The 207,090-nt window shown below is 69.6% G+C and carries 188 protein-coding genes; 118 read left to right on the forward strand and 70 right to left on the reverse strand.

Annotated elements, in window-relative coordinates; translation table 11 throughout:
- Nucleotides 1–610: HNH endonuclease signature motif containing protein (locus tag BWI15_RS00460; RefSeq protein ID WP_143465351.1), on the forward strand; the 610-nt coding region annotated here is incomplete at its 5' end.
- 797 nt (nt 611–1,407) lie between these two features.
- Here the strand turns inward: BWI15_RS00460 and BWI15_RS00465 are convergent.
- Together BWI15_RS00465 and eat are read right to left on the reverse strand one after the other, a co-directional pair.
- The gene (locus BWI15_RS00465) at nt 1,408–2,043 is read right to left on the reverse strand and encodes an SMI1/KNR4 family protein (protein WP_077012236.1); all 636 of its coding nucleotides are present in this window, start codon (nt 2,041–2,043) and stop codon (nt 1,408–1,410) included.
- A 193-nt stretch (nt 2,044–2,236) separates the two neighbouring features.
- The gene (eat, locus tag BWI15_RS00470; RefSeq protein ID WP_077012237.1) at nt 2,237–3,676 is read right to left on the reverse strand and encodes an ethanolamine permease; all 1,440 of its coding nucleotides are present in this window, start codon (nt 3,674–3,676) and stop codon (nt 2,237–2,239) included.
- A gap of 148 nt (nt 3,677–3,824) precedes the next feature.
- Between eat and BWI15_RS00475 the strand changes: the two genes are divergently transcribed.
- The 7 genes from BWI15_RS00475 to BWI15_RS00505 all read left to right on the forward strand — a co-directional run bounded on the left by BWI15_RS00475 (nt 3,825) and on the right by BWI15_RS00505 (nt 12,233).
- On the forward strand, nt 3,825–5,189 hold the full coding sequence (locus BWI15_RS00475; protein WP_077012238.1) for a glutamine synthetase family protein: 1,365 nt from the start codon (nt 3,825–3,827) through the stop codon (nt 5,187–5,189).
- Nucleotides 5,170–5,895, forward strand: a complete 726-nt coding sequence (locus BWI15_RS00480; RefSeq protein WP_077012239.1) for a gamma-glutamyl-gamma-aminobutyrate hydrolase family protein — start codon at nt 5,170–5,172, stop codon at nt 5,893–5,895. The genes BWI15_RS00475 and BWI15_RS00480 overlap by 20 nt, the downstream gene beginning before the upstream one ends.
- Nucleotides 5,892–7,250, forward strand: coding sequence for an aldehyde dehydrogenase family protein (locus tag BWI15_RS00485; RefSeq protein ID WP_077012240.1), 1,359 nt, complete (start codon nt 5,892–5,894; stop codon nt 7,248–7,250). Before BWI15_RS00480 ends, BWI15_RS00485 begins: the two co-directional genes overlap by 4 nt.
- The gene (locus BWI15_RS00490) at nt 7,251–8,030 is read left to right on the forward strand and encodes a 3-oxoacyl-ACP reductase (RefSeq protein ID WP_077012241.1); all 780 of its coding nucleotides are present in this window, start codon (nt 7,251–7,253) and stop codon (nt 8,028–8,030) included.
- 88 nt (nt 8,031–8,118) lie between these two features.
- Complete coding sequence (locus BWI15_RS00495) at nt 8,119–8,877, forward strand: FadR/GntR family transcriptional regulator (RefSeq protein ID WP_237771070.1); 759 nt, start codon at nt 8,119–8,121, stop codon at nt 8,875–8,877.
- A gap of 203 nt (nt 8,878–9,080) precedes the next feature.
- Nucleotides 9,081–11,852, forward strand: a complete 2,772-nt coding sequence (locus BWI15_RS00500) for a helix-turn-helix transcriptional regulator (protein ID WP_077012243.1) — start codon at nt 9,081–9,083, stop codon at nt 11,850–11,852.
- Nucleotides 11,853–11,996: 144 nt separating this feature from the next.
- Complete coding sequence (locus BWI15_RS00505; RefSeq protein ID WP_077012244.1) at nt 11,997–12,233, forward strand: SCO4848 family membrane protein; 237 nt, start codon at nt 11,997–11,999, stop codon at nt 12,231–12,233.
- Here the strand turns inward: BWI15_RS00505 and BWI15_RS00510 are convergent.
- Complete coding sequence (locus BWI15_RS00510) at nt 12,223–13,014, reverse strand: helix-turn-helix transcriptional regulator (protein WP_077012245.1); 792 nt, start codon at nt 13,012–13,014, stop codon at nt 12,223–12,225. The two genes, BWI15_RS00505 and BWI15_RS00510, sit on opposite strands and share 11 nt — an antisense overlap.
- A 52-nt stretch (nt 13,015–13,066) precedes the next feature.
- On the opposite strand from BWI15_RS00510, the gene BWI15_RS00515 reads away from it, so the two are divergent.
- Nucleotides 13,067–13,894 carry a M55 family metallopeptidase gene (locus BWI15_RS00515; RefSeq protein ID WP_077012246.1) on the forward strand — a complete coding sequence of 276 codons (828 nt, stop codon included), beginning with the start codon at nt 13,067–13,069 and terminating at the stop codon, nt 13,892–13,894.
- Here BWI15_RS00515 and BWI15_RS00520 read toward each other — a convergent pair.
- On the reverse strand, nt 13,869–14,621 hold the full coding sequence (locus BWI15_RS00520; RefSeq protein ID WP_077012247.1) for an alpha/beta fold hydrolase: 753 nt from the start codon (nt 14,619–14,621) through the stop codon (nt 13,869–13,871). The genes BWI15_RS00515 and BWI15_RS00520 overlap by 26 nt on opposite strands.
- Before the next feature lie 64 nt (nt 14,622–14,685).
- On the opposite strand from BWI15_RS00520, the gene BWI15_RS00525 reads away from it, so the two are divergent.
- A complete protein-coding gene (locus tag BWI15_RS00525; protein WP_077012248.1) occupies nt 14,686–15,093 on the forward strand; it encodes a MarR family winged helix-turn-helix transcriptional regulator in 408 nt (135 codons plus the stop codon).
- 78 nt (nt 15,094–15,171) lie between these two features.
- The gene (locus BWI15_RS00530) at nt 15,172–15,603 is read left to right on the forward strand and encodes a DUF2000 family protein (protein ID WP_441327521.1); all 432 of its coding nucleotides are present in this window, start codon (nt 15,172–15,174) and stop codon (nt 15,601–15,603) included.
- A gap of 12 nt (nt 15,604–15,615) precedes the next feature.
- Here the strand turns inward: BWI15_RS00530 and BWI15_RS00535 are convergent, their stop codons facing one another.
- From BWI15_RS00535 to sdhC, 7 genes are all read right to left on the reverse strand, one after another.
- Nucleotides 15,616–16,863, reverse strand: a complete 1,248-nt coding sequence (locus BWI15_RS00535) for a hypothetical protein (protein WP_077012250.1) — start codon at nt 16,861–16,863, stop codon at nt 15,616–15,618.
- Nucleotides 16,856–17,371: an RNA polymerase sigma factor gene (locus BWI15_RS00540; protein WP_077012251.1), complete on the reverse strand. Its 516-nt coding sequence runs from the start codon at nt 17,369–17,371 to the stop codon at nt 16,856–16,858. Before BWI15_RS00540 ends, BWI15_RS00535 begins: the two co-directional genes overlap by 8 nt.
- A gap of 144 nt (nt 17,372–17,515) precedes the next feature.
- Entirely contained in the window at nt 17,516–17,710 is a 195-nt protein-coding gene (locus tag BWI15_RS00545; protein WP_077012252.1) for a hypothetical protein, read from the reverse strand.
- A gap of 146 nt (nt 17,711–17,856) precedes the next feature.
- Nucleotides 17,857–18,561 (reverse strand): succinate dehydrogenase iron-sulfur subunit, encoded by a 705-nt coding sequence (locus tag BWI15_RS00550; RefSeq protein ID WP_077012253.1) that lies wholly within the window; start codon nt 18,559–18,561, stop codon nt 17,857–17,859.
- On the reverse strand, nt 18,561–20,303 hold the full coding sequence (gene sdhA / locus BWI15_RS00555) for a succinate dehydrogenase flavoprotein subunit (protein ID WP_077012254.1): 1,743 nt from the start codon (nt 20,301–20,303) through the stop codon (nt 18,561–18,563). Before sdhA ends, BWI15_RS00550 begins: the two co-directional genes overlap by 1 nt.
- A 12-nt stretch (nt 20,304–20,315) precedes the next feature.
- Complete coding sequence (locus BWI15_RS00560) at nt 20,316–20,777, reverse strand: succinate dehydrogenase hydrophobic membrane anchor subunit (RefSeq protein ID WP_077012255.1); 462 nt, start codon at nt 20,775–20,777, stop codon at nt 20,316–20,318.
- Between the two features lies 1 nt (nt 20,778).
- On the reverse strand, nt 20,779–21,156 hold the full coding sequence (gene sdhC / locus BWI15_RS00565; RefSeq protein WP_077012256.1) for a succinate dehydrogenase, cytochrome b556 subunit: 378 nt from the start codon (nt 21,154–21,156) through the stop codon (nt 20,779–20,781).
- Between the two features lie 324 nt (nt 21,157–21,480).
- On the opposite strand from sdhC, the gene BWI15_RS00570 reads away from it, so the two are divergent.
- Entirely contained in the window at nt 21,481–22,296 is an 816-nt protein-coding gene (locus BWI15_RS00570; protein WP_077012257.1) for an MBL fold metallo-hydrolase, read from the forward strand.
- Nucleotides 22,297–22,333: 37 nt separating this feature from the next.
- On the opposite strand, the gene BWI15_RS00575 is transcribed toward BWI15_RS00570, so the two are convergent.
- From BWI15_RS00575 to BWI15_RS00585, 3 genes are all read right to left on the reverse strand, one after another.
- The gene (locus BWI15_RS00575; protein ID WP_077012258.1) at nt 22,334–25,384 is read right to left on the reverse strand and encodes a choice-of-anchor D domain-containing protein; all 3,051 of its coding nucleotides are present in this window, start codon (nt 25,382–25,384) and stop codon (nt 22,334–22,336) included.
- A 115-nt stretch (nt 25,385–25,499) separates the two neighbouring features.
- Entirely contained in the window at nt 25,500–26,603 is a 1,104-nt protein-coding gene (locus BWI15_RS00580) for a glycosyltransferase (protein WP_077012259.1), read from the reverse strand.
- Complete coding sequence (locus tag BWI15_RS00585) at nt 26,600–27,763, reverse strand: glycosyltransferase family 4 protein (protein ID WP_202817535.1); 1,164 nt, start codon at nt 27,761–27,763, stop codon at nt 26,600–26,602. Before BWI15_RS00585 ends, BWI15_RS00580 begins: the two co-directional genes overlap by 4 nt.
- Before the next feature lie 237 nt (nt 27,764–28,000).
- Here BWI15_RS00585 and BWI15_RS00590 point away from each other — a divergent pair, with 237 nt between their 5' ends.
- Both BWI15_RS00590 and BWI15_RS00595 read left to right on the forward strand, forming a co-directional pair.
- A complete protein-coding gene (locus tag BWI15_RS00590) occupies nt 28,001–28,777 on the forward strand; it encodes a DUF4253 domain-containing protein (protein ID WP_077012260.1) in 777 nt (258 codons plus the stop codon).
- Nucleotides 28,778–28,855: 78 nt separating this feature from the next.
- Nucleotides 28,856–30,430 (forward strand): acyl-CoA mutase large subunit family protein, encoded by a 1,575-nt coding sequence (locus tag BWI15_RS00595; RefSeq protein ID WP_077012261.1) that lies wholly within the window; start codon nt 28,856–28,858, stop codon nt 30,428–30,430.
- Between the two features lie 9 nt (nt 30,431–30,439).
- Here BWI15_RS00595 and BWI15_RS00600 read toward each other — a convergent pair whose 3' ends face one another.
- Nucleotides 30,440–31,627, reverse strand: a complete 1,188-nt coding sequence (locus BWI15_RS00600; protein WP_083750485.1) for an amidohydrolase — start codon at nt 31,625–31,627, stop codon at nt 30,440–30,442.
- A gap of 157 nt (nt 31,628–31,784) precedes the next feature.
- Here BWI15_RS00600 and BWI15_RS00605 point away from each other — a divergent pair, with 157 nt between their 5' ends.
- From BWI15_RS00605 to BWI15_RS00640, 8 genes are all read left to right on the forward strand, one after another.
- Nucleotides 31,785–34,574, forward strand: a complete 2,790-nt coding sequence (locus tag BWI15_RS00605; RefSeq protein ID WP_077012262.1) for an alpha-L-rhamnosidase-related protein — start codon at nt 31,785–31,787, stop codon at nt 34,572–34,574.
- Between the two features lie 190 nt (nt 34,575–34,764).
- Nucleotides 34,765–35,871, forward strand: a complete 1,107-nt coding sequence (locus tag BWI15_RS00610; RefSeq protein WP_441327522.1) for a BMP family lipoprotein — start codon at nt 34,765–34,767, stop codon at nt 35,869–35,871.
- 126 nt (nt 35,872–35,997) lie between these two features.
- Entirely contained in the window at nt 35,998–37,548 is a 1,551-nt protein-coding gene (locus BWI15_RS00615; protein ID WP_077012264.1) for an ABC transporter ATP-binding protein, read from the forward strand.
- The gene (locus BWI15_RS00620) at nt 37,549–38,760 is read left to right on the forward strand and encodes an ABC transporter permease (RefSeq protein WP_077012265.1); all 1,212 of its coding nucleotides are present in this window, start codon (nt 37,549–37,551) and stop codon (nt 38,758–38,760) included.
- Nucleotides 38,757–40,043, forward strand: a complete 1,287-nt coding sequence (locus tag BWI15_RS00625) for an ABC transporter permease (protein WP_077012266.1) — start codon at nt 38,757–38,759, stop codon at nt 40,041–40,043. The genes BWI15_RS00620 and BWI15_RS00625 overlap by 4 nt, the downstream gene beginning before the upstream one ends.
- Nucleotides 40,021–40,440 carry a cytidine deaminase gene (locus BWI15_RS00630; protein WP_269087150.1) on the forward strand — a complete coding sequence of 140 codons (420 nt, stop codon included), beginning with the start codon at nt 40,021–40,023 and terminating at the stop codon, nt 40,438–40,440. Before BWI15_RS00625 ends, BWI15_RS00630 begins: the two co-directional genes overlap by 23 nt.
- Nucleotides 40,440–41,717 carry a thymidine phosphorylase gene (locus BWI15_RS00635; RefSeq protein ID WP_077012267.1) on the forward strand — a complete coding sequence of 426 codons (1,278 nt, stop codon included), beginning with the start codon at nt 40,440–40,442 and terminating at the stop codon, nt 41,715–41,717. Before BWI15_RS00630 ends, BWI15_RS00635 begins: the two co-directional genes overlap by 1 nt.
- 35 nt (nt 41,718–41,752) lie before the next feature.
- Nucleotides 41,753–42,622, forward strand: a complete 870-nt coding sequence (locus BWI15_RS00640; protein ID WP_143465352.1) for a DNA-3-methyladenine glycosylase family protein — start codon at nt 41,753–41,755, stop codon at nt 42,620–42,622.
- A gap of 49 nt (nt 42,623–42,671) precedes the next feature.
- Here the strand turns inward: BWI15_RS00640 and BWI15_RS00645 are convergent, their stop codons facing one another.
- A complete protein-coding gene (locus BWI15_RS00645) occupies nt 42,672–43,334 on the reverse strand; it encodes a hypothetical protein (RefSeq protein ID WP_143465353.1) in 663 nt (220 codons plus the stop codon).
- A gap of 119 nt (nt 43,335–43,453) precedes the next feature.
- Nucleotides 43,454–44,053, reverse strand: coding sequence for a uridine kinase family protein (locus BWI15_RS00650; RefSeq protein ID WP_077012270.1), 600 nt, complete (start codon nt 44,051–44,053; stop codon nt 43,454–43,456).
- 92 nt (nt 44,054–44,145) lie between these two features.
- On the opposite strand from BWI15_RS00650, the gene BWI15_RS00655 reads away from it, so the two are divergent.
- The 9 genes from BWI15_RS00655 (at nt 44,146) to BWI15_RS00695 (ending at nt 54,547) form a co-directional block, all read left to right on the forward strand.
- The gene (locus BWI15_RS00655) at nt 44,146–44,601 is read left to right on the forward strand and encodes a hypothetical protein (protein WP_077012271.1); all 456 of its coding nucleotides are present in this window, start codon (nt 44,146–44,148) and stop codon (nt 44,599–44,601) included.
- A 121-nt stretch (nt 44,602–44,722) separates the two neighbouring features.
- Nucleotides 44,723–46,123 carry an ABC transporter substrate-binding protein gene (locus BWI15_RS00660; RefSeq protein ID WP_083750486.1) on the forward strand — a complete coding sequence of 467 codons (1,401 nt, stop codon included), beginning with the start codon at nt 44,723–44,725 and terminating at the stop codon, nt 46,121–46,123.
- Nucleotides 46,124–46,133: 10 nt separating this feature from the next.
- The gene (locus BWI15_RS00665; protein WP_077012272.1) at nt 46,134–47,087 is read left to right on the forward strand and encodes a carbohydrate ABC transporter permease; all 954 of its coding nucleotides are present in this window, start codon (nt 46,134–46,136) and stop codon (nt 47,085–47,087) included.
- Nucleotides 47,084–47,929, forward strand: coding sequence for a carbohydrate ABC transporter permease (locus BWI15_RS00670; RefSeq protein ID WP_077012273.1), 846 nt, complete (start codon nt 47,084–47,086; stop codon nt 47,927–47,929). The genes BWI15_RS00665 and BWI15_RS00670 overlap by 4 nt, the downstream gene beginning before the upstream one ends.
- Entirely contained in the window at nt 47,926–49,404 is a 1,479-nt protein-coding gene (locus tag BWI15_RS00675; RefSeq protein ID WP_237771071.1) for a mannitol dehydrogenase family protein, read from the forward strand. The genes BWI15_RS00670 and BWI15_RS00675 overlap by 4 nt, the downstream gene beginning before the upstream one ends.
- Entirely contained in the window at nt 49,401–50,375 is a 975-nt protein-coding gene (locus BWI15_RS00680) for a sugar-binding transcriptional regulator (protein ID WP_077012274.1), read from the forward strand. The genes BWI15_RS00675 and BWI15_RS00680 overlap by 4 nt, the downstream gene beginning before the upstream one ends.
- The gene (gene xylB, locus BWI15_RS00685; RefSeq protein ID WP_077012275.1) at nt 50,375–51,802 is read left to right on the forward strand and encodes a xylulokinase; all 1,428 of its coding nucleotides are present in this window, start codon (nt 50,375–50,377) and stop codon (nt 51,800–51,802) included. The genes BWI15_RS00680 and xylB overlap by 1 nt, the downstream gene beginning before the upstream one ends.
- 71 nt (nt 51,803–51,873) lie before the next feature.
- Complete coding sequence (locus tag BWI15_RS00690) at nt 51,874–52,395, forward strand: DUF3592 domain-containing protein (RefSeq protein ID WP_077012276.1); 522 nt, start codon at nt 51,874–51,876, stop codon at nt 52,393–52,395.
- 103 nt (nt 52,396–52,498) lie between these two features.
- Nucleotides 52,499–54,547, forward strand: a complete 2,049-nt coding sequence (locus BWI15_RS00695) for a PD40 domain-containing protein (protein ID WP_077012277.1) — start codon at nt 52,499–52,501, stop codon at nt 54,545–54,547.
- Here BWI15_RS00695 and BWI15_RS00700 read toward each other — a convergent pair whose 3' ends face one another.
- Nucleotides 54,548–55,438, reverse strand: coding sequence for a LysR family transcriptional regulator (locus BWI15_RS00700; protein ID WP_077012278.1), 891 nt, complete (start codon nt 55,436–55,438; stop codon nt 54,548–54,550).
- Between the two features lie 83 nt (nt 55,439–55,521).
- Between BWI15_RS00700 and BWI15_RS00705 the strand changes: the two genes are divergently transcribed.
- Together BWI15_RS00705 and BWI15_RS00710 are read left to right on the forward strand one after the other, a co-directional pair.
- Nucleotides 55,522–55,923, forward strand: a complete 402-nt coding sequence (locus BWI15_RS00705; RefSeq protein ID WP_077012279.1) for a hypothetical protein — start codon at nt 55,522–55,524, stop codon at nt 55,921–55,923.
- A gap of 45 nt (nt 55,924–55,968) precedes the next feature.
- Entirely contained in the window at nt 55,969–56,397 is a 429-nt protein-coding gene (locus BWI15_RS00710) for a PRC-barrel domain-containing protein (protein ID WP_077012280.1), read from the forward strand.
- A 76-nt stretch (nt 56,398–56,473) separates the two neighbouring features.
- Here BWI15_RS00710 and BWI15_RS00715 read toward each other — a convergent pair whose 3' ends face one another.
- The 5 genes from BWI15_RS00715 to BWI15_RS00735 are packed head-to-tail and all read right to left on the reverse strand — an operon-like array spanning nt 56,474 to nt 60,716.
- On the reverse strand, nt 56,474–57,430 hold the full coding sequence (locus BWI15_RS00715; protein ID WP_077012281.1) for a S1C family serine protease: 957 nt from the start codon (nt 57,428–57,430) through the stop codon (nt 56,474–56,476).
- 16 nt (nt 57,431–57,446) lie between these two features.
- Complete coding sequence (locus BWI15_RS00720; protein WP_077012282.1) at nt 57,447–58,394, reverse strand: VWA domain-containing protein; 948 nt, start codon at nt 58,392–58,394, stop codon at nt 57,447–57,449.
- Nucleotides 58,391–59,413 carry a DUF58 domain-containing protein gene (locus BWI15_RS00725; protein WP_077012283.1) on the reverse strand — a complete coding sequence of 341 codons (1,023 nt, stop codon included), beginning with the start codon at nt 59,411–59,413 and terminating at the stop codon, nt 58,391–58,393. The genes BWI15_RS00720 and BWI15_RS00725 overlap by 4 nt, the downstream gene beginning before the upstream one ends.
- Nucleotides 59,410–60,441 (reverse strand): AAA family ATPase, encoded by a 1,032-nt coding sequence (locus BWI15_RS00730; protein WP_077012284.1) that lies wholly within the window; start codon nt 60,439–60,441, stop codon nt 59,410–59,412. The genes BWI15_RS00725 and BWI15_RS00730 overlap by 4 nt, the downstream gene beginning before the upstream one ends.
- Nucleotides 60,438–60,716, reverse strand: a complete 279-nt coding sequence (locus BWI15_RS00735; protein WP_077012285.1) for a hypothetical protein — start codon at nt 60,714–60,716, stop codon at nt 60,438–60,440. Before BWI15_RS00735 ends, BWI15_RS00730 begins: the two co-directional genes overlap by 4 nt.
- Before the next feature lie 128 nt (nt 60,717–60,844).
- Here BWI15_RS00735 and BWI15_RS00740 point away from each other — a divergent pair, with 128 nt between their 5' ends.
- The 4 genes from BWI15_RS00740 to BWI15_RS00755 are packed head-to-tail and all read left to right on the forward strand — an operon-like array spanning nt 60,845 to nt 66,738.
- The gene (locus tag BWI15_RS00740; RefSeq protein ID WP_077012286.1) at nt 60,845–61,537 is read left to right on the forward strand and encodes a response regulator transcription factor; all 693 of its coding nucleotides are present in this window, start codon (nt 60,845–60,847) and stop codon (nt 61,535–61,537) included.
- Nucleotides 61,534–62,823: a sensor histidine kinase gene (locus tag BWI15_RS00745; protein ID WP_077012287.1), complete on the forward strand. Its 1,290-nt coding sequence runs from the start codon at nt 61,534–61,536 to the stop codon at nt 62,821–62,823. The genes BWI15_RS00740 and BWI15_RS00745 overlap by 4 nt, the downstream gene beginning before the upstream one ends.
- A gap of 26 nt (nt 62,824–62,849) precedes the next feature.
- Nucleotides 62,850–65,294: an aminopeptidase N gene (gene pepN, locus BWI15_RS00750; protein ID WP_077012288.1), complete on the forward strand. Its 2,445-nt coding sequence runs from the start codon at nt 62,850–62,852 to the stop codon at nt 65,292–65,294.
- A gap of 52 nt (nt 65,295–65,346) precedes the next feature.
- Complete coding sequence (locus BWI15_RS00755) at nt 65,347–66,738, forward strand: S28 family serine protease (protein ID WP_077012289.1); 1,392 nt, start codon at nt 65,347–65,349, stop codon at nt 66,736–66,738.
- 9 nt (nt 66,739–66,747) lie between these two features.
- Here the strand turns inward: BWI15_RS00755 and BWI15_RS00760 are convergent, their stop codons facing one another.
- Nucleotides 66,748–67,308 (reverse strand): RNA polymerase sigma factor, encoded by a 561-nt coding sequence (locus BWI15_RS00760; protein WP_077012290.1) that lies wholly within the window; start codon nt 67,306–67,308, stop codon nt 66,748–66,750.
- A gap of 29 nt (nt 67,309–67,337) precedes the next feature.
- Here BWI15_RS00760 and BWI15_RS00765 point away from each other — a divergent pair, with 29 nt between their 5' ends.
- Together BWI15_RS00765 and BWI15_RS00770 are read left to right on the forward strand one after the other, a co-directional pair.
- Nucleotides 67,338–68,480 (forward strand): serine/threonine-protein kinase, encoded by a 1,143-nt coding sequence (locus BWI15_RS00765; RefSeq protein WP_077012291.1) that lies wholly within the window; start codon nt 67,338–67,340, stop codon nt 68,478–68,480.
- A 99-nt stretch (nt 68,481–68,579) separates the two neighbouring features.
- Nucleotides 68,580–69,197 carry a hypothetical protein gene (locus BWI15_RS00770; protein WP_077012292.1) on the forward strand — a complete coding sequence of 206 codons (618 nt, stop codon included), beginning with the start codon at nt 68,580–68,582 and terminating at the stop codon, nt 69,195–69,197.
- 162 nt (nt 69,198–69,359) lie between these two features.
- Here the strand turns inward: BWI15_RS00770 and BWI15_RS00775 are convergent, their stop codons facing one another.
- Nucleotides 69,360–70,388 (reverse strand): S66 family peptidase, encoded by a 1,029-nt coding sequence (locus BWI15_RS00775; RefSeq protein WP_077012293.1) that lies wholly within the window; start codon nt 70,386–70,388, stop codon nt 69,360–69,362.
- A 61-nt stretch (nt 70,389–70,449) separates the two neighbouring features.
- Here BWI15_RS00775 and BWI15_RS00780 point away from each other — a divergent pair, with 61 nt between their 5' ends.
- Nucleotides 70,450–71,208 carry a class I SAM-dependent methyltransferase gene (locus tag BWI15_RS00780; RefSeq protein WP_077012294.1) on the forward strand — a complete coding sequence of 253 codons (759 nt, stop codon included), beginning with the start codon at nt 70,450–70,452 and terminating at the stop codon, nt 71,206–71,208.
- Between the two features lie 3 nt (nt 71,209–71,211).
- On the opposite strand, the gene BWI15_RS00785 is transcribed toward BWI15_RS00780, so the two are convergent.
- From BWI15_RS00785 to BWI15_RS00800, 4 genes are all read right to left on the reverse strand, one after another.
- A complete protein-coding gene (locus BWI15_RS00785; protein ID WP_077012295.1) occupies nt 71,212–72,087 on the reverse strand; it encodes an aldehyde dehydrogenase family protein in 876 nt (291 codons plus the stop codon).
- A complete protein-coding gene (locus BWI15_RS00790; RefSeq protein WP_077012296.1) occupies nt 72,077–73,513 on the reverse strand; it encodes an aldehyde dehydrogenase family protein in 1,437 nt (478 codons plus the stop codon). The genes BWI15_RS00785 and BWI15_RS00790 overlap by 11 nt, the downstream gene beginning before the upstream one ends.
- 3 nt (nt 73,514–73,516) lie before the next feature.
- On the reverse strand, nt 73,517–74,485 hold the full coding sequence (gene deoC, locus BWI15_RS00795) for a deoxyribose-phosphate aldolase (RefSeq protein ID WP_083750489.1): 969 nt from the start codon (nt 74,483–74,485) through the stop codon (nt 73,517–73,519).
- A 77-nt stretch (nt 74,486–74,562) separates the two neighbouring features.
- A complete protein-coding gene (locus BWI15_RS00800) occupies nt 74,563–75,156 on the reverse strand; it encodes a mycothiol transferase (RefSeq protein ID WP_077012297.1) in 594 nt (197 codons plus the stop codon).
- Between the two features lie 87 nt (nt 75,157–75,243).
- Between BWI15_RS00800 and BWI15_RS00805 the strand changes: the two genes are divergently transcribed.
- From BWI15_RS00805 to BWI15_RS00825, 5 genes are all read left to right on the forward strand, one after another.
- Nucleotides 75,244–75,804: a PH domain-containing protein gene (locus BWI15_RS00805; protein ID WP_077012298.1), complete on the forward strand. Its 561-nt coding sequence runs from the start codon at nt 75,244–75,246 to the stop codon at nt 75,802–75,804.
- A gap of 83 nt (nt 75,805–75,887) precedes the next feature.
- Nucleotides 75,888–76,103, forward strand: coding sequence for a hypothetical protein (locus BWI15_RS39695; protein WP_193432123.1), 216 nt, complete (start codon nt 75,888–75,890; stop codon nt 76,101–76,103).
- Nucleotides 76,058–76,291: a hypothetical protein gene (locus BWI15_RS39700; RefSeq protein ID WP_077012300.1), complete on the forward strand. Its 234-nt coding sequence runs from the start codon at nt 76,058–76,060 to the stop codon at nt 76,289–76,291. Before BWI15_RS39695 ends, BWI15_RS39700 begins: the two co-directional genes overlap by 46 nt.
- A gap of 159 nt (nt 76,292–76,450) precedes the next feature.
- Complete coding sequence (locus tag BWI15_RS00820) at nt 76,451–77,380, forward strand: neutral zinc metallopeptidase (protein WP_077012301.1); 930 nt, start codon at nt 76,451–76,453, stop codon at nt 77,378–77,380.
- A gap of 189 nt (nt 77,381–77,569) precedes the next feature.
- Entirely contained in the window at nt 77,570–78,022 is a 453-nt protein-coding gene (locus BWI15_RS00825) for a hypothetical protein (protein WP_077012302.1), read from the forward strand.
- A gap of 221 nt (nt 78,023–78,243) precedes the next feature.
- Here BWI15_RS00825 and BWI15_RS00830 read toward each other — a convergent pair whose 3' ends face one another.
- Entirely contained in the window at nt 78,244–78,813 is a 570-nt protein-coding gene (locus BWI15_RS00830) for a TetR/AcrR family transcriptional regulator (RefSeq protein ID WP_077012303.1), read from the reverse strand.
- 84 nt (nt 78,814–78,897) lie between these two features.
- Here BWI15_RS00830 and BWI15_RS00835 point away from each other — a divergent pair, with 84 nt between their 5' ends.
- Nucleotides 78,898–79,779: an SDR family oxidoreductase gene (locus BWI15_RS00835; protein WP_077012304.1), complete on the forward strand. Its 882-nt coding sequence runs from the start codon at nt 78,898–78,900 to the stop codon at nt 79,777–79,779.
- A gap of 53 nt (nt 79,780–79,832) precedes the next feature.
- On the opposite strand, the gene BWI15_RS00840 is transcribed toward BWI15_RS00835, so the two are convergent.
- Together BWI15_RS00840 and BWI15_RS00845 are read right to left on the reverse strand one after the other, a co-directional pair.
- Nucleotides 79,833–81,488 carry a phospho-sugar mutase gene (locus tag BWI15_RS00840; protein ID WP_077012305.1) on the reverse strand — a complete coding sequence of 552 codons (1,656 nt, stop codon included), beginning with the start codon at nt 81,486–81,488 and terminating at the stop codon, nt 79,833–79,835.
- Between the two features lie 259 nt (nt 81,489–81,747).
- Nucleotides 81,748–82,209, reverse strand: coding sequence for a gamma-glutamylcyclotransferase (locus BWI15_RS00845; protein WP_077012306.1), 462 nt, complete (start codon nt 82,207–82,209; stop codon nt 81,748–81,750).
- A gap of 31 nt (nt 82,210–82,240) precedes the next feature.
- On the opposite strand from BWI15_RS00845, the gene BWI15_RS00850 reads away from it, so the two are divergent.
- Nucleotides 82,241–83,620 carry an NAD(P)H-quinone dehydrogenase gene (locus tag BWI15_RS00850; RefSeq protein WP_077012307.1) on the forward strand — a complete coding sequence of 460 codons (1,380 nt, stop codon included), beginning with the start codon at nt 82,241–82,243 and terminating at the stop codon, nt 83,618–83,620.
- Between the two features lie 50 nt (nt 83,621–83,670).
- Here the strand turns inward: BWI15_RS00850 and BWI15_RS00855 are convergent, their stop codons facing one another.
- The 3 genes from BWI15_RS00855 to BWI15_RS00865 form a co-directional block, all read right to left on the reverse strand.
- Complete coding sequence (locus BWI15_RS00855; RefSeq protein ID WP_077012308.1) at nt 83,671–84,090, reverse strand: hypothetical protein; 420 nt, start codon at nt 84,088–84,090, stop codon at nt 83,671–83,673.
- Entirely contained in the window at nt 84,074–85,315 is a 1,242-nt protein-coding gene (locus BWI15_RS00860; RefSeq protein ID WP_077012309.1) for an aminoglycoside phosphotransferase family protein, read from the reverse strand. The genes BWI15_RS00855 and BWI15_RS00860 overlap by 17 nt, the downstream gene beginning before the upstream one ends.
- 213 nt (nt 85,316–85,528) lie before the next feature.
- Nucleotides 85,529–86,377: a hypothetical protein gene (locus tag BWI15_RS00865; protein WP_077012310.1), complete on the reverse strand. Its 849-nt coding sequence runs from the start codon at nt 86,375–86,377 to the stop codon at nt 85,529–85,531.
- Between the two features lie 175 nt (nt 86,378–86,552).
- Here BWI15_RS00865 and BWI15_RS00870 point away from each other — a divergent pair, with 175 nt between their 5' ends.
- From BWI15_RS00870 to BWI15_RS00880, 3 genes are all read left to right on the forward strand, one after another.
- Nucleotides 86,553–88,157 carry an N-acetylmuramoyl-L-alanine amidase gene (locus BWI15_RS00870; RefSeq protein WP_077012311.1) on the forward strand — a complete coding sequence of 535 codons (1,605 nt, stop codon included), beginning with the start codon at nt 86,553–86,555 and terminating at the stop codon, nt 88,155–88,157.
- Nucleotides 88,154–89,371 carry a SpoIID/LytB domain-containing protein gene (locus BWI15_RS00875; RefSeq protein ID WP_237771072.1) on the forward strand — a complete coding sequence of 406 codons (1,218 nt, stop codon included), beginning with the start codon at nt 88,154–88,156 and terminating at the stop codon, nt 89,369–89,371. The genes BWI15_RS00870 and BWI15_RS00875 overlap by 4 nt, the downstream gene beginning before the upstream one ends.
- An 88-nt stretch (nt 89,372–89,459) precedes the next feature.
- Complete coding sequence (locus tag BWI15_RS00880) at nt 89,460–90,641, forward strand: glycoside hydrolase family 76 protein (protein WP_077012312.1); 1,182 nt, start codon at nt 89,460–89,462, stop codon at nt 90,639–90,641.
- On the opposite strand, the gene BWI15_RS00885 is transcribed toward BWI15_RS00880, so the two are convergent.
- The 4 genes from BWI15_RS00885 to BWI15_RS00900 all read right to left on the reverse strand — a co-directional run bounded on the left by BWI15_RS00885 (nt 90,623) and on the right by BWI15_RS00900 (nt 93,758).
- Complete coding sequence (locus BWI15_RS00885) at nt 90,623–91,288, reverse strand: hypothetical protein (protein WP_143465355.1); 666 nt, start codon at nt 91,286–91,288, stop codon at nt 90,623–90,625. The genes BWI15_RS00880 and BWI15_RS00885 overlap by 19 nt on opposite strands.
- On the reverse strand, nt 91,285–91,779 hold the full coding sequence (locus BWI15_RS00890) for a hypothetical protein (protein ID WP_202817536.1): 495 nt from the start codon (nt 91,777–91,779) through the stop codon (nt 91,285–91,287). The genes BWI15_RS00885 and BWI15_RS00890 overlap by 4 nt, the downstream gene beginning before the upstream one ends.
- A 54-nt stretch (nt 91,780–91,833) precedes the next feature.
- A complete protein-coding gene (locus BWI15_RS00895; RefSeq protein ID WP_077012314.1) occupies nt 91,834–92,727 on the reverse strand; it encodes a peptidylprolyl isomerase in 894 nt (297 codons plus the stop codon).
- 101 nt (nt 92,728–92,828) lie between these two features.
- A complete protein-coding gene (locus BWI15_RS00900) occupies nt 92,829–93,758 on the reverse strand; it encodes an SMP-30/gluconolactonase/LRE family protein (protein ID WP_193432124.1) in 930 nt (309 codons plus the stop codon).
- Nucleotides 93,759–94,120: 362 nt separating this feature from the next.
- On the opposite strand from BWI15_RS00900, the gene BWI15_RS00905 reads away from it, so the two are divergent.
- Nucleotides 94,121–94,888, forward strand: coding sequence for a hypothetical protein (locus BWI15_RS00905; protein WP_077012315.1), 768 nt, complete (start codon nt 94,121–94,123; stop codon nt 94,886–94,888).
- Nucleotides 94,889–95,042: 154 nt separating this feature from the next.
- Entirely contained in the window at nt 95,043–96,818 is a 1,776-nt protein-coding gene (locus tag BWI15_RS00910; protein ID WP_083750491.1) for an acetyl/propionyl/methylcrotonyl-CoA carboxylase subunit alpha, read from the forward strand.
- 67 nt (nt 96,819–96,885) lie between these two features.
- On the opposite strand, the gene BWI15_RS00915 is transcribed toward BWI15_RS00910, so the two are convergent.
- From BWI15_RS00915 to BWI15_RS00925, 3 genes are all read right to left on the reverse strand, one after another.
- Complete coding sequence (locus tag BWI15_RS00915; RefSeq protein WP_077012316.1) at nt 96,886–98,322, reverse strand: Nramp family divalent metal transporter; 1,437 nt, start codon at nt 98,320–98,322, stop codon at nt 96,886–96,888.
- A 136-nt stretch (nt 98,323–98,458) separates the two neighbouring features.
- Entirely contained in the window at nt 98,459–99,298 is an 840-nt protein-coding gene (locus tag BWI15_RS00920) for an SMP-30/gluconolactonase/LRE family protein (RefSeq protein ID WP_077012317.1), read from the reverse strand.
- A 141-nt stretch (nt 99,299–99,439) separates the two neighbouring features.
- Nucleotides 99,440–101,665 (reverse strand): MMPL family transporter, encoded by a 2,226-nt coding sequence (locus BWI15_RS00925; RefSeq protein WP_143465356.1) that lies wholly within the window; start codon nt 101,663–101,665, stop codon nt 99,440–99,442.
- A gap of 251 nt (nt 101,666–101,916) precedes the next feature.
- Between BWI15_RS00925 and BWI15_RS00930 the strand changes: the two genes are divergently transcribed.
- The 9 genes from BWI15_RS00930 to BWI15_RS00970 all read left to right on the forward strand — a co-directional run bounded on the left by BWI15_RS00930 (nt 101,917) and on the right by BWI15_RS00970 (nt 116,373).
- A complete protein-coding gene (locus tag BWI15_RS00930; RefSeq protein ID WP_077012318.1) occupies nt 101,917–103,299 on the forward strand; it encodes an MFS transporter in 1,383 nt (460 codons plus the stop codon).
- A 38-nt stretch (nt 103,300–103,337) separates the two neighbouring features.
- On the forward strand, nt 103,338–105,386 hold the full coding sequence (locus tag BWI15_RS00935; protein ID WP_237771073.1) for a molybdopterin oxidoreductase family protein: 2,049 nt from the start codon (nt 103,338–103,340) through the stop codon (nt 105,384–105,386).
- Entirely contained in the window at nt 105,383–109,387 is a 4,005-nt protein-coding gene (nirB, locus tag BWI15_RS00940; RefSeq protein WP_077012320.1) for a nitrite reductase large subunit NirB, read from the forward strand. The genes BWI15_RS00935 and nirB overlap by 4 nt, the downstream gene beginning before the upstream one ends.
- Complete coding sequence (gene nirD, locus BWI15_RS00945) at nt 109,384–109,725, forward strand: nitrite reductase small subunit NirD (protein WP_077012321.1); 342 nt, start codon at nt 109,384–109,386, stop codon at nt 109,723–109,725. The genes nirB and nirD overlap by 4 nt, the downstream gene beginning before the upstream one ends.
- Nucleotides 109,715–110,842: a uroporphyrinogen-III synthase gene (locus BWI15_RS00950; protein WP_077012322.1), complete on the forward strand. Its 1,128-nt coding sequence runs from the start codon at nt 109,715–109,717 to the stop codon at nt 110,840–110,842. The genes nirD and BWI15_RS00950 overlap by 11 nt, the downstream gene beginning before the upstream one ends.
- Before the next feature lie 28 nt (nt 110,843–110,870).
- On the forward strand, nt 110,871–111,590 hold the full coding sequence (locus BWI15_RS00955; RefSeq protein ID WP_077012323.1) for a sirohydrochlorin chelatase: 720 nt from the start codon (nt 110,871–110,873) through the stop codon (nt 111,588–111,590).
- An 86-nt stretch (nt 111,591–111,676) separates the two neighbouring features.
- Nucleotides 111,677–112,909 carry an HNH endonuclease signature motif containing protein gene (locus tag BWI15_RS00960; RefSeq protein ID WP_077012324.1) on the forward strand — a complete coding sequence of 411 codons (1,233 nt, stop codon included), beginning with the start codon at nt 111,677–111,679 and terminating at the stop codon, nt 112,907–112,909.
- 2,285 nt (nt 112,910–115,194) lie between these two features.
- Nucleotides 115,195–115,809, forward strand: a complete 615-nt coding sequence (locus BWI15_RS00965; RefSeq protein WP_077012325.1) for a DUF6891 domain-containing protein — start codon at nt 115,195–115,197, stop codon at nt 115,807–115,809.
- Nucleotides 115,810–115,857: 48 nt separating this feature from the next.
- Nucleotides 115,858–116,373, forward strand: coding sequence for a hypothetical protein (locus BWI15_RS00970; protein ID WP_143465357.1), 516 nt, complete (start codon nt 115,858–115,860; stop codon nt 116,371–116,373).
- Nucleotides 116,374–116,467: 94 nt separating this feature from the next.
- Here the strand turns inward: BWI15_RS00970 and BWI15_RS00975 are convergent, their stop codons facing one another.
- Nucleotides 116,468–116,866, reverse strand: a complete 399-nt coding sequence (locus BWI15_RS00975) for a MerR family transcriptional regulator (protein WP_143465358.1) — start codon at nt 116,864–116,866, stop codon at nt 116,468–116,470.
- Between the two features lie 67 nt (nt 116,867–116,933).
- Between BWI15_RS00975 and BWI15_RS00980 the strand changes: the two genes are divergently transcribed.
- Together BWI15_RS00980 and BWI15_RS00985 are read left to right on the forward strand one after the other, a co-directional pair.
- The gene (locus BWI15_RS00980; protein ID WP_077012328.1) at nt 116,934–118,100 is read left to right on the forward strand and encodes an acyl-CoA dehydrogenase family protein; all 1,167 of its coding nucleotides are present in this window, start codon (nt 116,934–116,936) and stop codon (nt 118,098–118,100) included.
- A 37-nt stretch (nt 118,101–118,137) separates the two neighbouring features.
- Complete coding sequence (locus BWI15_RS00985) at nt 118,138–119,667, forward strand: acyl-CoA carboxylase subunit beta (RefSeq protein ID WP_077012329.1); 1,530 nt, start codon at nt 118,138–118,140, stop codon at nt 119,665–119,667.
- Between the two features lie 112 nt (nt 119,668–119,779).
- Here the strand turns inward: BWI15_RS00985 and BWI15_RS00990 are convergent, their stop codons facing one another.
- The gene (locus BWI15_RS00990) at nt 119,780–120,706 is read right to left on the reverse strand and encodes a phosphotransferase family protein (RefSeq protein ID WP_077012330.1); all 927 of its coding nucleotides are present in this window, start codon (nt 120,704–120,706) and stop codon (nt 119,780–119,782) included.
- Between the two features lie 56 nt (nt 120,707–120,762).
- On the opposite strand from BWI15_RS00990, the gene BWI15_RS00995 reads away from it, so the two are divergent.
- Nucleotides 120,763–121,461, forward strand: coding sequence for a maleylpyruvate isomerase N-terminal domain-containing protein (locus BWI15_RS00995; RefSeq protein ID WP_077012331.1), 699 nt, complete (start codon nt 120,763–120,765; stop codon nt 121,459–121,461).
- Nucleotides 121,462–121,493: 32 nt separating this feature from the next.
- Nucleotides 121,494–122,300, forward strand: a complete 807-nt coding sequence (locus tag BWI15_RS01000) for an HpcH/HpaI aldolase family protein (protein ID WP_077012332.1) — start codon at nt 121,494–121,496, stop codon at nt 122,298–122,300.
- 79 nt (nt 122,301–122,379) lie between these two features.
- Here the strand turns inward: BWI15_RS01000 and BWI15_RS01005 are convergent, their stop codons facing one another.
- The gene (locus tag BWI15_RS01005) at nt 122,380–123,453 is read right to left on the reverse strand and encodes a CobW family GTP-binding protein (protein ID WP_077012333.1); all 1,074 of its coding nucleotides are present in this window, start codon (nt 123,451–123,453) and stop codon (nt 122,380–122,382) included.
- A gap of 230 nt (nt 123,454–123,683) precedes the next feature.
- Here BWI15_RS01005 and BWI15_RS01010 point away from each other — a divergent pair, with 230 nt between their 5' ends.
- The 8 genes from BWI15_RS01010 to BWI15_RS01045 all read left to right on the forward strand — a co-directional run bounded on the left by BWI15_RS01010 (nt 123,684) and on the right by BWI15_RS01045 (nt 131,935).
- The gene (locus BWI15_RS01010) at nt 123,684–124,625 is read left to right on the forward strand and encodes a transcriptional regulator (protein ID WP_077012334.1); all 942 of its coding nucleotides are present in this window, start codon (nt 123,684–123,686) and stop codon (nt 124,623–124,625) included.
- A 109-nt stretch (nt 124,626–124,734) separates the two neighbouring features.
- Nucleotides 124,735–126,459: a proprotein convertase P-domain-containing protein gene (locus BWI15_RS01015; protein WP_168197243.1), complete on the forward strand. Its 1,725-nt coding sequence runs from the start codon at nt 124,735–124,737 to the stop codon at nt 126,457–126,459.
- A 90-nt stretch (nt 126,460–126,549) separates the two neighbouring features.
- Nucleotides 126,550–127,761: a GNAT family N-acetyltransferase gene (locus tag BWI15_RS01020; RefSeq protein WP_077012336.1), complete on the forward strand. Its 1,212-nt coding sequence runs from the start codon at nt 126,550–126,552 to the stop codon at nt 127,759–127,761.
- 20 nt (nt 127,762–127,781) lie between these two features.
- Nucleotides 127,782–128,492 carry a DUF4129 domain-containing protein gene (locus BWI15_RS01025; protein WP_077012337.1) on the forward strand — a complete coding sequence of 237 codons (711 nt, stop codon included), beginning with the start codon at nt 127,782–127,784 and terminating at the stop codon, nt 128,490–128,492.
- Nucleotides 128,489–129,052, forward strand: coding sequence for a hypothetical protein (locus tag BWI15_RS01030; protein WP_077012338.1), 564 nt, complete (start codon nt 128,489–128,491; stop codon nt 129,050–129,052). The genes BWI15_RS01025 and BWI15_RS01030 overlap by 4 nt, the downstream gene beginning before the upstream one ends.
- 6 nt (nt 129,053–129,058) lie before the next feature.
- Nucleotides 129,059–130,057, forward strand: coding sequence for an AAA family ATPase (locus BWI15_RS01035; RefSeq protein ID WP_077012339.1), 999 nt, complete (start codon nt 129,059–129,061; stop codon nt 130,055–130,057).
- Nucleotides 130,054–131,355 carry a DUF58 domain-containing protein gene (locus BWI15_RS01040; protein ID WP_077012340.1) on the forward strand — a complete coding sequence of 434 codons (1,302 nt, stop codon included), beginning with the start codon at nt 130,054–130,056 and terminating at the stop codon, nt 131,353–131,355. Before BWI15_RS01035 ends, BWI15_RS01040 begins: the two co-directional genes overlap by 4 nt.
- Nucleotides 131,356–131,467: 112 nt before the next feature.
- Nucleotides 131,468–131,935 (forward strand): hypothetical protein, encoded by a 468-nt coding sequence (locus BWI15_RS01045; protein WP_237771074.1) that lies wholly within the window; start codon nt 131,468–131,470, stop codon nt 131,933–131,935.
- 14 nt (nt 131,936–131,949) lie between these two features.
- Here BWI15_RS01045 and BWI15_RS01050 read toward each other — a convergent pair whose 3' ends face one another.
- Entirely contained in the window at nt 131,950–132,483 is a 534-nt protein-coding gene (locus tag BWI15_RS01050; RefSeq protein ID WP_077012342.1) for a TetR/AcrR family transcriptional regulator, read from the reverse strand.
- 166 nt (nt 132,484–132,649) lie between these two features.
- Here BWI15_RS01050 and BWI15_RS01055 point away from each other — a divergent pair, with 166 nt between their 5' ends.
- A complete protein-coding gene (locus BWI15_RS01055) occupies nt 132,650–134,062 on the forward strand; it encodes an MFS transporter (RefSeq protein ID WP_077012343.1) in 1,413 nt (470 codons plus the stop codon).
- Between the two features lie 99 nt (nt 134,063–134,161).
- Nucleotides 134,162–134,494, forward strand: a complete 333-nt coding sequence (locus tag BWI15_RS01060) for an MmcQ/YjbR family DNA-binding protein (protein ID WP_077012344.1) — start codon at nt 134,162–134,164, stop codon at nt 134,492–134,494.
- Nucleotides 134,495–134,519: 25 nt separating this feature from the next.
- Here the strand turns inward: BWI15_RS01060 and BWI15_RS01065 are convergent, their stop codons facing one another.
- Nucleotides 134,520–135,995, reverse strand: a complete 1,476-nt coding sequence (locus tag BWI15_RS01065) for an insulinase family protein (RefSeq protein WP_077012345.1) — start codon at nt 135,993–135,995, stop codon at nt 134,520–134,522.
- 141 nt (nt 135,996–136,136) lie between these two features.
- On the opposite strand from BWI15_RS01065, the gene BWI15_RS01070 reads away from it, so the two are divergent.
- The gene (locus tag BWI15_RS01070) at nt 136,137–137,828 is read left to right on the forward strand and encodes a DUF885 domain-containing protein (protein ID WP_202817537.1); all 1,692 of its coding nucleotides are present in this window, start codon (nt 136,137–136,139) and stop codon (nt 137,826–137,828) included.
- Between the two features lie 56 nt (nt 137,829–137,884).
- A complete protein-coding gene (locus BWI15_RS40570) occupies nt 137,885–139,081 on the forward strand; it encodes a Maf family nucleotide pyrophosphatase (RefSeq protein ID WP_077012411.1) in 1,197 nt (398 codons plus the stop codon).
- Here BWI15_RS40570 and BWI15_RS01080 read toward each other — a convergent pair.
- The 4 genes from BWI15_RS01080 to BWI15_RS01095 form a co-directional block, all read right to left on the reverse strand.
- Complete coding sequence (locus BWI15_RS01080) at nt 139,074–139,430, reverse strand: hypothetical protein (protein WP_077012346.1); 357 nt, start codon at nt 139,428–139,430, stop codon at nt 139,074–139,076. The two genes, BWI15_RS40570 and BWI15_RS01080, sit on opposite strands and share 8 nt — an antisense overlap.
- Before the next feature lie 10 nt (nt 139,431–139,440).
- Nucleotides 139,441–139,710 (reverse strand): acyl-CoA carboxylase subunit epsilon, encoded by a 270-nt coding sequence (locus tag BWI15_RS01085; protein WP_077012347.1) that lies wholly within the window; start codon nt 139,708–139,710, stop codon nt 139,441–139,443.
- Nucleotides 139,711–139,722: 12 nt separating this feature from the next.
- Entirely contained in the window at nt 139,723–141,300 is a 1,578-nt protein-coding gene (locus BWI15_RS01090; RefSeq protein WP_077012348.1) for an acyl-CoA carboxylase subunit beta, read from the reverse strand.
- Nucleotides 141,301–141,417: 117 nt separating this feature from the next.
- Entirely contained in the window at nt 141,418–141,900 is a 483-nt protein-coding gene (locus BWI15_RS01095) for an SCP2 sterol-binding domain-containing protein (protein ID WP_083750493.1), read from the reverse strand.
- Nucleotides 141,901–142,001: 101 nt separating this feature from the next.
- Between BWI15_RS01095 and BWI15_RS01100 the strand changes: the two genes are divergently transcribed.
- The 3 genes from BWI15_RS01100 to BWI15_RS01110 all read left to right on the forward strand — a co-directional run bounded on the left by BWI15_RS01100 (nt 142,002) and on the right by BWI15_RS01110 (nt 146,220).
- Entirely contained in the window at nt 142,002–142,640 is a 639-nt protein-coding gene (locus BWI15_RS01100) for a TetR/AcrR family transcriptional regulator (RefSeq protein ID WP_077012349.1), read from the forward strand.
- Between the two features lie 113 nt (nt 142,641–142,753).
- Nucleotides 142,754–145,393 carry a phosphoenolpyruvate carboxylase gene (locus BWI15_RS01105; protein WP_077012350.1) on the forward strand — a complete coding sequence of 880 codons (2,640 nt, stop codon included), beginning with the start codon at nt 142,754–142,756 and terminating at the stop codon, nt 145,391–145,393.
- Complete coding sequence (locus BWI15_RS01110) at nt 145,393–146,220, forward strand: biotin--[acetyl-CoA-carboxylase] ligase (RefSeq protein ID WP_077012351.1); 828 nt, start codon at nt 145,393–145,395, stop codon at nt 146,218–146,220. The genes BWI15_RS01105 and BWI15_RS01110 overlap by 1 nt, the downstream gene beginning before the upstream one ends.
- Here the strand turns inward: BWI15_RS01110 and BWI15_RS40680 are convergent.
- Both BWI15_RS40680 and BWI15_RS01115 read right to left on the reverse strand, forming a co-directional pair.
- Nucleotides 146,210–146,317 carry an MFS transporter small subunit gene (locus BWI15_RS40680; protein ID WP_425553121.1) on the reverse strand — a complete coding sequence of 36 codons (108 nt, stop codon included), beginning with the start codon at nt 146,315–146,317 and terminating at the stop codon, nt 146,210–146,212. The two genes, BWI15_RS01110 and BWI15_RS40680, sit on opposite strands and share 11 nt — an antisense overlap.
- A complete protein-coding gene (locus BWI15_RS01115) occupies nt 146,314–147,726 on the reverse strand; it encodes an OFA family MFS transporter (RefSeq protein WP_193432125.1) in 1,413 nt (470 codons plus the stop codon). The genes BWI15_RS40680 and BWI15_RS01115 overlap by 4 nt, the downstream gene beginning before the upstream one ends.
- A 151-nt stretch (nt 147,727–147,877) precedes the next feature.
- On the opposite strand from BWI15_RS01115, the gene BWI15_RS01120 reads away from it, so the two are divergent.
- Entirely contained in the window at nt 147,878–148,495 is a 618-nt protein-coding gene (locus tag BWI15_RS01120) for a PH domain-containing protein (protein ID WP_077012352.1), read from the forward strand.
- A gap of 64 nt (nt 148,496–148,559) precedes the next feature.
- Entirely contained in the window at nt 148,560–149,363 is an 804-nt protein-coding gene (locus tag BWI15_RS01125; RefSeq protein WP_077012353.1) for an SAM-dependent methyltransferase, read from the forward strand.
- Nucleotides 149,364–149,434: 71 nt separating this feature from the next.
- Here BWI15_RS01125 and BWI15_RS01130 read toward each other — a convergent pair whose 3' ends face one another.
- A complete protein-coding gene (locus BWI15_RS01130; RefSeq protein WP_077012354.1) occupies nt 149,435–150,001 on the reverse strand; it encodes a GtrA family protein in 567 nt (188 codons plus the stop codon).
- A gap of 175 nt (nt 150,002–150,176) precedes the next feature.
- Between BWI15_RS01130 and BWI15_RS01135 the strand changes: the two genes are divergently transcribed.
- The 3 genes from BWI15_RS01135 (at nt 150,177) to BWI15_RS01145 (ending at nt 153,159) form a co-directional block, all read left to right on the forward strand.
- Nucleotides 150,177–151,349, forward strand: coding sequence for a 5-(carboxyamino)imidazole ribonucleotide synthase (locus BWI15_RS01135; protein ID WP_077012355.1), 1,173 nt, complete (start codon nt 150,177–150,179; stop codon nt 151,347–151,349).
- 10 nt (nt 151,350–151,359) lie between these two features.
- Entirely contained in the window at nt 151,360–151,857 is a 498-nt protein-coding gene (gene purE / locus BWI15_RS01140; RefSeq protein WP_077012356.1) for a 5-(carboxyamino)imidazole ribonucleotide mutase, read from the forward strand.
- An 81-nt stretch (nt 151,858–151,938) separates the two neighbouring features.
- Nucleotides 151,939–153,159, forward strand: a complete 1,221-nt coding sequence (locus BWI15_RS01145) for an MFS transporter (RefSeq protein ID WP_077012357.1) — start codon at nt 151,939–151,941, stop codon at nt 153,157–153,159.
- A 10-nt stretch (nt 153,160–153,169) separates the two neighbouring features.
- On the opposite strand, the gene BWI15_RS01150 is transcribed toward BWI15_RS01145, so the two are convergent.
- Nucleotides 153,170–154,510 carry a UDP-glucose dehydrogenase family protein gene (locus tag BWI15_RS01150; protein ID WP_083750494.1) on the reverse strand — a complete coding sequence of 447 codons (1,341 nt, stop codon included), beginning with the start codon at nt 154,508–154,510 and terminating at the stop codon, nt 153,170–153,172.
- A 134-nt stretch (nt 154,511–154,644) separates the two neighbouring features.
- Between BWI15_RS01150 and BWI15_RS01155 the strand changes: the two genes are divergently transcribed.
- The 19 genes from BWI15_RS01155 to BWI15_RS01245 all read left to right on the forward strand — a co-directional run bounded on the left by BWI15_RS01155 (nt 154,645) and on the right by BWI15_RS01245 (nt 174,002).
- Entirely contained in the window at nt 154,645–155,808 is a 1,164-nt protein-coding gene (locus BWI15_RS01155) for an acyl-CoA dehydrogenase family protein (RefSeq protein WP_077012358.1), read from the forward strand.
- Nucleotides 155,809–156,390: 582 nt separating this feature from the next.
- Nucleotides 156,391–156,528 carry a M1 family metallopeptidase gene (locus BWI15_RS38625; protein WP_143465360.1) on the forward strand — a complete coding sequence of 46 codons (138 nt, stop codon included), beginning with the start codon at nt 156,391–156,393 and terminating at the stop codon, nt 156,526–156,528.
- A 372-nt stretch (nt 156,529–156,900) separates the two neighbouring features.
- The gene (locus tag BWI15_RS01165; RefSeq protein ID WP_077012360.1) at nt 156,901–158,190 is read left to right on the forward strand and encodes an MFS transporter; all 1,290 of its coding nucleotides are present in this window, start codon (nt 156,901–156,903) and stop codon (nt 158,188–158,190) included.
- Nucleotides 158,191–158,253: 63 nt separating this feature from the next.
- A complete protein-coding gene (gene hisD / locus BWI15_RS01170) occupies nt 158,254–159,558 on the forward strand; it encodes a histidinol dehydrogenase (protein ID WP_077012361.1) in 1,305 nt (434 codons plus the stop codon).
- Nucleotides 159,555–160,331 carry an SDR family NAD(P)-dependent oxidoreductase gene (locus BWI15_RS01175; protein ID WP_202817538.1) on the forward strand — a complete coding sequence of 259 codons (777 nt, stop codon included), beginning with the start codon at nt 159,555–159,557 and terminating at the stop codon, nt 160,329–160,331. Before hisD ends, BWI15_RS01175 begins: the two co-directional genes overlap by 4 nt.
- Nucleotides 160,332–160,366: 35 nt before the next feature.
- Nucleotides 160,367–161,860 (forward strand): bifunctional 3-(3-hydroxy-phenyl)propionate/3-hydroxycinnamic acid hydroxylase, encoded by a 1,494-nt coding sequence (locus BWI15_RS01180; RefSeq protein ID WP_168197244.1) that lies wholly within the window; start codon nt 160,367–160,369, stop codon nt 161,858–161,860.
- On the forward strand, nt 161,857–162,690 hold the full coding sequence (locus BWI15_RS01185) for an SMP-30/gluconolactonase/LRE family protein (protein WP_077012363.1): 834 nt from the start codon (nt 161,857–161,859) through the stop codon (nt 162,688–162,690). The genes BWI15_RS01180 and BWI15_RS01185 overlap by 4 nt, the downstream gene beginning before the upstream one ends.
- Before the next feature lie 39 nt (nt 162,691–162,729).
- On the forward strand, nt 162,730–163,755 hold the full coding sequence (locus tag BWI15_RS01190; protein WP_077012364.1) for an AraC family transcriptional regulator: 1,026 nt from the start codon (nt 162,730–162,732) through the stop codon (nt 163,753–163,755).
- Between the two features lie 130 nt (nt 163,756–163,885).
- Complete coding sequence (locus BWI15_RS01195) at nt 163,886–165,244, forward strand: aminomethyltransferase family protein (protein ID WP_077012365.1); 1,359 nt, start codon at nt 163,886–163,888, stop codon at nt 165,242–165,244.
- On the forward strand, nt 165,241–166,092 hold the full coding sequence (locus BWI15_RS01200; protein ID WP_077012366.1) for a bifunctional 5,10-methylenetetrahydrofolate dehydrogenase/5,10-methenyltetrahydrofolate cyclohydrolase: 852 nt from the start codon (nt 165,241–165,243) through the stop codon (nt 166,090–166,092). Before BWI15_RS01195 ends, BWI15_RS01200 begins: the two co-directional genes overlap by 4 nt.
- Before the next feature lie 131 nt (nt 166,093–166,223).
- Nucleotides 166,224–166,580 (forward strand): YciI family protein, encoded by a 357-nt coding sequence (locus BWI15_RS01205; RefSeq protein WP_077012367.1) that lies wholly within the window; start codon nt 166,224–166,226, stop codon nt 166,578–166,580.
- Between the two features lie 8 nt (nt 166,581–166,588).
- On the forward strand, nt 166,589–167,467 hold the full coding sequence (locus tag BWI15_RS01210) for a methylenetetrahydrofolate reductase (RefSeq protein ID WP_077012368.1): 879 nt from the start codon (nt 166,589–166,591) through the stop codon (nt 167,465–167,467).
- The gene (purU, locus tag BWI15_RS01215; RefSeq protein WP_077012369.1) at nt 167,464–168,318 is read left to right on the forward strand and encodes a formyltetrahydrofolate deformylase; all 855 of its coding nucleotides are present in this window, start codon (nt 167,464–167,466) and stop codon (nt 168,316–168,318) included. The genes BWI15_RS01210 and purU overlap by 4 nt, the downstream gene beginning before the upstream one ends.
- A complete protein-coding gene (gene folP, locus BWI15_RS01220) occupies nt 168,315–169,196 on the forward strand; it encodes a dihydropteroate synthase (RefSeq protein WP_077012370.1) in 882 nt (293 codons plus the stop codon). Before purU ends, folP begins: the two co-directional genes overlap by 4 nt.
- A complete protein-coding gene (locus BWI15_RS01225; protein ID WP_202817539.1) occupies nt 169,178–169,579 on the forward strand; it encodes a YciI family protein in 402 nt (133 codons plus the stop codon). Before folP ends, BWI15_RS01225 begins: the two co-directional genes overlap by 19 nt.
- Before the next feature lie 28 nt (nt 169,580–169,607).
- A complete protein-coding gene (locus BWI15_RS01230; protein WP_077012372.1) occupies nt 169,608–170,174 on the forward strand; it encodes an NADPH-dependent FMN reductase in 567 nt (188 codons plus the stop codon).
- A 32-nt stretch (nt 170,175–170,206) separates the two neighbouring features.
- Nucleotides 170,207–171,064, forward strand: coding sequence for a fumarylacetoacetate hydrolase family protein (locus tag BWI15_RS01235; RefSeq protein ID WP_077012373.1), 858 nt, complete (start codon nt 170,207–170,209; stop codon nt 171,062–171,064).
- A 1-nt stretch (nt 171,065) separates the two neighbouring features.
- Entirely contained in the window at nt 171,066–171,983 is a 918-nt protein-coding gene (locus tag BWI15_RS01240) for a VOC family protein (protein WP_077012374.1), read from the forward strand.
- Between the two features lie 780 nt (nt 171,984–172,763).
- Nucleotides 172,764–174,002, forward strand: coding sequence for a tyrosine-type recombinase/integrase (locus BWI15_RS01245; RefSeq protein WP_077012375.1), 1,239 nt, complete (start codon nt 172,764–172,766; stop codon nt 174,000–174,002).
- 543 nt (nt 174,003–174,545) lie between these two features.
- On the opposite strand, the gene BWI15_RS01250 is transcribed toward BWI15_RS01245, so the two are convergent.
- Complete coding sequence (locus BWI15_RS01250) at nt 174,546–175,088, reverse strand: SDR family NAD(P)-dependent oxidoreductase (protein WP_077012376.1); 543 nt, start codon at nt 175,086–175,088, stop codon at nt 174,546–174,548.
- Between the two features lie 31 nt (nt 175,089–175,119).
- Nucleotides 175,120–175,911 carry an SDR family NAD(P)-dependent oxidoreductase gene (locus BWI15_RS01255; protein WP_077012377.1) on the reverse strand — a complete coding sequence of 264 codons (792 nt, stop codon included), beginning with the start codon at nt 175,909–175,911 and terminating at the stop codon, nt 175,120–175,122.
- 151 nt (nt 175,912–176,062) lie between these two features.
- Between BWI15_RS01255 and BWI15_RS01260 the strand changes: the two genes are divergently transcribed.
- Nucleotides 176,063–176,923, forward strand: coding sequence for a helix-turn-helix domain-containing protein (locus BWI15_RS01260; protein WP_077012378.1), 861 nt, complete (start codon nt 176,063–176,065; stop codon nt 176,921–176,923).
- Nucleotides 176,924–176,931: 8 nt separating this feature from the next.
- Nucleotides 176,932–177,825 carry a helix-turn-helix domain-containing protein gene (locus tag BWI15_RS01265; RefSeq protein WP_077012379.1) on the forward strand — a complete coding sequence of 298 codons (894 nt, stop codon included), beginning with the start codon at nt 176,932–176,934 and terminating at the stop codon, nt 177,823–177,825.
- A gap of 1,389 nt (nt 177,826–179,214) precedes the next feature.
- Here the strand turns inward: BWI15_RS01265 and BWI15_RS01270 are convergent.
- On the reverse strand, nt 179,215–180,012 hold the full coding sequence (locus BWI15_RS01270; protein ID WP_077012380.1) for an SDR family NAD(P)-dependent oxidoreductase: 798 nt from the start codon (nt 180,010–180,012) through the stop codon (nt 179,215–179,217).
- Between the two features lie 70 nt (nt 180,013–180,082).
- Between BWI15_RS01270 and BWI15_RS01275 the strand changes: the two genes are divergently transcribed.
- The gene (locus tag BWI15_RS01275) at nt 180,083–180,652 is read left to right on the forward strand and encodes a TetR/AcrR family transcriptional regulator (RefSeq protein WP_083750498.1); all 570 of its coding nucleotides are present in this window, start codon (nt 180,083–180,085) and stop codon (nt 180,650–180,652) included.
- Nucleotides 180,653–181,491: 839 nt separating this feature from the next.
- Nucleotides 181,492–181,686, forward strand: a complete 195-nt coding sequence (locus tag BWI15_RS01280) for a hypothetical protein (protein ID WP_143465361.1) — start codon at nt 181,492–181,494, stop codon at nt 181,684–181,686.
- A gap of 36 nt (nt 181,687–181,722) precedes the next feature.
- Here BWI15_RS01280 and BWI15_RS01285 read toward each other — a convergent pair whose 3' ends face one another.
- From BWI15_RS01285 to BWI15_RS01310, 6 genes are read right to left on the reverse strand one after another with little or no spacing between them, the layout of a single operon-like run.
- Nucleotides 181,723–182,556, reverse strand: a complete 834-nt coding sequence (locus tag BWI15_RS01285) for a carbohydrate ABC transporter permease (protein ID WP_143465362.1) — start codon at nt 182,554–182,556, stop codon at nt 181,723–181,725.
- Nucleotides 182,553–183,449 carry a carbohydrate ABC transporter permease gene (locus BWI15_RS01290; RefSeq protein WP_077012382.1) on the reverse strand — a complete coding sequence of 299 codons (897 nt, stop codon included), beginning with the start codon at nt 183,447–183,449 and terminating at the stop codon, nt 182,553–182,555. The genes BWI15_RS01285 and BWI15_RS01290 overlap by 4 nt, the downstream gene beginning before the upstream one ends.
- Before the next feature lie 4 nt (nt 183,450–183,453).
- Nucleotides 183,454–184,698 (reverse strand): ABC transporter substrate-binding protein, encoded by a 1,245-nt coding sequence (locus BWI15_RS01295; protein ID WP_083750499.1) that lies wholly within the window; start codon nt 184,696–184,698, stop codon nt 183,454–183,456.
- Complete coding sequence (locus tag BWI15_RS01300) at nt 184,695–185,927, reverse strand: MGH1-like glycoside hydrolase domain-containing protein (protein WP_077012383.1); 1,233 nt, start codon at nt 185,925–185,927, stop codon at nt 184,695–184,697. Before BWI15_RS01300 ends, BWI15_RS01295 begins: the two co-directional genes overlap by 4 nt.
- Nucleotides 185,924–186,520 carry an SGNH/GDSL hydrolase family protein gene (locus tag BWI15_RS01305; protein WP_168197245.1) on the reverse strand — a complete coding sequence of 199 codons (597 nt, stop codon included), beginning with the start codon at nt 186,518–186,520 and terminating at the stop codon, nt 185,924–185,926. The genes BWI15_RS01300 and BWI15_RS01305 overlap by 4 nt, the downstream gene beginning before the upstream one ends.
- Before the next feature lie 13 nt (nt 186,521–186,533).
- Nucleotides 186,534–187,313, reverse strand: coding sequence for a phytanoyl-CoA dioxygenase family protein (locus BWI15_RS01310; RefSeq protein WP_077012385.1), 780 nt, complete (start codon nt 187,311–187,313; stop codon nt 186,534–186,536).
- A gap of 116 nt (nt 187,314–187,429) precedes the next feature.
- On the opposite strand from BWI15_RS01310, the gene BWI15_RS01315 reads away from it, so the two are divergent.
- Entirely contained in the window at nt 187,430–188,299 is an 870-nt protein-coding gene (locus BWI15_RS01315) for a helix-turn-helix transcriptional regulator (RefSeq protein WP_168197246.1), read from the forward strand.
- On the opposite strand, the gene BWI15_RS01320 is transcribed toward BWI15_RS01315, so the two are convergent.
- Both BWI15_RS01320 and BWI15_RS01325 read right to left on the reverse strand, forming a co-directional pair.
- Nucleotides 188,276–189,376: a Gfo/Idh/MocA family protein gene (locus tag BWI15_RS01320; RefSeq protein ID WP_077012387.1), complete on the reverse strand. Its 1,101-nt coding sequence runs from the start codon at nt 189,374–189,376 to the stop codon at nt 188,276–188,278. The two genes, BWI15_RS01315 and BWI15_RS01320, sit on opposite strands and share 24 nt — an antisense overlap.
- Nucleotides 189,373–190,200 (reverse strand): sugar phosphate isomerase/epimerase family protein, encoded by an 828-nt coding sequence (locus BWI15_RS01325; protein WP_077012388.1) that lies wholly within the window; start codon nt 190,198–190,200, stop codon nt 189,373–189,375. The genes BWI15_RS01320 and BWI15_RS01325 overlap by 4 nt, the downstream gene beginning before the upstream one ends.
- Nucleotides 190,201–190,920: 720 nt before the next feature.
- Here BWI15_RS01325 and BWI15_RS01330 point away from each other — a divergent pair.
- From BWI15_RS01330 to BWI15_RS01350, 5 genes are all read left to right on the forward strand, one after another.
- Nucleotides 190,921–191,409 (forward strand): Fur family transcriptional regulator, encoded by a 489-nt coding sequence (locus BWI15_RS01330; RefSeq protein WP_077012389.1) that lies wholly within the window; start codon nt 190,921–190,923, stop codon nt 191,407–191,409.
- On the forward strand, nt 191,399–192,892 hold the full coding sequence (locus BWI15_RS01335) for a catalase (protein ID WP_077012390.1): 1,494 nt from the start codon (nt 191,399–191,401) through the stop codon (nt 192,890–192,892). The genes BWI15_RS01330 and BWI15_RS01335 overlap by 11 nt, the downstream gene beginning before the upstream one ends.
- Nucleotides 192,879–193,244, forward strand: coding sequence for an ankyrin repeat domain-containing protein (locus tag BWI15_RS01340; protein WP_077012391.1), 366 nt, complete (start codon nt 192,879–192,881; stop codon nt 193,242–193,244). Before BWI15_RS01335 ends, BWI15_RS01340 begins: the two co-directional genes overlap by 14 nt.
- 486 nt (nt 193,245–193,730) lie before the next feature.
- On the forward strand, nt 193,731–196,685 hold the full coding sequence (locus BWI15_RS01345; RefSeq protein ID WP_083750501.1) for a helix-turn-helix transcriptional regulator: 2,955 nt from the start codon (nt 193,731–193,733) through the stop codon (nt 196,683–196,685).
- Nucleotides 196,686–196,975: 290 nt separating this feature from the next.
- A complete protein-coding gene (locus BWI15_RS01350) occupies nt 196,976–198,031 on the forward strand; it encodes an MBL fold metallo-hydrolase (protein ID WP_077012393.1) in 1,056 nt (351 codons plus the stop codon).
- Nucleotides 198,032–198,272: 241 nt separating this feature from the next.
- On the opposite strand, the gene BWI15_RS38630 is transcribed toward BWI15_RS01350, so the two are convergent.
- On the reverse strand, nt 198,273–198,578 hold the full coding sequence (locus tag BWI15_RS38630) for a hypothetical protein (protein ID WP_143465363.1): 306 nt from the start codon (nt 198,576–198,578) through the stop codon (nt 198,273–198,275).
- A gap of 211 nt (nt 198,579–198,789) precedes the next feature.
- Between BWI15_RS38630 and BWI15_RS38250 the strand changes: the two genes are divergently transcribed.
- The gene (locus BWI15_RS38250; protein WP_237771075.1) at nt 198,790–199,608 is read left to right on the forward strand and encodes a GNAT family N-acetyltransferase; all 819 of its coding nucleotides are present in this window, start codon (nt 198,790–198,792) and stop codon (nt 199,606–199,608) included.
- 390 nt (nt 199,609–199,998) lie between these two features.
- On the opposite strand, the gene BWI15_RS01360 is transcribed toward BWI15_RS38250, so the two are convergent.
- The 3 genes from BWI15_RS01360 to BWI15_RS01370 all read right to left on the reverse strand — a co-directional run bounded on the left by BWI15_RS01360 (nt 199,999) and on the right by BWI15_RS01370 (nt 203,879).
- Nucleotides 199,999–201,480: an MFS transporter gene (locus tag BWI15_RS01360; RefSeq protein ID WP_202817540.1), complete on the reverse strand. Its 1,482-nt coding sequence runs from the start codon at nt 201,478–201,480 to the stop codon at nt 199,999–200,001.
- Nucleotides 201,481–201,720: 240 nt separating this feature from the next.
- On the reverse strand, nt 201,721–203,283 hold the full coding sequence (locus BWI15_RS01365; RefSeq protein WP_077012394.1) for an LLM class flavin-dependent oxidoreductase: 1,563 nt from the start codon (nt 203,281–203,283) through the stop codon (nt 201,721–201,723).
- Nucleotides 203,280–203,879: a TetR/AcrR family transcriptional regulator gene (locus BWI15_RS01370; protein ID WP_077012395.1), complete on the reverse strand. Its 600-nt coding sequence runs from the start codon at nt 203,877–203,879 to the stop codon at nt 203,280–203,282. Before BWI15_RS01370 ends, BWI15_RS01365 begins: the two co-directional genes overlap by 4 nt.
- A gap of 313 nt (nt 203,880–204,192) precedes the next feature.
- Between BWI15_RS01370 and BWI15_RS01375 the strand changes: the two genes are divergently transcribed.
- The 3 genes from BWI15_RS01375 (at nt 204,193) to BWI15_RS01385 (ending at nt 206,696) form a co-directional block, all read left to right on the forward strand.
- Nucleotides 204,193–204,834: an isochorismatase family protein gene (locus BWI15_RS01375; protein WP_077012396.1), complete on the forward strand. Its 642-nt coding sequence runs from the start codon at nt 204,193–204,195 to the stop codon at nt 204,832–204,834.
- 158 nt (nt 204,835–204,992) lie between these two features.
- A complete protein-coding gene (locus BWI15_RS01380; RefSeq protein ID WP_077012397.1) occupies nt 204,993–205,529 on the forward strand; it encodes a YceI family protein in 537 nt (178 codons plus the stop codon).
- 606 nt (nt 205,530–206,135) lie between these two features.
- Nucleotides 206,136–206,696 (forward strand): NADPH-dependent FMN reductase, encoded by a 561-nt coding sequence (locus tag BWI15_RS01385; protein WP_077012398.1) that lies wholly within the window; start codon nt 206,136–206,138, stop codon nt 206,694–206,696.
- Nucleotides 206,697–207,090: the final 394 nt, after the last annotated feature.

Genomic DNA, 207,090 nt, shown 5'->3' on the forward strand with positions numbered 1-207,090 from the left:
ACACGCCGAACTCCTGCAAACCCTGATCTTCGCCGGCGCCAAACCCCACCTCGCCCCCGACGGCACCCGCGACCCCCGCAGCCGCGGCAAACGCCAAGCCGACGCCCTCACCACCATCCTCACCACCGCCGCAGCCACCGGCACCGCGGCACCCGCCCACGGCGACATCAAACCCCACATCACCGTCACCATCGACCTCAACGACCTGACCGCCGGCACCGGCGTCGGCACCCTCGCCTCCGGCGCCACCCTGTCCACCGCAACCATCCGCCGCTTGGCTTGTGACGCCGGCGTCATTCCGCTGGTGCTCGGGTCAGCGTCGGAGCCTCTCGATGTGGGCACCGAACACCGCTTCGTCACCCGCGCGATCCGCCAGGCCCTGAATGCCCGCGACCGGGGCTGCATCATCTGCCAGGCCCCACCCGCAATGTGCGAAGCCCACCACCTGATCCACTGGGCCGACGGCGGCCCGACCGACATCACCAATCTTGTCTTGCTGTGCAAGGCCCACCACATCGACGTCCACCAAGGCCACTGGACCATCACCACCCACCAAGGACGATCCCACCCCAACCGACCCGCCTGGGCCAACCCGGACAAACCCCCGTGAGATGACCACAGTGATGGACACCGGGCATCGCTTAGCGGTGCGAGTGGATGCTGCCCGAGTACCCGGGCGCAGGCAGCCATGGCTGCTCGTAGACGACGGCATGCACCTGCCGACTACCGGCTTGCCGGACCCTCAGCAGTTGCTACACGAGCTTCGGCCTGCTGTCGAGAAGGACAAGGTCGACTTCCGCCAGCCCACCCGACGGATTTGAACGCTCGAGCACTCCCTAACGGGCGCCAAAAGCGGGCGAGCTTCCACACGAGCCCGCAGTCCCAGGTACCACAATCGCCTCCTGCAGCTGCCGGATGAGCCGCGCGGCTCCGACCTACAGAAAGATGCGGCGAACATCCTGGTACCGCCGACCAACTAGCCCGGCAACCGGATCACGCTCAGTCGCTCCCGCATCTCCCGACCCGAACCCGCGCCCCGCGCCCCGCACCGTGGGATCGGCACCCGGCCACCGCACCTCGCACCCCGCACCCCGCACCTTGGGAACGGGACCTGGCCTTCGCACCCCGGACCGGCGGCTGCGACGATCTCGGGCCAGCCAGTAGCTCGTTCAATCGGTTGTCGCGCGCAAGGAGGCGATTGGTGCATCGATGGCATCGTGTCCATGGAGCGGATCAGACTCGACGAAGTCCGTACGGGCCAACATTCTTCTCGTACTCGGTAGAGCGCCGGCGATCGGCGTCGCAACGGCAGTGCGGCCGCCGCTGAGTGCTCGATCCGGTGCCCGAAGCCCGGCAGGGGCGATCGTGTCGGGCGGCCGTGTCCTTGGTCTGCAGCGAGCGACGGCCCTACACCGCAAACCACTGGAGGTAGCCGTCGTCTATCTCTGGAAGTTGCGGCGAGAGCCGCTGCGCCGGCCAAACGGCTCCACTTGAGTAGATTTGGAGGGCTGGGCGGCCGTCGACGAACGCGGCCGCGACGTCGTCGAGCATCTCGCTGACGCTGTTCCACCAGGGCGCTGATTCCCCGCCGCCCTCGGCGTCCCACTCCCAGACGCATCCGGACTGGTCGCCGTCGCGTAGATCGATATAGAGGAAGGCACCGTCACCTGCGTCTGCGATCGGCAGGAAAGTGTCCAGCCAGTCCGTTGATGGTCGCCCGGCCGGATCGCTGTCGCCTGGCCAAGGGCCGGACCCGCTGATTTGATGCTGGATCTTCTGCAGCATCTGCCGCGTCGACAGCATGTCCTTCACCGGAACGAGGTTGAAGCGGGTCGGGATGAGTGAGCCTCTGACGGCGCGGTGCTGTGTGCCGTTTGCGAGCTTGAGCAATGCGACCAGATCAGCAGGAAGTGGACGGTTGATCGCGGCTTCGAGGTAGCGAAGATCGACGACCGTAGCCGGTGGGTTGATCAAAGTAGCCGTGGCTTGATGGTGGGCGGTCAGCCAGCTGATGATCCGGCCCCAGGATGTGGCGACGTTCATGCGATCGGTCAAGGCCGGCTGTGGGTGGCGGCCGGCCAGCGGATCATCAGCGCGCGGTTCACGGGCCGAAGCTTACGCAGGTCGATGCTCGGTGTGCCCGCCTTGGTGCTGCCGCAGACGCCCGCCCGCCTCAGCCATGTGCTACCTCACTTCGTACTTCTGTCTCTCATACCCATCGTGTCATGTCCTTTTCTCACGACAGCTCCGACTCCGCCTGGGAGATGGCGGCGAACTCCTCCTCCGGGGCTGAGGCGACCAAGTGGTGGCGGCTGTAGAACCAGAAGTAGGCGAGGGCGACCAGGAACAGCGCGGCCGTGATCGCGGCGGCTTTTTCGTCGACGAAGAAGGTGGCGATGACGGCGGTGACGGCGAGGACCAGGGCCACGCCGGTGGTGACGACGCCGCCGGGGGTTCGGTACGGGCGGTCGAGGTTGGGTTCGCGGACTCTGAGCACGATGTGGGCGAGCATCATCAGCACGTAGGAGACCGTCGCGCCGAAGACCGCGATGTTGATCAGCAGGGCGCCGTCCTGGGTGATGGCGGCAAGCAGGAAGCCGATGGCGCCCGGGACGACCAGGGCCAGGTACGGCGTCTTGCGTTTGCCGGTGACCGACAGGAAGCGCGGGAGGTAACCGGCGCGGGACAACGCGAAGAGCTGGCGGGAGTAGGCGTAGACGATGGAGAAGAAGCTGGCGACCAGGCCCGCCAGGCCGACGTAGTTGACGAAGTCCGCGACCCACGGGTCACCGCCGAGGGCAGTGCGCAGGGCCAGGGGGAGCGGGTTGTCGGACTCCGCGATCACGGACGAGCCGGCGCCGCCGGCGGTGAAGACCAGCATCAGGGCGGCGAAGACGAGCAGGATGCCCATCGCGGTGATGATGCCGCGCGGCATGTCGCGGCGCGGGTCGCGGGCTTCCTCGGCGGCCAGTGGGACGCCCTCGACGGCCAGGAAGAACCAGATCCCGTAGACGAGCGCGGCCAGCACGCCGGCGTACCCGAACGGGATGAACTCGTTCGCCCCGGCGGCGTTGTTCGGCACGATGTCGAACAGCTTGTCCGCGTCGAACTGCGGGATCATCGCGATCACGAAGACGATCAGCGCGACGACGGCGATCGCGGTGATGGCCAGTGTGAGGCGCAGCGCCTCGCCGACGCCGTACAGGTGGATGCCGATGAAGATCACGTAGCAGGCCAGGTACACCGGCCAGCTCGACGTCAGCCCGAACAGCCCGAGCGCCTCGATGTACCCGCCGATGAAGGTCGCGATCGCGGCCGGCGCGATGGCGTACTCGATCAGGATCGCGGTCCCGGTGGCGAAACCGCCCAACGGCCCGAGCGCGCGCCGGGCGAAGCCGTAGCCCGCGCCCGCGACCGGGATCGCCGACGCCAGCTCGGCCAGCCCGAACACCATGCAGGTGTACATCGTGGCCATCAGCACGGTCGCGATCAGCAGACCGCCCCAGCCGCCTTCGGCCAGTCCGAAGTTCCAGCCGGCGAAGTCGCCGGAGATGACGTAGGCGACGCCGAGCCCGGCCAGCAGCACCCAGCCGGCCGCACCGCGGCGCAACTGGCGCTGTTCCAGGTACTCCTTGCCCACTTGCTGGTAGTCGACGCGCGAGGTCTTCCGGCTCATCGTGGCTCCAATGGTCTACGGGCATACCACTAGGAATGGCCCCGAGGTTCCTCGCGCGGACCGCCGCTGTCAAGGGACCGGACACATTGACATCCGCCCGGTCCCTTGCGTCAATGGACTGTCCGCAGACCAATAGACGGGAGCGACCGTGGTGCAGAGAACCGGCAAGCTGACCGTGCAGGAACTGCGGGACCTGGTCGGGCAGGGCAAGCTGGACACCGTCCTGGTCGCGATGACCGACATGCAGGGCCGCCTGCAGGGCAAGCGCTGCGGGGCGCGGTACTTCGTCGAGGAGGTGCTGCAGCACGGCACCGAGGGCTGCAACTACCTGCTCGCCGTCGATGTCGACATGAACACCGTCGACGGGTACGCGATGTCGTCGTGGGAGCGCGGGTACGGCGACCTGATGATGGCCCCTGACCTGGACACACTGCGGATGCTGCCCTGGCTGGACGGCACCGCGCTCGTGCTCTGCGACGTCCAGTGGCTCGACGGCCAACCGATGCCGGCCAGCCCGCGGCAGATCCTCAAGGCGCAGCTCGACCGTCTCGCCGAGCGCGGCCTCACGGCGTACGTCGGCACCGAGCTCGAGTTCATCGTGTTCAACGACACCTTCGAGCAGGCCTGGAACAAGTCGTACCAGAACCTCGAGCCCGCCAACCAGTACAACGTCGACTACTCCCTGCTCGGCACCGCGCGGATCGAGCCGCTGCTGCGCGACATCCGCAACTCGATGGAAGGTGCTGGCCTGTACGTCGAATCGGCCAAGGGCGAGTGCAACCTCGGCCAGCAGGAGATCGCCTTCCGGTACGACGAGGCCCTGGCGACCTGCGACAACCACTCGATCTACAAGACCGGTGCGAAGGAGATCGCGGTCAAGCACGGCAAGAGCCTGACCTTCATGGCCAAGTACGACGAACGTGAAGGCAACTCCTGCCACATCCACCTGAGCTTTCGCGGCCCGGGCGGCGAACCGGTCCTGGCCGGGGATCGCGAGCACGGCTTCAGCCGGCTGATGGAGCAGTTCATCGCCGGCCAGCTCGCGTGTCTGCCCGAGCTCACCTACCTGCTCGCGCCGAACATCAACTCCTACAAGCGTTTCCAGCCTGGCAGCTTCGCTCCGACCGCCGTCGCCTGGGGCCTGGACAACCGCACCTGCGCGCTGCGCGTCGTCGGCCACGGCCAGTCGCTGCGGGTGGAGAACCGCCTGCCCGGCGGCGACGTGAACCCGTACCTCGCGGTCGCCGCGCTGATCGCCTCCGGCCTGCACGGCATCGAGAACGAGCTCGACCTGGAGCCCTCGCTGCCCGGCAACGCCTATACCAGCGACAAACCGCACGTGCCGACCACGTTGCGCGAGGCCGCGGCGTTGTTCGGCGGCTCGAAGATCGCGCGTACGGCGTTCGGCGACGAGGTGGTCGACCACTACCTCAACGCGGCGCGGGTGGAGCTCGACGCGTACGACGCCGCCGTCACCGACTGGGAGCGCATCCGTGGCTTCGAGCGGCTCTGACCACCAGCCACGGATCGGCATCACGACCTACCTCGAGCCGACGATCTGGGGAGTCTGGGAGCGCGACGCCGCCCTGTTGCCACGCGTCTACCTGGACGCCGTGGTCGCGGCCGGCGGTGTGCCGCTGCTGCTGCCACCCGTTGGCACCGACCCGTCGATCCTCCAAATCCTGGACGGGCTGGTGATCGCGGGCGGCTGCGATGTCGACCCCACCTCGTACGGCGCGGTGCCGCACTCCGAGACCGTGGACACCCGGCCCGGCCGCGACGAGCACGAAGCGGTCCTGATCCGGGCGGCGCTCGACCAGGATCTGCCGCTCCTCGCGATCTGCCGCGGCCTGCAGATGCTCAACGTCACCCTGGGCGGCACGCTGCAACAACACCTGCCCGAAGCGGTCGGCCACGACGAGCATCGCCCGTCGCCAGCGATCTTCGGCCGCACGGACGTGAAGATCGACCCGGACACGCTGACCGCGCGGCTGTTCGGCGACCGCACGACCGTGCACTGCTATCACCATCAGGCTCTCGACGTCGTTGCACCGGGATTGCGGGTGACGGCGCGGTCGGGCGACGGCACGGTCGAGGCAGCCGAGGTCGACGGTCACGACTTCGCGCTCGGCGTGCAGTGGCATCCCGAGGAGAACCCCGACGACCTGCGGCTGTTCACCGCGCTGGTCGCTGAAGTGCTGAGGAGAAGAACCCGGTGACCTACGACGTGATCAACCCGGCCACCGAGAAGGTGGTGCGCACGGTCGAGCTCGCGGACGTCGAGCAGACCGACGCCGCGATCGCCCGCGCGGCCGAGGCGTTCGGCACCTGGCGGGCGGTCGCTCCGGCCGACCGCGGCCGGTTGCTGCGCCGGTTCGCCGACGCGGTCGACGCCGACCTGGAGAACCTGGCCGCCCTCGAGGTCGAGAACGCCGGCCACACGATCGGCAACGCCCGCTGGGAGGCCGGCAACGTGCGCGACGTGCTGCACTACTACGCGGCCGCGCCCGAACGGCTCTTCGGCCGGCAGATACCCGTTGCCGGAGGCATCGATCTGACGGTGGCCGAACCGCTCGGCGTGGTCGGCGTGATCGTGCCGTGGAACTTCCCGATGCCGATCGCCGGCTGGGGATTCGCGCCGGCGCTCGCGGCCGGCAACACCGTCGTACTGAAACCGGCCGAGCTGACCCCGTTGACCGCAATGCGGCTGGGTGAGCTCGCGCTGGAGGCCGGCCTCCCGCCGGGCGTGCTGGAGATCGTGCCGGGTGCCGGCACGGTGGTCGGGCAGCGCTTCGTCACCCACCCGGCCGTGCGCAAGGTCGTGTTCACCGGCTCGACCGGCGTCGGCAAGCAGATCATGGCGGGCTGCGCCGACCAGGTGAAACGTGTGACGCTGGAGCTCGGCGGCAAGTCCGCGAACGTGGTCTTCGCCGACGCCGATCTGGACAAGGCCGCGGCCCAGGCGCCGTACGGGGTGTTCGACAACGCCGGGCAGGACTGCTGCGCGCGGTCACGGATCCTGGTCGAGCGATCGGTGCACGACCGGTTCCTGGAGCTGCTGGAGCCGGCGGTGAAGGGCGTCCGGGTGGGCGACCCGAACGACGAGCAGACCGAGATGGGCCCGCTGATCTCGGCACAGCAGCGGGCGCGGGTCGCGTCGTACGTCGACGAAGGCGCGGTCGCGTTTCGCGGGACGGCGCCGGACGGGCCGGGGTACTGGTTCGCGCCGACCGTGCTCGCCGGGGTCGCCGACGACTCGCCGGCGCTGACCGAGGAGATCTTCGGGCCGGTCGTGGTGGTGGTCCCGTTCGACGACGAGGCCGACGCGATCCGGCGCGCGAACGAATCGCAGTACGGGCTGTCCGGGTCGATCTGGACCCGGGACGTCGGCCGCGCGCTGCGGGTCAGCCGCGGGATCGAGGCCGGCAACCTGTCGGTCAACTCGCACTCGTCGGTGCGCTACTCGACGCCGTTCGGCGGGTTCAAGCAGTCCGGGCTCGGCCGCGAGCTCGGCCCGGACGCGCTGGCCGCGTTCACCGAGACCAAGAACATCTTCATCAGCACGGAGGACTGAATGACCGACGTCAAAGCACATCGCCTGGAGGGCCGGGTCGCGGTGGTGACCGGCGGCGCCAGCGGGATCGGGCTGGCCAGCGTCCGCCGGCTGGCGGCCGAGGGCGCGCGGGTGGTGATCGGCGACCTCGACCCGGACGCCGGCAAGCGCGCGGCCGACGAGGTGGGCGGGTTGTTCGTGCCGACCGACGTGACCGACGCGCTGGCGGTGGACAACCTGTTCCAGCAGGCCTTCGACACCTACGGGTCGGTCGACATCGCCTTCAACAACGCGGGCATCTCACCGCCCGAGGACGCGTCGATCCTGGATACCGGGCTGGAGGCCTGGCGCAAGGTGCAGGAGGTCAACCTGACGTCGGTGTACCTGTGCTGCAAGGCGGCGATCCCGTACATGCAGCGCCAGGGCAAGGGGTCGATCATCAACACCGCGTCGTTCGTGGCGGTGATGGGCGCGGCGACGTCGCAGATCTCGTACTCCGCGTCGAAGGGCGGCGTGCTGGCGATGAGTCGCGAGCTGGGGGTGGAGTTCGCCCGGCAGGGGATCCGGGTGAACGCACTCTGCCCCGGGCCGGTGAACACGCCGTTGCTGCAGGAGCTGTTCGCGGCCGACCCGGAGCGGGCGCAGCGGCGGCTCGTGCACGTCCCGATGGGGCGGTTCGGCGAGCCCGAGGAGATCGCCGCGGCGGTCGCTTTCCTGGCCTCCGACGACTCGTCGTTCGTGACCGCCAACACGTTCCTGGTCGACGGCGGGATCTCCGGTGCTTATGTGACACCCCTCTGACCGCGGACTTTGTGCACCGGCCGGTCGCGAAACGGCTCGGACCACCGCTGGTCGGTGCACAAAGTCCGGGTGGGTGGCGATTTAGGGTGTGACAGGTCGGACGGGGAAGAAGGGCGGCGGCGTGGTCGAGGAGGCGCGGGCGGGTGAGGCGTTGTTCCGGCCGGTGCGGGCCGGGAACCCGTTCGAGGAGACCGTCGAGCGGCTGCTGCAGGCGATCAAGCTCGGCGTGGTCGGGCCCGGCGAGCGGTTGCCGTCCGAGCGCGACCTGGCCGCCCGGCTGAACGTCTCGCGGGTCACGCTGCGGGAGGCGATCCGCGCGCTGACCGAGGCCGGGTACGTCGAGTCCCGCCGCGGCCGGTACGGCGGGACGTTCGTCAACACCCGCCTGCCTCGCCCCAAGCGCGTCGGTGCGAAGAAGCTGGTCAGGGAGCTCGGCGACGGGCTCGAAGACGCTCTGGTGCTTCGCTCGGCCCTGGAAGTCGGTGCGGCCGACGCCGCGGCGTACCGGTCGCTCGGAGCCGAGGAGCGCGATCACCTCACGCGGTGTCTGGCCGACACCGCGGCCGCCAAGCTGACCGACTACCGGCGGATGGACTCGCGGCTGCACCTCGCGATCGCCGAGGTCAGCGGTTCGCCGTCGCTGACGTCCGCGGTCGCCGACGTCCGGATGCGCCTGAACGACCTGCTGGACGCGATCCCGCTGCTCGAACGCAACATCGTGCACTCCGACGAGCAGCACCAGGCGGTGGTCGAGGCGATCCTGGCCGGCGATCCGGAGGCGGCCCGGCACGCGATGCGCGAGCACCTGGCCGGCACCGCCGCGCTGTTGCGGGCCTTCCTGAGCTGACCCGTCCGGCGGACCGCGCGCGGGAAATCCGGCGCGACGGCCGGCGACACGCCGGAGCCGTTGGCACCAGTGGGCCAAATCAGGCGTGAACAGATGGGTAACGAAGTGGTGGCGTCCAGATATCCATGTGTGACACTCGCCGTGTCCAGTAGCACTCGACTGTGATGTCCGCGAATGTAATCCTTCGGGGAGAATGTGGATCGATGACTGACGACGAGCTGGTCGGGCGCGCCGGACTGGTCGAGCGCGCGCGGACGCAGCTCGAGACCAGTGGCTCTGTGCTGCTCTACGGCCCGACCGGGATCGGCAAGTCCGCCCTCGGCCGGGCGCTCGTCGCTGACCGGGCCCGCTCCGGCTGGCGGGTGCTGAGCGCCGCGCCGTCCCAGAGCGAGGCCGGCCTGCCGTACGTGACGCTGCTGGATCTGCTGTCCAACCAGCTCGAGCTGGCCTGGCAGGTGCTGCCCGACCACCTGCGCCAGCCGCTGGAGGTCGCGCTGCTCAAGGCGAGCGCGCCGGACACCGTCCGGGACGAGCTGGCCGTCCGCCTCGCCGTACTGCACGTCCTGCGGCGCCTGGCTGCGTCCGGGCCGGTGCTGCTCGTCGTGGACGACATCCAGTGGGTCGACCCGTCAAGTCTCGAAGTGCTGACCTTCTGCGCTCGCCGGCTGACGGACGGCGTGCACATGTTGGCGACCGAGCAGGTGGCCGACGGCGACCTCCCGGTGATGGCCGAGGCGTGCCCGGAGCCGGTGCTGCAGCTGGAGGTCCCGGCGCTGGCCGAGGCCGACGTACTGGCGCTGCTGCGCAACCGGCTGTCCAGTCCGCTCCCGGTGCGGACCGCCCGGCGCATTCACACCGCCAGCGGCGGCAACCCGTTCATGGCGCTTGAGCTTGGCCGCGCGGTACTGCGCCACCCGCAGGGCGTCTCGCCGAACGACCCGCTGCCCGTGTCGAGCCGCCTGAAGACACTGCTCGGCGACCGTCTGGCCGATCTCAGCCCAGCGACACACGAGCTGCTCCTGCACGCCGCCTCCTCGCCGCGCCCGACCACTGCTCAGCTGGCAGCTTCACTGGGCCGTCTGGTCGACGGGGAGCTCGCGGAGGCGGAAGGACTGGGGCTGATCGACGTGTCGTCGGACCGGCTGCGCTTCAGCCATCCGCTGCTGCGCGAGTTCGTGTACGCCGAGGCGACGTCCGCCGCGCGGCGGCAGGCGCACGCCCGGCTGGCCGCGGTCGTCGAGGAACCGGTCGAGAACGCCACGCACCGAGCCCTGGCGACGCAGGAGGCCGACGCGGACCTCGCAGCCGCGCTGGAAGAGGCTGGAACCACCGCCGGCGCCCGTGGAGCACTGGGCGCCGCCGCGACGCTCTGGCGCCTGGCCGCTGACAGGACTCCGGCCGACGCGCCGGACGACCGTGCCCGGCGACTGACCCGGGCCGCTGACGACGCTGCCGCTGCCGGTCACCTGGTCGAGTCGGCTGAGATGGCGCGGCTCGCCGTACAGGCCGCGACCGTGCCCGAGGTCAAGGTGCCGGCGCTGCTGTTGCTCGTCGACGCGGCCTGGTCGGAGCGCGAGCAGCGGATCGAGCTGCTCGCCGAGGCCTTCCATGCGGCCCAGGGCAACGACCGCCTCGAGGCGCAGGTCCGGATCCTGCGCAGCCACAGCGCGTACTTCGACCGGCGGCTCGACGACGCCCGCGAGGACGCGCGGATCGCCGAGGAGCTGGCCCGTCGTTGCGGCGACACCGAAGTGCTGGTCGACGCGCTGAGCGCGGCTCACCCGGTCGAGGTCGCGGTCGGTGGCGGGCAGGCCTCGGACCGGCTGCTCGGCATGGCCGGCGAGCTGGCGATCGGGCTGCCGCTGACGAAGAGCGTCGTTCACGCGCGGCAGATGGCGGCGATGCGCGAGCTGTTCCGCGGCAACACCGCGGCGGCGATCGAGGGCATCAGCACGCTTGTCGACGAGGTCCGCGACGGCGGCGCGGTGCGCTGGCTGGCCGGCATCCTGATCTCGGCGACCGCGATCTACGAGCGCAGCGGGCGCGGCGCCCAGGCGCTGTCCGCCGGGCACGAGTGTCTGCAGCTGATGCAGGACCTGGGCGACGAGCCCGAGGTCGGCATGGTGATCGCCGCCCGCGCCGAGTGGGCCGGCGGTACGGCGGCGATGGCGCGCGAGATGGCCGAGGCGTCGCTGGAAGCGGTCCGGGTGGTCGGCAACGACGAGTGGACCGGCCCGGCGCTGTCCGCGGTCGGGCTGGTCGGCGTACTGGTCGGGGATCCGCAGCGGGCGGTCGAGGCGTTCGACGCGATCGCGGACTCGGGCGAGGCCGCGATGCCGTACGACCCGGCGGTGATCCCGTGGCACGCCGACTACGCCGAGGCGCTGGTCGCGTCCGGCCGGCTGGACGACGCGGCGGCGCTGATCGCGGAGATCCGCGAACGGGCCGACACGCTGGACCGCGACGTGGTCCGGGTCGGGCTGGCGCGGTCGGAGGCGCTGCTGATCGCCAAGCAGGGCGATCCGGCGGCGGCGCTGGACCTGCTGGAGAAGACGATCGCGACCGCGGGGGACCAGGTGTACCCGCTCGACCTCGCGCGCTGCGAGCTGACCCGCGGCCGGGTCGCCCGGCAGGCGCGGCGCCGGTCGGTCGCGCGCACGGCGTTCCTGGACGCGATCGAGCAGTTCGAGCAGTACGGCGCACCCGCCTGGCGGGAGGTCGCCGAGACCGAGCTGGCCCGCCTCGACGTCCCGAGCCGCAGCCGCCAGCCGTCGGAGCTGACCGACAACGAGCTGCAGATCGTCGCGATGGTCCGCGACGGCTCCACCAACCGCGAGATCGCCGCCGCGCTCTACCTGAGCGTCAAGGCGGTCGAGTCGCAGCTCACCCGGCTCTACCGGCGCTTCGGGGTGGCCAACCGGACCCAGCTGCTGCGCACCGTCGACCGCGGCGGCACCGATCTCGCGCAAAGGTAAACCCTTGTGGTGACCCGCCGGTAGCTTGCGGGCTCTTGCCGCAGTCGTTTGCCGTGCACAACAGTCGTTCCCACGTAGAGAGCTCGCCCCTCGCTTGGGGCGGCCGGGTGAGGCGCGGCCGCCCCCTACGTGCACACTGGACAGGTGAAACTCGAACGCAAGCACGCCCTGGTGCTGATCGCGATCGCGGTCTGGAACGTCGTCACGTATGTGACCTTCATCAAGAACCTGGCCGCCACCGAAGGCCGCCCGACCGGGTACTACGTCGCCCACACGGTGCTGATCGTGGTCAACCTGTTCATCGCCGCCCTGCTCGGGACCTGGGGCGTCCGCGCCTACAAGGCGTCCCGCGAACGGCGTACCGAGGACGTCACGGTCTGACGAAGCGGCTCGGTGTCACGCCGAGCATCCGGCGGAAGTGCCGGGTCAGGTGGGACTGGTCGTAGAAGCCGGCCAGCCCGGCGACCTCCGCGGCGGGACGGCCCTCCAGCAGGTAGCGGCGGGCCAGGTCGACCCTACGGCCGGTCAGGTACCGATGCGGGGGCATGCCGTACTCCCGGCTGAACGCCCGGACCAGGTGTGCCGGGTGCGCGTGCACCAGCTTCGACGCCTCGTCCAGCGTGATTCCACCGGGCAGATGTGCGTCGAGCACCTCCCGCAGCTGGCTGGCGACTCCGGGGTCGCGGCGCTGAGGTGGTGCCGTGACCTGGCGGCGCAGGTGCTGCCGCAGGCGCTGCTCGATCAGGGTGAGCCGGCTCTCGGCCTCCAGCGGCTCCTGACCGACAGCCAGTACGCCGTGCAGCTGCTCGATGCGTCGCCGGAGCACCGGGTCGAGCAGCTCCGGCTGGTCGACAGCGGCGCCGGTCAGGTCTTCGCCCAGCCGGTCAGGCTCCAGGTAGAGCACCCGCTTGCGGAAGCCCTCCGGGCGGACGGAACGGCCGTCGTGCGGCACGTTGGGCGGCAGCAGCGAGACCTGCGCCCGGGTGAGCCCGTGCTCGCGGTGGTCCAGGTCGTACCGGACCACGCCCTCGTCGACGAGCAGCACGGTCCAGGCGTCGTGGGTGTGGCTCGGGTAGGCGTGCGACGGGAAGTAGGCGTGCAGAACCTCGACGACACCGTCCAGTTCGGGTCGCCAGGCCCTGACCTGCGCACTCGCGCTCACCCTTCAGAAGATTACGCTGCCTGCTGACGGCGACGGAGAGGGGCGGCTGCGGGTGAAGGTCTACATCAGCGCGGACATGGAGGGCGTCACCGGACTGGTCGACGCCGAGGACGTCCAGCCGCCCGGCCGCGACTACGAACGTGGTCGCGGCATGATGACCGAGGACGTGAACGCGGCAGTCCGCGGCGCGTACGCCGCCGGCGCTTCGCTCGTGCTGGTCAACGACGCCCACGGCCCGATGCGCAACCTCCTGCCCGACCTGCTGGACCCCCGCGCCCTGCTGATCAAGGGCCGCCCCAAGCCGATGGGCATGATCGAGGGTTTGACCGCCGAGTACGACGCGGTGGTGTGCGTCGGTTTCCACGCGCGCGCGGGTGTGCTCGGCGTACTCAGCCACAGCTTCATGGGCCACGAGATCGAGGACATCTGGCTCGACGACCGGGAAACGGGCGAGATTGGCATGCTGCACGCGGCGGCGGGCGCGCTCGGGGTCCCGGTCGCTGCGCTCACCGGCGACAACACGGCCTGCGCGGAGGCGGTCGCCTGGGACGCGCGGATCCGCGCGTATGCGGTCAAACAAGCCAAGGACCGCTTCGCCGCCCAACTGGTCCCGGTCGCCGATTCCCGAGCCGGCATCGAGCAAACCGTCCACGAGGCCCTGCTGGATCTCCCGAGCATCCCCACGCAGCCGGAGACCCACCGCCTGACCGTTCGTTGGCAGTCGGCCTCGGTCGCCGCCCATCTCCAGGCGATCCCCGGCGTACAGAAGACCGACGACCGCACCGTTACCACCGAAGGCGACATGCTCCACCTCTACCGCCTGTTCAACCTCTACCTCCGGGTCGCCACCGCGGTCACCTCGAACCCGCCGTACTGCTGAAGGTGCGCAGAGCGGCGATCACCTGGTCGGGAGTCTCCAGCTGGGGGAGGTGGCCGGTGTCCGGCAGGATGCGGAACTCGGCGCCGGGGATGGCTTCGGCGTACGCGCGACCGTAGTCCGGTGTGACGATGCGGTCGCTGTCGCCCCAGATCACCAGCGTCGGCACAGTGACGGCGTCGAGCCGGGACCGAAGCGTCGGGTCGACCATGGACGGCTCACCGGCGTAGACCGCCAGGGCGGCACGGTTGGCGGCCAGTTGCTCGCGCGCGGCCGGTGACAGTTGCGTGGGGTCGATCCGGAACGCGTCGGGTGCGTGGTAGCTGAGTTCCGCGATCTCGGGGAACGACAGCGCGAAGAAGTCCGCCGCGGGATGGTCCGGGACGTCGATGCCGACGGCATCGATCAGGACGAGCCCGCCGAGGCGGGCCGAGCCGAGCAGGGCCAGCTCCGCCGCGATCCAGCCGCCGATCGAACTGCCGATCACAAGGACGTCGTGCAGGCCGCGCTCGTCCAGCAGGTCGGCGTAGCCGCGGGCGAGTCCGGCGATGGTGGTCAGGTCGTCCGGCCGCGTGGTTCCGCCGAAGCCGGGATGAGTCGGTACCACGACATGTGCGGGCAACGCCGCGGCGAGCCGGGCGCCGAAGGCGTCGACGGTCTGCGGTCCGCCTCCGCCGTGCAGCAGCAGGATCGGCCGGCCGGCGCCGTACTCGGCGCAAAGGAGAGTCATATAAGGAACCTTAGATCAGGAAGCTTATATAAGCAACGGTAGACTTCTCCGCTACGATGCCCAGGTGGAAGCCTCCGTGCAGGACGTCGGCATCGCGGTGAAGCGCCTGCAGTGGCGGCATCACACCGAGGCGAGCAAGGCGCTCGCACAGCTCGGGGTGTCGTTGCCACAGTGGGACGTACTGCGGCGCCTGCACGAGCGCCCCGACGCGTCGCTGCACGAGCTGGCTCAGCTCACCTTCCAGACCGACCAGTCGATGGGCTCGCTCGCCACCCGGATGGTTGCTCGCGGGCTGATCGAGCGGGTGGAAGGGCCCGGTCGCGCGGTCCGGCACCGGCTCACCCCGGAGGGTGAGCGCATCCGCAAGGCAGGCGAACCGATCCTCGACACCGTGCTGACCGCCTCGGTGGGCGCGCTGTCCCGGTCCGAGCGCGCAACTCTCCTGGAGCTGCTCCACAAAGCCGGCGGCTGAAACCCGAGAGCGCTCCCGCGTCCGACAGGTCAAGAACGTACAAGACCGGCGGGTGGCGCGGCGGCGACGATGGACGGCGTGGAGAACGAGAACGAACAGATCAGATTCGACACCAAGATCGCTGTGCTGCTGCGGGACGATCTGGCGACCTGGCAGCGGTTGAACGTGACGGCGTTCCTGGTGTCCGGGCTTGCGGCGACGCAGCCGGAGTTGATCGGGCTGCCGTACGAGGATGCCGACGGTACGACGTACCTGCCGATGTTCCGGCAACCGGTGCTGGTGTTCGAGGGGTCCAAGGAGCAGATGGCGACCTCCCACACCCGCGTGCTCGGCCGGCAGCTTCCGCACTCGATCTTCACCGCGGACTTGTTTGCTACTGGCAACGACCGCGACAACCGCGCGGCGGTCAAGGCGGTCGGGCAGGGCCAGCTCGATCTGGTCGGGCTGGCCCTGCACGGACCGAAGAACGCGGTGGACAAGGTGCTCAAGGGGTCGCGGATGCACCCCTGAGCGTCAGCAGACTCAGCGGGGCTCGATCTCCCGCCAGTGCAGACCCCGGTCGACGCTCGTCGCGACCTTCGTCACCGCGGAACCCCGCAGCACCTGGCCGTAGAGCAGCTTCCCGTCGCCGGCGAGTTCCTCCAGGCCGGGATGCCCGGGCGACAACTGCGTCGCCTTCCCGTCGGCCAGCCGGTACAGCGCTGTCTGGCCTTGCTTCGACACCCCGAGCATCACCGCGGTCCCGTCGTTGAACGCGACCGGCCCGCCGCCGCGCGCCCACGGCCGGTCGGCGACGCTCGTCCACGTCGATCCGCGATCGGTCGACATCTTCAGCGTCCCGATCGCCTCGGCGGTGGCGCCATCCACCCAGGAGCTCGCCACCACGGTCGAGCCGTCCGGGCTGACCGCGATCCGGCTGCCCGGGTTGGCCGGGTCGAGCAGTGTCCGGTTCCAGGTCCGGCCGTCGTCGGTCCAGGCGATCTCGCTGCGGGATCCGCTCACGACGTCGCCGGCCACCACCCACCATCGCCCGGTCTCGTCCCGAACCGGCGACCGCGGGTGATCCAGCCCGGCCACGTCGAGCCTGCGCAGGGTGGCGTCCGCGACGTTCAGCACCAGCAGGGTGGTGCCGACGGCTACCCGATCCAGGAGGATCTCCCCGGCGGTGAAGGTGCTGGTGGGCGGCGCGTACTGCAGCGGCGTTTCCACCTTGCCCTTCGAGGTCAGCCGGACCAGCACAGCGTCAGCCCACGTACGGTCGTCGGCCGAGAACCCCTCGCCCGACGGCCCCGCCACCGCGATCGCCTCGTCGCCGACTTGCAAGGTCGCGTACGGCGCTCGCCGAGCCGGCGCGATCACCTTCGCCCCGTCCCGGCTGAGCACGGCGGCGTACTGGCACGGAGCCGTCGCGCACGAAGCCCAGGCCGCCGCCCAGCGCGAGGGCGTCGCGAACATCATCGAGCGCACCTCCGCATCCTGAGCCCGCACCACCGAATCCCCCGACTGCTCCGGCGGCACGAGCGGCTCGATCGACCCCGGCGCCGGAGCAGTGGGCACAGTCGCAACCGGCGGCACCTGCTCGGTTCCGGCCTTCTCCCCGAGCGGTAGCAGCGTCACCAGTACGGCGACCACCATGGCCGCCGCGACACCAGCGCCGGCAAGCGCCTGACGCCGACGCCGACGGCGGACACCGCGTCGCTCGAGCTGTTCGAACGGCGGCGGCTGGACGGTCTGCTGAACCGACCACGACAGGTTCTTCAGGTCAGACATGGTCGACCTCCTCGACATCCTCCGCGAATTCACGAACCAGCGGGGCGAGCCTGGCCCGCCCACGCGCCAGCCGGGCCTTCACCGTGCCCTCCGGCACGCCCAGCTGCAGTGCCACCTCCCGCACCGGCAGGTCGACGATGTGGTGCAGCGTGATCGCCTCGCGCTGCTCCAGCGGCAGCTGCCGCAGCGCCGCCACGAGCGTGACGTGATCAGGCGACAGCCCCGGTACGGCGTCAGCCGGCGTCGAGGCGGCCGCCGTCCTCAGCAGCCCGCGGTACCGAGTCAGCCGGCGGAACCGGCGCCGCACCACGTTCAGCGCCACGGTGCGCAGCCAGGCCTCCGGGTTGTCCACCTGGGCGAACCGGCGCGGCTTCTCCACCGCCCGCACGAACGCCTCCTGGACGGCGTCCTCGGCCTCGCCGAGATTGCCGCAGATCGCGTACAGCTGCGCGACCAGCCGGCGGTAGCAACCGTCGTACAGGTCGCGCAGGGACTCGTCCTGTGCCATCCACCCTCCCCGGGCTCGTACTCACGCCTCGAACGACTCCTGAGCGTGGGTGGTTGGTTGCACCCGGACCTGGTTGTGACCTGGATCACCGCCAGAACGCAAACGACGGCCCCCGGAAAACCGGGGGCCGTCGAAGAAGATCGGTCAGAGGAACGTGCCGAGGCCGAACGCGGTCAGCGACAGGGCCAGGGCGACAGCGGCGGTGACGGCTTCGGCGCGGTCGCGCCGGGTGAGCCGGAGCCAGCCGAGGCGGGGGCGGTCGACGAGCGCGTAGAGCGCGGCGCGGGCCGCGGGCGGCTGGTCGACGGGGAGTTGCGGAGCTTCGAGAGTGCTGAGCACGGGAAAATGCCTTTCCCAACAAGTTGCTGCGGGCGACGGTCTGTACCCGACAGGAGATGGTCTCCACTTCGGGCCGGCCGCAAACCCCCGGACGCGAAAACGCCCCAGGACCCGCCGGGGACCTGGGGCGTTCGGTACGCCGGGGCTCAGACGCGCCGGAAGATCAGCGCGCGCTTGACCTCCTGGATCGCCTTGGTGACCTCGATGCCGCGCGGGCAGGCGTCGGTGCAGTTGAAGGTGGTCCGGCAGCGCCAGACGCCCTCCTTGTCGTTCAGGATCTCCAGCCGCTGCTCGGTGCCCTCGTCGCGGCTGTCGAAGATGAACCGGTGCGCGCCGACGATCGCCTGCGGGCCGAAGTACTGGCCGTCGGACCAGAACACCGGGCAGGACGTCGTACAGGCGGCGCACAGGATGCACTTGGTGGTGTCGTCGAAGCGCTCCCGGTCGGCCTGGGACTGGATCCGCTCCCGGCTCGGCTCGTGGCCGTCTGTGACCAGGAACGGCATCACCGAGCGGTAGGCGTCGAAGAACGGCTCCATGTCGACGACCAGGTCCTTGAGCACCGGCAGGCCCTTGATCGGCTCGACGGTGATCTCCCTGTCCGGGTTCAGGTCCTTGATCAGCGTCTTGCAGGCCAGCCGGTTACGGCCGTTGATCCGCATCGCGTCCGACCCGCAGACCCCGTGCGCGCAGGACCGCCGGAACGTCAGCGTGCCGTCCTGCTCCCACTTGATCTTGTGCAGCGCGTCCAGGACCCGGTCGGTCGGCTGCAGGGTGACCGCGTAGGTCACCCACTCGGCGTCCTCGGTGACCTCCGGGTTGTACCGCAGGATCTTGACCTTGACGTCCATCAGTACTTGCGCTCCATCGGCTTGTAGCGGGTCTGGACGACCGGCTTGTAGTCCAGCCGGATGTTGACGTTGCCCTCGGCATCGACTTCGCGGTAGGCCATCGTGTGCCGCATGAAGTTCACGTCGTCGCGCTTGTCGTAGTCCTCGCGGAAGTGCCCGCCGCGCGACTCCTTGCGCTCCAGCGCCGAGACCACCAGCACCTCGGCCAGGTCGATCAGGAAGCCGAGCTCGACCGCCTCGAGCAGGTCGGTGTTGAACCGCTTGCCCTTGTCCTGGACGGCGACGTTCGCGAAGCGGCTCTTCAGCGCCTCGATGTCGACCAGTGCCTGCTTCAGCGAGCCCTCGGTCCGGTACACCTGCGCGTTCAGGTCCATCGTGGCCTGCAAGTCGGCCCGGATCGCGGCCACCCGCTCGCTGCCGGTGGCGTTGCGCAGGCCCTCGACCAGCTCGACGACGAACTCCTCGGGCCGCTCCGGCAGCTCCTCGAACTCGGCTGTCTCGGCGTACTCCGCCGCCGCGATGCCGGCCCGGCGGCCGAACACGTTGATGTCGAGCAGCGAGTTCGTGCCCAGCCGGTTGGCGCCGTGCACGGACACGCAGGCGACCTCGCCGGCGGCGTACAGGCCGGGGATGACGTCGTCGTTGTTGGCCAGCGCCTCGCCCCGGATGTTGGTCGGGATGCCGCCCATCGCGTAGTGCGCGGTCGGGAAGACCGGGATCTGCTCGGTGTACGGCTCGACGCCGAGATAGGTCCGGGCGAACTCGGTGATGTCCGGCAGCTTCGCGTCGATGTGCGCGGGCTCCAGGTGGGTCAGGTCGAGCATCACGTACGCGCCGTCGGGACCGCAGCCGCGGCCCTCACGAACCTCGTTGGCCATCGCCCGGGCGACCATGTCGCGCGGGGCCAGGTCCTTCACGGTCGGGGCGTAGCGCTCCATGAAGCGCTCGTTGTCCTTGTTGCGCAGGATGCCGCCCTCGCCGCGGGCGGCCTCCGACAGCAGTACGCCGAGGCCGGCCAGGCCGGTCGGGTGGAACTGGAAGAACTCCATGTCCTCCAGCGGCAGGCCCTTGCGCCACACGATGCCCATGCCGTCGCCGGTCAGGGTGTGCGCGTTCGAGGTGGTCCGGAAGACCTTGCCGAAGCCGCCGGAGGCGAACACGATCGACTTGGCCGAGAAGATGTGCAGCTCGCCGGTGGCCAGCTCGTAGGCGACCACACCGGTCGCCTTGCCGGCCACCATCAGCAGGTCGAGCACGTAGAACTCGTTGAAGAACTCGACGTTCTGCTTGATGCACTGCTGGTACAGCGTCTGCAGGATCATGTGGCCGGTGCGGTCCGCGGCGAAGCAGGACCGCCGGACGACGGCCTCACCGTGGTTGCGGGTGTGACCGCCGAAGAAGCGCTGGTCGATCTTGCCCTCGGCCGTCCGGTTGAACGGCAGGCCCATCTTCTCCAGGTCCAGGACCGCGTCGACGGCCTCGCGGCACATCACCTCCGCGGCGTCCTGGTCGACCAGGAAGTCACCACCCTTGACCGTGTCGAAGGTGTGCCACTCCCAGTTGTCCTCCTCGACGTTGGCCAGCGCGGCGCACATGCCGCCCTGGGCCGCGCCGGTGTGCGACCGGGTCGGGTAGAGCTTGGTGAGCACGGCGGTCCGGGTCCGCTTGCTGGACTCCAGGGCCGCGCGCATACCCGCTCCGCCCGCGCCGACGATCACTACGTCGTACTGATGGCGCTGCATATGAAGACGTCCTTACTTGCAGACCGACAGCGTGCTGTTCGGGTCTAGGCAGGGATCGAAGGTGAAGATGACCAGGGTGCCGAGCACGACGATCACCACGGAGGCGGTGATCAGCAGGGACTTCAACCAGAACCTGGTCTGGTCCTTCTCGGCGTAGTCGTTGATGATCGTGCGCATCCCGTTGGTGCCGTGCAGCATCGCCAGCCACAGCATCAGCAGGTCCCAGACCTGCCACAGCGGGTTGGCCCACTTGCCGGCCACGAAACCGAAGTCGAGCGCGTTGATGCCGTCGCCGAGCATCAGGTTGACGAACAGGTGGCCGAGCACCAGCACCACCAGCGCCAGGCCGGACAGCCGCATGAACAGCCAGCCGTACAGCTCGAAGTTCGTCTGGCCGGACCGGTTGCGGCCGCCGCCCTTGAGCGAGCGGGAGCGGGTCGAGGAGCGCGGCTGGGCGATCTCGGGAGTGGTCATCTCAGCCTCCGAAGACGTGGGTCAGGTGCCGGATCACGAACGGCACGAACAGCGCGACCCACACGACGCCCACGCCGATCATCAGCTGGCGCTGGTAGCGCGGGCCCTTGGCCCAGAAGTCCACCAGGATCAGCCGGACGCCGTTGAAGGCGTGGAACAGGATCGCGGCGACCAGTCCGACCTCCATCAGGCCGACGACCGGGTTCTTGTAGGTCCCGATCACCTCGTTGTACGCCTCCGGGGAGACCCGGACCAGCGCGGTGTCGAGCACGTGCACCAGCAGGAAGAAGAAGATCCCGACGCCGGTGATCCGGTGCAGTACCCACGACCACATGCCCTCGCGGCCGCGGTACAGGGTGCCGGCTGGTTTGCTGGGCAAACCGATCCTCCGATCGGACGACAGACCGAGAGCCGGGGAACGCGACGACTCCGGGGGCGGGGACTCAGCACGGGGCCGGGCTAGAAGGGGCCGCGATCGGCTCGGTCCGGAAGGGAACCAGACCGTAACTGATGCTATCGCTGTGCCGCGCCCGATCTTCGCCGCCTTCGTGTGACATCGATCTCCGTGGTGTCGCGGCCAGTGACCGGTCTCACTGGCCCGCGTTGTTTGCGCGCGATTGGCTCTCTTCGGTCGTCCTTTTCGGCTCTAGTGTCGGCAGAGTCGGCCCGGAGCCGGCGGGGAACGACCAGAGAGGGGACGACGGTGAGTTTCTGGATCTGCGCGACCTGCGCGGTCGAGCACAGCGAGCAGGTCGAGGTCTGCGCGATCTGCGCCGACGAGCGGCAGTGGGTGCCGGCCGACGGCCAGCACTGGACCACCCTGGAGGAGCTGGCCGCGGCCGGCTACCGGGTGAACATCAAGGAGGTCGAACCCGGCCTGCACGGGATCACCTCCGAGCCCGGCGCCGGGATCGGCCAGCAGTCGATGCTGGTCTCGACCAGCGAGGGCAACCTGCTGTGGGACCCGATCGGCTACCTGGACGACGAGGCCGTCGAGGCGGTCCGGGCGCTCGGCGAGGTGAAGGCGATCATCGCGAGCCACCCGCACATGTACGGCGTACAGGTGGAGTGGAGCAAGCGGCTCGGCGACGTACCGGTGTACGTGTCGGAGGCCGACGCGGAGTGGGTCGCGCGCCAGGACCCGGTGATCCGGACGTGGTCGGGCACCCTCGAGCCGCTGCCCGGCGTGACGCTGATCCAGCCCGGCGGCCACTTCCCGGGCAGTGCGGTCGTGCACTGGGCCGACGGTGCCGAGGGCAAGGGCGTGATCCTCGCCGGCGACACCGTCTTCGCGAACCCCGACCGCACGTCGGTCAGCTTCATGCGCTCCTACCCGAACCGCATCCCGCTGTCCGGCGCGGTCGTCGACCGGGTCGCCAAGGCCCTCGACGTCTTCCCCTACGACCGCCTGTACGGCAACTTCGGCGGCGCGATCCCGGTCGACGCCAAACAGGTCGTCCGGTTCTCCGCCGACCGCCACGCGGCGTGGGTCCGGGGGGACTTCGACCACCTGACGTGAACCGCGGTGGTGCGGGGCGACCTGCCCCGCACCGGCGTCAGGTCCGCCGTACGGCGAGCCCGTCGATCTGCACGAACTTCCCGGTCGCCGAGCGCACCGTGAAGGTCAGCGTCCCGCTGAACACCGCACTCTGCACCGGCAAGGCCACGATCGCCTGCCGCTGCGTCGTCGCCGACGCGAGATTCACCGCGCCGATGTACTTGCCCCCGGCATACACCGCCACCAACCCACAGGTCGGGCACTTCGTCGCCACCAGGAAGAACCGCTTTCCCTGCACGGTCCGCGTCAACGACGCCCCGTACGCCGTGGTCTGCGTCGCGGTCCCGAGGTAGAACTCGGACCAGCTCGTCCGCGACCATCCCGCAGTCGGCGCCCCCATGGCCCGATCGTCCAGCGGCCGCGAGAAGCACTTCTCAGCACTCCAGGCCCCGAGGTTGCCGAGCTTGTCCTTGGCACGGACGGACACGCAGTACTCGTAGCCCGCGTCGAGCGGCAGGCTGACCGACGTCGCGGTGGTGCCGGTCCACGGCTGGACGTAGGCACCGAAGCCACTCAGGTACGACGCCTTGCGGTACCGCACGTCGTACGAGGCCACGCCGGCGCTGTCGGTCGCGGAGTACTTGACGGCCGCCGTGCCGGAGGTGGTCGCCTCGACCGTCGGAGCAACGAGTTGCGACGCCGGTCCCGCGGCGTCGACGGTGACGGTCCGGAACGCCCGGCTCACCCGGCCGTCGGGTTCGGTGGCGATCAGCCCGAGTGTGTAGGTGCCGGAGGACGTGAAGGTGGCGGTCATCGGGTTGGCGCAGGAGTGCGCGACGGCCCCAGGAGCGGAGCAGGCGAACGTCGTCCCGGGCATCAGCGCCGAACCGTCGTACGACAAGGACACCCGGCTGCCTTGCACCGCCGGCGACGGACCGAACACCGGTCCGAGCCGCTGCCACGCGATGTCCTGTGCATGGTGGGTGGTGATGGGCGTCAGGAGTACCGGGGTCTTGAGTGCCGGCTCACCGCCGGTGCCGGAGACGGTGACGTTGGTCAGTCCCCCGCCTGCGCCGAGCACCAGAACCTTCGTGCCATCCGGTGCCCAGCTGATCGCCCTGACGTCCCCTCCGAGCTGGATCGAGGACGTCGTGTGCGACTCCATGCTGATCACCGTGAGTCCCAGGCCTGCGCCCAGCCCGACGTTGCGGCCGTCGGGCGACACCCGCAGGGGGGTACCGTGCTCGGCCGTGCGGCCGAGTGACCTGACGAACGCTCCGCCTGACTGCGCTTGCACGACAACAACCACCGGATCGCCGGAACTGCTGTCCGCACGGCCGTCGATCACGGCGAGGGTACGGGCGTCGGGCAACCAGCTGGGACTGCTCACGTCACAGGCGATCCGCTCAGGTACGCCGCCGCTCGCCGAGACGACGTGGACACACGGGACGTCGACGGCCTCCGGTGCGGGCGCCTGGAACGCGAGGCGGGTTCCGTCAGGTGACCAGGACAAGTGGGTGATCTGCACTGACGAGTCCAGCACCTTGACCGGCGTCCCCAACCCGCCGGGTTCCACCCGCCGGGTCCACAGCGAGCGGTCGCTGGTCACGTAAGCCACGGATCGGCCGTCGGGTGAGCTGGTGACGGCGCCGTTGGCGTCGACCGAACTGTCGGTCCCCGGGAAGGAGACGACCTGGCCCCGGAGATCGGCCGCCATCAGTCCGCTCCGCCTCGGGTCACCGTTGCTGAGCGCGATCTGCTCGGTGGCCCGCCCCGCCTTGGCCGGCGGTCCAGTGGGGCCTTCGCCGATCTCGTTGACCACCGACACGGCGTACTCGATGCCTGCCGGCGGGTCGGAGTCGACGACAACAAAATCACCGGTCCGGCCGACCGCGTCGTGCCACCGGGTCGTTTCGGCTCCGTCCACGAAGCTGTGCAGCCAGTAGCCCCGCACCGGGGTGCCACCCGAGGTCGAGAGAGCGGTCCAGCGAACGACGTTTCCGGTGAAGGTGGAGGTCACTGTGACGTGGTGCGCGCTCGGTAGGTCGGTGCCCGTTCCGCTGGCGAGCACCGTGTGCCAGCCGCGCGACGTCGAGTCGGAGACCAGGATCTTCGCCCTCGACAGGCCGGTGAAGTTGGGCGCGAAGCTGATCTTCACCGTGCAGGCGGCCGCGACCGGCAGCACCGCCGGACAGTCGTTGGTGGTGATCTTCCAGGCCGAGGGCATCCCCGACGTGAACTCGACCTTCTCGATCTCGACCGGCGCCGTGCCGGTGTTCTTCACGGTGACCGCCGGCAACACCGCGGTCTGGCCGGACCGCACCTGAACCGCGGGCAGTTCGGACGGGGAAACGGTCAGCGCTTGGTAGTTCTGCGCGCTGCGGATCCTGAGGTCGACGGTCAGGCCGGACTCGACGCCGGCGCAGCTCCAGCCGTTGAACGCCGCGGCCATCGTCTCCAGCTCGAGCGCCGGTGTGTAGGTCACCGCCGAAACGGTGAGCGTGCCGGAGGTGCTGCAGCTTCGCTCGCCCTGCGTCACCGAGAACTGTGACTGCCCGAGGGAGTAGTTGCCCGGACCGGCGAGAAAGGCCGGCATCCTGAGCTTGAGGGTGCCGGCCGACAGCGTGCGGTACCCGTCGGCGGGCGCCGACACGGTCACCGGGCCGGCGATCTCGTTGCGCAGCCAGGTCGTGCCATCGCCCGGGTCGGCGTCCAGCACCAGGACGTCGACGTCTCCGACGGCAGGGTCCTGCGCCACTCTGGTCGCGGTGACTGATGGGCTGGTGGCGATCTCGTCACCGGAGTGGGCGGCCACGACGCGGTACTCGGCCGTCGTACCGGCGGTGAGTGAGCTGTCGATCCAACTGGTGGCCGTTGACGCGAGTTCACCGCTGGCGTTCTGCCAGTCGGCTGATCCCTGCTTACGTTCGATTCGGTAGGCAGACGCGTCGACGTCGCTCCACGTGATGCCCATTCCCGTACGGGTCGGGAACACCTGAGCGGTCGGCACCGGCGGCGCCTCCTCGCCGGCGGCGGCATGGGCGACGAACGGCACGGTGATCGCCGCGATGGCGGCGGCCAGGGCATAACGACGGAAGGCGCGGCGCATTGCAACTCCAGGCAGGGGAGAGATTCGGCGCGCCCCCGAACGGCACCGATGAAGACGCCAAGAAATACCGCGCCGGACGAGCCGGCCGCAACTCAGTTGCAGGTTGTGGCAACGATCAGGCCGCGAGCCTGGTCTGACCGAGCTGGGTGTGAAGCCTCAGCATGCGCTGGACGCAGCTTGCCCAGTCGTACTGCTCGGCTCGTTCGCGTGCGGCCTTGCGGCGGTCGGGGACCGTCAGCAGTTCCAGTACGGCGTCCGCCAGCGTTTTCGGGTGAGCCTGGGCCCAGCGGCCGCAGGACTCGTCGACGAGTTCTCTCGCGCCGCCGGTGTCGGCGGTGACGACCGGGGTGCCGGCGGCGAGGGCTTCGAGGACGGCGAGGCCGAAGGTTTCGCCGGGGCAGACGGACAGGGCGATGTCGGCTTCGGCCAAGTGGCGGGCCAGGGTGGTCCGGCCGTCGACGTAGCCGTGGAAGTGGACCGGGGCGGCGCCTGCGATGGCGATGAGCTCGTCGAGGTGCGGGCCGGAGCCGTAGACGTCCAGGCGGAGGGGGACGCCGCGGCGGTGGAGTTCGACGGCGGTGGCGACGGCGAGGTGCGGGCTCTTCTCGCGGGACAGGCGGCCGGCGTGCACGAGTTTGAGGATGCCGTCGTCGGCGGGTTCGGCGCGGGACGGGTGGAAGGTGTCGAGGTCTACGCCGAGCGGGATCCGGATCAGGGGCGTGGTGACCTCGTCGAACTCGGCGGCGGCGTACCGGGACGTGACCACGACCGCGTCGTACGTGCGGCCGAGGAGTTTGTAGAGCGCGCTGACGCCGGTGGCCACGCCGAGTTGGTAGCCCATGCGGAGCGACAGCATGGCGTCCAGACGTTCGTGGCTGAACAACACCGAGCCGATGCCGTTCTTGCGGGCCCAGCGGGCGACGGGCAGCAGGGTGGATTTATCGGAGATCTCGACTGTCGTGGGCTCGAAGCGTTCGAGGGTTTCGATCACGCGCCACGGGTCGGTGATCAGGCGGTAGCCGCCGCCGACCTTCGGTGCCTTCATCCGTACGACGGTGCCGTGCTCGGTGCGGGTCACGCTGTCGCGTTCGCCCGGGGTGATCAGGATCCGCTCGGCGCCGGCCGCGCAATAGCCCTGGCCGAGGTGCTCGATCGCGGTCCGCATGCCGCCGGAGGTCGGGCCGACGAAGTTCGCCAGCTGGGCGATCCGCAACGTCATGCCGCCCGCCGAACCCGCGCCGCGCGCCCGATCGCCGGACGAGCCGCGACCTCGGCCGCCGACTCCGCGAGCACTTCCGCGTAGTGCCGGTCGACCAAGTCGTCGACCACCGCGGGCCACGTCCTGGTCTGGACGCGACGCAACCCGCGCGCCGCCATGGATGCTCGCGCATCGGGATTGTCCAGCAGGAACGACACCGCGTCCCGCAGCGATCCAGGCTGCCCCGGCTCGAACAGCAGCCCGGTCTCGCCCGGCTGGATCAGATCGAGCGGACCACCCGCGGCCGGGCCGACCGTCGCGACGCCGGAAGCCTGCGCCTCCTGAATCGTCTGGCAGAACGTTTCGTGCTCGCCGGTGTGCACGAACACGTCCAGCCCCGCGAAGATCGAGGCCAGCTCAGCACCCCGGCGCATCCCGAGAAAAGTTGCTCCAGGCAACGTCTGTTCGAGGGACGCCCGGTCCGGACCGTCGCCGACGACAACGATCCGGCAGCCGAGCTCGGCCAGCTCCGCGAGCCGCCGGACCTTCTTCTCCGCGGCCAGCCGGCCGACGTACCCGACGATCGGTTGGCCGTCGGGCGAGATCTCGCGGCGCCACTGCTCCGAGCGATGCGACGGATCGAACAGATCGAGGTTCACGCCACGGCCCCAGTGCTGCACTCGCGGTACGCCGGCCTGGATCAGCTGCGCCATCGCCGAGGTGGACGGCGCGAGCGTCCGGTCGACGCGCGAATGGGTCCGCCGCAGCCAGGCCCAGACGGCCCGGTCGGTCTTGGCGAACCAGGGGTACTGCCGGGCGAACCCGGCGATGTCGGTCTGGAAGATGGCGACCGTCGGCAGCCCGAGCCGGCGCGCGGCGCGCAGCCCGTACGCGCCGAGAATGAACGGCGACGCGAGATGGACCAGCGCGGGCCGGAACTCGGCCATCGCCCGCTCGATCCCGGGATCGGGCAGCCCGACCGGGAACTCCTTGTAGCCCGGGATCCCGAAGCTCCGCGCCCGGATCACCCGGACGCCGTGGTAGCTGTCCGGACCGGGGCCGGCGGCAATGATCAGCAGCTCGTGCCCGCGGGCGAGCAGCCGGTCGGCGACGTGGCGAACCGTGTTCGCGACGCCATTGATCTGCGGCAGAAACGACTCAGCGACCATCACGATGCGCACGCTTCGAAGGTTCCCGGCCGTCGGTGAACCCTCGGCGACGTTGCCGTGACCGCCCGCCGATCCCCTGGAGGCACTGTCCCGGCCACCACGTGACGCGCCGGTGACCAGCAGGCGATCGCCGGTAGCTCCCAGCCGAACACCCGGCGTCACCACCTCGTACGTCCTCAGGCACGACTGTCGGCGCGACCTGAGAGATTCGGTCCAGCCTCTCCAGAACCCCCGAGACCAAGGACTCCAGTGACCACTGACCTGAGCGCGCTGCTGCCCGACGACCTGCCGCCCGGGCACTTGGTCGGCCTCACCGACGACGCTCCGCTCTACTGGCTCGGCGACGAACCGGTCGACATCCAGCTCTACCGCCGCCTGGTGGCGGACCACGCGCGGACAGGCTTGTGGCCGGTGATCGCCGAGGGCCTCGAGTACGACGTACGGCGCCCCTGGATCGACCCGGGCGAGCTGACCCCCGAGCCGGTCGACGCCATCGACGTCCACGAGCCGGAGCTGGTCCTGCGATCCCTGTGGTCGGAGATGCTCGGGGACGAGGAGGACCTCGAGGAGTACGGCGACTCGCTGGCGCCGTTCGGTGCGGTGTGTCCCGGTCTCGCCGATGCCGGTACGCCGGTCGGTTCGCCCGAAGAGCTCGCGACATGGCTGGCCGGCGACGGTGAGCCGGCTCCGGCCTCGCGGCTCCTGCTGGCCAAGGCGGCCCGCAGCGCGGACCTCCCGGCCGTCGTCGGCTGGAACGGACCGCTCAACCACTCGAACGACGTGGCTCCGCTGCTCGCCACCGTCCGCAGCTGGGAGGACCGTTTCGGCGTACGGGTGGTGAAGCTCGGTTTCGACACCTTGGAGCTCAGCGTCGCGGCTCCGCCGACCACAAAAGAGCATGCTCTTCACGTAGCAGCCGAGCACTGGGCCTTCTGTCCCGACAACGTCGACCAAGGCGCCGGCACGCTCGCCGAGTACGCCGCTTCGATCCGCGGTGTGAACAATTGGTCCTTCTGGTGGGACTGAGACGGCCGTCACCAAGCGTGCCCGATCTCACCCGCCCGGTGCATACCAGTGCCAGGCTGGTTCTTCTACGGTGGGGGGATGAGCCATCAGACCGAGTCCGGGTGGGACTTCGAGCCGGTGTACGGGCCGCTCGACGGGTTCGAGCCTGCGCAGAAGCTGGGGGAGCCGGGGCAGTACCCGTTCACCCGGGGTGTGTATCCGACGATGTACACGCAGCGGCCGTGGACGATGCGGCAGTACGCCGGGTTCGGGACGGCGACCGAATCCAACCAGCGGTACCACCAGCTGATCGACGCCGGCACGATGGGGCTGTCGGTGGCCTTCGACCTGCCGACGCAGATGGGCTACGACTCCGACGCGGAGCTGGCGCACGGTGAGGTTGGCAAGGTCGGGGTGGCGATCGACTCGATCGACGACATGCGGGTGCTGTTCGACAAGATCCCGCTGGACCAGGTGTCCACCTCGATGACGATCAACGCGCCGGGCGCGGTGCTGCTGCTGCTCTACCAACTGGTGGCCGAGGAGCAGGGGGTCAGCGGCGACAAGCTGACCGGCACGATCCAGAACGACGTACTGAAGGAGTACATCGCCCGCGGCACCTACATCTATCCGCCGAAGGAGTCGCTGCGGCTGATCAGCGACATCTTCGGGTACTGCCGCGACGAGCTGCCGCGCTGGAACACGATCTCGATCTCCGGCTACCACATGGCCGAGGCCGGGGCGACGCCCGCGCAGGAGATCGCGTTCACGCTGGCCGACGGGATCGAGTACGTCCGGGCCGCGGTCGCCGCGGGGCTGGACGTGGACGCGTTCGCGCCGCGGCTGTCGTTCTTCTTCGTCGCCCGGACCACGCTGCTGGAGGAGGTCGCGAAGTTCCGGGCCGCCCGGCGGATCTGGGCGCAGGTGATGCGCGACGAGTTCGGCGCGAAGAACCCGAAGTCGATGATGCTGCGCTTCCACACCCAGACGGCCGGCGTCCAGCTGACCGCGCAGCAGCCCGAGGTCAATCTCGTCCGGGTCGCGATCCAGGGCCTGGCCGCCGTGCTCGGCGGCACGCAGTCCCTGCACACCAACTCGTACGACGAGGCGATCGCCCTGCCGACCGAGAAGGCGGCCCGGCTCGCGCTGCGCACGCAGCAGGTGCTGGCCTACGAGACCGACGTGACCGCGACCGTCGACCCGTTCGCCGGTTCGTACGTCGTGGAGTCGCTGACCGACCAGGTCGAGGCCGCCGCGCGTGAGCTGATGGAGCAGGTCGAGGAGTACGGCGGGGCCGTCGCCGCGATCGAGAAGGGCTTCCAGAAGCAGGAGATCGAGCGGTCGGCGTACAAGATCGCGCTGCAGATCGACAGCGGTGAGCGGGTCGTCGTCGGCCAGAACAAGTTCCGCGCCGCCGAGGAGGAGCCGTACGAGCCGCTGCAGGTCGACCCCGCGATCGAGGCCCAGCAGGTCGCCCGCCTGGCCAAGCTCCGGGCCGAACGCGACCAGGCCGCCGTCGACCAGGCGCTGGCCGATCTCCAGGCCGCTGCCCGGGGCAACGACAACTGTCTCTACCCGATGAAGCAGGCCCTCAAGGCCCGCGCGACGGTCGGCGAGGTCTGCGACGCGCTGCGCGAGGTCTGGGGCGTCTACGTCCCCGCCGACACGTTCTGACCCAGCGCCTCAGTCCAGTAGCGCCGACGACACCAGGATCATCGTCCCGAGCGTGATCGCGTCCTCCGACGGGTCGAAGCCCGGCGTGTGCAGGTCGGCCGCCGAGCCCTGCCCTGCCGGGCGGACGCCGAGGCGTGCCATCGCGCCCGGCACGTGTTCCAGATACCAGGCGAAGTCCTCACCGCCCAGGCTCTGATCGGTCTGGGCCAGCGCGTGCGACCCCATCGTCTGCTCGACCACGGTCCGGAAGACCTCGATCGCGCTCGCGTCGTTCATCACCGGCGGGACGCCATGGGTGACCTCGGTGTCCACCTGTACGCCGTACGGCGAAACGAGGTTGTCGGCCAGGCCGGGGATCAGCTCCGCGGCCAGCTTCCAGGCGCTCACGTCGAGGCAGCGCAACGTGCCTTCGGCCTCGCCGCGCGCGGGGATCGCGTTGGCCGCCGAGCCCGCGGTGATCCTGCCCCAGACCATCGACATCCCGGCGCGCGGGTCGACCCGGCGCGACAGCGCGGCGGGCAGCTCGGTGACCAGTGTCGCCAGGGCGTAGACCAGGTCGGCCGTGAGGTGCGGACGGGAGGTGTGGCCACCCGGGCCGGTCAGCCGGACGAGGATCCGGTCGGCGGCCGCGGTCAGCGCTCCGACCCGAAGACCGACCTGCCCGACGTCGAGCCGGGGATCGCAGTGCAACCCGTAGATCCGCCGTACGCCGTCCAGCCCGCCGGCCGCGATGACGCCGAGCGCGCCGCCGGGCATCACCTCCTCGGCGGGCTGGAAGATCAGCCGCACCCGCCGATCGAGCAGGCCGTCCCGGGCCATCCCGGCCAGCACGATGGCCGCTCCGATCAGGGCCGAGGTGTGAATGTCGTGGCCGCAGGCGTGCGCGACCCCGTCGCTGGTCGAGCGCCACGGGTTGTCGACGCCGTCCGGCACCGGCAGCGCGTCGATGTCGGCCCGCAGCGCCACGCAGGTGTCGCCCGAGCCGATGTCGCAGATCAGCCCGGTCCCGGTGGGCAGCACTTGCGGCGAGAGTCCAGCGGCCGTCAGCCGTTGCTTGATCAGCTCGGTCGTCCGGACCTCGTGCCAGCCGAGCTCGGGGTGCGCGTGCAGGTCGCGGCGGACCGAGATCGCCTCCTCCCGCACCTCGTCGACGCGAGCCTGGACGTCGGTGAGCAGCAGGTGGTGCGAAGTCGTCATGCGGGCGATTCTCCCATCAGGGACCAATGCACCCGGTCGGCGAGGGGCGGTCGCCGTCGGGGTCTGGCCGATCCCGGACACTTCCCTGGGCACTGCGGTAAAGGCTTTCCTAGACTGCCGGGACCGGCTCGACCGCCCCATCTCGAGGAGCTGCCCGATGACCGCCCGCCGCTCGAACCCGCCCGGCCGCCGGACGGTGGCCATCCTGCTCGCCCTCAGCCTGTTCTCGGTCTCCACCGGCGCTACGACCGGTGCCGTCGCCGCGCGCGGATCAGCTCCGGACGCGCCCACTCACCTGACGGTCGGGGACCGGCCGCACCCGCTCGCCGTGAACGGACCGCCCCAGTTCGGCTGGTGGCCGCAGGACTCCGACGGCAACGAGGTCCAGACGGCGTACCAGCTCCGGGTCTTTCAGGCCGACGGCACCGAGCAGTGGGACAGCGGCAAGGTCCAGTCGTCGGAGCAGCAGTACGTCCAGTACGCCGGTCCCGCCCTCGCCGTCGGTACGCCGTACCGGTGGACCGTGCGGACCTGGGACCGAGCCGGCCGGGTCTCCCCGTGGGCGCCTCCGGCAAGCTTCGAAACCGGCATCACCGACGCGGACTGGGAGGGCGCCGCGTGGATCCGCCGCCCCTCCACCGAGCCCGACGACTACACGCTGGTCCGCAAGGAGGTCGCCATCCCCAGCGGCCGGGTCGTGCGCGCCCGGGCCTACGTCTCGGCGTACCACCAGTACCGCCTCTACCTGAACGGCGCCGAGGTCGACGACGGCCCGGCGTTCTCCTACCCGGGCGAGGGGTACTACCAGGTCACCGACGTCACCCGGCAGGTCCGGGCCCGCGGGCCGTTGGCCATCGGCGTGCTCTATCACTGGTACGGCGGCGGCCAAGGCCGGCCGGCGGCCGCCAACGCGCGCGGCATGCTGCTCAAGCTCGTCGTCGAGTACGCCGACGGCCGGCGCCAGGTCGTCGTGTCCGACGGCAGTTGGCGGGTCCGCCGGGCGTCCCAGTTCGAGACCGGGGCGCCGCGGCGCAACAGCGACGCCGGTGACTACACCGAGCGCATCGACGCCCGCCAGGAGCCCATCGGCTGGACCAAGCCCGGCTACGACGACACCGCACAGCCCTGGACGCCCGCCACCGTCGTCGGCGCGCACCCCACGACGGACGTGCCGCGTCTGGTCGGCCAGGAGACCCGCCTGACCAAGACCGTACGGCGCCCGGTGTCGGTCCGCCGGTTCGCCGACGGCGCGGTCGTCGCGGACTTCGGGGTGGTGATCCCGGCGCGCCCGGTGATCCGGTTCGACCACGGTGTCAGCGGCCGGGTCGTCGACATCCAGACCAGCTACAACCTGACGGCCGACGGTCACGCTTCGACCGGCGAGACCGACACCCAGGGCAGCAACCTGACCATGCGCTACACCCAGCGCGACGGCGCCCAGCAGCTCGAGGCGAACCTGCACTGGGGCTGGCGGTACCTGGAAATCAAGGCGCCGGGGGCGGGCGAGCAGCTCGGCGCGGCCGACATCGCGGCGATCGTCGAGCACACCGACGTCGACCCCGACCGGGCCGCGCGGTTCGTCAGCTCGGACCCCACGCTGAACGCGGTCTGGGCGTTGCTGCGACGGTCGGCGCTCTACTCGGTGCAGCACCAGTTCGTCGACACCCCGACCCGGGAGAAGGGCCAGTTCCTCGGCGACGCGGTGGACATCTCGTACGCCACGATGGCCGCGTTCGGCGAGCGGGACGCCATCCAGCAGGCGATCCGCGAGTTCCTGCACTCGCAGGACCGGTACTGGACCTCGGGCAACGATCTCGGCCGGTACAACGCGGTGTATCCCAACGGCGACGGCAAACGCGACATCCCGGACTACTCCGAGATGTTCGTCAACTGGGTCTGGCGCTACTGGCTCGAGACCGGTGACACCGCGCTGGTCCGGCAGGCCTACCCGTACCTGCGTCACACCGCCGACTACGTCACCCGCCACATCCCCGCGACCGGCCCGACCGCCGGACTCGTCACGAATCTGTCCGGCGGCAGCGGCCCGTACCAGTACGGCATCGTCGACTGGCCGGCCCCGGGCCGCTTCGGCTACGACATGGACACCGCCGCCCGGACCACGATCAACGTCCAGGGGTACGACGTACTGCGCCGGACCGCGGATCTCGCCGAAGCTCTCGGTCGCCCGGCGGCCGAAGTCACGGCGTACCGGCGACCGGCGGAAAGACTGCGGGACGACATCAACGCCAAGTTGCGGCGCGAGGACGGGATCTACATCGACGGCCTGTACGCCGACGGGCGGCAGAGCACGCACGCCGGGCAGCACTCCACGTCGTACGCGATCGCGCTCGGGGTGGCTCCGGCGGCGGACTTCCCGCGGCTCGCGGATCACCTGGCGTCGCTCGGCATGAAGCAGGGCCCGATGACCGCACATTGGTTGCTGCAGGCACTGGCCGACGCGAACCGCGCGGACGCCGTACTGACCCGGCTCACCGACGCGGACGATCTCGGCTGGGCCAACGTGCTTGCGCGCGGCGGCACCTTCACCTGGGAGCAGTGGAATCCCGAAGGCAGCGAGAGCTATTCGCACGGCTGGGGTGCCCAGGCGGCGGTCGACGTGCTCGGCACGATGCTCGGCGTCAGCGTCGCCGCGCCCGGCGCGGCCCGGCTGTCGGTCGTCGTACCGGACATCGAGCTGCGCTCGGCCAAGGGGACCGTGCCGACCCAGCGTGGGCCGGTGACGCTCGACTGGCGTCGGCAACCCACCGGCGGCGTCCGCGCGACGATCGACGTCCCGGTGAACGTGACCGCGACGGTCTCGCTGCCGGGCGCCGTCGAGTACGACGCCGACGGGCCCGGACAGCCGCGCTTCCTCGGCGAGCACAACGGCCGGGCGATCTTCGAAGTCGGCTCCGGGCAGACCCGGTTCGCCCCCCGCCACCGCTGATTCCGACGCCGAACCGAGGCCGGTTCGGTGACTCACCGTGATCGATCGGTCGCCAGACCGCAGATGTTTCGGCGTTGTGACGAAAGCGCCGATTACTTTCCGGTATCGAGGGCCTCTTGGCGTTCAGAGAAGACGGCGACGGCCCCTATAGTCTGCGGATGCGGCCCGCTGGGGAAGGCGAGCCGGGCAAATGGTGTCTGGTCGACGAAGGAGACGTCCGGTGAAGAAGTACGTGCGGGGACTGGCGATCGTGGGCGCGGTGACGCTCGCCGTCGCCGCGTGTGGCAGCAAGCCGGCCGAGGACTCGGCCGGTGGCAGCGCCAACAAGGACTTCAAGGCCTGCATGGTCTCCGACTCGGGTGGGTTCGACGACAAGTCGTTCAACCAGACGTCGTACGCCGGTCTCCAGGCGGCGGTCAAGGACAAGGGCCTGACCGAGGTCAAGGCCGAGTCGAAGTCCGACAACGACTACCCGACCAACATGACCGCGATGGTCCAGGCCGGCTGCAAGGTGATCGTCTCGGTCGGCTTCAAGCTCGAGGACGCCACCGACAAGGCCGCCCAGGCCAACCCGGACATCAAGTTCGCGATCGTCGACTCGGCCCCGGCCAAGCCGATCACCAACGTCAAGCCGCTCGGCTTCAACACCGCGCAGTCCAGCTTCCAGGCCGGCTACCTGGCCGCGGCGATGTCGAAGTCCGGCAAGGTCGGCACCTTCGGCGGCATCAAGATCCCGCCGGTGACGATCTTCATGGACGGCTTCGCCGAGGGCGTGCGCTACTACAACACCCAGAAGTCCAAGAACGTCCAGGTGCTCGGCTGGGACGACGCCAAGCAGTCCGGTCTGTTCACCGGTGACTTCGAGGACAAGGCCAAGGGCCAGAACACCGCGCAGAACCTGATCACCCAGGGCGCCGACATCATCTTCCCGGTGGCCGGTCCGGCCGGGCTGGGTGGTCTGCAGGCGGCCAAGGCCAGCAACGGCAAGGTGAACGCGATCTGGGTCGACACCGACGGCTGCGAGAGCGCCGCGGAGTACTGCTCGGTGCTGATCACCAGCGTCAAGAAGGGCATGGACGTCGCCGTGCAGGACGCGATCGTCTCGGTCGTCGACAACAAGTTCGACAACTCCCAGTTCATCGGGACGCTGGAGAACGGCGGCACCTCGCTGGCGCCGTTCCACGAGTTCGACAGCAAGGTCCCGGCCGAGCTGAAGAGCGAGCTGGACCAGATCAAGGCCGACATCGTCAGCGGCAAGATCACGATCGCGTCGAAGGCACAGCCGAAGGCCTCCTGACCCACGACCGCCGGGGTGGGGTGGGAACGACCCGCCACCGCCACCGCGTAGTACGGTGCGAGCCAGGAAGGCGCAGCCCCCACCGGGGTCGCCTTCCTGGCTCGCCGTCTGAAGGAAGGCCTCCTGATGCATCTCGAGCTGTCCGGGCTGACCAAGCGCTTCGGCTCACTGGTCGCCAACGACCACATCGACCTGGTGATCGAACCGGGTGAGATCCACTGCCTGCTCGGCGAGAACGGGGCCGGCAAGTCGACCCTGATGAACATGCTCTACGGGCTGCTGCAGCCCGACTCCGGCGAGATCGTGATCGACGGCGAGAAGGTCGCGATCACCTCGCCCAGCGACGCGATCGGCCACGGCATCGGCATGGTGCACCAGCACTTCATGCTGGTCCCGGTGTTCACCGTCGCCGAGAACATCATGCTCGGCCGGGAGAACACCCACGCCGGCGGCGTGCTGGACCGTAAGAAGGCGCACGCGCTGGTCACCGAGCTGTCCGACCGCTACGGCTTCGAGGTCGACCCCGAGGCGCTGGTCGAGGACATCCCGGTCGGTGTGCAGCAGCGGGTCGAGATCATCAAGGCGCTGACCAACGACGCCAAGGTGCTGATCCTGGACGAGCCGACCGCGGTGCTCACCCCGGCCGAGATCGACGAGCTGATCGGCGTGATGCGCCAGCTCAAGGCCAACGGCACCTCGATCGTGTTCATCACCCACAAGCTCAAAGAGGTCAAGGCGATCGCGGACAAGATCACCGTGATCCGCCGGGGCAAGGTGGTCGGCAGTGCCGAGCCGTCGGCGTCGGAGGAGCAGTTGGCCGAGCTGATGGTCGGCCGCGCGGTCGACCTGGTGGTCGACAAGCAACCGGCCCAGCCGGGCGACGCCGTCTTGACGATCGAGGGCCTGACGGTGATCGACGAGCGCGGGTTCACCGCCGTCGACGCGGTCGACCTGGAGGTCCGGGCCGGCGAGATCCTCGCGGTGGCCGGTGTCCAGGGCAACGGTCAGACCGAGCTGGCCGAGGCGCTGCTCGGGCTCACCCCGATCGCGGCGGGCAAGGTCTCGCTGGACGGCGTCGACCTGACCGGCCGGACCACGCGGCAGCGGCTGGACGCCGGCATCGGCTACGTGCCCGAGGACCGCGGCCACGACGGCTTCGTCGGCTCGTTCAGCGTCGCCGAGAACCTGGTGCTCGACCTGTTCCGCAACGAGCCGTTCGGCCGCGGCCTGGCGCTGCGCACCGACGAGATCGAGAAGAACGCGCACGCCCGGATCGAGGAGTACGACATCCGCACCCAGGGCGCGGACCTGCCGGTCTCGTCGCTGTCCGGCGGCAACCAGCAGAAGGTCGTGCTGGCCCGCGAGCTGTCCCGGCCGCTCAAGCTGCTGGTCGCCTCGCAGCCGACCCGGGGCGTCGACGTCGGCTCGATCGAGTTCCTGCACACCCGGATCGTCGAGGAGCGCGACAACGGCACCGCGGTGCTGATCGTGTCCACCGAGCTGGACGAGATCGCCGCGCTGGCCGACCGGGTCGCGGTGATGTACCGCGGCAAGGTCGTCGGCGTCGTACCGTCCGACACGCCTCGCGACGAGCTCGGCCTGATGATGGCCGGTGCCAGCAAGCGCGAGGCCGAGGTCGTGGCGACCGAGAACCCGACCACGTTGGGAACCATCTAGATGAGCAACGACACGGCCACCGAGCCGGAGCAGAGCCCGGCGCCGGCGAGCCCGGTCAAGGAGCCGGCCGCGAGCGGGCTGCCGTCCTGGGCAGTCCAGGGGCTGGTCTCGCTGAGCGCGATCGTGCTGGCGCTGGTCGTCGGCGCGATCCTGATCATCGTCGGCGACGACGAGGTGAAGGCCGCGGTCGGCTACTTCGGCGCCGCGCCGCTGGACACCCTGTCGGCCGCCGCGACCGCGGTCGGTGAGGCGTACAAGGCACTCGCCGTCGGCGCGCTCGGCGGGATGAACCCGATCGCGGAGTCGCTGACCCAGGCGACCCCGCTGATCTGCGGCGGTCTCGCCGTCTCGCTGGCCTTCCGCACCGGGCTGTTCAACATCGGTGCCCAGGGCCAGCTGATCATCGGCGCGATCCTGGCCGCGTACGTCGGCTTCGCGTGGCACCTGCCGCCGGTCCTGCACCTGGTGCTGGCGGTCGTGGCCGGCCTGATCGGCGGCGCGATCTGGGGTGGCGTGGTCGGTCTGCTCAAGGCGCGGACCGGCGCGCACGAGGTGATCGTCACGATCATGCTCAACTACGTCGCGATCTACCTGCTCCAGTGGTTGCTGACGACAACGACCTTCAAGCGGCCTGGCCGCGAGGACCCGATCAGCCCGATCGTCGACCCGAACGCGCAGTACCCGCAGTTCGGTGACACCCGGCTGCACATCGGGTTCCTGCTCGCGCTGCTGGCCGCGGTTTTCGTCTGGTGGCTGCTGAACCGGTCGACGATCGGCTTCGAGCTGCGCGCGGTCGGTGCCAACGCCGACGCCTCCCGGACGGCCGGCATGTCGGTCGGCCGGGCGTACATCATCGCGATGGTGGTGGCCGGCGCGCTCGCCGGTCTGGCCGGCACGCAGCAGGTGCTCGGCACCGACCTTCCGCTGACCGACGGTGTCGCCGCCACGGTCGGGTTCGACGCGATCACGGTCGCGCTGCTCGGCCGCGGTACGCCGCTCGGCACGGTGCTGGCCGGCCTGCTGTTCGGCGCGCTGAACGCCGGCGGCCTGCAGATGCAGCTGCAGACCCAGACCCCGCTGACCCTGACCACCGTCCTGCAGGCCGTGATCGTGCTGTTCGTCGCGGCCCCGGCGCTGGTGCGCTCGGTGTTCCGCTTCCTGCCCAAGGAACGCGGCATCGGCGCTGTGCTCGCGAAAGGCTGGAACGGATGAGCGACACGACGGTGACCGACACGGTGCGCGAGCCCGCACCGGCGGCGATCGAGGCACCGGCGGACCGGACCCGGCGACTGCGCGTCGGCGGCCTGATGCTGGTCTTCGCGCTGATCGGTCTCGGGCTGGCGATCTTCACCGGCGGCGGCAAGGCGACGTTCCAGCTGGTCTCCGGCGATCTCGAGAACAACCTGCTCGGCGTACCGGCGCAACCGGTCGCGATCGTGCTCGGCGCGCTCGGCATCTTCGCGGCCGTCGCCTACGTGATGCGCCGGGTGCCGCAGAAGTACAGCGGCTGGCTGGCCGTCGTGCTGGGCGTGTGCTTCATCGGCGCGTTCCTGTGCTGGGCGGCGGCGGGCAAGACGTTCCCACTGGCCAACCAGTTCCAAGGCACGCTGAACTTCGCCACCCCGCTGATCCTCGGCGCGCTGGCCGGTGTGCTGTGCGAGCGGGCCGGCGTGATCAACATCGCGATCGAGGGCCAGTTCCTGGTCGGCGCGTTCACCGCGGCGGTCGTGTCCAGTACGACGGGCAGCGCGGCGGCCGCGCTGGTCGCCGCCGCCGTGAGCGGGGTCCTGATGGCCTGGCTGCTGGCGGTCTTCTCGATCAAGTACCTGGTCAACCAGGTCGTGCTCGGCGTCGTGCTGGTGGTCTTCGCCTCCGGCATCACCGGGTATCTGTTCGACCAGTTCCTGCAGGAGGACGCCGAGGCGCTGAACACGCCGAGCGTGCTGTCCGCAGTGAAGATTCCCGGCCTGGGCGACATCCCGTTCATCGGGCCGATCCTGTTCAACCAGACGATCCTGGTCTACCTGACCTACCTCGCGGTCGCCGTCGTCACGTTCGTGCTGTTCCAGACCCGGTGGGGCCTGCGGGTCCGCGCGGTCGGCGAGCACCCGAAGGCGGCCGACACGGTCGGTATCAAGGTCAAGCGGGTCAGGTACTCCGCGGTGCTGTGGGCCGGGGTGCTGGCCGGTCTGGGCGGCGCGTTCTTCACCGTCGGGTACGCCGGTTCGTTCTCCAAGGAGATGACCGCCGGCAACGGCTTCATCGCCCTGGCCGCGCTGATCATGGGCCGCTGGCACCCGATCGGCGCGATGGTTGCGGCGCTGTTCTTCGGCTTCGCCACCCAGCTGCAGTCCCAGCTGCAGATCATCCAGACCCCCATTCCCGGCGAGCTGCTGCTGATGGCGCCGTACCTGGCCACGGTGATCGCCGTCGCTGGTTTGGTCGGCCGGGTCCGAGCTCCGAAGGCGGATGGTGAGCCCTACGTCACCGAGTGAACCGGCGCGGACGGTCGACTGGCCCGCGCTGCGGGCCGCGGCCGTCGACGCCATGCGGCGCGCCTACGCGCCGTACTCCGGGTACGCCGTGGGAGCCGCCGCGCTGGTCGACGACGGACGGATCGTTGCTGGGTGCAACGTCGAGAACGCGTCGTACGGGCTGACCTTGTGTGCGGAGTGCGGGCTGGTGTCGGCGTTGCACGCGACGGGCGGTGGGCGGTTGGTTGCCTTCACCTGCGTGGATCACCACGAGAACCTGCTGACCCCGTGCGGCCGCTGCCGGCAGCTGCTGCACGAGCACGGCGGGGCCGAACTACTGCTTGAGTCGGCGCACGGCAGTCGCCCGCTGCGTGAGCTGCTGCCCGAGGCCTTCGGGCCCGAATATCTGGAGGACTAGTGAGCTTCGACGCCGTCGACGTGATCCGCACCAAGCGCGACAAGGGCGAGCTGAGCGACGGGCAGATCGACTGGGTGATCGACGCCTACACCCGGGGCGACGTCGCCGACGAGCAGATGTCCTCGCTGGCGATGGCGATCCTGCTGAACGGCATGACCCGGCGCGAGATCGCCCGCTGGACCGCCGCGATGATCGCCTCCGGTGAGCGGATGGACTTCGCGAAGCTGTCCCGCCCGACCGCCGACAAGCACTCCACCGGCGGCGTCGGTGACAAGATCACGTTGCCGCTGGCCCCCTTGGTCGCGGCCTGCGGCGTCGCGGTGCCGCAGCTGTCCGGGCGCGGTCTCGGCCACACCGGCGGCACGCTGGACAAGCTGGAGTCCATCCCCGGCTGGCGGGCGGCGCTGTCGAACGCCGAGCTGATGAACCAGCTCGAGGACGTCGGCGCGGTGATCTGCGCCGCCGGCGACGGACTGGCCCCGGCGGACAAGAAGCTCTACGCGCTTCGCGACGTGACCGGCACGGTCGAGGCGATCCCGCTGATCGCCAGCTCGATCATGAGCAAGAAGATCGCCGAGGGCACCGGCGCGCTGGTGCTGGACGTCAAGGTCGGCACCGGCGCGTTCATGAAGGACCTGGCCGACGCGCGCGAGCTGGCCGAGACGATGGTTGCCCTGGGCACGGACGCCGGCGTCCGCACGGTGGCGTTGCTGACCGACATGTCGACACCGCTCGGCCTCACGGCCGGCAACGCCCTTGAGGTCCGCGAATCGCTGGAGGTGCTCGCCGGTGGCGGACCGGCCGACGTCGTCGAGCTGACCGTCGCGCTGGCGGCGGAGATGCTGGCGGCGGCCGGGGTCACCGACGTCGACCCGGCCGAGAAGCTGCGCGACGGTTCGGCGATGGACGTCTGGCGGCGGATGATCGCCGCCCAGGACGGTGACCCCGACGCCGACCTCCCGGTCGCTCCCGAGCAGCACGTGGTGAAGGCCGAGCAGTCCGGCGTACTCAGCCGGCTCGACGCCCTCGCCGTCGGCGTGGCCGCCTGGCGCCTCGGCGCCGGCCGGGCCCGCAAGGAAGACCCGGTCTCTCCCGTCGCCGGAATCGAGCTGCACGCCAAGCCCGGCGACGAGGTCACCGCCGGCCAGCCCCTGCTCACCCTGCACACCGACGACGCCTCCCGCTTCGACCGGGCCCTGGAGTCACTCGCGGACGCGGTCGACATCGGTACGGCGTACGAGAAGCAGCCGCTGATCATCGACCGCGTCACCGCCTGAACCAAACTGTCGGTGGGGTCCGGCACGCTGGTGGGGTGACGTACTCCGAGCATCGGCTGCCTGCGACGGCGCCGTTCGACTTCGACTTGTCGTTGCGGTTCGTCGCGGGGTTCTCGCCCACCGCGGGGGAGCAACGCATCGTCGGTGGCCGGCTCACCAAAGCGCTGCGGGTGGACGGGAGGACCGTGCTGGCCGACGTGGCGGCCGCGCCCGGCAGCGAGCCGGCGGTCGAGGTCCGGCTGACCGGGGCCGGCGGCGACTCGGCGGTCGAGGCCGCGCTCGATCGGGTGCGGTTTTTCCTCAGCCTGGACGACGACCTGGCCGGGTTCTACGCGCTGGCCGACGACGTGTTCCAGCCGGTGGTCCAGCGGCTGTACGGGTATCACCAGGTGAAGTTCAGCTCGCCCTGGGAGAACGTCGTCTGGGCGATCCTGTCCCAGCGGACCGCGAGACCTGTTGCGGTGAAGGAGAAATCGGCGCTGGTCCAGCGGATCGGCAACGAGGTCGAGCACGACGGCGTCGTCCACCGGGCCTTCCCGGACGCCGAGCAGGTCGCCGGACTGGACGACCTCGCCGGAACGATCCGCAACGAACGCAAAGCCGGCTTCCTGCAGGGCGCGGCCCGGCGCTGGCTCGAGCTGTCCGAGACCGAGCTTCGCGAGGCGCCGTACGACGAGGCCAAGGCGCAGCTGTTGTCGCTGCCGGGGATCGGGCCGTGGTCTTCGACGTTCGTGCTGATCCGCGGCCTGGGGCGGATGGACGAGACCCCGGTGGAGAAGCAGTTGATGCAGGCCGCCGCCCGGGTCTACGGCGAGTACGTCGACGAGGACGCGCTCATGCGCCTGTCCGAGCGGTACGGCGCCTGGCGCGGCTACTGGGCGCACTACCTGCGCGCCGGCGGATGACCTGCCCGGCGGCTCGCAGCGCGCCGGCACCCGTGAACCGGTAGCGACCTCAGCCGGCTTTGGCGGTCAGGCGTTTGTACTGCTGCTGGGCCAAGCTCGTGACGAGCTTGGTGTCCGGCTGGAGATTGCTGCCGATCAGGCCGGTCTGGCGGACGGTGATCTGGGCGAGCATCGTGCCGGCGACGAAGCCGGCCTGGGCGACGGCCTCGGACTCGTCGGGCAGGCCGGTCGGGGTGACCCGCCGACCGGTGAGCACGCCCGGCACACCCGGTACGGAGTACTGGGTGGTGAAGGTTTCCTGGCGCCAGAAGCCGGTGCGCAGATCCTGGGCCTTGCGCTTCGAGCCGGTCCGGAACAGGCGGACCGTGTACTGCTTCTTGTGGTCCGGGCTGATCCGCACCGTCTGGTAGCCCTCGGAGAAGTCCGCGTTCAGCAGCAACGCGCGATCCTCGGCCGGGACGCTGGAGATCGTGCCGAGAAACGACTGCAGCGTGAACGCTCCGCTCAGCTCTCGCTTGTCCGGCCCATAGCCGTCCGGTACGACGATCAGCCCGGCCAGCGCGCTCTTCGGTGTCGTCGCCGCCGGCGCGCTGGAGACGGCGGCCTTCGGCGGACTGCTCGTGGCGGCTCCGGCGTCGCCTCCGGCGCAACCCGGCAACGCCAGCAGGGCGCACGCGACCAGCACGGTCACGCCGGGCGCAGTCCGCCTCACAACTCCTCCGCCAGTTCGTGGAATCCTGGCTGGATCGCATCAGACGAAGGTGAACGCCAGGCAACCAGCGAACGACAAAACCGCCGGTATCCGGCGTGTCACCGCCTGCTGGGCGACAGTCAGTGGGTCGACGCCGCCGCGAGCAGGTCGGCGATCCGGCGGCGGGCGGCCTTCGGGTGCAGGGGTTCGCAGCCGGCATCGACGCAGCGGCGGACCACTCGCGGGTCGTCTTCGAGCAGCAGCAATCCTCGCCGCAGCAGCGTGAACGGTGGCTTGCGGTGCTCGCGCAGGTCTCGCTGGAACCGGCGCAGGAACGTGACGATCCGGTGGTGCCGCACGCAGATCGCAGCGGCCAGCAGCCCGCGCTGCTCGAGTTCGCCGACGATCTGGTCGGCGAAGATGCCCTCGGCAACCACCAGCGGTTGCCCACCGGTGGTGACCAGGTGGTGCCCGACCGTCGCGTCCACGCTGATGTCGTACGTCGGAAGATCGGCCGACCCGGTCGTACAGAGTGTCTCCAGCGCGTCGACTGCTCGGCCGGCGTCCCAGGATCGCGGGTCGTCCCAGTCCACGATGCCCAGCGGCGACCGCGGCATCGCCTCGTCGTCGCCGTCGCGGTAGAAGTCGTCCAGCCGGACCACCGGCAACCCGACCAGCTCGGCCAGATGCGACTTCCCGGTCCCGGACGGACCGGCCAGCAGGACAACGCGCGCACTCACCCGGGTTATTCTCCGTCATTGTGAACGCCCGGGTAACACCAGGCGTCGGTCCGCCGATGTCACCGGCGACCACCTGACGAGCGGAGACCACCATGCCGGACCGGCTGACTCGCCCCGGCGCGCTCGCGTACGCCGTCGTTGCACTGCTGCTGGCCTACGAGATCGTGTGGTTGAGCCGGCTCGACGGTTTCTGGGACGCCGGGCCGTTCTGGCCGGGCATCGTGGTGGGCATCGTTGCCGTGCTCGTGGTGCTCATCGCCGTTGCGGCCATCACCCGCACCCCCGTGGTCGGTGACGGCGACCGCCTGCTGACCCGGATCGGCGGGCCGATCGTGATCGGGCTGACCGTGGTCGCGACGCTCGTGGTGGCCATCGAGGGGCTGGACGACTTCGTGATGTGGCCGACCGCGCCCGCGGTCTTCGCGCCGTTCGGGATCCGGCGGCTGGAGCAGGCGTACTTCGAGGGCGTGGACGAGGCCCGCCGCGAGCGCGCTGCCGCGCGTGCCGACGCCGCACGGGCCGAGGCCGCCCCCGCCGAGGAGCGGTAGCTCCAGAACCACCCACCTACCCCGCCGCTCATCTGAGCGGCGGGGCGCTCTCGTGTTGCACGAAGTCTTGACACACTCCATCGCGCCCGGTTCACTCAAGTCTGAGCAGAGGCGTGCTCAGATGAGCGAGTCCGGCGGAACGAAGGAGCAGCTCGTGCGGCAACAGCGGAGGCGGATCACAGCGGCGGGACTCGCCGTGGTCCTGGTGAGTGCGGTCGGCGGGTGCGCCGGCTGGGGTGGTGGTGCGGGCGGCGGCGGGGCCGACAGCATCAACGTGCTGATGGTGAACAACCCACAGATGGTCGACCTGCAGAAGCTCACCGCCGACCACTTCACCCAGCAGACCGGCATCAAGGTCAACTACACCGTGCTGCCGGAGAACGACGTCCGGGACAAGATCAGTCAGGAGTTCTCCAGCCAGGCCGGCCAGTACGACGTGGCCTCGCTGAGCAACTTCGAGATCCCGATCTACGCGACCAGCAAGTGGATCGCGCCGCTGTCGGACTACATCGCCAAGGACCCGAACTTCGACCAGGACGACGTGCTGAAGCCGATGACGGAGTCGCTCAGCGGCGCCGACGGCAAGGTGTACGGCGAACCGTTCTACGGCGAGTCGTCGTTCCTGATGTACCGCAAGGACATTCTGCAGGCCAAGGGCATCACGATGCCCGCCAAGCCGACCTGGCAGCAGGTCGCCGACATCGCCGCCAAGGTCGACAACGCCCAGCCCGGGATGCGCGGCATCTGCCTGCGCGGCCAGCCCGGCTGGGGTCAGCTGTTCGCGCCGCTGACCACGGTGGTGAACACCTTCGGCGGCACCTGGTTCACCGAGGACTGGCAGGCGCAGGTCAGCTCCCCGGAGTTCACCGAGGCGACCAAGTTCTACGTCGACCTGGTCCGCAACCACGGCGAGCTCGGCGCACCTCAGGCCGGCTTCACCGAGTGCCTCAACAACCTTGTCCAGGGCAACGTCGCGATGTGGTACGACGCGACCTCGGCGGCCGGTTCGCTGGAGGCCCCGAACTCACCGGTCAAGGGCAAGATGGGCTACGCCCCCGCGCCGGTGGTGAAGACCGACAGCTCCGGCTGGCTGTACGCGTGGGCGTGGAGCATCCAGGAAGCCAGCAAGAAGAAGGACAACGCCTGGAAGTTCATCTCCTGGGCGTCCAGCAAGCAGTACGAGGAACTGGTCGGGCAGGAGCTCGGCTGGTCCCGGGTACCGGCCGGCAAGCGCGCCTCGACGTACGAGAACCCGGCGTACGTGAAGGAGGCGGCGGCGTTCGCGGAGCCGACCCGGCAGGCGATCGAGAGCGCGGACCCGACCGATCCCGGGATGCAGAAGCGGCCGGCGATCGGGATCCAGTTCGTCGACATCCCGGAGTTCCCCGACCTCGGCACCCAGGTCAGCCAGGACGTCAGCTCGGCGATCGCCGGCCGGATGAGCGTCGACGAGGCGCTGAAACGCGGGCAGGAGCTCGCCGACGACGTCGCCGAGCGCTATCGCTCCCGAGAAGCGAAGTGAGGAAGCCGTCATGAGTGTCGACACGCAGGCACGTCCCGGCGGCCGCCACGCCGCCGTACCGCCCGGGTCGCAGAGCACGATGCTGCGCAAGACCGGCGACTGGGCCCGGCGGGCGCCGCTGCTGCCCGCGCTGATCTTCATGATCATCGTGACCCAACTGCCGTTCGTGGTCACGATCATCACGTCGTTCATGGACTGGAACGCCTACTACCCCGACGAGCGCGGCTTCGCCGGGATCGACAACTTCCGCCGTGTACTGACCGATGCGAACACCCGGCAGGCGATCCTGGTGACGATCCTGCTGACCGCCGCGGTGGTGCTGATCAGCTTGCTGCTCGGCCTCGGCATCGCGCTGCTGCTGGACCGCAAGTTCCGCGGCCGCGGCGTGGTCCGGACGATGATGATCACGCCGTTCCTGGTCGTGCCGGTCGCGGCGGCGCTGCTGTGGAAGCACGCGCTCTACAACCCGGAGTACGGGCTGTTCAACGGCGTACTGACCTGGATCTTCGGGGACAGCGCGCCGCAGCCGGACTGGATCAGCAACCAGCCGCTGTGGTCGGTGATCTTCGCGCTGGTCTGGCAGTGGACGCCGTTCATGATGCTGATCCTGCTGGCCGGGCTGCAGAGCCGGCCGCTGGACGTGATCGAGGCGGCCGGCATCGACGGCGCCAGCCAGTGGGACATCTTCCGGTACATGACGCTGCCGCACCTGCGCCAGTACCTCGAACTGAGCGCGCTGCTCGGCTCGATCTACGTGGTGCAGAACTTCGACGCCGTCTTCACGATCACGTCCGGCGGACTCGGTACGGCGAACCTGCCGTACACGATCTACCAGACCTTCTACACCGCGCACGACTACGGCCGGGCCTCCGCGGCCGGCGTGATCGTGGTGATCGGCACGATCGTCATCGCGACGCTGGCCCTGCGCTCGGTGTCCACGCTGTTCAAGGAGGAGGGCCGATGAGCGGTCAGGTGACGATGGTGACGGGCCGCAAGAAGCGCGGCGGGGGCATCGCGCTGAGCGGGCTGGCCTGGATCGTCGGCACGCTGTTCGTGCTGCCGGTGCTGTGGATGGTGCTGACCTCGTTCCACGCCGAGGAGGACGCGGCGAAGAACCCGCCGGACCTGGCCGCGCCGCTGACGCTCGACGGGTACCGCTCGTTCTTCGACACCGGCCCCTGGCCGTCGATCGCGAACTCGCTGACCGCGAGCATCCTGTCCACGCTGCTGGTCATCCTGCTCGCGTTCCCGGCGGCGTACGCGCTGTCGATCAAGCCGGTGAAGAAGTGGACCGACGTGCTGTTCTTCTTCCTGTCCACCAAGATGCTGCCGGTGGTGGCCGGGCTGCTGCCGATCTACCTGTTCGCCCAGTTCACCGGGCTGCTGGACAACATCTGGCTGCTGATCGTGCTCTACACCTCGATGAACCTGCCGATCGCGGTCTGGATGCTGCGCAGCTTCCTGGCCGAGGTGCCGGTGGAGATCCTCGAGGCGGCCTCGGTCGACGGCGCCGGACTGGTCCGCACGTTGCGCTCCGTGGTCGCTCCGGTGGTCACGCCGGGCATCGCCTCGGCGGCGCTGATCTGCTTCATCTTCAGCTGGAACGAACTGCTCTTCGCCCGGGTGCTGACAGGTACGGTGGCCCAGACCGCACCGGTGTTCCTGACCGGCTTCGTCACCAGCCAGGGGCTGTTCCTGGCCAAGGTCTGCGCGGCCTCGCTGGTGGTGTCGCTGCCCGTCCTGATCGCCGGTTTCGCCGCCCAGGACAAGCTGGTCCAGGGCCTGTCGCTGGGAGCCGTCAAGTGACCTTGCAGAAACTCAGTTCCGCCACGCTGTCCGCGCTCGACCCGCGGGTGGGCGTCCCGGCCTACGACCGTACGGCGGTCCGCCCGGGCATCGTGCACTTCGGGGTCGGCGGGTTCCACCGGGCCCACCAGGCGATGTATCTGGACCGGCTGATGGACGACGGCAAGGCGCTGGACTGGGGCATCTGCGGCGTCGGCGTCCTGCCGCAGGACCGGCGGATGGCCGACGTGATGGCGGCCCAGGACGGCCTCTACACACTGGTGGTCAAGCACCCGGACGGCACGCTGGAGCCGCGGGTGATCGGCTCGATCGTCGACTACCTGTTCGCGCCGGACGACCCCGAGGCGGTGCTGACCCGGATGACCGACCCGGCCACCCGGATCGTGTCGCTGACGATCACCGAGGGCGGCTACCACGTCAACCAGGTGACCGGTGAGCTGGACGCGTCCGACCCCGGCCTGGCCGCCGACCTGGCGCCGGGCGCGACGCCGGGCACCGCGTTCGGGCTGATCGTCGAGGCCCTGGCCCGCCGCCGGGCGGCCGGCACGAAGCCGTTCACGGTGATGTCGTGCGACAACATCCCGGGCAACGGCCACGTCGCGAAGAAGATGCTGACTGCTTTCGCCCGGCTTCGCGACGCCGACTTGGCGGACTGGATCGAGGCCGAGGTCCGGTTCCCGAACTGCATGGTCGACCGGATCACGCCGGTCACCGCCGAGGCGGACAAGACGGCGCTGGCCGAGCGGTTCGGGATCGACGACGGCTGGCCGGTGGTGTGCGAGCCGTTCACGCAGTGGGTGCTGGAGGACGACTTCGGGGGCGAGCGGCCGGCGTACGACGAGGTCGGGGTGCAGGTGGTCGAGGACGTCGAGCCGTACGAGCTGATGAAGCTGCGGCTGCTCAACGCGAGTCACCAGGCGCTGTGCTACCTCGGGTACCTGGCCGGCTACCGGTACGCACACGAGGTGTGCCAGGACAAGCTGTTCGTCGACTTCCTGCTCGGCTACATGACCGAGGAGGGTCAGCCGACGCTGCCCGCCGTACCGGGAGTGGACCTGGAGCAGTACAAGCACCAGCTGATCGAGCGGTTCGCCAACCCGGAGGTGCGCGACACGCTCGCGCGGCTGTGCGCGGAGAGCTCGGACCGGATCCCGAAGTGGCTGGTGCCGGTGATCCGCGAGCAGCTGGCGGCGGACCGGGGGATCGAGCGGTCCGCGCTCGTCGTGGCCTCCTGGGCCCGGTACGCCGAGGGCGTCGACGAGCAGGGACAGCCGATCGAGGTGGTGGACCGGCTGCGCGACAAGCTGGTCGAGCGGGCGCAGCACAACCGGGACAACCCGCTGCTGTTCGTGTCGGACCGCGACCTGTTCGGGGACCTGGCCGACGACGAGCGGTTCGTAAAGGCCTACACGGCGGCGCTGACCTCGCTGCACGAGCGCGGTGCCCGGGCCACGCTGGAGGAACGGGCCGGATGACCGTCGAGGGGGTGGAGGAGGACGACGAGCTGCTCGCGGACGTCGCCCGGCGGTACTACCTGGACAACACCTCCAAGGTGGACATCGCCAAGCAGTTGGGGCTCAGCCGGTTCAAGATCGCCCGGCTGCTGGAGGAGGCACGCGAGCGGGGGATCGTGCAGATCCAGATCAAGAGCCCGACCCCGGTCGACCGGGGGCTGTCCGAGCAGCTGGCCGAGGCGCTCGGCATCGCGCGCTGCGTGGCGACGACGGCGACCGGGTCGGCCGAGCAGGTCCGCGCCCAGGTCGCCGAGGCCGCGGCCCGCACGGTGGCGCCGCTCGTGCGCGACGGTGACCTGCTCGGGCTGACCTGGAGCCGGGCGGTGGACGCGATGGTCGACCACTTCGACGCGCTGCCGTCCTGCACGGTGATCCAGATGGCCGGGTCGCTGCACTCGCCGTCCGGTGGCGGTACGACGGTCGACCTGGCCCGGAGAGCCGCTGAGCTGGCCGGCGGTACGGCGTACGCGGTGCACGCGCCGCTGGTGGTCGACGACGTTGCCGCTGTGACCGCGCTGCGCCGCCAGCCGGGAATCGCCGACACCCTGGCGATGGCCGACGGGCTGGACATCTCCGTGGTGGCCATCGGCGCCTGGCGGGCGGGCTGCTCCACGGTGTGGGACGCGGTGTCGGAAGAGGTCCGCGAGGAGGGGGTCGCCGGCGGCGCCGTGGCCGAGGTGAGTGGGCATCTGCTGGACGTGGACGGCAAACTGGTCGAGTCACCGTTGGAGCAGATGATCATCGCGGTGTCGATCGACCAGCTGCGACGCCCCGCCCAACGGGTCGCACTGGCGGCCGGCGCGCACCGGGCTCCCGCTGTGATCGCAGCGGTCCGGTCGGGTCTGGTCAGCACACTGGTGACTACCACCGACCTGGCCCGCGAAGTCCTGCGCCTGTTGCCCCCTGCCGCTGCCGAGAGGACCCCTGTCTGATGACCCAGCCGAAACTTGTCGCCGGTGTCGACTGCTCCACCCAGGCCACCAAAGTCGTGGTCTGCGACGCCGCCACCGGGGAGGTGCTGCGCGAAGGCCGTGCGCCGCACCCCGACGCCACGCAGGTCGACCCCGCCGAGTGGCTGAATGCCTGGCAGATCGCGTCCGACGGGCTGCTGGACGACGTCCAGGCCCTGTCGGTCGGCGGCCAGCAGCACGGGATGGTCCTGCTCGACGGCTCCGGCGAGGTCGTGCATCCCGCCGTGCTCTGGAACGACACGAGCTCCGCCGACGCGACCACCGAGCTCGTCGAGGAGCTGGGTGGGGCTGCGGCGTGGGCCGAGGCGATCGGCTCGCTGCCGGTGCCCAGCTTCACGGTGACCAAGCTGCGCTGGGTGCAGTCGGCTGCGCCGGACGCTGCGGCGCGGGCCGAGGCTGTCGCGCTGCCGCACGACTGGCTGACGCACCAGCTCGCTGCTGGTCGCTCTGGGATCGCGGACCTCACCACTGACCGCGGCGACGCGTCGGGCACCGGCTGGTGGTCGCCGGCGACCAACTCGTACCGGCCTGACCTGGTCGAGCGGGCCTTCGGCCGGTCGCTGGTGCTGCCGCGGGTCGCTGGTCCGCGCGAGGTCGTCGGCGAGACGGCCTTCGGTGCGGCGATCGCGGCCGGGACCGGCGACAACATGGCCGCCGCGCTCGGACTCGACCTGCAGCCGGGGGATGTCGCTGTGTCGCTGGGGACCTCAGGCACGGCCTTCGCGACCTGTACGACGCCAACTGCTGACCCGAGCGGCTTTGTCGCCGGCTTCGCGGACGCGACCGGGGGCTACCTGCCGCTGGTCTGCACGCTGAACGCGGCGCGGGTCATGTCGGCGACTGCCCAGTTGCTCGGCATGGAGCTCGCCGAGCTGGACGAGGCCGCTCTGGACTCGTCCGGCAGCAACGGACTGGTCCTGCTGCCGTACCTGGACGGCGAGCGCACGCCCGACCTGCCGCACTCGACCGGCCTGGTCTACGGCCTGACCCGCGCGACCATGCAGCCCGCCACGATGGCCCGCGCCGCCGTCGAAGGCATGCTGTGCGGCCTGGCCGACGCCGTCGACGCACTGCGCGTCCAGGGCATCCCGGTCGAGCGGGTCCTCCTGCTGGGCGGCGCGGCCCGCTCCCGCGCCGTACAGGCTCTGGCGCCTGCTCTGCTCGGCGCACCGGTCGTCCTGCCCGAGCCGGCCGAGTACGTCGCCCTCGGAGCCGCGCGCCAGGCTGCCTGGGCGCTCTCCGGCGAGGACACTCCGCCCACCTGGCAGGTCGCCGTCGGCAAGCCGGAGTCGTCGATCCTCAGCGACGCCGAGGCCGCGACCATCCGCTCCCGCTACGCCACCGTGCTCGACGGCACCCGCCCGCTGCTCGCGCAGCCCCGGCCATAGGTAACGCCCGCACCGGTCGGGGCGTCTCAAGCCTGAGCAGCCCCGACCGGTGAGGACCGATGAGTCGCCACATGGCCAACAGCACCCGGCGGTCCAGTAGGACCCGCCAGGCCGAGGTCCGCCGCCGGGCGAAGGCCGCCCGGCGAGACAAGCGCCTCGCCGCCCGCCGCTACCGCACCGAACGCAGCCGCCGTCGCTGGCACTGGGACGGCGACGGCCTGATCACGCTGCTGTTCGCCATCGGAGTGCTGGCTTTCGCGTTCTGGGTGGGCCGCGACACCTATCTGCTCCAGCACCGCGGCGAGGTGGTCCCGGCGACGGTGCTCGACCTGTCGACCGGCAAGAACGCCCGGATCGAGGTCCGCTACACCACCAAGGCCGGCCAGACAGTCCAGGACAGCACGTCGAACTTCGACGAGGCGACGGTGGGCGGCACGGTCGAGGTCGTCTACGACCCAGAAGAACCGACCAGGATGCAGGCCACGGACTGGGGGTTCGACTACGTCCTCCCCGGCTTGCTCGGGGCCGTCGGCGTCGCGGCGCTCGCCGCCGGGGGCAACCAGTTCTACCGGCGGGGCAAGCATTCGGCGTGAGGGCAGCTTCCTGCCACGGCGTAACGAATGGGCCTTTGGCAACGATAACCCGATGAGACGCGCGTCGGCGGGTCCGGAACCTGCTGGGGGAAGCGTGCGTTCGATGGCGCCGTTGGTGGTGGGGGCGATCGCCCTGGGAGCGGGACTTCCAGCACAGGCCGTGACGGAGGCCGTACCGTCGGTGCCGCTGGCGGTGAAGGCGGTCGGGACGTTCACCGGCGTCGAGCTGCGGTGGCAGCCGCCGGCCGACGCCGACGGTCTCACCGGATACCTGGTCCACCGGACGGTGAACGGGACCGAGACGACCTATCCGACCTGGGGCAGCTGGACGGGCGACGAGGTCGCCTGGTCGCAGAGCGAGCGGATCGCGGGGGCGACGTACTCGGTCTCCGCGACGAGTGCCGACGGCGAAGGCCCGGTCAGTACGCCGATCACGCCCGCACCGACCACCGAGGCGATCGGCCTGACCCACACCGTCCCGGTCGAGGGCGGCAACTACCGTACGTACGCCGGGCAGGTGGCGGTCCCGGGCGGCACCCAGGTGGTCCCGCTGGCTGCCGACGGCCCGACGCACGTGATCGGCGGCTCGATCGCCACCTCACCCGACGGCCGGGAAATCGTCTTCGCCAAGGGCCAGGAGAGCCTCTGGCGCGTCCGGACCGACGTACCGGGTGCGACGCCGGTCCAGCTGGTCAGCGGTTCCACCGGCATTTACCGGATGGCCTGGTCGCCGGACGGCACCCGGATCGTCTACGAGCGCCTGCAGCCGGACAGCAGCTCGTGCCTCGACATGGTCGCCGCGACCGGCGGAACCCCGGTCCGGATCGGGTGCCACCTGCTGATGCCGACCTGGCTGCCGGACAGCCAGACCATCATCGCGAAGGACCAGTTCCAGGGTCTGCTGCAACGCATCCAGGCGCGCGCCAACGGTGCGGTGCTGAGCAGCATCGCCGGGACCCAGCAGGCCACCTATCCGGAGGTGTCGCCCGACGGCCGCTGGATCGGCTTCGTCAGCGGCGGCAACGCTCCGGCTGTCATCCCCGTCGGTGGCGGTTCGCCGAAGCTCGGTGAGGCCGGCGAACAGCAGCTCGCATCGATCGCGTGGTCCCCGGACGGCGCCAAGCTGCTGATCAACCGGTACGTCGCGCACGGCGGCAACGTCCTGAAGGTCGTCCCGGTCGACGCCGCCGGGCAGCCGGGCGCCGCGGTGAACGTCTTCCAGCGGCCGTGGGACGAGCGGCTCGGCACAGCTGCCTGGCAAGGCCCGCGGGTCGCGATCAAGCCGACCGCGACGGTCAACGGCCCGAATGTCAGCATCCCGTTCACCACCACCGGCATGGCGACGCCGCTGACCGTGACCTGCCAGCTCGACGGTGGGCCGGCAACAGCCTGCACCTCGCCGTACACGAAGACCGGCGTGGCCGGCGGTGCGCATGTACTGCAAGTCAAGGCGGTCGAGCCCGGCGGCCGGGCGACCGTTGCCGTCCGCTCCTTCACCGTCGACGCCGTCGCGCCCGCAGTCCGGTTCACCTCGGGGGCCTTCGAGCTCACCAAGGCGGCCTCGGTCAGCCTGGCCTACGCCGCGACCGACTCCAGCGGCGTCGGCTCGTACGACGTGCGCTACCGGACCGCGACGTACCTGGCCAACTTCGGCGGCTACGTCAACGCCGCGTCGGCGACCAAGGCCACCTCGATCACGCTGAATGTTGCTGCGGGCAACGAATACTGCGTGTCGGTGCGGGCTCGGGACGTGTTCGGCACGGTCTCGGCCTGGTCGGCGGAGCGGTGCTTCTCGCGGCCGATGGACGACCGGGCGCTGACAGCGACGGCCGGCTGGAGCCGTGGCGCGAACGGCGTCTACTACCTCGGCACCGTGACCAGCAGCGGCGCCAACGGTGCCTCGCTGACCCGCACCGTGCAGGCGAAGCGGCTCTACCTGATCGCCACTCGCTGCGGAAGCTGCGGGTCGGTGCAGGTCTACTACGGCGGGCGATCGGCCGGAACGATCAACCTGAACAACGCGACCACGCAGTACCAGGCCGTGATCGCGCTGCCGACTCCGGCAGCGTTCCTGTCGGGCACGGTCCAGCTCACCGTCCGAAGCCCGGCCATGACACACCAGATCGACGGGTTGGCGGTCCGCCGAACCTGATCAGCTGTTCGCCGCCGTCCGGATGTGGTCGGCCAGGGCATCCGTCGCTCGTCGGGAGGGTGGGCGACGGGTGCCGTGGGCGAGCAGGTGGCGGCGCAGTGACCAAGGGTCGGTCAGTGGGCAGATGTCGAGGTCCGGGTTGGGGGCGACGGCCCGGCGGGGTGTGATGGCCAGGCCGGCGCCTGCTGCGGCGAGTGGGATCAAGGTGTGCAGGTCGGGGACGAGCGTGCGGTAGCGGGGGATCGGCGCGTTGGCCGGGAGGTGGCGGTCGATCCACTGGCGTAGGGACGAGTCCAGGGACAGGCCGACCATCGGGTGCTCGGCTGCTTCGCGGTACGTCATGCCGGCGCGGCCGCTCAGTACGCCGCCCGCCTGGCCGATCACGACCAGGTGGTCCTCGCTGAGTGGGTCGAGCCGGAGGTCGGTGTCCTCGGCCTCGTCGTGCAGCACGATGCCCAGGTCGGCTTCGCCGTCGGCGAGCAGGCGCAGGCTCTCGGGGGTCCGGTGTTCGGACACGGCGACGTCGTACTCCGGGTAGGCGCGCAGGAACGTCGTCAGGGCCAGCGGGACGATGCGGTTCATGCCAGAGCCTCCGGCGACGAGCACGACCGGGCGGCGCGGCGCTGCGGTGTAACTCGCGAGGGCGCTGTCGAGGCGGACTGTCTCGGCGAGCACGGACTCCGCGTGCCGAGCGAGTGTGCTGCCGGCGGGTGTCGGGCGGACGCCTCTGCGTTCGCGGATCAACAGAGACAGACCGGCCTGCGCTTCGAGTGCGCGGACCCGGGCGCTGGCCGACGGCAGGCTCAGGTGCATCCGCCGAGCGCCTGCGGTGATGGACCCTTCGGTCACGACGTGAACGAAGAGCCGGAGGTCGTCGAGGTCGTAGCGCATCCCGTCAGCCTATGCCCTGGACAGAGGCTGACTGCGGGAATCGCGCATTGTGCGAGTGAACCGGTCGACTCGATCATCGAGAGATGGCGGATCAGCGGGAGACGGACGCGGCGGTGGCGCGGGTCGCGCTGTCGTACGAGGCGTGTCTGCTTGCCGAAGCCGCCGCGGCCGCGGTCCCAGCAGCGGCCGACGAGCTGACAGCGGCCCGATCGGTGCTCGAGGCCATCAACCGGTACGTCGCGGCGGTGGTCGCCCTCGCCCGCCTGCGTGGGGACAGCTGGCAACAGATCGCAGCATCGGTAGGGCTTCCGGAGGAGAGCGTACGGTCTGTCGGGTCGCCGGACCGGGACTGGTGGCGAACCCACCTGCGGCAGGATCCGTCCGAAGCCGCGGCCGACCTGGACGACTGGGTGTCGCGGCACGTGGACGGAGCGTCAGATCCCACCCCGGTGTCGAAGGTGCTGGCGAGGCGAGCGACCGTTTGACCCGGGGTGCTTCCGGCTACCGGTTCGGTGGAAGGGAGCACGACGATGAACGAGCAGGCGCAAGTTCCGCAGGTTCCGCTGGTGAAGCTGGGCGACACCGATCTGGTGCTCGCGGACCCCTCCGACGACATCCGCGGCCGGACGGTGGTGGACGCCGCGGGGGAGAAGGTCGGCAAGGTGGACGGGCTGTTCCTCGACCACGACGAGGCGAAGGTCCGGCTGCTCGAGGTCGTCGACGGTGGGTTCCTCGGGCTGGGCAAGGAATCGCGACTGATCCCGGTCGAGCTGGTCCGATCGGTCGACGACGACCAGGTGGTGATCGACCGCGACCAGCAGACGGTGATCGGTGCCCCGGGCTACGACCCGGAGCTGACCGACGCACCGGACTACTTCGACAACCTCTACGACTACTACGAGGTCGGGCCGTTCTGGGCTCCCGGCGCGATGTACCGCCGGCCGCCGTACCACCCGTAAACCCGAAGAACAGCTTCGGCCCGCCGCGTGGCATGGAGTCCGCGGCGGGCCGAAGTATGTTCAGTGAAGCAGACGATCAGTCGATCAGCCCGCGGACGATCGTCGTCATCCGGTCGACCGGGATGGCGAAGCCGATGCCGATGTTGCCCGACCGGCTGGAACTGCCGAGCGTCGCGATCGCGGTGTTCACGCCGACCACCTGACCGGCGGCGTTGACCAGCGGCCCGCCGGAGTTGCCCGGGTTGATCGCGGCGTCGGTCTGGATCGCGGTCTGCCGGGCGCCGCTGTCGCCGAACCGTGCCTGCCGGTTGACCGCGCTGACGATGCCCGCGGTGACCGTGCCCTCCAGTCCGAGCGGTGACCCGACGGCCAGCACCGGGTCACCGACCTTCAGTTCCGCGGACCGGCCGAGCGGCAGCGACCGCAGCCCCGAGTTCGTCGCTCCGGTGGGGACCTGCAGCACCGCCAGGTCGTTGTCCTCGTCGACGCCGACGATCTCGGCGTCCAGGGTCCGGCCGTTCGACAGCACCAGCGAGACGTTGCGGGCGCCCTCGACCACGTGCGCGTTCGTCACCACGTGGCCTTGCTGGTCGATCGCGAAGCCCGAACCGGTCGCTCGGCCGGCCCGGACCGACACCACACCGGGCAGCACGCTCTCGGCCGCCGACGCAATCGACGGGCCGCCACCGCCAGGCGCCGACGGGGCCGATGCCTGCGGCAACTGTGCGGTCGCGGCTGGTGGGGCGTCGTCGCCCCATCCGCCGGTGACCGCACCGGCCAGCCCGCCGGCCAGGATCGACAGCGCGATCCCGGCGGCGAGCGTCCGCCCGGTACGGCGTACCGGTGTGGGTTTGTCCGTCACCCCGGCCTGAGGTGCCGCGGCCGGAGAGGGGGGAGCCGGCGAGGCGGAGGCCGGGGTGACGGGGAAGGGGAGGCCGGGCGGTGCCTGGCCAAGGGGTGCGGACGGCGCGGCCGGTGGCGGCCCCGGCTGGTAGTGCGGCCCGCGGAAGGGATGACCCAGATGAGGACTCACAAGTGCTCCTTGGTGCTCACGGGAGCCGCGAGAACCACAGCAGCGACGCCAGCCCGGCCAGCAGCGCCGCGGCCAGGGCGATTCCCGCCACCAGGTTGGTGATCTCGCGTTCCTCGGTGGTCCAGCCGATCGACGACTGGAGGTCGGAGTAGACGTCGCGCAGTTCCTCGTCGCTCTCGGCGGCGTAGAAGGAACCACTGGTCGCGTCGGCCAGTCCCTGCAGGGACTCGGTGTCGGCGGGGACCGGGATCGACCGGCCTTCGAGGTCGATGGTGCCTTCGGGAGTGCCGTACGCGATCGTCGACACCGGTACGCCGGCCGCAGTCGCCTCCTGGGCGGCCTCGTCGATCGGCCGGCCGGCGGTGTTGCCACCGTCGGACAGCAGCACGATCCGGGCCGGCGGCGGGTCCTCGGCGGCCTGCGCGTCGACCGAACGGATCGCCTGCAGGCTGGTCAGGACCGCCTCGCCGATCGCCGTGCTGTCGGTCAGCGTGAGCTGTTCGATCGCGTCGACGGTGGCCTGGTGGTTGGTGCTCGGTGGCGCGACCACGGTCGCGGTCCGGGCGAACGAGACCAGCCCGACGTTGAACTGCTCGGGCAGGTCGCGGACGAACTGCGTCGCGGCCTCCTTGGCGACGGCGAACCGGTCCGGTGCGACGTCGGTGGCGGCCATCGAGTTGCTGACGTCCATCGCGACCACGACCGTCGCGCGTTCCCGCGGCACCCGGACGTCGGTGACCGGGCGGGCGATCGCGATGGTCAGCACCACGATCGCTGCCAGGAACGCCAGCGCCGGGGCGTGCCGCCGCCAGCCCGGCCGCTTCGGGGCGACCTTCTCCAGCATCGGCAGCGTGGCGAAGCGTACGGCGTACCGGCTGCGGCGGCGCTGGGCGACGACGTACGCGACGACCAGGGCCGCGGCGACCAGCAGCAGCCACAGCCACAGGGGTTGCTCGAATCTCATCGTGTACCGGTCCTCCCTCGAGGGGTTCGGCGGGCCGCGGCCCGCTTGCGGGCGGCGGCGAACGCGGCGACGTCGCGCACCCAGTCGGTGTCGGTCCGCAGCACCAGGTGCGCGGCACCCGAGGCGCGGATCGCCTGGGCGGTGCGTTCCCGGTGCGCGGTCATCGCTTCGGCGTACCGGCGGCGGAGCTTCTTGCTGCTCGTCTGGACTTCGCGCCGGCGGCCCGTCTCGGGATCGACGACGGTCAGCAGGCCGACCTCGGGAAGGTCGAGCTCCCGGGGGTCGAGCACCTCGACCGCGATCACTTCGTGCCGGGCGCCGAGCCGGCGCAGGGCGTCGGCCCAGCCGGCGGCGGAGCCGCTCGATTGCCCGTTGACGGCAGCTTCCTTCTTTTGATCCGCCGCGGCGGGCCAGGGGTCGGAGTGGAAGTCGGAAACCACGACCCGGAGGCCTGGGCGCGGATGCTCTCGGTCCAGCCGAGTGATGGCGGTGGCCAAGTCGGTCGCCGGGTACTCGCCAGGTGTTGCCCTAGGCAACGACAACAGCGTGCGCAGAGTACGGCGCAGCGCCGCGGACCCACCGGCGGCAGGGATTCGGCGGACCTGGCCACCCAGCGCGATCCGGACGCCGAGGGAGTTGCCGGGGCGGTCGGCCAGCAGGCCGATCGCCCCGACGATCGCGACTGCCAGGTCGCGTTTCTCGCTCAGCGCCGTACCGAAGTCCATGCTGGCCGACGCGTCGAGCAGCGCCCAGGTCTCCAGTTCGCGCTCGGCGAGCGGGGCGCGGACGTGCGGCTCGAGCGAGCGGGCCGTCACGTTCCAGTCCATCCGCCGGACGTCGTCCTGCCCTGCCTGGTAAGGCCGCGCCTCGTTCGGTTCGCTGCCCGGGCCGCTGCGCAACCCGGTGATCTCCCCGTGCAGAAAGCCTTCCAGCTTCCGTTTGACCGACAGCTCCAGGGAACGCAGGGCCCGCTCCCGACCTGCGATCAGGTCGGGAGAGGACGCCGACGGGTTACTCATGCCGCTGACCCCTGCGCGCCACCGGTGACGTCGTACCCGGGAACGGCGTTGATGCCGGGCGGTGAGTCGTCCGCCGGTACGACGTGCGGCTGCTCGACCGCGTGCAGGACCCGGGACACCACCGCGCGGGGATCGACCCCGTCGGCCAGCGCGTCGAAGGTCAGTACCAGCCGGTGCGCCATCACGTCGTGCGCGACGTCGTACACGTCGGCCGGCAGCACGTAGTCCCGGCCGCGCAGCAAGGCCAGCGCTCGTCCGGCCGCGACCAGGCCGAGGGTCGCCCGCGGGCTCACCCCGAACTCCAGGACGCCGCCGAGATCGTTGATCCCGTACTGCTGCGGCTCGCGGGTCGCGTGCACCAGCCGGACGACGTACTCGGCGACCGCGTTGTGCACGAAGACGTCTTCGGTGGCCTGCTGCAACTCACGGACCAGCTCGGGCGTCAGAACGGCGTTCGCGTGCGGCCGGTGCGAGCTCATCCGCTGCAGGATCGTGAGCTCCTCCATCGGGGTCGGGTAGTCGACGGTGATCTTCAGCAGGAACCGGTCCCGCTGCGCCTCGGGCAGTGCGTACACGCCCTCGGACTCGATCGGGTTCTGCGTCGCCAGCACCAGGAACGGTTCCGGCAGGGGATAGCTGACCCCGCCGATGCTGACCTGCTGCTCGGCCATTGCCTCGAGCAACGCCGACTGCACCTTGGCCGGTGCCCGGTTGATCTCGTCGGCGAGCACGAGGTGGGCGAAGATCGGTCCGAGCTCGGTGTCGAACCCCTCCGCCGACGGCCGCCAGATCCGGGTCCCGACGATGTCACCGGGGACCAGGTCGGGGGTGAACTGCAGCCGGGCGAACCGGCCGCCGATCACCTCCGCCAGCGTCCGCACGGCCAGCGTCTTCGCGACGCCGGGGACCCCTTCCAGCAGGCAGTGACCGCGAGCCAGCAGGCCCACCATCATCCGCTCCACCAGCTGGTCCTGGCCGACCACGACCCGCTTCACCTCGAAGAGGGCACGTTCCAGTACTGCGGTCATGCGTTGCCCTGGGGGTTGCTCTGCTCGGGCTGGGTCTGGTCGGGCTGGGCCTGGCCCTGGTTGCCGTCCTTCTCGGGGCAGTCACGGCCGTCCCGCTGCTGAGCCTGGCCTTGGCTGGTGCCCGGTGACGGGGTGGTCGCGTCCTCCTCGACGGTCACGTACCCCTGTGACGGCGCCGGGTCCTCGGTGCCCGCGGCGTAGGCGAAACCACCGACGCCGAGTGCCGCGACGGCGACCGCGCTACCGAGCAGGACACGCTTTCCGGGGAAGTTCATCAGTGACTCCTTTGGTTCGGATGATGCGACCAATTCATCACCGCGCCCCGAAAACGACCGGAAAGCCGAGCGAAAGCCGACCGAAAGCGCATCCCGGCAACCGGCGCGAGCCCGGTTACCTTTGGCTTGTGCGACTACTGGTGGTGGAGGACGAGGAAGGTCTGGTCAGCGCTCTGCGCTCGGGACTGGGCCGGGCCGGCTATGCCGTGGACACCGCGCTGACCGGTGCCGAGGCGGTGGAGAAGCTGGCGACCACGGCGTACGACCTGGCGATCCTGGACATCACGCTGCCCGACACCAACGGGCTCGACCTGTGCCGGGCCGTCCGCCGGGGCGAGATCGAGGTGGCGTCGGGGCGTGAGCTGCGGGTGCTGATGCTGACCGCCCGGGCCTCGCTGGCCGACCGGGTGCGCGGTCTCGACGAGGGCGCCGACGACTACCTGACCAAGCCGTTCGCGCTGGTCGAGCTGCTGGCGCGGATCCGCGCGCTGCTGCGCCGCGACGTGACGAACGGGACCACCCAGCTGCACGTCGGCGACCTGGTGCTCGACTCCTCACGGCACCTGGCGACCCGGGCGGGACGGGAGTTGCCGTTGACGCTCAAGGAGTTCGGCGTACTGCGGTATCTGATGTCCCGCCCCGGCCATGTCGTCTCGGCCGAGGAGCTGCTGGAACACGTCTGGGACGAGAACGCGGACCCGTTCACCCAGAGCGTCCGGGTGACGGTCGGCACGCTGCGGCGCAAGCTCACCCAGGAGGGCGAGGAGCCCTTGCTGGAAACGGTGATCGGCCGGGGCTACCGGCTGAGAGGTGAGACATGAAGGTTGGATCTCTCCGGCCCACCGGGCTGATCTCCCGCCTGCCGGCCTGGGCGCAGACCATCCGGTTCCGGCTGACGCTGGCCTACTCCGCCGTGCTGATCGCGCTGTCGGCGTTGCTGCTCGGCGGCCTGTACTTCGCGCTGTCGGCGTACCTGGATCCCAAGCCGCTCGATCCGATCACGGTCAAGAAGGTGTATCGCGAGCACGACGGTGACCTCAAGCTCAAGCCGGGCGTGGTGATCCAGGCCGCCGAGATCTCCAGCATCGAGTCGGCGGTCAACTACCAGACCCTGCAGACGATGCGGAACTACTCGGCCGCGGCGATGGGTGTGCTGTTCGCCGTCAGTCTCGGCACCGGATGGTGGTTGTCGGGGCGCGCGCTGCGCCCGGTCCGGGCGATCACCGCGACCGCGCAGGACATCTCCGCCACCGACCTGTCCCGCCGGATCGCGCTGACCGGGCCACGGGACGAACTGCGCAATCTCGCCGACACCGTCGACGACATGCTGACCCGGCTGGAGGCGGCGTTCGTCGCGCAGCGCCAGCTCGTCGACGACGCGTCGCACGAGCTGCGCAACCCGCTCGCGGTGATCCAGGCCAACGTGGACGCCGTACTCACCCACGACGACACCCCGCCCGAGGACCGCGCCCAGGCGACCGCGATCGTGGCCCGCGCGATCCAGCGGATGACCCGGCTGGTGGAGGACCTGCTCGCCTCCGCCCGCCGGTCGTCGCCGGCCTTCGTCGACGCCGACGTGGACCTGGCCGGGATCGCGGGCGAGGCCGCGGAGGAGTACGAGCTGATCGCCGCCGACCGCGAGATCCGCCTGGTCCGGCGATTGGCGCCGGGCCCGATCGCCGCCGGTGACGCGTCCGCGCTGCGGCGAGCCGTCGACAACCTGCTCTCCAACGCCGTCCGCCTCGCGCGCGGCGGCAGCGAACTGGTCCTGGCCGTCGGCAGCCGCAACGGCTGGGCCTGGATCGCCGTCCGCGACGACGGACCCGGCATCGCGGAAGAGGACGCCGACCGCGTCTTCGACCGGTTCTTCCGCTCCGGGGAACGCCAGTCGCCCGCCACCGTCCTGTCCACCGGCCAGCGCCGGGCCGGCCTCGGGCTGGCGATCGTCCGCCAGATCGTCGAGTCCCACGGCGGCTCGGTCTCCCTGCACTCGGAGGTCGGCACCGGCAGCACGTTCGTCCTGTGGCTGCCCGACCGTTCACTGACGAGCAACACCCGCCGCACGCCCACGCCCCCGACGGAGGACCCGCTCGGCCCGCGTCCCTGACATGTCGTTGTTGCTAGGTTCGGGGGATGCCTGCTCTCACGGTGGAAGACGCACGGGCCCGGGCCGACGTGGTGATGGTTCGCGGTTATCACCTCGACTTCGACTTCACCGCCGGGGACGAGACGTTCCGATCGCTGTCGACGGTGTGGTTCGCGGCGTCCGCGGGCGAGACCTGGCTGGATGTGAAACCGCGCGAACTGGTGTCGGTGAAGCTGAACGGCGTACCGGTGGACGTGAGCGGGCTCGACGACGGGCGGCTGCCGCTGACCGGGCTGAACGCCGAGAACGAGCTCGTGGTCGACGCGGTGATGGAGTACGCGCACGACGGCGAGGGGATGCAGCGATCGGTCGACGCGGCCGACGGGCGGGTCTACCTGTACGGGATGTCGTCGCTGGAGTCCGCGCCGCGCTACTTCGCCTGCTTCGACCAGCCCGACCTCAAGGCGCCGTACCGGATGACCGCGACGGTGCCGAGCGACTGGATCGTGCTCGGCAACGCGCCCGCCCGCGAGGTGCGGCCGGGGCGCTGGGAGGTGGCCGAGACAAAACCGCTGTCGACGTACTTCGTCACGCTGGTGGCCGGGCCGTATCACCTGATCCGCGGCGAGCACGACGGGATCCCCCTCGGGCTGGGCTGCCGGCAGTCGCTGGCGCCGTACCTGGACCGGGACGCCGAGGACCTGTTCAGGGTGACCGGGCAGGCGTTCGACGAGTACCACCGGCTGTTCGGGTATCGCTATCCGTTCGGTGAGTACCACCAGGTGTTCGTGCCCGACTTCAACCTCGGCGCGATGGAGAACCCGGGCTGCGTGACGGTCGCGGACCGCCTGGTCTTCCGGTCCGCGGTCACCGACGCCGAGCGCAGCACGCGGGCGCGGATCCTGGTGCACGAGATGGCGCACATGTGGTTCGGTGACCTGGTCACGATGCAGTGGTGGAACGACCTGTGGCTGAACGAGTCGTTCGCGGAGTACATGGCGCACCGGGTCTCGCACGACGTGACCGACCACGGCGGGCACTGGATCGACTTCGGCTTCGTCCGCAAGTGGATCGGTCTGCAGGCCGACCAGCGCGCGTCGACGCACCCGGTCGCGGCGGACCCGGTCAAGGACGCGCGCGAGACGCTGGAGGACTTCGACGGGATCTCGTACGCCAAGGGCGCGGCGGTGGTGAAGCAGTTGGCGGCGTACGTGGGCGACGAGGTGTTCCTGCGTGGGGTGAGCGCGCACCTGCGGGCGCACGAGTTCGGCAACGCGGACCTGGCGGCGTTCGTCGCGAAGCTGACCGAGGCCGGCGCGGTCGACCTGCCGGCCTGGTCCGCGCAGTGGTTGCGGACGTCCGGGCTCGACACGATCAGCGCCACGCGGTCGTCGAACGGTGTCGTGCTGCACCGGTCGCGCCCGGACGACGCCGAGCGGCCGCACCAGCTGACAATCGCCGCGTACGACGAAGCGGGCCGGCCGACGCCGGTCGACGTACTGCTGGACGCCGACGAGGTCGCGGTGTCGCTTGACCCGTCGGCGGCGCTCGTCGTACCGGATGCGGGGGACGACACCTGGGCGAAGATCCGGTTGGATCCCGCGAGTCTCGCCGCCTTGCCGCGGCTGCTGCCGTTGGTTGCCGACGGCACCACTCGTGCGGTGATCTGGAACAGCATCCGGGACTCGGTCGCCTCCGGTGAGCTGAATCCCCAACAGGCGTTGGAGATCCTGCTCGCCGCGCTGCCGTCGGAGGACAGCGACATCGCCGTCGATTCCTTGCTGCGCTGGGCCGAGGACAGCCTGCTCGGCCGGGGCCTTCCCTACGGGCCCGAGCCTCTCGCGCGGGTACTGATCGCGCGGCTCGGCACCTGCGATCCCGGCAGCAGTCTTCAGCTCGCCGTCGCACGCGGCGTGATCGCGACGTCGTCCGACGCCGATCTCCTCCAGGGGTGGCTGACCGGTAGCGCTCCGGAGGGCGTGGCGGTCGACGCGGAGTTGCGGTGGGCGCTTGTTCTGCGGCTGGTTCGGCTCGGGGTCTTCGGGGAAGCGGAGATCGACGCCGAGCTGGAGCGGGACCGGTCGACCGAAGGGACCGTGCGCGCGGCGGGTTGCCGGGCGGCCCTGCCGACGGGCAAGGAGGCGGCGTGGACCCGGGTGATGACCGATCCGTCGATCGGGGTCAACGAGCTGTCCTCGCTGTGCGCGGGCTTCTGGCATCCCCTGCAGGCCGAGCAGACCGCGCCGTACGTCGAGCGCTACTTCGCGGAGATCGCCGGGACCGCGGAAATCCGGGCCGGAATCGTCGTCGGGCTGACCGCCGGACGGATCTTCCCCCGCTACGCGATCTCCGAGAGCACCGTCCAACGGGCGGAGGCGCTGGCCGGCGACAAAACCGTTGCGCCCGGCATCCGCCGCGCGGTCGCCGACGCGGCCGACGACCTGAAACGGTCGCTCGCGGCACGCGACCTGTGGACGAGTTCCTCGCACTGAACGCCGATCGCCCCTAGTCTGTGAAGCTGTCGTCCCCAGCAGAGGAGCCGTCATGCGCCGGTTCGTGGCCAGTGTTGTCGCTTTGCTCGTTACCGCTCTGATCGGATCGGTCCTGACACCGGCGGTGGCCTCGGCCGCCGTCCTGGACGACGTCGCGGCGAGGCTCGCGACGATCCCCGGGCTGCGGATCGAGAGCAGCAGCGTGATCAGCGGCAAACCGTTCTTCGTGCTGCGCTACACGCAGCCGGCCGACCACAAGTCGCCGGGCGGTGAGACGTTCGAGCAGCGGATCACGCTCTGGCACCGCGATTTCGCCCGCCCGACCGTCCTGCACACCACCGGGTACGGCGGTGTCGGCGGCGCGTTCACCGCCGAGCCGACCCGGCTCGTCGACGGCAACCAGCTGAACGTCGAGCAGCGGTTCTTCAACAGCTCGACCCCGGCCAGCAAGGACTGGTCGAAGCTGAACATCTGGCAGGCCGCCACCGACCACCACCGGATCGTCACCGCGTTCAAGAAGGCGCTGTACCCGGGCAAGTGGGTCTCCACCGGCGCCTCCAAGGGCGGCATGACCTCGGTCTACCACCGCCGGTTCTACCCCAACGACGTCGACGCCACGGTCGCGTACGTCGCGCCGCAGGACGTGATCAACAAGCGCGACTCCTACGTCAGCTTCATCCAGGAGGCCGGCACGGACCCGCAGTGCAACGCCGCCCTGCGCAACCTGCAGCGCAACACGCTGCTCCGGCGGCCGGCGATGCTGGCCAAGCTCAAGGAGTACGCCGCGGCGAACGGGCTGACTTACGAGAGCACCTTCGGGTCGGCCGACCGGGCGCTGGAGGCCGCGGTGCTCGACACGCCGTTCGCCTTCTGGCAGTACAGCACGCAGGCGAGCTGCCCGTCGGTGCCCGGCAGCGCGACCGCCACGGACCAGCAGCTGTTCGACTTCATCGACCAGATCTCCGGCTGGTCGTTCTACTCCGACGAGGGCACGGCCGGCTTCCTGCCGTACTACTACCAGGCGACCCAGCAGCTGAACTGGCCGGACGTGGCGAGCAAGACGACCTGGCTCAAGGGCCTGCTGCACTACCGCGAGGCGGGCGACGCGCCGGCCGCCGTACCGGACAGCATCGAGCCCAAGCACGAGCCGGTCGCGATGATGGACGTGGATCGGTGGCTGAAGTCGCAGGGCCGGCGGATGCTGTTCGTGTACGGCGAGAACGACCCGTGGAGCGCGGAGAAGTTCGAGCCCGGACCGGGCACGCGCGACTCGCACTGGTTCACGCAGCCGGGTGGCAACCACGGGGCGAACATCGGTGGCCTGCCGGCGGCCGAGCGGGCCGAGGCGACGACGATTCTGCAGAACTGGATGGGCGTCGCGGCGAACCCGACGGTGCGGCAGTTGACCGTCGACCCGGGAGCGCGGCAGTTCAAGGCGCGGTGACGGGCGTGATCAGCGGGCAGTGAGGCGCTGGGCGACTTCCTTGCGGGCCTGGTGGATCCGGGCCTTCACGGTGCCGAGCGGGATCTGCAGCTCGTCGGCGATCTCGGCGTAGGTCAGCGCGCCGAGATCGCGCAGGACGAGCGGCTGGACGAGCTGCGGGTGATGCGACTCCAGCTGCTCCAGCGCCTCCAGCAGGTCGAGGCGCGAGCCGGCGATCACCGAGGTCGTGCGCGGGTCGACCGCCTCCGGCAGCACCTCGGCCGACTGCTCGACCGACCGCCGCTTGAGCGACCGGTAGGTCTGCCGGGCCTGGTTGGTCGCGACGATCGTCAGCCACCCCGCGAACGTGCCGGTGCCCTTGAAGGTGTGGATCTTGGTCGCCACCGTCATCAGCGTGTCTTGCGCGGCCTCCTCGGCGTCCTCCCGGTACGGCAGGAACTTGGCCACCCGGCGCTGCACCTGCGGCCGGATCGCCTGCAACAGTTCGGGCAGCGCGGCCTCGTCCCCACCCGCTGCCCGCGCGGCCAACTCCTCGAGCTCGTCGTTCATGCTCCCCCAGGTGTTCGCCATGATCCACTCCGTCACCGACAATAGTGGTGATGGAAGCCATCGGACGCTATCGCCTGCAGTCGAAAATCGGCGCGGGTGCCTTCGCGACGGTCTGGCGCGGGTACGACGACGACCTGGACGTCGACGTCGCGGTCAAGGTGCTGGCCGACAATTGGGCCTCGCGGGCCGACGTCCGGGAGCGGTTCCTGTCCGAAGCCCGCCTGATGCGGCGGATCGCCAGCGACCGGGTGGTGCGCGTCTTCGACCTGGGTGCGCTGGCGGACGGGCGCCCGTACTTCGTCATGGACTACGTCAGCGGCGGCACCCTGGCCGAGGTCCTGGCGGCCGGTCCGCTCGATCCAGCCGACGCGCTGTGGTGGGGAGCCGACCTGGCGCGCGCGGTCGCGGCGCTGCACGCGGAGGGCGTCGTCCACCGGGACATCACCCCCGCCAATCTGCTGCTGCGGCCTTCCGGCGGCAAGGAATCCGGCGGTGGGACGCACCGGATCGTGCTCGCCGACCTGGGCCTGGCCAAGCGAGCCGCTGAGGCTTCCGGCCTCACTCAAGCGGTCGGTACGCCGTCGTACATGGCGCCGGAGCAGGGCCGCGGCGACGAAGGCTTCGACGAACGCGCCGACGTGTACGCCGTCGGTGCCGTCACGTACGCGCTGCTGACCGGCCGGCCGCCGTTCGTGGCGTCCTCGATCAAGGACGTGGTCGGCCGCGATCCTGACGTCGATCCACCGAGTCTTCGCCCTCTGCTGCACGACGCCGTCGGTCAGGTCGACGAGCTGTTGGCGCGGTCGCTGGCGTATCGGGTCTCGGATCGGTGGTCGCGGGCCGACACGCTTGCGGAGCGGTTGGAGGCGGAGGCCTACCGTCTGGAGCAGGAGGCTCCGCTGCTGGCGTCTTTGCGCACGTCGACCGGGACCCAGGACGGAATCAGCACCACTGTGGGGTCCAGTTCCGGCGCGACAGTCGGCGCGGATGCTTCTGCGGCGGAGTCTGGTGGCGCGTCGTCCACCGGATCAGAGACATCGTCCGTTGGGTCGACCGCCGCTGTCCCGCCGGATTCCGTCGCTGGAACGTCCCGCCGCGGCCGGCGTGTGTTGCGCGTGGTGCTGTTGGCGGTGTTGTTGCCGTTGGTGTTTGTGCTGGGGGCGGCGGGGACTTGGTATCTGGCGGGGCGCTGAGGCGTCTCGGCCCCCTCGCAACAGCTCGAACCCAATGACCGAGCCCACCACGTGAGATGGCAGGGTTCAAACCGGCATTTGACTGCGTAGAGTAATAATATGATCACTCTACGGAAGTTTCTGGCGCCCGTGGTGGTTCTCAGTCTGGTCCTTGTCCCCCTGCCGGCGATGGCTTCCGGAGCCGCGGTCAGCTACGCCTGCCGGGCCGACACCAAGTTCGGCCAGCATCAGCTCTCGCTCCGGCAGGGCGCCGCAGCGAAGGCTCCAGCGACCGTGAAGCCAGGAGCGCACTTCTACGTCGTGGTCGACCTCAAGCCCGGCTCGCTGCCCGGTGAGGTCAAGGGGTTCACGCTGAAGGACGTTCGCGACCTCTCGCTGCGGATCCCGATCCCCGCCAACTCCCAGTTCGTCTCGGCCTGGCTGTCCGGCGGCTCGGGGCTCAACTCCACCCCGACCATCCAGGCCGCCAACGGCGTCGCCACGCTCCGGGTCGCGGGGCCGATCGCCGGCGGTGCGTCGTACAAGCTGCCGCAGCTCACCGTGCACCTCAAGGCCGGGCGCTCCGGCGTCGTCGAGACCAAGCTGCAGGGCTCGAGCTTCGACAACCCGGGGCTCGACCTCCAGGCGACGATCAAGTGGAAGTTCGTCACGATCAAGTCCCCGGTGCGGTGCTATCCCGATCCCAACCCGGCGCTGACCCGGACCGAGATCCGCTAGGGTGTGTCTCCCAATTCCCCGCCTACTGCGCGGCACCCGGCACGGCACCTCGCCGCACGGGAGCCAAGACCACGATGCTTCGCATCGCCGGCCTCGTCTCCCGCACGCCGAGCTACCGCACCGGGCACCTGCTCGCTACGGCGCGGAATTGGGAGACACACCCTAGTACGTCACCGTGATCCGCCCGGCCGCCGGGTCGAGTTCGGCCTGGCCGCCGTACGGGAGGATCAGCTGCGGATCGGTGTGGCCGATGTCCAGGCCGGTGACGACGACGGCACGCGGGTTGTACTCCGCGATCGTCGCCCGGGCGGCGGCGTACTGGTCAGTGACGTACGCCGCGGCGGCCTCGTCGGTGAGCTGGTTGTCGAGAGCCCAGGATTTCGGCCGCGCCCACAGCACAGCGGAGAAGCGTTCCAGGAGTCCTCGCTCGCCGAAGTTCCTCAGCATGCGGTGCACCAGTACGGCGCTGGGCAGTTCCTCGCTGGTCTCCAGGAACAGAACGCCGGAGTACTGCTCGACCGGCAACATCCAGCGATCGGCCGCCAACTGCCAGTCGAGGATCTCCAGGCAGCCGCCCCACAGCCGTCCGACGACCGGCGTCGACGGGCCGGACCACTGCCATCCCGTGCCCTCGAACAGCTCCGGCTCGGACTCCAAGGTGCTGGGATCGGCCCAGTCCCGGTCGCGGTCGGTCCAGCCGGCGGCGGGGGACAGGTCGTACGCGCCGGAGTCGAACAGCGCCGCGCGCAACGACTTCTCGGTGTCCGGATGCATCGCGCCGCCGCGACCGAACTGCACCATCACGCTGCCGCCGTGGAAGGCCGGCAGGCCCAACGAGTACAGGAAGTTGAGCAGGTTCGTGTTGTCGCTGTAGCCGAAAAACGGTTTCGGATTGGACCGGAACACCTCGGGGTCCAGGTGCTTCAGCACGGTGAGCTGGTCGTCGCCGCCGATCGTCGCGATCACCGCGCGCACCGACGGGTCGGACCACGCCGCGTGCAGATCCGCGGCCCGCTCGGCGGGAGTCGTGCCCAGCCGGCGGGTGGTCGGGTACTCGACCGGCTCCAGCCCGAACGACCGGAGCCGGCGCAGCCCGAGCTCGTACGGCGCCGGAAAGATCTCGGGCAGCCCGCCCGACGGCGAGACGATCGCGACCTTGTCGCCCGGTACTGGTTTCCTCACGAAGATCACCGCTGAACCGTAGCGCCGCGCCCCTCTAGGCGCACCGCACTTTTCCGGCATAGGTTGCAGCATGACCAGCGCAGGGACCGGCGGCGGGTACGACCCGGCAACTTTCGAGAAACTGTTCGCACTGGAGGCCAGCAGCTTCTGGTACCGCGCGCGCAGTGACCTGATCAACTGGGCGCTGGACCGCTACTTCCCAGCCGCGAGCTCGTTCCTCGAGCTCGGCTGCGGCAACGGCTACGTGCTCGACCGGGTCCGGCAGCAGCACCCGGACTGGAAGCTGGTCGGCACCGAGCTGTTCGAGGAGGGCCTGGTGAACGCCCGGATCCGGATGCCCGGCGTCGAGCTGCGACAGCTCGACGCGACGCAGAACCCGTACGACGCCGAGTTCGACGTGGCCGGGGCGTTCGACGTGATCGAGCACGTCGAGGACGCGCCCGCGGTGCTGAAGGGGATGTTCCAGTCGGTCCGGCCGGGCGGCGGCGTACTGGTCACCGTGCCGCAGCACCAGTGGTTGTGGAGCGCGGCCGACGTCGCGGCGCACCACGTGAAGCGGTACAGCCGGCGCGACCTGATCGAGGAACTGCGCGCCGCCGGCTTCGAGCCGCTGCGGGTCACGTCGTTCGTGTCGCTGCTGCTGCCCGCGATGATGGCGGCGCGCCTGACCAAGAAGGAGACCGCCGACGTCGAGGGCGAGCTCGGCATGGCCGCCCCGCTGAACGCCGCCTGCTTGGCGGTGATGCGCGTGGAGGGCGTGTTGATCCGGGCCGGGCTCAGGCTGCCGGCGGGCGGTTCGCTGCTGGCCGTCGCCCGCCGGCCCCACTGAGAGTCAGACGCCGATCGGGTGCCAGACGGTCTTCAGTTCCAGGTACTGCGTCAGCCGTGACAGCCCCGGGGACTCCAGCCAGTCCTCCGCGGCCGGGCGGCGGACTCGTTTGAGGTTCTCGGCCGCGGCCGCTTCCAGGTCGCGGGCCTCGTCCGGGTCCTCGACGCCGCACAGGTCGATCGCGTTGACGTCCAGGTGGGACGCGAGCCACGGGCCGATCTCCGACGCCGAGCCGGTGAGGATGTTGACCACCCCGCCCGGTACGTCGGAGGTCGCCATCACCTCGCCCAGCGTGATCGCCGGGATCGGGCGCTCGAACGACGTGACGACGACCGCCGTGTTGCCGGACACGATGGCCGGCGCGAGCACGCTGGTCAGGCCGAGCAGACTGGAGTCCTGCGGCGCGAGCAGCGCGACCACCCCTGTTGCCTCGGGCACCGAGAAGTCGAAGTACGGGCCGGCCACCGGGTTGCTCGAGCCGACCACCTGGGCCAGCTTGTCGGCCCAGCCGGCGTACCAGACCCAGCGGTCGATCGCGGCGTCGACGAGCGGCCGGGCCTTGGCGACCGACAGGCCCTCGGCCGCGGCGACCTCGGCGCTGAACTGGTCGTGCCGGCCTTCCATCACCTCGGCGATCCGGTAGAGCACCTGGCCGCGGTTGTACGCCGTCCGCGCGGACCAGCCGCCGAACGCCTTGCGGGCCGCGACGACGGCGTCGCGGGCATCCTTGCGGGAGGCCAACGACGCGTTCGCGAGGAACTTGCCCTTGGCATCGTTCACCACGTACGACCGGCCCGACTCGCTGCGGGGGAAGGCGCCCCCGACGTACAGCTTGTAGGTCTTGCGGATGTCCAGTCGCGCAGAGTCCTTAGTGGGCAAGGTAGGCCTCCAGACCGTGGCGGCCGCCCTCGCGGCCGTAGCCCGACTCCTTGTACCCGCCGAACGGCGAGGACGGGTCGAAGCGGTTGAACGTGTTCGCCCAGACCACGCCCGCGCGCAGCTGGTTGGCCATCCACAGGATCCGCGACCCCTTGTCGGTCCAGACCCCGGCCGACAGCCCGAACGGCGTGTTGTTGGCCTTCTCCACCGCTTCGGCGGGGGTGCGGAAGGTCAGCACCGACAGCACCGGGCCGAAGATCTCCTCGCGGGCGATCCGGTGCGCCTGGGAGACGCCGGTGAAGACGGTCGGCGGGAACCAGAAGCCCTGCGCCGGCAGTTCGCACTCCGGCGACCAGCGCTCGGCGCCCTCGTCCTCGCCGACCTGCGACAGCTCGCGGATCCGGGCCAGCTGCTCGGCGGAGTTGATCGCGCCGATGTCGGTGTTCTTGTCCAGCGGGTCGCCGACGCGCAGCGTGCTCATCCGGCGCTTCAGCCGGGCCAGCACCTCGTCGTACACGCTCTCCTGGACCAGCAGCCGCGAACCGGCGCAGCAGACGTGGCCCTGGTTGAAGAAGATGCCGTTGACGATGCCCTCGACGGTCTGGTCGATCGGCGCGTCCTCGAAGACGATGTTCGCGGCCTTGCCGCCGAGCTCGAGGGTGACCTTCTTGTCCGTGCCGGCCACCGATCGGGCGATCGACCGGCCGACCGCGGTCGAGCCGGTGAACGCGACCTTGTCGACGCCCTCGTGCTCGACCAGCGCCTGCCCGGTCCGGCCCGCGCCGGTGATGATGTTCACCACGCCCGGCGGCAGGTCGGCCTGCTGGCAGATCTCGGCGAAGGCGAGCGCGGTCAGCGGCGTCGTCTCGGCGGGCTTCAGGACCACGGTGTTGCCGGCCGCGAGCGCCGGGGCGATCTTCCACGCCAGCATCATCAGCGGGAAGTTCCACGGGATGACCTGCGCGGCGACGCCCAGCGGCCGCGGGTCGGGCCCGGCACCGGCGTACTCGAGCTTGTCGGCCCAGCCGGCGTAGTAGAAGAAGTGCGCGGCGACCAGCGGCAGGTCGACGTCGCGCGACTCGCGGATCGGCTTGCCGTTGTCGAGCGACTCCAGCACGGCCAGCTCACGCGACCGCTCCTGGATCAGCCGGGCGATCCGGAACAGGTACTTGGCCCGGTCGCGACCGGCCATCGGGCCCCAGACCTTCTCGTAGGCACGGCGAGCGGCCCGCACGGCCTTGTCGACGTCGGCCGGACCGGCCTCGCTGACCTCGGCCAGCACCTCCTCCGACGCCGGGCTGACGGTCTTGAACGGCTTGCCGTCGGTCGCCTCGACGAAGGCGCCGTTGACGAACAACCCGTACGACGACTTGATGTCGACGATCGCCCGGGACTCGGGCGCCGGTGCGTACTCGAATCTGCTCATGCCTCAGTCCAGCGTGAAGTAGTCGGGTCCGGGGTAGTGCCCGGTGGCCAGCTTGGTGCGTTGCATCAGCAGGTCGTTCAGCAGGCTGGACGCGCCGAAGCGGAACAGCTCGGGGTCCAGCCAGTCAGGGCCGGCCGTCTCGTTGACGGTGACCAGGTACTTGATCGCGTCCTTCGCGGTCCGGATCCCACCGGCCGACTTGACGCCGATGTGCAGCCCGGTGGCCTCGTGGTAGTCGCGGACCGCCTCCAGCATCACCAGCGTGACCGGCAGCGTCGCCGCGGGGGAGACCTTGCCGGTGGAGGTCTTGATGAAGTCGGCGCCGGCCAGCATCGCCAGCCAGGACGCGCGCCGGACGTTGTCGTAGGTGACCAGCTCGCCGGTCTCCAGGATCACCTTCAGGTGCGCGTCGCCGGCGGCGTCGCGGATCGCGGCGATCTCGTCGAAGACCAGCCCGTAGCGGCCGGACAGGAACGCGCCGCGGTCGATCACCATGTCGACCTCGTCGGCGCCGGCCGCGACCGCGTCCTTGGTGTCCTGCACCTTGATCGCCAGGCTCGACCGGCCGCTGGGAAAGGCGGTCGCGACGCTGGCCACGTTGATGCCCGAGCCGCGCAGTTCGTACTTCGCGGTCGCCACCAGGTCGGGATAGACACAGACCGCGGCGACCTGCGGCGCCGTCGGGTCGGCCGGGTCGGGGCGCCGCGCCTTCGCGCACAGGGCCCGGACCTTGCCCGGGGTGTCCTGCCCCTCCAGCGTGGTCAGGTCGATCATCTGGATCGCCAGGTCCAGCGCGTACGCCTTCGCGGTGGTCTTGATCGACCGTGTGCTCAACGTCGCGGCCCGCGCCTCGGCGCCGACCTGGTCGACGCCCGGCAGACCGAGCAGGAACCGGCGCAACCGGTCCTCGGACGAGGTCACGTCGGCGAGGCTGTCCACGCCTGCGCCGGGGCTGCTGTCGGTAGTGGTCACCTTGGGCAGTCTAATCCTCGCCGGAGCCTGGTTCGCCCGCCCGCGAGTGCCCTTGTGGGCCCCGCCACCTCGTGGTGTCAGGAGAAGGCGTAGCTGCCGGAGACCGGGCGCCAGCCGCCGGGCGGATCCTCGCCGGTGCGGCCGTCGACGGCTTCGCGCAGAAGGTCGGCGTGACCGGTGTGACGGCCGTACTCCTCGACCAGGTCGAAGAGCAGCCGGCGCAGGCTGGCGTGGGTGCCGTCCGGCCAGGCGACGTGCGCGTCCTGGCCGAGCCCGCCGTCGGCCAGCGCATCGGCTACCAACCGGCGCGAACGGGCGATCGTGTCGTCCCAGTACGCGTACAGCTGCTCCGGGGACTCCTGAGCCGCCGTCTCGAACTCCCAGGTGCCGCTGCCGTCCCAGCCGAGCTCCTGCCACGGCGTACCGAGGTCTGCGCCCTGGAACTTCACGCGGAACGTGTAGTCCTCCTGCAACGCCAGGTGCTTCAGCAAGCCGCCGAGGGTCAGCGCCGAGGCTCCGATCCGCAGCCTCAGCCCGTCCGGCCCCAGTCCGTCGGCCTTCCAGCGGAACGTCGTCCGCAACCGATCCAGGGCGCCGAGCAGGTGCTCGACCTCCGACCCCGCCCTCGGCGGTTCCCACGGGCACTCGTCCAGGAACGTGTCGTCACTCATGCACAGCACGCTAAACCGCTACCCGGACGACCTCCGTCCGCGAAGGCCGCGCTCGTCCGGCTCGCGGCGAGCGGCTACCTTGTCCGGGTGAAACCGAAGGTGACCGAGAACGAGCAGTACCTGTCGGCGTCGAACCGCATCACCGGCGTCGTCGTGATGGTGATCGGCCTGGCCGGCCTGGTCGACATCGTCGTCGAGTGGCGCACGCTGGGCGGTCTGCTGGTCGCGGCCCTGATCGGCATTCTGATGATCGTCGCGTACGTCGGTCTGGTGCGTCCCTCGGTCACGCTGCGGCCCGACGGGCTGATGATCCGTAACCACATCCGCGACCACCACGTCCCGTGGCACCGGATCGAGGACGTCGACGTCACCGACATCCTGCGCGTGCACACCAGCACCGGCAAGATCCGCTGCCCCGGCGTCCAGCTGGTGATGAAGGACCTGCGCAAGCAGCGTGTCGGCGGCCGCAAGCTCGGCGCGGACAACTCGATCAGCCGCGCCGACTTCGTCGTCGACCGGATCGACAACCACCGCGAGCGGTACGCCAAGACCGCCGAGGGCGAGATCACCACCACCTGGGCCAAGCCCGAACTGATCGCCGTCGCCGTCCTGGCCGTCGTCGCCGTGGTCGCCCAGTTCCTGCGCTGACCCTCTGCCCATCGGGCCGGCGGTCAGCGGCAGCTTCGCCTCCGCCGCCCGGCGTACGACCTGCCGACCGGTTCCTCACCTCGGTGGTGCGATCCGGTACGCCGGCCTTCGCGCTGGCGACCGTCGACGGCGGCCGCGACAGCTACTGGCACCGGCGCTCCACCGGCGACGATCCACAGCAGCTGGTCGTCGCCGAACTCTTTCCCCTGCTGGCGAAACGCGGCCTGCGCACCGACCGGTACGGCGTACTGGAATGGGCGGCGACTTCGCGGCGTACCGGGTCCGCGGCGCCCAGCTGAGAAACGTTGCCCTGCGCATCGATTGTGGGCGGGACGACCCGTTCGCCGGCGCCGTGCGGGACCTGCGGCGAGACGTTGCCAGTGACGGTGGCATCCAGGCCGGCGCGCACACCGCCGGCTACTGGCGGCGGATGCTGCCGGGCCAGCTCCGGTTCCTCGGCGAGCGGCTGGACCGGCCCGTCCGCTGACGCAGGGCAGCGGTGAGTTGACGCAGGGCCAGGAATTCGGTGAACCGAGGGGAACTTCACTCGAAGATGCTGCGTCCGAACCCGTGTTCAGGCCGGAGTGAACCTCTGTGTGATCCAGGATGGCTCCGGTATGTCCCCCAGTACTCGAGAGTGGAGCGCATGAACTATCTCTCCAGCAAGAAGCTGCGCGTCCTGGCCGGCGCCGTCGCCGTGGCCAGCTGCGCGATGCTTGCGATGCCCAACGCGCAGGCCGCGCAGACGTCCCCGGCCGCCGCCGCGGAGCGTCCGGCCCCGGCGCACATCGACACCCCGGCGCAGGTCCCGAACGCCGGCCGCGACGCCGGCTGGAACGCCGCCGGTGCGCTGCGGGCGGTGAAGAACAACAAGCTGTACGGCACCGGCAACATCGCGCCGTCGAAGTGCCGCCGGCCGAACGTCGCGCTGAACACCGAGGCCAGGGTCCGGTACTTCGAGACCGAGCTGGTTCGCTGCATGTACGCCTCCTGGAAGCCGAACCTGTGGCGGATGGGCGCGCGCTGGGACGTCAAGCCGAAGCTGGTCGTGCACGGCTACAACACGGTGAAGACCGTGTGTGGCAACGTCACCGGCTGGGTCTCGTTCTACTGCTCGGCCAACGGCGGCACGATCTACATCCCGTGGCGTCAGCTGGTCACCTACTACGCGCAGGACCCGACGTTCGCCGTCGCCTACGCGACCAACACGATCGCCCACGAGTACGGGCACCACGTGCAGAACATGACCAGCATCCTGACCGCCTCGTGGTGGCGTCAGCGGCACATGACCTACGACGCGGGCCTGGCCGAGAGCCGTCGCCGTGAGCTGCAGGCCTCGTGCCTCGGCTCGGCCTACCTCGGCGCCAACAAGGCCTACTACCCGATGAGCGGGGGTCTGCTGGCCGAGTGGAAGTGGGTCATCTCGCACTCCGGCGACCAGCCGGGCTACCCGCGTGACCACGGCTCGTGGACCAACCACAACTACTGGTCGCTGGCCGGCTTCACCGGCAACGGCAAGAACACCCACCCGGGCAGCTGCCAGACCTGGTCGGCCCCGGCCACCCGGATCGCCTGACCTTCGCCTGGATTCGGTTCGGTAAAGGCCACGCCTGCACCGTAACGAAGGCGCCCGGAGAGCGTTGCCTCTCCGGGCGCCTTCGCGTTTTGCCGACACGTGCACGATCTGCGATCGTGTGGTTACCGTGTTTCGGGTCCGCACGCCTTAGAGTCTGGGTCGAATGTCGAACGGCAGGAGTCAAGGACAGTGAACTACGACGAGTTCAACACCGAGTACACCAAGGTGCTGGACAAGATCAAGAGCGGTAAGTGCAGCTGGTCGGAGCTGTCCGGGCATGTCACCCGGCTTCGTCAGTCGACCGCGGGCATCACGGCGCCGATCGAGCGGAGCCAGATCGACAGCGACCTGGCCGCGCTCAGCCAGATGGTCGACCTGTCCCGCCGGACCAACGACAAGGAGGACGTCTGGACGGTCACGTCCGAGGCGATCCGCCGGGCCAGCAGCCAGGAGGGCACCGTCGCGGACCGCATCGGCCGGATCGAGGCGAGCATCAACGACATCACCGCCCTGGCCAACCGCAACCCCGACGAGCGCGACGCGCTGATGCAGTCGACCAGCACGCTGCGCATCCTGCACTCGTCGCTGCAGAGCTCGCTGCGCACCGAGCAGGCCGAGCAGGAAGCCGCCGCCGTCCGCTGACGGGGTCGGTGGTCGCTCCGCTGCCCCGTGGCGAGCGTCGACTGGGAGTTTCCCGCCAGGTGCTCCCACTCACCAACTGAGCTGAACGAAACCGAAGGGCCCCTCGACGAGGGGCCCTTCGGTTTGTCCGAGGCGGGTGAGCAAGCCTGGCTGGGCTCAGACGTTTCTGCGCAGCGCCTCCGCTGCTGAGCAACCAGGGGTGAGCGCCTCGAGCCGGGCGGTCAGCCCAGGGCCGCGCTGGCCGCGCGCAGCTCGTCCAGGGCGGCGGTGGCGTACGTGCCGAGTTCGCCCTCACCCGCTGCGGTCCAGTCCGCCCAAGCGCGCTTGAACGCGAGCACGCCGAGCTCCGCGGCGAGATGGGCCGTCGGCTCCGCAATGCCGCGGGCCACCAGCGCGTCGGTCATCGCCGCCGCGAGGCCGACACTCTTGAGGGCGTCCCGCGCCTGGAGCTCGCTGTTGGCGGCGACGGCCGCCTGGATCTTCGGGTAGAGCTCCCGATTGAACGACGTCATCATCGTCGCCGCGCGCTGCAGGCCCGCGCCGACGGCCTCGAGCGGGGTGGCGCCGGCCGGCGCGGCCGCGATCCCCTCGGTCAGCAGCTCGCTGAGCGCCGCCTGCCCGGCGACCAGCAGCTCGCGCTTGTCGGGGAAGTGCCGGAAGAACGTGCTCTTGGTGACACCCGCGCGCTCCGCGATCTCGGCGACCGTCGTCGCGTCGTAGCCCTGCTCGGTGAACAGGTCGACAGCGGCCACGACCATCCGCTCGCGCGCTGCTGGTTCCCACCTCGCCATGGCACCATCATAGGTGACGGGACTCTTGTCCCATCATGGTGTTAGAGTGATGGGACAAAAGTCCCATCACTTGTTGGAGCTGTCATGCAGGTCTTCGTCACCGGGGCCACCGGCCTCGTCGGCTCGGCGGTTGTCGCCGAGCTCGTTCAGCACGGTCACACCCCGCTCGGGCTGGCTCGTTCCGGCGCCTCGGCCGCCAAGCTCGAGGCCGCCGGCGCCGAAGCGGTCCGGGGCACGCTCGCCGACCTCGACGTACTGCGCGCCGCGGCCGGTGCCACCGACGGGGTCATTCATCTTGCCTTCAGCAACGATTTCAGCAGTCCCGAGGCGCTCGCCCGCTCCATCGAGGAGGAGAGCGCCGCGCAGGCCGCGATCGGCGAGGCGCTCGTCGGCACCGGCAAGCCGTACGTCGTGTGCTCGGGCACTCCGGTCGTCCCCGGCCGGGTGGCGACGGAGGTCGACGCGTTGCCGTTCGAAGGTCCGGTCGCCGGGCGGAACCGTTCGGTCACCGCGACTCTCGCCTTCGCCGAGCGCGGCGTCCGTACGTCGGCCGTCCGCCTGCCCCGCACCGTGCACAACGACGGTCACGGCGGCTTCGCCGGCCTGCTCACCCAGATCGCGCGGCAGTCCGGCGTGTCCGGCTACATCGGTGACGGCTCCCAGCGCTGGCCGGCAGTGCACGCGAACGACGCGGCGGTGTTGTTCCGCCTCGCGCTCGAGCAGGCGCCCGCCGGCACGGCCTGGCACGCGGTCGACGACGAGGGCGACCCGGTCAAGGCCATCGCCGAAGTGATCGGCCGCCGGCTCGGTGTCCCGGTCCAGCAGGTTCCGGCGGAGAGCTACGGACCGATCGGAGCGATCTTCGCCGCCGACCAGCCGGCCTCCAGCGCCCACACGCGGGAGGTGCTGAATTGGCGACCGGTCCACCCGAAGCTGCTCGACGACCTGGAGCTGCTCAAGCCCTGACGTCGATCCGAGCAGATGGCAGCGGCCCGCGCCGCTGCGACCTGCTCGATCAATCAGATGCCGGCGGCAACGCCCAGGTCCTGCTTGATCGCCGCCAGCTCCGCCGCGGCCTTGGTCCGGGCGGCGGCGACGTCGTCGCCCTCGACCGGGACGACGACCTCCAGGTAGCACTTGAGCTTCGGCTCGGTGCCGGACGGGCGGACGACGACGCGGGCGCCCTCGGACAGCGTGTAGCGCAGCCCGTCGGTCGGCGGCAGGTGCTCGCTGCCCTGGCTCAGGTCGTCGATCCGGTCGACGGTGTGGCCGCCGAGCGTCGTCGGCGGGGTCGCCCGCAACCGGTCCATCGCGGCCGCGATCAGGCTCAGGTCCTCGACCCGCGCGGACAGCTGGTCGGTCGCGTGCAGCCCGTACTTCTTCGCCAGGTCGTCCAGCAGGTCGAGCAACGTCCGGCCGTCCGCCTTCGCCCGCGCGCCGAGCTCGAGCACGCGGATCAGCGTCGACACGCCGTCCTTGTCCTTCACCGCGGCCGGATCCACGCAGTACCCGAGCGCTTCCTCGTAGCCGAAGACCAGCTCCGGCACCCGCCCGATCCACTTGAACCCGGTCAGCGTGTCGACGTACCGCACCCCGTACGCCGCCGCGATCTTGCCCAGCAACGACGACGACACGATCGAGCACGCCGCGACGCCGTCGGGCCGCGACGACAGCAGGAACTCACCGAGCAACGCGCCGAGCTCGTCCCCGCGCAGCATCCGCCAGCCGCCGTCGGCCGCGGGATCCGGTACGGCGACCGCGCACCGGTCCGCGTCGGGATCGTTGGCCACCGCCAGGTCGGAGCCCTCGGCCCGGGCCAGCTCCAGCGCCGCGTCGATCGCGCCGGGCTCCTCCGGGTTGGGGAACGCGACGGTCGGGAAGTCCGGGTCGGGATCGGCCTGCGACGCGACCACCGCCGGTACGGCGAACCCGGCACGGCGTACGGCGTCCTCGACGAGCAGGCGGCCGACGCCGTGCAGCGGGGTGTACGCGACCTTGAGGTCGCGCGGCGCGTCGGCCGGGACCAGCGTCGCGATCCGGTCCAGGTAGGCGCCGAGCAGGTCGTCGCCGGCGGTCTGCCAGTCCTCGCCGCGCGGCACCGAGTCCAGCGGTCCGACCGCGTCCATGGCGGCGGCGATCTCGTGATCGGCCGGGGGCACGATCTGCGAGCCGTCGCCGAGGTAGACCTTGTAGCCGTTGTCCTGCGGCGGGTTGTGCGACGCCGTCACCACGACGCCCGCGACGGCCTTCAGGTGCCGGATCCCGAACGCGACCACCGGCGTCGGCGTCGGCCGGTCCAGCAGCACGGCGTCGAGCCCCGCGCCGCGGATCACCGCGGCGGTGTCCCGCGCGAACACGTCGGACTTGTGCCGTGCGTCGTACCCGATCAGCACCGGGCCGTCGGTGAGCCCGTTGTCCTTCAGGTACGCCGCGAGCCCGGCCGCGGCGCGAATCACGACGACCCGGTTCATCCGGTTCGGCCCGGCGCCGACCGCGCCGCGCAGCCCCGCCGTCCCGAACTCGAGCTTGCCCCGGAACCGATCGGCCAGCTCGGCCTCCGACGCCAGCCCGGCATCCACCAACCGCCGAAGCTCGGCCCGGGTGTCCTCGTCGGGGTCCTCGGCCAGCCAGGCCTCGGCAGCGGTACGGATCAGAGCGGCATCATCGACGGTCACGCCCGCACGATACCGCCCGGTACGACACGGGCCGGAGAACCGCCGGCTCGTGCTCGCCTGCGGGCGCACGCGTCGGCCGGTGACTGCCGGCGTGCGGTGCACGCGCCTGCTGCTCCTTGCGCGCGTCGGCGCACCCGTCGGCTGGGCCGTCGACCGGTCACCCCGTGGTGCTCGAAGCCCCGCGACGAAGTCGCCTGGTCCTGGGGCCGCGGCACCCCGTTTCCAGCATCCCGTTTCCTCTCCGCAGGGGAGGAGGAAGTCAGTGGCCCGAGGACTGGCAGGGGCGGGAGCGGATGTCGGCCACGTAGTCGTCGGGTGCGCCGGCGGCCTCCGCGGCCTCGGCGAGGATGCCGAGGTAGCGGGCCGACGGCAGACCGCCCTCGTAGGCGTTCAGCACGTACATCCAGGCGAGCTGGGTGCCGTCCAGGGTCTGCACCCGGACCTGGATCTTGCGGTAGACGCCCTGGTCGATCCACTCCCACTCGTCCAGCCGCTCGACGTCCTTGGGGTGTACGTCGTACAGCGCGACGAAAACCTGGTTGGTCGGGTTGGCCGGGTCCTCGACGACCGTGGCCATCGAACCCTCCCAGCCGAGCTCCTCACCACCGAAGGTCAGGCGCCAGCCGACGATCCACCCGGTCCCGCGCAGCGGCGAGTACGGGCATCGCTCGGCCATCAGATTCGGGTCCAGATTCGACGCAAACGCGGCGTACAGGGTCACGAGATCACAGGATACGGAACAATGGCTCCTCGTGGCGCGAGTTGTGATCATCGGTGGCGGTCCTGGCGGGTACGAAGCGGCGAGTGCGGCCGCCCAGCTGGGAGCGGAGGTGACGGTTGTCGATTCCGACGGGATCGGCGGGTCGGCCGTGCTCACCGACTGCGTCCCCAGCAAGACGTTGATCGCCACCGCGGAGGTGATGACCGAGGTGGAGGAGGCCGGCGAGCTGGGCCTGCGGGTGGACGACGGCGACGACGACCCGGCCAACTCGGTCAGCGTCGAGTTCTCGGTGGTGAACGAGCGGGTCAAGGCGCTGGCGGCTGCCCAGTCCGACGGGATCGCGCGGCGGCTGACCGACGAGAAGATCCGGCTCGTGCACGGCCGCGGCCGGCTCGACGGGCCGGAGACCGTGGTGGTCGGCGACGAGCGCCTGGAGGCGGACGTCGTCCTGATCGCCACCGGGGCCAGGCCGCGGGTGCTGAAGGGCTCGGAGCCCGATGGCGAGCGGATCCTGACCTGGGAACAGGTCTACGAGCTGCAGGAACTGCCCGAGAAGCTGATCGTGGTCGGGTCCGGTGTGACCGGCGCGGAGTTCGCCAGCGCGTACAACGCGCTCGGCAGCGAAGTGGTGCTGGTCTCGTCGCGGGACCGGGTGCTGCCGGGCGAGGACGCCGACGCGGCCGCCGTACTGGAAGACGTTTTCCAGCGCCGCGGGCTGACCGTGCTCGGGCAGTCCCGCGCGGAGTCGGTGAAGCGGCAGGGCGACGGGGTCGTGGTGACGCTCACCGACGGGCGGACGGTACAGGGTTCGCACGCGCTGCTGGCGGTCGGATCGCTGCCGAACACCGACAACATGGGACTTGTCGAGTCGGGCGTGTCGCTGGGCGACGGCGGCTTCGTGACGGTCGACCGGGTGTCGCGCACGACGGCCCGCGGGGTGTACGCGGCCGGTGACTGCACCGGCGTACTGATGCTCGCCTCGGTCGCGGCGATGCAGGGCCGGATCGCGATGTCCCACGCCCTCGGCGATGCGGTCACGCCGCTGGACCAGTCGACGGTGTCGTCGAACGTCTTCACCGCGCCGGAGATCGCCACCGTCGGCCTGACCCAGGCAACGCTGGACGCCGGCGGCAGTACGGCGATGGTCGCGAAGGTGCCGCTGGCCGCCAACGCGCGGGCCAAGATGCAGGGCGTGCGCGACGGTTTCGTGAAGCTCTTCTGCCTGCCCAACACCGGCATCGTCGTCGGCGGCGTGGTCGTCGCACCGCGCGCTTCGGAGCTGATCCACCCGATCTCGCTGGCCGTCGCGGGTCGTCTGACGGTCGACCAGGTGGCGCAGGCGTTCACCGTCTACCCGTCCATCACCGGCTCGATCGCCGAAGCCGCGAGGCGGCTGCACCTGCGGTCCTGAGGGCGTGACCCTGCGCCCGGGCCGGGGACCGGCCGGGCGCAGGAGTTGGGTCAGCTGGGGGAGTTCGCGGTGTTCGCGTCGCCCGGGGTGTTCGCCGAGTTCGTGTCGTTCGGGGTGTTGGCCGAGTCGGCCGTGCCCGGGGTGTTGGCGTCGTTCGGGGTGTTCGCCGTGGTGGTGTTGGCCGAGTCGCTGTCCCCGGGCGTGTTCGCGGACGTGGTGTCGCGGGGCGTGTTGGCGGACGCCGGGTCGCCGGGGGTGTTCGTGCTGGCGGTTTCGCCGGGCGTGTCGGCGGACTGGGTCGCGCCGGTGGTCGGCTGGGCGGAGGCGCCCGGGCTCGGCGTGGTGGTGGTCGGCTGCGCCGGGGCCGGGTCGTTGAGGTCGGCGGGCGCGGCGTACGCGGCGGTGCCGAGGCCGATGCCCGAGACGGCGGCGATGGTTCCGGCGACGGCCCACTTACGCTTGGCTGACATGGTGGTTCCTTTCTCGAAGGGGGAGCGCGGAGCTCCGGTGAACCCGGTGGGCGGCGTCGTACCAGCGCTCGGCCAGCGCGACTCGGTCCCGGGTGGCTTGCTGCCAGCCGGCGTCCTGCACGCGGTGCGGGCCGGTGGCGAGTGCGAGGACGACCGACGCGATCCGCAGCCGTAGCTGAGTCGGATCGGCCTGCCGGTCGAAGGTGGACAGGCAACGTTCGGCCAGCCTGTCGATGGCGTCGGCATTCGGCGGCAGGACCTGCGCGAGCACGCTGAGATGCCCGACCAGACAGGCCAGATCGTCCAGCCGGTCACCGGGACCGGCGGTGTCGACGTCCAGCAGCCCGACGATGTCGCCGGACCGGTCGACGTGCACCTGCGCCTCGTAGAAATCCCCGTGCACCGGGACAATCGGACCAATGGTGCTCTCAGCAACAATCGACGCGGCCAACTCCGACGACCAGCCGGCGAGTTCCGGTACGACGTTGCCGACCGAGCGCGCGTAATACGCCGTCCGCTCGAGCCATGTCGTACGCCGAGGCGCCTCCAGCAGCTCAGCCGGCAGCCGCTCCAACAGCTCGACCAAGCCCGCAGGATCAGTTGCCACCGGCCCCGATCGCAGCGCCGACCGCAACGTCCGCCCGCCCAGCGCCTCCAGCACCACGAGCCCGTCGTCGGTCCACCCCAGACTCCGCGGAGCCGGTACGCCGGCGCCCGTCAGCAACCGGTGCCGCTCGTGCAGCGCTCGCCCTTGCTCAGGAGGCACCGCCTTGAGGAACAACCGCCCGAGCGGCCCCGAAGCCTCGACCACCGCCCGCCGCAACGGCCGGTACGCCCGCAGCTTCACCGACACCGGCCCGTCGCCGAGCCCGCACCGCGAGAAGATCCCCGCGACCGCCGCAGGATTCAGCGCGGTCCGCAGCCCAAGCAGCGAAGGATCGTGCGCGGCCCGCCAGACACCGACCTCGGCGCCCGCAGCAGGACCACCCACCACCGTCACCCCACCCGGCAGCGGCCCGCCGACGGTCGCACCGAGCACCTCGTCGGCAACCCCGTCAGCCCAGGCGATCGTGGTCCGATACGCGACAGTGGCAACGCCGTTGCCATGAGCCACCTCGGTCGACCGCCAGTCGACGAGCTGCCCACCCGCGGCCTCGACCGCGGCGCCGAGAATCTCTCCCGCCGTCGTCCCGGTCAGCAGCTCCAACGCGTCGTGTTCCGCCATACCCAGAACACTGCCGGGCCAGCATGAGTCTCCCGTGAACGAATTCTGAGAAGGCTCTCATCCAAACCCGCCATCGGCCGCCGCACCGCGAAGATGCCATCAGCAACTAACGTTCGGCGGCGCACCCCGCTCCGGCCGCACCGACCCGCGGGGCCCGGACAGGCGAACGGCCCTCCGGGAAATCCCAGAGGGCCGTTCGTGGTCTGCGTGGGGTCAGAAGTCGCCGAAGTCCCCGCCGAAGTCGCCCCAGCCGCCGGAGTCGCCGCCGCCCATGTCGCCGCCGGAGTCTTCGCTGAAGTCGAAGCCGCCGCCGTCGCCACCCTCGCCGCCGCCTTCGCCGCCGCCCTCGCCGCCGCCTTCGTAGCCCCCGGCGTAGTCGCCGTAGCCGCCGCCGGCGAACATGCCGCCGAGCATCGTGCCGATGAACATACCGGTCATCACGCCACCGAGCGCTCCGAACATGCCCTGCGCGTACGGCGCGTACGCCGGTCCGGCCTGCCAGTACGGCACGCGCTGCGGGCCGACCATGACCTTGCGGATGTCCGGGTCGGCGCCGGCGCGGACCCGCTCGGCGTCCGCGGCGCAGGCCGGGACCTCACGCGGCGCGCCACCGGGCGGCGCCCAAGTGACGTCCTCGACCGACGGGCCGTGCTGGGGGTTGAAGAAGCACGACGGGCGGCGCTGCGGCAGCGGCTCGCCGTTCACCCGGGCGCGCACGCAGGCCATCGCGTACCGGCCGTCCTCGAGGATCTCGATGACGTGCTTGATCTGGTCGGCCTCGGTGACCTGGGCGACCGCCTGCTTGGCGGACTCGTAGGAGTCCAGCGCGCGCTGGTAGTCCTGGCGGGCACCGTCGCCGAGATCCTTGCCGACCATGTCCAGGTCGAGGTCCTGCAGCTCCTCGCCGAACTTGGTGATGTCCTCGTCGGCGGTCCGCTTCACCGACTCGACCTCGGCAGCGGTGAGCTCCTGCTGCTTCTTGGTCTGCAACTGGGTCCGGCGGTAGGAGCGGTATGCCAGTACTGCGATCACGACCACCGCGATCAGCAGGATCAGTTCCATGACGTGCCTTCCTCGACGGGCTTTGAGTCGAGCCTACCGAAGACGTCCAATTAGGCTGAGCCGACAGCCGAACGCGCCACGCAGGGTGACGGCAATCCCCGGGATCCGGTCACTTTGTGCGCACAATAGGTCACAGCTGCCTCATCAGCGAGCGGATGTGCGGAGGCTGTCCCCCATGCGTACCACCTTGCGACTGACCCTGACCGCGGTGACCGGGCTGGCCCTGTTCGTCCCGCTGGTGCAGGTCCCCTGGAACGACCCGGCGCCCGCCGAGGCCGTTCCGGCGTCCCCGTACGCCGTCGAGCCGTCGTACCGCGAGCTGCCGCTCACCCCGGCCCCGGGCACGAAGGTCGCGAGCGCCTCGGCGCGGACCGAGCCGTTCGGCATGGTCGGCGTGACCTGGCCGTACCGGGCGAGCTCGGCCGGCGTCGTGGCGAAGATCCGGGTCCGGCGCGACGGCACCTGGGCGGCGTGGCAGCGGCTGACGATCCAGGACGACCACGGCCCGGACGGCGCCGAGGGCAAGCCGCGGTCCGGGACCGAGCCGATCTGGGTCGGTACGGCGGACGGCGTCGAGGCCTCGGTGGTCACCACCGACGGGACGGCGGTGCCGGACGCGAGAGTGGTGCTGATCCAGCCGGGCGTCCGGTCCACCGACGAGAACCCGCCGAGCACGCCGCAGGACCCGGCGATCACGCCGGAGTCGAGCCGCGCGCCGTACCCGATGCCGCGGATCGTCGGCCGGCCGGGCTGGGGCGCGGACGAGCGGCTGCGGTCGCACAACGGCGCCGCGTGCGCGAAGCCCAAGTTCACCAGCACCGTGCAGGCGGCGTTCGTGCACCACACCGCGGACCGCAACGACTACACCCGCGCGCAGGTCCCGGCGATGATCCGCGGGATGTACACGTACCACGTGAAGAGCCGCGGCTGGTGCGACCTGGGCTACAACTTCCTGGTCGACAAGTTCGGCCGCGCCTGGGAGGGCCGGTACGGCGGGATGCAGCTGCCGGTGCTCGGCGCGCACACCGGCTCGTTCAACGCGAACTCCTTCGGCGTCTCGCTGATCGGCAACTTCGACAAGGTCGCGCCGAGCGCGCAGATGATGGAGATGACGGCCCGGATCGTCGCCTGGAAGCTGGACGCGAACTACCGCTCCCCGCTGGCCACGGTGATCCTGGACGGCAGCAAACTGGGCACGGTCTCCGGGCACCGCGACACCAAACCGACCGCGTGTCCGGGGCAGAACCTGTACTCCCGGCTCGGTTGGCTGAAGCAACGGGTCAACACGCTGATGGGCAAGAGCGTGTCGACCGAGATCTACCGGCGCGCGCAGCAGCACGGCGGGTACCGGAAGGTCGGGCAGCCCTTCTGGGGCGAGCATCCGACCAGGACCGGCCGGGCGACGTACTTCGGTGCCCTCGACATCTACTGGTCGGCGCGGACCGGCGCGTGGTCGGTGCGTGGCGGGTTCAAGGCGCGGTACCGGACGATCGGCCCGGACGGCTTTCTCGGGTTGCCGACCGGTGAGCAGCGCAACGGCCGGGTCAGCGGCAGCCGGCTCCAGCCGTTCCGCAACGGCGCGCTCTACTGGTCGCCGGCGACCGGGATGCACCCGGTGTACGGACTGATCTCCCGCAAGTACGGCGCACTCGGCGCGGAGGCGTCCCGGCTCGGCCTGCCGACCTCCGGCACCTACAAGGTGAACGGCGGCCTGCAGCAGCGCTTCCAGCACGGGACGTTGACCGTCAGCATCCGGACCCAGCAGGTGTACGTCTCGTGAGGCGCGGCATCGGGCGGCAGGCCCTCGTCCTCGCCCTGGTGGCGGCGTCCTTGCCGAGCGGCCTGGCGGTCGCCCGGGACGTCGATCCGCCCGAGCAGGAGGCGACCCACACGATCACCGGCCGCGGCTTCGGCCACGGCCGCGGAATGTCCCAGTACGGCGCTCAGGGCGCGGCGCTGGCCGGCAAGAACGTGAAGCAGATTCTCGACTTCTACTACCCGGGCACGGCCGCCGGCCAGGCGACCGGCTCGATCCGGATCCGGCTCACCGGCGACACGACCGACGGGGTCCGCGTGGTTGCGGCCACCGGGCTGAAACTGCGGGACCTGAAGACGAACAAGGTCTATCCGTTGCCGGTGGCATCAAACCGGAACCAGTGGTCGATCGATCCGCACGGCGAACACGGCACACAGGTCCGCTCGTTCGACAGCAAGTCGCGGGTCTGGACGCGGTGGCGGACGCTGAGCGGGATGGCCCAGTTCGAAGGGCCGGCGGTGATCGCGCTGATCATGCCGAGCGGTTCGCAGGCCAAGTACCGGGGAGTGCTGCGCGCGGTCGACGTGGGCGGCGCGCACCTGGACACGATCAACGCGCTGTCGCTGGAGACGTACCTGCGCGGGGTGGTCCCGCGGGAGGCGATCATCAGCTGGCGACCGGCCGCTCTGCAGGCCCAGGCAGTTGCCGCGCGCACCTATGCGGCGTACCACCGCAAGCGGTCCACCAAGCGCGCCTACGACCTGTGCGACACGATCGCCTGCCAGGTGTACGGCGGCTACTCGTCGGAGAAGGCGTCGACCAACGCGGCGATCGCGGCGACCGCCGGGCAGGTCCGGCTCTACCGGAACACGCCGATCATCGCGGAGTTCTCGTCCTCGAACGGCGGCGCGACCACGGCGGGCAAGGTGGCCTACCAGGTGGCCAAGCTGGACAGCTGGGACGCCTACCCGGGCAACAAGAACCCGAATGTCAGCTGGACGACGAAGCGGACCAGCTCGCAGCTGCAGAAGGCCTTCGGTGTCGGGAAGCTGAAGCGCATCTCGATCAGCCGACGGACCGGGCTCGGCCCGGGCGGCGGCCGGGTGACGCGAGTGGTCGCGACCGGGGCCGCCGGCACCCGCGCCTTCACCGGCGATCAGGTGCGGGCCAACCTGCATCTGAAGTCGGCGTGGTTCACGTTCGCCGGCGTCGACACACTTGATATACCAACTGATTGATCTTCGCTGAGCCATTGACGCTGCCTCCCTGCGCCGGTTACAACGTGACATCGATGTCAACCGCTGCCGCCTCAGGAGGAGCATCTCGATGCGCAGAAGAATTGGTATATCAACCAGGGTCGCGGGTGGGCTGCTCACCGTGGCGATGCTCGGCACCCTGCACGTGCCCGGTGCCGACGCGGCGCCGGCCGACGAGCCGGCCGGTGCCCAGCCCGGCGGGGCGGCGGCGCGCGCGAACGCGTCGTACGACGCGCTGAACAAGTACTTCGGTGCCGGGCCCGGGCTGCTGCTGGAGGAGTACCCGAACGAGCAGCAGAACCCGTACTCCTACATCTGGCCGTACTCGCAGGCCGCCGTCGCGGCGGAGAATCTCGCGGGCATCCCCGGCGCGGGCCGGAAGGCGGCCGCCGAGGCGGAGCGCCGGCTCGACGGGTACGAGCCGTACTGGAACACCACCACGACGCCGAAGGGCTACGACTCCTACCTGCGGCCGCCGCTCGGCCAGGGTGGCGACAAGTTCTACGACGACAACGAGTGGATCGGGCTGCACCTGATCCAGCACTACCAGCGGACTGGTGACCGCTCGTCGCTGGCGCGGGCGAAGGAGATCTTCGCGCTGGTCGTGCACGGCTGGGACACCGACCCGTCACACCCGTGCGCGGGTGGCGTGTTCTGGACCCAGGCGCCGTGGAGCCAGGACCGCAACACGGTCTCGAACGGCCCGGGCGCGGAGCTCGGCGCGCACCTGTACCTGCTCACCAAGGACCGGTCGTACCTGACCTGGGCGCAGCGGATGTACGAGTGGACCCGCGACTGCATGCTGGCGCCGAACGGCCTGTACTGGGACCACATCGACCTGGCCGGCAACATCGAGAAGACCCAGTGGAGCTACAACCAGGGCGTGATGCTGGGCGCTGGAACGTTGTTGTACAAGGCAACCGGCCAGCAGCGCTACCTGACCGAGGCGAAGGCGCTGGCGAACGCGTCCCTGGCCTTCTACGGCAGCGAGGACCGGCTCTGGAAGCAGCCGACCCGGTTCAACGCGATCTGGTTCAAGAACCTGCTGATCCTGGACTCGGTGTCGCACGACCCGCGCTACACCAAGGTGATGAAGGCCTACTCGGCCCGGGCCTGGCAGGAGGTCCGTGATCCGGCCACCGGCCTGTTCCACTTCGCCGAAGGCCCGGTCCAGCTGCTCGAACAGGCCGGCATGGTCCAGATCGACTCTTTGCTCGCCTGGCCCCGCAGCCGCTACGACGAACTGGCCTGAGCCTGGGTGTCCTGGCCGAAGCCGAACCGGACCAGCACTTCGTCGTCCGCGCAGGCCCAGGCCAGGACCCCGCAAACCCACGCCAGGTAGTCGAGTGAGGTCGACCGCAAGGTGACCTCCCAGCCGTCCTCCGTGGCTTGGCCGAACCCCACAGTTCGGCCAAGCCACGGCTCGACCTTGCTGACCAGGTCGTCGCCCGCACACGACAGGGAGACCCGGGCAGGCAGCGCACCGGACGGGTCACTGAACTCGAACCACTCCCGTCCGTCGACGAACCGCAGCGGGTCGGCCGCCTTCACGCCTACCCGCACCTCGAGCCGCTCGAGCTCGAGTGTCCCGACCCGATCCGTAGCTTGCTGCAGCACCAGACCGGCCGACTGCAACGGCAGGTCGACGTCGGCCTGGAATCCACAACGGAAGATCAGTCCTGGCGGGAGCTCTCCGGTCCAGCCATCGGCCACGTCGGTCGGATGCCATTGCAACCCGTCAGTCCGTCCGTCGAAAGCGGACATCCCCAACGCGGCCGCCTGGTTCGCCACCAGGATGAACAGGTCACGATCAGCACCCGAGGCGTACGCCGCCGCGGTCCACGGATGCAGCCGCAGTTGTCCGTACGCCGCGAAGCCGAACTCCCCGCCCACGGTCAAGCGGCCGTGGTGATCGGCAGGCACTTGATCGCGACCGAAGCGGTGATCGCCTGCTCGTTGGAGTCGGCGTACCCGATCAGGTCCACGTCGATCCGTGATCGATAGGTGGAGTTGCCGACGACCGGCCCTGCCGCACACACCATCCGAGCGGCGGCGCGATTGGCGCTACCGCCGCCGGAGTAGACGGTTTTGGTGCCATGGGCGACGACCCGCCACCGTGAACCGTTCCACGCCTCGATCCAGATCTCGACCTTCGCGCGGGTCGCCTTCGTGGTGCCTTTGACCCACCAGCCGTGCGCCGAGACCGCGGCCGGTGGCGAGCTGGAGATGTGCACCCGGTCGCCGTTGGTGACGAAAAGCCCTGGTTCAGCGGGCCCCGTGGACGCCACCGGCGAGGTGGTGACCTGATCTGTGTGGACGGCTGCCGCCGGAGTCGCGCCGAGGAGGGACAGCGCGACGCCGGCGATGACGACAGTTCGGAGGTACCGCATGAGTTCGCTCCCATTCCGTTCGGTCATGGGCGGAACACTCAGGGTAGCGCTGGATCAGTTCTTGGAGGCCGTCGTCGCGGCGGTGATCCGGACCTCGGTGGCCGGTCTGCCGTCCGTGGGGCTGTCTGGGCTGCTCGGGATCACGCCGGCGTTGGCGACCTTGTCGATGGCCTTGAGGCCGGCCGCGTCGACGGTGCCGAAAGCGGTGTAGGCCGGGTCGAGGCCGGAGCCGTCGCCGTAGACGATGAAGAACTGGCTGCCGTTGGTGTTCGGGCCGGAGTTGGCCATCGCGAGCGTGCCGCGGCCGTACTTGAGCTCGGGGAAGACCTCGTCCTTGAAGCTGTAGCCCGGGCCGCCGCTGCCGCTGGCGCTCGGGTCGCCGCACTGCAGCACCTGCAGGCCCTCGCCGACGGTGAGCCGGTGGCAGATCGTGTTGTCGAAGTACTTCTGGTCGACCAGGTTGACGAAGCTCTTCACCGTGCAGGGCGCAAGCGCGCTGTCCAGGGTCAGCCCGAGATCGCCGACGCTGGTCTTCAGCGTGACGTCGGTCGTGCCGCCGGTCTTGACCTTGCCATTGGCCGGCGGGTTCACCTTCTTGGCGGCCCCCTCGGCCTTGGTGTAGCTGCAGTCCACCTCGGCCGGCAGCGCGGACGGCCGCTTCAGCGGTGCCGCGAGCGCGGTCGGGATCGACTTCGGCTTGTTGTCCGGTCCGGCCTCCGACGGCGCCGACGTCGGTTCCGTCGAGGGGGTGTCACCCGCGGTCGGGGTGTCCTTTCCACTGGTGTTCGCCGCAATCAGCACGGCGCCGACGATCACCACCACCACGGACACGATCGCCGCGATGGTGACGCCCACCATCCGCCGCTGCCTGGCCCGCTCGGCCGCGCGCTCCGCCTGCCGCTGCGCCTTCCGCGCCGCGAGCTGCTGCTCGTGGGTCTTCTTGGACATCGCACTCCTCGCCTCGATCGAGCCAACGCTGCAGGGAACCTACAACCAAACCCTGAGAATCACCTGGTGATCCGCCGCGTCGCTTTCGTGGGACAGGCCAGTCAGCGGGCGTCGTACGCCTCAGGGCCGCCGTTGGTGTTCAGGTACAGCGAGTACAGGGACGTCGTGGCGGTCAGGAACAGGCGGTTGCGCTTGGCGCCGCCGAAGCACAGGTTGGACACGACCTCGGGGACGAGCAGCTTGCCGAGCAGGGTGGCGTCGGGGTCGTAGACGTGCACGCCGTCGCCGGCCGCGCCCCAGATCCGGCCGGCCGAGTCCAGCCGGATGCCGTCGAAGGCGCCGCTGCCGCACTCGGCGAAGACCTCGCCGCCGGACAGCGCCGTACCGTCGTTCGTGACGTCGAAGCGGCGGATGTGGGCTTCCTCGGTGTCGGTCACGTACAGCTGCGAGCCGTCGAGGGAGAAGACCAGCCCGTTCGGGCGGTTGAAGTCGTCGGCGACCCGGCTGATCGTGCCGTCCGGGGCGATCCGGTAGACGTGGCAGCCCTCGGTCTCGATCTCGCCGCGGTGGCCCTCGTAGTCGCTGTCGATCCCGTACGCCGGGTCGGTGAACCAGACCGAGCCGTCCGGCCGCACCACCACGTCGTTCGGGCTGTTCAGCCGCTTGCCTTCGTAGCCGTCGGCAAGGACCCGGATCGACCCGTCGTGCTCGGTCCGGGTGACCCGGCGGTTGCCGTGCTCGCAGCTGACCAGCCGGCCCTCGGTGTCGCGGGTGTGGCCGTTGGTGTTGCCGGCCGGCTCTCGGTACGCCGAGACCTGGTACGACGTCTCGTCCCAGCGCAGAATCCGGTTGTTCGGGATGTCGCTGAACAGCACGTACCGGCCGGCGGGGGAGTAGACCGGGCCCTCCAGCCAGCGGCCGCCGGTCCACAGCCGCTCGAGGTGTTTGTCACCCAGCGGTCCGTTCCACCGATCGTCGAGCTTCTCCCAGACAGCGGGAACGGTTCCGGCCAGCGGTTCGAGCAGGGACATCCGCACTCCTCACGATCGGGTGACAGCGTGGTCACCGGTGATCGTACGGCGGTCACGCGCCCAATGAGCAGCCGATCGGCCACGAACCCGGTGCGGGCCTCCGCCGGCCGGCCTCAACCTTTTCCGGGCGGCGGCTCTCTTCTCAGGGTGTGACGAGAGGAGACCGTCGATGCGACGCGACGAGGAGTTCACGCAGTACGCCGCCGCACGGCAGCAGCGCCTGTTCCAGCAGGCCTACCTTTTCGCCGGCGATCGCGACATCGCCCAGGACCTGGTCCAGGCGAAGCTGCTGAAGCTGTGCCGGGCCCGTGCTGTCGTCGTCCTGCGGTACTGGGAGGACCTCAGCATCGAGCAGACCGCCGATGCCGGACGTGGTTCCGGCCGTGCTGGCCGAAGGGCCCCGGGCGGTCCGGCGGTACCGGGCGCTGGTGGGTGCGGGGGCTGTGCTGTCCACGCTGGCGGTGGTCGCGGCGGCGGTCACCGTCACGCCTCGGCTCCAGTCCGAGCCCCCGGTCGCGCCGGTGACCACTCTGCGGCCGATCCCCGCCGTACTCGGCTACGACGAGTTCCTCGGGTACGCCGCACAGACGCTGACCGCGGTGTTGCCGGAGGGGTTCGGCGCCGTCGAGGTCGGTCCCGTGGCCGACCGGGGCAACATGTCGGTCCGGGCCGGCGGCGCGACGTTCCCGATCACCTTCGAGCTGTCCGAACCGATGGCCGACTTCCCCGGACCCGGTACGACGTGCGCGCCGCAGGTCCCGCTGGACAAGGGCACCGTCCGGGTCGAGCCCGACAACGACGAGTGCCAGGTCAAGCCGCTCGCGTCCGGCGGGCTCGCGATGGTCCGCAGGCCGAGTGAGCGGCAGCAGCAGACGGTGCACAACGGCGTGGTCGTCGTCGAGCCCGCCGGGGGCCGGAACGCGGTGTTGACCCTGGACCATCACGGGCTGGGCCTGCGGCTGGCGATCTTCGCCGATCTGTCCGGGACCTCCGCACCGATCGACGGCGACCAGCTGCTCGCGATCGCGGCCGATCCGCGCCTGACCGACCTGCTCGACGTCTGGTCGACCCACTTGTCCTCGACGTACCGGTGGATCGACGGACCGACCACGCCGCCGACGCCGCGCTGACGGTATCCACCAGTTGGACGGCGCGACCAGCCCGTAGACACTCTTTGGGCCGGCCCGGCGAATCGACCGGGCCGGCACCGTGGTGTCGGTTACAACTCGTCTCCTGGCCAGTAACTTCGTCCTACACTCAGGCGACGCCGAAGGGAGCTGAGCTGTGCCGAACAGCCGCAAGATCACCAAGGTCCTCGTCGCCAACCGCGGCGAGATCGCCGTCCGGGTCGTGCGCGCCGCCGCCGACGCCGGGCTGGGCAGCGTCGCCGTCTACGCCGAGCCCGACCGGGACGCGTTGTTCGTCCGGCTCGCCGACGAGGCGTACTCGCTGGACGGCGCCACGCCGGCCGACTCCTACCTGAACATCGCCAAGATCCTGGACGTCGCGGTCCGCTCCGGCGCCGACGCCGTGCACCCGGGCTACGGCTTCCTGGCCGAGAACGCCGAGTTCGCGCAGGCGGTGATCGACGCCGGGCTGATCTGGATCGGCCCGCCGCCGTCCGCGATCGACTCCCTCGGCGACAAGGTCAAGGCCCGGCACATCGCCGAGAAGGTCGGCGCCCCGCAGGTCCCCGGCACGCCGGACCCGGTTGCGAACGCCGACGAGGTGGTCGCCTTCGCACAGGAGTACGGCCTGCCGATCGCCATCAAGGCGGCGTACGGCGGTGGTGGGCGCGGGATGAAGGTGGCCCGGACGCTGGAGGAGGTCCCGGAGCTGTTCGAGTCCGCGACCCGCGAGGCGATCAGCGCCTTCGGCCGCGGCGAGTGCTTCGTCGAGCGCTACCTGGACAAGCCGCGGCACGTCGAGACCCAGTGCCTGGCCGATGCCCATGGCAACGTTGTCGTGGTGTCCACGCGGGACTGCTCGCTGCAGCGCCGGTACCAGAAGCTGGTCGAGGAGGCACCCGCGCCGTTCCTGTCGCAGGAGCAGCTGGACACGCTCTACACCTCGTCCAAGGCGATCCTGCGCGAGGCCGGCTACGTCGGCGCCGGGACGTGCGAGTTCCTGGTCGGCCAGGACGGGCTGATCTCGTTCCTCGAGGTGAACACCCGGCTGCAGGTCGAGCACCCGGTCTCCGAAGAGGTCACCGGCCTCGACCTGGTCCGCGAGATGTTCCGGATCGCCGACGGCGAGGAACTCGGGTACGACGACCCGGAGGTGTCCGGGCACTCGATCGAGTTCCGGATCAACGCCGAGGACGCCGGCCGCGGGTTCCTGCCCGCGCCGGGCACGCTGACCCGCTGGCACGCGCCGTCCGGACCGGGCGTGCGGCTCGACGGTGGCTACGACCAGGGCGAGACCGTGCCGGGGTCGTTCGACTCGCTGGTGGCCAAGCTGATCGTCACCGGGCGCGACCGGACCCAGGCGCTGGAGCGGTCGCGGCGCGCGCTGAAGGAGTTCGTGGTCGAGGGGATGCCGACGGTGATCCCGTTCCACGCGACGGTGGTCAGCGACCCGGCCTTCGTCGGCGACGACGGCTTCACGGTGCACACCCGCTGGATCGAGACCGAGTTCGACAACCAGATCCCGCCGTACGACGGGGCCGCCGAGACCGCCGAGGGTGGTGAGCGGGAGAAGGTCACCGTCGAGGTCGGCGGGAAGCGGCTCGAGGTCGTGCTGCCGGCCGGGCTGGGTGCTTCCGCGGCGGCTGCCGGTGGTGGTGCCGGCGCGAAGAAGAAGCCGGCCAAGCGGTCCGGGGGCGGCGGCAAGTCGGCCGCGTCCGGGGACTCGCTGACCTCGCCGATGCAGGGCACGATCGTGAAGATCGCCGTCGAGGAGGGCGCGACGGTCGCGGAAGGCGACCTGGTCGTCGTCCTGGAGGCGATGAAGATGGAGCAGCCGCTGAACGCGCACAAGGCGGGCACCGTCACAGGTCTGACCGCCGAGGTCGGTGCGACGGTTGCCGCCGGTGCGGCGATCTGCGAGATCAAGGACTGACGAACGACGCTCGGCCCCGCACCGACCGCCTTTCAGCGGTGGATGCGGGGCCGTTGCCGTGACGAGGTCAGAAGTTCTTCTGGATCTGGTCGATGATGGTGAAGGTGGCCAGACCCCCGAAGGCCAGGAACGCGAACAGCATCACCGCGGTGCGCAGCTTGCTGATCCGGATCGGGGCCGGCAGGGCGCGGGAGTTCATCCACCACAGCAGGCCGGAGTAGACGAACATCATCGTGCCGGCGGTACAGGCCGAGATGACCAGCAGCACCAGCGGCTGGTCCAGGCCGGCCAGCAGGACGATGATGCCGAAGGCAACGAGCCCCCAGACCAGGCCGAAGTACAGCTTGGACTCGGTGATCGTGGAGGTGCGCAGGTAGCGGGCCTTGATCATGTCCGAGGCCAGCCGCGAGGTGTAGTCGACGATGCCGGCCGCCGCCGCGAACAGCGAGAACGCGCCGATCGCCCAGAACAGGTAGCCGAACCAGCCGCCGACCGCCGACTGCAGGTTGACGCCCTCGATCTTGAGGAAGCTGATGTTGTTCTTGACCGAGTCGTCGCCGAACAAGGTGGCGTGCGCGAGCATCGAGGTGAACAGGATCGTCGCCACCGTGATCAGCACGAAGGTGAGCGCCTGCTCGAGGTTCGCGAACTTCCACCAGCGCTTCCAGCGGGCCAGGTTCTGCTCGTCCGGCGGGAAGGTGAAGCCGTTGGCGTGCGGGTCGGCCTGTTTCTCACCGGTGACCGGCGAGGTGAGCCGGGGCACGTGCACGCCCATGCCGAATCCCTTGTCCCGGATCCAGTTGCTCTGGCACAGGTTCTGCCCGCCGCCGGCGCCGGCGTACGCGATCGCGCCCATCATCAGCGCGAACCCGAGCTGGTCGACCGGGAACTGCGGCGCGGTGACGGCCTCGCCGAGCGCGCTGTAGGTGCGGCCGCGGATCGCGAAGATCAGCGCCAGGACGACGAGCAGCGCGACCGCCGCGATCTTGACGAAGATCAGCCGTTCCAGCATCACGTAGACCACCGGCGCCAAGGTCAGGATCAGGCCGATCGCGAGCAGGATGCCGATCGCGATCCAGCGCGGGTCGCCGGCCCCGAACAGGTAGGTCAGCATCGAGGCCGAACTGGTCGCCCAGCCGGGCCACAGGTTCGCGAAGTAGGTCATGATCGCGAAGAACAGGCCCCAGTGCTTGCCGTACCGGTTGAAGCCGGTCAACGCGGTCTCACCAGTGGCCAGCGTGTACCGCTCGATCTCCATGTTCAGGAACCACTGGATCGCCACCCCGACGGCGGCGCCCCAGAGAAAGACCAGGCCGACCTGTGACGAGATGTACGGCCAGAGAATGAACTCGCCGGAGGCCAGTCCGACCCCGGCCCCGACCATGCCCGGCCCGACGATCCGCCAGGTGTTCGTCGGTGGCTCGGGCAGGTCACGGACCTGCGGTGCCGGCAAGTTCTTGGTGGGCAGGTTGAAGCGGTGTGGTGTTGACGTGGTGTCTGCCATGGGCTCCTCGCTCCCGGTCGACCACCGTTCCCTCGGACAGTAACGAACGATCGCGTCAAGAGCGACCCGACACCACCGCGATGTTCGCCGGGTTCGCGATGTGGTTGCCTTGGGCGAAAGTTTTCGCCCGTGCGGATCAGGGTCTGCCCGCGCCGGGGACGTCCACCGGGACAGTCAGCACCGCGCCGGTCCGCGGGCCGTTGGTCAGCCGGTCGAGGTTGTCACCGATGCTGTCCTGCCCGCGCCACTCGGCGGTGAGAACGAACAGCGTCCGGCGATCCGGCCCACCCAGCGCCAGCGCGAACGGTGCCCGGTTCTCGTCCAGTTCCACGCGGTCGAGCACCTTGCCACCCTCGGTCACCCGGACCACGGACGAACCGCTGGTCGACACCCAGATCGCGCCTTCGGCGTCCAGGCAGATCCCGTCCGGCCCGAGCCCCTCGGCGAAGGCCCGGCGGTTCGTGAGATCGCCACTGTCGGTGAGATCGAAGGCGGTGAGCCGCCCCGCGAAGGACTCCGAGATGACGAGCGTCCGCCCGTCGGGCGTGATCACCATGCCGTTGGGGAACTCGATGTCCCCGGCCACCTCGCGGACCGCGCCGTCCGGCGTGACCAGCTTGATCCACCCCGGCCGGGGCGCCTCGCCGCCGGCGAAGTCGAAGTCCGCGCCGTTGAGATAGACGTACCCGCGCCGGTCGACGACGATCTCGTTGCCACCCTGCTCGGCCAGTACGGCGAACGATCCGCCCGGCTCCTGGCGCCGGAGCTTGTCACCGGTCGTGACCAGCGTGCCGTCCGGCAGCCAGTCGATCGACCAGCCCATCGGACGCTCGACCGGTGCGGGCATGACCTCCGTGCTGCCGTCCGGACCGACGGCAACGATCTGCTGCTCGATCCAGTTCGCGAACCACAACCGCCCGTCGTGCCACCGGGGCGATTCGGGAATCCCCAGGCCGTCCAGCAAGAGCTTCGGCATCGTGCCACCTCGTTCCGTCAGGTGTCGCCGGCCGTCAGGCCGGCCCGTTCACCCTCTACACGAACGGCACTGGCCCGGATCGACAGCGTCCGGAAATCCTCCGTACGGCACCCTGGCGCAGCGCCGGCACGGCGTACGGCTTCACTGCGTCGGCTGGCCGGCCTTGGCCAGCTTGCTCGGCCACCAGACCTTCGGGCCGATGTCGTGGGCCAGCGCCGGGACGAGCAGCGAGCGCACGATCGTGGTGTCCAGCAGGACGCCGAACGCGACCATGAAGGCGATCTGGACCAGGAACAGGATCGGCAGCACCGCGAGCGCGGAGAAGGTGGCGGCCAGCACCACACCGGCCGAGGTGATCACGCCGCCGGTGACGGCCAGGCCGACGAGGATGCCCGGTCTGGTGCCGTGCTCGATCGACTCCTCGCGCACCCGGGTCATCAGGAAGATCGAGTAGTCGATGCCCAGGGCAACCAGGAAGACGAAGGCGTAGAGCGGGATCGACGGGTCGGCGCCGGGGAAGTCGAAGACGTGGTTGAACACCAGCGCGCTGACCCCGACGGTCGCGCCGAACGAGATCACGTTGGCGACCACCAGCAGCACCGCCGCGACGATCGAGCGCAGCAGGATCATCAGGACGACGAAGATCACCAGCAGGATGGCCGGGATGATCACCCGCAGGTCGCGTTCGCTGGAGTCCAGCACGTCGAGGTTGATCGCGGTGGTGCCGCCGACCAGGACGTCGGAGCCGACCTGGTCGAGCTCGGTCCGCAGGTGCTCGACGACCTTGGTGGCCTCGGGGGAGTCCGCGGCGACCTTCAGCGTGGCCTGGACCAGCACCTTGCCCTCGACCACCTTCGGCGGCACGCCCGGCGCGACCGACGCCGAGGCGGTCCCGACCCCGTCGACCTTCGTCGCGGTCTGGACCACCTGCTCGGCCTTGTCCGCGGGGGTGAGGATCTGCACCGGCGTACCGGCGCCGGCGTCGAAGTGCTTGGCCAGTTCCTCCTGGCCGGTGACGGACTCGACCTTGTCCAGGAACAGCTCCTCCTGCGAAATGCCGGAGGCCTTGAACGTCGGCAGGAACGCGCCGCAGATCAGCAGGGTGAGCGCGCTCAGCGCCCACACCTTGCGCGGGCTGCGGCCGACCAGTCCGGAGACCCGGCCCCACAGCTTGCGGCCGCCGACCTGGTCGCGGGCGTGCACGTGGTCGACCCGCGGGATCGACGGCCAGAAGATCCGCCGGCCGAACGCGAGCAGTACGGCGGGCAGGAACGTCATCGCCGAGATCAGCGCGCCGGCGATGCCGATCGCGCCGACCGGACCGAGGCCCTTGGTGCTGCCGAGCTCGGACAGCAGCAGGCAGAGCAGGCCGAGGATGACGGTCGCGGCGCTGGCGGCGATCGGCTCGATCGAGGCCCGCCAGGCCACCTTCATCGCCTCGTACTTGTTCTCGTAGTCGTGCAGCTCTTCCTTGTACCGGGAGACCAGCAGCAGCGAGTAGTCGGTGGCGGCGCCGACGACCAGGATGAACAGGATGCCCTGGCTCTGGCCGTTCAGCTCGATCACGTCGGCCTTGGCCAGCGGGTAGACGACCAGCGCGGCCAGCGCGAGCCCGAACACCGCGCTCAGCAGGACGGCGATCGGCAGCACGGGACTGCGGTAGACGATCAGCAGAATCACGAACACGACGGCCAGCGCGACGCCGAGCAGGATCCCGTCGATCCCGCCGAACGCGACGACGAAGTCGGCGAACACCCCGCCGGGCCCGGTGACGTACACCTGCAGCCCGGACGGAGTGAGGGCGTCCTTGATCTCGCCACGCATCGTCTCGGCCACGGCGTACAGGACGGTCTCGCCTTCGTGGACCACCTCGTCGGCGCGGTTGCCGTCGAGCTGGACGGTGAGCAGCAGCGCCTGCTTGTCCTGCGAGGGGATCACCGGCTGGGCCGGGCCGGACAGGTAGTCGCCGATCGTCTTGCCGTTGCCCAGGTCAAGCTTCGGTACGCCGTCCAGGAACGTCTTCGCCTTGGCCGCGTCCTCGGGCGTGATGCCGCTGTCGCGCTCGATCAGGACGAAGTACGGCAGCGCCGTGGAGTCGACGAACTTGGCGGCCTCGTCGGCGACCAGCGTGGACTCGGCCTGCTTGGGCAGGAAGTTCGCGTTGTCGTTCTCCTGCACCTCGCTCAGCCGCCCGACGGTGGGGCCGCCCAACGACGCGACCAGCAACCAGCCGATCAGGACGGCGGCGATCGCGGCCCGCCACTTCCACTGACCGCCCTTGCGCGGCGCCGAGTGCTCGGGCTGGTGGCCTGAAGAGTCGTGCGCGGCGTCCCGCGACTGGCCCCCCGCGCTGTCGTGCTGATTCACCGTGGTCCCCTCATCGGTCTGCCGGCAGCTGTCTGACTCGCACAGTACCCAGCGCCAGGTCCCCCAGCGGCACGCCCTCGGCCCGACACCTGCCATCGGCCGGCTGGGTCCTGACCGCCGACTTCTCTCACTGCCCCGCGGGCGGTGTGCGGAGGCCGTTTCGGCGACGTAACAACGGGATGACCACTCGGAAACACCCCAGACATAGCGTCCTGGCCTAATCAGTGAGGTCGGATGATCGGAGACGAACGATGACGCTCGAGGCACGGCCGCAGACCGTCACTGCCCGGGAGCAGACCGGGGGTGTGGGCACCGTCGAGGCGCCCCGGCGCGGGCGCTGGATCGATGTCTGGGACCCCGAGGACGCCACGTTCTGGGCCGAGAAGGGGCGCCGGGTGGCCCGGCGCAACCTGTGGCCCTCGATCTTCGCCGAGTTCCTCGGCTTCTCGGTCTGGCAGCTGTGGAGCATCGTGGTGGTGTCGCTGCCGGCCGCCGGGTTCGGCTACAGCACCGACCAGATGTTCTGGCTGGTCGCGCTGCCGAGCCTGGTCGGCGCCACGCTGCGGCTGCCGTACACGTTCGCGGTGCCGAAGTTCGGCGGCCGGAACTGGACGATCGTCTCGGCGCTGCTGCTGCTGATTCCGACCACCGGGCTGGCCTACTTCGTCAGCCGGCCGGACACACCGTTCTGGCTGATGGCGCTGGTCGCCGCGACCGCGGGCGCCGGCGGCGGCAACTTCGCCAGCTCGATGACCAACATCTCCTTCTTCTTCCCCGAACGGGACAAGGGCTTCGCGCTCGGCCTGAACGCGGCCGGCGGCAACCTCGGCGTCGCGGTCGTCCAGCTGGTGGTGCCAGCGGTGGTCGTGATCGGCGCCGGGCTGTCGCTGGAGCGCGCCGGGCTGATCTGGCTGCCGCTGATCGCGCTGGCCGCGATCCTGGCCTGGAAGGTGATGGACAACCTGTCCGCCGCGACCTCGTCGTTCCGGGCCTCGGTGACGGCGGCCAAGCGCCCGCACACCTGGGTGATCTCGTTCCTCTACATCGGCACGTTCGGCTCGTTCATCGGGTTCTCGGCGGCGTTCCCGCTGCTGATCAAGACCACCTTCCCCGACATCGCCGGGGTGCAGCTGGCCTTCCTGGGCGCACTGGTCGGCTCGGTCTCGCGGCCGTTCGGCGGCAAGCTGGCCGACCTGGTCGGCGGTGCCCGGGTGACGGTCTGCGCGTTCGTGGTGATGGGCGTGGGCATCCTGTCGGCGATCGTCTCGCTCAACGCGGGCAGCTTCGCCGGGTTCCTGATCAGCTTCCTGGTGCTGTTCGTGGCCAGCGGCGCGGGCAACGGTTCGACGTACCGGATGATCCCGGCGGTGTTCCGGTCGACGACGAAGGATTTGGACGGCGGGGTCGACCTGGTCCGGGCCCGGCGTGAGGCGGCGGCGTGCATCGGCATCGCGTCGGCCGTCGGAGCGTACGGCGGGTTCCTGGTCCCGCGGGGCTTCGCGATGTCCAACGGCGCGTACGGCTCGCTGGTACCGGCCCTGTACTGCTTCTGCGGGTTCTACGTCGTCTGTCTGGTGGTCACGTACGTTTGCTACCTGCGCCGGGGTGGCCCGCTCAGCGGGGTGCGCGTGTGACGGCCACCCACTGCCCGTACTGCGCGTTGCAGTGCGCCATGACTCTGCAGTCCGTGCCGGTGACCGTGACGCCGCGGGAGTTCCCGACCAACCGCGGCGGCCTGTGCCGCAAGGGCTGGACCTCGGCGGCGGTGCTCAGCACACCGGACCGGTTGACGATGCCGCTGGTGCGGGACGCGGGCGGCGTGCTGGTCGAGACGACCTGGGACCACGCGCTGGATGTGGTCGCGGACAAGATCAAGGCACTGCAGGCGTCGTACGGCAACGACTCGGTGGCGGTGTTCGGTGGGGGTGGGCTGACCAACGAGAAGGCCTACGCGCTGGGCAAGTTCGCCCGGGTGGCACTGCGGACCGCGAACGTGGACTACAACGGCCGGTTCTGCATGTCGTCCGCGGCCGCGGCGACGAACCGGTCGTTCGGGATCGACCGCGGGCTGCCGTTCCCGCTGACGGATCTGGGCGGTGCCGGCGCGATCCTGCTGGTCGGCAGCAACCTGGCCGAGACGATGCCGCCGGCCGTCGCGCATCTGGAAGGCGCCCGGACGGCGGGTGGGCTGCTGGTGGTCGACCCCCGGCGTACGGCGACGGCCCAGCTGACCGAGGACGCCGCGGGGATTCACCTGCAGGCGACACCCGGCTCGGACCTGGCGCTGGTGCTCGCGCTGACTCACGTCGTACTGCAGGAAGGGCTGGCGGACACGGCGTACTTGCGGGAGCGGACCGACGACCCGGACGTGTTGTACCGGTCGACAGCTGCCTGGTGGCCGGAGCGGGCCGAGCGGGTGACCGGCGTACCGGCTGGAGTGATTCGGCAGGCTGCGCGGGTGCTGGCGGCGGCTGCGCCCGTGCACGGCGGGGCTGGGGCGTTCGTGCTCACTGGCCGGGGTGCTGAGCAGCACAGCAAGGGGACTGACACGGTCACGGCCTGCATCAACTTGGCGCTGGCGCTCGGACTGCCCGGGCGGGTCGGCAGTGGCTACGGCTGCATCACCGGGCAGGGCAACGGGCAGGGCGGCCGCGAGCACGGGCAGAAGGCCGATCAGCTGCCGGGCTACCGGAGCATTGCTGATCCTGCTGCTCGGAAGCACGTGGCTGGAGTGTGGGGCGTCGACCCGGCTTCGCTGCCGGGGCCTGGGAAGAGTGCGGTCGAGCTGATCGACGCCTTGGGCACTGACGGCGGGCCGAAGGCTTTGCTGGTGCACGGGAGCAACCTGCTGGTGTCGGCACCTCGCCTGGCGTCGGTGCGCGAGCGGCTGGCCTCGCTGGAACTGCTGGTCGTGGCGGACGTCGTACCGTCCGAGACGGCGCTGATGGCCGACGTGGTGTTCCCGGTGACGCAGTGGGCCGAGGAGGACGGCACGATGACGTCGCTGGAGGGACGGGTGCTGCGGCGGCGTGCTGCCGTCACGCCGCCCGGTGAGGTGCGCAGCGATCTGGCGGTGTTCGCCGGGTTGGCGGCGCGGCTCGGGTGCTCGGCTGCGTTCTCGTTGGATCCGTTCGAGGTGTTCGAGGAGCTGCGACTGGCGAGTGCCGGTGGGATCGCGGACTACTCGGGCATCAGTTGGTCCCGGTTGGACGCCGGAGGGGCCCTGTACTGGCCGGTGCCGGCCGATGACCACCCTGGAACGCCCCGGCTGTTCGCCGATCGATTCGGTACGCCGGACGGCCGGGCCCGGGTGATCGCCGTCGAGCATCGCGCCGTCGCGGACGACCTGCGCGCCGATGCGCCGCTCTACCTGGTGACCGGCCGGTTGCTGCAGCACTATCAGAGCGGAGCGCAGACCCGGCGTGTGCCGGAGTTGCTCGAAGCGGAGCCAGAGGTGTTCGCGGAGATCCATCCGCGGGTCGCGGCGGCGCTCGGGGTGGCGGACGGCGGCTTGCTGCGGCTGCGGACGGCGCGCGGCTCGCTGGTCTGCCCGGCGCGGGTGACCACGGACGTCCGGCCGGACACGATCTTCGTCCCGTTCCACTTTCCCGGGGTGAACGACCTGACCAACGACGCGCTGGACCCGATCTCCCGGATGCCCGAGTTCAAGGCGTGTGCCGTCGAGGCGACCGCTGTGGTGCGTGCGGAGGTGTCGGCATGAAGGTCGTGATCATCGGGGCCGGAATGGCCGGGACCCGGTTGGCCGAACTGCTGCGGGTCGACGGGCACACAGTTGACCTGCTGGGTGACGAGCCGTACTACCAGCGCCACCGGCTGACGGAGTACGTCGCCGGGCGCGGCGCGCAGCCGGGAGCTGACGCGCTGGCCAGCTCAGGACCGGCCATCAGTGCCTCCGCGGGTTTGGCTTCCGTCGCGGCAACGCGGGTGCTGCGTGAAGCTCGGGTGGTCGTCGACAACTCGGGCCAGGAGCACGCCTACGACCACCTGGTGTTCGCCACCGGGGCCGAGCCGGTCCAGCCGGCGTCGGGCGAGGTCGCGCAGGTGTTGCGGACGGCGGAGGACGCGCAGCGCATCGTCGACGCCGCGGCGACCGCGCGGCGAGTGGTCGTGCTGGGTGGCGGCATACTGGGTGTCGAGACGGCCTGCGCCCTGCGGGAGCGCGGTGTGGCCGTCACCCTGGTGCACGACGGCGAGACCTTGCTGAACACGCGAATCCGGTCGACCGCCGGCCGGCAGATCACGCGGCTGGTACGCCGGCTCGGCATCGAGGTGGTGCTGCAGGCGCGCGTGCAGGTGACCGAGACCCGCGACGGTCGGTTCCGGGCGTTGCACCTGGCCAGCGGGCAGACCGTGTTCGGCGATCTGCTGGTCGCCACCTGCGGGGTCCAGCCGCGCAGTGAGCTGGCGAAGCAGGCCGGTCTGGACCTCGGTGCGGCCGGAGGGATCACTGTCGATTCCTCGCTGACCACCGCCGACCCCCGGGTGCACGCGATCGGCGACTGCGCCGAGGTCGGCCAGGTGGTGAGCGGCACGGTGGAGGCGGCCTGGGAGCAGGCCGAGGTGCTGGCGGACGTGCTGAACGGACGGCCGGCGCGGGAGCTGGCGCCGGAGGTGCTCAGGCTGACCGCCGGCGGGCTGGACGTGATGGTGCTCGGCGACCGCGACGCCGACGGGCACGTCGTACGGCTGGCCGATGGTGAGCGGTACGTGCGGGCCGTGCTGGTGGACGGTGTGGTCCACGCGGCGGTGACCGTGAACGCGCCGGAGGTGGCGGCCGAGCTGGTGCTGCTGGCCGACCGGCGGACCGAGGTCGTGCCCGAAACGTTGCTTGGAGCAACGGAAGCGCCGAAGAAGGCCAAGCCGGTGTGCCGGTGCAACGGCGTGACCCGGGCCGTGATCGAGGCGGCGTGGAAGGCCGGTGCCGACAGTGTCGACGGCATCGCGGCGCAGACCAGAGCGACCACCGGCTGCGGCAGCTGCACCGGTGCGGTGGGTGATCTTCTCGAGCGGCTTCGGCGCGGTGAGACCGAACCCGTCCCGACTAGGAGGGCGACGATGACAGAGCTCGGCAACGCGAAACACCTGGTGGTGGTCGGTGGCGGTATGGTCGCGCACCGGCTGGTCGAGGCCCTGCGGTCGCGGGACACCAGCGTCGAGTGGCGGATCACCGTGCTCGCCGAGGAACCGCGCCTCCCGTACGACCGGGTCGCGCTGACCAGCTACTTCTCCGGCCGCGACCCGCACGATCTCAGCCTCGGCGAGCCCGAGCTGTGGGACGACCCGGCCGTCACCCTGCGCAAGGGCGTGACCGTCGCCGCGCTCGACGTCGAGGCCAAGACTGTCCGGACCGTGCGCGACGAGGTGATCGCGTACGACGAACTGGTGCTCGCGACCGGCTCCAGCGCCTTCGTGCCGCCGGTCAAGAACAGCGACGCGCAGGGCTGCTTCGTCTACCGCACGATCGACGACGTCGCCGCGCTGCGCACGTACGTCGAGCGCCTGCGCACCGAGCGCGAGGCGACGCAGGAAACGCCGCGGCGCGGGTTGGGGCTCGGGTCCACGGCCCCGGCGGAGTCTCGGCCGGTGCACGGTGTCGTGGTCGGCGGCGGTCTGCTCGGGCTGGAGGCAGCGGGTGCCTTGCGCGCGCTCGGCGCCGTCACCAGCGTCGTCGAGTTCGCGCCGCGGTTGATGCCGCTGCAGGTCGACGAAGGCGGCGGTAGTGCGCTCGCGCGGCTCATCCGCGGTCTCGACGTCGATGTGCGGACCTCGACCCAAACCACCCGGGTCAAGCTCACCTCCCAGGGCGCGGCGCGCGCGATGGCTGTTGCCGAGGGCCCGGATCTGCCCGCGGACGTGGTGGTGTTCGCGACCGGCGTACGGCCGCGGGACGAACTGGCTCGCGCGGCCGGCCTGTCGGTCGGCGAACGCGGCGGCGTCGTGGTCGACGACTCGTGCCGGACGTCGGTGCCGGGCGTCTGGGCGATCGGCGAGGTCGCCTGCATCGAGGGACGCGTCTGGGGTCTGGTCGCGCCGGGCTACGCGATGGCCGAGATCGTGGCCGACCGGCTGCTCGGCGGTCAGGCGACCTTCCCCGGCGCCGACTCGTCGACCAAGCTGAAGCTGCTCGGCGTCGACGTGGCCAGCTTCGGCGACGCGTTCGGGACCACCGAGGGCGCGCTCGACATCGTGTACGCCGACCCGGTCGCGGGCGTCTACAAGAAGCTCGTCCTGTCCGACGACGCGCGCACGCTGCTCGGCGGGATCCTGGTCGGCGACGCGTCGGCGTACGCGGCGCTGCGGCCGATGGTGGGACGCGAGCTCGGCACCGATCCCGCGTCGTACCTGCTGCCGGAGGGCGCGCAGCCGGTCAAGCTCGAGCTGCCCGACGACGCGCCGGTCTGCTCCTGCAACAACGTTGCCGCCGGCGCCATTCGGTGCGCGGTCCGGGACGAGGGGTGCGGTGATCTCAAGTCGCTGTGCTCCAAGACGAAGGCCGGGACGAGTTGTGGGTCCTGCTTGCCGATCGTGAAGAACCTGCTGAACGCCGAGCTCGCCGCGGCCGGCGTCGAGGTGAGCAAGGCGCTGTGCGAGCACTTCGCGCTGTCGCGGGCCGAGCTGTTCGACGTCGTCCGGGTGACCGGGCTGCGCACGTTCAGCGAGATCGTCGAGCGGCACGGCAACGGGCGCGGCTGCGACATCTGCAAGCCGGTGGTGGCGTCGATCCTGTCCAGCCTGGACCCGGGCGGCCACGTGCTCGACGGCGAGCGGGCCACGCTGCAGGACACCAACGACCACGTGATGGCCAACATCCAGAAGGACGGCACGTACTCCGTCGTCCCGCGGATCCCCGGCGGCGAGGTGACGCCCGAGGGGCTGATCGCGATCGGCGAGGTGGCCCGCGACTTCGGGCTCTACACGAAGATCACCGGCGGGCAGCGGGTCGACCTGTTCGGGGCGCGGATCGAGCAACTGCCGGCGATCTGGGCGCGGCTGGTCGAGGCCGGATTCGAGTCCGGACACGCGTACGGCAAGGCGTTGCGCACGGTCAAGTCCTGCGTCGGATCGACCTGGTGCCGGTACGGCGTCCAGGACTCGGTGGGCATGGCGATCGCGCTGGAGCTGCGCTATCGCGGGTTGCGGTCGCCGCACAAGCTCAAGCTGGGCGTCTCCGGCTGTGCGCGCGAGTGCGCCGAGGCCCGCGGCAAAGACGTCGGGGTGATCGCGACCGAGTCCGGCTGGAACCTGTACGTCGGCGGCAACGGCGGGATGACGCCGCGGCACGCGCAGCTGCTCGCCTCCGACCTGACCGACGAGCAGTTGCTGCAGGCCATCGACCGGTTCCTGATGTACTACATCCGCACCGGCGACCGGCTGCAGCGCACGGCCGTCTGGATCAACGAGATCGACGGCGGGCTGGAGCACGTGCGCGACGTCGTACTGAACGACAGCCTGGGCATCGCGGCCGATCTCGACGCCGCGATGGCCGCGCACGTCGACTCCTACGTCGACGAGTGGCGGGCGACCCTGCAGGACCCGGCCAAGCTTTCCCGGTTCGTGTCGTTCGTGAACGCGCCGGACCAGCCCGACGCCGACCTGCGCTACGTGGTCGAACGCAGTCAGCCCCGCCCGGCGACCCCGGCCGAGCGAGGAGAACTCGAGCCGGTGCTGCTGGCCGGCCCGCGATTGGAGGTACGCCGATGAGTGTCACCAGTGTTGCTACCGCGGTCTGCTCGTACGACGCGTTGCTGCCCGAGCGGGGCGTCGCCGCGCTGGTCGACGGACGGCAGATCGCGCTGTTCCGCACCTACGACGGCGAGGTCTTCGCCCTGGACAACCAGGATCCCTTCAGCGGGGCGAACGTGCTGTCGCGCGGCATCGTCGGGAACCGCGGCGACGTGCCGACGGTGGCGTCGCCGATGTTCAAGCAGGTCTTCGACCTGCGCACCGGAGCCTGCCTGGACGACCCGGCGGTCGCGGTCGCGGCGTACCCGGTGACGGTCGTCGACGGACAGGTGCTGGTGAGCCTCGGTGAAGGCTAAACCGGGACCGCTCAGCGGCTGCACGATCGCGGTCACGGCGCACCGGCGGGCCGAGGACCTGATCGCGTCGTTCGAGCGGCGCGGGGCGAAGGTGCTGCACGCGCCGACGCTGCAGATCGTGCCGGCGCCCGACGACCAGGCGCTGATCGAGGCCACCCGGCGGGTGATCGCCAATCCGCCCGATGACGTGGTGGTGACCACCGCCGTGGGTTTCCGCGGGTGGGTCGAGGCGGCGGACACGGCTGGGCTCGCGGCGGATCTGCTCGGGACGCTGGAGCAGTCGCGGCTGCTTGCGCGGGGGCCGAAGGCTCGAGGTGCGATTCGTGCCGCGGGGTTGGTGGAGCACTGGTCGGCTCGCTCGGAGACGACTGCCGAGGTGGTCGAGTGGCTACGGGAGCAGGGCGTCGCGGGGCGGAAGATCGTCGTACAGCTGCATGGGATGTCGGAACCAGGTCTGCAGGACTCGCTGCGGCAGGTCGGTGCTTCGGTGCGCGGGCTGGAGGTGTACCGGTGGGGGCCGGCGCCGGACCCGGTCGCGGTCGAGCGGGTGATCGGGCAGATCATCGCCGGGGCTGTAGACGCGGTCGTGCACACGTCGGCGCCGGCTGCTCAGGCGATGCTGGACGCGGCTGCTCTGCATGGGCAGTACGACGCGTTGGTGGGGGTGCTGCGGACCGGGCGCGTGCTGAACGCTTGCGTGGGGCCGGTGACTGCTGGTCCGTTCGTGGCGCTGGGGTTGGATCCGTTGGTGCCTGATCGGTATCGGTTGGGTGCTTTGATTCGTAGCGTCACCGATCGTTTGACCGACGACAACGCGCGGTCGATCGAGACGTCCTTCGGCCAGCTGATCATCCGGGGCGGGGCCGCTGTGCTCGACGGTGTCGTCCTGCCGCTCGGCCCCGGGCCTCGGGCCGTGCTGGCCGCTCTGGTGGAAGCTGGTGGTGACGTGGTCTCTCGCCCTGAGCTGCTGGCGGTTTTGCCGGGGGCCGAGGACGTGCACGCTGTCGAAGTCACCGTCAACCGGTTGCGCACTGCCGTCGGTCGCCCAGAACTCGTCCGCACCGTTGTCCGGCGCGGCTACCGCCTGGCGGTCGAACCGTCGGTGGTGGCGACGTGAGGACGCTCTTGCCTGTGGAGGTATCCCGATGATCGATCTGGTGGCTGCGGCGCACGGTACCGCGGATCCGCGGGGGATTCGAACTGTTCACGAGCTTGTACGGGAGATGGCCCGCCAGCGGCCCGAGGTGCCGGTGTCGCTCGGTTTCGTGGACGTCGACACGCCCGCTCTGCCGTCGCTGGTGTCGCGGGTTGTTGCTGATGGCAATCAGTTGGTGGTTGTCCCGTTGCTGCTGAGTGCCGGCTACCACGTCACCACCGACGTCAACGCTGAGGCTTCGCGCCGCCCGCACGCGGTCACTGCGGCTGGTCCGCTCGGGCCTCACCTTGTCTTGGCCCAGATCCTTGCTGACCGCTTGACTGAGCGTTGTGCGGATGGTCTCCCTGACGTCGACCACGTAGTGCTGGCAGCAGCCGGCTCCTCGGACCGCCGTGCCCTGCTCGACTGCTCCAGTGTCGCTGCGGACCTTTCTGCGCTGATCGACCGCCCGGTAGAGGTCGGCTATGTCTCGGGTGCCGGTGAACGCCTTCCTGCTGTCCTCGAGCGAACGCCGGGCCGAGTGGCCGTGGCCACCTACTTGCTGGCCCCCGGGTTCTTCGCCGATCGAGTAGCCACGACCGCAGCCCGGGCCGGCGCCCTCGCGACCGCGCCTTTGGGTGCCGACCCTCGCCTAGCGGCCCTGGCCCTTCACCGCTACGACCAGGCCCTCACCCGAACAACTCAACGCCACCCCGCCAAGGCCAGCTGACCGCTTCCGGACATCGACCCGATTTCTCTTATAGATAAGCGCTTTCCAGCCCGAAACTGTCGGTGCCCTCCCGGAGACTGTTCCTCATGGGCCTTTGCGACGAGCGACCGATCTGGTCGATGAGCGGCAGCGAGATGCTGTCGACGCTCGACGCTGTCCAAGCCCAGATCGCCCACCTGCAGACCTACCGGCTGCAGCTCTTGGCGGCCCTGGACGCCAACGGTCTCGCTGCCGATGTGGGTGCCCGAGACACCGTCCAGCTCATCGCGCTACGCCACCGTCTGGACCCCACCGAGGTTCGCCGAGACCTCCGCCTGGCCACCGCGCTCCCGAAGTACCCCGACGTCGAGGCAGCCCTCCACCACACCTCACCGAGCACCACTGATCCGGCGGACCCCGCCGCTGCCGAGGTGGATGTTGGGGCTTTGGTGTTGCATCCGAGCCAGGCGGAGGCGATCGTCACCGCCCTGGAACGAATCCCCACCACCGCGATGGTCCCGGTCGCCGACCTCCAAGTCGCCGAACGCGAAATGGTCCGTGCCGCCCAGTTGTTATGTCCGGCGGAGCTCCGCAAGCTCGGCAAACGAGTCCGCGACACCCTCGACACCGACGGCCCCGAACCCGCCGAAGTGCGCGCCATGACCGCAGAAACCCTCTGGCTCAAACGCGGCGACTACGGCGTCGAATTCGGCGGCTACCTAGCCGGCGAACACGCCGAACTCCTGCAAACCCTGATCTTCGCCGGCGCCAAACCCCACCTCGCCCCCGACGGCACCCGCGACCCCCGCACCCGCGGCAAACGCCAAGCCGACGCCCTCACCACCATCCTCACCATCGCCGCAGCCACCGGCACCGCGGCACCCGCCCACGGCGACATCAAACCCCACATCACCGTCACCATCGGCTTGGACGACTTGATCGCCGGCACCGGCGTCGGCACCCTCGCTTCGGGCGCCACCCTGTCCACCGCCACCATCCGCCGCCTCGCCTGCGACGCCGGCATCATCCCGCTCGTCCTCGGCTCAGCCTCCGAACCCCTCGACGTCGGCACCGAACACCGCTTCGTCACCCGAGCCATCCGCCAAGCCCTGAACACCCGCGACAAAGGCTGCATCATCTGCCAAGCCCCACCCGCAATGTGCGAAGCCCACCACCTCATCCATTGGGCCGACGGCGGCCCCACGAACCTCACCAACCTCGCCCTGCTCTGCAAAGCCCACCACATCGACGTCCACCAAGGCCACTGGACCATCACCACCCACCAAGGCCACCCCCACCCCAACCGACCCACCTGGGCCAACCCGGACAAACCCCCGTAGTCCACCCAAGCCAACTGCCTCACCCGGCCGCTTCCAGGCTCGCCCGCCGCCACCCCAGCGGACTCGCCGAACCGGCACCCCACACGCCTGCTCACCCCACCTTGCGTCCACAGGCCTGCTCACCTCACGCGGCCAGACCCGCAGCAGGTCGTTGTTGGCGGCGACGGCCACCAGGACCGTGCCGTCACGCAACACCGCCACCCCCAACGGGTTGGACTCGGTCGGCTCTCAGAGCGCAGCGAGCACGGCGGCCCAACAGAACAAGGTGATCTCGACTCCGACACCGTCCGCGACTCCGACTCCGACATCGTCCGCGATACCGCAGTTCCGCGACGCGCAGTTTTGGGACGCTGCTACCGGAGGAGCAGACGATCACCGCATCGACGATCGGCACGCGCAGCCGCCGCAACTGGCAGTGCCCCAGACCGAGGAGGACTCGGCAGGTCGTGCGCAACGACTCTGCAACGCCTCGCCGACTTTCAAGCGTTCGACTCGACATCCTGCCTGCGCCTCACGCATGCCTACGGCCAGCCTAGGCAGCGTGGCTGCCCGAGTTATGCGACTGTCTCGGGACAGCCCCTGCACGGCCTCATTGACTCTTCCAGCTCGGTGTCCACGCCTGCCGAGCGTGCTTCCCCAGGTATCCCAGCCGGCAGCGCCAGCCCGACTCCTGCAGCCTGCCCTGGAGCTTGCCCGACATGTGCGTCCGGTCGGCCCGGCGCGGCCTCACGTGTATCCCGACCTGCGATCTCGACTCCGACACCCGTCCGCGACGCTGCTACCGGAGGAGCAGTAGATCACCCCATCGACGATCGGCATGCGCAGCCGCCGCAGTAGGCGGTAACACAGGCCGCTTACGACTCGGCAGGTCGTGCGCAATGAGTCCGCAACGCCTCCCCGACTTTCAAGTATTCGACTCGACATCTTGCCTGCGCCTCGCGCCTGCCTACGGTCAGGCTCGGCAGCCGCCTGCCCGAGTTATGCGGGCTGCTTGGGACAACCCCTGTGCGCGGCCCGACTGACTCTTCCACCTCGGCGCCCGCGCCTGCCGAGCCTGCATCCTCAGGTAGCCCGGCCTCCAGTGCCAGCCTGACTCCTGCAGCCTGCCCGACATGTGCGTCGGGTCAGCCTGGCGCGGCTTCCCCTGTATCCCGTGCGACACGCGTGGTCGACTGAACCTGCTGGCTCGCCCTGCGGCGGGCTTACCTTACCGGCCAGGGCGCAGGGTAGCCCAGCCCTGCGGTGCCAGCCCGACTCTGGCAGCCTGCCCGACAGCCCGTCCGACATGTGCGTCCGGTCGGCCCGGCGCGGCTTCCGATGTATCCGGCCTACGGCACGCGTCGTCGACTGAACCTGCTGACTCGTCGCCCCCGCGCGGCGTGCTTACCTGTAGCCCAGCCCTGCGGCGTCAGCCCGACTCGTGCGTCTGCCCGGCAGCCTGCGCGACATGTGCGTCGGGTCGGCCTGGCGCGGCTTCCCCTGTATCCCGTGCGACACGCGTGGTCGACTGGACCTGCTGGCTCGCCCGCGGCGCGCTTACCTGGGTAGCGCAGCGCTGCGGTGCCAGCCCGACTCCGGCAGCCCCTCCCGACAGCCCGTCCGACATGTGCGTCCGGTCGGCCCGGCGGGGCTTCCCCTGTATCCGGCCTACGGCACGCGTAGTCGACTGAACCTGCTGGCTCGGCACCCCCGCGCGGCGCGCTTACCTGTAGCCCAGCCCCGCGGCGTCAGCCCGACTCGTGCGCCTGCCCGACAGCCCGTCCGACATGTGGGTCCGATCGGCCCGGCGCGGCTTCCCATGTAACCCGGCCTGCGACACGCGTAGTCGACCGAACCTGGTGGCTCGGCGCCCCCGCGGCGCGCTGACCTTGGTAGCCCAGCCCTGCGGCGCCGGCCCGACTCACGTGTCTTGCTCGAGTGTGGGTGGCGTGCTCGATCGGCTGATGTGGCTGTTCCGGCGTCGGATCTCGTCTGCTCGGCGCGTCTGCGTAGGTGCTTTGCCCTGCGGCGCCAGTCCGACTCGCGCGTCTCGCTCGGCCGCCTGCACGGGCCCTGTCCAGCTCGTGCCCCCGCCTGCCCGGCCCGCACGCCGACAGCCCATCCCTGCAGCACCGTCCCACCTCGATGGCGCCGCGCCGGTGTCACCGCGTTCGGCTGCGCGCAGCCCGTCGACGACGTGCGCTGTGCGCCGTACTGGGTGCTTCCGAGTGCTCGTTGGGCCGGCATTGAGCGGTCAGCGGTGGCGGAGGCTCGGAGTGTCGGTGCGGTCTGGTTAGTCTTCGCGGGTGGGGATCTTCGACAAGTTCAAGCGGCCGGAGCCGGTCGACCCGCACGTGCTGGCTGAGTTGCGGGAGCAGATCGAGCTCTGGGTTCGCCCGGGGTTTCTCGATCGGGACGAGGTGTTGCAGTACGCGCGGGACTTTCGGGACGACGACGGGATGGCGGTCGGCGATCGGGAGCTCGAGCGGTTGGTGGACGACGTGTGGCGGGCTCGGCTGGCTGAGCAGCGGTCCTGGCCGGCGCGGACCGATGCCGACAAGGTGGAGGCCGCGTTCGATGCGCTCGACGCCAGCGGTGTGGTGGCGCGGATGAACTTCACTTGCTGCCAGACCTGCGGTGTTGCCGAAATCGACGACGAGCGTCCTGATGATCGGCCCTCGACGGGCTACGTGTTTTTCCATCAGCAGGATGCGGAACGGCTCGCCGACGATCCCGCCTATCTTTACCTTGCTTACGGCACGTTCGATCCCGAGCAGGGGCGGGTCGCTGAGCAGGACGAGGCTGTCGGGCGGCGGGTTCAGGAGGCTCTGGCTGGCCAAGGCTTGCCGGTCGAGTGGGGCGGGTCCTCCGCGCAGCGTATCTGCGTCGGGCCGCTTGTCTGGCAGCGTCGGCTGGGCTGAAGTTCCCGCGGGGAACAGGCGGCCCCCGGAATGGGTAGCGTCGCGGGTGTGAAGTACTGCTGCGACTACGCGTATCTGTGTCCAGCACGCGATGCGGTCGCCTGCTACGCCCACGGAGGCGCGGACCCGTGCTGCGCGGACGAGAGCGCGCACGCGTGTCTGGAGGACATGTACGGCGGCGAGGACGGGCTGATGTACGGCGACGGGTTCGTCTGTCGTCGGTGCGGCAACTACGAACTGACCGGCCTGGAGCACCAGCCGGCCAGTGAGCCTGGGTTTCCGCGTAAGTATCCGCCTGGGTGGTCCGCGCAGGAGGTAAAGGACGGGCCGGTGGTGTTCCTGGTCGAGGCTGTGTTCGATCTCGCTGTGCGGCCTGGGGTGCTGGTGTCGGGGCGGCTGCTCGGTGGGGTGGTCAAGCCTGGCGCGACGCTGCTGACGTACCAGGAGCGGCCGGTGCGAGTGATCGCGATCGAATTGGTCGGCGACCATGCCAATGGCCGGATCACTCTGTTGGTCGAGCGTGAGGACTTACGAGTGGTGCCCGGGGAGTACCTGCGGACCTGACGGCGGAAGATGCCGCGGCGGCAGGCGGCCGCCGGGGTGGAAAGCCGCGCAGCGGCGAGAGGCGCCCACATCCACAGGCGGCCTGACGCGCGAGTCAGTGCGTCTTCTGCCTGAGGTTGTCGAGGTCCGCCTGGCAGCGGCGTTCGACCTCGGCCAACTCGTGCAGGGTTTCCTCGATGTCGCGGCGGCGTTGTTCCAGCTCGGCGCGGCGGGTGGCGATCTGGTGCAGCAGGTAGACGAGCTGGCCCTCCTCGCCCGGCTCCGCGTCGTACATGTTGACGATGGTGGCGATCTCGTCGAGCGAGAAACCCAGGCGCTTGCCGCGCAGGATCAGCCCGAGGCGAACGCGGTCGCGCGGATGGTAGACGCGGACGGTGCCGCGGCGCTCGGGCGTCAGCAGGCCGCGGTCCTCGTAGAAGCGGATCGTGCGCAGGGTGACGTCGTACTCGGCGGCCAGGTCGGCGATCGACCAGGTCTGGGTGTCTGCGGTCACCCGGATATTGTGCACACGCCCCACTGTGCTTTACGTTTACGTAAGCGTCAACCACGAGGAGCCTGGCATGTCGTACGAGTTGTCCGAGGAGCACCGCGAGTTCCGCCACAGCGTGCGCGACTTCGCCGAGGCCGAGATCGCGCCGTACGCCGCGGAGTGGGACCGCAAGCACCACTTCCCGGTCGAGACCGTGCAGAAGATGGGCAAGCTCGGCCTGTTCGGGCTGACCGCGCCCGAGCAGTACGGCGGCGCCGGCGGCGACTTCACCAGCCTGTGCGTGGCGATCGAGGAGATCTCCCGCGTCGACCAGTCGATGGGCATCACGCTGGAGGCCGCGGTCGGGCTCGGGATCAACCCGATCCTCACCTACGGCACCGACGAGCAGAAGCAGACCTGGCTGCCGGACCTGGTCGCCGGGCGCGCGCTGGCCGGGTTCGGGCTGACCGAGCCGGAGTCCGGATCGGACGCCGGCGCGACCAAGACCCGCGCGGTGCTGGACGGCGACGAGTGGGTGATCGACGGGGCGAAGCAGTTCATCACGAACTCCGGCTCGACCATCACCTCGCTGGTCACGGTGACCGCGCGGACCGGCGAGCGTGCCGACGGGCGGCCGGAGATCTCCACGATCATCGTCCCGGCCGGTACGCCGGGCTTCGTCGCCGAGGCGCAGTACGACAAGCTCGGCTGGCACGCCTCGGACACCCACCCGCTGTCGTTCGCGGGCTGCCGGGTGCCGAAGGACAACCTGCTCGGCGAACGCGGCCGCGGCTTCGCGCAGTTCCTCGCCACGCTCGACGACGGCCGGGTCGCGATCGGCGCGGTCGCGCTGGGCTGCATCAAGGCCTGCCTGGAGATGTCGATCCAGTACGCCGGGGAGCGCAAGACGTTCGGCGTACCGATCGGGCAGAAGCAGGGCGTCGCGTTCCAGATCTCCGACCTGAAGGTGATGGCCGACGCGGCCGAGCTGCTGGTCTACCGGGCGGCGGCGCTGAAGGACAACGGGGCGCCGTACCAGGAGTTCAAGCAGGCGGCCGCGGTCGCGAAGCTGTACGCGAGCGAGAGCGCGGTGACGGCGACGCGGATCGCGACGCAGGTGTTCGGTGGCTACGGGTTCATGGAGGAGTACCCGGTGACACGGTTCTACCGGGACGCGAAGATCCTGGAGATCGGCGAGGGCACCTCGGAGGTGCAGCGCATGCTGATCGCCCGCGGTCTGGGCCTCCCCGTCGAGTGATGTCCCCGGCAACCGAGCGGATGACAGGATTGGCCGCATGACGCGCGATCACTGGACCGAGGTCAAGGTCGCCCGCGAGGCGACGCTGGCGCCGACCGACAAGGCCAAGACCAAGCTCGACTCGCAGAACAAGCTGTACGTCCGCGACCGGATCGCGTTGCTCGTCGACGAGGGCAGCTTCGTCGAGGACGCGCAGCTGGCGAACGCGCTCAACCCGGGCCTGCCAGCGGACGGCGTGATCACCGGCCGGGCGCTGGTCGACGGGCGGCCGGCGCTGCTGGTCGCGAACGACCCGACCGTGAAAGCCGGGTCGTGGGGTGCGCGCACGGTCGAGAAGATCGTCCGGGTCACCGAACTCGCGTTGCGTGACGAACTGCCGATCTTCTGGCTGATCGACTCGGCCGGGGCGCGGATCACCGACCAGGTGCAGCTGTTCCCGGGCCGGCGCGGCGCGGGGCGGATCTTCCACAACCAGGTCGCGTTGTCCGGCAAGGTGCCGCAGATCTGCTGCCTGTTCGGCCCATCGGCCGCGGGCGGCGCGTACATCCCGGCGTTCTGCGACCTGGTGATCATGGTCGACGGCAACGCCTCGATGTACCTCGGATCGCCCCGGATGGCCGAGATGGTGGTCGGCGAGAAGGTGACGCTGGAGGAGATGGGCGGCGCCCGGATGCACACCAGCGTCTCCGGCTGCGGCGACCTGCTCGCAGCCGACGACGCCGAGGCGATCGAGCTGGCCAAGCAGTACTTCGCGTACGTGCCCGGCTCCTGGCAGAACCGGCCCCCGTCGTACGACGCCTCCGGGCCGGGCCGGGACTTCACCCGCGACCTGGTGCCGGCCGAGGAGTCGGTCGGGTTCGACATCCACGACGTGATCGACGCGCTGGTCGACGCGGACACGTTCTTCGAGCTCAAGCCGGCGTACGCGCCGGAGCTGGTGGTCGGGTTCGGGCTGCTGGCGGGGCAGGTGATCGGGATCGTGGCGAACCAGCCGGCCGTCAAGGGCGGCGTGCTGTTCGTCGACTCCGCGGACAAGGCGGCCCGGTTCATCTGGCTGTGCGACGCGTTCAACGTGCCGCTGGTGTACCTGTGCGACGTGCCGGGGTTCATGATCGGCTCCGAGGTGGAGCGGGCCGGGATCATCCGGCACGGCGCGAAGATGATCACCGCGGTGTCGGAGGCGACCGTGCCGACCGTGTCGGTGATCGTCCGGAAGGCTTACGGGGCAGGGCTTTACGCGATGTGCGGGCCTGGTTTCTCGCCGGACGCGTGCGTCGCGCTGCCGACCGCGAAGATCGCGGTGATGGGTCCGGAGGCGGCGATCAACGCCGTCTACTACAACAAGATCCAGGAGATCGCCGACGAGACCGAGCGGGTCGAGTACGTCTCCAAGCTGCGCGAGGAGTACGAGACCGACATCGACATCCTGCGCCTGGCCGCCGATCTGGTGATCGACGCGATCGTCGAGCCGGAGGACTTGCGGGAGGACCTGATCGCTCGGTTGGCCGCGGCGCAGACCAAGGACCGGCACTTCAGCACGAAGCGGCACGGGGTCCCGCCGGTCTGATCCGCGGACGTGCAGCACTCACCAACCTCGGCTGTGGGTGCCTGGCCACGCTCACGGTCGACGTGATCGGCGCCGGAACGGGTGTTGGTGAGTGCTGGAAGTACGCGCCGGCTCAGAGCTGGTGCAGCAGTTCAGGCAGCTTGGACAGGTAGGCCGCCAAGCCCCGGTTCCAGCGGTCGGCCTTCGGCTTGAGCGCGGCCGGCAGGGCCTCCCACTCGTCGAAGTCGCCGGAGGTGTACCAGCCGATCGCGCCGGTGAGCCGGTGCAGCGCGGTCGTCGCCGGGCGCGGTCCGTAGCCGGTGTAGAAGGCCGGCGGAAGCATGGGCGAGCCGTCGAGCAGGTACACGTGCTCCTCGAGCGCCGCGATCTCCTGCCCAGGGTCGAGCACCCGCGGCTCACCCCAGTCGATCAGCGTCGCCCGGTCCGCGGTGACGATGATGTTCGCCGGGTTGACGTCGAAGTGCGCGAGCGCGGTCGGCGTACTGCGCAGGCGGTCGGCGTAGGCGTCGATCGCCGCGTGCAGCCGAGGCAGCTGCGGTACGACGCCCGGCAGCGTCGCCGCCAGCACCGGCGCCGACCGCGTGAGCTCCTCGTGCAGAGTCGCGACCGGGTCGGACAGCTGCAGGCTCAGCCGCCCGTCCCTGGTGAAGGATCCGGCCAGCCCGGCGGGGAAGCGAATCGCATGCAGCCCGCGGAACGCCGTACCGACCGCCTGCCACTGCTCGTCGCTCACCCGGCCCTCGTCAACCAGAGCGGACAGCATCTCGCCCGGCGCGTACTCGTACAGCGTCGCAGTGTCAGTGCCGCCGAGCAGTGCCGGCGCAGCGACCTCGTGGTCGGCGAGGAAGCGGGCCAGCGCGCGAGGCACCGGGCGGGGAGCGTCCGGGCGGTGCCGGAGCACGACTTCGCGGCCGTCGGCCAGGATCGCGTGCAGGATCTCGTGGTCGAAGCCGTGGCCGGTCAGCGCGGTGATCTCGGCGACCGGCGGCAGGCCGGCGTCGGCGACGAGTTGGTGCAGGACGGACTCGATACCGGACATGGCCGGGATTGTGTCGGAGGTTGGATTGCCCGCGCACGGGGTTTACGTTCGGAGGTATGAAGGCTCCTGAGCGTCCGGCGTTGCCGTTGTCGGCGGCTGCGACGCTGGGACGGGCGTACGGCCGGGTGACCGAGGTCGTGCAGGGTCTGTCCGATGCGGACTTCGCGCGGCCGACGAGATGCCCGGGGATGGCGGTCGGGCCGTTGCTGGTGCATCTGCTGTACGACGCGGAGCGGGCGCTCGCGGCGTTCGCGACTCCGTCGGAGGCGGAGCCGGATCGGGACTTCGTCACGTACTGGCAGGACTATCCGCCGGGGGACGGCGGCGACACGTCGTTCGTGCAGGTGGTTGCGTCGGCGTACCGGAAGCCTTCGGTCGATCTGGTGAAGCACTGGCGGGAGCTGTCCGAGGCGGCGGCGCGGGCGGCCGCGGTCGGGCTGGTTGACAAGGGCAAGCGGATCGAGACGCAGGGGCATGTGCTGGCGGCCAAGGACTTCGTGGCGACGCTGATCGTCGAGGCGACCGTGCACCACCTGGACCTGATCGTCGACCTGCCGGACGCGCCGGAGCCGGATCCGGAGGCGTTGCAGGTGACGGCGCGGACGCTGGACGGGCTGTTCGGGCCGGAGGCGTGGGACGTGATCGGGTGGGACACCACGACGTACGTGCTGAAGGCAACGGGCCGGCTGCCGCTGGACGAGAACGACCTGGAGATGCTGGGGGAGTCGGCGAGCCGGTTGCCGCTGCTCGGGTAGCTGGAGGGTGGCCGATCGGATAGAACAGTCCGGTGGACAACTTCGCCGCTCGTCTCCGCGCCCGTGAGCACCTGGTCGGCTACTGGGTCATGCTCGACGCCCCGCCGGCCACCGAACGCATCGCGCGCGTCGGCTACGACTACGTGGTGCTCGACGCTCAGCACGGGTTGCTCAGCACGCGCGGGATCCTCGACGGGCTGATGGCGATCGACGCGGCCGCCGCCGGGCCGGTGGTGGACCCGTCCGCCGGGACTGCCGGGAGCGCCCGGGACGCCACCGTCGGACTGGTGCGGGTGGAGGCGAACAACGCGACCCCGATCGGCCGGGCGCTGGACGCCGGCGCGGCCGGGGTGATCGTGCCGCTGGTGGACAGCGGCGAGGACGCGGCGCGCGCGGTCCGGGCGGCCAAGTATCCGCCGAGCGGGATTCGCTCCTTCGGGCCGGCGCGCTCCGGGCTGCGGATCGGGCCGGTACCCGCCCAGGCGGACGCGGCCACCGTCGTCCTGGCGATGATCGAAACCGCCGCCGGGCTGACGAACGTCGAGGAAATCTGCGCGACACCGGGTCTGGATGGGATCTACGTCGGCCCGTCGGACCTGTGCCTGGCGGTGGGCGGCAAGTTCCCGGGTGATCCGGACGTGCGCGGGGAGTTCGACGCGGCCGTCGTTCACATCGCCGAGGTCGCCGCTGCAGCCGGAGTCGCCGCGGGCATCCACACGAACGACGGGCCGACCGCCAAACGCCGCCTGACCGAGGGCTACACGTTCGCGACGGTGTCCTCGGACCTCGACCACTTGCAGGGCGTCGCTGCCGATCACCTGGCGGTGGTCAGGGGCTGAGGGTCCCGAGGGGCTGATCTCGGCCGATTGCGAGGCGATCGAGCCGGATCGGTGCGGCGGGGTCAGGTGGTCAGCCTGTTCACAGCACGCCCGCGAACGGATCCTCCAAGGACTGCCAGTCCAGCGTAGCCAACTCCGACTCCGTGAGTAGGCACGCGTCGAGCACCGCTTGCAGCCGCGCCGGATCGAGCCCCACGCCGGTCGCGACGACCGTGCACTCGGCGAGGTGCTCCGTGTCGGACCATTCGCCGAGCGTGCCGAGGGAGGCGCTGTAGCCGGCTGATTCCCAGCGGAGGCGTTGGGTCGGGCGGTTGGCCAGCCAGACGACGCCTCGGCTGCGGACGACGCCGTTGACGATGTCCTCGAGGGCGTCGTTGAGGCGGCCCGGATGAAGCGGGCGGGTCGAGCGCCAGAAGACTGTGGTGACGCCCTCTCCGCTGGGCTGGAGACGGTCGCCGTTGGCGATGTCCCCGGCCCAGGCCTCGGCGGCGGCGAAGTCGAACAGGCCGGTGCGGGCGACCGGACCAGCCGGTACGCCGGCCGGGTCGGCCGCGACGACGGTGGTGCGCGGGTTCAGGTGGAGCAGCAGGTTGCGCAGGCGCTCCGGTGCGCGGGCGCGGTGCGCGTTGGCCAGCACGCAGACGTCGGCGTACTCGATCTGGCGGGCGGTCAGTTCGGCCACGTTGCGGCGGTCGGGCGGGCCGAGGGCGAGGCCGCGTTCGTCGAGCAGCTCGTCGCCGGACAGTTGCTCGACCAGCAGGACGGCGTCGACGACACAGGTGACCGTGTCGACCTCGACCTCCGGCATCGTCGCGACGAGCGCGCTCGCGAGCGGCCGCGCTTCCATCGCCGGCGGGGCCGCGAGCACGATGTGCTGCCAGTGACCGCGCGCGACGAGCGTCTCCAGCAGCGGCAGCAGCGACTCGATCAGCTGACACGCGCCGCAGTCGTCGTCCACGGTGAACTCACCGGCGTCGATCTGCCCGCCGGCATCGACCACCTGCCAGCTCAGTACGCCGCGGCTCTGCAGTTCGTGCTGGTCCACCACGATCGCCACCGTGGTGGAGTCGGTGATGGCGTCCAGAACCGGGCCGCGCAGGGTCGTCGAGAGGCCTACGAGCAAGGTCAGCGGGGTCTTCCAATGGGCGGCCATGCCGGAAGTATATGAAAACGATTTTCATCAGTCCAGAGCCTGACCTGTCAGACTTTCCCGCCAGGCCGGGAAATTTCCGCGTCCTGGCGGGGAATCGCCCGCGCCGCAGCTGTGAACTGTTAATCCGGTCACGCCAGGCCCGCCGCTTCCCCCAGGGGGGCGGGCGAGCTAGCCTCCGGCTCCAGGGCGCGTACGCCGGGCGCCCGCGGCGGGAGGCGTGAGGAGGCACCGTGCCGGATCGGTCCATCGGCCGGCGCGGCGGCTCCGGAGAGCAGGCGGCGCCGGGAGCCCAGGTGCCCGAGCACGAGTTCGCAAACGTGTTGCGGGCCGCGATCCAGACTCGTGGGCTCGGGCTCGAGCGGATCCGGCAGCGGCTGCGGGCACAGGGAGTGACCGTCAGCCTGGCCACGCTCAGCTACTGGCAGTCGGGCCGGTCGCGACCCGAGCGCCGCGACTCCCTGGTCGCCGTGGCCCTGCTGGAGTCCGTCCTCGAGGTCCCGCCGGGCACTCTGTCGTCCTCGCTCGGTCCACCGCGGCGACGTGGCCGGTGGCTGAGTACCGTGCGTTCGCCGGAGGTGGCTGCGTTCTGGCCCGAGCCCGATCCAGTTGAGGACGCGGTCAGTGAGGTCGACATCCGCTGGGACGAGCGGCTGACCCGCATCAGCCAGCACGACCGGGTGTTCGTCAGCCCGGAGGGCGGCGAGCGGTCGTACCACTCCCGCCAGGTCCTGCGGGCCGAGGCGGACGGGCCCGACCGCTGGGTGGTGATCATGCACCTCGACGAGCACAACCGGCCGCTGCCGGCGATCCGCCCGCTCAGGCACTGCCGGCTCGGCCACGTCGTCTCCCGTCCGGCCGACGGCCTGCTCGTCGCCGAACTGCTCTTCGACCGCCCACTGCGGCACGGCGAAACGGTGATCACCGAGCACGAGCTGGTGAACGCAGCGCCGTACCCGCCGGCCGGCAACTACGAACGCAAGTTCCGCCTGCCCGTGCGCGAGTACGTTCTGGAGATCTCCTTCGACACCCCGCCGGCCTGGTGTGAGCAGTACTCCCAGCTCGACGACGCCGCCGAGCGGATCCGCCTGGTGGACCCGAGCTCCGCGGTCCATGGTGTGGCGCTCAACTTCGGTCCCGGTCGGTACGGCTTCCGGTGGGGCTTCCAGCTGTGAAGTGTTGAGGCCCGGAACCTTAACTGTGAAAGGGTTCTGAGCGATGTCGGGCGCCGTTGTTCGCTCCTAGGGTCGGGCCACCCCTCCCGGACGAGCAAGGAGAACGCCCATGAAACGCTGCAGGACAACGATGATCGGCGGTACGGCGGTGATCGCCGGACTGCTCGCGATCGCCGGCCCCGCGAACGCGGCGGACCGAGCTCAACCCACACCAGCCCAACCGCACCACCCCACCCCGCACCAGATCTCCGAACAGTTGCCCGAAGCCCCGGATCTCGCCGGCCGCTGGATCGCCGACGGCAACCTGCAGGTCGCCGTCACGACCACGCAGGCCGCCCAGCGAGTCCGGCAGGCCGGCGCAACGCCCAAGCTCGTCACGCGCAGCCAGCAGCAGCTGAACACCCTGCTCGCCAAGGTCGACAAACTCGCCCGCGCAGACCGCTCCGGCAGACTGCAGAGCTGGGGCATCGACCCAGCGTCCAACAAGGTCGTCGTCAAGGCCCGCGGCGCGTACGGCGCGCTGCGCGGGCTCGGCGACGGCGTACGGGTCGTGCCCACCAGCACCGACTTCCGCCAACAAGCCGGCGACGTGAACCCAGGCGATCCCTGGTGGCCCGGCAGCGAGACGTACTGCTCCGTCGGCTTCCCAGCAACCGATGCCCAAGGCAACAAGCATTTCCTGACCGCCGGCCACTGCACCAACGACGCCAACCAGCCCGCGTACGGCGAGTCCGGTCAGCGCAACCGCCTGGGCACCTCGAACGCCGGCGGCGCCCGTAGCGTCAACGCCCGCGAGGGCGACATGGGTGTCGTGGCGGTGACCGAGACCGGCTGGACCATCTCCCCGGCCGTCAACACCTGGGGGCAGCCCGCGCTGACCCTCACCGGTTCGGCCGAGGCGATCGTCGGCGACACGGTCTGCCACTCCGGCAACACCGCGCCGAACTTCGAGTGCGGTCGCGTCACCGCGGTCAACCAGTCCATCAATTACGGCACCGTCGTGATCGACGGCCTGACCACTACCACCGCCTGTTCCCAGGGCGGCGACTCCGGCGGCGCCTGGCTGCGGGGCGACCGGGCCGTCGGCCTGCACTCCGGCGGCAACTCCACCTGTACGCCGAACGAGGACAACTCGATCTTCCAGCCGGTCAACGAAGCGCTGGCCAAGTGGAACCTCACCCTGCTCACCGGCGACCCCGGCGACCCGGACGAAGAGGCCCCGACGACACCGGGCAACCTCCGCTCCACCGGTACGACAAGCAGCTCGGTCTCGCTCGCCTGGGACGCCTCGACCGACAACACCGGCGTCACCGGGTACGACGTCTACACCGGCGGCTCGCTCGCCACATCAGTCGCCGGCACGTCCGCCACCGTCACCGGACTGAGCGCCGACACGGCGTACACGTTCACCGTGCAGGCCAAAGACGCCGCAGGCAACAAGTCCCAGCCGAGCTCGGCAGTGACGGCCAGGACCCAGCCGGGCAGCACCGGAGGCCGGACCTTCAGCAACGGCACGGACTACCCCATCCGCGACTTCCAGACCACGGTTAGCGCAGTCCGCTCTACCGCGTCCGGCCGGGCGACCAGTCCGCTCCAGGTGACAGTCGAGGGCAACCACACCTGCCTGGAGGACCTCAACATCAGCCTGGTCTCGCCGAGCGGCCGCTGGTACTACCTGCAGCGCTACGGCGGCAGCACCTGCCACGCACTGCCCAGCAGCAAGACCTACTCGGTCCCGGCCACCGAGAACGCCGCAGGCACCTGGACGCTGCGCATCGGCGACAACGGCCCCGGTGACTCCGGCACGCTGACGAACTGGTCGATCACCCTCTGAGCGGTGCGCCCTGCCCAGCCGGCCCACCGGCCCGGCCATCGCCCGCGAAAGTGAGGGGCGATGGCCGGGAGAGTCTGGTAGGCAAGGGGGATGACGAACGGGATCGAGCGGTTCGAAGGCGAGTGGGACGAGCTGGTCAAGCTCCTGAACCTGGGCTTCGCGGCGCCCTGGAACGACGCGCAACTGGCGGCCGAGCAGCGGATGTGGGAGCCGGAGCGCAGCTTCGTCGCCCGGGAGGACAAGGAGCTCACCGGGCACACCGGCTCGTTCGGGATGACGATGACCGTGCCGGGCGCGCAGTTGCCGGTCGCGGGCGTCACGATGGTCTGCGTCAGCCCGACGCACACGCGCCGGGGCATCCTGCGGGAGCTGATGCGGGCCCAGCTCACCGACCTGCACGAGACCGGGACCGAGCCGCTCGCCGTACTGACCGCCAGCGAGCCGGCGATCTACGGCCGCTTCGGCTACGGCCTGGGGTCCGACTACCAGCACATCACCGTGCCGAAGGCGTCCCGCGCGATGCGCCCGGTCGCAGGCATCGACAAGGTCAGGATCCGGTACGCCGACCCGGTCGAGGCCCGTCCGGTGACGACCAAGATCCACAACGACGAGGCCGTCGGCCGGCCCGGGATGATCCTGCACGACGAGCGCTGGGAGGACTACGTCGGCGGCGAGAACGTCGTGACCGACGCCAGCGGCGGCTCGCCGCTGCGGTGTGTGCTGGCCTCGGTCGACGGCGAGGTGACCGGGTACGCGTACTTCCGCACCCGCCGGACCACGAAAAAATTCGTCGACGTGTCGCGGGTCCATGCCCGGGACCTGGCGTCGCATGTCGCGCTCTGGCAGTTCCTGCTCAACCAGGACCTGCTGAGCGAGACGACGTACCACCACCTGCCGTCGGACGACCCGCTGCTGTCGCTGCTGGTGGACCCACGCGCGCCGAAGGCGGTCACGACGGACGGCCTGTGGGTGCGTCTGGTCGACGTGGGCCGGGCGCTGGCCGGGCGCACGTACGCCGAGGAGGTGGACGTGGTGCTCGGGGTCACCGACGAGTTCCTGCCCTGGAACGCGGGCGCGTGGCATCTGGCCGGGGGACCCGGTGGGGCGACGTGTGAGCCAACGGACCGGCCGGCCGACGTACTGGTCGACGTACGGGAGCTGGGGGCGGTGTACCTGGGCAAGCCGTCGCTGGAGCTGCTCGGTGCGGCCGGTCTGGTCGAGGAGCGGACCGAAGGGGCACTCGCGGCCACCTCCAAGGCGTTGCTCGGAAACCGCCTACCCTGGCTCGACACGGGCTTCTGATTCGGAGCTACCCTTCCGGGATGCAGCCGACGCGACGCAGTGTGCTGGCGGTGGCTGCTGTGCTCGTGCTGGGAGTCGCGGCGGTCGTGCTGGTGGTGTTCGCGTCGGCCGGTGGCAGTGTGCAGCCGGTCAGCGAGAGCACCCGCACGGCCGCGCCGCGCACTCCGCCCTCGATCGAGGTGAGCCAGTCGGTGTCGGTGCCGACGCCAGGCGAGGGGCCGTCGCCCAGGGAGATCAAGCCGATCGAGATTCCCGAGTGGATCAAGGCGTTGTGGACGGCGCTGCTGTACGCCGCCGCGGTGCTGGTCGTGCTCTTCCTGCTCCGGCTGGTCTACCGGATCCTGCGGCGGGTCGAGCTGCCGCAGGCCGAGGACGGCGAGACCGACTGGGAGCGCGTGAAGGTCGACCGGCTCGCCGAGGCGGTCGAGTCCGGTCTGTCGTCGGTGGACTCCGGCACGGCGACCGACGCGGTGATCGCGTGCTGGGTCGCGCTGGAGGAGGCGGCCGCGTCGGCAGGTGTGGCGCGTGAGCCGTCGGAGACTCCGGCCGAGTTCACGGTGCGGGTGCTCGGGATCGGCGGCATCTCGGAGCCGGAGCTGCTCCGGCTGGCTCAGCTGTACCGCGAGGCGCGCTACTCGACCCACGGCTCGAGCGAAGAGGCTCGCACCCAGGCACGGACTGCGCTGCTGCGTTTGCGTGACGAGCTGGCCGCCGCCGTGGCGGCCCGATGACCACTCCAACGGCCCCTGGTCCGAGCACCGGCGGGCAGGCTCGGCTGGTGAACCGAGTGCTGCTGCGGCACCTGCTGATCTGTTTGCTGGCTGCACTGCTGTTCATTGCCGGCTTCGGTCTGGCCGGGACGGCGCCGCGGCCGATGTGGTTCGTCGGGCTGGCGCTGGCCGTCGGCTTCGTGTCGGTGGCGGTGCGGCTGGTCTTTCCGCAGGTGATCGAGACCACCTGGCCGTCGCGGTTCGACGAGAAGTGGGCCGAGCTGCGGAGCCGGAGCAACGACAACCGGACCCAGTTCCTGGCGACCTGGGTGCAGGAGTCCGGGCGGGAGCGGCGTACCGGTGAGGGCTCACAGACGTTCGTCCGGCGGATCCGCCCGATGCTGCTGGAGCTGGCCACGGACCGGCTGGTGCACCGGCACGGCATCGACCCCGACCGCGAACCGGACCGCGCCCGCGCGCTGGTCGGCGACCAGGTGTGGGACCTGATCACCGGGACCGAACCGGCCACGGCGTCGTTCGCCGAGATCGAGTTGGCTGTCCAGACCATCGAGAAGCTGTGAGGAACCGTGACTGATTCCCAACCCCGCGACGCCGCCGGGCTGACGCCACTTGACGTCTCCGCGCTCAGCCGGCAGGTGCTGGACCGGGTCGGCGAGGCCGTGGTCGGCAAGGGGGAGGCGCTCGAGCTGGTGCTGGCCGGAATCCTGGCCGGCGGTCACGTGCTGCTGGAGGACTATCCGGGCCTGGCCAAGACGCTGGCCGCGCGGTCGTTCGCGCAGGCGCTCGGGCTGGAGTTCCGGCGGGTCCAGTTCACCCCGGACCTGCTGCCGTCCGACGTCACCGGTGCCTCCGTGTACGACCAGAAGAACAGCGAGTTCGTCTTCCGGCCGGGACCGATCTTCACCGGTCTGCTGCTCGCCGACGAGATCAACCGGACCCCTCCGAAGACCCAGGCGGCTCTGCTGGAGTCCATGCAGGAGCACCAGGTCACCGTGGAGGGCCAGACGTTCCCGCTGCCGTCGCCGTTCCACGTGCTGGCAACGGCGAACCCGGTCGAGTACGAGGGCACCTACCCGTTGCCGGAGGCCCAGCTCGACCGCTTCATGCTGCGGATCGGCTTCGGCTACCCCAGCGCCGACGAGGAGTGGCAGGTACTCCAGCGCCGGATGGCACGGCGCCAGGAGGACCAGTCCGTCGAGCCGGTCACCGACGCGGCCGGTCTGCTCGCCGCTCAGCGCGCCGTCGAGACGGTGACCGTCGACGACACCGTCGGCCGGTACTGCGTGGACCTGGCCGCTGCGACCCGGCGTGACTCGCAGGTGCTCGTCGGTGCGTCGCCGCGCGGCTCGCTGGCGCTGCTGCTCACCGCCAGGTCGTACGCCGTGATCCAGGGCCGGGACTACGTCGTACCGGAGGACGTGAAGGCTGTTGCCGTGGCCGCGCTGGCGCACCGGATCACTGTGCGGCCGGAGCTGTGGCTGCACGACGTGACCGGGGCCAGTGTCGTACGGGCTGTGCTGGGGCAGGTACCGGCGCCGCCGACCGTCGTGGGCGCCCGGCAGTGACCTGGCGGCCGACCCACGCGCAGGTCCGGGTGGTCTGCGTGGCCGCCGGACTGCTGGTGGTCGCGGTCGTCGCCCGTCGGCCGGACCTGGCGGTTCTGGGTGTGCCGCTGGCGTTCGTCGCGGTCTGGGGACGGTTCTTCCGGCCGCGGACCGTTCCAGAGGTCAGGACCGAGCTGGACGCGGACGTGCTGTTCGAGGGGCAGGCCACGACGTACCGGGTGCTGGTGCCGGGCACTGTCGATCCGGACATCGACCTGGTCGTCGCCGCGGTGCCGCGGACGCAGTGGTTCCGGTACGACCCGCCGCAGGCCGCGCTGGCCGAGCCGGCGGCTGACGGCACTGTGTCGCTGGAGGTCGGCGTACGGTCCGAGCGGTGGGGGCAGCGGAACTTGGAGCGGCCGCAGGTGATCGCCACCTCGGACCTGGGCGCGTACCGGGTGCACCTGCCGGATGTCGAGCCGCAGGTCGTCACCACGCTGCCGCTACGGGAGGGGTTCGAGGCGGTGGACGCCGTACCGCGGCCTGCTGGGCTGGTCGGTCTGCACCGGTCGCGGCGGCCGGGGGAGGGCACTGAACTGTCGGGTGTGCGGCCGTTCCGGACCGGTGACCGGCTGCGGCGGATCAACTGGTCGGTGTCCGCGCGCACGCGGGAGCTGCACGTGACGTCGACCTGGTCGGACCGGGACACCGAGGTCGTCATCCTGCTGGACTCCGGTGGTGAGGTCGGCATCAGCGAGGGCATCGACGGGCGCTCCAGCAGCCTGGACACGGCGGTCCGGGCGGCCGCGTCGATCGCCGAGCACTACCTGCGGCATGGGGATCGGGTGCGGCTGGTCGACACCGGTACGGCGGTCGGTGGGGTGCGGGCGGGGAGCGGGCGATCGCATCTGCGGCGGATCCTGGACGTGCTGGTGCACGCCGGTCAGAAGGGTCGCCAGCAGGACGAGCATGCGCTGGCGCGGCGGCATCGGATCCGGCCGGACAGCCTGGTGCTGGTGCTGAGCCCGCTGCTGCGGCCGGCGATCCTCGGGTACGTGGTGACGCTGGTCCACTCCGGGTGCACGGTGATCGCCGTGGACACGCTGCCTGACGACGTGGCGGAGGTGACCGCGCTGGAGCAGCACGACGCGCAGGCTTGGCCGCTCGGGTGGCGGATCCGGTTGCTGGAACGGCGGCGTGAGCTGGATCGGCTGGGGAACCTGGGGGTTCCGACGGTCCGGTGGCGGGGTGCCGGCACGCTCGACGAGGTGCTGCGCGACGCGGCTCGGGTCGCTGCTGCTCCGAGGATGCGGTCATGAACGCGGGCGCTCGAGCACCTCTTGGGGGCGAGCTGTGAGTATCGCTGATCGGTTGACGCGGTGGCTTGGTGAGCTTCGGGCGTCGGGGCGAGGGCCGTTGATCGCGCGGGGAATGATCGCGCTTGGTGGGGTGATCGCTCTGGTGGTGCCGGGGTTGCAGCCCTGGGACCAGATGGACGTGATCTCGATCGCGGGCGCGTTTCTGCTGCTGGTTTGTGTCGTGCTGCCGGATTCGGCGGCCGCGTTGGTCTTCCTGGTCGTCGTGCTCGCCGGATGGTTGCTCAGGGCCCCGGCTGACGTCGGCTGGGTGACCGTGGTGACCGGGCTCGGGCTGCTTCTGCTGCACCTGGCCTCGGCGTACGCCGCGCAGCTGCCGTCGTACGCGAAGGTCGGCCGCCGGTCGCTGCGCAGGTGGTTGCTTCCAGCAAGCATCGCGGCGCTGCTCGGGCCGCTCGTCGCGATCGGCGCCGCGGTCGTGCGGGACGCCGAAGTGCCCGGCTCCCTGGTGGTCACCGTCGCCGCGCTGGCGGCCGCGACCGCCGCGGTCTGGTTCGCCGCCGGCCAGTCGGTGAACGACTAGGGCGCGCCAGTGCGCTAGAGGTTCTCCAACAGGTCCGTCGCCCACGTGCAGGAGACCGGATTCGGCCCGGCGACCTGCATGGCGGCCATCACCGTCAGCAGCATGCCGGTCGCCATGAACTCGCGGGCCTCCGGAGCAGTCGCACCGGTCAGCTCACGCACGAGCCGGTAGATCCCGCCGAACCGCTCCCGGACGGCGTCCCCGATGGCCGGCTCCGCGCTCGCCGCGAATCCGTGCAGCAGGACGACGAGCAGCTCGCGCTGGACCAGTAGCTGCTGGTACGCGTCACCCAGCGACTCCAGCTCGGGCCGCTCCGCCGCCGCGTCGCGGAAGGCCTGCTCGATCTCGTCGCAGACCCGCTGCAGGGTGGCCAGGAACAGCTGCTGCTTGGTCCCGAACAGCCGGATCACGTAGGGCTGCGACACCCCCGCGAGCCGCGCGATCTCGTCGGTTTTCGTCCCGGCGTACCCGGACCGGCCGAACGCGTGCACCGCCGCCTGGAGCACTTCCTCGCCGCGCTCGGCCGCCGTGAGCCTGGTCCTCGTCATCCGCACTCCTCCGCACTCGACTGCACTCGTTCCGTACGCCGCGGGCGGCAGCTCGTCCCGCGCCTGTCTCGTCCCGCATTTGTCGCTTGACATGTTATCAGTCGATGCATACTTTGAGACGACGTTAGTTATCAGTCGATAACAACAACCGACGGAGGGGTACGAGATGACATCGACAACCCTCGAGCCCGAGGTCCAGGCCCCCGGGCCGGCCCGGCGCTCGCTCGGCACGGTGCTGGCCGTGGTCGGCATACCGGTGTTCATGGTCACGCTGGACAACCTGGTGGTGACCACCGCGCTGCCGGTGATCAAGCAGGACCTCGGCGCCTCACTGACCGACCTGCAGTGGTTCGTGAACGCCTACACGCTGTCGTTCGCCACGCTGCTGCTGACCGCCTCGGCAATCGGCGACCGACTCGGCCGGCGGCGGATCTTCCTGGCCGGGCTGTTGCTGTTCACGCTCGCGTCGGCGGCCTGCGCGCTGGCGACCGAGCCGTGGATGCTGATCGGCGCGCGGGCGATCCAGGGCGTCGGCGCGGCCGCGGTGATGCCGTTGTCGCTCACGCTGCTGTCGGCCGCCGTACCGGCGAGCAAGCGCAGCGCGGCGATCGGCATCTGGGGCGGCATCTCCGGCCTCGGCGTCGCGGTCGGTCCGGTCGTCGGTGGCGCGGTGGTCGACGGGCTCAACTGGCAGTGGATCTTCTGGCTGAACGTGCCGATCGGCCTGCTGGCGCTGCCGTTCGTAGCCCGCGTGCTGACCGAGTCCTACGGCGGTAGCCGCCGGTTCGACCCGCTCGGGCTGGTGCTGTCCGCGGCCGGCGTACTGGCGGTCGTGTGGGGAGTCGTGCACGGCGCCGACGACGGGTGGACGTCCGGGCCGGTGCTCGGCGCGATGATCGGCGGGGTGGTGCTGCTGGCCGTGTTCCTGGTCTGGGAGAGCCGGTCGCCGGCGCCGATGCTGCCGCTGCGGTTGTTCCGGATCCGGGCGATCAGCGCGGTCAACGCGACGTCGTTCACCTTCTCGATGGGGGTCTTCGGGGCGGTGTTCCTGCTGGCCCAGTTCTTCCAGGTCGTGCAGGGCTACTCGCCGCTGGAGTCGGGGCTGCGGACGCTGCCGTGGACGATGGCGCCGATGGTCGTCGCGCCGATCGCCGGGCTGATCGTGGACCGGGTCGGTGCGCGAGTGCTGATCGCGAGCGGCCAGGCGTTGCTGGCCGTCGCGCTGGCCTGGATGGCGCTCGTCACGACGGTCGATGTCACCTACGGCTCGTACGTCGTACCGTTCGCGCTCGCCGGCGTCGGGATGGGACTGACGTTCGCCCCGACCGCGAGCGTGGTGATGGCGGCCGCGAGCGAGGCCGATCGGGGCGTCGCGTCGGGCACCAGCAACACGATCCGCGAGGTGGGCGTCGCGATGGGCGTCGCCGTGCTCGCCTCGGTCTTCGCGTCGGCCGGCGGGTACGAGTCACCCACCCGGTTCGTGGAGGGCTTGGTTCCGGCGGTGTGGGTCGGCGCCGCGGTGGTCGCGGTCGGAGCCTTCGTCGCCCTGCTCATCCCGGGACCCCGCCGAGCGCGCTGAAGATGTACAGCCGGGGAAGAGTGTCCCCGGAGTGCGGCAGGATGGTTCCCTCGCAGGAGTTGGGTGTGAGGGAACGGTCCTGGGTGGGAGGGAACAACTGTGCTGGACGCGGACGACGTACGCCGGATCGCGCTGTCGTTGCCGGAGACGGTGGAGAAGCAGCGGTGGAACCACCCGACCTTCGATGTCGCCGGGCGGATGTTCGTCACCGTGCCGGACGACCAGACGTCGTTCGCGGTGCGTTGTCCCCGGCTCGAGCGCGACGAGTTGATCGCGGCCGAGCCGGACAAGTTCTGGGTTCCGCCGCACGAGGCGGGCTCGGCCTGGGTGCGGGCCAGGTTGTCGGCACTCGAAGGGCCCGACGAGCTCTACGACATCCTGCTCGACTCCTGGAAGCAGGCGGCGCCCGCGGGCCTGACGGTCGAGCAGTAACTGGGCCGGACGGTCGACCAGTAGCTCAGTCCTCCTCGGCCTTGAACCGCGACTCCTTGAACCACAGCGACCGGTCGACCCGCCGCTCCAGTTCGTCGACAACCTTCGCGCCACCGCGGTAGAGGTCACCGGAGACAGGGAACACGCAGCCGTCCGCTCCGAACACCACCGTCGTACCGTCGCCGGCCCGCATCACGCCCGCCACACCGTCCCACGGCAACCGGTGGACGCCGTCGTTGTCGCGAATGGCCAGCCCGTCCGGCGCCAGGACGAGCGTCATCTCCCGAGCCTCCCGCGAGAACAGCCGCGCGACCCGGTGCGGCCGGAACTCCTGCCCGGCGGGCAGTTCACCGCCGACCGGGCAGAGCGGGACCGCCTGGAAGCCCAGCTTGGTCCACTGCTCCAGCGACTCCTCGGTGGCATACCCGATCGCCGACGGCAGCGCGGCCCGCAGTACGGCGGCCAGCTCGTCGGGTCGCACGGCCCGCACCCGGTCCGGATCGAGCGGCTCTGCTTCGGGCTCGTCGAACAGTTCCCGCCGCAACGCCGCGAACTCCGCGCTCAGCTCGGTATCGAACGTCGCGCGCTCCTCGTCGAAGCGGTCGAGAGCCAACCGCAGCTCCTCCTCGGACGGCCCGTTGGCCGCCAGGTCGGTCAGTGCCTCGGCGACCGCCTGGGCGACCGCGTCCTCGGTGCCCTCGCGGGCCTCGGCGTACAGGACCCAGTCGGTGGTGCCGTCCGGCTGGTGCACGGAGTCGGAGTCGACCACGTAGCTGTGGCCGCCGACGTGCCGGCACATCTCCTCAATGCGCTGCTGCAGGACGTCGGTCGCCAGCACCGAGGTCCGGGCCGCGTCACCGTCGGGCAGGGACAGCAGGACGGCGGCGCCCGGGATGCCGAAGCCGACCGCGACCGGGCCGTCGAACGACCTGGCGGCGTACCGGCCGTGGCGCGGGCGGCCGCCGGTCGGCAGGGACAGCTTCAGCCCCTCAGGGATCGGGCCGGTGAGCTGCAGGACCGCGTTGTCCGCGGTGAACCACCTGCGCGCGAAGGCGATCACCTGGTCGCCGGTCAGGCCGTCCGGGCCCGGACCGTCGAGCCAGTCGAGCCCTGCGCCGCGGTTGCCGTACCGGACGTTGTAGAGCAGGGCTGCCATCGGGTGCGTGACCCAGCCGTCCTCGGCCGCGAGCACCCCGGCCTCGACCTCGAGCCGCTCGACCGGCGGCGCGGACAGGGCCGCGCAGATGCCGTTGAGGAACTCCCCGACCCTGGCCGGGGAGCCGCTCGCCAGGAAGCTGGTGGTGGTCGTGTCCACAGTCGCGTCGATCGTGATCGGCAGCCGGCGGACCGTGCTCATCACCAGGTGCTCCAGCGCGTGCGCGATCCCGACCGTGGGCAGCGTCTCGTCCTGCGCGCCGACGGCGAAGGTCAACGTGGCGTCGGTGGTGGTCTGCTGGTCCTTGTGGTGCAGCAGACGGACGCCGTCGAGGTACTGGGGCATCGGACCGCCTGTCTCGAGAAGTGGATGCGCCGACGGTACCGACACCGGCCGGCGAAGACGCGCGGGGCGCGCAGGCGGGGTTCCGCGGGCGGTGAGGGAAATGGGCAGGAGGGCCGGACCGGCGGCAGGTAGGGTCGGGGCGTGACGGACGCGACCACACCGAACAGCCCGATCGACCAGGTTTCCGAGCGGTTCCTCGAGCAGTACCTCGAGTTGATGCCGACGGAGGCGACCTTCATGGGGGTCGAGGGCCACGACCACCAGCTGCCGGACTTCTCCCCGAACGGCTTCGACGGCCTGCTCGAACTGCACCAGCGGGCGCTGGCCGAGGCGCGCGCGATCCAGCCGGGCAGCCCGCGCGAGGAGGTCGCCCAGGACGCGTTCGTGGAGCGGCTCGGGCTCGAGGTGGAGAACCTCGAGGCCGGCGTACCGCAGTCGCAGCTGAACGCGCTGACCTCGATCCCGGCCCAGATCCGGCAGGTCTTCGACCTGATGCCGACCGCGTCGGAGTCGGACTGGGAGACGATCGCGATCCGGCTCAACCAGGTCGGTACGACGCTGGACGGGTTCCGCGAGACCGTGCTCGACCAGGCCGGCCAGGGTCGGGTGTCGGCCGTCCGGCAGCTGAACGACCTGGCCACCCGGATCGCCAGCTGGACCGGGGCCGAGGGGGACGACTTCTTCGGCGGCCTGGCCGCGCGAGCGCCGGAAGGGCCGGTGAAGGCGGCGGTCGAGGCGGCCGCGGCGTCGGCGCGTTCGGCGTACGACCAGTTCGGGCAGTGGGTGGCCACCGAGGTGGTGCCGAAGGGCCGGGCCCGCGACGCGGTCGGCCGGGAGATCTACGAGCTTGCCTCGCGCAACTTCCTCGGCGCGGCCGTCGACCTCGACGAGACCTACGCCTGGGGCTGGCAGGAGCTGGCCCGGATCGACGCCGAGATGCAGACGATCGCCGCGTCGCTGAACGGCGGCGACCGCAGCATCGTCGCCGCGGCCGAACTGCTGGACAACGACCCGGCCCGCAAGATCCACGGCAAGGAGGCGTTCCGGGACTGGATGCAGCAGCTCGCCGACGCGGCCGTCGCGGAACTGGCCGGCGAGCACTTCGACATCCCCGACGCGATCCGGACGATCGAGTGCATGATCGCGCCGACGTCGGACGGATCGATCTACTACACCCCGCCGAGCGAGGATCTGACCACCCGGCCCGGCCGGATGTGGTGGGCGGTGCCGAACGGCATCGACGACTTCGCGACCTGGCGTGAGGTGACCACGGTCTACCACGAGGGCGTGCCCGGGCATCACCTGCAGGTCGCGCAGACGATGCTGCGCGGCGAGACGCTGAACCGCTGGCAGCGGATCGGCTGCTGGGTCTCCGGCCACGGCGAAGGCTGGGCCCTGTACGCCGAACGCCTGATGGAGGAGCTCGGTTACCTGGAGGAGCCTGGCGCGCGGCTCGGCATGCTGGACGCGCAGGGATTCCGGGCGGCCCGGGTGATCGTCGACATCGGCATGCACCTGGAGCTGGAGATCCCGCGCGACAACCCGCTCGGCTTCCGGCCGGGGGAGCGGTGGAACGCCGAGCTCGGCTTCGAGTTCCTGCGGGCCTACTCGCGGATGGAGACCGAGTTTCTGCGCTCGGAGCTGAACCGGTACCTGGGCTGGCCGGGACAGGCGCCGTCGTACAAGGTCGGCGAGCGGATCTGGCTGCAGGCCCGCGAGGAGGTCCGGCAGCGCCGGGGTGCCGACTTCGACCTGCGCAGCTTCCACCGCGAGGCCCTCGACCTCGGCTCGATCGGGCTCGACCCGCTGCGTCGCGCCCTCGCCCGCCTGTGAGCGCGCAAGCCGGGGACCGGCGGACGACGACGGAGGCGCGCGACGCGGAGCCGGAGATGCGGCGGCCGCGGTTCGTGCTCGCTTCGGCGTCGCCGGCGCGGCTCAAGACGCTGCGCAACGCCGGCGTCGAGCCGGAGGTGATCGTCTCCGGTGTCGACGAGGACAACGTCACGGCGGAGAACCCTGGCGAGCTGGCGCGACTGCTGGCGGTCCTGAAGGCGCGAGCCGTGGTCGCGACGCTCGACGACCACGCGACGGTGCTCGGGTGCGACTCGGTGCTGGAGATCGACGGCGTCGCCTATGGCAAGCCCGGTACGCCGGAGATCGCGCGCGAACGGCTGCGGATGATGCGCGGGCGCAGCGGCGTACTGCACACCGGGCACTGTCTGTTCGACACCAGCAGCAAGCAGGAACTGCGCGAACTGGCCTCCACCACGGTTCACTTCGCCGAACTGACCGACGAGGAGATCGACGCGTACGTCGAGACCGGCGAGCCGTTGGTCGTCGCTGGTTCCTTCACTGTCGATGGTTTCGGCGGTCCTTTCGTCACCGGCATCGAGGGCGACTACCACAATGTCGTCGGTCTCTCGCTGCCGTTGTTGCGCCGCATGCTCGCCGACGTCGGCATCCCGTGGCCGTCGCTGTGGCAGCCCACCCACTTCGCGTACGACGAGGCCGAAGCCGCGGACTACGACGAAACCCGAGGCGGCCAAGCCCGCGCCCGAGCCGCCGCCGAAGCGGTGCACCGTTTGTTGCCGGAAGCCAGTTCCCGCGTGCTGGAACTTGCCGTTGGCACCGGGATCGTCGGCGCCGAGCTGGTTGCTCTAGGCAACTTGGTGCACGGCGTCGACCTGTCGTCCGCGATGCTCCAGCACGCCCGTTACCGGCTTCCCGGTCACGTCGCCGCGGCTGACGCCGCCCGGCTGCCCATCGCCGACCGCCGCTGTGACGCGGTGGTCGCGATCTGGCTGCTGCACCTGCTCGACGACACCGAAGGCATCATCGCCGAGGCGGCGCGGGTGCTGCGGCCCGGTGGGGTTTTTGTCACCACGACGGAGAAGTCCGACGCCGGCCGGTACGCCCAGGGCCGCTCGCCCAAGGAACGCCGCTCCGGCGACGCCCTGTCCCACCTGATCGCCCGCGCCTCCGAGCACGGTCTGGTCCTCGACGGCGCCACGACGTTCGAAGGTCCGGCGCGCGGCGGCCCCGGCGTACCCGTCTATCCGTTGGTCCGATTCCGCCGGCTCACTTGATCCCGGCTTTGGCGTCCAGGAGTTGGAGCAGGTCGTGCGCGGCCAGTTCCACGTCCTTGTGGCGCCACTCGGACGCCCGGTAGACGCACGCGATCAGCCCGGTCCGGTGGACTCGGCGGAAGTCGCCGTACACGAAGGCGTGCCGGGCCTTGGTCTCGTCGTTCGCGCCCTCGGTCAGGCCGAGGTGCCAGGCGCCGTACTCGTCCCAGCCGTGGTTGGCCAGGTAGGAGTTCTGCGCATCGGCGTCGGGTTGGGACGCACCCCAGTCGCTGTCCAGCACGTACTGCCGGCCCTCGATCAGCTTCCGCGCGTACTCCACTGCCGCCGGGTTCACCGCGTACTTGGCCATACCTCAGTGTTCACGGGTGCGCGCTCGCGCGCCACCGTCCAGGGCCGGGGTGCAGCGGGCGCTTCGCGTGCCGCCAGTACGTCGCCCAGTCGCTCGCGCGCTGGGTGTCCGGGGCGGGAGCGGGCGCGGCGGCGCGGGCGCTGACGACGGCGACCAGCGCGGCCAGTTCCTCGGGCGACGGGTCACCCTTGACCACCCGGAGGATCGGCGCGGCGGCGTCGGACTCGGTCCGCGAATCGGCACCAGGCTCGACCGGCGGATCGGCGGGAATGTCAGGCATGCGGGGCTCCGATCACAGCGGGATGTTGCCGTGCTTCTTCGGCGGCAGGGTGTCGCGCTTGGTGCGCAGCAGGCGCAGGGCGCGAACGATCTCGGCGCGGGTCTCGCTCGGCTTGATCACCGCGTCGATGTAGCCGCGCTCGGCCGCGATGTAGGGGTTGGCCAGGTGCTCCTCGTACTCGGCGATCAGCTCGCTGCGCCGGGCCTCGACGTCGTCGGCCGCCGCGAGCTCGCGGCGGTGCAGGATGTTCACCGCGCCCTGCGCGCCCATCACCGCGATCTGCGCGGTCGGCCAGGCGATGTTCATGTCGGCGCCGAGGTGCTTGCTGCCCATCACGTCGTACGCGCCGCCGTAGGCCTTGCGGGTGATCACGGTGATCATCGGGACGGTCGCCTCGGCGTAGGCGTAGATCAGCTTGGCGCCGCGGCGGATGATGCCGTTCCACTCCTGGTCGGTGCCGGGCAGGAAGCCGGGCACGTCGACGAAGGTCAGGATCGGCAGGTTGAACGCGTCGCAGGTCCGGACGAACCGGGCCGCCTTCTCGGAGGCGTCGATGTCGAGCGTGCCGGCGAACTGCAGCGGCTGGTTGGCGACCACGCCGACCGGGCGGCCCTCGACCCGGCCGAAGCCGACCACGATGTTCGGCGCGAACAGCGTCTGTACCTCCAGGAAGTCGCCGTCGTCGACGACCGCCTCGATCACCGTGTGCATGTCGTAAGGCTGGTTCGGCGAGTCCGGGATCAGCGTGTCCAGCGCGGCGTCCAGGTCGTTCACCGCGAGGTCGGCCGGGGCGTCGTAGACCGGCGGGTCCTCCAGGTTGTTCTGCGGCAGGTGCGCGACCAGGGCCTTGACCCAGTCGATCGCGTCCTCCTCGTCGGTGCCCAGGTAGTGCGCGTTGCCGGACTTGGTGTTGTGCGTCCGGGCGCCGCCGAGCTCCTCCTGGGTGACGTCCTCGCCGGTGACGGTCTTGATCACGTCCGGGCCGGTGATGAACATGTACGACGACTCGTCGACCATCACGGTGAAGTCGGTGACGGCCGGGGAGTAGACCGCGCCGCCCGCGCACGGGCCCATGATCAGCGAGATCTGCGGGATCACGCCGGAGGCCCGGACGTTGCGGCGGAAGATCTCGCCGTACAGGCCGAGCGAGACCACGCCCTCCTGGATCCGCGCGCCGCCGGAGTCGTTGATGCCGATCAGCGGGCAGCCGATCTTCATCGCCAGGTCCATCACCTTGACGATCTTCTCGCCGAACACCTCACCCAGGCTGCCGCCGAAGACGGTGAAGTCCTGCGCGAACACGCACACCTGCCGGCCGTCGATGGTGCCGTAGCCGGTCACCACGCCGTCGCCGTACGGGCGGTTGGCGTCCATCCCGAACGCCGTCGACCGGTGCCGGGCGAACTCGTCCAGCTCGGCGAACGACCCCTCGTCCAGCAGCAGCGCGATCCGCTCGCGGGCGGTCTTCTTGCCGCGCGCGTGCTGCTTTTCCACCGCCCGCTCGGACCCGGCGTGCACGGCCTCGTCCAGCCGCTGCTCCAGGTCGGCGAGCTTGCCGGCAGTGGTGTGGATGTTCACGGTCTCTCCCATAAGCTCGCAGCCTAACCGCCCAGTAGCCTGCCTGTGCTGTGACATGGGCCGCTGAGTTCCTGTGACTCGTGCCGCAGCCACGCCACCCCGATCCCGCCGCGCCGAGGTGTCAGCAGGTCAGCGGGGGCCGACGGCGAAGATCTTGGTGAGCCGGGCGGCCAGCGCCAGGTCGCCGCGCACCGACAGCCGTTGCTTCAGTACGGCGGTGACCGGGTCCTCGTTGCCGGTGACGATTCTCAGCAGCGTGGTGGGATCGGTCCGGACCGAGATCTGCGCCGGGCCGTCGTGATCGGCCAGCAGCTCGCACCGGCCGTCGGCGACCCGCACGTGGTACTCGTCGATGCCCTCGCCGTGCACACTGCCGCCGCCACCGGTGATCTGCCAGGTGACGACCGCGTCGAACCCCTCGGCCCGGGCGGGCCGGAGGTACTCCGGCATCCGGCGAAAGATCTCGCGCAACGCGACCTCTCGCACACCCCCGATGAGTCGATGCCGAAGCTCCCGTTCCGACGTCCGGTCGACCAAGCGGGCCAGCTCGGACAGCTCGAGCCTCGACAACGCACCGGACTCCAGCCAGTGGGCGCCGCCTCGTTCGGTCAACGGCGACCTCCCCGGGGCAGCTCCCAAGGAAGTCCTCCGGCGATCCGAAAAGGCTTCCTACCAGACCGTAGGAATTTCCTACGACCTGGTAGCTTTGTCAAGTGGTCAGCTCCGACGAACCGGTTGCGGAACCTCGCCGCCGGGCCGCGCACCTGGGGCCGCAACGGCGGCGGCCGATGATCCTGGACGCCGCCCTGCAGGTGTTCTCCGAGCGCGGCTTCGCCGGTACGACGATGCAGTCGGTCGCCGACGCGGCCGGAGTGACCAAGCCGGTGGTCTACGCCTCCTTCGCCAACCGCGACGAGCTGCTGCTGGCCCTGCTGGCGCGCGAGGAGCAGCACCTGGTGCTCTCGATCATGGCCGCGCTGCCGGCGAATCCCGGCGTCGGAACACCCGAGCAGCACGTGCTCGACGGCCTGTCGGCGTTCCTGGAGACCGCGGCCAAGAACCCCCAGTCCTGGCGGATCGTCTTCGGCGCCCAGTACGGCGCGGCGCCGGTCGTGGCCGACCGGGTCCGGGCGGCGCGCGCCTTCCTGGTCGAAGGCCTGCGGCTGACGCTCGTCCAGTCCCTGCCGGGCGTCACCGACCCGGACGCGAACCTGCCCGTGCTGGCCGAGATGCTCGCCTCGATGACCGAGGCCTGCGCCCGGATGCTCGTCGTCGATGGCACCGACCGGTCTCCGGCCGAGCTGGCCCAGGTGGTCTCCAAGGTCGTCGGCGGCGGGTTCGGCGCGGTCTGACCGGCCGGTTGCGTCGCCGTACAGTGCGGTCACCGCGACGCTGCGTCATTTTCTGCTGTTCACAGACCGGACCATGCGGCAAGTGAGCGCGGCCACGGATATCGTGGGCGAACGTGACCGAGACCGGCAGTCAGGCGAACGCCCGCACCCGTACCCGCGCACGTTTCGAAGTCCCTGAGGAGCTGCGGGCCGACGTCCGCCTGCTCGGCGAGATCCTGGGCCGCATCCTGGTCGAGTACGCCGGTCAGCCGCTGCTCGACGACGTGGAGAAGCTGCGCGAGCTGACCATCGCCGGCGACGGCGAAGCGGCCGAGCAGCTGGTCGCGACCTGGCCGCACGAGCGGGCCGAGGACGTCGCGCGGGCGTTCACCTGCTACTTCCACCTGACCAACCTCAGCGAGGAGCTGCACCGGGCCCGGGTCCTGCGCGAGCGCGACCGGTCCGGCGACGCCCCGGTGGTGTCGGAGCTGGCCCAGGCGGTCGAGCAGATCTCCGCCGACGCCGGCGAGCAGCAGGCCCGCGCGCTGCTCAACGGGCTGGAGTTCCGCCCGGTGCTGACCGCGCACCCGACCGAGGCCCGGCGCCGCGCGGTGCTGGCGACGATCCGGCGGATCTCCTCGCTGCTGGAGGAGCGCAACGACCCGCGCGCCGGTGACAGCGAGCTGGCCGAGAACCGGCGCCGCCTGGTCGAGCAGGTCGACATCCTCTGGCGGACGTCGCAGCTGCGCACCAGCCGGCCCACTCCGCTGGACGAGGTGCGCTCGGCGATGGCTGTCTTCGAGGAGACCCTGTTCGATGTCGTCGGCAACGTCTACCGGCGGCTGGACGACGCGCTGGCCGGTGACGAGGCCGGGATCCGCCCGCCGGTGGTGGCGCCGTTCGTCCGGCTCGGCTCCTGGATCGGCGGCGACCGCGACGGCAACCCGAACGTCACCGCCGCGATCACCCGCGAGGCGATGCAGATCCAGGCCGACCACGTCCTGCGGGCGCTGGAGCTGGCGACCGACGAGCTCGGCCGGTCTCTCACGCTGGACGCGGCCACCACGCCGCCGTCCGCGCCGGTCCGCCGCATCCTGGAGGACGCCCGCGCGGTCAACCCGGAGCTGATCGCCGACATCGAGACCCGGTCGCCGGCCGAGCCGCACCGGCAGCTCCTGCTGCTCGCCGCCCGCCGGCTGGCCGCGACCCGCGCTCGCGACGCCGACTTCGGCTACCCGCGGGCCGCCGACTTCCTGCACGAGCTCAAGGTGCTGCAGGACTCGCTGGTCTCGGCCGGCGCGCCCCGCCAGGCGTACGGGCAGCTCCAGCAGCTCATCTGGCAGGTCAGCTCGTTCGGCTTCCACCTGGCCGAGCTGGAGGTCCGCCAGCACTCGTCGGTGCACGCGAAGGCGCTGGAGGAGGTCCTGGGCGGCGGCGAGCTGTCCGACCAGACCGAGGAGGTGCTGGCCACGCTGCGGGTGATCGGGCAGATCCAGCAGCGGTTCGGCCCCGAGGCGTGCCGCCGGTACGTCGTGTCGTTCACCCGCAACGCCGGGGACCTCGCGGCGGTCTACGAGCTGGCCGACGCGGCGATGGACGGCCGGCCGATCGAGCTGGACGTGGTCCCGCTGTTCGAGACCGGCGAGGACCTGCAGAACTCCGTCGAGGTGCTGGACAACGCGATCCAGCTGACCCGGGTCCGGCACCGGCTGACCGCGAACGACCGCCGCTTCGAGGTGATGCTCGGCTACTCCGACTCCGCCAAGGACGTCGGCCCGGTCTCGGCCACCCTCGCCCTGTACGACGCGCAGGCGCGGATCACCGCCTGGGCGCAGCGCAACGCGATCCGGCTGACGCTGTTCCACGGCCGCGGTGGCGCGCTCGGCCGCGGTGGCGGTCCGGCGAACCGGGCCGTGCTCGCGCAGGCGCCCGGCTCGGTCGGCGGCCGGTTCAAGCTCACCGAGCAGGGCGAGGCCATCCCCGCCCGCTACGGCAACGCCGCGATCGCGCAGCGGCACATCGAGCAGGTCACCGCCGCCACGCTGCTCGCCTCCACCCCGGAGATCGAGCAGCGCGCCGCCGCGGCCGCCGACCGGTTCGGCGAGGTGGAGAAGGTGCTGGACGAGGCCGCCCGGACGGCGTACCACCGGCTCGTGAAGGCCGACGGGTTCGCCGAGTGGTTCGGCCGGGTGACGCCGCTGGAGGAGCTCGGCCAGCTGCCGCTCGGGTCGCGTCCCGCGCGTCGTGGTGTGGCGGTGTCCTCGCTGGAGGACCTGCGGGCGATCCCGTGGGTGTTCGCCTGGTCGCAGGCCCGCGTGAACGCCCCGGGCTGGTACGGCCTTGGCACGGCGCTGGCAGCGGTTGGCGACGTCGCCGTGCTGCAGGACGCCAACAAGAACTGGCCGCTGTTCCAGGTGATGCTGGAGAACGCGGAGATGTCGCTGGCCAAGACCGACCGGCGCATCCTCGGCCGCTACCTCGAGCTGGGCGACCGGCCGGACCTGAGCCAGCTGATGCTGGACGAGCACGAGCTCACCACCGAGTGGGTACTCAAGGTGCTGGACAGCGACCGCCTGCTGGCCGGCCGGCGCGTACTGGGCCGCGCGGTCGAGCTGCGCAACCCGTACGTCGACGCGCTGAGCTACCTGCAGCTGCGAGCCCTGCGGACGCTGCGCACCGACGACTCGCTGGACGAGGAGCAGATCGTGCGCACGCGACGGCTGCTGCTGCTGACCGTGTCGGGCGTTGCCGCCGGCCTGCAGAACACCGGCTGATGGCAGACGACCGGCCGGCGTTCGCCGACCTGGAGCGCCCGCCGCTGGACGAGAAGTTCCTGCGCGGGCGCCTGGTGCGTCCCGGTGGGCTGTGGACGCAGATCGACGTACTGACCGAGACGCCGTCGACCAACGCCGTCCTGGCCGCTGCTGCACGCGCCGGGGCTCCTGAGGGGCTGGTGGCGACAGCGGAGTACCAGTCGTCCGGACGGGGACGGCTGGGGCGTACGTGGACCACTCCGCCGCGCTCTGCGCTGCTGACGTCGGTCCTGCTGCGCCCGACCACGGTCCCGGCTGCCCGCTGGCCGTGGCTGGGCCTGCTGGTCTCCCTGGCCGTCACCTCCGCCGTACGACGGGTGGCCGAGATCCCGGCGCAGGTGAAGTGGCCGAACGACGTCCTGGTCGAGGACCGCAAACTCGCGGGCATCCTGCTCGAGCGGGTCGAAGGCCCGGCGGCGATCGTCGGCATGGGGCTGAACGTCACGCTGCGCGCGGACGAGCGGCCGCATCCAGGGGCGACCTCGCTGGCGCTGGAAGGCGCGGCGACGACGGATCGGGTGACGGTGCTGGCCGCCGTACTGCGGGAGCTGGCGGTTCGCTACCAGGAGTGGGTGGCCGCGGCGGGTGATCCGGCGGTGATCCTGCCCGACTATCAGGGGCTGTCGGCAACGATCGGCCGGCCGGTCCGGGTGGAGCTGCCGGACGGGAAGTTCCTGGAGGGCACGGCGACCGGTCTGGACACCGACGGCCGGCTGCTGGTCGACGCCGCCGACGGCCAACACGCGCTGGCCGCCGGCGATGTGACGCATCTGCGAACTAGTGAGTGAAAAGCTTCGCCGCGGTGATCAGGGTCTGGATGACGCCGTAGCCGAGCAGGACGGCGACGAGCGCCCAGGAGACGACTAGGCGAGGGGTCTGGTTCATTTCGCGGCCTCCGCGGCTTCGGTGCTGGTCTTCTCGTGACCGGGCCTTTCGTGGAACCGGTCAGAGACCGGGCGGATCAGCAGGTTGGCGACGAACCCGATCGCCAGCACGCCGACCATCGTGAACAGCGCCGGGCTGTAGGCCTCTTCGGTCAGCGTGCCGGGTTTGCCCTCCCGGTCCAGGAAGCCGTTGATGATCAGTGGCCCGAAAACGCCCGCCGCCGACCAGGCGGTCAGCAGCCGGCCGTGGATCGCGCCGACCTGGTAGGTGCCGAACAGGTCCCGCAGGTACGCCGGTACGGTGGCGAACCCGCCGCCGTAGAAGGACAGGATCACCGCGGCCAGCAGCACGAACACGATCGTGCTGGTGTGCCCGACGGTGGCCAGCAACGCGTAGGCGATGATGCCGACGCCGAGGTACAGCGCGTAGATCGGCTTGCGGCCGATCAGGTCCGACGTGGTCGACCAGCCGAACCGGCCGGCCATGTTGAAGATCGACAGCACGCCGACAAAGCCGGCCGCCGCGGCGACCGCGACCGAGGACTTGCCGTCCGCGCCGCGGAAGAAGTCCTGGATCATCGGGCTGGCCTGCTCCAGGATGCCGATCCCGGCAGTGACGTTGCACAGCAGCACCACCCACAGCAGCCAGAACTGCGGGGTCTTGATCGCGTTCGCGGCCGAGACGTTGGCGGTGGTGACCAGCGCCTTCTGCTTGACCTTCGACGGGTCGAATCCGTCGGGCTTCCAGCCGTCGGCGGGCACGCGGATGTTGAAGACGCCGAACATCATGACCACGAAGTAGCCGATGCCGAGCGTGAGGAACAGCGCGACCAGCGCGCCGCCGCCGGCCACCGACGCGGAGTTGTTCGGGTCGTAGCCGTCGTCGTACAGGCCGAGCAGCTGGCGCGACAGCGGACTGGCGACCAGCGCGCCGCCACCGAAGCCCATGATCGCCAGGCCGGTGGCCAGACCCGGGCGGTCGGGGAACCACTTGATCAGCGTCGACACCGGCGAGATGTAGCCGATGCCGAGGCCGATGCCGCCGATCACGCCGTAGCCGAGGTAGACCAGCCAGAGCTGACCGGTACCGATGCCCAGGGCACCGACTCCGAACCCGGCCGCCCAGAAGCACGCGGAGACGAACATCGCCTTGCGCGGTCCGTTGCGCTCCACCCAGGTACCGCCGATCGCCGCCGACAGCCCGAGCATCACGATCGCGATGCTGAAGATCACGCCGATCGCGGTCTGGCTGGCGTCGAAGTGCTGGACCAGCGAGGTCTTGTAGACCGAGGTGGCGTAGGCCTGACCGATGCACAGGTGCACCGCCAGCGCGGCCGGCGGGATCAGCCAGCGGCTGTAGCCCGGGGGCGCGACGCTGTGCTCCCGATCGAGGACCGACAAGATGCCCATCACGACTCCTTCGAGTGGTCGCCCCCCAGTTGTGGCCCCCAGGGCGCGAACGCCCCTGGGCATCTTCGCGGAACGGTATGCAATTTGTGAAGTCTTCAACCATCGTGTCGCCCGGCGACATTTCACCCCTGGAACTGTGAGACTGGGACCCATGGCGATCTCGGCGAAGTTGTTGGGTGAGGACGAGTACGTCGTCGTCAGCACCCGGACGCACTGGAAGGCACTGATCTTCCCGGTGTTCCTGCTGCTCGTGGTGGCGGCCGGCGGCGGGTTCCTGGCCGCGATCGTGCCGTCGGGCAGCCTGCAGACGCCGGCCCGGATCGCGATCGGTGTGATCGGTCTGCTGGTCGTGCTGGTGTTCGGGGCCAAGCCGTTCCTGAACTGGTTCTTCTCGTCGTACACGCTGACGAACCGGCGGCTGATCACCCGGCACGGCATCTTGACCCGGACCGGCCGGGACATCCCGCTGATGCGGATCAACGACGTGTCCTACGAGCACGGCCTGATCGACCGGATGCTCGGCTGCGGCACGCTGCAGATCCAGTCGGCCAGCGAGGGCGGCCACGTGGTGCTGCCCGACGTCCCGCACGTCGAGCAGATGCACCTGAAGATGTCCGACCTGCTGTTCGGCGGTCCGGACGGCAAGCCCGGTGACGGCTACCTCGACGACGAGGCGCCGCCGCAGCACCAGCGGATCCGCCCGCAGCGGCCGGCCGCCGAGCCCGACGCCGAGACCCTGTTCAGCTCCGAGGACACCGACCGCCGCTGATCTGCCCCGGTCTGCCCCACGAAATGGCCTGCCGGGGCGCTTCGGCGTACGAAAACCTCGGCGCATGGAGCAACTCAGTGAGCCACCCCTGCTTGTCGACGTGAACAAGCCGAGCAGCGCTCGGGTCCACGACGTGCTGCTCGGCGGCAAGAACCACTACGAGTCCGACCGGATCCTCGCCCGCCAATTGCTGGAGATCGCGCCTGGCCTGCCGCTCTGGGCCCGCGAGAACCGCCGCTGGCTGCACCGCGTCGTCAGCTGGCTGGCCCGCGAGCACGCCGTCGGCCAATTCATCGACTTGGGCGTCGGCTTGCCGACCGAGGTGAATCTCCACGAACTCGTCCCGGGCAGCAAGGTCGTGTACGTCGACAACGACCCGACGGTGGTCGCTCACGGCCGCGCCCTGCTCGCCGGCGAGCACACCGCCTTCGTCGCAGCCGACCTCACCCGCCCGCACCAGGTCCTGTCGGACGAGGCCGTGATCGACCTCGACCCGCACCGCCCGATCGCGTTGATCGAGTCCCTCGTGCTGCACCACGTGCCCGGCCTCAACCACGTTCGCGACATCCAAGCGGCGTACCTGGACACGCTGCCGTCCGGGTCGTTCGTCGCGATCAGCCACGCCTGCAACCCACGCGACGGCAGCGCGACCGCCCGGCTGGCCGACGCCGTCGAGCAGACGCTGGCCACGAGCTTTCCCGACCTGCGGTTCCGGACGCCGGACGAGATCCTGTCGCTGTTCGGCGACCTGCCGGTGCTCGCGCCCGGCCTGGTCCGGGTCGCGGAGTGGGACCCGTCGGGTGAGCGCGCCGCGGAGAACGAGGCCGACGGCAACTTCCTGTACTGCGCGGTCGCCCGCAAGCCCTGACCATCCGGCCCGGCAACGGCGAAGGCCCGGAACAGGATGTCCTGTTCCGGGCCTTCGAAGTACTGTGCGGGTCAGCGCACCACGGGGAGGTCGCCGGTGTTCTCGGCGTCCAGCGAGGCCGGAGAGTCCGGCGCCTTCGTCTGGTGCTCGGCCTCTTCCAGCTCGATCTCCTCGCGGAAGACCCACTTGCGGTAGGACCAGAACCGGAACAGCGTGCCCAGCCCCAGGCCGATCACGTTCGCCGAGACGTTGTCGGCCAGCGCGGTGTGCAGGTCCAGCACGTAGCGCGAGAAGCCCAGGCAGCCGGCCGCGATCAGCAGGCCGATGCCGTTCAGCACGAAGAACAGCACGTACTCGCGGTGCAGGCCGGTGCGCTCGCGGTGCCGCCAGGTCCAGTGCCGGTTGCCCAGGTACGTCGCGACGGTGGCGACCGTGACCGAGATGAACTTCGCCGTCACCGGCTTGTCGTGCAGCATGCCGTCGCCGTGCTCGCCGAAGATCACCAGCGGGTTGTTGAACACCAGCCAGTTGTAGATCGGCAGATCGACGACCATGCCGAGCAGACCGACCAGCCCGAACTTGGCCACTTCGTGCACCAGGTGCTCGACCTGGCGGTACAGCGTGGTGAAGATCTTCAACGGACCAGTGGACTCTCTGTGAACGGACAACTGGTTGGGGCCCCTTCACGGTACCCGGCGTGGGGGCCGACACGAAAATCCCCCGCGTGCCGGAGTGGCCCTCACGCCTGTCGTGCGGTAGGCGGCCCAGCGGGTGCTGTCAGGGTCCGGCAGGCCGGGCACTAGGCTCAGGACCGTGAAGTTCGAGCGTAAGGATCTCCCCGTCGGGACCCCTGTGGTGGGCATGGTCGGCGGGGGACAACTGGCCAGGATGACGCAGGAGTCGGCGGTCGCGCTGGGGATCCAGCTACGGGTGCTGGCCGAGGGACCGGCGGTGTCCGCGGCGCAGGCGGTGGCCGACGCGCCGGTGGGCGACTACCGCGACCCCGCCACGGTGAAGGCCTTCGCCGCCGAGGCCGACGTGGTCACCTTCGACCACGAGCACGTGCCGACCGAACTGCTCCGCGAGCTGGAGGCCGCCGGCGTCGCCGTCCGGCCCGGGCCCGACGCGCTCGTGCACGCGCAGGACAAGGCCGTGATGCGGCAGCGGCTGGACACCATCGGGGCGCCGTCGCCGGCTCACCAGGTCGTCGCGACGCCCGACGAGGTCGCCGACTTCGCCAAGCGCGTCGGCGGCTTCCCGGTCGTGCTCAAGACCACCCGCGGCGGGTACGACGGCAAGGGCGTCTGGGTCGTCGACGGCCCGGACGACGCGGCGGTGGCGCAGGCGTTCGGCTCCGGCGTACCGATCCTGGCCGAGGAGAAGGTCGACTTCGTCCGCGAGCTGTCCGCGATCGTGGCCCGCAGCCCGCACGGCCAGGCCGTCGCCTACCCGGTGGTCGAGTCGGTCCAGAAGGACGGGATCTGCGTCGAGGTGACCGCACCGGCACCCGGCCTCGACCCCGACCGGGCCGCGCAGGCGCAGCAGACCGCCCTGCGGATCGCGGGTGAGCTGGGCGTGGTGGGGATTCTCGCGGTCGAGATGTTCGAGGCCCGCGACGGCCGCCTGCTGGTGAACGAGCTGGCGATGCGCCCGCACAACACCGGCCACTGGTCGATCGAGGGTGCCGTCACCAGCCAGTTCGAGAACCACCTGCGCGCCGTCCTGGACCTGCCGCTGGGATCGCCGGCCGCGCGGGCGCCGTACACGGTGATGGTGAACGTGCTCGGCGGTGATGTCGAGGACATGCATCTCGGGCTGCTGCACTGCATGGCGCGCGACCCGGGCCTGAAGGTGCACTTCTACGGCAAGTCCGTGAAGCCGGGCCGCAAGGTCGGCCACGTCACGGCGTACGGCGACGACCTGGACGAGGTCCGCGAACGCGCCCGGCACGCCGCGGCGTACCTGACCGGCACGATCGACGAGTGAGGAACCGGCCATGACCGTGGGCATCGTGATGGGTTCGGACTCCGACTGGCCGGTGATGAAGGCGGCCGCGGAGGTGTGCGCCGAGTTCGGCGTGCCGTTCGAGGCGGACGTGATCTCCGCGCACCGGATGCCGGTGGAGATGATCGACTACGGACGCGAGGCGCACGGGCGTGGGCTCAAGGTGCTGATCGCCGGGGCCGGTGGTGCCGCGCACCTGCCCGGCATGCTGGCCGCCGTGACGCCGTTGCCGGTGATCGGCGTACCGGTGCCGCTGAAGTACCTGGACGGGATGGACTCGCTGCTGTCGATCGTGCAGATGCCGGCCGGCGTACCGGTCGCTACGGTGTCGATCGGCAACGCGCGCAACGCGGGCCTGCTCGCGGTCCGCATCCTGGCCGCGCACGACCCGGAGCTGCTGGACAAGATGACGCAGTTCCAGGAGTCGCTGGCCGAGCTGGCCAGGGCCAAGGGCGCGACGGTGCGTAACGGCGCGAAAGAACTGCGTTAGGTCCGGCGCCGAGCCGGTTTTCCACATCTCCGGGGCGGGTAGCCGTGAGATCCCAACCATTGTCGTCTAAGGTCGTCGATCGTGACTCCGCCCGCAGAACCGGACACTCAGCGCATCCCGGTCCGCTACTGGATCTGGCTCTTCGGCGCTGCTGTCTCGTTGCTCGGCGATCTCACGATGACGTTCGCCATCGGCTGGTCCGCGAGTCACTACGGCGGCCAGGTGGCCGGTCTGGTGCTGCTGCTCGCGGCGGCGCCCCGGGCGGCGTTGCTGCTGATCGGTGGCGCGGTCGGTGACCGGTTCGGCGCTCCGCTGGTGCTGCTGGCCAGCTGTACGGCGATGTTCGTGGTCACCGCGGCGCTCGTTCCCGCGACGAGCGCGGTCGGCGAGCCGGTCTGGTTGCTGCTGACCACGGCCCTGGTCGTCGGAGTGATCGACGCGTTCTTCCTGCCGTCGTCGCGCTCGATGCCGCGCCTGCTGGTGCCGCCCGCTCTGATCCCGCAGGCGCTTGCGAGTTACCAGGTGACCGGCGTCGTCTTCGCCGTCACCGGTACGGCGGTCGGCGGCGTACTGGTCAGCTGGGCCGGGCTCACGGCGGCAGCGGCGTTCGACGCGCTGACCTTCGCCGTGATGATCGTCGTCCTGGTGGTACTGCGCAAGACGGTCGACCCGCCGGTCAAGACCACGACCGGGATGTTCCGGTCGATCCAGGAGGGCATCCGGATGGCGTTCGGGCGTCCGCAGACCCGGGCACTGCTGATCACGATGACGGTGGCCGCCGGACTGCTGATGCCGCTGGACGCGCTGTTGCTGCCGCTGCTGGCTCGCGACCACGGCCTGGACGCCGCGACCGCCGGCCTGCTCGTCGCCAGCCGGAGCCTCGGTGTCGGAGTGATCGCCTTGCGCATCCTGACCCGCGGAGCCTTTCCCCGGCCCGGGTTGTTCGCCGCGCTGGGCTTGCTGCTGGCCGGTCTGGGGCTGCTCGGCCTTTCGTTGTTCGAGCCCCTGCCGCTGACGATCCTTGCCGGTGTGGTGAGCGGGATCGGGGTCGGGACCTTCACCGGGCACGTGCTGCCACTGCTGATGAACTCGGTGGAGCAGGAGTTCCAGTCCCGGCTGCAGTCGGTGGTCGTGCTGTGCCAGAGCCTGGCGATCGTGGTGATGAACCCGGTGCTCGGGACGCTCGCCGACGTGGACGGCTTCGGCATCACCGGTGTCTGCCTGGCGGTCGGGGTCGGCGCGGCCCTGCTCGGGACCGTCGCGCTCACACGTCCGATTCTGCGGAACGCGACGGTCACCTAGCGTCGGTGGTTCAGGGCTTGCCGGGCGCCCGGTAGGTCCAGCCCGCGGCGCGCCACTGTGCCGCGTCGAGCACCAGGCGCGCGTCCAGCATCACCGGGTTCGCCACGACGTCCTTCAGCGCGACCGGGTCGAGCGCGCGGAACTCGGGCCACTCGGTCAGGTGCAGCACCAGGTGGGCGCCGTCGCAGGCCTCGGCCGCGGAGCCGGCGTACCGCAGCGTCGGGCGGACGCGGCGGGCGTTCTCCATCGCCTCGGGGTCGTAGACGGTGACGGTCGCGCCGTGCAGCTGGATCCGGCCGGCGATGTCGAGCGCGGGCGAGTCCCGGACGTCGTCGGTGCCGGCCTTGAACGCGGCGCCGAGCACGGTGACGTTCCGGCCGACCCATTCGGCGCCGAGCAGCTCGTGGGTGACATCGACGATGCGCGCGCGCCGGCGGTAGTTGATGTCGTCGACCTCGCGCAGCAGCGTGATCACTTCCTCGACCCCGAGCTCCCCGGCGCGGGCCATGAACGAGCGCAGGTCCTTGGGCAGGCAGCCACCGCCGTACCCGGGGCCCGCGTTCAGCATGCCGCGGCCGATCCGCTTGTCGAAGCCCAGGGCGTCGGCCAGCTGGGTGACGTCGGCGCCGGTGGCGTCGGCCATCTCCGACAGCGCGTTGATGAAGGAGATCTTCGTGGCCAGGAAGGCGTTCGCGCCGCCCTTGACCAGCTCGGCGGTCGGCAGGTTGCAGACCACCACCGGGCTGCCCTCGGCGATCGGGGTGGCGAACACCTGGCGCAGCTTGGCTTCGGCCTCGGCGGACTGGACGCCGAAGACCAGGCGGTCCGGGTGCAGCGTGTCGTCGACGCCGTGCGCCTCGCGCAGGAACTCCGGCTGCCAGGCGATCTCCACGCCGGTGCCGGCCGGGGACTCGCTGTGGAAGCGCTGCTCGACCAGCTTCGACGTACCGACCGGGACCGTGGAGCGGCCGACCACCAGGCAGGGCTTGGTGAGCAGCGGGGCGAGCATGTCGACGACCGAGTGGACCTGGGCCAGGTCGGCGGCGTCGCTGCCCTCCTGCTGCGGGGTGCCGACGCAGACGAAGTGCACGTCGGCCCAGTCGGCGATCTCGTGGTAGTCCTTGGTGAACCGCAGCCGTCCGGAGTCGACGTGCTTTTTCAGCAACGGGTCCAGTCCCGGCTCGTACAGCGGGGCCTTGCCGTCGTTGAGCAGCTTCAGCCGGTGCTCGTCGATCTCGACGCCGATCACGTCGAATCCGAACTCGGCCATTCCCGCGGCGGTGTTGGCGCCGAGGTAGTTGGTGCCGATCACCGCGATCCGCAGCGGGCCGGTGGGCGTGCCTTCAGTCATGCGGGCGACTCTACCGATCCGGCGTTCGAGCCGGTGAACGGCTCAGGTCCAGGCGGTGCTCGGCTGTGCGCCGTTGGTCACTTTCCGGTGTCGCGAGGTCCCGGCGGCGGGCGATCCGTCGTACATTCGAACTCGTGAGTAACTCATTCGACCTGTACGCGCTGTCCGAGGAGCACGAGGCGATCCGGGCCGCGGTCCGCGACGTCTGCGACGCCAAGGTGGCCCCGCACGCCGGGGACGTCGACGAGCTCGCCGAGTTCCCGAAGGCGTCGTACGACGCGCTGAAGGCCTCGGACTTCCACGCCCCGCACATCCCGGAGGCCTACGGCGGCGCCGGCGCCGACGCGCTGGCCACGGTGATCGTGATCGAGGAGGTCGCTCGCGCCTGCGCGTCCACCTCGCTGATCCCGGCGGTGAACAAACTCGGCTCGCTGCCGCTGCTGCTGTCGGCGTCCGAGGAGGTCAAGCAGCGGTACCTGCCGCCGGTCGCGGCCGGGGACGCGATGTTCTCCTACTGCCTGTCCGAGCCCGAGGCCGGTTCCGACGCGGTCTCGATGAAGACCCGCGCGGTCGCCGACGGTTCGGACTTCGTGCTGAACGGCGTGAAGCGCTGGATCACCAACGCCGGCGTCAGCGACTACTACACGGTCTTCGCGGTGACCGACCCCGACGCCCGCTCCAAGGGCATCTCGGCGTTCGTGGTGGAGAAGTCCGACGAGGGGGTGTCGTTCGGCGCGCCGGAGAAGAAGCTCGGCATCAAGGGCTCGCCGACCCGCGAGGTCTACTTCGACAACGTCCGGATCCCGGCGTCGCGGATGATCGGCGCCCCCGGCACCGGCTTCGCCACCGCGATGGCGACGCTCGACCACACCCGGGTGACGATCGCCGCCCAGGCCGTCGGCATCGCCCAGGGCGCGCTGGACTACGCGCTCGGCTACGTCAAGGAACGCAAGCAGTTCGGCAAGCCGATCGCGGAGTTCCAGGGCCTGCAGTTCATGCTCGCCGACATGGGCATGAAGCTCGAGGCCGCCCGCCAGCTCACCTACGCCGCGGCCGCCCGCTCCGAGCGCAACGCCGCCGACCTCACCTACTTCGGCGCTGCCGCCAAGTGCTTCGCCTCCGACGTCGCGATGGCCGTCACCACCGACGCCGTCCAGCTCCTCGGCGGCTACGGCTACACCCACGACTACCCGGTCGAGCGCATGATGCGCGACGCCAAGATCACCCAGATCTACGAGGGCACCAACCAGGTCCAGCGCATCGTGATGGCGCGGCAGCTGCTGAAGGGTCTCGGCTGAGGACAAAACTGCAGGTCAGAGGCATGAAGGCGAGGAATCCCCCCCGCGCCGGGAATGAATCCTCGTGGCATCGGAGCGCCGCACCGATGACGCCCTGCTCCGTGGCTGCTCCGTCGGCCTCTGCGCGGCGGGTTTACCTGAGTCCGCTCCGTCATACGGGGCCACCGCAAGGCGCAGCCCGAAGATCCTCACCCGGCAGCAGCCGCAGGTAGCTCCAGGATCTCGACCACTGGTTCTCAGCCGGGTACACACCAATGTCGTAGGCACCACATCCCCCTCCGAGACGTAATCCATCCTCCTTCGTCAGGTTGTCGCCACGCAGCAAACCCCCGGACTGGGCGCAGTGAAGACCAGCCGGAGCCGCTCATCGTCCACGGCGCCGAGCGGTTTCCGGGATCGTGATGATCAGAACTAACGCCCTTGCGGGTGCAACGAAGTCCTCGATCTGTGCGTGTGCGGCCGCTCGTGGGTGCGCGGCGTTCATCGGCGTCGAGATGCTCTGTATTGCTCGCCGGTGCGTCGCACCCTCCCTTCGAGCGGTAGGGCGTCCTCGGCCTGGCCAGCATCTACAACAGCGTCGCCATGGAAACAGCCACGGTTTCCACCTTCGGTGCCCAACTCGCCCTGCCCCCGAAGGACCAGGCCGCGACCATGGTCCATGAGCTGACCCACCAGTACTTCGGTGACGCCGTGTCCGGGCGGACCTGGGACGACATGTGATCAGCGAGGGTCACGCCCGCTACTACGAGACCCGGTACGCCGTCCGACCGCGGCTACCTTGGCCTCGACACCGAGCTGAAGTCGCTCTACGAAAGCGACCCGCAGCTCCGACGACGTCGGCCCGATGGGCCGACTCAACAACCGGGGCGGGTTGCTGCTGAACACCGACGACCCCGGCGCACTGATGCTCGCCGGTCTCCGCACCCAGGTCGGCGACCTAACCTTCCGAGAGAACGTCCAGGACAACAGACCACGTTCGCCTCATGGCTGTCAGGGTTTCGCCGGTTGGCTCGTTCGGTTGTGAGCTGCGCCATACGTTGGCGGCCAGTTCTGCCGGCGGCAACGCCGCGGCCACCTGTCAGGAGGACATCAATGGCAACTCCCACCGCTCGACCGCAGGGCACCGGCCGGATGACGGGTGCGCAGTGCGGCATCGTCGGCCTGTGCCTGCTGGTCGCCGTCATGGACGGGCTCGACGCCCAGTTGATCGCGTACGCGGCACCCGCGATCGTGAAGGAATTCGGCTTCGGTCCGGCCGCATTTGGAGTCGTCTTCTCCGCGAGCCTGCTCGGGATGGCTCTCGGCAGCGTGTTGTTCGGGATGCTGGCCGACCGCTACGGCCGCAAACGCAGCATGATCGCCGCGATCACCCTCTTCGCGGTCGCAACGTTGCTGATCCCATTGGCCGCCACGAACATCCCGAGCTTCCTCGCGCTCCGGTTCGTGGCGGGGCTCGGACTCGGCGGCGTGACACCCAGCCTGATCGCGCTGATCGCGGAGAACACGCCACAACGCGTCCGGTCGATGGCGATCATGGTCGCCGTCGGGTCGCTGTCGCTGGGCGCCTTCTTCGGCGGACTGCTCGCCGCCTGGATGATCCCCGCCCACGGCTGGCGGTCGATCTTCGTTCTCGGCGGCGTCGTTCCCGTGTTGCTCGTCGTGGCCATGGCCGCCGGTCTCAGGTCCCGGGCCGACGTCAGAGACCCGGCCGCCGGTACCAGCCCTGCCACGTCCTCGGCACAGCTGCTGCGCGACGGCCGCGCACCCGGCACGATCGTGTTATGGATCGTGTTCTTCACGAACCTCCTGCTGCTCTTCTCGCTGCTCAACTGGTTGCCGACCCTCTTCCTCAGCGCGGGACTGACGGCCAAGGCCGCGCTCACCGGAAGTTCGGTGTTCGCGCTGGGTGGTTTCACCGGTGGCCTCGTCATGGGCGCCCTGATCGACCGCACCGGCCGGTCTCACGCCGTACTGGTGATCGGCTACGCCCTCGGCATCGCCGGCATCGGCATCGTGACGACTGCGACCGACAACGTGCCGTTGCTGATGGCCGGCATCGTCCTGGCGGGCGTTGGCGTTGCCGGTGGCCAGACCGGAATCAGCGCGCTCGCGGCGTCGCTGTACCCGCCTTCGATCCGCGGCGCGGGCATCGGCTGGGCGTACGGCGTCGGCCGCGTGGGGTCGATCGTCGGACCCGCCGTCAGCGGCTTCCTGGTGGCGTCCGGACTCGGCGCCACCTCCATCATCGGGCTGGCCGTTGTCCCGGCCGCGATCGCCGGTACCGGGGTGGCGACGCTTGCCGTCCTCGGCCGTCGACGGACTTCGCACAGTGGCCTGGAGGAGTTCGCCCCACGGCTCGGGGCGGGGCCGTCCGGTCCGTAGGTTCTCGTCACCACGAGCCCGGTCGCACTCCGGACGACGGGCGATCAGTCAGGGAGCATACGCATGGAGCAGTTGAAAGCGGCCGCGGCGGGACCGCGGGACGAACAAGCGGACAAGCAGGTCTCCCAGCTCGTCACCGAGGTGATCGCGAACGTACGTGACCGCGGCGACGCGGCAGTGCGCGAGTACTCTGAGCGCTTCGACGGGTGGTCGCCGGCGAGTTTCCGCCTCGCCCCGGAGGACGTGGCCAAGATCGTCGCAAGCGTTCCGGAGCAGGCAATCAGCGACATCCTTGCCGTCCAGGCGCGGGTCCGGACGTTCGCCGAGCACCAACTGGCCTCGCTGCGCGACTTCGAGGTCGAGACCGAACCCGGAGTCCTGCTGGGACAGAAGAATCTACCGGTCGGATCGGTGGGCGCATACGTACCTGGTGGACGGTATCCGCTCGTCGCCTCGGCGCACATGACGGTCGTCACCGCCAAGGTCGCCGGGGTCGAACGGGTCACGGCCTGTACGCCACCGATCCGCGGGCAGGTGCCGGCCGCAACTGTCGCGGCGCTGCACCTCGCCGGTGCCGACGAGATTCTGCTGCTCGGGGGCACTCAGGCCGTCGCGGCGATGGCACTCGGCACCGAGACGATCGGCAAGGTCGACATGCTCGCCGGTCCGGGCAACGCGTTCGTGGCCGAGGCCAAGCGCCAGCTGTATGGAACCGTCGGGATCGACCTGTTCGCCGGTCCGACCGAGGTCCTCGTCATCGCCGACGAGGACGCCGACCCGTTGGTCGTCGCCGTTGATCTGCTCAGCCAGGCCGAGCACGGACCGGACTCGCCCGCCGTCCTGATCACGACGTCGGCCGCGCTCGGACGCCGAGTGCTGGAACTGATCGACGACCTTCTGCCCGACATGCCGACTGCCGACTACGCCGAACCAGCCTGGCGTGACCATGGCGAGGTCATCGTCGTAGGCACCCTCGCCGAGGCGTACACGCTCGCGAACCGGTACGCGTCGGAGCACGTCCAGGTCCTCACGGCGAACCCGCGAGAGGCGCTGGACCGTATGTCGAACTACGGCGCGCTGTTCCTCGGCGAGGGAACTTGCGTCTCATACGGCGACAAGGTCATCGGCACGAACCACACGCTACCCACCCGCGGTGCCGCGAACTACACCGGCGGGCTCTGGGTAGGCAAGTACCTCAAAACAGTGACCTACCAGGAGGTGACCTCCCCCGCCGCGAGCGCGGCGCTCGGAGAGTTGTGCGGGAGGGCCGCCCGGGTCGAGTTCTTCGAGGGCCACGCACGATCCGGCGATATTCGGGCCCATAAGTTCGGCGAGGCCGAGCTCCTGTGGGCCCCCGCGGACCGATGACGACCGTGATGGAGGGTCCGCTCGTCGGGCGGACCGGCCTCGTCACCGGCGCCGGCAACGGACTCGGCCGCGCGATCGCGCTGCTGCTGTCTCGGTATGGCGTCCGCGTGCTGCTGGTCGGCCGAGACGAGGCGAAGCTCGAAGCCGTCAAGGCGGAGATCGGTCCGAGCGCCAGGGTAGAGACCTGCGACACGTCATCTCCCAGCGCTGTCGAGGAACTGCGGAACACTCTGGCCGACGAGGACGTCTCGATCCTGGTCAACAACGCCGGGGTCCCGGGACCGGTGGCCGACCTCACGCAGGTCACGGCCGAGGAGTGGGACTACGTCTTCGCCGTCAACGTGCGAGGCGTCTACCTGATGTGCCGGGCGTTCCTGCCGGCCATGATCGAGCGCGCCGCCGGCGACATCATCAACGTGGCGTCGGTGAGCGGCAAGCGCCCGCTGGCCCGGCGTACGCCGTACGCGGCGTCGAAGATGGCCGTCATCGGCCTGACCACCACCTTGGCGCATGAGGTCGGTGCGTACGGAATCGCGGTGAACACCCTGTCGCCGGGCCCTGTCGCCGGCCCCCGGATGGAACGGATCCTCGCGCTGGACGCCGGGCGCCGCGGAACCTCGGTCGCGGATGCGGAAAGCGACTTCGTGTCCCGATCCGCGATCAAGCGGATGGTGACCGAGGCGGAGGTGGCCCAAGCCGCGCTGGCGATGCTGCACATGCCCGGCTTGTGCGGCGCCGACGTGGATCTGTCCGGAGGGATGGTGGCGAGATGAGCGGTTCGGCAACCGAGCAGCGGAACGGACGAAGCATGACGAACACCAAGAGCAATAGGTATGACGTCGTCGTGGTCGGCGCCGGACCGGCGGGCCTGGTGCTGGCGGCACTGTTGGACCGCAGGGGGGTCTCGGCCGCGTTGATCGATCCGAACAAGATCGTCTGCCAGCACCCGCGGGCGTCCCATCTCGACGACGAGGTGATGCGCATCCTGCAGACGATCGGTATGGACCGCGCCGAGCCGACCTACATGCGCCAGACCGGTTTCGACTTCTATGCCCCCGACGGCAGGTGCTTTCTCAAGTGGGACATCCGGCCGGGCGAGACCGAGCAGGGATGGCAGCCGGCGTACCAGTTCTTCCAGCCGGACTTCGAGGCGGAGCTGCGCGGCCGGCTCGCGGCGAACGAGCACACCGATCTGCTGATCGGGTGGGAGGCGACCGCCATCACCGAGTCGGCTGATGAGGTCCAGATCTCGATCAAGCGGCGCGCAGACGGTGCGGAGCGCGGACTGCGGGCCGGATATGTGGTCGGTTGCGACGGATCGCGGTCGATGGTCCGCGGCCTGGTGATGAAGGATCTGCTCGACCTCAACGGAACCAAACAGTCGGTCATCATCGACGTGAACCATCTCAGTCCTGCCAAGGATCTGCCCCGGACCGCACTGTCGATCATGTGCGGTCCGGTGCCGATCACCCACGTTCCGATCGTCGAGCCGATGTCGCGGTTCCAGTTCATGCTCGGACCGGACGAGGACCCGCTGCCCTACGAAGATCCGACCACGATCTATCGGCTGCTGGACCGCTTCGTCGAGCCTGACTCGTACCGGATCATGCGTACCGACGTGTACGAGTGGAACGCGCACCTGGTGCAGGGCTGGCGGTCCGGACGGCTGATGATCGCCGGTGACGCAGCGCACCTGATGCCGCCGATGCTCGGGCAAGGAATGTGCTCGGGGCTGCGGGACGTGAGCAACCTGGCGTGGAAGCTTGCTCTGGTCGTGAGTGGGCGGGCGCCGGCCACGCTGCTGGACACCTACGAGTCGGAGCGGTCACCGCACGTCCGTGCGATGATCGCCGAGTCGGCCCGGCAGGCCAATCTCGTCGCCGCGATCAGCCGCGGCGAGGACCAGGCCGGCTCCGAGACCTCGGTCGACCGGTCACGCAAGCCGTTGGGGCCAGGGCTGTCGGATCACAGATTCAAGGCATCCGGAACGTTGGCCCCGCAACCGCGCGACCTGACCGGCGCCCGGATGGACGACCTGGTGGGATACGAGTTCGCTGTCGTCGTGTCCGCGGATCTCGGCCAAAGCCTGGCTGAGACACTCAAGCGGAGGTTCGCGCGGATGAGCCTGCCAATGGTTGTCGTCGAGGACCCCAGAACGACGGCCTGGCTGAGCTCGTACGGCGTCGACGCGGCGATCCTGCGCCCGGATCGCTACGTGTACGCCGCGACCAAGGGCCCCGAAGAGCTGGCCGCAGCGGCGCAGGCGCTGGAGGCAGCACTCGCATCGGAGGTCTTCGTGTGAGGACGTTGCTGGAAGGACTTACCTGGGGCGAAGGGCCCCGCTACGGGAACGATCACCTGGTCGTGTCGGATCCCCACCGGAACACCCTCTGGAGCGACGCGTCGGGCCGATGGGTGCCACACGCGCTGCCGTCGGCCAGCAACGGTCTCGGCTTCCTGCCGGACGGCAGCCTGATCGCGGCACTCATGGATGAAGTTGCCGTGGGCAAGTGGAACGGCACCCTTTTCGAGCCCTACTGCGACCTGTCAAAAGTTGCCTCCGGCCCGCTCGGAGATTTGACCGTGGACGCTGCGGGTGGTCTCTACGTTGACGATGTCGGATACGCCGCCCACCGCGGGGAGCCGCCGCGGCCGGGTCGCCTGATCTACGTCTCCCCTGGCGGCCGTGACGCGGTGGTGGCCGCCGACAACGTCGAGTTCCCGAACGGCATCTGCCTGGTGGACAACGGCCGCACGCTGATCGTCGCCGAGACGTGGCGGCAGCGACTGCTCTCCTTCCACATCGTGTGCCCTGGCGTGCTGACGGATCGTCGGGACTATGCCGTGCTGGGCGCGGCCGTTCCGGCCGTCCGGCCGGACGGGATCTGTCCGGCGAACGGCGGAGGCGTCTGGGTGGCCACGTTGACCGGCCGGTCGGTGTTGCGCGTGGATCGCCAAGGAGTCAAGGAGATTCTGTTCACCGGCAGTGAGTGTCCGATCGCCGTCTGCGTCGGCGCGGACGGCTCTTTGTTCGCCACGCTGGCGGATACCAGTGGGCTGCCGTTGATGGAAGCGCTTGCCCTCGACAAGGTCTCGACCAAATTCGTTCAGCTGCCGCACACTGGGAACTGATCCTCGACCTGCCAGGCGGGCGCGAGGGTGGGAGACGCCATGACTGATGAGGCGACAGCAGCCGACGGGGGTGGATTCCTGCATGCCTACGAGCGGTACCGCACCAGCGACCCGCTGGAGGCGGCCTCGCTGTCGGCGGCCGTCCTGGCCCCCAACCGGCTGACGCCGTTCAAGGGACCGGAGGTCTTCGAAGCCAGGTGCCGCTTCGTCAGCTCGCAGTGCGCGTCGCTGATCTACATGCGGTACGGGGCGGAGGTCGTGATCGACCGGCCGGCCGCCAACGACTATGTGGCGATCCTGATCCCCACCGCGGGATCGCTGCTGCTGCGCCACTGCGGGCGTGAGTACCTCGCCGGAGCCGACGAGTCGCTGGCCGTCACCTCAGCCAGGGATCCGCTGCACATGCAGTGGAGTCCAGGCGCTTCGGTGCTCGCCGTACGGATCAGCGGGAGCGCGATCGACGACGCTCTCAGCCGGATGCTAGCCGGAGACGTCCCGGGCACGCTCGAGCTCAACGTCGGTGCGGTGAGTGGCCGGGCTCGCTCCATCATCATGGCGGCGGTCGACCTTTTCGCGTCCACCTACGAGGAAAAATCGCCGGGCTCGCCGATGCCGGCGGTGGTCGCGCGCCGCCTCGAGGAGCAGGTGCTGTCCGCGCTCCTGCTCGGTCTGGACCACAACTACCGCAGCAGACTCATCGGGGAGGAGACCCGTCCCGGTCGGAGAACCGTCCGGGAGGTGGTCGACCTCGTCTGCGCCGAGACCGACGGTTCCTGGACGGTGCACGAGCTTGCCCGGGCAGTCGGCGTCACCGTGCGTGCGCTGGAGCTCGGCTTCCGCAAGGAGCTCGGGAAGACGCCGCGGGAATTCGTGCACGAGATCCGGATGGCCCGCGCACACGACGAGCTGATCCGCGCGCTGCCAGGTGACGGAACCTCCGTGACCGACGTCGCCACCAAGTGGGGTTTCGGCCACACCGGCCGGTTCGCGGCTGCGTACCTGCTGAAGTTCGGGGTGAAGCCGTCGGAGACGTTGCGTTCCAGCGGGACCGAGCCGCTTCGCTAACTGGCCGTCGCCGGTTCGGTCAACGTCTCGGAAGGGCCTACCTGACCCCCTATCGTCGGCCGCCCCGGCCGCGTCTCGGCTCCACGTTCGAGCGCCGGTCACCCCGATGAGTTCTCCGGAGGGTCACCCCATGGCTGCCGAAAACCTTCAGCAGAAGATCAACGACGCCGGTGGCGCTGTCGCCATGCTGCGCAGTTCGCAGGCCGGCGCGTACCCGTTCCCGATCCCCCCGCAATACACCACCTGGCAGGACGAGCAGAAGTCCTGGCACGAGACCGCCGTCGTCTTCGACCAGTCCCACCACATGACCGACGTCTCGTTCGAGGGACCGGATGTCCGCCGCCTGCTGTCCGACGTCGCCGTTAACAGCTTCAAGACCTTCGGCGCCTCGAAGGCCAAGCAGCTTGTGGTCTGCAACGCCGACGGGCAGTACGTCGGCGACGCGATCCTGTTTGGTCTGACCGAGGACAAGGTGAGCATCGTCGGCAGCCCGTCCGCCTCGAACTGGGTCGCCTATCAGGCTGAGGTCGGCGGCTACGACGTCGCCGTCACCCGGGATGAGCGAACACTGGCCAACGCAGGCGAGCGTCGGCTGTTCCGGTACCAGATCCAAGGACCCCGAGCGCTCGACATCGTCACCGCCGCGCATGGCGCGGAGCTGCCCCGGATCAAGTTCTTCAACATCGGCACCTTCGATCTTGCCGGGCAGCAGGTTCATGCTCTGAACCACACAATGGTGGGCATTCCCGGCGAGGAGAAAACCGGACTCGAGATCTGGGGTCCCCGTGAGGGCGGACCTGCCGTACTAGAAGCGATTCTGCGCGCCGGTGAGCAATACGGGCTGCGGCAGGGCGGTGCCATCGCCTACTCGACGACTGCGCTGGAGTCCGGCTGGCTGGGGCTTCCGGTGCCCGGAATCTATTCCGGCGAGGCGACCAAGGCATACCGCGAATGGCTGCCCGCCGACGGGTACGAGGCGAACGCGTCGCTGGGCGGCAGCTTCGACTCCGCGGACATTGCAGACTACGTTCCGACGCCGTTCGATCTCGGCTACGGCAACATCGTCAAGTTCGACCACGACTTCATCGGCGCGGACGCCCTGCGCCGGCTGAGCCAGGAACCGCAGCGGCGCAAGGTGTGGCTGCGCTGGAACGCCGACGACGTGACCCGCATCCTCGGCGACAGCCTGCACAAATCTGAGACCGAGCGTCCGAAGTACCTGCAAATCCCGTACGGCGTCTACGCCACCTTCCAGTACGACGCCGTTCTCAACGGTGCCGCGACGATCGGCATCTCGAACCGGACCGGCTACACCGTGAACGTCGGCGGCTGGTCGTCGCTGGCCATGGTCGACGAGGCCCACGCCGTCGACGGCACCGAGGTCACCGTGGTCTGGGGCGACCCGGCTGGTGCGCGGCTGCGTCCCACGGTCGAGACACACGCCTGTGTTGAGGTGCGTGCGACCGTCAGAACCAGGCCGCTCGCGTGACGGCTGAACTCCTGGACGGCGCCGCCGTCGCCCGCAAGATCCTGGCCGGTGTCACCGAGCGCGCGGCTGACTTCGCCGCCGCGCACGGCAGGGCTCCTTGCTTAGTCACCGTTCTGGTCGGCGACGACCCGGCGTCTCACACCTACGTTCGGATGAAGCACCGCAGGTGTCAGCAGGCCGGCATCAGGTCCCGGGGCGTCGTTCTGGCGGCCGACACGTCGACGGAGGCACTGGTCGGCGTGGTCGAGGAGCTGTCGGCCGACGGCTCCATCGACGGCATCCTGCTCCAGCATCCGGTGCCGGCCCCGATCGACGAGTCGCAAGCGTTCGAGGCGATCGACCCGGCCAAGGACGTCGACGGCGTGACGAGGGCCAGCTTCGCGGCGATGAGCCTGGATCCGGCGCCCGCGTTCGTCTCGTGCACACCGGGAGGAATCCTCCGGCTGCTGGACGAGTACGCCGTACCGATCGAGGGCCGGCACGCCGTCGTGGTCGGCCGCAGTCCGATCCTGGGCAAGCCGGTGGGAATGCTGTTGCTGGCCCGGCACGCGACCGTGACGTACTGCCACTCACGGACCCGGGACCTCGCCGACCAGGTGGCCCGCGCCGACATCGTCGTTGCGGCCGTGGGCAGTCCCCGGGTGATCGCCGGGTCGTGGATCAAACCGGGAGCTGTCGTGCTGGACGCCGGCTACAACGACGGCAACGTCGGAGACGTGGACTTCGAGTCTGCGCTCGGCCGGGCGGCGATGCTCACCCCGGTCCCCGGCGGCGTCGGTCCGATGACGATCGCCGTCCTGCTCGACCAGACGGTGCGTTCTGCCCAGCTGCGGGCGGGCGCTTCGTGAACTGGCCATCCCCGGTTCGGCTGACGGCTCGGGCCCGGGACAACACATCCGTAGCTTCGTGACTCAGGAGCTGTCCGCCGGAGTCGGCGTACGGCTCGTCCGGAACACCACCGAATTTCAAGGAGTCCTTGATGGCTGACCAGACCCAGGAGGCGCTCGTGGTCTACGCCTGCTTCACCAACCGGTCGGACGCCTCGATGGAGGAGATCCAGAAGATCGTGCCGGCGCACAAGGAGTGGGCAGCGCAGCGGGAGGCGGCCGGCGACATCTTCATCGCCGGACCGTTCCTGGCCGAAGACCTGAGCTACGCCGGTGAGGGACTGATCGCCTTCCGGGCGGACAGTCTCGCGCAGGCCGAGAAACTGGCCGCGAGCGACCCGATGCACTCCTCGGGCGTCCGGACGTTCCACGTCCGGCCGTGGCGTCTCAACGAAGGCCTGATCCACTACTCGGTCCTGTTGTCGCAGCGCTCGACGACAATCAGCTGAGCGCGATCATGACCACTCAGCAGCCGTACCCGCGCAGCCGTCCCGCCGCGATGAGCCTGGCCGGGTTGGTCCGCACCGCCACCGTGGAGATCATTCCCCTCAAGGGCGCGGACGCACAGATCCAGGCCGCCCCCGCCGATGCGACCGTTACCGTGACCTGCTCGCCGAAGTTCGGCCTCGCCCGCACCCTGGAGTACTGCGCGATCGCTACCCGGTCGAACCGACGGGTCGTTCCGCATCTGGCGGCCCGCATGGTCGAGAACCGCGCCGCCCTGCGCGAGTTCGTCGCCCGGATCACCGATCTGGGTGTCACCGACCTCTACGTGATCGGCGGCGACGGTGACCGGCCGGTCGGCATCTACTCCGAAGCAAGTCAGGTCCTCGAGGATCTCCGTGGGTTGGACCACGGGCTGACGCGGCTCGGGGTGGGGTGCTATCCCGAGGGTCACCCCACCGTCGACGACGACCGGCTGTGGGAGTCTCTTGCGCGCAAACAGAAGCTGGCGACGTACATGGTGAGCCAGCTCTGCTTCGACGCGCGGGCGCTGGAGGACTGGCTGCTGCAGGCTCGCGGACGTGGCATCACCCTGCCGCTGCGGGTCGGTGTCGCCGGTCCGCTCAAGGTCGCCAAACTGGCCGAGCTGTCGCTGCGGATCGGAGTGGGCCAGTCGCTGCGCTACCTGAGCAAGCAACACGGGCTGGTGGGCAACGTCCTGCTCGGGCGCACCTACGACCCGGAGCCGTTCGTCGATGCCGTCGGAAAGATCGGATCTGCCGACGGCAGCGGGATCGAGGGCCTGCACGTCTTCAGCTTCAACCAGGTGGCGCAGTACGCGGCCTGGCGCGCCGCCGCTGTTCCGCCTACGGCAGGAGGGCAGGTCTCATGAACCAACTGGTACTGACCTTCAGCTGCCCCGACCGGCCCGGTATCGTACACGCCGTCAGCCGCTTCCTGGACGAACAGGGTTGCAACATCGCGGAATGCCACCAGTTCGGTGACCGCTCCTCGAACCGCTTCCACATGCGGGTCGCGTTCCACGACGCCGCGGGCGGTGACCTCGACCCGGAGCGGTTCGAGGCGCGGTTCGCGAACCTGGCGCGGGAGCTCTACATCTCCTGGCGGCTCGTGGACACCGCCCGGCCGCAACGCGTCGTGCTGATGGTCAGCAAGTACGGCCACTGCCTGAACGACTTGCTTTTCCGGGTGGGCGTCGGCCGGCTCAACGCCGAGGTGGCGGCGGTTGTGTCGAACCACCCCGACCTTGAACCGATGGTCGCGGCGGCCGGTGTCCCGTTCTTCCACGTTCCGGTGACCGCGGCGACCAAACCGGAGGCTGAAGCGGAGCTGCTGCGGCTGGTCGACGAACTGGAGGTCGACCTCGTCGTCCTGGCCCGGTACATGCAAATCCTGTCCGCCGACCTGTGCGCCAAGCTCGAGGGCAAGGCGATCAACATCCACCACTCGATGCTGCCCAGCTTCAAGGGTGCCCGTCCCTACCACCAGGCCTTCGACCGCGGCGTGAAGCTGGTCGGTGCGACCGCCCACTACGTCACGACGGACCTGGACGAAGGTCCGATCATCGAGCAGGAGGTCCAGCGGGTGGACCACTCGCTGGACGCCGCCGAGGTGGCCGCGCTGGGGCGTGACGCCGAGTGCCTGGCGCTGGCTCGCGCGGTCCAGTGGCACCTGGAGAACCGAGTGATTCTGGACGGCATCCGTACGGTCGTGTTCCGATGACCGTCACCGCTCGACCGACGCCGAACGGGATCACCGCCCGCCCGTTGGTGATCGGCATACTCAACGTGACCCCAGACTCCTTTTCGGACGGCGGGCTCTACCCCACGGCCGACGCTGCCACAGAGCGGGGATTGCAGCTGGCACGCGCTGGCGCCGACTGGGTGGATGTCGGCGGAGAGTCGACCCGCCCTGGCGCTCGGAGAGTCAGCGCCGCCGAGGAGCTGCGACGCGTTGTACCGGTGGTTGCCGCACTGGCCGGACAAGATGTCCGGGTCTCGGTGGACACCCTGCGAGCAGAAGTCGCCGAAGCTGCGGTCGCCGCTGGAGCGATCGTCGTCAACGATGTCAGCGGTGGACGGGCGGATCCGAGGATGCTGCCCGCCGTCGCGGATCTCGGCGTCGTCTACGTCGTCAGCCACTGGCGGGCGCACTCCGTGGTGATGGACCGGCACGCGACCTACGAGGACGTCGTCGCCGACGTCGTGCGCGAGCTGAACCATCAGTTGCATGAGGCAATCAAAGCGGGCATCGACGCATCCCGGCTGCTGGCCGATCCCGGTCTCGGGTTCGCCAAGACCGGTTCCCAGAGCTGGCAGCTGCTCCGCCGGATCGACGCCGTCCAGGCGCTCGGATTCCCGGTCCTAGTAGGGGCGAGCCGCAAACGCCTGCTGCGGGAGATCCTCGATCACGCCGGTCAGCGGGATCTCGATCTGGCCGGCGCGGTGCTGTCCTCCCTGCTGGCCACCCGCGGAATCTCCGCGCTGCGGGTCCACGACGTTGCGGCGACCGTGACGGCGCTGCAGGTGGTGCGCCGGTTCACCGGATGCGACGACAAGCGATCACCGATCAAGGAGGAATCGTGGCCGAACCACACATGAAATGGTCCGAGCAGGCCGAGATCGCCCACACGCACGGCCTGCTGGGCAAGACGTTGTATGTCATCTCGTCCACCCCCCGCCGTGGGCTCCAGCCGATTCTCGACGTACTCGACGAGCACATCGCGTACCAGACCCAGCTCGAACGCGACGGCGTCATGTTCGCCGCCGGCCCAGTGGCCAACGACGACCGGACCGAGTGGCTGGGCGAAGGCCTGTTCATGTACCGGGCGTCGTCGGCCGAGCACGCGCGTGAGCTCGCGGAGGCCGATCCCATGCACAAGTGCGGCGCTCGCACCTTCACGATCCGCGAGTGGATGCTCAACGAGGGGACCTTCACGATCCAGGTCTTCTACTCCACCGGTGACCGCCCCCGGATCCAGTGAACATCCCGTTCGACACCCGGAGGACGTCATGACGCACCATCTTCAGATCGTCATCGGCAGCACCCGGCCCGGCCGCGTCGGGCCGGCCGTCGCGCACTGGTTCGCCCGGACCGCGCGCGAGCACGGCGGTTTCGACATCGAGCTCGTCGACCTCGCCGACCTGGACCTGCCGCTGCTCGACGAGCCGAACCATCCGCGGTTGCAGGAGTACCGCAACGCCCACACGAAGATGTGGAGCGACACGGTGCAACGCGCCGACGCATTCGTCTTCGTCCATCCGGAGTACAACTTCGGCGTCAACGCGGCGCTCAAGAACGCCCTCGACTACCTGGTGCACGAATGGCGTGACAAGACCGTCGGGCTGGTCAGCTACGGCGGTGTGTCCGGCGGCCTGCGCGCGGCGCAGATGCTCAAGCAGAGCTTCTCGGCACTCGGCCTGTTCGCGGTCCCGGCAGCGGTCACCGTGCCGTTCGTGGCGGAACATCTGAACGTTCTCGGCGAGTTCGAGCCGACGCCGATCATGCAGGACTCGGCCCAGCTGATGCTCGACGAACTGGTCCGACTGACCGGCGCACTGGCGCCCCTGCGCGCGTGACCCGACGACTGAGCGACAAGGAGAGAACACCGATGAAACTCGCGAACGTGAGTGGCCATGCAGTCCTTGTGACCGGCGACCGGGCTGGGATCAACGTGCACCAAGCGTCCGGTGGCGAGTTCGGGCCCGGCCCACACGAGGTCTATCAGCGGTGGGCAGAGTTCGAGCGCTGGGTCGCGGCGGCAGGCGACCTCGGAGGGGAGGTCGCCTTCGAGCCCGAGGACCTCGGCTGTCCGTCGCCCTCCCCGCGGCAAGTAGTTGCCGTCGGCCTCAACTATTCGGCGCACGCCGCCGAGGCCGGCTTCGCCGTACCGGAGCGGCTGCCACCCACCTTCACGAAGTTCCCCTCCAGCCTGGCCGGCCCTTACTGCGAGGTCGAGCTGCCGCCTGGCGGACGGACGGACTGGGAGGTCGAGCTGGTCGTCGTCGTCGGCCGGTCCGCGTCACGGGTGGGCGAGCACGAGGCCTGGGACCACGTGGCGGGACTGAGCGTCGGACAGGACCTGTCGGAACGGATCTCCCAACTCGACGGTCCTGCACCTCAGTTCAGTCTGGGCAAGTCCTATCCCCGGTTCGGACCGGTCGGGCCATGGCTGGTGACTCCGGACGAGCTCGGCGACCGCGACAACCTGGAACTGTCCTGCGCCGTGAACGGCGAGACCGTCCAAGCGGCCTCGACGAAGGAAATGATTTTCCCGGTGCCCGCGCTGATCGCGCAGCTAAGCGACGTCATCACGCTGTTCCCCGGAGACCTGATCTTCACCGGGACCCCGGCCGGTGTCGGCCAGGGACGGCAACCGCAGAGGTTCCTGGCCGACGGTGACGTCCTGGTCAGCCGGATCGAGGGCATCGGCGAGATCAGGCAGACCTTCACGGCGGGAGGCCGGTGAAATGAGTCTGCATCGACTGACGCACGTCAAGATCGGCGTACCGAACGTGGGCGAGACGGTCGACTACTACGAAGAGTTCGGGCTGAGCCGTCGCGCCGACGGTGTACTGGCGACCAGCGACGGCGGTGATCAGCTCAAGGTGACGCACGCGCCGACCAGACGGCTCGTCGAACTGGGCGTGGGTGCCGACGACGAGGACGACTTGGCTCGCATCGCGGTGTCCCTCGGCCAACTGGGGGTGCCCGCGTCCCGCACCGGGGGCGTTCTGCGGGCCAGGGAGCCGGCGGCCGGGTTCGGCGTCGCCCTGACGGTGACCGATCGCCTGTCGCAACACCCGCAACCGCCCACGCCGTACAACGGGCCGGGGCGGATCGAGAGATACGGCCGGGCGCCGGGTGTTGTGCGGGAGACCCCGATCCGTCCGCGCAAGCTCGGCCACGCGGTGATCGGAACACGGAACTTGGAGGCCACCAAGGCGTTTTTCGTCGATGGTCTCGGCTTCAAGGTGAGCGACTACATCGCAGACCAGGGAGTGTTCTTGCGCTGCTCCGCGGACCACCACAACGTGCTGGCCATGCAGTCGAAGATCAATTACCTGCACCACACGAGCTGGCAGGTCGACGACATCGACGATATCGGGCGGGGCGCGATGTCGATGCTCGAGGGCAACCCGGAGCGGCACGTCTGGGGCCTGGGCCGGCACCACGCGGGCTCCAACTTTTTCTGGTACCTGAAGGACCCGGCCGGCAACTTCTCGGAGTACTACGCGGACATGGACTGCATCCCCGAGGACGAGATCTGGGAACCGGAGGTGCTTCACGGCGCCCGGGGACTGTTCAATTGGGGCCCCCCACCGCCCCCATCCTTCCTGGAACCCGAGGACCTGGCCGCCCTGATGATCGGCGCGCATTCCCGCTGACGTACAACGCCGCCCTGCGCTCCCCACCCCCGGCAGAGACACCCAGCGTGCCTGGAGCGCAGCGACACCCGCTGTGGCAGCCGGCCGCCGCCACGCGCGGCAGCCTTAAGGCCGGGGGAAATATGACCGCTGTCCATCAGCGGCGCCATCTCTCACCTCTCAAAGGCGGAGGTCGTACGCGTTCTTGGCAGCCTCTGACGAATGACAGCAACTGCGGGACGCGAATCAGCGGGCTCGGGGCCGGGTCCCTGGCAGCGCACCGCATCGAGGCTCAGGGAGACATCGCATCTGATCCTGAGACTTTGCGCGTTCTCGGCGTCCTCTGTCGCCTCTCTTTGCCGATCGATCGCCTGTAGCGGTGCCGCGGAGTCCTCCCGCGACTCCTCGCTCCAGGTCCTGTGGTACCCGGTGGAGCGTCTCCGCTTTGTTGTCGAGCCAGAACTCGCAGCGTCCTCCGCTCCGAGCCGGTTCCCCTTCCTGCGGCCCTGCTTGAGACGTATCCAGGGCGACGGGATTTCGCGGGTGCGGAGCATTTTGCGCCGTCATCCTGGTGGAGTTTTCGCCTTGCTGCGCTGATTCCGGGGGCGGTCATGGGCCTGGACGACCCATCATGGCGACACGACCGCCATCCCAGTGTGAGCGCTAGAGGTCCGGAGTCGAGTGAGGTTCTCGCCAGCCGTTGAACATCCGTCACCCTTCGCGGGCATTTATCCACAGGCGACTTTTGCCGATCGCCCAGAGTTCGTACGGTTGCGGAACCACGTCGACAGAGAGGGCAGGATGGCGTTCACGAAGGACCAGTGGACCCGTCCGGCGAAGCAGCCGGACGGGACGGTCAAGCGTGTTCGGAATGAGGCACGTTGGGGCCGGGGCAAGCGGTGGCTGGCTGTCTGGCTCGATCCCAACGGAGCGGAGCGTTCGAAGGCCTTCGACACGAAGACAGCGGCGACGAAGTACGCAGCCGCGATGGAGACCGACCGCGAGCGTGGAGACTACTTCGACCCCGAAGGCGGGAAGGCGAAACTGGCCGAGGTCGCCGCGCACTGGTTGGCATCAAGGGACGTCGATCCCTCCACTGAGATTCACTACGAAACGAAGTGGCGTCTCCACGTCGGACCGGCCTTCGGTAACCGACAGCTCCGGAGTATTCGCCCCTCTGAGATCGGATCGTGGCTCACGCGAGTAAAGACCGCATACGGCCCTTCGACCGCTAGAAGCGCCTTTCTCGTATTGAACGGCTGTCTCGAGCTGGCTGTGGCCGACGGCCTGATCAAGAAGAACCCCGCACAGTCCAAGCTCGTCACACGGCCGGCGACCTCGCGGTCGAAGGTTCATGTGTGGACCCCCGACCTGGTGGATCGCATCATCGATGTGCACCCTGATGAGTACCGCTTGATCCCGATCCTCGGAGCTGCGTGCGGACTTCGGCAAGGTGAGATCTTCGGCCTGGCGCTGGAGGATTTCGACTTCGAAGAACAGGTCATCCGGGTACGCCGCCAGGTTAAGAAGCTTGGCAAGCACTTCGTCTTCGCATTGCCGAAGAACGACCTGGAGCGGGAGGTTCCCCTCGCTGCCTGGCCGGCAGCTCGTGTTCACGAGTATGTGGAGCGTCACGCGCCGGAGCCGTACTCCTTGCCCTGGGAACGACCGGACAATGAACCAGTAACCGCGAACCTTCTGTTCCGATGGCTCGACGGCGGCCACATGAAGGCGCGAAACTACGACGAGGTGGTCTGGAAACCAGCGCTCGCGGCGGCTGGAGTCATCCCGCCGGCCGTCAGGGATGCCCGCGGACGTCGCCATTTCAAGACTGACCGGACGACCGGGCTGCATGCACTCCGCCACCACTATGCGAGCGTGTCACTAGCGGACGGCGTCAACATCAAGGAATTGGCCGAGTATCTTGGCCATGGTGACCCAGGCTTCACGCTCGCCCTATACACCCATCTCCTACCGTCGTCACACGATCGCGCTCGGCGCGCAATCGACGCACGGTTCGAGCGCTTGTCTGCTGCCTGAGGCCTATGCCCAAAGCATCTTTGGCCATCGTGACAGCGGCCGACGCCGCGAGTCAGTTGGCACTTGACATCACTGCCGTGGCAGAGCCGATCTGTATGTCAATGAGCCGGCCTGTCTCGACTCCGGGGTGCTGAGGCATCTAAGTGGGCATAGAGATTGGAGTGCTGAACAACGGCGAAACCCAGTGTGAGGCTGCCTGAGACGGTCGGGCCACAACTGCAGGAGCCACTGGATCGGCTGACGCGGGAGTCGATCAGCTGTCCGAGTCGATCGCTCAGGTCGCTGGATCAATGCAGCGGCATCATCACACGATCCTCAATGTTCAGGACGTTTGCATCGAGTCGTACCGATGTTGCACTGTGCTTGGTTAGGCTGTCCGCGCGGCCTGGCCCCTGGCCGCTGATTCCGAGGTCACCGTGTTCGCTTGCCGCAATCGTGCCGCCGGGAGCTCCGCTGCATCCGCTAGACATGGACGGAGTCGCTACCTTTGCCGGCTCCGTCGCGGCCGGCTCAGCGTGCCTGCCTCCGAAGGCTCATCCGCCGTTACAGACCCTTCGCCGCGAAATACGGTCCCAGGAACGGCGGGGTGCCTCCGTGCACGCTGTTCGAGCTGATCCAGACGATGTGACCGCTGCGCTGGTCACGGAGATGCGGCAGGACGGTGCGGTTGACGCGCTGGGTGCCGAGCACGTTCACGTCGTACTGGGCAGCGAGTTCTTCGGCGCTGAACGCCTCGGCCGGACCGAGCACCATGTGACCGGCGTTGTGGACCCTCACGTCCAACCGTGGTGATGTCTCCAGCAACGTGGCCACGGCCGGGTCGATGCTCTGCTGGTCGGTGACGTCGAGCTCGACGGGGTGGATCGCGAGATCGTTGCCGGAGGCGTGGTCGGTCAGCTCCGCGGCCGCGTTGCGGCTGCCGAGCTGGCGCCTGCCGACGTATACGGTGTGCCCCGCGGCGGCCAGGGCGCGTGTTGTGAGTGCGCCGAAGCCGCTGGTGATGAGCACGACCTTGCGTTCGGACGAGGTGTTCGCGGGCCGGCGCGGTGGGTCGTCGGCCCCCTGCTCCCGGATGGACTGCAGCATGAGGGATCCTCCTTGTGCGGGCGCCGGCCGGTCAGAGGCGGTATCCGCCGCTGGCCTCGATCCGCTGGGCGGTGATCCAACCGGTGCCGATGCCGACCAGGGCGGCCACGGCGGGCCCGATGTCGTCGGCGTAGGCCAGGCGGCCGAGCGCGGTGGCGTTGACCAGGGTCTCGCGCATACCCTCCTGGGCGTTCTTGTACAGGCCGTCGGCGAAGTCGGTCAGGACCGGGCCGGGAGCGACGGTGTTGACGGTGATGCCGCGCGGGCCGAGCTGGGCTGCCCAATAGCGCGTCACCACCTCGATCGCGCCCTTCATCGCGGCGTAGACGGCGTTGGGACCGCTGACGAACCGGGCCAGCCCGGAGGAGAAGTTCACGATGCGGCCACCGTCGGCCAGCAGCGGGGAAGTTCCCTCGGGTGCGACGGCCAGCGCCTGGGTCAGCAGATAGACACCCTTGAAATGAACGGCGAAGAGCTGATCGAGGGTCTCCTCCTCGGTGGAGCCCAGCACGGTGGCGAGGTGGAAGCCGGCGTTGTTGACGAGGATGTCGAAGCTGTCGCGTCTCCAGTGCAGACGCAGCGTCTCGCGCAGCGCGTCGGCGAACTGGGCGAAAGTGCCGGTCCGGGTGGTGTCGAGCTGGATCGCGGCCGCGGTGCGCCCGAGTGCGGTCACCGCCTCGACGACTTGCTTGGCCTCGTCCTCGTGCGAACGGTAGGTGAGGACGATGTCGATACCGTCGGCGGCGAGCGCCTCGACCACGGAGCGGCCGAGACCGCGGTTCCCACCGGTGATCAGCGCGATCCTGGACTGCTGGGCAGACATTAGGGTTCCTTCTTCCTTCCGGAGCGTTGCGGGCCGCGGGATGCGGCGCCTGCCTCGATGCTGGCCCCGGTTCGCGCAGCGGAGGAGGCGGTGCTTTCCCAGGGGACGCCAACCCCTGCTTAAGGGCTGGCCCGCCGCGGATACTGAGTCCATGGACCTCGATTCCCTTGGCTCGTTCCTGCGCAAGAGACGCGACCAGGTGCGGCCCCAGGACGTCGGCCTGCCCGTTGGCAGCCGGCGCCGGGTGCCAGGATTGCGACGCGACGAGGTCGCCCTGCTGGCCGGCGCGTCGACCGACTACTACACCCAGCTCGAACGGGGCGACGCGCAGCCGTCAGAGCAGATGCTGGCCGCCCTGTGTCGAGCCCTGCGGCTCAGCCACGACGAGCGGAACTACCTGTTCCACCTGGCCGGCCGGCCGTTGCCCGCCGCTACGAGCCCGTCGGCTCATGTGCCGCCCGCGATGCTCGATCTGCTCGACCGGCTCCAGACCACACCTGCGATGGTGATCACCGACCTGCACGTCACCCTGGTCCAAAACCCGCTGGCCCGCGCGCTGCTCGGTGCCCCGGTCGCTACGAAGGGGCCCCGGGACAGCTTCTTGTACCGCTGGTTCACCGAGCCGGAGGCGCGCGCCATCTATCGCGAGGCCGAGCACGAGCATCACACGCTCGCGCTGGTGGCGGACCTCCGTGCCGTCGTCGGCCGCCGCGGCTGGGACGCCGACGTACGCGGCCTCGTCGATAATCTGCTGCGCTACAGCGAGGAGTTCGCCGAGCTGTGGGAGCGACAGGACGTCGCGGTACGTCGGAACGACCGCAAACGCATCGTGTGCCCGCCGGTCGGCGTCATCGACCTCAATTGCCTCGCCCTGCACAGCGAGGACGGCTTGCACCGACTCCTTTGGTTCACCGCCCCACCCGGCACAGAATCCGTCGAACAGCTCGAACTGCTCTCCGTCATCGGTCTCCAGCAGCTCGAACCCGAGACCGCCGACCGCGCCCAGTGGTGAGGCGGTACATGAAGGGCTACGAGGCGCTGGAACTCGACCTCGGGCAGCACGCGCGGCGTACCTTCTGCAGCTGGACCGATTCCGGCTGGCGCTCGGTCCTGCTGCAGGTCCACGAGGACGCTTCTGTCGTGGAGGAGATCTTTCTGCCGCCCATCGGTGACCAGCACCTGGTGCTCGCCACGGCCGGCGATGCGTGGTTGGAATCCCACGCGAACGGCGGCTGGCGTTCCGCCCGCTACATGCGGGGGCAAATCGGGCTGACTGCCCCAGGCCGGGCAACGCAGCTGCGCTATCGATCGACCGTCGGCATGACGACAATGCACCTGTATCTGCCGGGCGAGCTGATGCAGCGGGTCGGCCTCGAGTTGTGGGGGCGCTACCGCCTCGATTCCCACCAGCCCGACGCGCTGGCCCTGTCCGACCCCGTGGTCGAGCAAATCATGCTGGGGATGGCCTCGGCGGCGACCGCGCAGTTGGACGACATGTACGCCGAGAGCGCGGCTGAGTTTCTCGCCGTCCATCTGCACACCCGGTACGGCGGGATGCCGCCGGTCGCCGGACCGCGGCACGACGACGCCCGCGTCCGCAAGGCGATCGAGCTGATGCGGGACAACCTGCACCTGCCGTTGACGCTGGCCGACATCGCCGGTGAGGTCTGGCTGAGCGTCTATCACTTCCTGCGGGTGTTCAAGGCGGCGACCGGGCAGACGCCGCGCCGCTACCTCACCTCGCTGCGGATCGAGGCCGCGCGCCGGCATCTCGCCGAAAGCGACGCGTTGATCGGTGAGGTGGCCCGCCTGTGCGGGTTCGGCAGCCCGGCGCACCTGTCGTCGGCGTTCACCCGGGAGACCGGGATGACGCCGTCGCAGTACCGGCAAAGCCATCGTCGCGCCCAGCTGTGATCTGACCGGCCGGCAGCTCAGCAATCCGTGCAGCGCGGGCAGCAATCTCACGCAAACGATGGGTTCGGCGTACGGGGCACCAGGATCTATCTGGCCGGTGCAATGCGCACGCTGACGACTAGGCCCGGTGGCTGCACGACACGGTCGCACCCCGCGCTGCCCTGCTCGCAGAGCACCTCCACGGCGGCGTCCAGGTTCGCCGGCGACTACGCGCGGCGTCCCTGCGCAGTCCGGGAGGAGTTCGGTTGTTTCGACGCGCGGCGGCCGCCGTCGCTGACCCCGCTCCAGCCGCAAGGCCACCCCGCCGAGCCGGCCGCACCGATCAACAGCCGCCCGCCGAGGCGGGGACTCTCATCGGACAAGAAACCCTTTCTGTTCACGCGTCGAGCCTGTCAAGGACAGCTGGCTCGAGGATCCCCGGCTCTCGACGGCTGGATCTCGGTGCTTCAATGGCTGCTCGAGTGCGTGACATTCCCCTTCATCGTCGAGGCCGCAGTAGGTACCGCGGTGACGCCCGAGGCTTCCGCGTAACCACACGGCGGGATCAACGGTTCCCATGACAACTAGCGGATCGGGGTCTGTCTGGCCACGGCCGATTAGTGACCGGCCGGGCGCCCGGCGCTTGCTCCGCCGATGCGTGGCGAATATAGCTGTTCGGTCGGCTCGCCCATCGCTGCCCATCCGAGGAAGCGAGCTTTGGCCCCATCACCACCACAGCAGCCACGTTGGCATCCAGGTGGGGTTCTTCAGAATTCCCCAGGCAGTCGGTGATCGGTCATCTCTTGCAGACATTCGCTGCCGTTCGCCGGTCTTCGCAGCTTTCTCGACCGAGCAACTGACGGATTTGTTGGCGCCGCGGTGCGCGGGTCGAAGGCAACAACTCACGGATCGACGATTGCAGCGAGAGGTGGTACTGCCCAGTCGACCGGTGGAACCCTTTGGGAGTCAGTCCGGCGCGTCCTTGTGCTGCTTGTGTCCGCGGGTGCCCGCATTGCCTGTGGGCGGCGAACTGTCGGCTGCCGTCCGAGCCCGTCGACCACATCGACGGTGGCACCGCCCGCCGCACGCGGGGTCTCGAACGTTCTGGCCGGCCGTGGCGAAAGCCAAGCCCGTCGCTGACTGGGGTTCGGCGGCGTGCGCCCGGCGCCGCTACCCGGGCGGTCCCGGGCCGACGCGGATCCCCGCCGCGGTGCTGCTCGCATGCGTGCATGGCACGTGCCTACCGGACCCGGGACCGCAGACCCGGCTGGTAAGGCGGACTGGTCCTCGCCGTGACCTGCTGGCTGGCGCTTCGGCGGCTCGTAGAGCGCCGATGGCCCCAGGCCCACCACCGAACCGGTCGCCAAGCGAGCACATCCGCCCAGACCGACCGACGGAGTCCCAGGCTCACTAGACCCCGCGGACGCTGCCGCCGTCGACGCGCAGCGAGGCTCCGCTGATGTAGTCGGCGAGGGGGCCGCACAGGTACGCGACGGCGCCGGCGATCTCATCGGGGTGTCCGAAGCGGTTGGCGTCGTTCGGGACAACTTCACGCACGCAGTTCTCCTCGATCTCCGGCCAGGTGCTGCCCCAACCACGCTCGTCCGCGACCTCCATCAGCAGTTTCCGCACCGCGGGGACGAGGATCGCTCCGGGGGCGACCACGTTGGAGGTCACGCCGGTGCCTTTGAGCTCGCGGGCGAGGGAGACGGCCAGGTTGTGCCGGGCCGCGAGGGTGGCATTGTACTGCGGGTGGGTGTTCATCGGCTGACCGCCGAGTCCACCGCCGATTGTGATCACCCGGCCCCAGCCGCGTTCGCGCATCGCCGGGACCAGCCGCTGGATCATCCGGACACCGGAGATCACGTTCTGGTTGTAAGTGCTCGCCCAGATGTTCGGTGTGGCCTCGTCCCACTTCAGGTGCTCGTAGGCACCGGCGTTGTTGACCAGGATGTCGACAGGCCCTCCGGCCACGGCGCCCTCGGCGACGGCGTCGGCTCCGGTGTCGGTGGTCAAGTCGCCTACCGCGACCGAGGCGTGTCCGCCAGCCGCAGTGATCTGGTCGGCGATCGCATGGGCTCGGTCGGCGTTGCGCCCGTGGACGACCACGGCGGCGCCTTCGGCGGCGAGCATTCGGACGGTCGCTTCACCAAGTCCGGAAGTGGAACCGGTGACCAGAGCGCGCCGTTGCCTCAACTGCAGATCCATCGTGCTGACCTTTCGGTTTGTATACGAGTGTATACTTACGGCTTCGAGTATACATACGTAGACTCTGTGTATGGAGAAGAGGACCCGCAACGCCGCAGCGACCCGTCAGGCGATCCTGGACTCGGCGGCGACAGCGTTCACCCGGCACGGGTACGACGGGGTCGGAGTCCGCGAGATTGCGGCGGAGGCCGGTGTGACAGCGATGCTGGTCAACCGGTACTTCGGGTCGAAGGAAGGTTTGTTCGCCGAGGTTGTCGACACGGTGTTCGCGCCGCCGACGATGGTCCCGAACGATCCCGGCTCATCGGTCGAGCTGGCCCGGTCGACAGCCGAGGCGCTGGTCGCCCGCACCGCTCCCGGCGCGGAGCATCTGGACCCGTTCGCGTTGCTGCTGCGGTCGGCGGCCAATCCCCGAGCGGCCGGCATCATGCGCGCCGGCATCGAACGCCATGTCGGCGCCCGTTTCGTAGCCAATCTCGACGGCCCGGACGCGAACGAGCGGGCCGAGCTCGGATTGGCCTTGCTCGCGGGCGTCTGGCTCATGCGCACCGTGATTGCCACACCCGGACTGCAGAACGCTCAGCAGCAGCAACTCGCTGAGCGGTTGAGCGAAATGCTCGCCGTGGTGGTGGATCCGTGACGACAGTTCAGCCCCCGTCGAACCCGCTCCGCGGCGGGAGGGACTCCCGAGTTCGGTTGACTCGCGGGGTGTGGTGGTTCAGGCTGCGAGTGCGACGGGTTGAATTGTCTCAACTCGATGGGCTCGAGTTTGCCGAGGCGGCGTTGTCGCCGCGAGCTCCGACCCGGCCCATTGATCCGGTGAGTTCGTGACTTTGCGGACCCGGACGAACTTCTTGGACCGAGATTGGCTGCCGCGGTCGGAATGCGCACAGACCTGCGCCTGGCGCCTGCAACGCAACCGCGTTCCGCCAGCGACGTAGGCGCGCTCGGTGAGGGAAACGAGGAGCGTGGTCGGGGTCGAGCCGTCGTAGGCGACCAGGCGTTGATCCCCAGCGGCGGATCGGTCTCCCTGCGAGACGAACGTTCTGCGGACGAAGTCCGCAGAATACTTAGCCAGGTTCGCCGGGGCGGTGAACAGCTGCAGTCGGAAGGTTAGCGTGGCTCCGCTCCGTGTCAGGGCAGCCGCTGACGCGGCGCGGCGAGGTCAGTACAGGTACCACCGGTGTACGTCGTGCTCGCCCCAGTACTACAGGGCGACGGTTCGTGGTTCATGGACGGGGCGTCTCTGTCTGCTGGCACGTCCGTCGTGAGGGCTGGTGACGGCAGCGGCTGTGTCTGTGCCCACGGAGGGCGTCGGGCCCGGGGTACTGCTTCGTCTGCTTAGTGATCTGGCGGTGCGGGCCGCGCTGCTGCGGGTGCTGGGGGGATCACTGACCGGACTGGGCCGACTGCGCGCGCGTTCGCCGTGGACCGACGTTCACGGGGTTGCCCCAGCGCCACGTTTTGATCTTCGACATCGTGACTGGGGCGTTGCTGGCCGAGGAAGAGGTGCTCACCAGTCCGCCGGTCGACTCGGCGTCTCGGGGGAGTGGATGGGGTCAGTTGGCGGTCCAGGACGAGCGCCGGTTCGGCACGTCGGCGGTGACCTGGTCGACGGTCTGGCCCACGGGCATCACCCACAAGATGGTGCCGGTGTGGTTCGTGCCGTCGTAGGTGATCGGGCAGACGTTGGAGTGGGTGTTGCCCTAGTTAGTACTGGCCAAGGGCCAGGCCCTTCGCGAAGTAGCGTTGCGAGACCAGGAACAGCAGGGCGGTCGGGAGTGAGACGAGGATCGCGGCCGCCAGTACCACGGTGTAACTGGCGCCGCCGCCCTCGGTGGACTGCAGGCCGGTGAGGACCGGCATGACCGGGCGGGTGGTGTCGCTCTGGGTCAGGATGAGACCGAGCAGCAGGTCGTTCCACACCCAGGTGGCCTGAAGGATGAAAACGACAGCCAGAGCGCTGGACGACATCGGGAGGTAGATCGTGGTGAAGATGCGCAGGGTTTTCGCGCCGTCGACCACGGCGGCCTCGAAGACGGACTCGGCGATGCCGGCGAAGAAGTTGCGCATGACGAACGCCGAGAACGGCAGGCAGACGATGGAGTAGATCAGCACCATGCCGGTCAGGGAGTCGTAGAGCCCCAGCCGGGAGTAGCTGTCGAACAGCGGGATCACCAGCATCTGCAGGGGGAACACCGATCCGCAGTAGATGACGAAGAACCACAGGAATCCGTTGCGCAGCTTGAGAACGATCACGGCGAAGCCGACGGTGGCGCCCAGAACGACGGCGATCGCCGGAGCCACGACGCTGTAGACGGCGGTGTTCGCCAATGCGCGGGGGATGTCAGTTCCGGTGGCTACCTGGCGGAGGTTGTCCCACAGGTCGGTCAGCGAGCCGGGTTGCCACAAGGTGGAGCCGGAGTAGTTTCCGACCGTCTTGCCGGCGTTGGCCAGCAGCAGGTACACCGGGACGAGCCAGATGGCGCCCAACAGCGCCAGCACCGTGACCCGAAGGATGATTCCGGTCCGTGAAGGGGTCACTTGCCACCTCCGAGGCTGGCGCTGCTCAAGCTCAGTTGCCGACGCAGGTAGATGATCGAGGCGCCGACGGTCACGACGCTGAGGAAGATGGCCACGGCCGATCCCAGACCGTAGTCGCTGTTCACGAAGGTGTCGCGGTACATGGTCAACGCCAGCGTCTCGGACGAGCGCGCAGGCCCGCCCTGCGTCATCGCCTGGACGACGTCGAAGGTCTTCAAGCCGTTGACGATCGACAGCCCGACGACCACGGTCGTCGACGGTCGCAGCAGTGGCCAGGTGATGGTGCTGAACAGACGCCAGCCGGTCGCCCCGTCGATCCTGGCTGCTTCGAGTGGTTCCTTCGGGATCGACTGCAGGCCGACGGTGAACAGCAGCGCGTTGACACCGACGCCTTGCCAGGCCGCCGCGATCACCATCACGACAGTGTTCAACGGCGAGTCCTGAAGCCAGCGCAATTCGGTCCCTGGCAGGTTCAGGAACTGCAGCGCCTGAGTGAGTGCGCCGCCCGATCCCAGCATGAAGCTCCAGATCACACCGACGGCCACTCCGGACAGCGCATACGGAACAAGGAACGGCAGCCGGAGCCAGCCACTTCCGCGGAATCCGTACGCCAGAACCGCGACGAGCAGGCCGAGACCGACCGGCAGAACCAGCGTGCCGACTACCCAGATCATCGTGTTCCGGACCGCGCCCAGGAAGGCGGAGTCCCCGAACATCGCGGCAAAGTTGTCGACGCCGACGAACTCCGGCGTCCCCAGGCCGTTGTACTCGGTGAAGCTCAGGTAGAAGGTGTAGAGCACCGGAAGGTAGAAGACCAGGAGCACCAGAGCAAGGCTCGGGAGGAGGAAGCCCCGAGCCTGGCCCTGGTACGAGGTCGCGCCTGACTGCCTCACGCTGCTATCGCCCGGCCCAGTACTCGTCGGCCGCGGCCTGGATTGCCGTCAGGTACGGCATCGGGTCGCCACGGTTGGTCAGGAATGCGCTGAACTGCTCCAGCGCGACCGTTCGGATCGGTACCGGCGTCGCCTCGAAGTACCGGTTGTAGTACTCGTACTTGCCGGCGGCAAGCTTCGACTTCAGCGCCTTCATCTGCGGCGTCGGCGCCTCTGCGTCGGAGTTGAACGGCAAGTTCCCTTGCTGCTTCACCCAGGGCTGCTGCCCTTGCGGCGACATCCACCACTGCGAGAACTTCAGCCCCAGGCTCTTCTGCTTGGAGCTCTCGCCAACGCACACCGGCGCGGTCTCGATCGCGATCGGCGTGGCCGCGCCCGGCGTGACCGCCGGGATCACGAACATGTCGACATCCTTGCCCATGGTCATGCCGGCCAGGGCTGCGTCGGCGGTGAACCAGGTGCCTTCGGGCGCCATTGCGATCTTGCCCTCCCGCATCAGGTCGCGGGCGAAGTCGGTCTGACCGGGATCGTTGAAGTAGCCCTTCTTCTGCAGCTCGAGCCAGTTGTTCATGACCGCCACCACCCGGGGATCGGTGTACTTCGCCTTACCGGTGGACAGGTCGTTGTACAACCGCAGATCGGTACCGGCGAGCAGGGTCTGGAACCAGACGAAGGAGAAGTTCTTCGTCTGGTTCCAGAACGGCGTCACCCCACGCTGCTTGAGGGTGGCCGCCACCTGCATCAGCTCGTCCCACGTCGTCGGGACGCTGAGGCCGTACTTGGTGAAGATCGCCTTGTTGTAGAACATCACCCAGTTGTCGACGCTGATCGGCGTGCAGTACTGCTTGCCGTCGACCGTGTAGAGCTGTCGCACCGCATCGCTCACGTAGCCCTTCTCGACCGCCTCGGTCCACAGGTCGGTCGTTTCCGCGATGACCCCCTGCTCGGCGAGCTCGTCGAGTGCCGTGCTGACCTCCCAGGTGAACAGCCCCGGACTCTCCTTGGTCCGGAACGACTGCCGGATGAAGGCCCGGTACGGATCACCGGAGTACTGCGTGCTCTTCAGACTGATGTCGATGTCCTGCTTCGAAACCTTCGAGAAGGCGTCGAAGTCCCACGGCTTGTTGTGGGCGAATGCCAGTTCACCGGTGGTGGCACCGGCGTCGTTCGCTTCGCCTCCACAGGCGGTGGCGAGCAGAGCCGTGACTACCACGGTTGCCAGCCCCGCCGGAAGCTTCAGGGTTTTCATCGTTCGGGCACTCCTTCGCTTGGGGACACGCGATCGATGCCTTGAGCAAGTATCATCGGGTCGCGTAGGGCGATCACGAGACCGGTCCACGTCTGCGGCGCGGCGCCGAGTCCTCTGCCGTTCTCGGGGTTCCAGTACTCGGCCCAGCCGCTCTGCAGCGCTCCGTCGACCGAGCGGGATGCCAGCGTGGAGGCGGCATCTTCGAGTTCCCACCGGCGGGTCGCCAGCCAGAACAGATAGTTCAGCGGCGGCCAGGCAGGCCCTCGCCAGTACGTCTGCGGGTCGTACGCCGGGTGGCCGCGGGCAACGTTCGCCGGGCCGTACGGCGCACCGAAGCGATCGGGGTCGTCGAGTTGGCGCAGCGACGCGAGCGCCTTGGCCCGGTCCCGGGTGACCAGGGCCGGCATGACGCCATCGCTGGTCGGTGTCTTGGCCGACGCGCCCCCTCCGACCACCGAACGATCGGACCACAGCTGTTGATCCTGATCCCACAGGATCGTGTCGATCGCCTCGCTCAGCTGCTCCGCCCTGTCTGCCAGTTCCTGGTCGTCCAGGAGCTCGGCGAGTTCGGCCAGGTTGAACGCGACGTAGGCATTGAAGGCTGCCGGGCAGGTGACGAAGCTCGCCGACCAGCGCGCACCGCCGTCACCGTCGAAGGTGATGTCATGGATTCGTTCCTTGTTCCAGGCCGTCCGGGCCGGCCGGCTGTAGTTCGCCGGCGTCCGCCCGGGTGCGCCGAAGTCGTCCCAGCGGGGGCTGTGGTCGTTGCCGGCCTCCCAGGGATGGACGACGTAGATCAGGCCGTCGTCGGTGCGGCGGGTCCGCCACAGCCAGTCGAGCCCTCGTCTGGCCCGGTCGAGGGTTTCTGCCGACGGCATGAACCCGCACGCGGCCAGGACGCTGGCCGCGTGCCCGAACATCGGTGGCTGCGTGATCGAAGACGTCTGCTCGAGTGGACCCAACCATGAGTCCGGGCTCTTGCCGCCGTAGCGCATGTGCGGGACGAGCCCGTTCGGCAGTTGCCCCGCCAAGGTGGCGTCGAGCTCCCGCAGTGCGCGGTCGTCGCCGAGATGTGCCCAGATGATCGCGTGGAAGCAGGAGTCCCACAGCCACAGGTGCGGATAGGTCGTAGGGTTCGGGACGCAGTACCCCCGGGTCTCGTCCCAATGGCTCTCGAGCAACTGCCGGACTTCCTGCTCGAGGGCGTGTCCCTCGATGGTCCCGGTCATCGAACCTCCTTCGTCGGCCCGCAGGCCTCGCGGACGGCTGCTACCAGCGACTGCGCCAGTACGGCATGCCCGCTGTCGTTCGGGTGGACGTTGTCCTGGGCAAGCATCGTGGCGGCGTCCCACCGGTGGGCGACCACCGTTCGCGCCGACGGGAAGCGGCTGACACTGTTCCGCAGGATCGAGTTGTACTGATCGACGATCGCGTCCGAGGCACGGTCGTACGGCGGGTGGCCCGAGTAGTCCTCGATGTAGGGCTGCTCGATTGCGAGCAGCACCGCGTGCGGATCGGACTTGTGCAGGACCCGCAACACGATCTCGAGAGAGTCCTCGTACTGGCGGCGTCCGGCCGATGCCGGTCCGTACAGGCGCGCGTCGTTGAAGCCGGTCATCAGCACGAAGACGTCGGCCGGTTCAGGAGTCTGCGCCATGACGAGTCGAGCCGTCCCGGTACTCAAACTCCCGCTCTCCGCATGGTTGTTCGGGCGAAGACCCAGCTTCCGCGCGGCCAGCTCCACGAACCCTTCGCTGTGCAGTCGCGCCCCGGTCCCGTACACCCAGGAGTGCCCATAGGCACCGAGCACGCGATGTCTCACCAGCACCTCGATGTCAGCACGCCGGGCCCACCTTGCCGGCCGGCGACCGAAAGTGATCATCCGCACGAAAGGGCGGCGGCTCCAGATACGCATTGAGGCCTGTCACCGCTTCGCCGCGGAGGAGGAACGGCGAGGCCTCGTCAGGCCTGGTGATGCGCGTACTGGTCGGGATGTAGCGGATGGTCAGAGCGCGCCGCCACCGGTCCGAGCGGTTCGGCGTCGAACTGTGCACCATGTTCGGATGGTGCACCTCGACATCGCCCGGCCCCATCACGAGGTCTTCCACGCGATCCTCGTCGACGTCGGTGTCGATCCGTCGGCGGAGCACGCTGTCGCGGTCCGTCGGCCTCATCTGGGCCAGCTCCGATCGGTGCGATCCTGGCAGGACGCGAAGACACCCGTTCTCGAGGTCGGAGCCGGTGAGTGCCAGCCACAGCGTGACGACGTTCATCGGTTCCAGCGGCCAGAACGCTCCGTCCTGGTGCCACTCGACGCCTTTGCCGCAGCGCGGCGGTTTGCACAGGTAGTGCGTCGCGAACAAGGCGATGTCCGGACCGACGAACAGTTCGGCGAGGTCGAGCAGGCGCTGGTCGGAGACGAGTTCGATCCAGAAGGGATCATCACGGCAGAGCCGATGACCCAGTTGCTCCGGGGCCAGTTCGGGGTGCCGGTCCAGCAACCAGTCGATGTGCGTGTTCGCCGCACCCACCAGGTCCGGGTCGATCGCGTCCCGAACGACCACGTAACCGTCTGCCGCGTACTGCCGGGTGAGGGCCCCGCTCGTAGCTTGCATCGGTAGCTCCTTCCGGGGTTGTGCTGCTATCGACGCTATATGCTGGAATGTGATGCTTCTTCCTCAGGAAGGACGAAAAATTGCTCTCCGGTGATATGGATGTCACGGTGCTGCGGTTGGAGGACTACGTCGCGGCAGGTGAGACCTGCTACGTCGGCCGGAGGACGGAGGCCGTCAGATTCGTCGGCAGACTGCACACCCACGACAACTTCGCCGAACTGACCTGGATCGAGTACGGCGCACTCCTGCACGTGGTGAATGGCTCACGCCGACTGCTCGAGGCCGGTGACGTGGTATTCATCCGGCCTGCCGACGTCCATCTGTTCCGGCCTGTCCCCGGCCAGGCGTTTGCGCAAGTGAGCGTCTCTTTTCCCAGCGAGACGCTGACAGCGATCGAGGCGCGGTACTTCGCCTCCGGAGACTGGGCCTGGTCGGCCGGCGGTTTGCCGGTCACGCACCGCTTCGACAGCGTGCGCCTGCAACGGCTGACCGAACTGACGTCGACCTTGGTGGCCGGGCCCGCCGGCCGCTTGCAGCTCGAACGCTTCCTGCTCGAGCTGCTGTGCGACCTGGTCGGCCGTCCCGCCGGCGACGCGCTGCCGACTTGGTTGACTGAGGCAATCGCCCGGCTCGTCGACGATTCGGACGCACTCGCCGAAGGAGTGACGGGGCTGGCCGAACTCGCCGGACGCAGCCGCGAGCACGTCAACCGAGTCATCCAGGCAGCGACCGGACAGACCGCGACGGACCTGATCAACCAGCTCCGTTTGACCCGGGCAGCGGCGCTGCTGAGAATGACGGACCGGCCTATCGCCGTTGTGGCCGCGGAGTGCGGCTTCCCGTCACTGAGCCACTTCTACCGCTTGTTCAACGACCGCTTCAAGGCGACGCCTCGTCGCTACCGGATGGTCTCGACCGTCTCCGGGGTGCGGCCGCTCGGCACCGACGGCCCGGCGGGAACCTCAGCCTCCGGTCGACGCCGCTGACGGGATCGGCACCGGCACGTGCCTCGCGGCCGAATCGTAGATCGCCAGAATCACGGCGAGGGTCTTGGTGGCTTCGGCGATCGTGACCAGAGGCTCGGTGCCGGTGCGGATCGCTGTCAGGAAATCGGCGTACTGGAGGCTGTGGGCATTCGACAGCGCCGAGGGTTCGGCGCCGGCGCTCGGTCCGGTGTCCTGCGCCGGCAGCACGAGTGCGGCCTGATTGGTGTCCCCACCGCCGTACGCCGGAGCCTCGGCGCCGGATCCACCAGCGTGGAAGTAGACGAGACGGTCGTCGTCGATGATCGCCGAACCGTGGGTCCCGTGCACCTGCAGGCGTGCGCTGGTTCCGGGATAGGCGGCCGTCGTCCCGTGGACCACCGCTAAGGCGCCGCTGTCGAAGCGGATCACCGCCACCGCGGTGTCCTCGACGTCAAGACCGTCGTGGGCCAGGCAAGCCGAGTAGGCGGTCACCTCCACCGGATCCCCGAGCAGCCAGATCAGCAGATCGATCGTGTGGATGCTCTGGTTGATCAGCGCCCCGCCCCCGTCGTGCGCCTTCGTGCCCCGCCAGGCACCCGAGTCGTAGTACGACTGGCTTCGCCACCACGCGACGCTGGCCACGGCTGACGTGAGTCGACCAAGCTTTCCAGACTCGACCGCGGCGCGAACGACCTCGGTCGCGGGATCGAACCTGTGCTGGCTGATCACGGTCGCCGACGCCGTCGACCTGTTCGCCACCTCGGCCAGCCGGGCCGCGGCGACGAGGTCCACGTCGAGGGGCTTCTCGATGACGACGTGTTTGCCCGCGCGCAGTGCGAGAACGGCCTGCTCGGCGTGATCTCCGCTTGGCGTACACAGGGCGACACCGTCGATGTCGTCCCTGGCCAGCACGTCCCCGAGGTCGTTGTACGCGGTGACGCCGTACTGCGCGGCGAGTTCGTCGGCCGCGCTCGGCACCGGGTCGACCACCGCGGCGAGCTCGGCGTCGGGCCGGCCGGTGATCACGGCCGCATGGTGCCGGCCGATGACACCGCAGCCCACGACCGCGAACCGCAGCGGGCTTTCGGCCTCACTCACGCGTACTCGATCCCCTCGTGGTGAAGGAGGCCGACGAAGGCCGTATGGGCACGAGCGAACTGGTCGGCCCCGGAGAACCCACCCAGCGCTCCGGCCTGCTGCAGGTGGGGTTCCAGCGAGAAGATCCCGTCGAATCCGTCGGCATGCAACGCCCGCAGGGTCTCAGCGACCTCGCCGTCGCCCTCACCGGCCGGCACCACCTCGCCAGTTCCCAGCACAGCGTCCTTGACCTGGATGTACTCCAGGTACGGCCTGAGGAGTTGGTATCCGGCGCTGTGCGGGCGGACGCCGCACTGGACGAAGTTCGCCGCGTCCCAGGTGAGCCGCAGTGAGTCCGAGTCGACGGCTTCGACGATCTCGAGGCACCGGCTCGGCACGTCGCCGTAGATCAGCTTCTCGTTCTCGTGGAGTAGCGTCACCGGACGGTCGCCGACCTCGGCGGTGAGGGCAGCCATCCGCCGCAGCACCTCGTCGCGATGCCTGGCCGGATCGTCACCGGCGGGAAGGAAGAACGAGAACAGCCGAAGGTACGGCGCCCGCAACAGCTCCGCGACATCGAGCGCACGCCGCATCCGTTCCAAGTGCGGCTCGAACGGCTCCGTGATCGAGATCTTGCCGATGGGCGAGCCGATCGAGGAGACCTGGAGATCGTGGGCAGCGAGGATCGCCTCGGCCTCGTGCAGTTCACGGTCGGCGAGATCCAGAACGTTGATGCCCCATGCGCTGCGGAACTCCAGATACCGCAGACCAAGCTGTCCGAGCAGCAGGCATTGCGTCTCGAGGTCGTCGTCGATCTCGTCGGCGAATCCCGACAGCGTCCACATAGGTCGTCCTCCACTTGCTCGTCCCACCCCGGCGCGGTGAGTGTTTGCAAGCATGCAATGCCGCCGGATGATATTTCTTCTGCTCAAACGATGTTTTCTTGCCTGCTCGTGACATCACCGTGCTCGCGGCCAAGTCCGCGCGGGGCGGGACAGCACAGCTAGCCATGAGGTCAGCGCCGACGCCGCAATCCAGGCCGGTACCGGTCGGATCCCGATGCGATCGTCTGAGCTTGATGTGACAGTAGTTGCTGTTGATGTGGGCTGTGGCCTCAGCCACTACGCATGAATGTCGTGTTGGATGCAACGGTGTCGGTCCTTCGGAGCGGCGACCCGACAACTACCAGCAACGGCGCCGGCGTCGCACGGCGCAGTACGGGTCTGACCGTCGACCACGGCGCGCTAACTCGAGACCGAGGGCTCGCCCAGGAGCAAGCCCGCCCACGTCGTCGTGCGACGGTTCTGCTCGCACTGCCAACCCCAAGGCGCGGTGACGGTCCGGGCCTGCGGGGTATGCGGCGACGGACCGATGCCGACCGGACCACGGACCACACCCGCCACCGCCGGACAGCTTCCGCCGGCGATCCACGGCGCGAGGGTGCTGAACTCCAGGCCTGTCTTGATTCGTGGGAGAGCGGTCCGGATTTGTGGGGTGCGTTCAGGTCCTATCCCTCAAACTGGATTTGTTCAAGTTCAAGGCAGCGGGAGGGGGCGGTACGTCAGATGACCGACGGAAGAGACCCGCACGCTGAGCGGCTTCGCGCTGTCTCTCTGCGGGTCACCAAACAGCGGGCGGCCGTACTGCAAATCCTCGAGCGTCACCCGCATTGCGACGCGGGATTCCTGTTCGACGCCGTGAACGAAGACCTCGGCGCGATTTCGAGACAAGCCGTGTACGACGTGTTGACAGCGCTCACTGAGGCCGGTTTGGTCCGCAGGATCGATCTGGTCGGGTCAGCTGCCTTGTTCGAGCTGCGAGACAGCGACGAGCACCACCACACGGTCTGCCGGCGCTGCGGTGCGATCTCCGACATCGAAGACACGATGACCGAAGAACAGCTGCACGCGGCGGAGTCTCGCGACTTCCACACCAGTGAAGTCGAAGTCGTCTACTGGGGCACTTGCCGCGACTGCTCAGGCCACGCCGGCGAGGAACCGGACACCACCATCCAAGAGGACCACGCGAACGTGGAGAGAACCAATGGCATTTGAAGACAACACCAAGCCGCTGACCACAGCGGCCGGCGCCCCAGTCACCGACAACCAAAACAGCATGAGCGCCGGACCGCGCGGACCGCTGCTCCTGCAGGACGTGTGGCTGATCGAAAAGCTGGCCCACTTCGCCCGCGAGGTCATCCCCGAGCGGCGCATGCACGCCAAGGGCTCCGGCGCGTACGGAACGTTCCGGGTCACGCACGACATCAGCCGCTACACCAAGGCCGCCATCTTCGGCAGGGTCGGCAACGAGTGCGAGATGTTCGCGCGCTTCTCCACCGTCGCCGGTGAGCGTGGCGCGGCCGACGCGGAGCGGGACATCCGCGGCTTCGCCGTGCGGTTCTACACCGAGGAGGGCAACTGGGACGTCGTCGGCAACAACACCCCGGTCTTCTTCCACCGCGACCCCTTGAAGTTCCCCGACCTCAACCGGGCGGTCAAGCGGGACCCGCGCACCAACCTGCGGGACCCGGAGAACAACTGGGGTTACTGGACGAACCTCCCTGAATCCCTGCACCAAGTCACGATCACCATGAGCGATCGCGGAATCCCGAAGTCCTACCGGCACATGCATGGCTTCGGTTCGCACACTTACAGCTTCATCGACGCTTTCGGCGGGCGCCACTGGGCGAAGTTCCACTTCCGCACTCAGCAGGGCATCGAGAACCTGACCGACGAGGAAGCGGCCGCCGTCATCGCCGCCGACCGGGAGTCCCACGGCCGCGACCTGTACGAGGCGATCGAGCGCGGCGACTTCCCGAAGTGGACGCTCTTCGTCCAGATCATGCCTGAGACCGACGCCGCAACCTATCGCTTCCACCCCTTCGACCTGACCAAGGTGTGGAGCCAGAAGGACTACCCGCTCCTCGAGGTCGGTGAGTTCGAGCTGAACCGTAACCCCGACAACTACTTCGCTGACGTCGAACAGGCCGCCTTCACACCCTCCAACGTCGTCCCCGGGATCTCCTTCAGCCCCGACCGGATGTTGCAGGGCCGCCTGTTCTCGTACGGCGACGCCGCCCGGTACCGCGTCGGCGTGAACCACCACCAGATCCCGGTCAACTACCCGCGCGGGGCCAAGCTGGTCAACACCTACCACCGCGACGGCGCCATGCGCGTCGACGGCAACCAGGGCGGAGTCGCGGGCGTCGAACCAAACAACTTCGGACGCTGGGCCGAGCAGCCGGCCTACGCCGACCCCGCCCAGGCGATCGGGTCGGTCGCCGACCGCTTCGACTTCCGCGCGGACGACGACGACTACTTCACCCAGCCCGGGGACCTCTTCCGCCTGATGACCGGGGACGAGCAGCAGCGGTTGTTCGAAAACACCGCGCGGGCGATCAAGGGTGCGCGTCGGCAGACGGTCGAGAAGCACATCGAGCACTGCACCAAGGCGGACCCTGCCTACGGTGAAGGGGTGCGGAAGGCCTGTGAGGCGCTTGGCGCACTTCCCGAGGGTCCCAGCAATGAGACTGAGTGACGAGCAGCAACGGAATCTGCGCATCATCGTGATGGATCTGGCGCGAGCCGGATCCACCGGTGAACTCGCCGAGTTCCTGGATCACGGTGTTGCCGTCGACGAACAGGACGAGCTCGGCAACTCGCTTCTCATGCTCGCTTCGTACCACGGCCACGTCGAGACCGTGGAGATGCTGCTCTGCCGGGGCGCTGACCCCAATCGCCTCAACAGCAGGAACCAAGCGCCGATCGCCGGCGCTCTGTTCAAGGGCGAGCGGGAGATCGTCGCGCGTCTCAAGGAGGCCGGCGCAGATCTCGACCTCGGGACACCCACGGCACGTCAGGCGGCAGAAGCGTTTCAGCAGGTCCTGTAGCCACGGCTGCGCCATCGTGTTCCGCACGTACCCCGAAGTCGCCGGCCGTCCGATGGCGTTGTCGGATGGCCGGCCTCAGTCTCGTGGGCATCAACTTCATGAGCGCGGTCTCCCCGACTCGCCGTCCAGGACGGCCTCGACGGGCACGCTGGTGCCGCTGCTCCATTTCGTGCCCGGCACAAGACCCGTAACCGACTGAAGTCAATGACCTCAGCACCGCGGACCCCCAATGCTCGGTGAGGACATCGAACTCAGATCCGAAAGGTGGCGCGATGGCCACCACCGCCGTCAGCACCTCAAATGCAGCAGCCAGGATCGGGCCGACGAAGTCACAAAGCTCGCCGACCACCAGATCGGGCTTCCTCGCTCTCGCGGTCCGGTACGGGAGATCGAGCCGCTGGGCAAGCGTCGACGAACGCCCGGACAGGTTCGCTGCCCACAGTCGGCATGCCACGCCGGTGATACCGGCGTGGCATCCTGAAGTACATGATCGTGGACGCCGTGAGCGCAGCCTTCGCGGGACGTGCAAAGGAGCTGGTAGACCTGGAGGCCGCGCTGAGTCGGACGATCGCCGGTTCATCAGCCTGCGTGCTGATCGGCGGCGACGCCGGAGTCGGCAAGTCACGGCTGATCGCCGAGTTTCTCGACCGGTTCGCAGTGGACGCCCGGGTGATCGTGGGAAACTGCGTGGAGCTGGGCGCCGAGGGGCTGCCGTTCGCGCCGTTCACCGCGGCGTTGCGAGGCCTGATAGGCCAGATCGGTATGGATGGGGTCACCGCGCTGCTCGGCGACTCTGCCAGGTGGCTCGCCCGGTTGCTTCCCGACCTCGGCCGACCCGAGGGCGATTTCGATTCGGTCGACGCGCGCGCGAGGTTGTTCCAGTCGGTGTTGACGCTGCTGGCCAACCTGGCTGCGGAGCGCACGTTGGTGCTGGTCATCGAGGACGCGCACTGGGCCGACCGGTCCAGCCGCGAACTGCTCGACTTCCTGGTTCGCAACCAGCGCGCCGGTGCGGCGTTCCTCGTGCTCGTCAGCTACCGCGGCGAGGAGTTGCCCCGCACGCATCCGCTCCGGAGCCAGATCGCGGAGTTGACCCGAATCCCATGGGTGCAGCGGCTGGAACTGCCTCCACTGGCCAGGGATGCGGTGACCGCGCAGATGCAGGCCATCCTCGGGCACGAGCCGGGAAGCGACTTGGTGGACACGGTCTACCGGCGGAGCCAGGGCATCCCGCTGTACGTGGAGGCGCTGCTGGAGTCAGGGGTCGAGGTCGGAGCTGGCCTGCCGGAACTGCTGGCCGACCTGTTGCTCACCCGGATCGTGCGGCTGCCGGAGTCCACTCAACGGGTGGTGCAGGCCGTCAGCGCGGCGGCTGCTGGCCGCATGCAGCACCCGTTGCTCGCGGCGGTCACCGGCCTGGACGAAGCGGCGCTGTCGGCGGCGCTGCGTCCCGCGGTGACCGCCAACGTTCTGGTAGTCGACGGGGACAGCTACGTTTTCCGCCACGCGCTTATCGGTGAGGCGACCTACCGCAGCCTACTGCCCGGGGAACGCATCCGGCTGCACGTGCGGTACGCCGAGGCGCTGGAGGCGGACCAGGCGCTCGCCGGGGAGCATGGGACCGCCGTCGAGCTGGCGCAGCACTGGTACGCCGCCCAGAACCACGCGAAGGCGCTCACCGCGGCGTGGACAGCGGCGGCCGAGGCCAGGAAAGCGCTCGCTTACGCCGAGCAGGGCGCGATGCTCGACCGGGTATTGCAGCTGTGGCGACGGGTCCGTACGGCACCGGACTTGATCGGCGCGGACCGCGCGGCGGTGCTGGCGGAGGCGGTGGAAGCCGCGGCGTGGGCCGGTGACCCTGCCCGCGCCGAGGGGTTCGCCACCAAGGCTCTGGCCGAACTCGATCAGGACAGTGATCGGGTGCGCGCGGCGCTGTTGTTGATCCGACGCGCCAGGATGCGCCGACACCTCGGCACCGTGGACGATGTCTCCGACCTTGGAGAGGCCGTCCGGCTCGCGCCGGCGGATCACCCGGTCCGCGCCACTGCGCTGGCCGCCCTAGCGGTGCGGTTGATCGAGATCCCCCAGTTCGACGAGGCCAATGCTGCCGCGACGGAGGCCATCGACATCGCGGCGCGGACGGGGACCGACTCGGCCGCGGCCGAGGCCCTACTGGCGCTGGCGGCCGTAGAGGCGGGCCGAGGAGATCTCGCGGCCGCCCAGGCTCGGCTGGCCGGGGCCCGGGCACTCGCAAAGGGACCAGAAGCGCCCTTTCTGCGCATCCGGTCGTTCAGCTGGGAGTCCATACTGCTGGAGAGCCATGGGCAGAGCGAACGTGCAGCCCAGGCCGCCCGCCGGGGCATCGATGCGGCGAAGGAGTCTTTCCTCGGGCACACGCCTGGTGCGGACAATGCGATCAGCCTGGTCACCGCCTTGATCTCGTTGGGTCGCTGGAACGAGGCGACCGACGCCATCGCGGACGGGCTGGAGCTTTCACCGCCCACTCGGTTCCGGATGCACATGGTGTGCTTGCGGGGTCTGCTGGCATTGGAGCGCGGTGACGCGGCGCTCGCGCAACGGGCGATAGACGACGCCCGGGGCGTGCTGGCGGAGGGCACCTGCCTCGCGCAGGATCTGCTGGTGGCGGCCCACCTCGAGATCGAGGTGGAACTGGCCCAAGGGCATGTGGCGAGCGCCTCCGCGCTGGTGCGGCGCCTGCTGGCCGGCTCCGAGCTGGCCGAGGCCCCACATTTCGGCTGGCCGCTGCTCGTGCTCGGCGCGCGGGTGGCGGAAGCGGCACGAGCCGCGGGCGATGCCAAAGGATTGTCGCTGCTGGCTGATCTGGAGGCGAGGTCGGCCACGCTCCGGGTAGTCGGACCGGTACAAGCCGCTCAGGCGCTGACGTTCGCCGCCGAGCACGGCCACGCGGAGCTGGGGCACGACCGGGCGGCCTGGGACGCGGCCGTGGACGCCTGGGAACGAGTGAGCCAGCCGTTCCCAACCGCGCAGGCGCTGTTCCGTGCCGCGGAGTGTGCCCTGGCCGGCGACCGCGATCGGGCCATTGCGGCGGCCCGGCTGCGCCGAGCCGCCGGTCTGGCCGCCGACATCGGTGCGGTCCGGTTGCGCGCCGAGATCGAACAGTTGGCGCGTCGGGCCCGAATCACGCTCGCTCCGAGTGAGCCGACCGCGCAGCCACTCGGTGGACTCGGCCTCACCCGTCGCGAGCTGGAGGTGCTGCGGTTGGTCGCCGCCGGGTGCGGCAACCGTGACATCGCCACGGAGCTGTTCATCTCGGCGAAGACCGCCAGCGCCCACGTGTCCAACATCTTGGGGAAGCTGGGCGTCGCCACACGAGGGGAGGCCGCGGCCGCGGCGTACCGGCTCAACCTCGTTGATGACGACAGCCGGCGGGATGCCGGTCCAGTTCCGACCGGGTTCTGACCGACGCGCTCCGGCCAGCCCGATCGCCGCGATCGCTGGATCGGCCGCCTTGGACAGTAGGCGTTTCGATCAGACATGGCCGAAACGGGCACCATCTGCACCTTCCGGTGTTCGGGTATTCCGGGGTGAACGCCGGCACCTGGCACCCCAGCCGGGAATGTCTTAGCGCTTCCGTTCGGGCGGGCGGCGAAATAGGGCGATTGCCCAATGTGCAGGTCTCGGCCACCACTCAAACTGATGGGCAGGTGACTGGGGCCCAGCAAGGAGTTCCCAGCGAAGACAGGAGGACAATGATGGTACGCAGCGAGATCCCGGCCGACGCGCCGAACTCGCGCCGGTTCAGCCGACGCATGGCGATGGTCGGCGGCGTAGGGCTGGCATCCGCGGCCTTGGTGAAGGGCTCCGCCTTCGCCACCGAGGAGCATGTTCACGACACCAGCCAGACGTTCCTGGCGGTACCCGAACGAGCGAAACCGCGACTCATTCCCCCTAGTGGCTACCTAGTCGAACCAGTCGGATCACGACCAGGCGCTTACCACATCACGGACGGCCTCTACACCACAGTGTTCTTCGTCACTGCACGCGGAGTGGTCGTGGTGGACGCCCCGGCGCAGCTGGGGACAAAGACGCTGGATGCGATCCGGTCGGTCACCGACAAGCCGGTGACACACGCGATCTACAGCCACTCCCACAACGACCACATCGACGCCATGGGTATGTACGGCTCTGACGTGCAGTACATCGCCCACGAGGATTCGATTCCCTATCTGCGACGTAAGGGCCGGGTGCCGATGCCGAGCCGCGTCGTGCCCGGGTCTCGACCGTACGCTCTCCGGGTCGACGACCTCGTCCTGACATTGACTGACGAAGGGCGCGCTCACCAGCCGGGCAACCTTTTCATCTGGTCGCCGGTGCACCAGGTACTGATGACCGTCGATGTCGTGTTTCCCAGGTGGGCTCCGCTCAAGAACCTCGCGATCGCCACGGATCCGGTCGGGCTGCGCGACGCAATGGCCGCGATCCTCCGGTACCCCGTGTCCGCGGTCGTCGGCGGGCATTTCGACAGGCCCGCCGACCGGGCCGACGTCGCCGAGAACCACGCCTACCTGCAAGACCTGTTCGAGGCAGCCGCGGAAGCCAACGCCTCGGTGGACTTCGGCGAGGCCACCCGTGGCGTCGATCCGCAGAACCGGTGGGCTCAGGTCCGGGCCTGGTGGGAGGCGATTGACCAGAAATGCTTTGACCTCATGGTGGCCAAGGACTGGGAGGCACGGCTCGGTGGCGCGGACGTCTTCCTACGGGAGAACTGCTTCGTCGCCGCCGAGGCGCTTCGCATCGACGGTTGACATCAGGGGACGGGGAAGACGGTGTCCTCGACCACGAGACTACGGTCCCGCCAGCGTGAGCGCGGCTGACGCACAGCGTTGCGGGACGACGAGGCACTGCTGAAGTCCGGAGGGCGGCGAGTCACTTGCGTCCGGTTTCCCGATCCTCGGTGCGCGCCGTCGCCAGTGATGGCTGCCTCCCACGCCCCGTACGTTCCCCCGAAGCGGGGATTGATCATTCAGAATCGGCAGGATTTCGGGCTCAGGGCGCCGGCTCCGGAGTTCGACACAGAGCGCCGCTCCAATTGGGTGGCCGGAGCTCACGAACTTGTCCAGTAGGTCGGCAGCGAGTCGCTCCGTCGGCGGCGGCCGCGGCGATCGCGTCGAGCAGTTGCAGCACCGCTGAGGTGTCGAAGTCCTCGAAGTTGAGGGCGCCCTCTTGCCCCACGCTCAGTACCTCCAGCGCCGCCTGGATCACGTCGCCGCGGCGAACCTGTGCCGCCAGTCGATGCCCTTGCCCCAGGACGGGGTCGAAGGCCGACAACGGCACCGGTTCGGGGACCGCCATGGGCTCGGTCGTGGCCTTCAGAGGCGTCAGGCCGGCCCTTGGCAAGCACTCTCAGATGTCACCAACTCGTGCAGCAGATCCGTCGACCGGCGAGGGATGGTGCTACTGAACTGACACACAGGGTTTTGGAATCGGGAGTCGCCCGCTGGGAGTAGGCTCCTCGTCCAGGCTGGCGGGTGATTGGCAGAGTGGGCTCAATGGGATCGAGAAGGTGAACGAGGGCGACGTCAACGACTTGGCGGAACTGTCCGAAGACGTCGTACGCACGTCTGACAACATCGATGCTCCGGCCGACCGGAGCATCGATGAGCGGGCGATTGACGATGCCGATTTGGCCACGCTGCTGGAATCGGCGTTCACTGAACTCGTCGCGCGCAATGGCGCCGAAGGTCGCTCGCAGGTCAAGGACGGCGCTCGTTTCCTCGTGGTGCTCGACGACGGCAGCGCGGTCGGCTGCGGTGCCGTCCAGGCGTTCGAAGCAGTCGGCCCACATCCCGGCGACGGTGAATCCAAACGGATGTACGTGCTTCCGAAAGCACGCGGCCGCGGATTCGCTCGCGCGCTACTTGCGGGCCTGGAGGACTTGGCGCGCACGGCCGGACACCCGGTTCTCCGCCTGTCGACCGGCGACCGTCAGCCCGAGGCAATCGCGCTGTACGAAGCAAGTGGATACGGTGCGCACCGCCCCGTGGGGCAAGTACGTCGACCAACCTCAGACGCTCTGTTACGCGAAGGCCCTGTAGCGTGGCTCGCCCTCTGCGCCGCAGCTGAACCGGTGGTGCCGCTCCCGTTGTTTGACTGGTACCGCCGGAATCCTCAACTTTTCCTGGTCTGCCGCAACGGCCGCGCGACCACCCGCTGCACGACCTGCCGGCCAGGTGTCCGCCCTGCCGGGCTTGGCGAGCTCGACCTCCTGCTCGGCGTTCAGTCGGGTTCAGTCGGACTCGTCGACTTCATCAGGCGCCGCGGGGGCGTGCAGGCACCGGTCGTCGCGCTCGCCCTTGTGGCTTCCCTCGCTCCCAGCGCGTAGCGGACACGCTGGCGGAGAAGCGGAGCCGACATACAGTCCTGCTGGCACAGCGCTGAGCCTTGTCCAAGCACTTGTCGGCGCAGCCTTCGGCGTGCGTCGCGTATCTGGGGCATACAGGCGCCCACCGGTCGGGGCAGCGGATTCGGCGGCCTCTCTACTTCCTCCAGGGTCCCGCTCACTTCGGTGGGTGATCTGTTGTGTATCAGACGCTCGGGAGGCGAGTACGCGCGGCGTGTCCGGGCCGATGATGCGGGTTCGGTCGGGCGTCCGAGCACCAGCGCGTGCCCGCTGCCCTGCAGCGACCAGTCCACCCGCCAGACCGAGGCGTACGCCGTGGCCCGGCCGTCGTCGTACAGCGTGACGCAGGGGTCGCGCCCGTGAGTCACAGGGTCATTCGTCTACCTGACCAGTTTCCAGCAGGGGATCCGGGGCTGCGAGCCGGATGCGACGGGCGGTGGGGATGGCCAGTGCCAGCAGGACGGCGACGGCGGAGAAGGCGGACAGGAGGATGAAGGTGTCGGTGAAGCCGGCTTCGGCTGGGAGGCCGGAGGGCTGGAGGTGGCCGGTGATGATTGAGCTGGCGACCGCCGTGCCGATCGAGCCGCCGATGGTGCGGATGTTGGTGTTCATGCCGGTGGCGGCGCCGGTTTGTTCGCGGGGGACGTTCTGGACGATGAGGCTTGTCATGGACGCGTAGGCCAGGCCGAGGCCGAGGCCGAAGATCGCTGTGGCGAGGCCGACCTGCCAGGGAGCGTTGTGGAATTCGGCGAAGAGCAGCGACGCGACGAGGCTGAGGAACGACCCCCAGATGACCTGCGCCTTGACGCTGAATCGCGGCGCGATCGGGCCGCTCAGCGAGCCGGCGACGGCCATCGTGACCAGCATCGGGACCATCAGCAGACCCGCCTGCGTCACGCTGAACCCGAACCCGAAGCCGGCGACGGTGGGGATCTGCATGAACTGCGGGACGAACGCATAGACCGCGAACATCGCGGCACCGAAGAGCAGGGCGACCAGGTTCGTGGTCCAGACCGCAGGGATGCGCATCATGCGCATGTCGATCAGCGGGTTGCGCGACCGGAGCTCGACGGTCATCCAGGCAGCCATCAGTACGACGGCCGCGGCGAACAGGGCGATCGTCGGGACCGAAGCCCATCCCCAGGAGCGTCCCATGCTCAGCGGCAGCAGCAACGCGATCAGCCAGCCGGACAGCAGCGCGGCGGCCAGCCAGTCGATCCGGCCCGGGACGCGGTTGGGCGACACAGGAACGTAGCGGCGGACGATCACGGCGGCGATCGTCACGATGATCAGCGGGATCCAGAACAGCCAGCGCCAGCCCAGCGCGTCGACGATCGGGCCGGCCAGCACGATCCCGAGCCCGCCGCTGGCGGCGATGACGGCCGAGACGATGCCGACGACGGACGGCACCCGCTCGGTGGGGAACTCGTCGCGGATGATGCCGAACGAGAGTGGGAACACCGCGCCGCCGAGCCCCTGCAGGACCCGAGCGGCGATCAGTACGCCGATGTTCGGCGCGAGGGCGGCAAGCAGGCAACCGGCGGCGAGTGCGACCAGGCTGATCAGCAGGGTGCGTTCCTTGCCGACCATGTCGCCGATCCTGCCGAGTAGCGGGGTCGCGACCGAGCCCGAGAGCAGCAGGGCGGTGAAGACCCAGGTGACCGTGCTCGGGATGGTGTGCAGATCACGCTGCATGACGGGCAGCGCCGGGGTGACCAGCGACTGCAGCATCGAGAATGCGGCCACGCCGGTCGCCAGCACCGCCAGCGTCAGCCGTGGGGATGTCGTCTTCCCCTGTCCGCTGCGCTGACAGGCCATGCGTCCGCCCGGCCGTTCGACAAACTCGTGCTCCACTACCGCTCCTTCACCGATCTAGTTGCACTGCGGTCCATGTGACGGCCCGCGATGATCACCGCAAGCAAGCTGGGGTGATCGTTGACTACGTCGTGAGTTGGCAATGCGTACGCGGTCCGGCCACGTGACTTTGCAGGTGGTTGCGTCAGTGGCCGGTGCTCAGCTGTTCCCGTGGCGACGTCTGTGGTGCCGCGATTGATTGCTTTCCGAGCGTCGAGCTGCTTGAGCTGCACACACTGCTTAGGTCAGGCGAGCTAGGGGTTCGATGAGCTCTCGTTCCTCGTAAGCCAGGTGTGACAGCAACGCGTCACTGAGGACGTCAAGGGCGGCTCGTACTTGTTCTAGTCCATCCGGCTCGCTGACTAAGGCGACGAGGGCGCGGTCGAGTTCTTCGAGCAAATCGTGAACGACTAGGTGCTCTTCCTTGAGGCGGTCGATCACTGGGCGAAGCCGGGGATCGCCTCGCTCAAGGTCAGGGAACATTGAGGCGTCTTCGATGGTGTGGTGCATCGTCAGAACGCGGCAGTAGCTCTCGCAGTAGGTGCCAAGCGTCCAGTTGTTCTGGCGCATCGTCATGGCGTTGATCTGCGAACGGGCCTGGCTCGGACCGAGCTTGCCCTGGGCGATCTGGTTGACCAGCGCCTGCAGTTCGGTGAGCTCATTGCGGAGATCGTTGTGCATGTCGATGAGGTGCTGTCCGGTCGCGTTCTCTTTTGGGGTGTAACTGCGGGCCGGATCGCGCACGGGCCCACTGGGGCGGGTGGACTCGTCCCAGACTCTTCGGTTGCTGACGCGTTGCCCGTCATCCGGTGTCGGCACCGGGAGGAATCTGCCCGGTCGGGAGGACGGGGCGGCCTTGTCTGCAGAGGAATGAGTAACCGATGCTCGAGCGCCTCCGCCGGTCGGCGGCGGCGCCTTGCGCTCCTCTTCCACGATCTCGCGGACGGCGGGCACGACCTCGCGGGCGAAGCGGGTGAGGAATTCTGGGTCGTCGCCGGCAGCGATGAAAGCGCTCATCCCGTGGTTGATCGCCAGTTCGGCAATCTGCTGGGCCCACACGGTTGGTGGTCCAGCTAGAAATCCGCTGCCATCGCTCGAGAATCTTCCGACCAGGTTGTACATCCGGCGGATGTCGGACGGCTTACGCCCGGCGTCCACTGCGGCCTCATCGATCAACTCGTTGGACTCGCGCAGTTGCGCCGGGACGACGATCGGACTGCTGGGCAGCCAGCCGTCGGCCAGCCGCCCGGTCAGCCGTAGCATCCTTGGCTTGATGGCACCGATGACGATGCTGATGTCGTGGGCAGGCGCCGGACCAGGGTGTGTCCCGTGGACGCGGTAATGTCGCCCGTCCACCCGAACCGCGTCGAGGTTCGGGTTCCACATCCCGCGCATGATCCGGATCGCCTCGTCGAGCGCCTCGACTGCCTCACCTGGAGTGCGACGCGGGCCGCCCATCGCGGCGATGGCATCCCAGAATCCGCCGCCAGCGCCCAGACCCAACTCGACTCGTCCATTGGTCAGCAGATCGAGAGATGCCGCGCTCTTGGCCAGTACCGCGGGCGACCGCAGCGGCAGATTGACGACGTTGGGCATGACCCGCAGCCGAGTGGTCTGCGCTGCGACGACGGACAGCAGCGTCCAGGCGTCGAGAAAGCCTGCCTGGTATGGATGATCCTGAACCGTGAACAGGTCGAGGTCCAGTTGCTCGGTCAACTGGGCGAGCTCCAACACTGTTCGTGGTTGGGCTGCAGTCGGGCTGACGAAGCTACCGAAACTCAACTCATGCCCGTAGTCGCTCACGGCTGGACCGCCTGAGTGCCGAAGAGGACGCCGCGAATCGATCCGCCAAGATGCTCGGCGAACTGGTCCGCGGTCATCTCCGCGAGTAGCCCCGCTCGGACGACATAGCGGCTGAAGGTCACCCCGATCAGTAGTGAGGCCAGGAAGGGCAGTTGGTTGTGAATGGCGTCGCCGCCGCTGACGCTGCGGTAGATCTCCAGGCTCTTGTCCTGCATGGCCAGATAGATCTGGGTCGCGGCGCAGTCGTCGGTCGCGGCGCTACGGAGTAGAGCCAGATAGGGATCGTTGCCGGCCAGTGTTTCCATCCGGCCGACGTAGGCAGCGGCGATTCGTTCTGGCAACATGCATGGCTCGCCCGGAGCAACTTCGGCGACGTCCCATGGACCCGGCACCGCCATCCGGAACAGCTGCTCCTTGCTGCCGAAGTGGCGTAGGACCGAGCTGTGGGCAACGCCGGCGCGCTCGGCGATCTCGCGCACCGTGGCGTATTCGAAGCCCCGCTCGGCGAACGTCCGGAGGGCTGCATCGAGGATTGCCTCCCGATGGAGCTGAGGGTTGCGGACGCGTTTGCATGGCGTCGCCTGCGGTGCGGTCATGAATCGAGACTAGCCCCTCGCATCGCTAATGACCAGCTGGACATTAGTATGCTCGACCGCGTACGCTCTTTAATGACCAACCGGTCATTAGCAGTCTTGAGGCTCACGAAGGACCGAGGGCGCCACGCAGATCTCAGCCTTTCCGCGACGGCTCACCGGCCGTCTGGCGCGTGCCGGCTCGCATCCTTTCCGTGCCGCCCGGGCGCTCGAGGTGACCCGAACAGTCGCGGCACAGGAGGGGTTGCCGCCTCAACGGAACGCCCACAACCCACCGACCGCAGTCGCGGTTGGAACTCAATGAAGGAGAACCACAATGGCTCGTCAGCATGTGTCCGGAGAAGACAGCGCGATCGTGCTGGTTGATCACGCTGTCGGCTTTGCCAACCTCTATCGTTCGCACACCGTGGGCGAGAACATCAACAACGTCGTGGCCCTGGCCGAGCTCGCTAAGGTCTACAGCGTACCGCTCGTGGTTACCAACGGTCCCGATGAGGCGCCTACCGGTCCTCTCTACCCGGCGCTGCAGCAGGCGCTCGGCGACACCAAGACTGTCGTGCGGTCCGGGGCGTTCGATTGCTTCGACGAGCCGCAGTTCGCCGCGGCAGTCGAGGCCACCGGTCGGCGGCGACTCGTCATGGCCGGCCTGATGACCGAGGGTTGCCTGCTACAGACTGCCCTCACCGCCGTCAGCCTTGGTTATGAGGTCTTCGCTGTCCTCGACGCCTCGGCGGGCGAGACGCCGGAGACTCACCAGCTCGCTATCCAGCGGATGATCCAAGCGGGCGTCATCCCGACCACATGGCTCAGCATCGCTTCTGAGTATCAGCGGACCTGGGCCAACGAGGCGACAGCGGCCAGCTTCGGGAAGCTGATCTTCGATCACGTGGGCCCGTTCGCCGCGCAGGGTGCGCTGACTGCCAACGTCCAGAAGCACGCAGCACAGCCCAGCTCGTAAGTACTTGACGTGAGGCCATCCGTTGCCGGTGGTCTCACGTCGCCCCATCATTCCCTGTTTTCACTGACGAAGTGGCCAGCGATGGCCCACGCCAGCCAGCTCGCACTATGCGATGGGTTCTCGGACGGCCGAGAGCTCCGACACCGAAAGAAGATGCCATGACCCAGATCGTCGCTCAGCGGCTGCTGGCCGATGACGCCACCGTAGGTCGGTGGCTGCTGGACAGTAGGGCCACGACCGTGAGCCTGACTCAAAAGACCATGTGGGGGATGGTCACAGTGGAGTGCGCCTTCACCCAGGCCAGCGGTGAAGGCCGGATCGATCCGGGCGGTGTAGTGACCGGCACGCTGAAGATCGCGGCTGCGTCGATCGACAGCAAGCACAAGAAGCGTGACCAGCACCTGCGTTCGGCGGATTTTTTCGATGTGAAGCAGTTTCCCGACATCATCGTCGAAGTTGATTCGGCCGCGGCCGTCGGTTCCAGCCTCCAATTGCAGGCCCACATCACCGTGAAGGGCGTGCGCAAGCCCGTGGAACTGGTTGCGACGGTCATCGAGTCGCGGGTCGACGCGATCGTCGTGGAGGTCGAGGCGACGATCGACCGGCGCCGCTTCAGGATGTCCTGGAACCGGATGGGGATGATCAAGGGGCTGGCGACGATCTCGACACGGGCCACTTTCCGTCGCGCCAACTAACAGTGATGTGCGTGCCGCTCTACCCCTACCTTTGAAGGAACGGCGATGACGCCATCACACGAGACACACCGAACTCGAGTGTCCTGTCGTCAATATTCATGGAGACCCACGCCGCGGCAGTAAGCGACAGAGTTGGGCCGCTCCACCAGATGTCCCAGCAGGGTACTGCCATCTGCTGGTGTGGCACCCAGCTTCGGGACAGTGTTGCGCTAGGCATCGAAGGTAGCAAGCGCTTACGGCAGGGCGGCCTGACCGGAGAGCTCGTTGATCAGGCCGCAGTCCAACCCGATCGATGCCGAAGCAGCGCCCGTACCGCGCTGAGCACACCCACCGGAACGCCGAAAACTGCACGCGATGTAGAGGCGCTACGCAGCTGCGAGTGGTCGGTCCGCCGTCACGGACACCTCAGCGAGGAGACCACCGACCTCGAGCCGTCAGCACCCCGCTGGTAGGAGCTCAGCCCTGGACCTTCTCGAACTCACCGGCGCCGGTCCGATGTCGCCGGGCAACTGCACCAGACCCAAATTGCAACTACCGCCCAAATCGGACCTCCATCGGAGGATCCCGTCACTGGCTCGGGCGAAGCCATTCAACAAGGAGAACATCATGACCAAGATCGGCATCATCATCGGCAGCACCCGGCCCGGCCGCAACGGCGAAGCGGTCGCGAAATGGGTCTACGAACAGGCCTCGCTGCGCAGCGACGCCAACTTCGAACTCGTCGACCTGCTTGACTTCAACCTCCCGCACCTCGACGAGATCATGCCGCCGTCCTTCGGCCAGTACGCCAACGAACACACCAAGAGGTGGGCGGCGAAGATCGCTGAGTTCGACGGATTCGTGTTCGTAACGCCGGAATACAACCACTCGACCTCGGGCTCGCTGAAGAACGCGATCGATTACCTCTACGGGGAGTGGAACAACAAGGCCGCGGCCATCGTGTCCTACGGTTCGCTCGGAGGCACCCGTGCGGCCGAGCACCTGCGGCTCATCCTGGGTGAACTCCAGATCGCTGACGTCCGCAATCAGGTCGCGTTCAGCCTCATGACGGACTTCGAGAACTTTTCGGTTTTCAAGCCCAGCGACGGACACCTGTCCGCCCTCCAGACGACCCTTGACCAGTTGGTGGCCTGGAGCAACGCGCTGGCTCCGCTTCGCACCACCTAGGCCGTCAGCCCCTTCGGCAAGAGCAAGAGCAAGGTCGCTGGAGGCCGGCGACAGCAACGATCGGTCTCGGTCGGCGCGTGCCGACCGAGACCGATCCTTCATGAGGGGCGGAGTGAAACGCGTAGCATGGCAAGCCGACGCGCTGGGCTATTCGAGGACCCGGTTCGCCGGTCATTCCGGTCGCCGGCAGCCGCGTAAGTACGGCGCGCAGCCGTGGACCAGGATGCGTTGACGGTCCACCTGACCGGGGGCCCAATCCTGCAGGAGGTTGACGGCGAGTTCCTGTCGCCGCGGATCGCCGCTGCGGTGGCTGCGGTCCGCGAGGCTAGCGGGCGCAGTAAGCTGGGCGGCTAGCTCGGCTTCTTCGTCGTTCGTTTACGGGCCCTCGGGGCTG

Origin of the sequence: Kribbella sp. ALI-6-A, from assembly GCF_001984195.1 — a bacterium.
GTDB lineage: Bacteria > Actinomycetota > Actinomycetes > Propionibacteriales > Kribbellaceae > Kribbella.

What these genes read in the sequence shown, in the direction of transcription:
- BWI15_RS00870 (WP_077012311.1), top strand. Translation starts at nt 86,553, where the DNA reads ATGCGTACCACCTTGCGACTGACCCTGACCGCGGTGACCGGGCTGGCC.
- BWI15_RS00615 (WP_077012264.1), top strand. Translation starts at nt 35,998, where the DNA reads ATGCATCTCGAGCTGTCCGGGCTGACCAAGCGCTTCGGCTCACTGGTC.
- BWI15_RS01085 (WP_077012347.1), bottom strand. Translation starts at nt 139,710, where the DNA reads ATGCCTGACATTCCCGCCGATCCGCCGGTCGAGCCTGGTGCCGATTCG.
- nirB (WP_077012320.1), top strand. Translation starts at nt 105,383, where the DNA reads ATGAAGGTCGTGATCATCGGGGCCGGAATGGCCGGGACCCGGTTGGCC.
- BWI15_RS00690 (WP_077012276.1), top strand. Translation starts at nt 51,874, where the DNA reads ATGGCCAACAGCACCCGGCGGTCCAGTAGGACCCGCCAGGCCGAGGTC.
- BWI15_RS00960 (WP_077012324.1), top strand. Translation starts at nt 111,677, where the DNA reads ATGGGCCTTTGCGACGAGCGACCGATCTGGTCGATGAGCGGCAGCGAG.
- eat (WP_077012237.1), bottom strand. Translation starts at nt 3,676, where the DNA reads ATGAGCCGGAAGACCTCGCGCGTCGACTACCAGCAAGTGGGCAAGGAG.
- BWI15_RS01205 (WP_077012367.1), top strand. Translation starts at nt 166,224, where the DNA reads ATGGCTGACCAGACCCAGGAGGCGCTCGTGGTCTACGCCTGCTTCACC.
- BWI15_RS01030 (WP_077012338.1), top strand. Translation starts at nt 128,489, where the DNA reads ATGACCACTCCAACGGCCCCTGGTCCGAGCACCGGCGGGCAGGCTCGG.
- BWI15_RS00670 (WP_077012273.1), top strand. Translation starts at nt 47,084, where the DNA reads ATGAGCGGTCAGGTGACGATGGTGACGGGCCGCAAGAAGCGCGGCGGG.
- BWI15_RS01110 (WP_077012351.1), top strand. Translation starts at nt 145,393, where the DNA reads ATGGCAGACGACCGGCCGGCGTTCGCCGACCTGGAGCGCCCGCCGCTG.
- BWI15_RS01375 (WP_077012396.1), top strand. Translation starts at nt 204,193, where the DNA reads ATGGCTCGTCAGCATGTGTCCGGAGAAGACAGCGCGATCGTGCTGGTT.
- BWI15_RS38630 (WP_143465363.1), bottom strand. Translation starts at nt 198,578, where the DNA reads ATGGCGGTCCCCGAACCGGTGCCGTTGTCGGCCTTCGACCCCGTCCTG.
- BWI15_RS01295 (WP_083750499.1), bottom strand. Translation starts at nt 184,698, where the DNA reads ATGAAAACCCTGAAGCTTCCGGCGGGGCTGGCAACCGTGGTAGTCACG.
- BWI15_RS00595 (WP_077012261.1), top strand. Translation starts at nt 28,856, where the DNA reads ATGAGCCATCAGACCGAGTCCGGGTGGGACTTCGAGCCGGTGTACGGG.
- BWI15_RS00710 (WP_077012280.1), top strand. Translation starts at nt 55,969, where the DNA reads ATGAACGAGCAGGCGCAAGTTCCGCAGGTTCCGCTGGTGAAGCTGGGC.
- BWI15_RS01300 (WP_077012383.1), bottom strand. Translation starts at nt 185,927, where the DNA reads ATGACCGGGACCATCGAGGGACACGCCCTCGAGCAGGAAGTCCGGCAG.
- BWI15_RS00800 (WP_077012297.1), bottom strand. Translation starts at nt 75,156, where the DNA reads ATGAGTGACGACACGTTCCTGGACGAGTGCCCGTGGGAACCGCCGAGG.
- pepN (WP_077012288.1), top strand. Translation starts at nt 62,850, where the DNA reads ATGCCTGCTCTCACGGTGGAAGACGCACGGGCCCGGGCCGACGTGGTG.
- BWI15_RS01370 (WP_077012395.1), bottom strand. Translation starts at nt 203,879, where the DNA reads ATGACCGCACCGCAGGCGACGCCATGCAAACGCGTCCGCAACCCTCAG.
- BWI15_RS00520 (WP_077012247.1), bottom strand. Translation starts at nt 14,621, where the DNA reads ATGACTCTCCTTTGCGCCGAGTACGGCGCCGGCCGGCCGATCCTGCTG.
- BWI15_RS40680 (WP_425553121.1), bottom strand. Translation starts at nt 146,317, where the DNA reads ATGAACCAGACCCCTCGCCTAGTCGTCTCCTGGGCGCTCGTCGCCGTC.
- BWI15_RS01055 (WP_077012343.1), top strand. Translation starts at nt 132,650, where the DNA reads ATGACATCGACAACCCTCGAGCCCGAGGTCCAGGCCCCCGGGCCGGCC.
- BWI15_RS01025 (WP_077012337.1), top strand. Translation starts at nt 127,782, where the DNA reads ATGCAGCCGACGCGACGCAGTGTGCTGGCGGTGGCTGCTGTGCTCGTG.
- BWI15_RS00680 (WP_077012274.1), top strand. Translation starts at nt 49,401, where the DNA reads ATGACCGTCGAGGGGGTGGAGGAGGACGACGAGCTGCTCGCGGACGTC.
- BWI15_RS00770 (WP_077012292.1), top strand. Translation starts at nt 68,580, where the DNA reads ATGATCACTCTACGGAAGTTTCTGGCGCCCGTGGTGGTTCTCAGTCTG.
- BWI15_RS01330 (WP_077012389.1), top strand. Translation starts at nt 190,921, where the DNA reads ATGACCGACGGAAGAGACCCGCACGCTGAGCGGCTTCGCGCTGTCTCT.
- BWI15_RS01210 (WP_077012368.1), top strand. Translation starts at nt 166,589, where the DNA reads ATGACCACTCAGCAGCCGTACCCGCGCAGCCGTCCCGCCGCGATGAGC.
- BWI15_RS00625 (WP_077012266.1), top strand. Translation starts at nt 38,757, where the DNA reads ATGAGCGACACGACGGTGACCGACACGGTGCGCGAGCCCGCACCGGCG.
- BWI15_RS01240 (WP_077012374.1), top strand. Translation starts at nt 171,066, where the DNA reads ATGAGTCTGCATCGACTGACGCACGTCAAGATCGGCGTACCGAACGTG.
- BWI15_RS00835 (WP_077012304.1), top strand. Translation starts at nt 78,898, where the DNA reads ATGCAGGTCTTCGTCACCGGGGCCACCGGCCTCGTCGGCTCGGCGGTT.
- hisD (WP_077012361.1), top strand. Translation starts at nt 158,254, where the DNA reads ATGGAGCAGTTGAAAGCGGCCGCGGCGGGACCGCGGGACGAACAAGCG.
- BWI15_RS00990 (WP_077012330.1), bottom strand. Translation starts at nt 120,706, where the DNA reads ATGTCCGGTATCGAGTCCGTCCTGCACCAACTCGTCGCCGACGCCGGC.
- BWI15_RS00935 (WP_237771073.1), top strand. Translation starts at nt 103,338, where the DNA reads ATGACTCTGCAGTCCGTGCCGGTGACCGTGACGCCGCGGGAGTTCCCG.
- BWI15_RS00900 (WP_193432124.1), bottom strand. Translation starts at nt 93,758, where the DNA reads ATGTCCCTGCTCGAACCGCTGGCCGGAACCGTTCCCGCTGTCTGGGAG.
- BWI15_RS01015 (WP_168197243.1), top strand. Translation starts at nt 124,735, where the DNA reads ATGAAACGCTGCAGGACAACGATGATCGGCGGTACGGCGGTGATCGCC.
- BWI15_RS00760 (WP_077012290.1), bottom strand. Translation starts at nt 67,308, where the DNA reads ATGGCGAACACCTGGGGGAGCATGAACGACGAGCTCGAGGAGTTGGCC.
- BWI15_RS00730 (WP_077012284.1), bottom strand. Translation starts at nt 60,441, where the DNA reads ATGACCGCAGTACTGGAACGTGCCCTCTTCGAGGTGAAGCGGGTCGTG.
- BWI15_RS01050 (WP_077012342.1), bottom strand. Translation starts at nt 132,483, where the DNA reads ATGACGAGGACCAGGCTCACGGCGGCCGAGCGCGGCGAGGAAGTGCTC.
- sdhA (WP_077012254.1), bottom strand. Translation starts at nt 20,303, where the DNA reads ATGCAGCGCCATCAGTACGACGTAGTGATCGTCGGCGCGGGCGGAGCG.
- purE (WP_077012356.1), top strand. Translation starts at nt 151,360, where the DNA reads ATGACCGTGGGCATCGTGATGGGTTCGGACTCCGACTGGCCGGTGATG.
- BWI15_RS00790 (WP_077012296.1), bottom strand. Translation starts at nt 73,513, where the DNA reads ATGAGCAGATTCGAGTACGCACCGGCGCCCGAGTCCCGGGCGATCGTC.
- BWI15_RS00605 (WP_077012262.1), top strand. Translation starts at nt 31,785, where the DNA reads ATGACCGCCCGCCGCTCGAACCCGCCCGGCCGCCGGACGGTGGCCATC.
- BWI15_RS00995 (WP_077012331.1), top strand. Translation starts at nt 120,763, where the DNA reads ATGAAGGCTCCTGAGCGTCCGGCGTTGCCGTTGTCGGCGGCTGCGACG.
- BWI15_RS01080 (WP_077012346.1), bottom strand. Translation starts at nt 139,430, where the DNA reads ATGGCCAAGTACGCGGTGAACCCGGCGGCAGTGGAGTACGCGCGGAAG.
- BWI15_RS00755 (WP_077012289.1), top strand. Translation starts at nt 65,347, where the DNA reads ATGCGCCGGTTCGTGGCCAGTGTTGTCGCTTTGCTCGTTACCGCTCTG.
- BWI15_RS00660 (WP_083750486.1), top strand. Translation starts at nt 44,723, where the DNA reads ATGAGCGAGTCCGGCGGAACGAAGGAGCAGCTCGTGCGGCAACAGCGG.
- BWI15_RS00705 (WP_077012279.1), top strand. Translation starts at nt 55,522, where the DNA reads ATGGCGGATCAGCGGGAGACGGACGCGGCGGTGGCGCGGGTCGCGCTG.
- BWI15_RS00880 (WP_077012312.1), top strand. Translation starts at nt 89,460, where the DNA reads ATGCGCAGAAGAATTGGTATATCAACCAGGGTCGCGGGTGGGCTGCTC.
- BWI15_RS01265 (WP_077012379.1), top strand. Translation starts at nt 176,932, where the DNA reads ATGAAGGGCTACGAGGCGCTGGAACTCGACCTCGGGCAGCACGCGCGG.
- BWI15_RS00500 (WP_077012243.1), top strand. Translation starts at nt 9,081, where the DNA reads ATGACTGACGACGAGCTGGTCGGGCGCGCCGGACTGGTCGAGCGCGCG.
- BWI15_RS01125 (WP_077012353.1), top strand. Translation starts at nt 148,560, where the DNA reads ATGGAGCAACTCAGTGAGCCACCCCTGCTTGTCGACGTGAACAAGCCG.
- BWI15_RS00895 (WP_077012314.1), bottom strand. Translation starts at nt 92,727, where the DNA reads ATGTCCAAGAAGACCCACGAGCAGCAGCTCGCGGCGCGGAAGGCGCAG.
- BWI15_RS01250 (WP_077012376.1), bottom strand. Translation starts at nt 175,088, where the DNA reads ATGCTGCAGTCCATCCGGGAGCAGGGGGCCGACGACCCACCGCGCCGG.
- BWI15_RS01045 (WP_237771074.1), top strand. Translation starts at nt 131,468, where the DNA reads ATGATCGCGCTTGGTGGGGTGATCGCTCTGGTGGTGCCGGGGTTGCAG.
- BWI15_RS00720 (WP_077012282.1), bottom strand. Translation starts at nt 58,394, where the DNA reads ATGAGATTCGAGCAACCCCTGTGGCTGTGGCTGCTGCTGGTCGCCGCG.
- BWI15_RS00465 (WP_077012236.1), bottom strand. Translation starts at nt 2,043, where the DNA reads ATGAACGTCGCCACATCCTGGGGCCGGATCATCAGCTGGCTGACCGCC.
- BWI15_RS01340 (WP_077012391.1), top strand. Translation starts at nt 192,879, where the DNA reads ATGAGACTGAGTGACGAGCAGCAACGGAATCTGCGCATCATCGTGATG.
- BWI15_RS00890 (WP_202817536.1), bottom strand. Translation starts at nt 91,779, where the DNA reads ATGCGGTACCTCCGAACTGTCGTCATCGCCGGCGTCGCGCTGTCCCTC.
- BWI15_RS01345 (WP_083750501.1), top strand. Translation starts at nt 193,731, where the DNA reads ATGATCGTGGACGCCGTGAGCGCAGCCTTCGCGGGACGTGCAAAGGAG.
- BWI15_RS00930 (WP_077012318.1), top strand. Translation starts at nt 101,917, where the DNA reads ATGACGCTCGAGGCACGGCCGCAGACCGTCACTGCCCGGGAGCAGACC.
- BWI15_RS00980 (WP_077012328.1), top strand. Translation starts at nt 116,934, where the DNA reads ATGTCGTACGAGTTGTCCGAGGAGCACCGCGAGTTCCGCCACAGCGTG.
- BWI15_RS01180 (WP_168197244.1), top strand. Translation starts at nt 160,367, where the DNA reads ATGACGAACACCAAGAGCAATAGGTATGACGTCGTCGTGGTCGGCGCC.
- BWI15_RS01150 (WP_083750494.1), bottom strand. Translation starts at nt 154,510, where the DNA reads ATGACTGAAGGCACGCCCACCGGCCCGCTGCGGATCGCGGTGATCGGC.
- BWI15_RS00765 (WP_077012291.1), top strand. Translation starts at nt 67,338, where the DNA reads ATGGAAGCCATCGGACGCTATCGCCTGCAGTCGAAAATCGGCGCGGGT.
- BWI15_RS00830 (WP_077012303.1), bottom strand. Translation starts at nt 78,813, where the DNA reads ATGGCGAGGTGGGAACCAGCAGCGCGCGAGCGGATGGTCGTGGCCGCT.
- BWI15_RS00540 (WP_077012251.1), bottom strand. Translation starts at nt 17,371, where the DNA reads ATGGCACAGGACGAGTCCCTGCGCGACCTGTACGACGGTTGCTACCGC.
- BWI15_RS00700 (WP_077012278.1), bottom strand. Translation starts at nt 55,438, where the DNA reads ATGCGCTACGACCTCGACGACCTCCGGCTCTTCGTTCACGTCGTGACC.
- BWI15_RS40570 (WP_077012411.1), top strand. Translation starts at nt 137,885, where the DNA reads ATGCGGCGGCCGCGGTTCGTGCTCGCTTCGGCGTCGCCGGCGCGGCTC.
- BWI15_RS00655 (WP_077012271.1), top strand. Translation starts at nt 44,146, where the DNA reads ATGCCGGACCGGCTGACTCGCCCCGGCGCGCTCGCGTACGCCGTCGTT.
- BWI15_RS01245 (WP_077012375.1), top strand. Translation starts at nt 172,764, where the DNA reads ATGGCGTTCACGAAGGACCAGTGGACCCGTCCGGCGAAGCAGCCGGAC.
- BWI15_RS00580 (WP_077012259.1), bottom strand. Translation starts at nt 26,603, where the DNA reads ATGACGTTGCGGATCGCCCAGCTGGCGAACTTCGTCGGCCCGACCTCC.
- BWI15_RS38625 (WP_143465360.1), top strand. Translation starts at nt 156,391, where the DNA reads ATGGAAACAGCCACGGTTTCCACCTTCGGTGCCCAACTCGCCCTGCCC.
- BWI15_RS01195 (WP_077012365.1), top strand. Translation starts at nt 163,886, where the DNA reads ATGGCTGCCGAAAACCTTCAGCAGAAGATCAACGACGCCGGTGGCGCT.
- BWI15_RS00985 (WP_077012329.1), top strand. Translation starts at nt 118,138, where the DNA reads ATGACGCGCGATCACTGGACCGAGGTCAAGGTCGCCCGCGAGGCGACG.
- BWI15_RS01385 (WP_077012398.1), top strand. Translation starts at nt 206,136, where the DNA reads ATGACCAAGATCGGCATCATCATCGGCAGCACCCGGCCCGGCCGCAAC.
- BWI15_RS00600 (WP_083750485.1), bottom strand. Translation starts at nt 31,627, where the DNA reads ATGACGACTTCGCACCACCTGCTGCTCACCGACGTCCAGGCTCGCGTC.
- BWI15_RS01235 (WP_077012373.1), top strand. Translation starts at nt 170,207, where the DNA reads ATGAAACTCGCGAACGTGAGTGGCCATGCAGTCCTTGTGACCGGCGAC.
- BWI15_RS01175 (WP_202817538.1), top strand. Translation starts at nt 159,555, where the DNA reads ATGACGACCGTGATGGAGGGTCCGCTCGTCGGGCGGACCGGCCTCGTC.
- BWI15_RS01230 (WP_077012372.1), top strand. Translation starts at nt 169,608, where the DNA reads ATGACGCACCATCTTCAGATCGTCATCGGCAGCACCCGGCCCGGCCGC.
- BWI15_RS00610 (WP_441327522.1), top strand. Translation starts at nt 34,765, where the DNA reads ATGGTGTCTGGTCGACGAAGGAGACGTCCGGTGAAGAAGTACGTGCGG.
- BWI15_RS01255 (WP_077012377.1), bottom strand. Translation starts at nt 175,911, where the DNA reads ATGTCTGCCCAGCAGTCCAGGATCGCGCTGATCACCGGTGGGAACCGC.
- BWI15_RS39700 (WP_077012300.1), top strand. Translation starts at nt 76,058, where the DNA reads ATGGGCGGCGACTTCGCGGCGTACCGGGTCCGCGGCGCCCAGCTGAGA.
- BWI15_RS01020 (WP_077012336.1), top strand. Translation starts at nt 126,550, where the DNA reads ATGACGAACGGGATCGAGCGGTTCGAAGGCGAGTGGGACGAGCTGGTC.
- purU (WP_077012369.1), top strand. Translation starts at nt 167,464, where the DNA reads ATGAACCAACTGGTACTGACCTTCAGCTGCCCCGACCGGCCCGGTATC.
- BWI15_RS00550 (WP_077012253.1), bottom strand. Translation starts at nt 18,561, where the DNA reads ATGGACGTCAAGGTCAAGATCCTGCGGTACAACCCGGAGGTCACCGAG.
- BWI15_RS01260 (WP_077012378.1), top strand. Translation starts at nt 176,063, where the DNA reads ATGGACCTCGATTCCCTTGGCTCGTTCCTGCGCAAGAGACGCGACCAG.
- BWI15_RS01325 (WP_077012388.1), bottom strand. Translation starts at nt 190,200, where the DNA reads ATGTGGACGCTGTCGGGATTCGCCGACGAGATCGACGACGACCTCGAG.
- BWI15_RS01090 (WP_077012348.1), bottom strand. Translation starts at nt 141,300, where the DNA reads ATGGGAGAGACCGTGAACATCCACACCACTGCCGGCAAGCTCGCCGAC.
- BWI15_RS00490 (WP_077012241.1), top strand. Translation starts at nt 7,251, where the DNA reads ATGACCGACGTCAAAGCACATCGCCTGGAGGGCCGGGTCGCGGTGGTG.
- BWI15_RS01350 (WP_077012393.1), top strand. Translation starts at nt 196,976, where the DNA reads ATGATGGTACGCAGCGAGATCCCGGCCGACGCGCCGAACTCGCGCCGG.
- BWI15_RS01270 (WP_077012380.1), bottom strand. Translation starts at nt 180,012, where the DNA reads ATGGATCTGCAGTTGAGGCAACGGCGCGCTCTGGTCACCGGTTCCACT.
- BWI15_RS01310 (WP_077012385.1), bottom strand. Translation starts at nt 187,313, where the DNA reads ATGCAAGCTACGAGCGGGGCCCTCACCCGGCAGTACGCGGCAGACGGT.
- BWI15_RS00865 (WP_077012310.1), bottom strand. Translation starts at nt 86,377, where the DNA reads ATGGAACTGATCCTGCTGATCGCGGTGGTCGTGATCGCAGTACTGGCA.
- BWI15_RS00535 (WP_077012250.1), bottom strand. Translation starts at nt 16,863, where the DNA reads ATGTCTGACCTGAAGAACCTGTCGTGGTCGGTTCAGCAGACCGTCCAG.
- BWI15_RS00575 (WP_077012258.1), bottom strand. Translation starts at nt 25,384, where the DNA reads ATGCGCCGCGCCTTCCGTCGTTATGCCCTGGCCGCCGCCATCGCGGCG.
- xylB (WP_077012275.1), top strand. Translation starts at nt 50,375, where the DNA reads ATGACCCAGCCGAAACTTGTCGCCGGTGTCGACTGCTCCACCCAGGCC.
- BWI15_RS01275 (WP_083750498.1), top strand. Translation starts at nt 180,083, where the DNA reads ATGGAGAAGAGGACCCGCAACGCCGCAGCGACCCGTCAGGCGATCCTG.
- BWI15_RS00665 (WP_077012272.1), top strand. Translation starts at nt 46,134, where the DNA reads ATGAGTGTCGACACGCAGGCACGTCCCGGCGGCCGCCACGCCGCCGTA.
- BWI15_RS01380 (WP_077012397.1), top strand. Translation starts at nt 204,993, where the DNA reads ATGACCCAGATCGTCGCTCAGCGGCTGCTGGCCGATGACGCCACCGTA.
- BWI15_RS00820 (WP_077012301.1), top strand. Translation starts at nt 76,451, where the DNA reads ATGAACTATCTCTCCAGCAAGAAGCTGCGCGTCCTGGCCGGCGCCGTC.
- BWI15_RS00955 (WP_077012323.1), top strand. Translation starts at nt 110,871, where the DNA reads ATGATCGATCTGGTGGCTGCGGCGCACGGTACCGCGGATCCGCGGGGG.
- BWI15_RS01065 (WP_077012345.1), bottom strand. Translation starts at nt 135,995, where the DNA reads ATGCCCCAGTACCTCGACGGCGTCCGTCTGCTGCACCACAAGGACCAG.
- BWI15_RS01115 (WP_193432125.1), bottom strand. Translation starts at nt 147,726, where the DNA reads ATGGGCATCTTGTCGGTCCTCGATCGGGAGCACAGCGTCGCGCCCCCG.
- BWI15_RS01335 (WP_077012390.1), top strand. Translation starts at nt 191,399, where the DNA reads ATGGCATTTGAAGACAACACCAAGCCGCTGACCACAGCGGCCGGCGCC.
- BWI15_RS01190 (WP_077012364.1), top strand. Translation starts at nt 162,730, where the DNA reads ATGACTGATGAGGCGACAGCAGCCGACGGGGGTGGATTCCTGCATGCC.
- BWI15_RS00560 (WP_077012255.1), bottom strand. Translation starts at nt 20,777, where the DNA reads ATGACCACTCCCGAGATCGCCCAGCCGCGCTCCTCGACCCGCTCCCGC.
- BWI15_RS00780 (WP_077012294.1), top strand. Translation starts at nt 70,450, where the DNA reads ATGACCAGCGCAGGGACCGGCGGCGGGTACGACCCGGCAACTTTCGAG.
- BWI15_RS00915 (WP_077012316.1), bottom strand. Translation starts at nt 98,322, where the DNA reads ATGGCAGACACCACGTCAACACCACACCGCTTCAACCTGCCCACCAAG.
- BWI15_RS01120 (WP_077012352.1), top strand. Translation starts at nt 147,878, where the DNA reads ATGGCGATCTCGGCGAAGTTGTTGGGTGAGGACGAGTACGTCGTCGTC.
- BWI15_RS00620 (WP_077012265.1), top strand. Translation starts at nt 37,549, where the DNA reads ATGAGCAACGACACGGCCACCGAGCCGGAGCAGAGCCCGGCGCCGGCG.
- BWI15_RS00725 (WP_077012283.1), bottom strand. Translation starts at nt 59,413, where the DNA reads ATGAGTAACCCGTCGGCGTCCTCTCCCGACCTGATCGCAGGTCGGGAG.
- BWI15_RS00745 (WP_077012287.1), top strand. Translation starts at nt 61,534, where the DNA reads ATGAAGGTTGGATCTCTCCGGCCCACCGGGCTGATCTCCCGCCTGCCG.
- nirD (WP_077012321.1), top strand. Translation starts at nt 109,384, where the DNA reads ATGAGTGTCACCAGTGTTGCTACCGCGGTCTGCTCGTACGACGCGTTG.
- BWI15_RS00905 (WP_077012315.1), top strand. Translation starts at nt 94,121, where the DNA reads ATGCCGGACGTGGTTCCGGCCGTGCTGGCCGAAGGGCCCCGGGCGGTC.
- BWI15_RS00735 (WP_077012285.1), bottom strand. Translation starts at nt 60,716, where the DNA reads ATGAACTTCCCCGGAAAGCGTGTCCTGCTCGGTAGCGCGGTCGCCGTC.
- BWI15_RS00860 (WP_077012309.1), bottom strand. Translation starts at nt 85,315, where the DNA reads ATGGCGGAACACGACGCGTTGGAGCTGCTGACCGGGACGACGGCGGGA.
- BWI15_RS00855 (WP_077012308.1), bottom strand. Translation starts at nt 84,090, where the DNA reads ATGTCAGCCAAGCGTAAGTGGGCCGTCGCCGGAACCATCGCCGCCGTC.
- BWI15_RS00920 (WP_077012317.1), bottom strand. Translation starts at nt 99,298, where the DNA reads ATGCCGAAGCTCTTGCTGGACGGCCTGGGGATTCCCGAATCGCCCCGG.
- BWI15_RS01005 (WP_077012333.1), bottom strand. Translation starts at nt 123,453, where the DNA reads ATGGCCGCCCATTGGAAGACCCCGCTGACCTTGCTCGTAGGCCTCTCG.
- BWI15_RS01165 (WP_077012360.1), top strand. Translation starts at nt 156,901, where the DNA reads ATGGCAACTCCCACCGCTCGACCGCAGGGCACCGGCCGGATGACGGGT.
- folP (WP_077012370.1), top strand. Translation starts at nt 168,315, where the DNA reads ATGACCGTCACCGCTCGACCGACGCCGAACGGGATCACCGCCCGCCCG.
- BWI15_RS00695 (WP_077012277.1), top strand. Translation starts at nt 52,499, where the DNA reads ATGGCGCCGTTGGTGGTGGGGGCGATCGCCCTGGGAGCGGGACTTCCA.